Below are 230686 nucleotides of genomic sequence, written 5' to 3'. Positions count from 1 at the left end.
TCTTCAAGCTCTGCAAGGTCGCGACTGGCGAGACGGTGGCGATCCTCTCCGAAACCCAGTCCCGAACGCTCAACGTCCATATCGCCGAGCTTGCGCTCGACCGGACAGGGGCCAACTGGTTCCATGTCACCGTGCCGACCCCGCGTCAGGATGCGCCGATTCCGGTGCGTTCCACCGGCGCTTCGGCGGCACTTGGCGGGCAGAAGGCCGCCGTTGCGGCGCTGAAGGAATGCGGGCTCGTCGTCGACCTGACGGTGGAAGGCCTGCTGCACGCGCCGGAACTTCCCGAGATCATTTCCGGCGGCGCGCGCATCCTAATGATTTCAAACGAACACCCGGAAGCGCTGGAACGCCTGCTGCCGCAAACCAGGGACGAGCCGCGCGTGAAGACCGCCGTCAAACGCTGCCGGGCCGCGAAACGCATGACGGTGACATCAGCCGCGGGAACGGATCTCACCGTCGACATGGAGGGCGCTTCCACTGTCGGCGTCTGGGGCTGGTGCGACCGGCCGGGCACCGTGGCCCATTGGCCGGCGGGGCTCGTCGTCAGCTTCCCGAAGGCGGCTTCCGTCAACGGCACGCTGGTGCTGGACGCGGGCGACGTGAACCTCACCTTCAAGCGCTACCTCGAGCGCCCGGTCAAACTTACCATCGTCGACGACTATGTGACGGATATCGAAGGAGAAGGCACGGACGCGGAGCTCATGCGCCGCTATCTTGCCGCATGGGGCGACCGGGAGGCCTATGCGGTTTCCCATGTCGGTTTCGGCATGAACGAAGGTGCGCGCTACGAAGCACTTGCCATGTACGACCGGCGCGAGACGAACGGCACGGAAGTGCGCGCGTTCGCCGGCAATTTCCTTTTCTCGACAGGTGCCAACGAATTCGCCGGGCGCTACACCAAGGGCCATTTCGACATTCCGGTGCGCGGCTGCACGATCTCGCTCGACGGCGAAGCGGTGGTGACGGACGGAGACCTGGCGGAGGCATTCAAATGAGGGTGCCCGCTTTTGAGACGCGCGGCGACGCGCCGGAAACGCTGATCCTCTTGCATGGCATCGGCGCGGGCGCGGAGATGTTCTCTCCCCAGCTTGACGGGCTTTCGGACCGTTTCACCGTGATCGCCTGGAACATGCCGGGCTACGGGGGCACGCCACTCGATGGCGAGATGACCTTCGAAGGGCTGTCCGACGCCCTTCTGGCGCTGATCGACCACCTCGGCATCGAAAAGGCGAACCTTCTCGGCCATTCCATTGGCGGAATGATCGCCCAGGAGTTTTACGCAAGGCACCCGGAGCGCGTGCGCTCGCTCATCCTTTCGGGAACGACTTCAGCCTTCGGCAGCCGCGACGGGGAGTTTCAGAAGAAGTTCGTCTCAGACAGGCTCGCGCCCCTCGATGCGGGAAAGACGATCCCGGAGCTTGCAGCAAGCTTCGTCCCGCATCTGGTCGGCTCGGCATCCCTGCCTTCGGCAATAGACATCGCGCGCGTCGCCATGAGCAGGCTTTCGCCCGAGACCTACCGCGAAGTGATCCGCTGTCTTGCGACATTCGACCGGCGCGAAGAGCTTTCACGGATATCCGTGCCTACGCTCCTGATCGCGGGCGAGGAAGACACCAACGCTCCGCTGAAATCCATGAAAAGAATCGCGGAGCAAATAGAAGGCGCAAGGTTCGAGGCGTTGGCCGGCATCGGCCACCTCGCCCCCCTTGAAGCGCCCGACGCCTACAACGGCCTCATCAAGTCATTCTATGCGATCACATTCGGAGGTTTGAGCCCATGAACGCGGCAGATCTCGACATCATCGGCACGGACCAGCCGATTTTCGACCCGTCCGCCTTCCGCCTCACCGAGCAGGAAGCCGAACTCACCGCGCTCGCACGGCGCATCGGCAAATCGCGCTTCGCCCCGCGCGCCGAAGAATTCGACCGCGAGGCGAGCTTTCCGACCGAGAACTACAATGACATGCATGAAGCCGGGCTGCTTGGCATCTGCGTGCCGAAGGAAAACGGCGGCCATGGCGCGCCTTTCCGCGCCTACATGATGACGGCTGCCGAAATCGGCCGTTACTGCGGGGCGACCGCGCTGACGTGGAACATGCACGTTTGCTCCTGCCTGTGGACCGGGGCACTGACCGACGATCTGGAGATGTCCGCCGAGCAGCGCGAAAACCACCTGCGCCGCAGGGCGAGACACTACGACCGCATCCTGAAGGACGGCGCGATCTATTCGCAGCCCTTCTCCGAAGGCGGTGCTGCGGCGGCCGGCGTCGTGCCCTTCTCGACAAGCGCGAAACGCGCCGACGGCGGCTGGATCATCAACGGCAAGAAGATTTTCGCTTCGCTGTCCGGCCACGCCGACTATTACGGCATCCTCTGCGGCGAGATGAAGGAGGGCGAGCGCCCGAGCCGCCGCGACACGATGTATATCGCCGTTCCCGCGAATGCGGAGGGTGTGAAGGTCGTAGGCCCGTGGGATCCGCTCGGCATGCGCGGCACGGTTTCGCGCACGCTCATCTTCGAGGATGTCTTCGTTCCCGACGAGGAACAGCTCATGCCGCGCGGCATCTACTACCAGGCGGCAAGCCGCTGGCCGCATATGTTCATGACGCTGTCGCCGACCTATATGGGCATCGCGCAGGCCGCATTCGATTTCACGATCCAGTACCTTCGCGGCGAAGCACCGGGCCTGCCGCCGGTCAAGCGGCGCATGTATCCGACCAAGCAGATAGGCGTTGCCCAGATGCACCTGATGCTGGAGCAGACCAAGGCGCTCTGGTTCCAGGCGATCACCGAAGCCGGGCCCGATCCGACGCGCGGGCAGGTGATGCGCGCATGGGCGGCCCATTACACCGTCATGGAAAACGCCAACGAGATCTGCCAGCTTGCCATCCGCACCTGCGGCGGCCAGTCCATGCTGAAATCGCTGCCGCTGGAACGGCTTTACCGCGACAGCCGTTGCGGCTCGCTGATGCTGCCGTGGACGGCGGAAATCTGCCTGGACAGGATCGGACGCGAGAGCCTTTATCTCCCCGGTGAGAGCGACGATTGAGAGAAGCCGCGAAACGGAGTGCGGGCATGACGATCGACCGCTGGATTGCAGCGCACGCCTGTTTTTCGCCCGACAAGCCGGCGATCCGCTTTCACGCGGGCGATCTCACCTACGCGGAACTCGACCGGGCGATCGGCAAGACCGCGCATTGGCTTGCCTGCGAGCGCGGGATCAAGCGCGGCGAGCGTATCGCCTACCTCGGCACCAACGCGCCGGACATGCTGATGCTGCTCTTTGCCGCTGCGCGGACGGGCATAATCCTCGTGCCACTCAACTGGAGGCTTGCCCCGCCTGAGCTTGCCTATGCAGTTTCCGACAGCGGCGTGAAGCTGCTGATCCACCAGCCGGCGTTTGGCGAAACGGTCTCCGCCATTCTTGCCGATCCCCTGCTCGGCAGCGCTGCGAGCGTCGAGGCTTGCGAAATCGATCCGGCGGCGGGTGGACTGGCCGCCCTTCTGGCGAACGGCGAAAGCCTTGAAGCTGGCGATGGGGAAGAAACCGACCCGCTTCTGATCGTCTATACCTCCGGCACGACAGGTAGTCCGAAAGGCGCGGTGCTGAGCCAGCGCGCGATCCTGGTCAACGCGCTCAACGCGCGGCACATGCATGACATGCGTGAGGGAGATCTGGTGCTCACCGTCCTGCCCATGTTCCACGTCGGCGGGCTCAACATCCAGACGACGCCCGCACTTTACCTCGGCGCAACGGTGATCCTGCACGAACGCTTCCACCCGCGCGAAACGCTGGCGGCGATTTCGGCCGAAAAGCCAACGCTGACCGTGCTCGTGCCAGCCACGCTTGCCGCGATGATTTCCCACCCCGAATGGAAAGGGCATGATCTCTCATCCTTGCGCGCCATCGCCACCGGCTCGTCGGATGTGCCGCTCGGCCTGATGACGCCCTTCATCGAGCGCGGGGTGCCCGTCATCCAGATTTACGGTTCCACGGAAACCACGCCCGTCGCGATCTACCAGCGCATCGAGGACATTCCCGCGGAATTAGGCGCCATCGGCAGGCCGGGACTTCATACACGCGCGAGGATCATACTTCCCGATGGAAACGAAGCGCCCCCTGGCGAGGTGGGCGAGATCGAAATCCTGGGCGAACACGTCGCCACCGGCTACTGGAACCTGCCGGAGGAAACCGAAAAGACATTCCGCGACGGCTGGTTTCGCACCGGCGACCTTGGCCTTGTCGATCCAAACGGGCTCTTTTGGTTCAAGGACCGGCTGAAAAACGTCATTATTTCCGGTGGGGAAAATATCTATCCCGCCGAACTGGAACGTGTGCTGCGCGAGCTTGATTTCGTGAAGGAGGCGACCGTCATCGGAAGGCCCGACCCGCGCTGGGGCGAGGTGCCGGTGGCCGTTGTCGTGCCGAAAGATCCGGGACAGTGTGACGAGGCGCACGTGCTTCAAGCCTTCGAAGGCAGGATAGCCCGCTACAAGCACCCGAAAACGGTTGTTTTCGCGGAAGAATTGCCGCGAAATGCGCTTGGCAAGATCCGGATTGACCAGGTCAGGGAGATGGCGGCGGGAAAGGTTCCGGGCGGACAGGAGCGATAAGGACTCCGGAAAACAGGCCTCTACGCAAAATATTCCAAAGGCAGGAATGCCGAAGACAAACGAGGGGATCACAATGCGTCGTATCTTGGGAACTTTCGCTTTGACGGCCGCACTCGGGTTTGGGCTGACGGCACCTTCCGCCGCAGAAACCACTTTGCGCGTTTCCAACTGGCTGCCGCCGTCGCACCCGATCGTCCGCGACATCCTGGAGCCCTGGGGCAAACAGGTGGAGGAAGCGACCGGCGGCAGCGTGAAGGTGGAGATCATGGCCTCGCCAATCGGCAAGCCGCCGGCGCAGTTCGACTTGATCAAGAGCGGCGCCGCCGACGTCGGCTACGGCGTGCATGGCTATACGCCCGGGCGCTTCAAGCTGACGCCGATCGTCGAAGGTCCGTTCCTTTCCGACAGCGCGGAAGCGCTTTCCGTCGCCTACTGGAAGGTGCATGAAGCAATGCTTGCCAAGGCGGACGAGCACCAGGGCGTCAAGGTTCTGACCGTCTTCACCCACGGCCCCGGCGCGATCTTCACCACCGAAAAGCCGGTGAAAACGGTGGCGGACGCAAACGGCCTGAAAATGCGCATCGGCGGCGGCGTGGTCGCGCAAATCGCCGAGCGCCTCGGCATGGTGGGGGTGCAGGCGCCCTCCCCGCAGGTCTATGAAATCCTGTCGAACGGTGTCGCTGACGGCATCCTGTTTCCCGCCGAATCCGTTCCCTTCTTCCGCATCGACGAGGTGCTGAAATACGGCACCACCGTGCCGGGCGGACTTTACAACACCTCCTTCTTCGTCGTCATGAACGAGGGCACCTGGAACGGGCTTTCGGATGAGGAGAAGGCTGCCATCGACAAGGTTTCGGGCGAAGCGATGGCCCGGCTTGCCGGGCAGGCGTGGGATGCGGCGGATGCCGCGGGCAACAAGACAATGGCCGAAAAGGGCCTTGAGATCACACAAGCCGACGACGCGATGACGGCGGAAATTGCCGAAAAGCTCGTAGGCATCAACCAGGGGTTCCTCCGCGCCGCGAAGGCCGCCGGCATCGACGGGGAAGCGGCCCTTGAAATGCTGAGGGGCGAAATCGCCGCGCAATCGAAATAATGAGTGATCCCAACCACGCGCGCCCGGCGGCAGCCGCCACCGGGCGCACGGGCCGCGCCTTCCTCGGCGGGCTTCGCATAATCGCCGGCCTGCTGATCCTCATCATGATGGCCGTGACGTTCGTGGACGTCATCGGCCGTTACGTGTTTTCCTCGCCGCTGCCGGGCGCCTTCGAACTTACGGAAGTTCTGCTCGGCCTCGTGATCTTCGCAGGACTCCCCCTTGTCACGCTGCGCGAGGAGCATGTAACGGTCGACCTCGTGACGAGCCGCGTGCCGCATTTCATCCGCCAATGGCTTTTGAAATTCGCGCATGTGGTGACAGCGGCCGTCCTCATCGTGCTGGCCTGGCGGCTTGGCATCATCGCCCGCGATCTTTCGGCTTACGGCGATGCGACCGTCTTCCTGCGCCTGCCGCTCGGGCCGGTCGCCGGCATCATGGCCGCCCTTTGCGCCTGTGGCGCCGTCGCCTCCCTCGTCGTCTTCCTCCGCAGGTAACGGATCCGCAGTTCCATGGAAACCTGGCTTCCCGGCCTCGTCATTCTCCTTATCGTCATGATGGCCGGCGTGCCCATCGCCATGGCGATGGCCGCCGTCGGCGCGCTCGGGTTGACCGCGATCCTGGGCTTCGGCCCGGCCATGGCCATCGTCGGGCAGACGACGTTCGACACGGGCATGTCCTACACGCTTTCAGTGGTGCCGCTTTTCGTTCTGATGGGAAATCTCGTCACGCGCGGCGGGCTTTCGGACGAACTTTACGCGGCCTGCAACGCATGGCTCGGCCACAAGCCGGGCGGGCTTGCGCTTGCCACCGCCGTTGCCTGCGGCGGGTTTTCCGCCGTCTGCGGATCGTCGCTCGCAACCGCCGCCACCATGGGCAAGGTCGCGCTGCCGCAGATGCGGCGGTTCAAATACGACGATTCCCTTGCAAGCGGTGTGATCGCGGCGGGCGGCACGCTCGGCATCCTCATTCCGCCAAGCGTCATTCTCGTGCTTTACGGGGTGACGACACAGCAGGACATCGCAAGGCTCTTCATTGCCGGCATCGTGCCGGGCATCCTCGGGATCCTGGGCTATATGGCCGCCGTACGCGTGGTCTGCCATTTCCGCCCCGAAGCCGGGCCACGCGGTCCGAAGCTGCCTTACAGCCAGCGTTTCGCCGCGTTGAAGGGCGTGATCGGCATCCTTGGTCTCTTTACGCTCGTCATCGGCGGCATCTATCTCGGCGTCTTCACGGCGACGGAAGCCGCCGGCATCGGTGCTGCGGGCGCCTTCTTCATTGCGCTCTTTCGGCGAAAGCTTTCAGTAAAGATCCTGATCGACGTGCTGGCGGAAACGGCGGCGACGACCACCATGATGTTCATGGTGCTGATCGGCGCGCTGATTTTCTCCAATTTCGTCAATATCGCGGGGCTGCCTTCCGCGCTCAGCGATCTCGCGCGCTCTTCCGGCCTGCCGGCGCCCGCTATCCTCGCCGCCATCCTCGTCGTCTATCTCTTGCTCGGCATGGTGCTGGAAAGCCTGTCGATGGTGCTTCTGACCGTGCCGATCTTCGCGCCCGTGATGGCGGCGCTTGGCTACGATCTCGTCTGGTTCGGCATTCTCGTGGTGGTGGTGACCGAAATCAGCCTGATCACGCCGCCGGTCGGCCTCAATGTCTTCGTGCTGAAGACCGTCCTGCCGGACGTTCCCATCGGCACGATCTTCCGGGGCATCTTCCCGTTCCTGGCGGCGGACATCGTGCGCCTCGTGCTGATCGCAGCCTTTCCGGCGATTGTCCTCTTCCTGCCGCGCGCGATGGGATAGGCGCCACCGCTTAGTCGAGCGTCATGACGATCTTTCCGAAGACGCGATTGTCGCGCATCGCCTGAAACGCATCGCGATAGCGCGCGAGCGGGAAAGTCTCGCCGATCACCGGCTTCAGCCCCGTTTCTCCCGCCGCTTCCACCATCCGCCGCGTGGAGGCGACGGAGGCGACCGTCACCCCTTGCAGGCGAATGCGGCGCATGACCACCAGCGGAAGGAGAATGGAGGCGGAAGCTCCCGAAAGCACGCCAATAAGAAAGGCGGTGCCGTTGGGCTTGAGCATACGGATGGAAGCATCAAGCGTTTCCGTCCCGCCAACGTCGATGACAGCATCGACCGGCCCGCCGGCAAGCGAGCGTGCGGCTTCCGCCCAGCCGGCATCCGTCCTGTAGTTGACGAGGCCATCCGCACCGAGCGCCCTCGCCATTTCGAGTTTTTCGTCCGACGAGGACGTGATGACGACGGAAAGCCCAAGCATTCGAGCGAACTGCAGCGCGAAGACCGAGACGCCACCCGTGCCCTGCACAAGAAGCCGGTCTCCGGGCTTGAACGTCTCGAAATCCGTCAGCGCCGACCAGGCGGTTGCGCCCGCGCAAGGGAGCGTGGCCGCTTCTTCAAAGCTCAAGCCATCCGGCAGCGGGACAAGTGCCTGCGCCGGAACCGTTACGTGGTCGCGGAAAACGCCGTCGCCGCAAATGCCGCCGCCGAAACCCGACCGCATCGCCTCCGGCGTCAGTTCGCCGTCCTCCCATGCGGGAAAGAAGGGGATCAGCACGCGCGTTCCAGGCTCGATATCAGAGCCTTCGCCCACAGCGACGACTTCTCCGGCAGCATCGGAGCCGACCACGATCGGGAAGCTCTGCCTTGGCGCGTAAGTGCCCTCCACCAGCAGGAGGTCGCGGCGGTTGAGGCTGACGGCGTGAACCTTCACCAGCGCTTCGCCGGGACCGGGTTCGGGGACGGGCCGGTCTTCGAGCGCAAGCCCCTCAAGCCCGAAACGGTTCAGCACCAAAGCGCGCGATTGCATGGCCTCTCCCCCTTCATTTCCGCTCAATATAGAAGCTTGGGCAGGGTTGTCGCGACCTGAGGCAGGAACCAGAGGAGTATCATTCCGACCACCTGCAGCACGATGAAGGGCATGACGCCCCGGTAGATCATGCCCGTCGTCACTTCCTCGGGCGCTGCGCCCCGCAGGTAAAACAGCGAGAAGCCGAAGGGGGGCGTCAGGAAGGACGTTTGAAGGTTTATCGCGATCAGCATGGAAAGCCAGACCGGATCGTGCCCCATGAGGATCAGCACGGGTGCGACCAGCGGCAACACGATGACGGAAATTTCCACGAAATCCAGAAAGAAGCCGAGCACGAAAATGAGCGCCATGACGAACAGCAGCGCGCCCTGCGGCCCGCCCGGCATGGCCGACAGAATATCCTCGATGCGGTGATCGCCGCCCAATCCCCGGAAGACGAGGGAGAAGACGCTGGCCGTCAGGATGGTCGCGAAGATCATCGCGGTGACCGTCATCGTCGAGGTCATGACAGGCTTGAGGATATCCTTCGCCGCCGCCTGCCGCAGCGCCTTTGCAACGGCGTAGAAAGCGATCAGCACCAGGAGCGTGGCGAAAGCACCGAGAACCCAGCTTCCAAGCCCCGCATCTCCGCGCTGCAGGCGGATCGGCGAAATGCCCGCCACGACAGCAAGAAGGCCCAGCGCCGCGGCGCCGGCGATGAACACCTTCGTCGAGCGGCCGTTCATCTTGGCGCCCGCCAGAAGCAGCGCGCCGACCGCACCCACAGATGCCGCCTCGCCTGGCGTCGCGATGCCGCCCAGGATCGAACCGAGCACCGCGACGATAAGGAAGATCGGCGGCAGCACGGCGCGCGCGATCTCCGCCCGCGAGGGCGCTTCGGCCAGTTCCTTCAGCGCTGGCGCCGCCGCCGGGTTCACCCAGGCTTTCACCAGCAGATAGACGATATAGACGCCGACCAGCATCAGCCCCGGCAGGAGGGCGGCGGCGAAAACCTGGCCGACGGAGATCGTCTCGACGGTGAATTTCCCCTGTTCGAACTGCGCCTGCTGATAAGCGTTCGACATGACGTCGGACAGGATGATGAGCAGCGTCGACGGCGGGATGATCTGGCCGAGCGTGCCGGACGTGCAGACAATGCCCGACGCAAGCTTCGGGTCGTAACCGTTCCTGAGCATCGTCGGCAGCGCGATCAGCCCCATGGCGACGACCGTCGCGCCGACGATGCCGGTGGAGGCGGCAAGCAGCGCACCGACAAGCACGACCGATATGCCAAGCCCGCCGCGAAGTCCGCCGAAGAGCCGGCCCATGGTTTCCAGCAATTCCTCGGCGATGCGGCTTTTTTCCAGCACCACACCCATGAAGACGAAAAGCGGAATGGCGATCAGCACATCGTTGGTCAGCAAACCGAAGACGCGCTGGCCAAGCGCGCCGAGAAGGCTCATGTCGAACTGGCCGGTCGCCCAGCCGAGGAGTGCGAAGATCGTCGCAACGCCTGCAAGGGTGAAGGAAACGGGATAGCCGATCAGGATGGCAACGATCAGCCCGGCGAACATCAGAAGATCGAGCGGCAGGCTCATGCGGCGGCGTCTTTCGTATTCAGGCGGACAAGATCACGCAGGAAGCATGCAATGCCCTGCACGATGAGAAGCACGCAGAAAGCGGGGATGAGAGATTTCAGAAGGAAGGAGGCCGGAATACCGCCGACGGAAATCGGCCCTTCAAGCACCGCCCATGAATTGCGCACCGAAGGAAAGGAAAACCACAAGAGCAGGACCATCGACGGCAGGAGCAGGAGTGCCGCGCCCAACACATCGATCCGCGCCTTTCCGCGTGCCTTGAGCTTGCCGTAGAAAATGTCGACACGCACATGACCGTCGACCAGCAGCGTATAGCCCGCGCCCAGCATGAAAAGCGCGCCGTGCATATAGAGCACGCCTTCGGTCAGGAACACGAAGCTGATGCCATAGACATAGCGCAACAGCACCACCGCGAACTGCAACAGCACCATGAGAAGCGCCAGCCAGCGCACGGTGGCGCCAACCGCCCGGTTCACGGCGTCAAGCCGATCTGCCATTTTTTCCATGACCCCCCCGCCGATGGATGAACGGCGGGCCGGATCGCCCCGACCCGCCGCAGTCGTCTTAGCCGTAGTTATAGTCCAGCGCGCGGGCGTTCATCTGCCCGTTGTCGGCATAGACCATGTAATCGGCAATCGAGTTGCGGTAGGCGAGGAAGCTTTCGGTGATGCGGCGCACCAGCTCGTCTTCGTCGGCACGAAGGTCGGCAATCACCTCGCCCGCGGCATTGCCCATCGCCACGATCACGTCGTCTGGAAGCTTCTTCACCTGCACGCCCTGCTCTGAGACAAGCTGCTGCAGCGCAAGCGCGTGCTTCGTCGAATATTCCGTCCAGACCGGGTTGTAGAGCGACTGGGCGGCCATCGCGACCGCTTCCTTCAGATCATCCGGAAGTCCGTCATAGGCGGCCTTGTTGACGGCACATTCCTCCGCCGAGGAAGGCTCGCCGACGCCCGGCCAATAGTAGTTCTTGGCGACCTGATAGAAGCCGAGCGCGGAATCCGTCCACGGGCCTATGAACTCGCCCGCATCCAGCGCGCCGGATTGGAGGGCCTGGAACATGTCGCGCCCGCCCATCGCCTGAACGGCCATGCCAAGCTTGGAGCACATTTCCGAAGCAAGGCCGGTGGTGCGGAAGCGCAGGCCCTTGAGATCGTCGACCGAGTTGATTTCCGTGCGGAACCAGCCCTGCCACTGCGGACCGGAATTGCCGCAAAGAAACGGCTTCAAGCCGAAGCGGGCGTACATTTCGTCATAAAGCTCCTGCCCGCCGCCATGGGCGAGCCAGCCAACCTGTTCATCCGCGCGAAGGCCGAAGGGCTGCGAACCGAACAGAAGAATGCCCTTGGACTTGGAGCCCCAGTAGGCGGGAACCGCATGATAAAGCTCGGCCGTACCTTCCGAGACAGCGTCGAACACGCCGTTGCCCGGAACAAGCTCTCCAGCCGCATAAAGCTCGACGACGATGCGCCCGCCGGAAAGGGCGGTGATCCGGTCCGCCAGCATCTGCGCGGCGACACCGGGTCCCGGCAGGTTCTTCGGCCAGGCCGTCACCATCTTCCAGCGGCGCACATCCTGGGCGACCGCGGGCGCGGCGAGCGTGGAGGCGGCGGCGGCCGCCGCGGTGCCGACAGCGGCGGATTTCAGGAACTCACGTCTTTTCATCGCAGGTCTCTCCTCTGGTTTTTCGAGACATTGGTTTCTTGAAATCAATTCCCCAGGATCGCGGGCAGGCGAAGGCCTTTTTCGCGGGCGCAATCGAGTGCGATGTCGTAACCGGCATCCGCATGGCGCATGACGCCGGTCGCCGGATCGTTCCACAACACACGTTCGATACGCCGCGCGGCATCTTCCGTGCCGTCGCAGCAGATCACCATTCCCGAATGCTGGGAAAAGCCCATGCCGACGCCGCCGCCGTGATGGAGGCTCACCCAGGTGGCGCCCGATGCGCAGTTCAACAGCGCATTCAAAAGCGGCCAGTCGGAAACGGCGTCCGAGCCGTCCTTCATGGCTTCCGTCTCGCGGTTGGGCGAGGCGACGGAGCCTGAATCCAGATGGTCGCGCCCGATGACGACGGGCGCCTTCAATTCGCCGTTGGCCACCATCTCGTTGAAGGCGAGACCGAGGCGGTGCCTGTCGCCAAGGCCCACCCAGCAGATGCGCGCCGGAAGGCCCTGGAAAGAGATGCGCTCGCGCGCCATGTCGAGCCAGGTGTGCAGGTGCTTGTTATCGGGCAGCAGCTCCTTCACCTTTTCGTCGGTACGGTAGATATCCTCCGGATCGCCGGAAAGGGCGGCCCAGCGGAAGGGGCCGACACCCCGGCAGAAGAGCGGGCGGATATAGGCCGGCACGAAGCCCGGGAAGGCGAAGGCGCGCTCGAACCCCTCTTCCTGTGCGACCTGGCGGATGTTGTTGCCGTAGTCCAGCGTCGGAACGCCGGCGTCCCAGAAGGCGACCATCGCCTCCACATGCTCGCGCATGGACGCGCGCGCCGCCTTTTCGACCGCCTTCGGGTCGCTCTCCTGCTTTTCGTGCCACTGGGCCAGCGTCCAGCCCTTCGGCAAATAGCCGTTCAGCGGATCATGCGCCGAGGTCTGGTCGGTGACGATATCCGGATGCACGCCGCGCTTCACGAGTTCGGGGAAGATATCGGCGGCGTTGCCGAGCAGGCCGACGGACTTCGCCTCGCCCGCTTTCGTCCAGCGCTCGATCATGGCGAGGGCTTCATCCAGCGTTTCGGCCTTGTCGTCGAGATATCGGGTGCGCAGACGGAAATCGATTGAATCGGGATTGCACTCCACCGCAAGGCAGCAGGCACCCGCCATGACGGCGGCGAGCGGCTGCGCCCCGCCCATACCGCCAAGGCCGGCGGTCAGAATCCATTTGCCCTTGAGGTTGCCGTCGTAATGCTGGCGTCCGGCCTCCACGAAGGTCTCATAGGTGCCCTGCACGATGCCTTGCGAGCCGATGTAGATCCAGGAGCCGGCCGTCATCTGGCCGTACATCATCAGCCCGACCTTATCGAGCTTGTTGAAATGGTCCCAGTTGGCCCAATGCGGCACGAGGTTGGAATTGGCGATGAGAACGCGCGGCGCGTCCTTGTGGGTGCGGAAAACGCCGACGGGCTTGCCGGACTGGACAAGCAGCGTCTCGTCTTCCTCAAGCGACTTCAGCGTCGCCGCGATCCGGTCGAAATCATCCCATGTGCGCGCGGCCCGGCCGATGCCGCCGTAGACGACGAGCTCATGCGGCTTTTCGGCGACCTCGGGGTCGAGGTTGTTCATGAGCATGCGCAAGGGGGCTTCGGTCATCCAGGATTTCGCAGAAATCTCTGGCCCCCGGTCGGCACGGACGGTGCGGATGTTGTGGCGCGGGTTGGTCATGGCGGAGATCCTTCAGTTTCCAAGCTTGCCGTCGAGCGCCAGACGCTCCAGACGGTGCAGGATTTCAGCGAGATGGGGACGCAGGCGGTGCGCCTTTTCGTCTGAATAATGAAAGGGCGTATCCTCGGTTTCGAGGTAGGCGGACTGGGCAAGCTCCATCTGCACGGCATGGACACCCTCGTCCGGCCGCCCGTAGTGCCGCGTCGTCCAGCCGCCCTTGAAGCGTCCGTTCGCAACGCTGGTATAGGCATGGGCCTTGCCGCAGACCTCGGCGACGGTCTCCTCGACCATTTGAGCGCAGCTTTTGCCTTCGTTGGTGCCGATATTGAAGTCAGGCAGGGTTCCTTCGAAGAGGAATGGAATGTTCGAGCGGATGGAATGGCAATCATAAAGGATCGCCACGCCGTGCTTTTCCTTCACCCTGTCGATCTGGTTTTTCAGCGCCCAGTGGTAGGGTTCGTGGAACAGGTGCAAACGCTCTTCGGTTTCCGCTGGGCCGGGCACCTCGCCATCCCTCCAGATCGGTTCGCCGTCGAAATCGGTAACCGGAACGAGCCCGGTCGTATTCTGCCCCGGATAGAGGCTTGTTCCTTCCGGGTCGCGGTTGGCGTCGATCACGTAGCGGTGGAAAGTGGCGCGCACCGTGGTCGCCTCGGGAAGCAGATCCGCATAAAGGCGATCGATGTGCCAATCGGTATCGGCCATCATGTGCCCACGCAGGTTGAGCCGCCTCATCAGCGAACGCGGGATTTCGATGCCCGTATGCGGCATCGCGAGGACAACGGGTGATGAACCTTCCACGGTTTCGACGGCACTCATGCCTATCCCTCCCCTTCGTCGAGCGTCGGCAGGATGCCGGGCGAGATGCTGGCCAAAAGCCGCCCGCTTGAGATCAGGTCGCCGGCCCGCTCCAGGTCGCCCGCGAGATAGCGGTCCTTTTCGAGGCGGGGCACGGCCTTCCGGATTTCCGACAGCGCGTTCAGAAGTTCCGGGCTTGTCTTGAGCGGAGCGCGGAACTCCACCCCTTGCGCCGCCGTCAGCGCCTCGATGCCGATTATACGCGCAAGATTGTCGGTTATGTCGAGAAGCCGGCGCGCGCCGTGACAGGCCATGGAGACATGGTCTTCCTGGTTGGCCGAAGTCGGCGTTGAATCGATCGAGGCGGGAGCCGCGCGCTGCTTGTTTTCCGACATGAGCGCGGCGGAAGTCACCTCCGCGATCATGAGGCCCGAGTTCAGCCCCGGTTCCGGCGTCAGGAACGCCGGCAGGCCGAAGCTGAGAGCCGGATCGACCAGAAGCGCGATGCGCCGCTGCGAGATCGAGCCGATTTCGGCGACCGCCAGCGCGATCTGGTCGGCGGCGAAGGCGACCGGCTCGGCATGGAAGTTGCCGCCCGAAACCACCGATCCGTCGGAAAGCACCAGCGGATTGTCGGTCACCGCGTTCGCTTCGCGGCGAAGCGTGCCCGCCGCCTGGCGCAGAAGGTCGAGGCAGGCGCCGTCCACCTGCGGCTGACAGCGGATGCAGTAAGGATCCTGCACGCGCTCGTCGCCCTCGCGGTGGCTTTCGCGGATTTCCGACCCCTCCATCAGGGCGCGAAGCGCGCGCGCCGCCTCGATTTGGCCGGGCTGGCCGCGAAGCTCGTGGATTTCCGGACGAAAAGGGGCGGCGGAGCCCATCGCCGCATCCGTCGACAGCGATCCGGTGACGAGCGCGGATGTCGCCGCGCGAAACGCCTTGAAGAGCCCGGCGAGCGCAAGCGCCGTCGAGACCTGCGTTCCGTTGATGAGCGCAAGGCCCTCCTTCGCCTGAAGGACGATCGGCTTCAGCCCGGCCCGTTCGAGAGCGGCCTTACCCGGCATCCGTTCCCCGTCGAAGAAGGCCTCACCCTCGCCGATCATGACCGCCGTCATATGGGCAAGCGGTGCAAGATCGCCCGACGCTCCCACGGAGCCTTGCGCCGGGATCATCGGCGTGATCCCGTTTTCCAGGAGCGCCTCGATCTGTTCGACGACGGTCCAGCGCACGCCCGACGCGCCGTGGCCGAGCGAAAGGAGCTTCAGCGCCATCGTCAGGCGCACGATCTCGGGCGACAGGGGATCGCCGACGCCCGAGCAATGCGACAGGATGAGGTTTCGCTGCAGCGTCTCGACGTCGCCAGCCGGAATGCGCACGCTCGCGAGCTTGCCGAAGCCGGTGTTGACGCCATAGACGGGCTCATCGCCCGCCGCGACCTCGGCAATACGCCGCGCGCCGGTATCGACGGCAGACCGGCACGCCGCATCGAGTTTCACAGGGCCGGTTTTGCGGTAGATGCGTTCAAGCTGTGCAAGGCCGGTCTTTCCGGGTTGAAGCGTTTCCATCACGCCGTGCCTCCGAAATAGCGCCGATAAAGCGGATTGAATCCGATCCGGTAGGAAAGCTCCGCCGGTTCGCGAATGTTCCAGACGGCAAGGTCGGCGCGCTTTCCAGCCTCGATGGTGCCGATCTCGCCGGAAAGTCCAAGCGCTTTCGCCCCGTTTCGCGTAACACCGGCCAGCGTTTCTTCCGGCGTCATGCGGAAAAGCGTGGCGGCCATGTTCATGGCAAGCAGCAGCGACGTCATCGGCGAGGAACCGGGGTTACTGTCGGTTGCGACCGCAATCGGAACGCCCGCTTCGCGCAATCCCTCCACCGGGGGAAGCTTCGTCTCGCGCAGCGTGTAGAACGCGCCGGGTAGCAGCACCGCGACCGTTCCGGCCTTCGCCATCGCCCTGATGCCTTCCCGATCCAGATATTCCAGGTGATCGGCGGAAAGCGCGCCGTAAGAAGCGGCTAGCTTCGCCCCACCGAGGTTTGAAAGCTGCTCTGCGTGAAGCTTCACCGGCAGGCCAAGCATCACCGCGCGGTCGAAGACATGGGCGATTTCCGCCGGTGAAAAGGCAATCCCCTCGCAAAACCCGTCGACGGCGTCGATCAGCCCTTCGTTTTTGCCCCGGTCCATGCCGGGCAGCACCACTTCGTCCAGATATTCGTGCGGCCGGGGTTTGTATTCCGCCGGCACCGCGTGGGCCGCGAGATAACTCGTTTTAAGCCGGAAATCGCGGGCACCCGCTAGGCGTTTCGCAGCCTTCAGCATCTTGATCTCGTCGTCGACCGAAAGCCCGTAGCCGGACTTGATCTCAACGGTCGTGACACCCTCGGCGATCAGCGCGTCAAGCCTCGGCAGGGCGGAGGAAACCAGATCGTCCTCGCTCGCCGCGCGTGTCGCCAAAACGGTGGAGACGATGCCGCCGCCCGCCCTTGCGATCTCTTCGTAAGAAGCACCCTGAAGGCGCATCTCGAATTCCTTCGCCCGGTCGCCACCATAGACTAGGTGCGTATGGCAATCGACGAAGCCGGGCGTAACCACCCGTCCTTCCAGCGATTCCCCGGGCCAACCGGAAAACCGCCCCGGCAGATCGGCGCGCGCGCCCGCCCAGGCGATACGCTCGCCCTCAAGCGCGATCGCGGCATCCTCGACGAGGCCATAGGGGCTCGTCCCCTCGACCATCGTGGCGGCGCGGCAATTGATCAAAAGACGCTGGGTCAAATTTCCCTCCCCGGCTGTTCTCACGACTAAAATATGTATATACATAATTGTCAATCACAAAGAATAGGCGCACAATCGCTACGTTACTTCGAGGGACGGAAATCAATGAAGATTCAAGCTGACCATGCGCTGCTGCCTTCGGGCTGGACCCGCGATTGCACGGTTGAAATCGGCCCGGACGGGCGGATCTCAAGGATCGGCGACGGTCCAGACAGGGCGCCCGCGCGCCGCGTCGGCGTACTGTTGCCGGCGCCCGCCAACCTTCACAGCCACGCGTTCCAGCGAGCGCTTGCCGGACTGACGGAACGGCGCGGCGAAGGCGCGCGCGACAGTTTCTGGACGTGGCGCGAACTCATGTACCGTTTCCTCGAACATCTGACGCCCGACGACATGGAGGCGATAGCCGCCCTCGTTCAGATGGAAATGCTGGAGGCAGGCTACGCCTCCGTCGGCGAGTTCCATTACGTCCACAATGCGCCCGGCGGCGGCACTTACGACAATCCGGCGGAAACCTCGCTCAGGATCATGTCGGCCGCCATGGAAACCGGCATCGGCCTCACCCATCTGCCGGTCCTTTACCAGCGCGGCGGCGTGGACGGGCGCGCACTCGAAGGCGGCCAGCTTCGCTTCCGCAATTCCCTTGACAGTTTCGACGCCCTCATCGGCATCTGCGGCGAAATGCTCCCAAATCTGCCCGCCGATGCGCGCCTCGGCATCGCCCCGCACTCGCTGCGCGCGGTCTCAAGCGAGGATCTCGCCGCCGTCTGCGGCCTTCTCGACGAAGGCCCGGTGCACATCCACATCGCCGAACAGACGGCGGAGGTGGAAGCGGTGGAAGCCGCCTATGGCGCGCGTCCCGTCGCCTGGCTTCTGGAAAACATGCCCGTCGACGAACGCTGGTGTCTGATCCACGCCACCCACATGAACGAGGCGGAAACCCGCGCAATGGCGCAAAGCCGCGCGGTGGCGGGACTTTGCCCTATCACAGAGTCCAACCTTGGCGACGGCATCTTCAACGGTAGGGCCTTCCTTGCGGCTGGCGGGGCTTTTGGCGTCGGCTCGGACTCAAACGTGCGCATCGCGCTCGCGGAGGAACTCAGGACGCTTGAATATTCGCAGCGCCTGTCCGAGCGCGCCCGCGCTGTTCTGGCCGAGGGCGGGAAATCCGTCGGCCGCACGCTTCTGGAAAGTGCCGCCAAAGGCGGCGCGCTGGCGCTTTCCCGCGATTCCGGCGAAATCGTGCAAGGAAAGCTTGCCGATCTCGTTGCCCTCGATACCGCCAATCTCGCGCTCGACGGTCTTTCGGGCGATGCGCTCATCGACGCCTTCGTCTTTGCCGGCGACGACAACCTCGTCACCGACGTCTGGTCCGCCGGGCGGCACATGGTGCAGGGCGGACGACACATCCGACGCGAGGCGATAGAGGGACGCGCGCGCGTCGTCCTGAAGCGGCTGCGCGAGAGCCTGTGAGCCTCTGGCATTGCGCATCCCGCCCGGATAAAAGGTCGAGACGCATAATCCGTTTCCGCATAAGGACCTGAAATGCCCGGCCCGCTCTCGCATATCCGCGTTCTCGATCTTTCCCGCGTGCTCGCCGGCCCCTGGGCGACGCAGACATTCGCCGACATGGGCGCGGAGGTCATCAAGATCGAGCGGCCGAAGACGGGCGACGATACGCGGGGCTGGGGCCCCTATTTCCTGCATGACCCGGAAGGCAACTGCACCGGCGAAAGCGCCTATTTCCTCGCCGCCAACCGGGGCAAGAAATCCGTTGCCGTCGATATCGCGAGTGAGGAAGGCCGCAGGCTCGTCGTCGAACTTGCGAAAAACTGCGACGTGCTCGTCGAGAACTACAAGGTCGGCGGCCTGAAGAAATACGGCCTCGACTATGAAAGCCTGAAATCTGTCAATCCGGGCCTCATCTATTGTTCGATCACCGGCTTCGGACAGGACGGGCCTTATGCGAACCGCGCCGGTTATGACTTCATGATCCAAGCCATGGGCGGGCTGATGTCCGTGACGGGCGAGGCCGACGACAAACCCGGCGGCGGGCCGCAAAAGGCGGGCGTCGCGCTTTCCGACGTCATGACCGGGCTCTATTCGGCAATCGCCGTCCTCGGAGCCCTCGTCCACCGGGAACGCACGGGCGAAGGCCAATATATCGACATGTCGCTTCTGGATGTGCAGGTGGCGACACTCGCCAACCAGGCGACGAGCTATCTCGTCTCGCGCGAGCGTCCGAAGCGCTACGGCAACGCGCATATGAGCATCGTGCCCTATCAGGCCTTCGCCACGAAGGACGGGCACATGATCCTCGCCGTCGGCAACGATGCGCAGTTCGCCCGCTTCTGCGATGTCGCGGGCTGTCCGCACATCGCCAAGGACGAGCGCTATTCCACGAACCTGAAGCGCCTCGACCACCGCGAGGAACTGGTGCCGATACTTGCCGAAATCATCGAAAGGCGCACGACGGACGACTGGATTTCAACGCTTGAGGCCGTCGGCGTTCCCTGCGGGCCGATCAACACCATCGACCAGGTTTTCGAAAATCCGCAGGTGAAGGCGCGGCAGCTCGAGCTCGACCTGCCGCATGTGGACGGTGGCACGGCGCCGGGTGTGAGAAACCCGATCCGCTATTCGAAGACGCCCGTTTCCTGCGACACCGCCCCGCCCGCGCTCGGCCAGCATACGCAAGAGGTTCTCAAGAGCGTGCTTGGACTGTCGGACGAGGAAATCACCTCGCTGGAAGCCTCGGGCACGGTGGAGCAGAAGCGGGCGAAGGGCGGATAGGCGCCATCGCCTGCCACCGTCACTGCCGGGCGCGAATGGTCGCTACCCGGCAAAGCGCAGACATGGCGATATTGCAGAGTGGGGCCGCATGCGCCTCACCTCTCCCCTGGAGGGAGAGGTCGGTGCAAAGCACCGGGTGAGGGGGCAAGCCACTTGGCGTTGGACTCAGTTCACCCTCACCCTAACCCTTTCCTTTCAAGGGAGAGGGGATTTCCTTGCGCTCCAAGCCAAAGAGCTATCTGGAACTCTAGCCTTTGCAGCGATTTAGACTTGTTGGAATAAAGTCCGTTGGGCAGCAGTGGGTCAAGCCCGGGCATGATGAAGCAAGCGCATTTTCCGTATAGAAACCCCCTTAAACCGCAATTCCCTGCGCGCCAAGCGCATCCTTGATCGCGCCGTCGAGCTTGTCGACGATTTCCTCGATATGCGCATCCTCGATGATGAAGGGCGGGGCGACGAGGATATGGTCGCCGCGTTTACCGTCGATGGTGCCGCCCATCGGATAACACATCAGGCCACGCGCGAAGGCTGCCTTCTTCACCGCCGCGTTGATCTTGAGTGACGGATCGAAGGGTTCTTTCGTCTCCCGGTCGGCGACAAGTTCGATGCCCCGGAAAAGCCCGCGTCCGCGCAGGTCTCCAACGTGCGGGTTCTGGCCGAAACGTTCGGCCAGCGCCTTTTCGAGCCTGGTTCCCATTGAGCGGCAGCGCTCGACGAGCCCGTCATCGACGAGGCGCGAAAGCACGGCGCCTGCGGCGGCCGCCGCCGTCGGATGGCCGATATAGGTGTGGCCGTGCTGGAAAAAGCCGGTTCCCTTTTCGATCGTTTCGTAGATTTCCTTTGTGCAGAGCATCGCGCCGATCGGCTGATAGCCAGCGCCCAGCCCCTTGGCGATGCAAAGGATATCGGGTGCGATATCGTCAGCCTCGCAGGCGTAGAGATATCCCGTCCGGCCCATGCCGCACATCACTTCGTCGAGGATCAGGAGCACACCGTATTTGTCGCAAATCTCGCGGATGCGCTTGAAATATCCCGGCACGGCGGGCACCGCGCCCATGGTCGCGCCGACGACGGGTTCCGCGATGAAGGCCGCGACCGTTTCCGGCCCCTGTTTCAGGATTTCCGCTTCCAGCGCATTGGCGACGCGCAGACCATAGTCCTCAAGGCTCTCGCCATCCTTTTGGCCGCGATAGGCGTAGCACGGGTCGATGTGCGACATCTCCACCAGAAGCGGGCCGAAAGGCTCGCGCCGCCACATGTTGCCGCCTGCGGACAGCGCGCCAAGCGTGTTGCCGTGGTAGCTCTGCAGGCGGGCGATGATGCGCGCGCGTTTTCCCTCGCCCCGCTCCAGATGATACTGGCGGGCAAGCTTGATCGCCGCTTCCGTCGCTTCCGATCCGCCGGAGACGAGATAAACGCTGTCGAGATCGCCCGGCGCATGTTCCGCCAGCCTGTCGGCAAGCGCTTCCGCCGTATCGCTGGTGAAGAAGCCGGTATGGGCGAAAGCGATCCTGTCGAGCTGATCCTTGATCGCCTTCGTCACCTTCTCGTCGGAATGGCCAAGGCAATCGACCGCCGCCCCGCCGGCGTCGAGATAGCGTTTTCCGGTCTCGTCGACGATGTAGCAGCCGTCGCCCTTCGTGGCGCGCGGCGGTCGCATGGCGGTGTGGCGGGGGAAGATATGGGACATGGGACAGGCTCCGGGATCGGTCGATCCAATTATGGCAGGGCGGCGGCGTCGCGCAGGAATTTTCATTAGGTTCGCATGGAAGCAACCACACGAGGACAATTTCAAGGGCTAATCGGATTTGTCATGTCATTAAAAGTGGAGCTGAATGGAAATTCGCCGTTTACGACTGCCTTGGGCATAGCCATCGCCCTCGTCTGGCGCATGCGCCAGGCGAGGGCGAAAACCGAAGCTAAAACCCGGCCTTCTCCCTATTTCTTCCGCTTCATCGCCGCCGCAAGGGCTGCCGCCATCGCGCCGTCGCCCTGGGGCGCATCGCGGCGATTGCCACCGCCCTGAGGTTTGCCGGCCTGCGGCTTGCCGCGCGGGGCGTTGTTTCGGAATGGCGGCGTTTCGCTGCGGTCGCGTCCGCGCGCCTCTCCGCCGTCCTTCTTCATGGAAAGGCCGATGCGCTTGCGCTTGATATCCACCTCCATCACCCGCACGCGCACGATATCGCCCGCCTTCACAATCGTATGCGGGTCAGAGACGAAACGGTCGGCAAGCTGCGAGACATGGACAAGCCCGTCCTGATGCACGCCGATGTCGACGAAGGCGCCGAAGTTGGTGACATTGGTGACCGTTCCTTCCAGCGACATGCCGGGTTTCAGGTCCGCCATTGTCTCCACGCCTTCCTGGAAGGTCGCGGTCTTGAATTCCGGCCTCGGGTCGCGGCCCGGCTTTTCCAGTTCCGCCAGAATGTCCTTCACCGTCGGCAGGCCGAACTTGTCGTCGGTGAACTCCTTCGGGTCGAGCGACTTCAGGACGGAGGCATTTCCCATGACATCCTTCAGTGGCCGCCCACACGCCTTCACAATTCGTTCGGCGACCGGGTAGGCCTCCGGGTGGACGGAAGATGCATCAAGCGGGTTTTCGCCGCCCGCGATCCGCAAGAAGCCGGCGCATTGCTCGAACGCCTTGGGGCCGAGGCGCGGCACCGACAGCAATTCCTTTCGCGAACGGAATGCGCCCACTTCATCGCGACGGGTGACGATTGCCCCGGCAAGCGTTTCCGAAAGCCCGGAAATACGAGAGAGAAGCGCCGCGGATGCCGTATTTAGATCCACACCGACGGCATTCACCGCGTCTTCGACGACCGCATCGAGCGAGCGGGCAAGCTTCGTCTGGTTGACGTCGTGCTGATACTGGCCGACGCCGATGGACTTCGGCTCGATCTTGACGAGTTCGGCAAGCGGATCCTGAAGCCGCCGCGCGATTGACGCCGCGCCGCGCAGCGACACATCGACATCCGGCATTTCCCTGGCCGCCAAAGCGCTTGCCGAATAGACCGAGGCGCCAGCCTCATTGACGATGACCTTGACGGGCCGCCGATCCGCCGGGATTTCCTTCAGGAGATCGGCGGCGAGCTTGTCCGTCTCGCGGCTTGCCGTGCCGTTGCCGATGGCGATCAGCCCGACCTTGTGTTTCGCCACCAGCGCCTTGAGCACGGCGAGCGAACCGGCAACATCGTTTCTCGGCTGGAACGGGTAGATCGTCGCGGTATCGACGAGCTTGCCGGTGGCATCGACGGCTGCGACCTTCACGCCCGTCCTGACACCCGGATCGAGACCCAGAACCCCCTTCGCGCCTGCGGGTGCGGCAAGCAGCAAGTCCTTGAGGTTACGCGCGAAAACCTTGATCGCCTCTTCTTCCGAGCGTTCGCGCAGCATGTTCATGAGTTCAAGTTCGAGATGCAGTGCGATCTTCACCCGCCAGGCGAAGCGCGCGACATCGCCGAGCCATTTGTCGGCCGCCCGGCCCCGGTCCTCGATCCCGGCAGCCGCCATCACCATGCGCTCGGCCGGTTTGATCGGCGACGAATCGTCGGCATCAGCCACGAGTTCGAGCGCAAGAATTCCCTCGTTGCGTCCTCTCAAAAGCGCCAGCGCGCGATGGGAGGGGATATCCGACCATTTTTCTTCGTAAGTGAAGTAGTCGGAGAATTTCGCGCCTGCTTCCTCCTGACCTTCGACCACGCGGGAGCGCACGACGGCCTTTTTCAAAAGATACTCCCGCAAACGACCAACGAGCGAGGCATCTTCGGCAAAACGCTCCATGAGGATCTGGCGCGCGCCGTCGAGGGAACTTTTGGCGTCCGGAAATCCCTTTTCCGCGTCGAGAAATGCCTCCGCGGATTTCTCAGGATTAATCGATGGATCGGCGAGGAGCATATCGGCGAGCGGCTCCAGCCCGGCCTCGCGCGCGATCTGCGCCTTCGTGCGCCGCTTCTTGCGGAAGGGCAGATAGAGGTCCTCAAGTGCGGCCTTCGTGTCGGCGGAAGCGATCTTTCCCGCAAGATCGCCGTCGAGCTTGCCCTGCTCCTCGATGGATTTGAGGATCGCGGTCCGGCGATCCTCCATCTCGCGCAGGTAAATCAGCCGCTCTTCCAGGGTCCTGAGCTGCGTATCGTCGAGCCCGCCTGTCGCTTCCTTCCGGTAGCGCGCGACGAAGGGCACGGTCGAGCCTTCGTCGAGAAGCTGAACTGTGGCGGAAACCTGTGCCGGCTTGCAGCCGATTTCATCCGCGATCCGCCGGGCGATGCGAAGCGCCACCTCGGGCGGAAGAGCGGAAGCCTTGGGCGAGGGCGAAGGCTGGGTAGCGAGGATGTCGGTATCGGTCATCTGAGGCTCTGAAATTCGGCGGATGGCAGCATAACCCGTTCTTGAAGAGCGGGAAGATACGCCTGCCGGCGCGGCGGAAAAAGGGCGAAAGGCAAGATGCTCACAGCCGGGTGAGCCCGTTGCGGCTCATCGCACGACGACGATGCTTTCCGCAGCCCGCGTCACCGCCGTATAGAGCCAGCGCTCGCGATGCTCACGGAAGGCGTAGCTTTCATCGAAAAGCACCACCTGATCCCATTGCGAGCCTTGGGCCTTGTGGACGGTGAGCGCATAGCCATAGTCGAACTCATCCGCCCGGCGGCGGATGGCATAGGGGATCTGGTCGCCGCCTTCCTCGAACATCGCCGGCAGAACCTTGACTTTGGTATCGGACTTCGAACCCGTATCGTCTTCCGGCTTGATGTCGAAGCGCAGGGTATTGCCCTTGGAGGCGCGAAGGCGCGCAACCGTCCACAAGCCGCCGTTCAGCAAGCCCTTGGCCTTGTCGTTCCTCAGGCACACAAGCTTGTCGCCGACCGCGGGCATAGGCGTCGTGAAGCCCTTCAACTGACGGATGCGGGCATTGTAGAGCCTGCGCGTACGGTTCGTTCCGACGAGAACCTGGTCGGACGCGAGGATCGTTTCGGCGTCGATCTCTGTACGAGGGATAATCCGGCTTTCGCCGTAAGTGCCATAGTCGAGCGTGCCGCCTTCGCGGATCGTCATGGACATGCGCACGATCGGATTGTCACGCGCCTGACGGTGAACCTCCGTCAGCATCACGTCGGGCTCGGCCTCGGTGAAAAAACCGCCGCCCTTGACCGGGGGAAGCTGCGCCGGATCGCCCAGAACCAGCACCGGCTTGCCGAACGACAGAAGATCGCGGCCAAGGTCCTCATCCACCATAGAGCATTCGTCGATGACGATGAGATCGGATTTCGCCGCAACGCTTTCCCGGTTCAGCGAAAAGGTCGGCCCGGAATCCTCATCATCGTCATCTTCTTTTCGCCCGCGCGGTCGATAGATCATCGCGTGGATGGTCGAGGCATCCGTGCAGCCCTTCTGGCGAAGCACATGCGCAGCCTTGCCGGTGAAGGCGCCGAAAGCCACGCTCCCGTCGATACCTTCAGCAAGATGACGGGCAAGCGTCGTCTTGCCCGTTCCGGCATAGCCGAAGAGACGAAACACCTGGCTATCGCCCCGTTTCAGCCAGCGCGCGGTCTCGTCCAGGGCGTCTTCCTGCTGGCGCGACCAATCCATATCTGTTCCTAATCCGTTCCGGTCAATGGATTGATAGCTGATTCCGCTCGTAAGCGAAGCCCCTGCCGAAAATTTGAGTGCATCAAGAGGACGGTCGAGGAAAGCGCGTGACGCCGGTGCCGGCAACCTGGAAGCCGGTCATATAGGGGTCGCGCTCATCAAGCGTGATGGTGCTGGTGCCAGTCTTGTAGGCGCGGCCCGAAACGGTCGGCACGATGGCGCGGGCATTGCCGACCGTGGTCTCGGACTTTACTCCGCCGATGAAGAGCGAGTTGATGATGCTTTCATGCACGAAAGTATCGCCAACCTTGAGCCTGCCCTTGGCATGAAGCTGCGCCATGCGCGCGGATGTTCCCGTGCCGCAGGGGCTGCGATCGATCGCCTTGTCGCCATAAAAAACCGCGTTTCTGGCATCCGCCCCTTCGACGGTTGCGGGGCCCGTCCACATGATGTGGGAGATGCCTCTGATACGCTCATTCTCCGGGTGGACGATTTCATAAGCCGCATTGAGCGCCGAACGCAGTTTCGGGCTTGCCGCCAGAAGATCGCCGACATCGACCGAGCCGACGCCCGCAAACGCGCCTTGCGGCTCGACGATGGCGTAGAAATTACCACCGTAAGCGACATCCACCGTCAGCGGACCGAAGATTTCGCATTCGATTTCGAGGTTTTCCGCAGCCAGAAACGAGGCGACGTTGGTAAGCGTCACCGAGGTCACCGTGTCGCCGTCCTGCTCATAGTCGGCGACGACGAGGCCGGCAGGCGTTTCCAGCCTCAGGCTTCCGTGCACCTTGGGCGTAACGAGCCCCTCCTCCACCGCCATGGTCACCGTGCCTATGGTCCCGTGCCCGCACATGGGCAGACAGCCGGAGGTTTCGATATAGAGCACGCCGGTGTCGCAATCCTCGCGCGTCGGCGGATAGAGGATCGCGCCCGACATCATGTCGTGGCCGCGCGGCTCATACATGAGGCCGGTTCGTATCCAGTCGAAATTTTCAAGGAAATGCTGGCGCCGCTCGAACATGGACGAACCTTCAAGCCGCGGACCGCCGCCCGCGACAAGACGGACCGGATTGCCACAGGTGTGGCCGTCGACGCAAAAGAAGGTGTGGCGTGCCATGGAACGCTGCCTCTTTTTCAAAAGCGAGTTGCCCGGTAGGGCGCGATGTCGACCGGCGGCGCTTCGCCCGCGATCATGCTGGCAAGGATTTCGGCGGTTGCAGCTGCTTGCGTCAAGCCGTGGTGGGCGTGGCCGAAGGCGTAAAAGACATTCGACCCGGCGCTTGCCCGCGAAATGACCGGCAGACTGTCGGGGATCGACGGGCGAAAGCCCATCCAGCGCTCGCCGTGATCGGCATTGAGGTTCGGCGCGATGCGTTTCGCGCGGGCGACGAGCGCATCGACTCGCCGCCAGTTGGGAGCGGATTTCAGCCCACCGAATTCCACAGCGCCGCCGATGCGAAGACCGCGCGCGATCGGCGACATGACGAAGCCGTATCCCGGCAGCATGATGAAACGGCGAAAGGAAACACCGGGCGCAGGCACGGTGATGTTATAGCCGCGCTCCGTATCGAGGGGGATATCGTCTCCGAATTCAGCAGCCAGCCACTTCGACCACGCCCCGCAGGCAATGACCAGTGCCTGACATTTCACGATATGCCCTTCCCGAAGCCGTACGATGGAACCGGTTTCGGTGCCGGCGACCGACACCGCATCGCCCTTCATGATCCGCCCACCGCGCGCCGTTACATAGGCCGCAAGATCCCGGCAGAGGTCATAGGGGTCGTCGATATGGAGCCAGCCCGGGATAAACGCGCCGCCGACAACTGCGGGCGAGAGGTCCGGCTCCATGTCCCGAAGTTCGTCGCCCGAAAGCTCACGCACGTCCATCCCGTGATCGCGCTGGCGCTGCCAACCGCTGCGAGCCTCGGCAAGCTGCGAGGTCTTGTCGAAAACCTCGAGGCAACCTTCATGCCGGACGTGATTGCCCCAGGCCATACGTTCCCATATCCGTTCCCACGCAGGTAGAGCGAGAGCATTCAGCGAAGCGATGGCTTGCGTCGATCGCTTCATCGCCGAAGGGGTCGCCGCGCGCATGAAGCGCAGCATCCACGGCAGGATGTTGAGCGCGTAGGACGGGCGCACGGTAAGCGGGCCTAGCGGATCAAGCAGCCAGCCGGGCGCCTTTTTCCAGATGCCGGGCGAGGCGAGCGGGGCGACGTCCGTCCAGGCGATGGCCGCGGCATTGCCGCGCGAAGTGCCTTCGCCCGGGCCTTCCCGGTCGATCACCGTGACGTCGAACCCGCGATCGATCAGCACGGCCGCGGTGGCAAGGCCGACGATGCCGGCTCCCAAAATGTGAACGGACTGAGGCTTCATGCTTCACACGAACAGGAGAAATCTTTTCTCAAAATTCGGGCAATGCAGGGCGTTGCGCAAGTGCCTTGAGAATGATGCCCTCCACGCGCGCGCGCTCCGCCCCTTGAAGCGGCTGGCGCGGCAGCCGGCACCGATCGTTCGAGCCCACACCGTGAACTTCCGCGAGCTTGATGTTCTGAACAAGGTTTGTCGACACATCGAGGTCCAAGAGCGGACGGAACCAGCGGTAGATCGCGCGCGCCTCCTCGAAACGGCCAGCTTCGGCAAGCTTCCATATTGCGACCGTTTCCTTCGGGAACCCCAGGACCAGACCCGCAACCCACCCGCATGCGCCCATCATGAGGCTTTCCAGCGCGAGATTGTCGACGCCCGTGAAAACATCGAAACGGTCTCCGAACCGGGAGATGACCTCGCTGACGCGGCGAACGTCGTCGGTCGATTCCTTCATGGCGACGACAAGCGGCTCAGCCGCCAGTTCCTCGAACATGTCGCCGGTAACGTCGACACCATAGGCGACCGGGTTGTTGTAAATCATCACCGGCAGGCCAGCGGCACGCGCAATGCTCAAAAGATGGGCGACCGTTTCATGCGGGGCGGAGCGATAGGGAACGCCGGGCAGCACCATGAAGCCGTCGGCACCCGCTTTCGCAGCAGCCTTTGCGGCGCTGACTGCACGTTTCGTTGAGCTTTCGCAAACGGTCATCAAAACCGGGCGGTTTCCGGCAACGGTTTTCGCGATGCGCAGGATTTCCAGCTTCTCCTCAGGCTCCAGCGCCATCGCCTCGCCGAGCGAACCGCAAACGATGAGCCCGTCGACTCCTGCTTCGATCTGAAGGGCGAAGCAGCGCTCCATTTCGGCCATATCCAGATGATCATCGGCGGTGAACTTTGTCGTTACCGCCGGAAATACGCCGCGCCACATGGGTTCGCCTCCCTTTGCAGGTCTTGCGGGACAAATTGGACGATTTCACATCTGAATTTCTTTGTCAACGAGTGATATATCAGTATTATATTAGACTATAGCGACGACAAGGGATCGAGGTGGGCAAGAACTGATGGAAGCAGAAGAAAGCCGCGCGGAGGAAGCCTATCGAAAGCTTGAAGAGCGCATCGTGACGCTTGACCTCAAGCCCGGAACGTCGATCACCGAGAGCCGGCTGGCGGATGCGCTCGACATGGGGCGAACGCCCGTTCGCGAAGCGGTGCAGCGGCTTGCGCTCGAGGGCTTGCTCGTCATCCGCCCGCGCCTCGGCATCGTGGTTTCGGATATCAATCCGGCCGATTTCGCGCGCCTGCTCGACGCCCGCCATGCATTGGAGGTGCTGCTCGCTGGCGCATCTGCCCGGCTGGCGGGGCGTGACGAACGCGACGCCCTGACCAGTTGCGCGGAAGCGATGAAACATGCGGCAGCGGGCGGCGATGCGCGAGCCTTCATGCGCCGCGACAAGGAATTCGACGAGATCGTCGCCATCGCCGCGTGCAACCCATACGCGGCACGCGCCGCAGCGCCCCTGCAGACCCATTCGCGCCGCTTCTGGTTCCGCTATTTCGCCGAAAGCGACCTGAACAGTGCGGCCTTGCACCACATGGACCTGATGGCGGCAATCGCCTCCGGCAAGCCGGAGGCGGCCAGCGAAAAAGCGGACGAACTGATGCGCTATCTCTGCCGGCAGGCGGCTTCCTTGATAGCGGCTGCCTGACAGCGGAAGAGGCCAATGTCTCTATGCCGCAAACCGGTGACGCGTGCGATTGGCGAAAGCGACAAGGGACAGCATCACCGGAACCTCGACCAGAACGCCGACAACGGTTGCGAGCGCTGCTCCGGAATTCAGGCCGAAAAGGCTGATCGCCACGGCCACCGCCAATTCGAAAAAGTTGGACGTGCCGATAAGGGCGGCCGGCGCGGCAGTTGAAAACGGCACACGCCACACATAACCCCAGAAATAGGCAATGATGAAGATACCGTAGCTTTGCACCAGCAGCGGCGCCGCGATCAGCGCGATGACGCTCGGCTTGTCGATAATCGTTTGTGCCTGGAAGCCGAACAGAAGCACCACTGTCGCCAGCAATCCCATGATCGAGAAGGGCTTCACCTTCGCGGTGAACTCGGCGATACGCTCATGATCGCCCGATCGGTCCAACGCCCTACGCGTGAGATAACCGAACGCGAGCGGAATAACGACGTAAAGGATGACAGAGAGGAACAGGGTCTCCCATGGCACGACGATGTCGGTCACGCCCAAAAGCAGGGCCGCGATTGGCGCGAAAGCGAAAACCATGATGATGTCGTTGATCGAAACCTGTACCAGCGTGTAGTTGGCATCGCCACGTACCAACTGGCTCCATACGAACACCATTGCCGTGCAGGGCGCCACGCCGAGAAGGATCATCCCGGCGATGTATTCCTTGGCGCTTTGCGGATCGACGATCCCCGCGAACAGATACTCGAAGAAGAAGATGCCGAGGGCGGCCATGGTGAAGGGCTTTACCAGCCAGTTTACGACCAGCGTAATGCACAGGCCCTTGGGTTTTTTGCCAACATCCTTGATCGAGGCGAAATCGACATTGACCATCATCGGGTAAATCATCACCCAGATGAAAACCGCGACAACCAGATTGACACTGGCGTATTCCAATACCGCGATCACGGAAAAGACGCGCGGCAGAAGCAGGCCAACGCCGACACCGGCGGCGATACACAAGGCCACCCACAGGGAGAGGTAACGCTCGAAAAAACCAAGGGGGGAACGTTCCGCAAAAGCCACGCTTCGATCTCCTGGAATTTTGTTGGTATCGCTGCTCGCGGAAAACCGGTACTGCGAGAAGCTATCTTCGACTAGTCGTCGATCCGGCCGATGGCCGCCAGTTGCGCCCTGGCATCGTCCGCCTTGAAGGCATTATCACCCAGAGCGAGAAAGGCCGCGATGCGACGCTCAAGCCGGTCATATGCGAGGTTGAAGGCCGTCTCGCCTCCCTCTGCCCCATCCGCGCCCGCCGGATCGGGGATGCCCCAATGAACGGTAAGCGGATGTCCTGGCCATATCGGGCAGGCTTCGCCGGCGGCGGCATCGCAAACGGTGACGACCAGATCCATCCGCGGCGCATCCGGCCCGGAAAAGACATCCCAACGTTTCGAACTCAGGCCGGCAACGTCGTCGCCGTGCCGCTTCAGGCAGTCGAGCGCATCCGGATTGACCCGCCCGCGCGGATGTGAGCCTGCGGAAAAGGCACGGTACTTCCCCTCTCCCAACCGTTTCAGGATCGCTTCGGCGAGGATCGAGCGCGCGGAATTGGCCGTGCACAGAAATAGTACGTTTCGAATTCGCGCACTCATGCGATTTCCGCCTCTTCCTCATTGTCGGAGCAACCGGCAGCACCGGGGAAAGGTGCGCAAACCTCCGGCCTGCCGCCGCAGCAGTCAGCCATCAGATATTCGAGCAGGCTGCGCATGCGCGAGTAATCCGCCGTGTAGCGCAGAACACGGCCCTCGCGCGCCTGGCAAATCAGGCCGGCACGTGAAAGGTTCGCAAGATGAGCCGACAGTGTGTTCGGCAGAACGCCGAGCTCATCGGCGATTTCCCCCGCCGCAAGCCCGTCACCGCCCGCCTTCACGAGAAGGCGATAGACATCGAGCCGCGTCTCCTGCCCCAGCGCCGAAAGCGCCGCCAATGCATCAATCTTTTCCATATTTCGCGAATAGCCGAAATATGTGACAATACGATGTCTTGACAAAAGTGCATGCAGCAGAATTGGGAGACATGTTTTGAATCGCGCCACCCCATCAGAACCGCGATATTATAGATAAATCCAAAGCTTTCGCACGAGATAATATAAATTGGACAATATTATTATGTTAGAATACGCATCCGTATTTTTCTTCACAATCCACAGGACGCTCGACACTATCTTTTTTCCAACTACACCTCGTCTTTACTTTGGAATTACGCTTATTTGGTCCACCTTATCCATATTTGCATGCCTGCAAACAAAATCAACAAAACACTTTATTCTCATACCCTTAATATCAATATTATTCTACTCAACAATTTCTTATATTGAAAGTGAGGACAATAAAATAAATTACGCCCACTTGGATCTTATAAATATATTATACGCATGCACCCTATATTTTTTATTAATATATTATATATTTATAATTCCAATTTTAATATTTGCGCGTAATTGTCGCGTAAGAGATAGCAATTTTTTTATCTTTACAAACATTTCTATATTATCAATTTTCTTTTTATCAAATTTATATATTTACATTCAATCAATATCCGCACTCAGTAACGCCTATCAATACGACAACTTACCCAATATCATAATCTCCGAGATCGGAGCAATCATCGCATTATTCTCTGCAATAATATTTTTACCAGCAGTATGTGGCTACTTGGCAAATCTGAATACACGTTTCCCTTCAAGAAAAATATTAATATTCATAGCCACAATTCCGTGGATTTATTATTCATTCGAGATTATAAAATTAAATTTACATCATAACCCATTCTTCCTTCCAATCAGGATCGCCATCGGGTTCAAACCGTTATTTTAAGGCAAAAACGTAAGGATTGGCCTCGAGCGATTTCCGCCCGAGCAAGCGCCTTCGCTTTCGGGGTCGGAAACCGCACCAGACTCAATAAAAACTCATCTGCCGGCGATATTCACGCCGCCTTTCTCGCAAGCCTTGCGCGGATGCTTTCGATATCCGCGCGCGGCGTCGCGGCGAAAAGCGTCTTCGTGTAGCTGTGCTTGGGGTCTGAAAAAACCTCGTCGCGCGTGCCGTATTCCACCGCCTCGCCGAAATACATCACCATCACCTTGTCGGCGATGTAGCGCACGACCGAAAGATCGTGGCTGATGAAGACATAAGTGAGGTTGAACTCATCCTGCAGATCGGCAAGCAGGTTCAGGATCTGCGCCTGAACGGAGAGATCCAGCGCGGAAACCGGCTCGTCCAGCACCAGCAGTTTCGGCTGCAGCATGATCGCGCGGGCGATGGCGATACGCTGACGCTGACCGCCTGAGAACATATGCGGGTAGCGCCCGTAATGCTCCGGCTTCAGGCCGACCTTTTCCAGCATGGCAAGCGCAAGATCACGGCGCTCGGCCGGAGACTTGTCGGAATTGAGCAAAAGCGGCTCTTCCAGAACGGCGCCGATCTTCTGGCGAGGATTGAGCGAGCCGTAAGGATTCTGGAAGACGATCTGCACCTTCTGGCGCAGTTCCCTTGAAATCTTTCCCTTTGAGATATCGATCATGGCCCCGTCGATCTCGACGGTGCCCGCGGTCGCCGGGTCGATCATGGTGAGGATGCGCGCGAGTGTCGACTTGCCACAGCCGCTTTCCCCGACGACCGCAAGCGTGGAGCCGCGCTCGACATCGAAGCTAACGCCTTTCAAGGCGGAAAGCGTGCTTTCCTTCTTGAATAGGCCGCCTTTGGTAACGTAATCGCGCTTCAGGTCGCGGACCTTGAGAATAACGTCGCCGCTCATGCGCCGGCCTCCGTACCTTCGCGTTCAAGAAATTCGCGGAAATCGCTCACGGTCGGCAGACGGTCTCCAGTCGCATTTTCCGGAAGTGCCGACAAAAGTGCCTTCGTGTAAGGGTGCTTCGGGCTTTCGAAAAGTGTGAGCACGTTGGATTCTTCCATCTGGCGGCCCTGATATTGTACGACCACGCGATCCGCGGTTTCGGCGACCACGCCCATGTCGTGGGTGATCATGATCAGACCCATGCCGCTTTCTTCCTGAAGCTTCAGGAGGAGATCGAGGATCTGCTTCTGGATCGTCACGTCGAGCGCCGTCGTCGGCTCGTCGGCGATCAGAAGCTTCGGACGGCAGGCGATTGCCATGGCGATCATCACGCGCTGGCATTGACCGCCCGACATCTGGTGCGGGAAGCTCGATAGCCGGCGTTTCGGCTCCGGAATGCCGACGGATTCAAGCAGCTCAATTACGCGCTTCGCCCGCTCGGAGGCGGAAAGGTCTGTGTGCACCTTGAGCGCTTCATTGATCTGGAAGCCGACCGTGAAGCACGGGTTCAGGCTCGCGATCGGCTCCTGGAAGATCATCGAGATGTCCTTGCCGATCACCTGGCGGCGGTCTGAGGCGGAAAGCTTCGTGATATCGCGACCCTCAAACTCCATCTTGTCGACGGTCACGGTCGCCGTATCCGGCAACAGGCCCATGAGCGCCAGCATGGCGACCGACTTACCGGAACCGCTTTCGCCGACGATCGCCAGAACCTCGCCAGCATCAACTTTATAATCGACGCCGTCGAGCGCCTTGAAGGGGCCGGACGCGGTATCGAATTCGACCTTGAGATTGCGGATTTCCAAAAGGGGCATGGGCTTAGCTCCGCTTAAGCTTCGGGTCGAGCGCATCGCGCAAACCGTCACCGACGAGATTGATCGCCAACACCGTGATCAGGATGGCAAGGCCGGGGAAGGTAACCACCCACCATGCGCGCAGGATGAACTCGCGCGCTTCGGCCAGCATCGTGCCCCATTCAGGCGTCGGCGGCTGTGCGCCCATGCCGAGGAACCCGAGGGCTGCCGCATCGAGGATCGCGTTGGAGAAGGAAAGCGTCGCCTGCACGATCAGCGGCGAAAGGCAGTTCGGCAAGATGGTCTTGAACATCAGCCGCAGATTGCCCGAACCCGCGAGCCGCGCGGCCACCACATAATCCCGATTGCGTTCCGAAAGAACCGCCGCGCGGGTAAGCCGGACGAAATGCGGCTGAAGGACGATGGCGATCGCGATCATCGCATTGGTTAGCCCCGGCCCGAGAATGGCGACAAGCACGAGCGCCAGCAGTAGCGAGGGAAACGCCAGGATGATATCCATCACGCGCATGATGAGGGTATCGACCGAACCGCCGAAATACCCTGCGATAACGCCGAGAACGATACCGCCCGAAAGCGCGATCACCACTACGACCACACCAATGAAAAGCGAGTAGCGCGAGCCGTATATGAGGCGAGAGAGAATGTCGCGCCCGACGGCGTCCGTACCAAGCAGAAACGTTGCGCTTCCCCCCTCTCCCCAGGCCGGAGGCTGGAGAAAGCTGTCCCGATACTGCATGTCCGGCGAATGCGGAGCGACATAGGGTGCAAGCAGAGCAATTACGACCAAGGCCAGAAAGACAGTAAGGCCTATCACGGCTCCCCGGTTTTGCGAGAAATAGTACCAGAACTCGACAAGCATTGCCTTTGTGGCATTGCGGCTCTCGCTGGCAAGTTTTTCCGCCACCGCGCCTTTGGGCCGAGGTTCGGTTGTAGAAACGTTCGACATTGATCCTGTACCCCGGCTCAGTTGTGGCGAATTCGCGGATTGACGAGACCGTAAAGCACGTCAACGAAGAGATTCACGAGCATGACCACGGCGGCGATCATCAGGAGCGCTCCCTGAACAACGAAATAGTCGCGGCGCGAAATGCTGTCGACGAGCCATTTGCCAATTCCCGGCCATGAGAAGATTGTCTCCGTAAGGATCGCGCCGGCAAGCAGTACGCCGACCTGAAGGCCAATGGTCGTGATCACGGGGATCAGCGCATTGCGCAAGGCATGCAGGCCAATCACCCGGGAGGGCGCCAGGCCTTTCGCGCGTGCCGTGCGGACGAAATCCTCACCGAGCACCTCAAGCATCGCAGAACGCGTCTGGCGCGCGATTACCGCAAGCGGGATCGTGGCCAGGACCACCGATGGCAGGATCAGGTGGCTGACGGCGGATTTGAACGCGCCCTCTTGTCCAGAGAGCAAGCTGTCAATCAGCATGAAGCCCGTAACTTGCGGGAAAAAGTAGATGAGCGAAATGCGCCCCGAGACCGGCGTCCACTGAAGTATGCCGGAAAAGAGAATAATCAACAGCAGACCCCACCAGAAAATCGGCATGGAATAGCCAATCAGAGCTGTGCCCATAATCGTCTGGTCGAAGAATGAGCCACGCTTCACCGCCGCGAATATTCCAGCCGGAATACCAATCGCTACAGCGATGATAATCGCGCAAAGCCCCAGTTCCACCGTTGCCGGAAACAACGTGAAAAATTCTTCCAGGACCGGCTTTTTCGACACGAATGACGTGCCCAGATCACCCTGAAAAATATCACCGAGATATAGCAGATACTGTTGCCAGAGCGGCTTGTCGAAGCCCATCTGGCGCATGACTTCCAGCTTTCGCTCCGGATCAATACCGCGCTCGCCCGCCAGGAGCTCCAGCGGGTCCCCGGGCAGCATGCGGATGAACGAAAAGGCGATTAACGTGACGCCAAGAAATGTCGGGATCAAAAGACCTATGCGGCCTAGCAGGAAACGAAGCATATTTTCAGCCTGTTCTGGTTTTAAACGGGCCTAGCCATGACCGGTTTACCCGGTATCGCAGGCAAGCAGGCAGCCCTTTTCGTGCTTGCGTACCAAAAGAACATCCTCTGACATCCTGGCTATCCCACTCTGAGGCAAACGGCCGGCAATTCCTAACGAAACGCCGGCGGCGATACGCCGCCGGCGCTGATCATCCTCACGGCTGCTTAATTGGCGATATCCACACCGTCAAACCAGTGACCGCCGAGCGGATCCATCACATAGCCGGACACCTTGGCCGACATCGGCATGAAAACAACCGAATGGGCGATCGTAGCCCAAGGCGCCTCGCGCTTGAAGACAACCTGAGCCTCTTCGTAGAGCTTGGTGCGCTCCGCCTTGTCGGTGACCTGCTTTGCCTTCTGGATCAGGGCCTCGAACTCGTCGTTGCACCACTGGGCGCGGTTCGAACCGCCGACACCGTCGCAGCCGAGAAGAACGGCAAGGAAGTTGTCCGGGTCGCCGTTGTCGCCTGTCCAGCCAAGAAGCACGGCACCGTCACGATCGACATCCTTGGAGCGGGAAAGATATTCGCCCCACTCGTAGGACACGATCTCGACATCGACGCCGATCTTGCCGAAATCCGCCTGCATGACTTCGGCCATGCGGCGTGCGTTCGGGTTGTACGGACGCTGGACCGGCATCGCCCAGATCTTCATCTTCAGGTCGGAAACGCCGGCTTCCTCAAGCATCTTCTTGGAGGCTTCCAGATCGAACGAATCGTCTTCGATTGCGTCGTTGTAGGACCACATCGTCGGCGGAATCGGGTTCTTCGCAGCCTGACCGGCGCCTTGGAACACCGCATCCAGGATGGCCTGCTTGTTGACAGCCTTGTTCAGCGCCTTGCGCACCTCCGGCTTGTCGAAGGGAGCGACCTTGGTGTTATAGGCAAGGTAGCCGACATTGAGGCCCTGCTGTTCCAAAAGCTGCAGGTTGCCATCTGCCTTGATGTCTTCGATATCGGCAGGTGCCGGATAGGGCATCACGTGGCACTCGCCGGCCTTCAGTTTCTGCAAGCGAACCGAGGCATCGGTGGTGATGGCGAAGATCAGGTTGTCGATCGGCTGCTTGCCGGCCCAGTAATCTTCATTCGCGGCATAACGGATGACCGCGTCCTTCTGGTAGCCGACGAACTTGAACGGACCGGTGCCCACCGGCTGCTGGTTGAGCTGCTCCTTTGCGCCGGCCTCAGCGAGCTGATCGGCATATTCCTTTGAGAAGATCGACGCGAAATCCATCGCAAGGTTCGCGACCATCGGCGCTTCCGGGCGATTGAGCACGAACTTCACGGTGTAATCGTCGACCCTCACGATCTCCTTGATGAGATCGGGCATCGACATGCCGTTGAAGTATTCCCATGCGGCACCGGCGGTGTACTGATGCCAGGGGCTGTCCGTTTTCAACTGACGCTCGAAGGAATAGATGACATCGTCGGCGTTGAAGTCGCGGGTCGGCGTGAAGAAATCGGTCGTGTGGAACTTGACGCCCTTGCGCAGATTGAACGTGTACTCCAGCCCGTCGTCGGAAACCGACCAGGATTCGGCAAGGCCCGGCTGCACTTCCGTGGTGCCGCGCTTGAATTCGACAAGGCGGTTGTAGATCGGCTTCGACGAGGCGTCGAAGGTCGTGCCGGACGTGTAAAGGGCGGGGTCGAAGCCCTCCGGCGACCCTTCCGAGCAATAGACGAGCGTCTTGGCCGAGGCGGCCGACGCCATGACGGCGGCAAAGCTGACACCCAAGAGCGTCGCCTTGGTGATGCGGCGAATATTCATTGATTTTCTCTCCCGTTATTCAAAGGCATTCCCGGCATTTCACGTCCGACTGCTAAATCCGCAAGCCGGCTGAACCGCCACGATCACCTTGTGCGCAATCTAAGGCCGGAAAACAGTCGAAAATCAACAGGGAAACCCATCTCATTCATAAAGTGTCCGAGGACGGCAGCGCCGTCTCACATGCAGTTTACGCTGCGTTGAATTGAGTTTACTGCTCACGATCAAAAAATGTGATGCTTAGGGCCTGAACCCATAAAATTGACGGAATACGCCCTCACGTTAATTTGCAATCCGATATGCCTCGCTAACCGATTGATAAGGCGACCGCGATAGGGTCAGCGTCAACCCAAGGGGCAATTGATGCTGAGCGACCTTCTCAGACTCGCGAAAGACGCGACGCCTGAATCCCGCGGCAAGCTGCTGCAGCGGGTTGCCGACGTTTTTCTTGACGGGATCGGCGGGCACAGCCAGGCGGAACTTGAGCTGTTCTGCGACGTGATCCTGAGGTTGCTCGACACGACGGGCATGGAAGACAGGGCGAACCTCTCCCGCCGCATCGCGCCGATTTCCGCCACACCGCAAGCCGTCGCCATCCGCCTTGCCAAGGATGACATCGCGGTGGCCGCTCCGGTTCTGGAAATGAGCCCCGCCCTCTCCCAGGCCGACCTGATGAAGCTTGCCCGGCGCATGCCCGAGCCGCATCTGGAGGCCATCGCCAAGCGGATTGACATCAGCCCGAGACTTTCGGACACGCTGATCGAAAGGGGCAAGACGCGCGTCTGGCGCACGATCGCCTCGAACAAGAAGATCTCGATGAGTGATTGGGGCCTGCGCACACTCACCAAGCACTCGCTCACGGATGCCATTCTTTGCGACCGGATCGCGGAGCGCGGCGACCTCACGCCCCTGATCTGCGAATGGCTGCTGCCTTACGTGAATACGACGAAGCGGCTGAGGCTGCAGGCGATCGTCGCCGGCAGCGCGCCGCATGAAACATCCGACGTCAGCCTGATTCGCCAGGACCTCAGGCGGCGCCTGGGCGTCTATCTGGATACTTGCGACGCAACGCGCCTCTGGCAGCTGATCGACGGCGGCGACAGCAGCCTCAACGATCTCGTCATCGTTCTCATCGACGACAAGAGAATCAACGACGCGATCGGCTTGCTTTCGAAGGTCGCGCGCCGGCCGATCGCCAATATTCACACGGCGGTATTCAAAGGCGCCATCGACGATCTCATCCAGCTTTGCGTCGCCGCCAGCCTCTCCAATCACGCGTTCCTTGCTCTCGCACACGTGCGGTGCAGACGCTTGCGCATTCCCGAAACGCAATCGATGCGTTGGCTCGAGGCTTATCAGGATTTCCGGCGCAGCATCGAGGCACGTTCGAGGAGCGCCAGTGAAAAGCTTGACCGCCCGGATGAAGTTGCAGCAGGCGTTTGACGCTTTTCAAACCCGCCTTGCGATCGCGGCCGAAGCCGCCGTCAGCAATGTAGCCGCGCCATAGAGCCAGAGCCCGGGAAGAACGGCTGCCGTTGCAAGGCCGCTCGTCTTTGCCGCGAACACCACGAGCGCGACCAGCATGACATCCATCATCGACCATTTACCCAGCGCCGCGAGCATGGAAAGCGGCAGGCGTGCCGATGTGCCGAGCACAGCCATATGCAGGCCGAAGAGCTTCAATGCCGGGAAAAGGATTGAAAAGGTCGCGACCACGGATGCCAGGAGCGTATCGCCCCCGGACCAGAGGCCGGAAACGATCTCCAGAAGCGATGGCTTGTCTTCCAGAAAATAGAGCCGCTCCATTTTCATGAGCGGCAAGACAAGACCCAGGACGAAACATCCTGTCGCCAGAGGCAGCAATATAGCCAGAACGAATCGCAAGATGGCTCCCGTCGCTCAGCCGCTTTTCCGGTTCTTATAATGCGATCGCCCGGCAAAGCTCAATTTGGGAGATAATCGAAACGATATCGCCCCGTCGTCTCAAATCCGATTCGGCGAAACGGCGCGAGCGGATGTCGGAAGCGAAGACAAAGCGAACGATCAGGGAAACGGCGCGATGCGGCTGGATTCAGCCGCGGTTTCCTGAGGGCCTGCGCGAAGTGAACCCCAGCGTATCTTCGGGTGCAGCAACACTGCCGGTACCCCCGACACGCCGGCAAACAACGCGGTCAAGGTTTTCGGAAATCAAAAACCCTGAGCTCGCCCACGTTGAGCGATTTCGTCGAGCTGATCCTGTTCGGCAACTTCAGCCTCGGACTTTTCGCGCAGAAGATCACGCTCCTCCATGAGCTCGAACTTCTTCAAATCCTCGACCGCCTCGGTAAGCTCGTCCTGGGCACGTTCAAGCTGCTCTTTCAGCTCACCGGCCGAATTGACCAGATTGTCGCGTCGCTGAGCTGCAGCCTTGGCGAAGGTGGGATAGGCGAAATGGGTCACGTCGGAGATCCCGACGCGCGTTTGTTCCGCCCTGATCTGCTCGTCGAGTTCTTCCGCCATGCGCATGAACTCGGCGATCATCGATTCGATCTGCGTCACCTGACGACGCTTCTCGTCGACCTGAAATTTCTTGAGCCTGATGAGGCTTCCACGGGATTTCATGACTCGATACTCCCCTTTCCAGGGTTACTCTAACCGGGAGTCATTTCCAAAAGGTTGGCAATCATCCGATATCCTTCATCAAGAGTGGTTGCATCATCCTTACCTTGCGAAAGAAAATTTTCGAATGGCTCGTGCCGCATGATCGCCTCATCCACCGTCGGCTCAGTTCCCTTTCGGTACGCTCCGAGGCGAATGAGCTCTTCCATATCGGTATAGGTGGACATCAGTTGCCGGGCCTTGCGCAGGACCGGCTGCATTTCGGACGGCACGCAGCGGGGCATCGTGCGCGAGACGGACTTCAAAACGTTGATGGCCGGATAGCGCCCGCGTTCGGCAATCGCCCGCTCCATCACGATGTGCCCGTCAAGAATGCCGCGCACCGCATCGGCAACAGGCTCGTTGTGATTGTCGCCCTCGACGAGCACGGTGAAGAGGCCGGTTATCGAACCTGCACCCTGCTTGCCGGGCCCGGCACGCTCGAGAAGCCTGGGAAGCTCGGTAAACACCGTTGGCGTATAGCCCTTGGAGGTCGGCGGCTCGCCAATGGAAAGCCCGATCTCGCGCTGCGCCATGGCAAACCGCGTGACGGAATCCATCATGCAGAGAACGTTTTTTCCCGAATCGCGAAAGTACTCGGCGACCGTCATCGTCATATATGCCGCCTGACGGCGCATCAGCACGCTTTCATCCGATGTCGCCACCACGACGACGGTCCGCTTCAAGCCTTCCGGCCCGAGATCGTCTTCGATGAATTCCTGAACCTCGCGCCCGCGCTCGCCGATGAGACCGATAACGGCGATATCCGTGGACATGTTCCGCGCGATCATCGACATCAAAACCGATTTACCAACGCCGGAACCGGCGAAAATGCCCATACGCTGCCCAAGGCAGCAGGTTACGAAAGTGTTGAGCGCCCGCACACCAAGGTCGACCGGCGGGCCCACACGCGACCGCTCGTTCGCCGCCGGCGGCGTCGCACGCAGCTTGCGCGGCTCCCCTCCGCGCGGCAGCGGCCCCTTGCCGTCGATCGGTTGCCCCATGGCGTTGATAACCCGGCCGAGCCATCCCGCGCTCGGGCGGACAATACTCTCGCGTGCTGCAAGAATGGCGCGACATCCCATGCGCACACCTTCAAGCCCGGCGAAAGGCATGCAAAGTGCCCGAGAGTCGCGAAAACCGACGACCTCGGCGAAGACCGGCTCAACCCCCTCGCCCACCTCGATCTGGAGCAACCCGCCAACGCGCATTTCATGGACCGGCCCCGCGACTTCGACGAGAAGCCCCTGCACCGAGACCACGCGACCGTAAATCTCACTCGCCATCAGTGATTCGAGTTCTGCGAAAAGCGGTTCCATGCTTGCCGACTCACGTTCGATTTTGCGAATCAACGGTAACCTATCATTTACGAGTCTGATTAATCTTAATTGGCGAGGGCTTTCTAGGATGGTGAACTGAAGTATGGGACGTTCGGGTGTGGAGGATGAGTCGCAAGAATCGGTTAACCTGATTCTTTAATGTAAGATGAGAAGAATCTTCAGAGGCGATTTTTGAAGATTTTTCAAAATCTTGGGAATAAATCCCGGCCTTTTCCACCACACCCTTGCGGGTGCGAATTAGGATTTGTTAACCATTTGATCGGAAGATGACCGTGGTTATTCGCAGTCCTTTGCACCGGTGGCGCCGAGTCCGGCGCGGCCTGCCCAGGATAGGCAGTAAAGGGGATTGGTATGCGTGTGCTGTTGATTGAGGACGATGGCGCCACGGCGCAAAGCATCGAGCTGATGCTCAAGTCCGAAAACTTCAACGTCTACACGACGGATCTTGGCGAGGAAGGCATAGACCTCGGCAAGCTTTACGACTACGACATCATTATGCTGGATCTCAACTTGCCGGACATGTCCGGGTACGAGGTCCTGCGGACGCTGCGCGTGTCCAAGGTCAAGACTCCGATCCTGATCCTCTCAGGCCTTGCCGGCATCGAGGATAAGGTTCGCGGTCTCGGCTTCGGCGCCGACGACTACATGACGAAGCCCTTTCACAAGGATGAACTCGTCGCGCGTATCCATGCGATCGTGCGCCGCTCCAAGGGTCATGCGCAGTCCGTCATCAACACTGGAGACCTTACGGTCAACCTCGACACGAAGACCGTCGAAGTTGCCGGCCAGCGCGTGCATCTGACCGGTAAGGAATACCAGATGCTCGAATTGCTTTCGCTGCGCAAAGGCACGACGCTGACCAAGGAGATGTTCCTAAATCATCTCTACGGCGGCATGGACGAGCCGGAACTGAAGATTATCGACGTCTTCATCTGCAAGCTGCGCAAGAAGCTTGCGACAGCGACCGACGGCAAGAATTACATCGAAACCGTCTGGGGCAGGGGGTACGTGTTGCGCGAGCCCGAAGAAAAGGCCGCCTGACAGGCCAGCAACCTGGCGAAAGAAAAAACCGTCCTGCCGAGGCACGGCGGTTTTTTTGTTTCACGAAGCAGCCCGGCGACATTCAGCGGATGGCCATACGAAAGCCGGAAGCAGCACTTTGCTCCCGGCCTCGATTTTCTTTGTTGACGGACAATTCAATTATTCGATTTCAACCGCGATCAACGGGCATTCGACCCGCCGACAGCGGCAAGACGCGGCCCCACGGGTTTCGTCGCCGCGGCGGCTTTCAACTGGTAGAGGCCGCGCCTGCCCTGCACAGGCTGGAAAGCATCCGTAAGACCGACCACCGTTTCCGCCGCACCGAGCACTAGATAGCCATCACTCGGCATAAGCCGCGCAATCTTGTGCAAAATATCGATTTTCGTCTGCTGGTCGAAATAGATCAGCACGTTCCGGCAAAAAACGATGTCCTGTTCGCCAATACCTGCAAAACTGTCCAGCAGATTGAACTTGCGCCACTTCACCATGGCGCGGATATCCGGATTTATCTGCCAGAGCTCGCCTTTTTGGGCGAAGAACTTCACAAGCATCTGGATCGGCAGGCCGCGCTGAACCTCGAATTGGCTGTAGATGCCGTTCCTGGCCTTGTCCAGTATCTCGTTGGATAGATCCGTACCGAGAATCTCGACCGACCATCCGGCCACCTTGGCCGCCATCTCCTTGAGGCTGATGGCAAGCGAATAAGGCTCCTGACCCGAGGATGCGGCGGCACACCATATCTTGATACGCCGCCTGCCGGCGCGCGCCGAAAGCAGATCCGGCATCATGACTTCGCGGAAGTGATCGAACGGCGTCTTGTCGCGAAAGAAGAAGGACTCATTTGTCGTCATGGCTTCGACGACACTGTCCGAAAGCTGCTTTCCGGAAGGTTTCTGGATTGCGGCAACAAGCTCGCTCAGGCTGCCAAGACCGGCCCGGCGCGCTACCGGCAGCAATCTGCTTTCCACGAGATACTGCTTCTCGTCGGAGAGGACCAGACCGGACTGCGTCTTCAGCAGGCGTCTTAGAAAGTCATATTCAAACGGGGTCACCGAACGCCTCCACCAAGTATTTTTGCAATTTTTGGCCCGATCTCCTGAAGGGGCAGAATATCGTTGCATTGCCCGGTTTGCGCGGCCGCACCCGGCATTCCCCAGACGACACTGCTTGCCTCATCCTGGGCGATGACGGCTCCGCCTCCGGCCGCGATCGTCTTGACGCCGTCTGCGCCGTCATGCCCCATCCCGGTCAGGACCACCGCAAGCACGGAAGAACCGAACACCTTGGCCGCGCTGTCGAACAGCGGGTCGACAGCGGGCTTGCAGAAGTTTACCGGCGCGTCGTCCGTAAGGCGCGCAACCGCCTGCCCGTGGTTCTTTTCAAGGACAAGGTGGCGCCCTCCCGGCGCCACATAGATGTGACCGGGCTGAAGCACGTCTCCATCACCGGCCTCCTTGGCCGGACGCATGGCCGCCTTGCCGAGATGTTCGGCAAGGATCGCCGTGAACGTCGGCGGCATATGCTGCGTGACGACGACCGGAACCTGACGAATTGCCGTGCCGATATCGCGCATGACCTGCTGTAGCGCTTGCGGGCCGCCCGTCGATGAACCGATCACGACAACGCGCGGGCGCACGGATGGATATGGCCGCACCGCCGGCCGCGGCATCGCAGGTTTTACAGACGCCCGAAAACCCGTCGGCCGCGCGTGAGCAGGCGGCGTGACGCTGTGTAACGGAACCACGCGCTCGCCAACGGCCTGCGCCCGTATTTGCCGGCCCGGACGTTGCCCCCCGCGGGCACGAGCGCCCAGCGTCTTCACCTTTTCGATGATCTCCCTACGGAAATCCACCGATGTCGTGACTTCGCTCTTGCTCTCCGGCTTCGGGATGTAGTCCTGCGCGCCAAGCGACAAGGCCCGGAGGCTTATCTCGGCATTTCGCCGCGTGAGCGTCGAAGCCATGAGCACGACGAGATCGCGCTTCTTGCGCAACATGAGAGGAAGCGCGGTCAGCCCGTCCATCTCCGGCATCTCGATATCGAGGATCACGACATCGGGATTGCTCCTTTCGATGTCGTCGAGCGCAACCTTGCCGTTCCTGTGCGATGCCACCAGCGACAGGTCAGGATCTCCATCCACCCATCGGCCAAGAAGTCCGCGAATGACGACCGAGTCGTCGACAACCATGACCCGGATCGGATCGGCGGCAGAGCCCGCCGCCCGATCCCTGGCCTCATTTGCAACCGTCATGCGATGGGCCCGCCCTAGATCAAGCCGACTTCCTGGAACTTGGCTTCCACTATCTCCTTGTCGAACGGTTTCATGATGTATTCATTCGCACCCGCGCGGATGGCGCGCGTGATATGAGCGACATCGTTTTCCGTCGTGCAGAAGACGACGATGGGCTTGTCGCCACCCGTCTCCCGGCGAAGCGTCGTCAGAAACTCAAGCCCGTCCATCACGGGCATGTTCCAATCCAGAAGGATCGCATCCGGCATCTGGTCACGGCAAGCTTCAAGGGCTTGCTTGCCGTCCTCGGCCTCTGCAATGTCGAAATCCAGATCCTCCAGAATGCGCCGGGCGACTTTGCGAATGACGCTGGAATCGTCAACAACCAAACAGTGCTTCATCTACATTTGCTCCCGAGAACCGACGCCCCGCCCCGACCTACTGTTCCTCAAGCCGCCATCGGCTCGATCATCGAGCCGAGTAGCCGTTCCACATCGAGAATCACCATGAGTTTTCCCTCCAGACGATGAACGCCACCCGCGATCTCCGCCCAGCGCTTGTCGAGATTTGTAGGGTTCGCCTCGCGCGTGTCCGCGCTCAGAGTCAGCACCTCGCCAACCGAATCAATCACAAGGCCGTAGGATTCTCCCTTGTGTTCGATGCCGACGGCCATCATCTGCCCCATTTCGCGCGGCTCCAGATGCAACCGTTTGCGCATGTCGATGGCGGTTACGATGCGGCCCCGCAAATTGAGAACCCCGGCCACCTCCCGCGCGGCCAGGGGCACGCGGGTGACGGTTTCCGGCATGAATACGTCATGCACCTGGGAAATCGGCAGGCCGAAGAGCTGTCCCCCGATCACGACCGTGACGTATTGGACCGTATCGTCGGTTGCGGTTGAGAAAACATCCTGTTTCGTCATGCTGCAATTCCCAGTTCACCGGAGAAGACATCCTTGAGCGCCGCGATCAGGCCAGGACGGTCGAACTTCGCCACATAGTCGTCGAAACCCGCCTGGCGCCCGCGTTCAATTGAGGCCGGCGTAACGACCGCCGAAAGCGCCAGGATCGGCATCTGGCGGAAACGCTGGTCACGCCTTAATGCCTCGCACAATTCGAAGCCGTTAATCTCCGGCATTTCTATGTCGCTGACGATCGCATTGAACGTATCGCCGTTTTCAAGCTGCTCGAAAGCGGCTTGTGCGCTTCCGCAAGCGGTCACGTCGTAACCGGCCGCCTTGAGGACGGGGGTCAGCATGTTGCGGAAGAATGCGCTGTCGTCGACAAGGAGGACCTTCTTGGTCAGCGCCGAAGATTCCATTTCCTTGCGCATGAACCAGTCGTCGAAAGCCTGCGGCAGATAATATCCAAGGTCGATGATCTCAGTCGCCCGCTCCTTGATGACCGCCGAGCCGAGGATGCCGGCGCGCTCCGAGCCGACCTCGATGTTCATGCGATCCTCGACGATGTCCACGATCTCGTCGACAACGAGGCCCATGGAGCGGCCGGAGTCGGAGAAGACGAGCATCGGCTGCGTCCCTTCTGCGCGGTGCGTGTGTCCCGGATCGACATAGACGAGCGGCATGAGCGCCCCGCGATACTGAACCAGGTCTCGCCCGTTTGAACGCTCGATCTTGGAAACCTCGAATTCCTCCAACCGCGTAACGAGAGAAAGCGGCACGGCCTTCGGTTCCGGCGAACCGGCGCGGAAGAGAAGCATGGAAATCGTCGCCTGCCCGTCGATCGCCTCCTGAAGGAGGTCGGCCTGCTCCGTGGCGTTTTCCTCTGCGACAGCGCTGGATGCATGGCTTGCCATGGCGCTTGCGACCCCGTTCGGATCGATGATCATGATCACCGAACCATCTCCCAGGATCGTGTTGCCCGAGAACATCGTCAGATTGCGAAGCATGGTGGACATCGGCTTCACGACGATTTCCTCGGTATGGAAAACCCCGTCCACCACGACACCGAAGGTCTGGCTGCCGACCTGCATGACGACGATGAAACCGTTGTCCTGCTCGATCGCGTTGTCATCCACCGGCTCTTCGGAAATTCCGAGCAGATGCGAGAGATGGACAAGCGGCAAAAGCTTGTTACGCAGCCGAAGAACAGGCGTGTCCTTGATGCGCTCGATCTTGTGCTCCGAGTTGGTCTGGACACGCACCAGTTCCACCACCGAAAGCTGCGGGATCGCGAAACGGTCGCCGGAAGCCTCGACGATGAGCGTGGAGACGATCGCAAGCGTCAGCGGGATCTTGATGATGAAGCTCGTGCCCTTACCGGGTACGGAGCGAAGATCGACCGATCCGCCAATAAGCTCGATGTTGTTGCGCACGACATCCATGCCGACGCCGCGGCCGGATACGCTCGTCACCTGGGCTGCGGTGGAGAAACCTGCATGGAAGATGAAACGATGGATCTGCTGATCCGTCATCTTCTCCAGCTCGGCCTCGCTCGCCAGCCCGTTGCTAACGGCTTTCGCCTTGATCTTGTCGACATCGAGCCCTCGCCCGTTGTCGCGCACCTCGATGATGATGTGACCGCCTTCATGATAGGCGGACAAGGTAATGGTACCCTTGTCCGACTTGCCGGCGGCACGCCGGTCCGCCGGCATCTCCAGGCCGTGGTCGGCGGAGTTGCGGACCATGTGGGTCAGCGGATCCTTGATGAGCTCCAGAACCTGCCGGTCGAGCTCGGTGTCCGCGCCGACCATCTCAAGCTCGATCGGCTTTTCGAGTTCCTGACTGAGATCGCGCACGATCCGCGGCAGTTTCTGCCATGCATTGCCGATCGGCTGCATGCGCGTCTTCATGACGCCTTCCTGTAGCTCGGCCGTCACGTTCGAAAGACGTTGCAGCGGAACCTTGAATTCGGAATCCTCATGGCGCCGCACAATTTCCAGCAACTGATTTCGCGTCAGGACCAGCTCGGACACCATCGTCATCAGGTGTTCCAGCGTTTCCACGGAAACGCGAATGGTCTGGTTCGAAACACTTCCGCTCTTGCCCGACTTGTTTTGCTTCTTCTTTTCCACCGTGGGCTTTTTCCCGTCGGCGTCGGCGTCGGCCGCTTCCGCGCCCGTTAGAATTTCGCCCGGCTGGTCATCATGATCATCTTCGCCATCCGCGGTATCGGGCAGCTCAACCTCGGCCTCCGTCTCCTGGAATGCCTTTTCCAGGTCGTCGAGAGACACCTCTCCCGGGCGCAAGGGGCGTTCCAGAACCTGGTAGACGAGCTCGCCCTCCGCGTGATCGTCCGCCGCTTCCTCGCCTTCGGCCTCATCCTCCCCGGACCCGGCTTCCGCGCTCAAGGACATGCGCTCCAGCTCGGAAATCAGATCGTCATCCGACCCTTCAGGCTCTGCCCCGCCGGCGGCTTCCAGTTCCGAGAGAATTTCCTTGATCCGGTCGATCGAATTGAGGATCAGGGAAACGGCTTCCGGCGTAACCGGCGAACCGTCTCGGAATTTGCCCATAAGCGTCTCGGCCGCATGCGCCAACGCTTCCAGCCGGGGCAAACCAAGGAAGCCGCAGGTTCCCTTGATCGTGTGGACCAGACGAAAAATATTATCGAGAATAGTCGCGTTGTTGGGTTCTTGTTCAAATTTCACAAGCTCGACGTCGACGACGTCGAGGCTTTCATTCGTCTCAGTAAGAAACTCGCTAAGGAGATCGTCCATGGCCACACTCACCCGACTGGTTACTATTGGGAGCATCCGGGAGGCCACCCGGCGCCTTATGACTGTCGAGGAGTGTGACGTTCAACTGTTAAGATAGACTGAAACGATCGAACTTCGTTTTGCGGCCGTCTAATCTCTCGCTGCGGAAGTAATCAAAACAGCTTCTTCTTGCTTAACAATCTGTAAATTCATGTTGGAATCTTCAGCGAGCATAAGGGTATAAGCCGGCTGAACCGAATGCGCATCGATGCGTTCGACGTCCTCGCCGGACAGGATTTCGGTCATCACGGCAGGGATCTTGGCATAGTCGCCGGTGGCACGGAGCGAGAAGGCCGGACGCTCCTCGTCACCGTCCATTTTCACCACGATCAGGCCGCCGCGTGGCACGCACTGATTGGCAATGAGAATGAGGTTGAGCAGGAGCTTGACCTTGTTCTTGGCCATCAGGAGGCGCGGCACATTCCATTCGAGCTCCGCCTTCTCGTTCTCCATGAACCCTTCCGCGACCTTTTGCGCGTCGCCAAGGTCGATCGCCGAGCCGGCGGACCCCGCCGCACCGAAGGCAAGGCGCGCAAACTGGAGCTTCGCCGAGGCTCGCCGCGAACTGCTGCGGATCAGGTCCATCGCGAATTCCCGCATGTCCTCGTTGCCCTCCTCGTCGAGGACCTCAAGACCGCTCGTAATCGCTCCTACGGGGGATATGATATCGTGGCACACGCGACTGGCGACCAGAGCTGCGAGATCGAGCGCGGAAAGATCGTTAATCGTCGTCATGAGCCTACCTCTAGCGCAAAGCTTTCCCCTGAAGCCGCATCGGCCGGACCGTTGCACGATGATTCGACCGGCCTTGACAGGGTTACACTTGCCGCAAGCCCGTGCCAAGCCAGCCTTTCGACATGCTTCAGCCTGTCCGGCAATCGAGCGATCGCGCCCTGGTCCTTGCCTCTTCAAGAAGCAGGGAAGGATTGGAGAGGAAGAGAAACCGGTTCACTTCTGAATGAAACAGGTAGAGGCGGCGGTCTATGATCGCGAATATCGCCGGATTGCCAATGGTCGCATAGCCCTCGGACAGGGCGTGCGGATCGCATCCCGAAAATTGCGGTGCGTAGACGTCCGGATCGGACGCAAAAGCATCCCGGTTTCCTTCATTGACAAAAACCCATACCGCTCCGTCCCAGCGGTACTCTATGGACGCATCGCCGCTGCGGGGCCTGCCGTCGATGAAATAGGAAAGCGGATCGTGTCCGCTCAGCGCATAGCCGGTAGACGGGTCAACCGCGTAATCCAGCCCCTCGGCCATGACGGCGAATGCCAGAAAAAGCGACAAAGCATGGGATAGACCGGCCACGGACCATAATCTGATCCGATTTCGTCTACACTGTTTCATTGATTCGGTTCCGTGATTCGCTCCGGGAAGGTTCATGCGATTCTCAGCCGGCGGGCAAGACGCACGGTACCGGATACCAGGTCGAAGTCACTCCCGGAGAGCGCAGTTACTTTCCGTGGAACAACGGCCGTAGCCGGACCTGGGTCGACCAAATGAGCCGCCGGACGAGCGGCCGCGGATAGAAGGATTGAAGCATGATCAAGCGGACCGCGGGCTGCCCTCATCGCCTGCTGACCCTTGTCGCCCTGTCACTTGCCGCCCTGTCTACTCTCTTCGCGGCGACGGCGAATGCCCAGCAACCCCAGACCTACAGCCAAAGCGAGTTGGTCGATGCCGGCCACCGTTTCTTCGGTCAGATATCGGGCGGCCTCGCGTCCGTCGTCGAACATGCCGTAAAGCAATATGGTGAGCCAAATGGATATATTCTTGGCGAAGAAGGCTCCGGCGCGATCGTGGCAGGCGCGCGTTACGGCGAAGGCGATCTCTATACGCGCAACGCCGGTGTCCACAAGGTCTTCTGGCAAGGGCCATCGATCGGTTGGGATTTCGGCGGCGACGGCGCACGCGTCATGATGCTGGTCTACAACCTCCCGGCGACGGATGCTATCTATCGGCGTTACGTCGGCGTGAACGGTTCGGCCTATCTCGTCGGCGGCTTCGGGATGACGGTGCTGTCCAACCATGACATTTTCGTAGTGCCGGTTCGCGCCGGCGTCGGTGCCCGGCTTGGTATAAATGTCGGCTACCTGAAATTCACCCGGTCTCCGACCTGGAATCCCTTCTGAGGTTCGGGCCTCTCGAACCCGCGCGTCAGAGCATTACATTTCACTGTGTTACCGGGTTTGACTTGGCCGGCATGCCTTTCTCGGTTAAGGAGAATTGTCAGCAAAGCCTGCCGAAAGGACGCGGTGTACGGTCTTGATTGAAGTATTGATGTACGGGGCGCTCGGCTTCTTCGTAGCCGGGCTGATTTCGGTGGCGATCATACCGGCCGTCTGGAGACGTGCCGTGAGGTTGACGCATCAGGCTATCGAGGCGACCAGCCCGCTTTCCGCAAGTGACGCAAGGGCGGAAATGAGCGCCTTGCGGGCCCAGCACGCCGTTGCCTGCTGCAAGTTGGAAAAACGCCTCGAAGGTCTTTATTCCGAACTTGCCGAAAACCGTATCGAGCGGGACCGGTCGGAAGCCCACGCGACGGCGATGAAACAGGAGCGTGACGCAAGCGCTCGAATGCTCGACGAGGCGGCCGCTCGAAACGAGGAGCTTCATCAGAAGATCACCTCTCTTGAATCCGATCTCGCACGGGCGAACGGCATTGCCCGCAATCTGCAGCGCGAACTCGACCTGAAAACCAAACGGGAAGCGGTTAGGTTGGCCCGTTCGCAGCCGGCCAATGAATCTGAGGCTCCACCTTCTGCGCTTTCGCCGGCGGAAAGCGGGAACGACGAGCACGATGAATCTTTGACCGAGGAAATAGCCGCGTCAGCGAATGCGGCCGCCATTACGAAGATTGCCACGCTTGAACTGGAAAACGCCTCGCTTACGGAAAAACTGCGCAAGGTGGAGGCGAAACTGCGCGAGGCGGACACGGCAACTCAGGGCAGCAGGGAAATTGTGCCGGCGGACAAAGCCGCGCGCGACAAGCAAAAGGCGCTAGAAAACAAGATCTTCGACATGGAGACGCGCTACATTGCCGCCCAGGCGGAAATCACGAGGCTCAACCTGCAGCTGGAGCGTCTTGAAGATAATGCTTCGGGACTATCTTACGATATGGAAGATGGCGATCTCAAAACCCGCATTGCGGTTCTTGAGGAGGAAAACGCAAGCCTTCGGCAGGTCCTTGGCGGCGGCGAAACAAGCGGGCTGCGCGAAGCCCTCAAAGACATAGCGGCGCGCATCACGGCGCAGCTTGCGGATGACGCGGACCTGGCCGCGCTGAAGCTAGAGAAGGAGTACAGCGACGGAAACGCGCGCCTGGGTACCCTGGCGCGGAAAATTCTTGCGGCGCGCAAGGAAATAACTGAAAAAACAGTAGAAAACTCCACCAACCCATCCAATATTGCGGCGCATCGCTGATAAATCCGTCGCTTTCGCTACTCAAGATTTCTATTTATAAACCGAATTTATAAAAGCACGCTTCCGAACGGAAATTTAACTCCAAGGCTTGCACAATCCTCTTCCAAAACGCCACAGCCTGATTCTCAATGTAACTTTACGTTGTATTAACGCGAGCGAACGATCCTTTCCGCTAAGGCATTTACTTAATTCATGAGCGAGGGCCAAGAGATTTATGATCGACGCTCTGATAATTCTGGATGACGATAATTCGCCTCGAGGCATGGTTAAAACGATCCCCTATCTCTGCCGGGCGAAATTTCAGCCTGTCTCCGGCTTCAAGATCGAGCAAGCCAGCGAGGCAAGCATGCTTGTCATGGATCTCAGCCTCAACTCGGAAGCGAATGTCTCCTTCATTCGCAAGCTGTTCCGAATCCTGCCGGACAAACCGAAGATCGTTTTCGCCTCCAGGAGCGACCGCCAGGAAATCGTCCAGGCCTGCGCGATCGGCGGCGCGACCATACTCGGCCGCGCCGAATCAAAGTGCGTGATCAATCTTTCATTACGAAAGATCTTCCGCGACCTCGGCAACCCGTTCTATCGGGTAGAGGCGAATGCAGCCGCTGCCGCGGCGATGCGCGTGGATTCGCTTTACGCGGATATCACGCAGTCAGCCATAGTCGAAGCCCCTCTGCCCGAATCCGGCATCCTCGCCTGCGCCAGGAATGTGATCGACGCAGTTCATGGCCAAGGCGTCGATAGCTGGATGGACGTCGTGCAGAAACATCACAGCCACACCTACTGCCATTCCATGATGGTGAGCGGATACGCCGCTGCATTCGGCGAGGAATTGGGGCTGGATACCGAGACGATAAACATACTGGTGCATGCCGGGCTGCTTCACGACATTGGCAAGGTCCGTATTCCTCTCTCAGTTCTGGACAAACCCGGAGAGCTTGATGAGGAGGAATGCGGTCTGGTCAAGCGCCACCCCGAGTTCGGCCGGGAAATCCTTTCATCACAAGCGAACATGGATGAACGGATCATTGAGGTGGCATATTCGCACCACGAATATCTTGACGGATCGGGCTATCCGCAGGGGCTCAGGGGTGACCGTATATCGCCGCTCGTCCGCATCATCACGATTTGCGATATCTTCGCTGCCCTCACCGAGGAACGCTCCTACAAACAATATTACTCGCGGCGCGTGGCCTACGCCATCCTGCTTGAAATGGGTGCGAAACTCGACAGGGAGCTCTTGAAGAAATTCCGCCCGGTGGCGTTCCGAAGCGAATTCGGCGAATTGCGCCGCACGGTGAAAGACATCAATGCAAGAAAGCTGGCGGTGTCAGCCTAGCGCCTGACTGTGCATCGTTAAGCTGCAAGGGAAGATTTTATCTCCCGGAGTGCCGGGAACACATGCTGTCCCGCGCCGGGAAAATGGCACCCCCAAGGGGACTCGAACCCCTGTTTCCGCCGTGAGAGGGCGGCGTCCTAGACCGCTAGACGATGGGGGCAGCGGTCATGTCCTTCGGACAGAGGCGGTTATCTAACCGCTCGCCCGGCTTATTGCAAGTCCCATTTCCGGCAAAATACCCACCTGAGGAAAAGCCGGCGAATATTCAACGCGAGACGAATTCCGTCCTGCCGATTTCGCGGCCAGTAGCCGGATCTATATAGACGAGGTAAGTGCCGTTTTCCGTCCTCAGCAGAGCGACGATGCGGCCATCGGCGATTTCGATATCGACGACTTGCGCATTCGCCTCGATCGCGACGGTCGCGGCAATCTCATCCAGGTCCGCTTGCGCATCGCCCGATGTGACGCGATATAGGATTGCGGCAAAAACGGCGATAAAGCCCAAAACCATGATGAGGCTGGAAACGCCGAGCAAGCGCTTCAATTTTCGTTGCAGACGCTCGGCGGCGGGATCCAGCGGCTGCTCCTTGTCCGGATCATCATCGAAGGCGGATTGGTTCATGCAGAAAAGATCTCCGGACGATAGCGGTTTCGGCGCAAAGGCGGCCGAAAACCAGAACATGGTTGCAACGATCACAGTTACGGCGCCAGATGCCGGCATCCGCCTCGACCAGTTGATAGCCCGAAACACGCCGGACATAAGTCGAAGCCGGATCCAGGCTCTTATCAGACAAGGGCAGGTCCGCGTCGGCGGCGAGACCATAGTGGAGCCCAAATACAGGGTCAACGAAGGTGATGCCATCGTCTTGATCATTCCCGAGGCTGAACCGGCCGTTCCGCAAGCCGAAGACATCCCGCTGGGTGTGGTCTTTGAAGATGAGCATCTGATCGTCGTCGAAAAGCCCGCGGGGCTGGTCGTTCATCCGGGCGCCGGCAACTGGACCGGCACGCTCGTCAATGCGCTGATCCACCACTGCGGCGATACGCTTTCCGGGATCGGCGGGGTGAAACGGCCGGGGATCGTCCATCGGCTCGACAAGGATACGAGCGGGCTCATTGTCGTTGCCAAAACCGACAAGGCGCATCAGGGCCTCGCCGCGCAATTCGCCGACCACGGACGTTCCGGCCCGCTGGAGCGCGCCTATACCGCACTGGTGTGGGGCGCGCCCGGCACTTTCAAGGGAACGGTCGACGCGCCTCTCGCCCGCTCCGCGGCCAACCGGCAGAAGATCACGGTCACAAGATCGGGCGGGCGCCATGCCATCACCCATTGGCAAGTGGTAAAACGCTACGGGAGCGGGGATAGCGATGCCCCGGCAAGCCTGATCACCTGCAGGCTCGAGACAGGGCGCACCCACCAGATCCGCGTCCATATGGCGCACATAGGCCATCCGCTGATCGGAGATGCGGATTACGGAGCCGGGTTCCGAACGAAAGCCGCCCGCCTCCCGGAGCCGGCGAAATCCGTGGCGGCCGGCTTCCCGCGCCAGGCGCTTCATGCCGGACTTCTGGCTTTCGCGCATCCGGAGTCCGGGGCGCACATGCGCTTCGAATCTCGAATTCCTGAAGACTTTCAGGCTCTTCTCGATGCATTTGATACACTTTGACAAACATTTTCCGGGTCGGGGCCGTGGTTTTGACTCATTGCTTTCTATATATTCGACGTCAGTGCGCCGGAATGGGCACTGCTTGATCAGCGTTTGCCAGATTGCCGGCTGGCCCATTGCGCGGGGGCCGGCGTGGAAACGCAAGGAGGATGAAAGGGGGCGCATACAATGGCCCAGAACATACCCGCACTTACCTCTGCGGAGGGTGGATTATCCCGATATCTGGACGAAATCCGCCGGTTTCCCATGCTGGAGCCGCAGGAAGAATACATGCTTGCCAAGCGCTACAAGGAGCATGACGATACCGAAGCTGCCGAAAAGCTCGTAACATCGCACCTGCGCCTTGTAGCCAAGATCGCGATGGGGTACCGGGGTTACGGCCTCCCGATCGCGGAAGTCGTGTCCGAGGGGAACGTCGGTCTGATGCAGGCCGTAAAGCGCTTCGAGCCCGACAAGGGCTTTCGCCTTGCCACATATGCGATGTGGTGGATCAAGGCCTCGATCCAGGAATACATACTCAGATCCTGGAGCCTTGTGAAAATGGGCACGACCGCAAGCCAGAAACGCCTGTTCTTCAACCTTCGCCGCCTGAAAGGCCGTATTCAGGCGCTGGAAGAAGGTGACCTGAAGCCGGAGCAGGTGCAGGAGATCGCGACGAAACTTGGCGTCAGCGAAGACGATGTCGTTTCCATGAACCGCCGGCTGGGCGGCGACGCATCGCTCAATGCGCCAATCCGCCAGGAAGCCGATGGCGGCGAATGGCAGGACTGGCTGGTGGACGATAGCGAGTCCCAGGAAGAAATCCTTGCCGACCAGGAAGAACACGACCATCGCATCAAGTTGCTGAAAGACGCGATGAGCGTTCTGAACGACCGGGAACGGCGGATATTCGAGGCCCGACGGCTGTCGGAAGATCCGATAACGCTGGAGGAATTGTCTGGCGAATTCGGGGTCAGCCGCGAACGCGTACGTCAGATCGAGGTTCGAGCTTTCGAGAAGGTTCAAAAGGCGGTCAAGAAAAGCGCCCGCGCGCTCGAGCAGCGCCCAGCGGAACTGACATAACTCGGATCTTTTTTTTTGTAACGCCGCAAAGGTCGCGCTTCTTGCGCGGCCCTTTCGCATTCCCTAACGTGAGAAACAAAAGTCCGCGATCTTTCGCGGACTTTTTCAAGCGTTGGGATCATGCATGGGCCTTTTTCGGCGAAAAGAGCTTCTTGTCCCGATTGTGGCCGGACTTGTTCTGGCAACTGTCACCGGATTGCGCGGTTTCGACCCGTTTTTCCTGTCTTCCGTGCGCGAATTAACCTTCGATGCCTTTCAAAGAATCTGGCCGCGGACGTATGAATCGGCGCCGGTGGTGATTGTCGATATCGATGAGAAATCGCTTGACGAATTTGGACAATGGCCCTGGCCGAGGGATCTGCTCGCAAGACTGACGCAGCGGCTTTCGGATGTTGGCGCGGCAGCCATCGCCTATGACATCATCTTCGCCGAGCCGGACCGCAATTCGCCGCACCGGATCTTGCGCAATCTTGGCGTCGAGGAGAATTCCAAAGCGGGACAACTCGAGGCGATTACGGGCAAACTGCCCGACACAGATATCCTGTTCGCCTCCGCGATAAAAGGCCGGCCGGTGGTGGTCGGATTCGCCACACTACCCTCCCCCGGCGACAATCGGCCCGCCGCGAAAGCGGGTTTCGCATACGGCGGACATGACCCGGCCGGGCTGGTTCCAACTTTTCTCGATTCACTGACCAGTCTTCCGGCCCTCGAAAACGCTGCCGCTGGAGTAGGTAGCGTGAGCCTGTCGCTTCACGATACCGCAGGTGTCGTGCGCCGGCTGCCACTGCTCTTCAGCGACGGGGAGAAGCTTTATCCCAGCCTTTCTGTTGAGGCGCTCAGGATAGCGCAAGGAGCTTCCGGAATCTTGATACGCACGACCGGGGCGAGCGGCGAAATCGACAGCGGCGCGCCGGCAATTACGGAAATCAAGGTCGGGGCTTTCAAAATCCCGACGACCGCGGCGGGCGAAATCTGGCTGCATTTCGACCGGGACCGCGGCGAACGCTATTTCTCCGCCGCCGACATTCTCGACCCGGAAAAAGAAGCTGCTGCCGCGAGCGCGGTTGAAGGCCGGATCGTCCTCGTCGGCACGTCCTCGGTCGGGCTGTCCGACATCCGCGTTACCCCGCTCGGCGAACTGGTGCCCGGCGTTTCCGTGCACGCACAGGCGCTGGAGCAGATCACGACCGGCCGCTTCCTGACGCGGCCCGACTGGGCCTACGGCCTGGAACTGATCGTCACTTTCGCGCTCGGGCTTTTCATAATCTCGGCACTTCCCTCGCTGGGCGCCGGCTGGACAGCGGCCTTCGGCGCGGTTTCAGCGGGCTTAATCTTCGGCGGGGCGGCTTATCTCTTTACAGAGCAAAGCCTGCTCATAGACCCCGTCTACCCGGCGCTCGCCAACCTGCTGGTCTATGCAACCGCAACGGCCCTTCTTTATCTGCTGACCGAGCGCGAGAAGAGGTTCGTGCGCACCGCCTTCGGGCAATATCTTTCGCCCGAACTCGTCAAGCGGCTGGAGAACGCGCCGGAGGGCCTCAGGCTTGGCGGCGAGATGCGCGAGATAACGATCCTCTTCATGGATGTGCGCGGGTTCACCCGGATCTCCGAGCAGCTTTCTCCGACGGACCTCGTCGGCTTCCTGAACACGCTGCTTTCTCCCCTCTCGGAAGCCATTCAAGCGGAAGGCGGCACGATCGACAAGTACATCGGCGACAGCATCATGGCGTTCTGGAACGCGCCGATCACGGTGGAAGATCATGCGGCGCGAGCCTGCCGTGCGGGGTTGGCGCTCACAAAAGCCGTCGACCGGCTGAACGCGAAAGACGCATTCGGCTTCAAGGCGCGAGGCCTGCCTGCTCAAGACGTGCGCATTGGTGTGGGGATCAACAGCGGCCCGGCCTGCGTCGGCAACATGGGATCGACCAGGCGGTTCAACTATTCGGCGATCGGCGATGCCGTGAATGTTGCCGCGCGGATCGAGGCAAGCTGCAAGACAGTCGGCGCGGATTGCGTCGTCTCCGAGGACACGATGAGAGGTGCACCCAAATTCGCCTATCTCGAAGCAGGGGTTATTCCGCTTAAGGGAAAAACCGTTCCGGTGAAGCTCTACGCCCTTGCAGGTTCGCCCGAATACGCCGCAAGCAGCGCGTTCTCTACGCTCCGCGAGGCCCATGCCAAGTTCATTTCGGCAATGGACGGCGATGATGGGAAAGCGGCCCGGGCGTATTTGGCCGAGTGTCGCAAATGCGCCCCGCAAAACCTGTCGGATTTTTACGACCGGCTGGAAGAGCGGATAACGGCCCTGCCGCGCATGCAATCGGCCGGCGGCTGAACGTTACCGCATCCAACCGCCGACGATTGAGCGTTATCTTATCTCCACCGCATAGGTTTCGACCGGCGGAACCTCCGCGATGAGCCCGGATTCCTTCAAGAACTCGGCGAAACGCTGATAACGCCCGCGATCGAGGGCGGCGGGGCGTTTTGCGAACCGGGGAAGCGTATCGAACCAGGCACGGCGGTTGAGCTCGTCGTCAAGGCTCGGATAGGCCTCGATGAACGCTTCCCATGCCTTTTGCGGATGGTTCGTCAGGAAGATCGTTGCAGCTTCGATTGCTTCCAGAAAGCGCGGGAAGCGGTCGTCCCCGGTCTTTTCGCGATGCGCGATGAAGATCAGTTCGTCGAAGACGGGAACGCCGTTTTCCTCCGGGTAGAAAGCCTTGCCCTTCTTGCCTTCCAGTTCGATCTGCGTCAGCTCGAAATTGCGATAGCCGCCGATCACGGCATCGACCTGCCCCGACAATAAGGCGGGCGACAGGGCGAAATTGACGTTGATGAGTTCAACGTCCTCAACGGTCAATCCTTGCGATTTCAGCATGGCGTTGAGCATCGCGTCCTCGAAACCCGACACCGAAAAACCGATCTTCTTGCCCTTCAGATCGGCGAGGGTTTCGATCGGGCCGTCCTCAAGCACAATGAGAGAATTGAGCGGCGTCGCGACGAGCGTCCCTATCCGCGCGACGGGCAAGCCTTCGTCCACCTGCGCATGCAGGGTCTGCTGGTAGGAAATGGCGATATCCCCCTCCCCGGCCGCGACGAGCTTCGGCGGCAACGAAGGGTCGGCGGGCTCGATAAGCTCCACATCGAGCCCCACCTCCGCGAAATAGCCGTTCGCCTTGGCGACGATGATCGGCGCATGATCGGGGTTGGTGAACCAGTCGAGAAGAAGCGTGAGTTTGTCTGCGGCATTCGCCGGGGCGGCCATCGCAATGACCATGGCAAGCGATATGGCGAATTTACGGAGCATTTTTTTCTCCTGTGGTGGGGGATGGGGAATCAGTCTTCCGGCTGCCAGTGCACGAGGCGCCGGGTTGCGGCTTCCACGACCGCGCGCAGCAAAAGCACCATGACCGCAAGCAGGATGAGTGCTGCGAACATCACATCCGCCTGCATGCGCGCGTTGCTCTGGAGCATGATGAAGGCAAGCCCGCCCTTCGCGCCGACCCATTCGCCGATGACGGCGCCGATGGGCGCGAAGACGGCGGCGATGCGAACACCCGAAGAAAGAGCAGGCAAGGCGGCTGGTATTCGAAACCGCAAAAGTTCCTGCAATTTCGAAACCCGGTAGAGCTTCGCAAGGTCGAGAAGGCCGGTTTCCGTTCGCCTCAGGCCGTCATAAAAGGTGGAGGTGACGGAAAAGAAGATCACCAGCATGGCCATGACGACCTTGGACGCGAGCCCGAAGCCGAGCCACAGGACCAGGATCGGCGCGATGGCGAAGACGGGCAGAGCCTGGGTTACCAGGATCGGCGGCAGCAGGACCCGTCGGAGTATGGGAGAAAGCGTCATCAGCAATGCGAACAGCACGCCACCGGCTACGCCGCAGAAAAAGCCGATGACCGTCTCGACCGCCGTGATGCGGGCATGGTCGAGCAGAAACCACCAACGCTCGGCAAAAGCATGAAAGACGCGCTCAGGCCCGGGAAGCAGATAGGGCGGGATGGCGAACCAGCGCACGAGGCCGGCCCAAATCGCGATGAAGGCCGCCGTCATGAGCGCCATGCGCAAAAGCGGGCGCGCGGCGCGGCCAAGGGCATGGGAGATGCCGGCGCCAATCGGCGGTGCATCTTCGGAGCCGGCATATACCGCTACGCGGTCTTGAGAAGACATCAGAGGATCTCCGTTCTCCGCATCGGGTGATGCGACAGTGGAGATCCGGGAAAGAGGCTCAGGTTCCAGTCCCTTCGCCGGCATGACCCGGATCAGGTTCTAAGGGTCCGGCAAAGCTGCCATCTCAGCCCCCGCCGCCAACCAATCGACCTTGATGCCCGTTCGAACAAAAGCGCCGATCCGGCGGGAACACCCCTCGGAATACAGGAGAAGTTATAGGGTGACGCTGTTTTTACAAGGGGCTTGCCCAACTATTTTGCCGGCAGGGCGGATGGGCAGGAACGAGGTCTTCGAGGCAGGCGGATGCTGACGGAGAGAGCCACTGACTCTTTTATCGTCATGCCCGGCCCGGACTCACTGCTGTCCGGTTAAGGATTCTCTGCTGATTTTCGCAAGGTACTCGCCCACACTCCGCCGTCACCCCGGGCCTGCCCCGGGGCCAAATCACCGTTCAACATGCGAGGGCGATGAGAATATCAGTGGGCGATGCCACAAATTCATTGATATTTCGAAGTAATTTGCGAGGCGGATTGGAACCCGGATCAAGTCCGGGATGACCCTGAGGATGAGGCCAGGAAACTGCCGGTTCCCAATGCCGAGCAATCGGGAAACGAAGCAGTCAACCTGCGCAAACCGTGTCCGGTTCCGGCAAAATGTTCAATTTGGCTCGTTTCTCAAGACGATCACCGCCGACGCGCGACCTCAACTGGACAGCCGTGGGCTTGACCCGGTCACCCACAATCTCCGGAGCGCCGTTACAATATGGGTCGCCGGGTCAAGCCCGGCAACGACGAAGGAGAGGGCACGGCGTCGCCGCTTTCACTGCCAGGATGCCATCGCCTGCTCGACGGCGCGCGTACCCGGTGTACCCTTTTCAAGCGTCAGTATGGCGCGCTTGCCGTCCTCATAAAGGATCGGGATATCTATCCAGCCGCGTTCGCGCAGCAACGACATGTTGCGGTCACGCTCGCTCGGCACATTGGAAAGCGCCACCCAGAACAGATTATCGGCCACCTTCACCGACGCACCGATCAAGGCGTCGCCGCGGGCCTCTTCCGTTCTTTTCATGACGAGGCCGGGCACGTTCGCAACACCCTTTCCGGTGAAGCCTTGCGGAAAATCGAACTGAACCTCCACAAGGTGGCTTGCCGGAAGGGAATCATCGGTATTTGGCTTGATCGTCACTTCGGCGCTGATGTCACGATCGGTGATGTTTGCGGCGATGCGCAAGACCGCATCCTCGCCATTCACCCCGTCGTCGAGCGACCATATGACTTGTCCCGGCGAGGCCGACCCGGATCCATTGCTGTCCGGCCCCTCCTCGTAGAGGATCGAGCGCTGCGCCACGGCCGCGGAGGCCGGCGTATTCCCGCCGGTTGCCCCGCCCGCACCGGATTGCGGCGCGACGGATGCGGTTTCGACTTCACGAACATTGCCGTCCGAAGCGTCATCCCCCGGGTTTCCCGCACTTTGAGCCGGCGAGGCACCGGCAGCGGACACGGCCGGATCCGGCGTCGTGACGCCGGACCTATCATCAGCCGATGAGGGAGGCTGGTTCGGCGCCTGCCCGGCGGGAGCGGGAGTTGCACCGGGTTCCACACGCCGAGGTTCGACGCTTCTTACGTTTTCCCGAGGCTGTGCGTTCGTGCCGCCATCCGGCGCACGGGGCGAGATGCGCGTGGTCGTCACCGTCCGAGCGTCAGGCGCGGCCGGCTTGTCGTTCCCAACCGCCGATGGCAGGCGGGCATCGATCTTGCCGTTCGAAGCGGGAGGCGCGGCCGCCTCCTTCGGTTCTTCCGCCTGACCGTCCGTGGAAGCGGACGTGGTGTCCGCCGCGGGCGCGGCACCTTCTCCGTCATCCTCCAGCAAGGCAAGCAAAGCATCGCGCTGCGAATAGCCTATCGCCGCGATCCCGACCAGTACGATCAAGGCCATCAGGATCGACATGACCACGGGGATTCGCGAAGGACGGTCATGCGTTGGAGGCCGGCTGACGGGTGCCTTTTTCTCTTTCGCGCGCCTGCCCGGCTTTTTGCCGCGCCCGGACTTTTCTTCCGCCTGGACGCCACTTTCGCCCGGCGCGGCAACGGGAGGCGGCTCGTCGAAACGCGGCTCCGCGCGTGGTCCGGCATCGGCGGTACCGCCCGCAAAGGCGGGTTCCTCACGCCTGTTTCCGACAGTGGGCGCTGCGTTCGCCGGCGGTGGGGCAGGCTCTTCAACCGGCCGAGGTTCCGGCAGCTTGGAAGCCCTATCGCTTTCCCCGTCCGTTTCCGGAGCGGAGACACCCTCGCCTTTTTCTTCAGGCTTGCGCGCGAAGCCGGGCGCGGCAGGTTCCTCGGGCGGCTTGTTGAGGCCAAGCGTCTCTCGCGCGGCCTCAGCCTCGACCTTGCGAATCGCCTCTTCGAGGCGCAACTGCTCGTTCGTGATCTCCGAAGGGGACAACGGCGGATCATAGGCCTTCAACTGACCGACGATCGCGGTGCGGGCGCGCTGGTAGATGTTACGCCGCGCGGCACCGGTATTGTCAGGAAGTGCTGCAACGGTTTTCTTCAAAACCGAATAGTAATCCGCCATATGCTCGCTCGTTCCCGCCGAAATCAAGCGTTACGCTTAATCCTGAAACGGATTTTGGACAAGGATTGTATCATCCCGCTCCGGACTGGTGGACAGCAATGTAACCGGCGCGCCGATCAACTCCTCCACGTGACGTACATATTTCACCGCCTGAGCCGGCAAATCCGCCCATGATCTTGCACCTTGTGTGGATTCTTTCCAGCCCGGCAAGGTTTCGTAGATCGGTTTCACCCGCATTTGAGCGCCCTGGGACGCCGGGAGATGCTCGATCCGCTCGCCGTCGAGTTCATAGGCGACGCAAATCTTGATCTCGTCCAGCCCGTCCAGAACATCCAGCTTCGTGAGCGCAATGCCGTTTATGCCGCTGACCGAAACGGTCTGGCGCACGAGCACGGCATCAAACCAGCCGCAGCGGCGCTTGCGGCCCGTAACGACACCGAATTCATGGCCACGCGTTCCCAGAAACTCGCCGATTTCATTGATCTGCTCGGTCGGGAAAGGCCCTTCGCCGACGCGCGTCGTATAGGCCTTGGTGATGCCCAGCACATGGTCGATCGCGCCGGGGCCAAGACCCGAACCGGTGGACGCCTGACCGGCGATCGTGTTGGAAGACGTCACGAACGGATAGGTGCCGTGGTCGTTGTCGAGCAGCGCCCCTTGCGCGCCTTCGAAGAGGATGCGGCTGCCTTCGCGGCGCTTCTTGTCGAGCAGCGCCCAGACGGTGTCCATGAAGGGGAGTACCCTGTCGGCAACGCTGGCAAGCTCGTCATAAAGCGCCTTCGGATCGACCTCCGGCTCTCCGAGGCCCTTGCGAAGCGCGTTATGATGGGCAAGCAGGCGATCGATCTTCGCGGGCAGGGTCTTTAGGTTGGCCAGGTCCATCACGCGAATCGCCCGGCGGCCGACCTTGTCCTCGTAAGCGGGGCCGATGCCGCGCTTGGTCGTGCCGATCTTCGTGCCGGATGCCGCCGATTCGCGCAGCGCGTCGAGTTCGCGATGGAGCGAGAGAATGAGCGTCGCGTTATCCGCGATCTTCAGCGTATCCGGCGTAACGTCGATACCCTGCGCGGAAAGCCGCTCCATCTCGGCGACCAGCGCATGCGGATCAACGACGACGCCGTTGCCGATGACCGAAAGCTTGCCGCGCACGACGCCGGAGGGAAGCAGCGACAACTTGTAGCTGACACCGTCGATCACGAGCGTATGCCCGGCGTTGTGCCCGCCCTGGAACCGGACGACGACATCCGCCTGCTCGGACAACCAGTCGACGATCTTGCCTTTTCCCTCGTCTCCCCATTGCGACCCGACGACGACGACATTGGCCATGTGGCACTACCTTCCTGAGCAAATCGCGAAGACGGCCGTTCGAGAAAGCCGCATTCGCAAAGACAGCAAAAGCCCGGGCAACATGCCCTTAGGCAAACGCGCCGGACTATAGCGATCTCCGGCGGTGCTGGCGACCCCGAAACGCGGCCAATCCGTTCATTTCCGCGGCTCTTTCTCGCGTTTGCCGGCATTCGCCTGCCCCGCGCCATTGCGGGCAAGGCGATAGATCATCGGCGAGTACCTCAACAGCCAGACGAACGGCTGCCGGCGCGCTTCCGGCACGGATGCGCGGGCGGCGATGCGAAGCGCGATGAAGCCGACCAATGCGAAATGCAGCACGCTCGTATAGATGAAAAACGCGCGGGGGCCGAACATGTCGATCACGAGCGAGGCGGCGAAGGGGCCGATTACCGCGCCGAGCGCGAAGGAAAGCGTCAAGCCCGCCGCCAGCTCCACATACTGACCGGGCTCCGCGTGATCGTTGGCGTGGGCGGCGGAAAGCGAATAAAGCGGCAGCGCAAAGCCGCCGAACAGGAAAATGCCGGTAAAAATGATCATCCTGTCCGTCGTTCCGGCAACGAGCAGGCACGAAAGCCCCGCCCCGATCGTCGCCAGCATGAGCACGAGCCTGCGGTCCACCCGGTCCGACGCCCAGCCGAGCGGATACTGGAAAATCGCGCCGGCGACGATCCACAAGGAGATGAAAAAGGCCACCGCATCGACACCAAGGCCGACACCTTGCGCATAAAGCGGGCCGATGGAGCGAAAAGCCCCATTTGTCAGGCCGATCGTCAGGCAGCCGACGACGGCGACCGGCGAGATACGCCAGATCTCGGCAAGATCCAACTTCCGCTTCACATGAACCGGCGGATTGCCTTCGCGCGCAAGGGCAACCGGAACCAGCCCCGCGCTGAACAAAAGCGCGATGAGAACGAGGATTTCGTATCCGCCGGCACCGTACAGCGGCAGCAGGAACTGCGCGCCCGTGACGGCTGCTAGGTCGACGATCCGATAGACCGACAAGACGCGCCCCCGCTCGGCATTGGAGGCAAGGGCGTTCAGCCAGCTTTCAACCACCATCGCGGTACCGCAAAAGGCAATGCCGCTGGCAAAGCGCGCGACAAGCCAAAGCGGCCCCGCCGGTATGAGGAGCAGCACCATCATCACCACGGCACTGACGGAGGCGAGTGCCGCGAAAACACGGATATGCCCCACCCGCATGATCAGGAACGGGGTCACGAGAACGCCCAGCAGGAGCCCAAGATAGTAGGCCGAGCCGAGAAGGCCGATCATCGCATCGCTGAGGCCTTCCTCCCGGCCGCGTACCGCGATCACCGTCATGGAAAGACCATTGGCGCCCAGCAGAAGTGCCGCTGAAAGCACGAGCGGAGTGACGCGCGCGGGCAGCGAGCGGGTCAATGCGGCATCCGGAGACTGGTCGGGCATCGGAAAAATACTGCTGGCGGGAAGACGCCTAGGTCATGGACCCAACCCTGCGCCGCATGCGAGCGATTTGCAAGCGCGTTTCGCCCGCCAACTCGCAAACCGGGTGTCGCGCCTTGCCGGCGCTTGATAAGGATCGCGCGATCAACAACCCCGGTCGCACTCCATGTCACTTGTGAACTGGTTACTTCTCGCCGCACTCTCGCTCATCTGGGGCGGGGCTTTTCTATTCGCGAAGGTCGCGGTGGCGGAAATCCCGCCGTTCGTGCTGGTGTTTTTCCGGGTTTTCTCCGCCGCCTGCGCGCTTCATATCCTGCTGCGGTTCAGAAAAATTCCGTTCCCGACGGATGCGGTGACGCTCAAGGCGTTCCTCGTCATGGGGTTTCTCAACAACGCCGTGCCGTTTTCGCTGATCTTCTGGGGGCAGACGGCAATTTCAGCCGGGCTCGCCTCGATCCTGAACGCGGCCACACCGATCTTCACCGTTATCGTCGCAATGCTCGTTTTCGCGCAGGAACCCTTCAGGGCAAACCGGCTGGCGGGCGTTTTCATCGGTTTCGCCGGGGTAGCGATAACGCTGTCGCCCGCGCTTGAAGGCATCGGGGATGAACCGCTCTCAGCGCAACTGGCATGCCTGGGGGCCGCCTTATCCTATGCCCTGGCGGCAACCTTCGCGAAGCACTTCAGGGCAATGTCGCCGCTGACGGCAGCAAGCGGGCAGCTGACGGGATCAAGCATCATCATGCTGCCCATTGCCCTATGGCAGGGAGGCGGATGGGATTTATCACAGACGAGCCGGACCGCCTGGCTGAATGTCGCCTGCCTGGGGCTTCTTTCCACGGCGCTTGCCTATCTCATCTACTTCCGGCTCCTGATCAAAACGGGGGCCACGAACGCTTCGCTCGTGACACTGCTTATCCCGACCAGCGCCATCGCATTAAGCGCGGCGTTTCTGGGCGAAGCGGTCACGCCCAGACAGGCCCTCGGGCTTGGCATCATCCTGATCGGGCTCGTCATCCTCGACGGGCGGGCGGGCAATCTCATGCGGCGGATGGCATTTCGCTCCGCAACATGAAAACGGCCGGGGAACGGGTGCCCCGGCCGTTGATCGTTTACACTTGCAGCAGGATCAGAAACTCAGCGGCTTGACCTGCTTGACGTGCTCCAGACGATTGAGCGCTTCGATGACCTCCGGCGGAACATCGCCATCCACCTCCACAAGGCAGATCGCATCTTCGCCCGGCGCCGTGCGGCCGAGGTTGAAGGTGGCGATATTCACGCCTGAACCGCCGAGCACCATGCCGAGGTGGCCGATGAAGCCTGGCTTGTCATCGTTGGTGATATAGAGCATGTGGGAGCCGAGCTCGGCTTCCATATTGATGCCTTTCACCTGGATGATGCGGGGTTTGCCGTCCGAGAAAACGGTGCCTGCGACCGAACGCTCCTGCCGCTCGGTAATCACCGTCAGGCGGATGTAGTTGTCGTAAACGCCCTGCTGCTCACGGCGCACATCCTCCACCTGGATACCGCGCTCGCGCGCAAGCACGGGAGCGGAGACCATGTTCACCGTTTGCAGGAGCGGGCGCAGGAAACCGGTAAGCGCCGCCGCCGTCAGCGCCTTCACGTTCATATCCGCGACTTCGCCTTCATACTCAAGGCGAATGCACCTCACGCTTGTCTCCGTCAGTTGCCCGGCGAAGGAGCCCAACTGTTCTGCGAGCTTCACGAAAGGAGTGAGAATAGGCGCCTCTTCCGCCGTGATCGACGGCATGTTGATTGCGTTCGACACAGCACCCTTGAGCAGGTAATCCGACATCTGCTCGGCCACCTGAAGGGCCACGTTTTCCTGCGCCTCGGACGTGGAGGCGCCGAGGTGCGGCGTACAGACGAGACCCGGCGCGCCGAAGAGCACATTTTCCGTCGCCGGTTCCGTGCTGAACACGTCTACGGCAGCGCCCTTCACCTTGCCACTGTCGAGCGCGTCGCGCAGCGCGCCCTCATCGACAAGCCCGCCGCGCGCGCAATTGATGATGTAGACGCCGTCCTTCATCTTTTCGATCGCCGCGGAATCGATAATGTTCTTCGTCTTCTCGGTAAGCGGCGTGTGCAGGGTGATGAAATCCGACCGGCGGAATAATTCGTCGAGATCCACCTTTTCCACGCCAAGCTCGATCGCGCGCTCGGCCGAAAGATAAGGATCGAAGGCGATGACCCGCATCCTCAGGCCGACCGCCCGCTCCGCCACGATAGAGCCGATGTTGCCGCAGCCGATGAGGCCAAGCGTCTTCGACGTGATCTCCGTGCCGACGAACTTCGACTTCTCCCACTTGCCGGCCTGGGTGGAGGCATCCGCCGCAGGGATCTGCCGCGCGACCGCGAACATCATCGCGATCGCATGTTCGGCAGTGGTGATCGCATTGCCGAAGGGGGTATTCATCACGATGACGCCCTTGGCGGTTGCCGCGGGAATATCGACATTGTCGACGCCGATCCCCGCGCGGCCTATCACCTTCAGCCGCCCGGCGTTGGCGATGATCTTTTCGGTCACCTTCGTCGCGGAGCGTATGGCAAGGCCGTCATAATCGCCGATCACCTCGGCGAGTTTTTCCTTGTCCTTTCCAAGATCCGGCTGAAAATCGACCTCCAGCCCGCGGTCTTTGAAAATCTGCACTGCCGCAGGCGAAAGCTTGTCCGAAATCAGGACTCTGGGAGCCATTGACGCTTCTCCAAATAACATGTGAGGCCCCCCGAGCGCGGAAATACGCAGGTCCGACGGGGGCCGTTTTTTTCGCTAATCCCAAAGGTCAGGCGGCGGCCCGAAGCTTCGACTTTTCAACCTCGAACGCCCATTCGAGCCAGGGCAGGAGGGCTGCGACATCCGCAACCTCGACGGTCGCGCCGCACCAGATGCGGAAGCCGGATGGCGCGTCGCGATAAGCGCCGATGTCATGGGCAACGCCTTCGCCATCGAGCGTCGAGACGACCGATTTCGCGAAAGCCGCCTGCCCGGCCTCATCGAGGCGCGTCACATCCGGATCGACGATCTTCAGGCATACGGAGGTGTTCGACCGCGTCGCCGGATCGACAGCCAGAAAATCGATCCAGGGCGTTTCGGCGACCCAATCGGCGATCGTCTTCGCGTTGGCATCGGCCCGGGCAACCAGCCCGTCGAGACCGCCGACCTCCTTCGCCCAAAACAGCGCATCGAGATAATCCTCGACGCAAAGCATCGACGGCGTGTTGATCGTCTCGCCCTTGAAGATACCCTCGATGAGCTTGCCGCCCTTGGTCAGGCGGAAGATCTTCGGCAGCGGCCAGGACGGGGTGTAGCTTTCAAGACGCTCCACCGCGCGCGGGGACAGGATCAACACACCATGCGCGGCCTCGCCGCCCAGAACCTTCTGCCAGGAGAATGTCACCACATCGAGCTTCGAAAAATCGAGCTGCTGGGCAAAGGCCGCGGATGTGGCGTCGCAGATCGTCAGGCCTTCACGGTCCGCAGGAATCCAGTCCGCATCGGGAACGCGAACGCCGGATGTGGTTCCGTTCCAGGTGAAGACGACATCGTGGGAGAAATTCACTTGCGAGAGATCCGGCAATTCCCCGTAAGGGGCCTCGATCCGGCGCGCATCTTCGAGCTTGAGCTGCTTGACGACGTCCGTCACCCAGCCGGAACCGAAGCTTTCCCAGGCGAGCATATCGACAGGGCGGGCGCCGAGAAGCGACCAAAGCGCCATTTCGACCGCGCCCGTATCGGAGGCAGGCACGATGCCGATCCGATAGTCTGCCGGAACCTCAAGCACTTCGCGGGTGAGGTCTATCGCTTCGGAAAGTTTGGATTTGCCGATTTTCGCGCGGTGCGAACGGCCGAGCGCGGCATCTTTCAGCGCTTCGAGCGACCAGCCCGGGCGCTTGGAGCAGGGGCCTGAGGAAAAATGCGGATTGGCCGGCCTTATGGCCGGCTTCTGGATATTCGTCATGTAATCTATCCTTCCAGATAGTTGTCCCTCGTTGGGGAGGGATGTCCCGCGCAAAGCGTTATCGGAATGGCCGCCGGATTACAAGACGCTCTTTGTAAACGTGAAAAGGCCGGCGCATGAGCCGGCCTATTCGCTGGTATCAAGTCGCTGACTTGTCAGAACTTCGTTGCGATCGGCTCTACCGGAAGATAGGTCGGCGCGCTGTCGAACGTATAGCGCAGGCCGACGCGGAACTCATGCGCCTGAAGGTCTTCGTATTTGACCTTGGCTGTCGTTGCGCCCGCGGTAAAGGTATCCGAATAACCGTCGCCGATATTCAGGTAGCGATAACCGGCATCAACCGAAAGGTTCGGGTTGAACGCGTAGGAGGCACCGGCCATGAGCGCCCAGGAGAAATCCCAGCGGCTGTCGCCGGGAACGCGAACCGGCGTACCGACATTCGAGTACACCTGGCCGACATTGATGTATGACGCGCCGATGCCGCCGCCGACATAAGGTGTGAATCCGTTATAGGTTCCAAGGTCGACATAGGCGTTGAAGAGGATCGTCCAGACGTCGATATCCGCACTGTCCAGGCTTACGCCCGGCGTGCCGCCGGGGCCGCAGGCCGGACAGGGCGTGCGGCTGTCAAACTCGGACTTGAACTCGTAATCCACTGTCAGGTCGGTGCGGAAATATTCGTTGAACTTGTAGCCGACGCCAACGCCGATGACGGCGGTATCGTCCATGCTTTCGTTCTGGAAGCTCTGGCTGGAAAACCCGGCATCCGGATCCACGTAGATCTTGTAGCCGATATCGCCGCGCAGATACCATCCGCCGGTCGCCACCGGCACTTCCGGCACATGCTCAATTACGGGCGCAGGCAGGTCCGCGGCAAAGCTGACCGACGAGACGACGATCGCGACGCCGGCCAGAGACAAAACCTTTGCAAAACTCTTCATGTCTCCGTCCTCAATAATAGCGTCCGCAACTCCATTGTTGCCGGCCGCATCCGTGAAGCACGGGGACAAGAATTGGCGAAAACCATTAAGTTAGGTTTAACCGTAATTTTTAACCGCGTTTTTTTACCTTAACGCATAGTTAATAGAAGTATTGTTCGTGAACAATTTCTAAAGAAATCCAACGCGAGACTTCCAGGCTTCGAAATGCAGCGTATTCAAGCCGCGCTGCTGCGCACGGCATCCACGATATCGTCGACGACGCCGTTCAAAAGCTCTTCGTTGTCCGCCTCGCCCATGACGCGTATCAATGGCTCCGTGCCGGACGGGCGGATGACGAGGCGGCCCGATGCGCCAAGCTTCTTGCGTCCTTCCTCGATCGCCGATTGCACCTTCTCGTGTTCCAGCGGCATCCCGTTGGAATAACGCACGTTCTTGAGCACCTGCGGGACAGGCTGAAAACGCCGGCAAACCTCGGACACCGGCCTGTCGAGCCGCTTCACACAGGCAAGCACCTGCAAGGCGGCCACCAGCCCATCGCCCGTGGTTGCGAAGTCGGACAGAACGATATGGCCGGACTGTTCGCCGCCCACATTGAAGCCGTGCTCGCGCATGTGCTCCACGACATAACGATCGCCCACTTGCGTGCGGGCAAGGGTGAGGCCGAGGCCGGAGAGATATCGCTCGAGCCCCAGGTTCGACATTACCGTCGCCACGATCCCCGAGGCCGAGAGCCTGCCGTCTTCCTGCCAGGACTGCGCGACCACGGCCATAAGCTGGTCCCCGTCGATCACATCGCCCTTCTCGTCCACGATGATGACGCGGTCGGCATCGCCATCGAGCGCGATGCCGATATCGGCGCGAACCTCATCGACCTTGTTACGCAGCGCCTTGATCGACGTTGAGCCGCATTCCTTGTTGATATTCTGCCCGTCGGGGGTGATGCCCAGCGCCACGACGTCGGCGCCAAGCTCCCAAAGGGCCTGCGGCGCCACCTTGTAGGCCGCGCCATTGGCGCAGTCGATCGCGATCCTCAAGCCTTCCAGGCTCATGTCGCGGGGCAGCGTGCGCTTGGCGAATTCCACATAACGCGCCTGTTCGCCGTCGACGCGCTTTGCCCGGCCTAGACGGTCGGCAGGCGAAAGCTTCGGCGTCATGTCGGATTCCACGAGCGCTTCGATCTCCGCTTCGACCGCGTCCGACAATTTGAACCCGTCGGGGCCGAAAAACTTGATGCCGTTGTCCCGGAACGGATTGTGGGAAGCCGAAATCATGACGCCGAGGTCGCAGCGCAGCGAGCGTGTCAGCATGGCCACCGCAGGCGTCGGCATCGGACCCAGCAGGAACACATCCATGCCGACGGCGGTAAAGCCGGCGACAAGGGCATTCTCGAGCATATATCCCGAAAGCCGCGTATCCTTGCCGATCACGACCCGGTGCCTGTGGCCGCCGTTGCGAAACGCCAGCCCCGCCGCCATGCCGACCTTAAGGGCTATTTCAGGTGTCATGGGCCAGCGGTTGGATTCACCGCGAATGCCGTCGGTTCCGAAAAGTCTGCGCGCCATGGTTTTCCTGTACTCGTTACTTCAGGCCGGTGCCTTGAGGGCGCCGAAATGCCAAGCCACCTCGGCCGGAATCGGATTTCCTGCTTTTTACACCCTTCGCAGCTTGGGATCGTTCAACAATTATTATGTATTGTAACGAAAAAACACCCGGTCAAAACATGACCGGGTGTTTCGTTTTCGCCTGACAGGGCGCAGTTATGCCTGAGGCTGAGGTTCCATGCCGCCCGACGGCTCATCGCCTTCGCCGCCGCGTTTCTTCGCACCGGTCTTGGGAACGGCGGAGGCGCGGGCGGTCGGCTGGTCGTCGTCGGATTCGCGCACGGGCGGCTTGCCGTCCAGCAGGTCCTTGATTTCATCGCCCGAGAGCGTCTCGTATTCCAGAAGACCGTTGGCGATCGTGTGAAGCTGATCGGAATGCTCGGTCAGGACACGGTTCGCGGTTTCGTAGCCTTCGTTCACGAATGCCTTGATCTCGGCGTCGACGATCTTCTGCGTTTCATCCGACACCGTCTGGTGCTTGGCGACCGAATGGCCCAGGAACACCTCTTCCTGGTTTTCGCCATAAAGGAGAGGCCCGAGTTTGTCCGACATGCCGAACTGCGTCGCCATGGCGCGCGCGAGCTTGGTGGCCATCTGGATATCGCCCGAGGCGCCGGACGTGACCTTCTCGTATCCGAAGATCATCTCCTCCGCCACGCGACCGCCCATCGCCACCGCAAGGTCGGCCTTGCACTTGGCACGGGTGAGCGAAACCTGATCCTTTTCCGGCAGGCGCATGACCATGCCAAGCGCGCGTCCGCGCGGGATGATCGTCGCCTTGTGGATCGGGTCGGACGCCGGCATATGCAGCGCGACAAGCGCATGGCCGGCCTCGTGATAGGCGGTAAGACGCTTCTCCTCCTCGGTCATGACGAGCGTGCGGCGTTCGGCACCCATCATCACCTTGTCCTTGGCGTCCTCGAATTCCTGCATCGTGACGAGGCGCTTGCCCCGGCGCGCGGCGAGAAGGGCCGCCTCGTTGACGAGGTTCATGAGGTCCGCGCCGGAGAAGCCCGGCGTTCCGCGCGCCAGCGTGCGCACGTTGACATCCGGCGCCAGCGGAACCTTTCGCATGTGAACCTTCAGGATCTTCTCGCGGCCGACGACATCCGGGTTCGGCACGACGATCTGCCGGTCGAAACGGCCCGGACGCAGGAGCGCTGGGTCGAGAACGTCCGGACGGTTCGTCGCGGCGATGATGATGATGCCTTCATTCGGCTCGAAGCCGTCCATCTCGACGAGAAGCTGGTTGAGCGTCTGCTCGCGCTCATCGTTGCCACCGCCGAGGCCGGCACCACGGTGACGGCCGACCGCGTCGATCTCGTCGATGAAGATGATGCAGGGCGCGTTCTTCTTGGCCTGTTCGAACATGTCGCGCACGCGGCTTGCACCAACGCCGACGAACATTTCCACGAAATCGGAACCCGAAATCGTAAAGAAGGGAACATTCGCCTCGCCAGCGACGGCACGCGCCGTCAACGTCTTGCCGGTGCCCGGAGGGCCGACGAGCAGCACGCCGCGCGGGATCTGCCCACCGAGACGCTGGAACTTCTGCGGATCGCGCAGGAACTCCACGATCTCCTGAAGGTCTTCCTTGGCCTCGTCGATGCCGGCGACATCCTCAAACGTCACGCGCCCGTGAGCTTCCGTCAGGAGCTTGGCCTTCGACTTGCCGAAGCCCATCGCCTTGCCGCCGGACCCTTGCATCTGGCGCATGACGAAAATCCAGATCGCCAGGATGATCAGCATCGGGAACCAGGAGATCAACGCACCCAGGAGAGAGAAATTCTCTTGTGGCGGACGGGCGTTGATCTGAACACCGTTGTTGCGCAGAACCTCCAGATATCCGCTTGCCCCTTCGGGCGCATAGGTCTGGAACACACCGCCGCCGTTCGAATAGCGGCCCGTCACCTGCTGTCCCTGGATCGTGACCTCGCGCACCTCCCCCTGTTCGGCCTGGTTCAGAAACTGAGAGAACGGAATTTCGTTGTTCGCGCTGCGTTGGCCCGGGTTCTGAAAAAGCTGGAACAGGGCGATCAGCAGAAGGCCGATGATCACCCAAAGGGCGAAGTTGCGGAAATTAGCGTTCATTTGTGTTCCTTCGTCGCCATATCGCGACGTTCAGATGCTGCGGTCGGCCTCGGGCCATATGGTCTTACCGGAAGATAGGCCCCGGTTGGCGCAATGCCAAGGTCCAGCGCCAACTTGTCACGCCGCAATCTCCATTTCGTTAAGCCCACGGCTCAGTCAAGCCGGGATTTCAAGCTTCACCGCCGGATTTCCGGCCATCAGCGCCATTTACCCTGTCGAGCGAACGCAAGAAGCCGAAACGCCAGCCAAGCGGAAGCTGCCCGCCCGCAATGCCCGGCACGGCAATATCGCGCTCGCGCCCCCCGCCACAGGCCAGCTCGAGCACAGGCGAACCCTCGAACGCCTCAGCCGGCCACCCTGCGGGCCTTTCGAGACCGAGGCGCGCCAATCCGCCCTTGCCGAGCGCAGCGACCCGGAGGGACGATTGACTGGGAACTTCGACGAAAAAGCGGCCATCCCACACCCGGCGGTCCGGGCCCTTGAGATCGATTGCCGCAATTCCCTCACGCCCATGCTCTCTCCAGCAGAAAAGGGTATCGCCATCCCGGCGCAAAACCGCCCCGGCCAGGGTGGCTTTGCCGGATCGGGCGGCAAACAGATCGTCGCAAAGCCTGCGAAGCTTCTCAAAGCGCGGGGCATAATCGCCGCCGCCGCCGAAACGCAACAAACGGGAGATTGCCCGGTATCTTATTTCATCGGGCACATCACCGAGAGCACTGACCGGCAGTTTTACCGGCCCCGCGGGATGGACGAGCGCATTTGCGCCGAGAACATTCGACACCCAGACATCCAGCGCATCGGCGGCCCTTGCAAGCCGGAACGCCGTTTGCGATAGCCGCTCCGCCGTCAACCCTTCCCGTTCAAGGACCGGAATGAGTTTTCGAATGCGCACGCGCGCATATCGCTCGTCTTCGTTCGACGGATCCTCGCGCCAGTCTATGCCGGCCTTGCGCAGGGTTTCGACCAACCTGGATTTAGGGACGTCCAGCAGCGGGCGGACCACACGCAAGCCCTCCCAATGCGTCTCGCCGCGCATGGCTCCCAATCCGTAAACGCCGCTTCCGCGCGCAAGACGCAAGAGAAAGGTTTCCGCCTGGTCGTCGCGGTGATGGGCAAGGGCGATCGCCTGCACACCGACCCTTCGCGCCGCGCCTGCCAGCAACGCTTTTCTGGCTTCCCTCGCCGCTGCCTGGATGCCGGCGGCAGGTTTTGACCCTGTCCACATCAGAGTTTCGTGATCGATCGAAAGTTTCTTGCAGACAGCAGCAACGTAGGCGGCTTCGTCAGCCGCTTCCGGCCTCAACCCGTGATCGACCGTGAAGGCGAACACACGGCGGGAGCTATCAGCCCCCCGCCACCCGCTCAACATGAAAAGAAGTGCCAGGGAATCCGGACCGCCGGAAACGCCGACGGCAACGCGCGTTACGCCGCAAAGAGGCGCGAGAAGGCGTCTGATTTCCTCATCCTGAAGAGGCGTATGACTATCAGCTGCATCCGACACGCTGTTGTTCGGCCTGTGCTTCGGAACGAACGGCCACCGGCGCGTTCGGATATTTCGCCAGAAGCTCGGAAAAAGTCGCGCAGGCAGCGTCCCGTTCGCCGATCCCTTCCAGCGAAAGCCCGAGCTTCAGGAGACTGTCGGTAGCCTTCTGGCCGTCCGGATAATCCGTATAGCTTTTGAGAAAGGCATCCGCGGCATCGCGGTATCGCCCTTGAGCGTAATAGCTTTCACCCAGCCAGAACTGCGCATTGCCTGCCAGGTTGTGGTCGGGATAATCGGCCAGGAACCGCATGAAGCCCGCTTCGGCACCGCGATAGTCGCCTGACAGTATGGCGTCGTAAGCAGCATTGTAGGCCGCCTGCGGGTCTGCGGAAGGCTCAAGTGCTGCGACCTGATCGCCGATCGGGTCTTCTCCGCCATTTACGCCCGGCAGCCCGGAGCCGGCATCGCCCGCTCCCACGCCCGAGCCCGGATTTTCAAGCCCGCGCGCCAGCGCGGAAAGGTCAAGCGGGCCGCTGCCTCCCGAATATCCTCCTTCGGCGCCGAATTCGGCATCGCCGGAGCCTTGCCCGCCGACGTCGGAACCGCCGGCCGGGCCGTAACTTTCGCTCAACGTCCCCAGAACTTGCGGTTCGCTGCCGCGCAACGTACCGCCCGACGCCTGCCCTTGCCCCTGCGCATTCGGCGCAGCGCCGCCCGGGGCAACGTCGGAACGCTGGCGCGGCGCACCACCCTCAAGCTGCTGCAGGCGATACTCCGTATCTTCCTGCATGCGCCTGATCTGGTCCTGCAGAACGCGGATTTGATGGTTCAATTCCTCGATCTGACCGGTGAGCGCCCGCATGTTCTCTTCCATCTGGTTCAGCCGGGCGACCGTTTCGGCATCCTTCTTGGAGGATCCGAAAAGCTGGGCGGACCCTGCCTGCGGCCAGCCGGCAAGCATGAGCGCCAGGGTCAAGCAAACGAATAGTCGTTTCACGTCGATCATCCACCTCCTCCGGCCCTTTCCGGGATCCGGTCATTCGCAGGATTTATAGTATCCGCAATCCTAGTGTGGTGAATTTGAAATACGCCTCACTACAGCAGCTTTCTCCGGAGCGTATTTCAAATTCGGAAACCACACTAGAAACTTAAACCTCCTGGTCACCCTTTTGAATCTGAAGTTGGTTCAGAGCATGCCGGGCGATGAGACGAACTTCAGAATCGGGTGACTAGCGCCATATGACAGAGGAAATTTCCGCCGACACCATCATTTGTATCGGCATCCCGGCTCACAAAGGCAAATAACAATTCGGATAATCCTATCCGACGTGGGGGCAAGTGGCGCTTCGACTTGGACGAAATTTTGACGCCACGCCCCGGGAAACAGGAAAAGCCGGCGCGCATCATGCGACCGGCTTTTCAAGCATGTTCAAATGCCGCCGATCAGCTTCCGGCGTTGTTCAGCACCGTGACGGCACGACGGTTCTGCGTCCAGCAGGACTCGTCGTTGCAGACCGCCACCGGACGCTCCTTGCCGTAGGAAATCGTCCTGAGGCGGGAATCCGATATACCCTTGGCAACCAGATAGTCACGTACGGCATTCGCGCGGCGCGCGCCGAGCGCAATGTTGTACTGGCGGGTACCGCGCTCGTCGGCATGGCCTTCGATCGTCACGGTGTACCGCGAGTACTTGTTGAGCCATTGCGCCTGCTTGTCGAGCGTCGAACGCGCCTGGGCCGACAAGGTCGACTGGTCTTCGGCGAAGAACACGCGGTCGCCTACGTTGACCACGAAGTCCTGCCCCGAACCGGGCGTGGCGTTGCTGGTAAGCCCGTCCGTCCTGGTCTGGGCGCAAGCTGCGAGTGTAAATACCATTGCCACGATCGCGGCAAAGCGAAAGCCGCGGGCAACCATCCCCATCTGCATCATAAAACCCTTACTCCTGCTCCCCACCGTGCCCCGACAGGGTAAACCATTGATAGCCAAAGGTGGTTAAGCCGCGGTTTTCAATCGTGGTTAACATTTCGTAGCGTACCGCTTGCGAAACGCGGCACGCAGACCCTTATCAACCGATTGAGCCGCAGGCCGACCCCCATTCAATCCAGCAAAGGCGACCATGCCGGATCGGAAGCGAAGCCCTCCGTCGGCACCCTTTGCTCGTTATATCCCGTCAGATCGACCGTCCAGAGCTGCGGCCCGCCGCTGGCGCCCGGCGTATCGCGGAAGAAGACCAAAACGCGCCCGTTGGGCGACCAGGCCGGGCCTTCGTTGTGATAGCCTTCGGTCAGGATACGCTCTCCCTTGCCGTCGGGTCTCATCACCCCGATCATGAAGCGGCCCTGATGCATCTTCGTGAAGGCGATCAGATCGCCGCGCGGGGACCAGACGGGCGTCGAATAGCGCCCCGGACCGAAGCTGATGCGCTCAGCCCCCGAACCGTCGCCGTTCATCACGTAAAGCTGTTGCGAGCCGCCACGGTCGGACTCGAAAACGATCCGCGAGCCATCTGGCGCATAAGAAGGGCTTGTGTCGATCGCAGGCGAGTTCGTCAGCCGGGTCGTGCGGCGCGAACGAAGGTCCATCACGTAGATATTGGAATTGCCGCCCTGCTGCAGGCTCATGACGACCTTTTGCCCGTCGGGTGAAAAACGGGGAGCGAAGGTCATGCCCGGAAAATTGCCGACCACCTCTCGCTGGCCCGTCTCGATATTCAGGAGGTACACACGCGGCGCCTCGTCGGAATAGGCCATATAGGTGATTTCCTGCCGCGTCGGCGAAAAACGGGGCGTGAGGACGAGCGAGTCTCCGCGCGTGAGATAGCGCACGTTCGCGCCGTCCTGATCCATGATCGCCAGCCGCTTGACACGATTGTCCTTCGGCCCGGATTCCGCCACGAAGACGATGCGTGTGTCGAAATAACCCTTTTCGCCCGTCAAACGCTCATAGATCGCATCCGCGATGATATGGGCAAGCCGCCGCCAGTTGTCCGGCGTGGTGAAGAACTGCTGGCCCAGCATCTGCTCGCCGGCGAAAACATCCCACAGGCGGAATTCCGCCCGCAGGCGGCCGTCCCCCTGACGGGTCACCGACCCTACAACAAGCGCCTGCGCGCCGATCGGCCGCCAGGACCCGAACTGCGGCGGGGTGCCGACGTTCACGTTCTGCTCGATGAAGCTTGCCGGATCGAGCGGGCGGAAAAGGCCAGACCTTCGCAGATCGGATGAAATAATGGCGGAAACGTCCCTCGCGACCTCGGCATCGCCGCCGGGGCCGCCGAAGTCGGGAATGGCGATCGGCAAAGGCTCCACATTGCCTTGCGTCACGTCGATTTCCACCAGCGCTTGCGCCGGCCCGGCGGCGGCAAACACGGCAAATGCGGCGAGGAATGCGAAGGCGAACCTGACCGACCCCGCCAGCGCTCTGGACCACGACCCAGCACGCGCAGCGACCGGAAAATACATTGAACGAGACTCCTCTCCGTTCTGGATACGTCTCACGGGCAAAGCCCTCATGATGCGAATTCCTGATCTCATGTCAGAGATACCTCACCCGCCCAGCAGTTCGCGCGGGTCGAAATTGATGATGACCTCCCGCCAGGCCTCGTATTTGGCCGTCGGGAGCGAGTAGGGAGCACAACGCAGAACAGCGCGCCTGGCGCTTTCCGCCGCTACGTTGAAGGACGGGTTGCCACTTGAATTGAGAACTTGCGGCGACAGGTCCACATCCCCGCCCGGAGTGAGCGACACCTTCAGGCGCACGTTCAGATCGTCCGCGCCGGCGGCACCGATCGGCGGGTTCCAGCATCGGGCGATCTGGCTGCGCAGTGCATCGAGTTCGGACTGCGACATCTGGACGTTCGACTGCCCCCTTTCGCTGCCGAGCGACGCCGGCTCGGACGACGATTGCGTTCCCCCACCCGACGGATCGACCTTGTTCAGAAGGGCTGCGATCTGGTTGGGGTTGAAGTCGTCCTGCTTTTTCTCCGGCTCGCGCGCCCTTGCCGTCTGCTGCACCTTCGGCGGCGGGGCCGGCTTTGAGCGCGGCTTGACATTTACAGGCGGGGCTTCTGCAACCTTTTTCGGCTCTTCCGCTTTCTCGGGCACAGGCGCAGGCGCCTTTTCAGGCTGCGGAGCGGGCGGCGCCGGGGCGGGTTCGGCCGTCTTTTCGGGAGCCGGCGGCTCGGGCGCAGGCGCGGGAGGCGGCGTCGGCGCTGGCTTTGCCTCGGCCGGCTGCGCCGTCGCCTGTTTCGTCGCCGGCGTCGGCTGTTCGGCCTTGGCATCCCCGGTCTTGGCGTCTGGAACCGGCGGTTTCTCGGCCTTCTTCTCCGTCGGCTTCGGGGCTTCCTCTTCGCGAAGTTCCGCCGTCTTTTCGCCCACCCTCAGCTTCGTAAGCTCGGAGATGGGAACCAGTTCCACGGGCAGGCTGTCCACCGGCGCCACCTCAAACGGGCGCGCGTCCGGGAAGGAGATCACTCCCCAGACCAGAATGGCCAGATGGCCGACAGTGGAGGCGATGAGGCCTGCGCGCATATGCCTAGTTCTGCTCCTCCAGGGTGACGAGACCAAGGCGCTTATAACCAGCGGCATTGATGCGGCCCATCACACGCATGATGGTGCCGTAGTCGGCGTCCTGGTCGCCGCGCACGTAAATTCGCTCGTCGTAGCCGTTGGCGGCAATCGCCTCGAGCTTGGCAACGACCTCCTCCGGGGCGATCTCCGTGTCCTGAATGAAGACCTCTCCGGCGGACGTCACCGAAATCGTTATCGGCTCGGTGTCGCCCTCGAGCGGCTTCGCCTGCGATTCCGGCAGGTCGATCGGCACACCCACGGTGAGCAGGGGGGCTGCCACCATGAAGATGATGAGAAGCACGAGCATGACGTCGACGAAGGGCGTGACGTTTATTTCGCTGAGCGGCTTGGAATGGCGCCGCCCGCCGCGCCTGCGCCCGCCAGCCGAACCGGCCCCGTTTACCTGCATGGCCATGGTTCACAGCCTCTCATCGATCTGACGCGACAAAATGGCCGAAAATTCGTCGGCGAAGCCTTCCATCCGCCCGCCAAGCTTGTTGGCGTCCGCCGAAAGCTTGTTGTAGGCGATGACGGCGGGGATGGCGGCGAGAAGGCCGAGCGCGGTGGCAAAAAGAGCCTCCGCGATGCCCGGCGCGACGACCGCAAGGTTCGTGTTCTTGGATGCCGCGATCGCCTGAAACGCAGTCATGATGCCCCATACGGTCCCGAACAGGCCGATGAAGGGCGCTGCCGCGCCGACCGTCGCAAGCACAAGGAGCCGACGCTCCAGCCGTTCCTGCTCGCGCGATATGGTCACGTCCATGACCCGGTCTATGCGCTGCTGAAGGCTGTGAAGGGCGGGTTTCGCGCCTTCATGGCTGCGCTTCCATTCGCGCATGGCGGCCACGAAGAGGGCTGCCATGGAATGGTTCGCCCGGTTCGAAAGCGTGCGGTAGAGCTCCTCCAGCGACTGGCCGGACCAGAACACCGTCTCGAAGCGGTTCATCTGCCGTTTGGTGCGCGTGTAGAGAAACCACTTGTCGAATATGATCGCCCAGCACCACACCGATGCGGCCAGGAGCCCGATCATGACAAGCTTGACGACTATGTGCGCCTGGAAGAACAGCGACAGGAACGAAAAGTCGCTTTCCGCCGCTGCCACGGTCGTTTGCGCGAGAGCTTCAGATATCATCTAGTCTCGAACCTCTATCCAGCCGATACGAAGCGACGGCCTGTTCCGTTTCACATCCAATATCCGCCGGTCGGACACGCGGTCATGGCCTTGATCCGCGTCCGGATTTCGACGTTCCGGGTTCATCCGCCCTCAGGTGGACCCGCCTGAAAGCAGGAAAGCTCATCACTTTCAAAGTGCTAGAGCTTCATGCCCGTATTCCTGAAAAGACAGGACGCTCTAGTGACGCTTGATGATGGCGAAACTGGGACTTCGCCGATCTTCTCAAACGTGGCGATTAGGAACCCGTTAAGGTTACGGACGCGTTAAAATCAAACAAAACTTGGCGTGATCATGACAATGCGTTGCAGCAGGTGCCGCAAACAGCACCGAACGGGCTTCCGGACAGTGGATCGCGATAATTGCGGCATTTGCCGGCCGAGGAACGGAAGGCCGCCTTCTCAGGTTGCGGCCGAAAGCCGCGCCGCGATTTCCCCATGCAGGCGACGAGGCTTTCCTTCGCGCGAGATAACGGCAACCTCGACAAGCGCCGACAAGAGAACATCATCCTGCCGGCGCACGGACTGCGCGAGCCTCAAGCGCGCGCCCCGCGCTTCCTCGCAGGCTGTCACAATTTCGAGAACATCGTCGATGCGCGCAGGTTTCAGAAAGTCCAGCTCCATGCGGCGGACGGCAAAGACGAGCGGCTCGCCGTAGCGCCCGGCCTCCAGCTCACGGTGGTGAACGCCGCAAAGCCTCAGGAAATCCGACCGGCCACGCTCCATGAATTTCAGATAGGCCGCGTGATAGACAATGCCGGTAAAATCCGTGTCCTCGTAATAAACGCGAACAGGAAGGACGTGACCTTGACCGGTCAGCCTGCCCGCGAGATCCGGCCAGGCCTGCTCTCCCCCACCTTCAGTCTTCATCGGCAAACAGCCCCATCTGCGGCGCGGTCGTGGTTTGCGGCATGGCCAGGCCCAGATGCCTGAACGCAAGGGCTGTGAGAATGCGCCCGCGCGGGGTCCGCTGCAGATAACCGTTCTGGATGAGATAGGGCTCGACGATTTCCTCGATCGCGTCGCGCGGTTCCGAAAGGGCGGCCGCGATCGTCTCGATACCGACCGGACCTCCACCGAAATTGACGGCGATCTGCGTGAGATATCTCCGGTCGAGTTGATCGAGGCCGGCGCCATCGACCTCAAGCTGCGTCAACGCGCGGTCGGCGATCTCCGCCGTCACCTGCCCGTCGCCTGCGACGATGGCGAAATCGCGCACGCGCCGCAGAAGACGCCCGGCGATCCTCGGCGTGCCGCGCGAGCGTTTGGCGATTTCCGAAGCACCGTCGTCGGTCATCGAAAGGCCCAGGATACGCGCGCCGCGCCGGACGATGAACTCAAGCTCTTCGGTCGTGTAGAACTGAAGCCTGACGGGAATGCCGAAACGATCCCGCAGCGGCGTCGTCAAGAGGCCAAGCCGCGTCGTGGCGGCGACAAGCGTGAATTTCGCGAGGTCGATCTTGACGGAGCGCGCCGCCGGACCCTCACCGATGATCAGGTCGAGCTGGAAATCCTCCATCGCCGGATAGAGCACTTCCTCCACCGCCGGATTGAGACGGTGGATTTCGTCGATGAACAATACGTCGCGCTCTTCGAGGTTCGTCAGCAGCGCCGCAAGATCGCCCGCCTTGGCAATCACCGGACCGGAGGTCGCGCGGAAGTTCACCCCGAGCTCGCGCGCCATGATCTGCGCAAGCGTCGTCTTGCCAAGCCCCGGAGGCCCGACGAAAAGCACATGATCCAGCGCCTCGCCGCGCGCCTTCGCCGCCTCGATGAAGATCTTGAGGTTGGCGCGCGCCTGCTTCTGGCCGATAAACTCGTCAAGCACCTGCGGGCGCATGGTGGTGTCGATCTCATCGCCGCGCATCTCGGGGCTGACGAGGCGCTCGCCGCCGGTCATGTCGAAAGCTCCTTGAGGCCCTGACGGATCAGCGTTTCAGCGCCGGCCCCGTTGCCGGCGGAGGCGAGCGCCTTTGCGACCGCGTTCGTAGCCTGGATCTGGGAATAGCCCAGATTGACGAGAGCCGAAACCGCATCGCGAACCGCATCGGGGGCGGAGGACACATTTTCATCCGGCGCGATCACCGAAATTCCGGGATCCGCGATGGCAAAGGCCGGCGTCTTTTCCTTCAACTCCGAGATGATGCGCTCGGCCACACGCTTGCCGACGCCCGGCGCGCGGGAAATCGTCGCCTTGTCGCCAAGCGCGATCGCATTGGCGATTTCCGAAGCTCTCAGGACACCCAGAACGCCAAGCGCCACCTTGGCGCCCACGCCCTGAACCGTCATGAGCAGGCGAAACCATTCGCGCTCCGCTTCGGCTGCGAAGCCGTAAAGCCGGATCAGATCCTCGCGCACCATGGTTTCGATGAACAAAACCGCGGCCTCTCCGACGCCAGGCAGCATCTGCAGCGTCCGCGACGGACAGTAAACCAGATAACCGACGCCATGAACGTCGAGGATCAGATGATCGTCGCCGTAGCTGTCGACCGTTCCCTTGAGCTTGCCGATCATGAGGGAAGCACTCCCGCCTGCCTCAGCCTTGCCGCCGGCGTGCTGCGATGCTGGGCGTGGCAGATTGCTATGGCAAGCGCATCCGCCGCGTCGTCGGAGTTGAAAGTTGCCTTCGGCATCAGCACCTTCACCATGGTGCGGATCTGCTCCTTTTCCGCATGCCCGGTGCCCACGACCGTCTTCTTGACGAGGTTCGGTGCGTATTCGCACACGTTGAGGCCAAATAAAGCGGGCACGAGCATGGCGACACCACGCGCCTGGCCGAGCTTCAGCGTCGCCCCGGCGTCCTTGTTGACGAAGGTCAGTTCCACGGCGGCCTCGCCCGGATCGTACCGGTCGATCACCTCCTTCAGCCCGTCATGAAGCTGGCGCAGACGGTCGGCGAGGTCGCGGCGATTGTCGGAAGTTACCGTACCTGACGAAATGAAGGAAAGACGGTTGCCGATAGCCTCGATCACGCCCCAGCCGGTCCGGCGGAGGCCCGGGTCGATACCGAGTATGCGAATCGCATGATCCATAGAACAAAGCGGTAACGCCAAAATGCCGTTGACGCCAGCAAACTCACGGCTATCCTCGCCCAAATCCCCCGTTTTCGGCCCTGCGAAAGCTTGCTCCACGGCCGGATTTCCAAGACAAGGCTTTTCATGACCGAATTTTTCGGCGAGCTCGACGGGCTCGGCATTTTCATCGTCATTTTCGCAATTGCCGTTGGCGGGCTCGTGCGCGGTTTTTCAGGATTCGGCGCGGGAATGATCATCATGCCGATCGCTTCGACGGTGATTGATCCGCGCCTGGCGGCGGCAACGCTCCTCGTCATTGACAGTTTCATAACCCTTCCGATCGTCGTGCGCTCGGTCAGGATCTGCAACTGGAAGACCGTTCTACCCGCCGTCATCGGTGCGGCACTTTTCGTACCCACCGGGGCTTACATCCTTGCCGTCGCAGAACCCTTGGCGGTACGCTGGTCGATCACGATAATCGCCACCATGCTTCTGGCGCTTCTTCTGTCAGGCTGGCGCTACAAGGGCACGCCGAAAGCGCCCATCTCGTTCGGCGTCGGCGTCAGTTCCGGCTTTCTGGGCGGGGTCAGCCAACTTGCCGGCCCGCCGATGGTGGCATTTTGGCTATCGGGCCCGGAACCGCCCTTCATAATCCGCGCCAACCTTATGGTGTTTTTCGCATTCGCAAGCGCGATGACCTACATTGCCTATGCCGTGAACGGTTTCTTCACAGGCGAGGTGCTGAGGCTCCTCGTGCTTGCGGTGCCCGCATACGGGTTCACGATCTATCTCGGATCGCGGGGCTTCGGCAAGGTCGATCCGAAGATCTACCGTGCCGCCGCCTACTCGCTGATAGCGCTTGCCGTAATCTCCAGCATGCCGGTTTTCGACGGCGTCCTGCGCGCATCCGGTCAGTAAGACATGCGCAGGCGCCTGCTCATGCGGCCTGGATCGAAGAGATGAAATCGCGCACTTGCGCCTTGAGCTTGTTCGCCTGCTCGGAAAGTCCGCCCGAGCATTCGCGAACCTGAGCGGAAACCGATCTGGTAGCGTCCACGCCATCGGCGATTGCCCGCATTCCCTCGGACACGTGGCTCGTCCCCTGCGAAGCAAGGGTGATGTTACGCGTGATCTCGTCGGTCGCGGCCCCCTGTTCTTCAACGGCGGCGGAAATCGCGGTCGAGATTTCATTCATGTTCTGAATGGTTTCGGTAATGCCTTCGATGGAAGCGGCCGATTCCGTCGTCGCCGACTGGATTTCGCCGATCTGGGCGGCGATTTCCGCAGTTGCCTTGGAGGTCTGCTCGGCAAGACCCTTCACTTCCGAGGCGACTACCGCGAACCCCTTGCCTGCTTCCCCGGCACGGGCGGCCTCGATGGTGGCATTGAGCGCGAGAAGGTTCGTCTGACCGGCGATGTCACTGATAAGGTTGACGATATCCCCGATCTTCTGCGAAGCGGCCGTCAGCGAGCGGATCTTTTCGTTCGACTTGGCAGCCTCCTCCACGGCGGAGGTCGAAATCTGGCTTGCCTCCCTCACCTGACGGGCGATCTCGCGGACGCTGGCCGAAAGCTCTTCCGCCGCCGAGGCAACCGTCTGGACGTTCGACGCGGCATCGCCGGCTGCCGTATTGGCCGCCGCGGCATGGCTTGTCGCGTCTTCCGCAACCGTGCCCAGACTGTCCGACACCGCGTCCAGTTCGCCGATCTTTTCCACCACCGCATCGGCAATCGTGCCGACGGCGGCATCGAATTGCGCGGCGAGTTTATCCAGCGTCTGGCGGCGGTGCCGCTCGCCCGCATCAAGGTAAACGGAAAGCGCCAGCTCCATATCGAGCAAGGACGCCTTGACGATCGCCGACTGAATACGGGCAAGCTTTTCCGCATTACCGCGCTTGAAGAAGCCGGCCCCCTTCGACAAGGCAATTTCCTCGATCAGGCCGCTCATCATGAAGTTGTAGCCGCCGATATACCAGCGCGGCCCGAGCCCCAGCTTGTCGTGTACTTCGCCGATACGCGTTACCGAGGAAACATAGGCTTCGTCAAACTTGCCCTCCACGATGAGCGTCCAGTGGCGAAGCTGCATGTCCCGCGCATGCTCCATGTGGGACTTGTCCTTGAAAAGCCGGGCCGTGTCCTCGAATTCCGCGACATGCCTGTAGAAACGTTCAAGAACCTTGGGAAGCGCCTCCAGAATGAGGGGCCTGGCCTCGCGAAGGGTGGCCTTCGTTTCCTCCGAAATCCGGTTGAAGGCGAGACGCTCCGCAATAGATTTTTGAGTGCTCATTGTTCCTCCGCAAGTGCCCTTGAATCGACAGTGGGCTGCTCCGGATCATGTATAGGTACGCAGTTCTTACCTTGTTCTAAACGCTTATCTTTTTACGAAACGAAACTTTAAGCATGCCGGGAGACTGTTTCGGCTGGAGACCGCACCTTTGCGCGATCCCGGCCGGCGGGATCGCGGGTCAATCACCAAAAAATGATGCATAGGCAATAAAAAAGGGCGCATCAGCACGCGCCCCCTTCCGGTTTCACGCAGTCAACCGACCACGTCAGGCGGCGGTCAGGCTTTCCATCGTTTCCGCATCGATGTCGTAATTCGCATAGACGTTCTGGACGTCGTCATCGTCGTCGAGCAGCGCGAGCAGCTTGAGCATCGTCTGTGCCTTGTCGGCATCGATCGGAGTGAGGGTCTGAGGCTTCCACACCGCGTTGATGGTTTCCGCCTCGCCCAGCGTCTCCTCGAGCGCCTTGGAAACATCGCCGAGGTTTTCGAAGCTGCAGGTGATGACGTGACCATCCCCGTCGGACTGGACATCGTCGGCGCCCGCCTCGATCCCGGCTTCCAGCACGGCTTCCGCGTCGCCCGCTTCCGGCTTGTAGACGATCTCTCCCACACGATCGAACATGAAGGCGACCGACCCGGTTTCGCCCATAGAGCCGCCGCACTTGGTGAAGTAGGACCGCACGTTCGATGCTGAGCGGTTGCGGTTGTCGGTCAGCGCCTCGACGATGACGGCAACGCCACCCGGGCCGTAGCCCTCGTAGCGGATTTCATCGTAATTGTCGCCGTCACCCGACTGAGACTTGTTGATCGCCCTTTGGATATTGTCCTTGGGCATGGACTGGGCCTTGGCGTTCTGGACCGCCAGCCTCAGGCGCGGGTTTGAGTCCACATCCGGCCCGCCCACCTTCGCGGCGACCGTGATTTCCTTGGAAAGCTTGGAGAAAAGCTTCGAGCGGGCCGCATCCTGCCGGCCCTTGCGGTGCATGATGTTCTTGAATTGTGAATGTCCGGCCATCTCGATTCTCGGCTCGTCTTTCCTTGTCCGTCTCTATATTCGGCCAGCTTATAAGCGCGACGGAAAATAAAATCCAGATATCGGCTTGTTCCGCCACCCGAAGAAGAACCGCCGGGCCCGGCCTTGTCCTGCCTGCCTATCGCGGCGCGGGCCAGAACGACGGCCAAGCGGGCGAAAGCCGCCCGCCGATCCTGAGCGGGGCAACGGCTGAGGCAAGCCCGCTCGTATCGTCCACCTCCACGGCGACGCCGCAAATGGTAGGCGTGCCCTGCGCGGGCTGGAAACGGCCGGACGGGATCTTCCGGATAAAACGGTTGACCGGCTCTTCCTTGTCCATGCCGATTACGGAATCATAATCGCCGCACATGCCCGCATCGGTGAGATACGCCGTGCCCCCCGGCAGGATCTGATGATCCGCCGTCGGAACGTGCGTATGGGTGCCGACCACAAGCGTCGCGCGTCCGTCCACGAAATGACCGAGCGCCTGTTTCTCGCTCGTCGCCTCGGCGTGAACGTCGATGACGACCGCATCCGCCACATCGCCCAGCGGACAGGCCGCCAGCGCCGCCTCGACGCCTGCGAAGGGATCGTCGAGACTGTCCATGAATATGCGGCCCATCACGTTCATCACCAAAACGCGCGCGCCGTTTCTCGCGGTAAAGAGGTTGATGCCGCGCCCCGGCGTTCCGGCAGGAAAATTGAGCGGCCTGAGCAGCCGCTCCTGACGTTCGATGAAGACCAGCGCCTCGCGCTGATCCCACACATGATTGCCCGTGGTGACGACATCGCCGCCTGCGTCGAGAATGTCTTGCACGATTTCCTCGGTAATGCCGAAACCGCGTGCGGCGTTTTCACCATTTACGATTACGAAGTCGAGGCGATTGTCCTCGACCAGCTGCGGCAAGGCTTCAAGGGCGGCGGTGCGGCCCGCGCGGCCGACGAGATCTCCGAGAAAAAGCAGGCGCATAACGGTCAGACTACTCCGGGCATTGGATCACGGCGCCCTCCGTCACGATGAAACGCAGCGGCTCGTCGTGGTCTTCGAAAGGCACTTCCTCCACCTCCTGTATGGAGAAAGCGATGCCGATGCAAATCGGATCGCCGGCGCGCCGAAGTTTCGCGATCGCCCTGTCGTAATATCCCTTGCCATAGCCTATTCGGTGGCCGCGCCGGTCGAACGCGGCAAGCGGGACCAGCATGACCTCGGGCAAAAGCACGGGCGCGGACGGCCCCGGCTCCACCGTGCCGAAGCCCGCGCTGACCAGTTCCGTCTCGCTGTCCAACCGCCTGAATTCAAGCTCGCCATCAACGATCGCAGGGAGGCAGAGAAGGTGCCCCCTGTCCGCAAGCATCTGCATCGTGGGACGAAGGTCGACCTCGTCGCGGATCGGCCAGAAACCAGAAACGACAGCGCCCGGCGGGATGTCAAGTTCGCCGATCCGCCCGGCAAGGGCGAGCGAGGCTTCTATGCGCTCCTCGGCGCAAAGCGTTCCCCGGCGCGCAAGCGCCTGCCTACGGACTTCCGCCTTTTTCGACTTGATTCCGGAAAGTGTCGTCACCTGCGTCTCCCGCGCCCGGATACGCCTGCCAAGCGGGCATGGCTTTTCGGCCGAAGCCTCGCAAGCAAGCGGCGGCGGGTCAATCGGTCCCCCGTCACGAAGTGGCGACGATGTGACGCGAAAGGAGGCGCCGGATCATTTGCGGACCGAATGGCAGGATGTGCAGCCGCCTCGACCGTCGGAGTTCGCAATCCCGGGAGACCTACATAAGTAGGTGGGCGCCGTTTTGCCCGAGACCACGGTCAAGGGCAGGGACAGCTCCCAAAGGATGCGTAAGGCCCCGAGAATATATCTCCAACGCGCCGCGCAGCCGCACCGGACGATCATATAGCTTCGAGCGGTGCCGAATGCCAGCGGTGAATCGTGACGTTTACCTGTGCGGAGATATGGCCGCCGGTTCCGGCGGATAACGGACGCGGATCTACTGGCGGCGAATTGACGCAGTAATATTTTCCGCAATCGCCTCGATGCGCTCAGAAGCATCGTTCAGCCCGTCCACAAGCTTTTTGCGGTCCTGCTCGATATCCTCTGCGAGCTCGGAACGGCCGTTGTGCAGCGACGAGTTCTCCTCCTGGAGCGCCTTCAGGCGGCGCTGCAGTTCGCTCAACTCATCCGTGACCATGATGCCGGCCATGACGGTGAGCCTGAGATCTCCGATTTCGCCGAAATTCTCGCGCAAGGTTTCGATGTAGCCGTCGAAACGTTTGGCAAGCTGCGTCAGCCTTTCCTCCTCGCCCTCGTCGCATGCCATGCGAAAGGCGCGGCCGTTTATCGTTACGGTGATTTGCGGCATCGCCGGTCAGCCTCCGTGCGCTTCCAGGACGGTGCGGATGGATTCCATCGCCGAGACGAGCCGGCGCGAAACTTCCCGGTTGGCTTCCTCCAGCCGGTTTGCGCGCGCTTCCGCCTTGTCCAGGGTTTCGGCAAGCTGGGAGCGGTCTTCTCCCAGGCGTTGCAGCTCGTCCTGCAAGGATCCCAGCGAAGTATCGGCATCGAGCCGCCGCTCCACCGCGCTTTCCAGTTTGGATATCGCCCGGGACAATCGCTCAAGCGAAGCGTCGACCGCTGGCGTCGCATCCGGATTTTCGCTCATTGCATCCTACTCAAGCGGGTTGAAGCCATATCCAAATTCCATTCGCGTTCGAGGGCGAAGCCGATCCGCCTTCGCCTTGTCTCCCGAAGTCCGCGACACCAGCAGCCTTATCGGAATTACCCAACGGCATAAACCTCAAGAATGCGCGATTCCCTTCCAATACGATAGATTCGGCGAAATTTAAGCGAAACTATCCGGCGACAGGAAAAACCGTCAACGGTCAACGGCGCTTCATGCAGCGGCAATGTTGTGGCGCTCGCCTGCCGTCGGGCTTTGTTGACTCGGGACACGTTCCTGATATGTGTCGTGGCGCCTGACGGAGCGGCCCCGGAATTCGCGGATTGCAGCGAACGATCCGGGTGCGACCGTTCACGCGAAGGCTGCGCTTCTTGACTTGTGACGACCGGCACCCGCCGGGCTGAGCGACGGATATTCGATGACCGATCTTGCCAAACACAATCGCATGGCCAATGCGATCCGTTTTCTTTCCGCCGATGCCGTAGAGAAGGCGAAATCGGGACATCCGGGCCTGCCCATGGGCATTGCCGATGTCGCGACCGTCCTTTTCGGGCAGTTCCTGAAATACGACCCGACAAAGCCCGACTGGCCGGATCGCGACCGTTTCGTGCTCTCCGCCGGCCACGGTTCGATGCTGCTTTATTCCGTCCACTATCTGCTGGGATCGGAAGATTTCACGATAGACCAGTTGAAGAATTTCCGGCAGCTCGGCTCTCTCACCGCGGGTCATCCCGAATACGGGCATGGCGCGGGTGTGGAGACGACCACCGGCCCGCTCGGCCAGGGTCTTGCCAACGCGGTCGGCATGGCCATCGCCGAGCGTCTCCTGTCGGAGGAATTCGGAACCGACCTCGTCGATCACCATACCTACGCGATCGTCGGCGACGGCTGCCTGATGGAAGGCATCAGCCAGGAGGCGATTTCGCTTGCCGGCCATCTGAAGCTCAAAAAGCTCATCGTCATCTGGGACGACAACGGCATTTCGATCGACGGCAAGGTTTCGCTCGCGGACAGCACCGATCAGATCGAGCGTTTCGAGGCGAGCGGCTGGGAAACGATCTCCATCGACGGTCACGATCCCGCGGCGATCGCCGCGGCCCTTGAAAGCGCGCGGAGCTCGGCCAAGCCGACGCTGATCGCCGCCAAGACCACGATCGGCTACGGCGCACCCAACAAGGGCGGCACGGAGAAGGTGCACGGCTCCCCGCTCGGCGCAGAGGAGCTGGAGGCGGCACGCAAGGCGCTTGGCTGGGACGCAGCCCCGTTCGAGGTTCCCTCCGACATCCTGGATTCCTGGCGCATCGCCGGCCTTCGCTCCGGCCAGGCGCGCAAGGAGTGGGAAAAGCGGCTGGCGGAAGCCGACAGCGAAGCGCGCGGCGAGTTCGAGCGCCGCATGCGCGGCGACCTTCCGGCAGGGCTCAATGGCGCGCTCGAAGCGCTGAAGAAAAAGCTCGCGGCCGAACAGCTGACGTCCGCGACCCGCAAGGCTTCCGAACAGATCCTCGGCACCATCAACGAGGTGGTGCCGGAAACCATCGGCGGTTCGGCCGACCTGACGGGTTCCAACAACACGAAGACCGGCCAGACGAAGTCCATCACGCCGGACGATTTTTCGGGGCGCTACATCCACTGGGGTATCCGCGAGCACGGCATGGCCGCCGCCATGAACGGCATGGCGCTCCACGGCGGCGTGATCCCCTATTCCGGCACGTTCCTGGTGTTCTCCGACTACGCGCGGCCCGCAATGCGCCTGTCCGCGCTGATGAAGCAGCGCGTCATCCACGTCATGACGCATGATTCCATCGGTCTTGGCGAGGATGGGCCGACCCATCAGCCGGTCGAGCATTACGCGGCGCTGCGCGCCATTCCCAATCTCAACTTTTTCCGGCCCGCGGACATCACCGAGACGCTGGAATGCTGGGAACTGGCGCTCAAGTCGCGCGAAACGCCGAGCGTTCTTGCCCTCACCCGCCAGAACCTCGGCTCGGTGCGCAAGACCTATGAAGCCGAAAACCTCTGCGCCCGTGGCGCCTATGTCATCGACGACAGCGCCGACGACCCGACTGTCACGATCTTCGCATCGGGCTCCGAAGTCGGCCTGGCGCTGGAAGCCAAGGCCCTTCTCGGCGCGGAAGGCATTCAGACCCGCGTCGTCTCCGTACCGTCTTTCGAGCTGTTCGAGGCGCAATCGGAAGACTACAAGGCCTCCATCGTCGGCAATTCGCCGGTGAAGATTGCCGTTGAAACCGGCATCCGCATGGGCTGGGACCGGTTCATCGGCTCGGACGGCATCTTCATCGGCATGAAAGGCTTCGGCGCGAGCGCGCCCTACCAGGCGCTTTACGAGCATTTCGGTATCACGAAGGAGGCCGTCGTCGCGGCGGCGAAGGCCCGTATTCACGAAAAGGTTGAAGGCTGAACTTCCGATTGGGCCTTGCGGCGGCTCGGATGAGGCGCGACACAGGCACCATATGTATGACGAATGCGAGGCATCCCGCCCGTTTTCGCGAGACCGTGCTGGCGGTACGGGGCGGGACGGCGAGCCGAGCAACAGAATGATGGGAGTTAAACATGGCGGTTAAGGTAGCGATCAACGGCTTCGGGCGCATCGGACGCAACGTTCTGCGCGCGATCATCGAAAGCGGCCGCACGGATATCGAAGTCGTCGCGATCAACGATCTCGGTCCGGTGGAAACGAATGCGCATCTCCTGCGTTACGATTCCGTTCATGGCCGCTTCCCCGCTACGGTGACGGTCGAAGGCGATTCGATCGACGTGGGCCGCGGGCCGATGAAGGTCACCGCCATCCGCGACCCGAAGGAACTGCCCTGGGGCGAGCTTGGCGTCGATATCGCGCTGGAATGCACCGGCATTTTCGTCACGCGCGAAAAGGCCGCCGTGCATCTGGAAAACGGGTCGAAGCGCGTGCTGGTCTCCGCCCCCGCCTCCGGCGCGGACAAGACGATCGTCTATGGCGTCAACGACGACACGCTGACCAGTGAAGATATCGTCGTTTCCAACGCCTCCTGCACGACGAACTGCCTCGCCACCACCGCACACGTATTGCACAACGCGGTCGGCATCGAGACGGGCTTCATGACGACCGTGCATTCCTACACGGGCGACCAGCCGACGCTCGACACGATGCACAAGGACCTTTACCGGGCGCGCGCCGCCGCCATGTCGATGATCCCGACCTCGACGGGTGCGGCCAAGGCGGTTGGCCTTGTCCTGCCGGACCTGGCCGGCAAGCTCGACGGCGTGTCGATCCGCGTTCCGACGCCCAACGTCTCGGTCATCGACTTCAAATTCATCGCCAAGCGCGACACCACGGCCGAAGAGCTCAACGCCGCCGTGCGCTCCGCCGTCGACGGGCCGATGAAGGAAACCTTCGGCTATACGGACGAGCCGAATGTCTCCATGGACTTCAACCATGATCCGCGCTCGTCGATCTTCCATCTCGACCAGACCAAGGTGATGGACAACCGTTTCTGCCGCGTCCTTGCCTGGTACGACAATGAATGGGGCTTCTCCAACCGCATGGGCGACACCGCCGTCGCGATGGCGAAGCTGATCTGAGCCGGCTCGATCAGGAAAGGCCCGTTCGAAAGAGCGGGCCTTTTGCTTTAAACTCGAATTTCTCCTGACCGGCCGGACGGACGATCCCGGCGACCTGTTTCCCTGCGGTGGACTGACATGACCTTCAAGACCCTCGACGACGCCGACCTCAAGGGCAAGCGTGTGCTGACCCGTGTCGACCTCAACGTGCCCATGGATGCCGGCATGGTGACGGACCACACTCGCATCGATCGCGTCTTGCCGACGATCCGCGAAATTTCGGAAAAAGGCGGCAAGGTCATCCTGATGGCGCATTTCGGCAGGCCGAAGGGCAAGGCGGTGCCGGAAATGAGCCTGCGCCCCGTGGCCCTGGCGCTTTCGGAGCGGATCGGAACGCCTGTGGGCTTCGTGGAAGATTGCATCGGCCCGGCCGCAAAATCCGCCGTCGACGGCATGTCGGACGGCGAGATCCTGCTTCTGGAAAACACCCGCTTCCACTCCGGCGAGGAAAAGAACGATCCGGAGTTCGTCGCGGCTCTTGCCGAAAACGGCGATGTTTTCGTCAATGACGCCTTTTCCGCCGCCCATCGCGCGCATGCGTCGACAGAAGGGCTTGCCCACCGCATGCCGGCCTTCGCCGGGCGCACGATGCAGGCCGAACTGGAGGCTCTGCAGCTTGCGCTTTCGACACCCGAACGTCCGGTTCTGGCCGTCGTCGGCGGGGCCAAGGTGTCTTCCAAGATCGACCTTCTGGAAAACCTCGTCGCCAGGGTGGACATGCTCGTCATCGGCGGCGGCATGGCCAATACGTTCCTCGCGGCGGAAGGCGTCAACGTCGGCAAGTCGCTTTGCGAGCACGACCTGAAGGATACCGCACGCGCGATCAAGGCGGCGGCGGAAAAATCCGGCTGCGAAATCGTACTGCCGGTCGATGCGGTCATCGCACGCGAATTCAAGGCGGGTGCGGCCAATGAGACCGTGCCGCTCGACGCGATACCGCAAGACGCCATGATCCTCGATGTCGGTCCGGCCTCCATCGAGCGTGTCGCCGCCAAGATCGACACCGCTAAAACGCTTGTGTGGAACGGGCCGCTCGGCGCATTCGAGATCGAGCCTTTCGACAAGGCGACGGTGGCCGCCGCACGCCATGCGGCGGAGCGAACGAAGGCGGGCGAACTGAAATCTGTCGCCGGCGGAGGAGACACCGTATCCGCGCTCAACCATGCGGGCGTGGCCGACGATTTCTCCTATGTCTCAACGGCAGGCGGCGCGTTCCTGGAGTGGCTCGAGGGCAAGGAACTGCCGGGCGTGACGGCCCTCGAATAGCAACATTCCATTTTTACGGGTAGACTCACGTCCATCTGGATTTCCGGGGCGAGCCGCTGGAAAAGCGGACACGGTAACTGCGCGTACAGGGTCTTGGACAGGACTGAACGCATTTCTGCTGCGTAGCTGCGAAATGCAGACTTCTGTTTACGATCTGAGGGAGACCAAAAGAAATGGCCCGCATCACCCTTCGTCAACTTCTCGATCACGCCGCCGAACACGACTACGGCGTTCCGGCTTTCAACATCAACAACATGGAGCAGGCGCTGTCGATCATGGCGGCCGCCAATTCCGTCGACGCTCCGGTGATCATCCAGGCGAGCCGCGGCGCGCGCGCCTATGCGCATGACGTCATGCTGCGCCACATGATGGACGCGGTCGTGGAAATCTATCCGCATATTCCCGTTTGCGTGCATCTCGACCATGGCAACAACCCCGCAACCTGCATGACGGCGATCCAGGCGGGTTTCACCTCCGTCATGATGGACGGCTCGCTCATGGAGGACGGCAAGACGCCCGCTGACTGGGATTACAACGTCGGCGTTACAAAGACCGTTTCGGACATGGCCCATCTTGGCGGAATTTCCGTGGAAGGCGAACTTGGCGTACTGGGCTCGCTGGAGACCGGAATGGGCGACAAGGAAGACGGCCATGGCGCGGAAGGCAAGCTCAGTCACGACCAGCTTCTGACGGATCCGGACGAGGCGGTGAAATTCGTGCGGGAGACGAAGGTCGACGCGCTCGCCATCGCCATGGGCACATCTCACGGCGCCTACAAGTTCACGCGCAAGCCGGACGGCGAAATCCTCGCAATGCACGTTATCGAGGAGATCCACCGCCGCCTGCCGGATACGCATCTGGTCATGCACGGCTCGTCATCCGTGCCGCAGGACCTGCAGGACATCATCAACAAATACGGCGGCGAGATACCCCAGACCTGGGGCGTGCCGGTGGAAGAAATCCAGCGCGGCATCAAGAACGGCGTGCGCAAGATCAACATCGACACCGACAACCGCATGGCCCTGACCGGTCAGATCCGCCGCATCCTTTCCGAGCATCCGGGCGAATTCGACCCGCGCAAGTATCTTAAGCCCGCAATGGAAGCCATGACGAAGCTTTGCGCCGAACGGCTGGAGCTTTTCAATACGGCCGGACAGGCGGGCAAGATCAAGCCTATCCCGCTGGCGGAAATGGCCAGGCGATACCAGTCGGGCGAACTCGATCCGAAGACCGACTGACGATCTGGGGCCTGTTGAATGGCCGAGGGGCTTGCGGGCCCCTCTTTTGCCCCCTTGCTCTCTTACGGTGGCCGTGACATCAACGCGTTAAGAAGTTAACGGGTCGGTTTACACACCGGGTTATCGCGTCCCATGGTGGGCGCAAGGGAGCTTGCCACATTGCATCCGCGTCTTTTTCTCATAACTCCCGCCTCCTATGAGGTCGAAGCCTTTCTTCCCGCGCTCGAAGACGCGCTTTCCGGCGGCGATGTCGCCACGCTTCTGATCGCGGGCAATGGGCTGGAGGAAAACGCGCTGCAGCGCATCGCGACGCGCGTCGTTCCGCTTGCCCAGAAATCGGACGTCGCGGTGCTGATCGAGAACAGCACGCGCGTTGCCGGCCGCGTCCATGCCGACGGCGTGCATTGCACGGCGCGGATCGAGGATGTGAAACTGGCCGTCGAAAGCTTCTCGCCTAAACTGATCGTCGGTGCGGGCGCGATTTTTTCACGCCATGAAGCCATGGAACTTGCCGAAACCGGCATCGACTATGTCTTCTTCGGCCGGATAGATCGGGAGGAAACGCCGGAAGCGCACCGCAAGACGCTTGATTTCTCCACCTGGTGGGCGGACCTTTTCGAGGTTCCTTGCGTTGCACTCGCCGGGACCGAAATGACCTCGGTCCGGGATTGCGCGGCAACCGGCGCCGATTTCGTCGCGGTTCGCGACGCCGTCTGGCAGCACCCGCAAGGCCCCGCGGCGGCGGTGCGCGAAGCGAATGCCATCCTCGAAGGGTTTGAGTTGCGCGAGGCCGAGGACTGATGCTCTTGCCGATGCGCCTCATCCCGGTCATTGCGCTTGCCGCAGCCCTCACCGTTTCGGCAAGCACGGGAACGACGGCGCAGACGGATGCGGCGCAAGAAACACAGAACCTGCCACCCGCCGAGGAGCGGGCGTCTGAAGAGCAGAAGCGACTTCCCCTTTTTCCAAGCCCGATCGATATCGCCCCACCCCTGCCCGTTGCCACCGATGGCGAAAATCGGGATTTCGCCTATGGCGCGTTTCAGCGCGGCTGGTATCTGACGGCCTTTTCCCTCGCCACGCCCCTTGCCGAGGCGGGAAATGCGCAATCGCAAACGCTGATTGGCGTGCTTTACGAAGCCGGATACGGCATTCCGCAGGACAAGGAGAAGGCGGCGAGCTGGTACGAACTGGCGACCAATGCAGGCGACAAGCGCGCCGCGGTTCGCCTTGCGCTGCTTTACCTTGCCGGGGACGGCGTGCCCCAGGACAAGGAAAAGGCCGGCGAGCTTTTCGAGATCGGGGCCGAGGCGGAGGTAACCGAAGCGATTTATAATCTTGCGGTGCTATACCAGTCCGGCGAGGGGCGGCCTTACAACCCCGGCCGCGCGCTTGAACTTCTGCAGAAAGCGGCCGAACTCGGGGATGCGGAGGCGCAATATTCCCTGGCGCTCGTTTTTCTGGAGGGAACGGAGGAGGAGCGCGACGAGCGGCGCGGCGCCTTCTGGATGGGCCGGGCCGCGCGGCGCGGTTACGTGCCGGCGCAAGTCTACTACGGCATCCTGCGGTTTCAGGGCCGTGGCGTCGACCCGAACGAGAGCGAAGCCGCCGACTGGTTCGAACGGGCGGCGCGCGCCGGCAACCCGGTCGCCATGAACCGCCTGGCGCGGATTTATTTTGCCGGACGCGGGCGCGGGGCCGACCCGGTGGAAGGGGCGAAATGGCACCTTCTTGCCCGCTCTGCCGGCGTGTCCGACCTGCAACTCGACGGCAGAATATCCTCCTTAAGCGCGGACGAGCGGAAAGAGGCGCGGGAGAAGGCGCAGGCATTCGGCCAGGTCATTCCGACTGCGGCGGGAGACCCGGCAGCCGAAAGCCCCTGACCTGCCATCGGCCCAAGCCGCGCATTTTGGCGATTTTGCTTGATCCCTGCCCGGTTTTGTGATGGACAGGCCCCGCGCAGGCCGCAACCTTCCCTATTTGCGCGACCTTTCTCGCCGCATGGGCCTTGCCACGCGCGCCGCCACATATGCCATCAGAATTCCGATCAAGACAACCGAACGGTCCCGCACATGAAAATCAACGGAAACGAAATCAAGCCCGGCAACGTGCTCCAGCATCAGGATACGCTGTGGGCCGTCGTCAAGGTCCAGCACGTGAAGCCCGGCAAGGGCGGCGCCTTCGCCCAGGTGGAGATGAAGAACCTTCTGGACGGGCGCAAGCTCAACGAACGTTTCCGTTCCGAAGACAAGGTCGAGCGCGTTCGCCTGGAGCAGAAGGACTTCCAGTACCTTTACACCCAGGACGAAATGCTGATCTTCATGGACACTGAAACCTACGAACAGCTTGAACTTCAGGCGGACTTCGTCGGCGACCGCGCAGCCTTCCTGCAGGACGGCATGATGGTGACCGTGGAACTGCACGAAGAGCGCCCGATCGGCATCACCCTGCCGCAGCATGTGACGCTCGAGATCACCGAGGCCGATGCCGTGGTCAAGGGGCAGACGCAGTCGTCTTCCTACAAACCCGCTCTTCTTGAAAACGGCGTCAAGGTCATGGTGCCGCCCTTCATCACGGCGGGCGAGAAGATCGTCGTCGACACCGAGGCGGTCGAATACGTGCGCCGGGCCGAGTGAACGCGCCGCGATACCATTTTCGCCGAGCGATCCGGCGCGGGCGACCGCTCGCGCCGGATGCCGTTTGAAGATCGATTAGGTACAAAGACAGGTTATTCGACATGGCGCGTTCCGCCCTTCTCAACGTGATGGTTCAGGCCGCGATGAAGGCAGGCCGCAGCCTCGCCCGCGACTTCGGCGAGGTTGAAAATCTCCAGGTTTCCCGAAAAGGGCCGAGCGACTTCGTTTCCGCGGCCGACCACAAGGCGGAAAAGATCGTGCGCGAGGAACTGCAGAAGGCGCGGCCCGGCTACGGCCTCCTGATGGAGGAATCCGGCGAGATCGAAGGCGAAGACCCTCAGCACCGCTGGATCGTGGACCCGCTCGACGGCACGACGAACTTCCTGCACGGCATTCCGATCTTCGGCGTTTCCATCGCGCTTGAACGGCAGGGCCAGATCGTCGCCGGAGTGATCTTCAACCCCGTCATGGACGAGCTTTTCACCGCCGAGCGCGGGCGCGGAGCCTATATGAACGACCGGCGCTTGAGGGTTGCGAGCCGCACCGCCCTGCCCGACTGCGTCATCGCGACCGGAATTCCCTTTCTCGGCAAGGGCGACCATGCGCGCTGCCTCAAGGAAATACGCCATGTCATGGGCGAGGTCGCGGGCATCCGCCGCTGCGGGGCCGCCGCGCTCGACCTCGCCTGGACGGCCGCCGGCCGCTTCGACGGGTACTGGGAACACGGCCTTAGCCCCTGGGATGTGGCCGCCGGAATGCTGATGGTCCGCGAGGCCGGCGGCTTCGTCACCGACCTCGCCGGACGGGACCGGATTTTCGAATCACAGTCGATCATTGCCGGCAACGAAAAGGTGCAAGGCGAGTTGCGCCGGCTGCTCGTTTCCGCCAACGCGTGAGGATTTACCGCCCATTTGCGCGCCAAACGGCGGTTTCCTCATGAATACGTTTCCAGATCGCCAGATTCCGGGTTTCCAGAGACAACGAAATCACGCTATCAAATGACCCACTGAAATCGGGGACCCAACCACAAGCTCATGGCACGCGACTACGATCCGTACAGCCTTTCCAGCCCGTGGGTTTACCTGTGGCGGATGATCATCTTCCTGGTCATCGCCGCCATGATCGCCCTGATCCTCTACAGGCAGATCGCAACCGCCTTCATGAGCAACCCGGGCCTCAACGGGCTCATCATCGGCGTCGGGCTGATCGGCATCATGTTGACGTTCCGACAGGTGATCAGGCTCTTTCCGGAGGTGTCCTGGGTCAACGGCTTTAGGATCGGCGATCCGGGGCTTGAGGTGCGCCGCCCGCCGGTGCTGTTGGCGCCGATGGCGACACTTCTCGGCAACAAGGTCGGCGAGATGACCTTGTCGACCTCAACCATGCGCTCGATCCTTGATTCCATCGGCACGCGCCTCGACGAAGCGCGCGAGATGGCGCGATATCTTACCGGACTTCTGGTCTTCCTCGGCCTGCTCGGTACTTTCTGGGGCCTTCTGCAGACGGTGAGCGCGGTGGGAGCGACCATCCAGTCGCTCGATGTCGGCTCGGGCGACGCGAACGTCATTTTCGAAGACCTGAAAGCCGGGCTTGAGGCGCCGCTGTCGGGCATGGGGACGGCGTTCTCGTCCTCGCTGTTCGGTCTGACGGGATCGCTGATCCTGGGCTTTCTCGATCTTCAGGCGGGCCAGGCGCAAAACCGTTTCTACAACGAGCTTGAGGACTGGCTGTCGACACTTACCGACATCGAGCCGGAGGAAGCCACGGCGGCCGCCGACAGTTCGGGCCTTCAGGCGTCGATCGACCAGCTTCGCCGCACGGTGCAGGAATCGAGCGGCGGTTCTTCACGAAATTCGGCGCTCGCCATGGCCAATCTGGCTGAAGGCATACAGGGGCTCGTGCAGCACGTGCGCTCCGAACAGCAGATGATGCGCGACTGGGCCGACGACCAGGCGGCCCAGCAAAAGCGCATCGAGGTTTTGCTGAAGACGCTGACGGACGCTTTCGAACGCGCAAAGGACTGACCGGGAATGGCTTCATCCCGCCTTCGACGCCGCGACACCAGGCCGGATTTCTGGCCGGGCTTCGTCGATGCGATGGCGACGCTGCTTCTCGTCATCATCTTCCTGCTGTCGATCTTCATGCTGGCGCAGTTTTTCCTGAGCCAGCAGCTTTCAGGCCGCGATACGGTCCTGAACCGGCTGAACGCCCAGATCAGCGAGCTGACCGAGCTGCTTGCGCTGGAACGCGCCGGCAAGCGCGACCTGCAGGACCAGATCGCCTCTTTGCAGCTGAGCCTCGGCGAGGCGTCGAACGAACGCGACCGGCTTCAGGGGCTTCTTTCCTCTTCCACCGATGCGGCCTCGCAGGCCGGCGGCCAGATCGCAATCCTGGAAGGCGAGATTGACGAGGAGCGCCAGGTCTCCCAGCGCGCGCTTGCCCAGGTCGAGATCCTGAACCAGCAGATCTCGGCGCTCCGCCGCCAGATCGCCGCTCTGGAGGCCGCGCTCGACGCGTCCGAGGAGCGCGATCAGGAAAGCCAGGCCAAGATCGCCGACCTTGGCCGCAGGCTCAATGTGGCGCTAGCCCAGCGCGTGCAGGAACTGTCGCGCTACCGCTCGGACTTCTTCGGGCGGTTGCGCGAGATCCTCTCGCAGCGCTCCGATATCCGCGTCGTGGGAGACCGTTTCGTCTTCCAGTCGGAGGTTCTGTTTCCCTCCGGCTCCGACCAGATCAACCCGGAAGGCCAGGAAGAGCTTGAGAAGCTTGCCGAAGCGATCTTGGAGCTTGATGCCCAGATTCCCGCTGAAATCAACTGGGTGCTGCGCGTCGACGGCCATACCGACAGCCGCCCCCTGTCGGGGACGGGACGGTTCCAGAACAACTGGCAGCTTTCGGCCGCCCGCGCGATCTCGGTCGTGCGCTACCTGATCGACCAGGGCGTGGACCCGAAGCGGCTTGTGGCCGCGGGCTTTGGGGAATTCCAGCCGCTTGACGAGGGCGAGAGCGACGAGGCGCTCGCCAGAAACCGCCGTATCGAGCTCAAGCTGACGGAGCGATAAAGGCTCAAGTGCCTCCCGCGATTGGCACCGCGAAAAGCTGCCGATCCGGTTCTTTTCCCGAAACAGCTCCTTCTGGCAACCTTCGAGTGAAGGAGAGACCGCGATGCTTGAGCTGCGCCCAAACTGCGAGTGCTGCAATAAGGACCTGCCGCCGGATTCGACGCAGGCCATGATCTGCACCTTCGAATGCACATTCTGCCGGAGTTGCGCTGAAGATATTCTTCAAGGCGCTTGCCCGAATTGCGGAGGCAATTTCTCGCCTCGCCCTATTCGCCCGGCGGCCCTTCTCGTGAAATATCCGCCTTCCTCCAAACGCGTCCATAAACCCGAAGGCTGCGCGAAGAAAGCCGGCTGAAAAAAAGAAAAGACCGCCGGAATAACCGGCGGCCTTCGAACTCTTCGAACCGGGAGCGAAAAGCGCTCAGCGCTGGTCTTCGTCCTCGTCGTCTTCGTCCGCGTCCGAACCACCTTTCAGCGAATTGAGCTTGGCGAAGACAGCGTCCGCATCGATCTCTTCTTCCTTGGGCTGCTTTTCGGCCGGCTTTGCGAATGCGGCCGCCATCGCGTCCTCGCTCGTCGTCTCGTCGGCGGGCAGCAGCGTATCCGCCGGAACCTCACCCTCGGGCCTGGGCGGAGCGTTCTTGGCAGCCTTCTCGACTTCCATATCGAGCTCTATCTGCGAGCAAAGACCGAGCGTTACGGGGTCGGACGGCGTCAGATTGGCCGAATTCCAGTGCGTGCGCTCGCGGATAGCCTGGATCGTCGGCTTGGTGGTACCGACGAGGCGCATGATCTGCGCATCCTTGAGCTCGGGATGGTTGCGCACGAGCCAGAGGATCGCGTTCGGGCGGTCCTGACGGCGCGAGACCGGCGTGTAGCGTGGCCCGCGGCGCTTTGTCTCAGGCACGCGCACCTTCCTGTCGGCAAGCTTCAGCTTCTCGCCCGGGTTGGCCTGCGCGCGCTCGATATCCTCGCGCGTCAGCTGTCCCGTCATGATCGGGTCCAGGCCCTTGATGCCTTGCGCGGCCTCGCCGTCGGCGATCGCCTTGACCTCGAGCGGGTGCAATTTGCAGAACGCCGCGATCTGATCGAAGCTCAGCGATGTATTGTCGACGAGCCAGACGGCGGTCGCCTTCGGCATGAGCGGCGTATTCGCCATCGTATGAAATCCTCCTGTGTTCTCTGCCGGCTGGCACGCTTTCGCGGGTGCCGAACAGAGGGCCACGTCCTATCGCAATGAAGGGAAGTAGAGTCTCTATACGCGTTTTGGACGGACAAATCAAACATCCGCTGCGTGACGGAAAAGCACTATCGCTCAAACGGTCAGGACGATCTTTCCGATATGGCCCGAGCTTTCCATGCGCGCATGCGCCTCTGCCGCGTCTTGCAGCGGAAAGCGCGAATCCATCACCGGGCGCACCTTGCCCGCCTCGATCAGCGGCCAGACATTCTCCTTGAGGTTTTGCGCAATCGCCGCCTTGAATGCGGCATCGCGCGCCCTCAGCGTCGAGCCCGTATGGATGAGCCGCTTGACCATCAACCTGGAGAAATTCACCTGCTCCGAGGGCCCATTCAGCGTCGCGATCTGGCAGATGCGCCCTTCCACCGCCGCAACCGTCCAGTTCTTTTCCACATAGTCGCCGCCGACCATGTCGAGAATAACATGCACACCGGCCTTGCCGGTAATCGACAGGATTTCGGAGACGAAATCCGTTGTGTTGTAGTTGATGACGTGATCGGCGCCGAGCGCTTCGGCCGCCTTTTTCTTCTCGTCCGACCCGACGGTGGTGAAGACCTCCGCCCCGAAGGCCTTGGCAAGCTGAATCGCCGTGGTGCCGATGCCGGATGTTCCCCCATGCACGAGAAACCGCTCGCCCGCCTTCAGGCCGACCCGGTCGAAGACATTCGTCCAGACGGTAAAGAAGGTTTCAGGCAAAGCCGCCGCCTCCTCCATCGTGAGGCCGGCGGGCACGGGCAAGGTATTGGTGTGATGGGCCACGCAATATTCGCCGTAGCCGCCGCCCTGCACGAGGGCAACCACCTTGTCGCCTTGCACGACGCCTTCAACCCCGTGCCCGAGCGAGACAACCTCGCCCGCGACCTCAAGGCCCAGAATGTCCGGCGCCCCCGGCGGCGGCGGATAATTTCCCATCCGCTGCAGGACATCCGGCCGGTTCACGCCCGCCGCGGCCACCTTGATCAGCACCTCGCCCTCACCGGGAGCGGGCACGGGCCGCTGCACGGCTTCAAGAACGTCAGGACCGCCCGGCGCGCTTGCAACGATTGCGGTCATCATACGGGGCGTGTCGGGCATGGTCGGTCTCCGAATGCGTCTTTCAAGCAAGACGATGAACGATTTCCAGGAACGTGGCACGCCAGTTCCTGCAGACGGATTTAGGCAATTCGTTCGCCGCTGACAATCGTGGCAAGCCGCGTTAATCTGAAGTGTTGGAGCGCACGCTCCAGTTTAATTACCCAAGGCATGATCGTGCGACCGGTTCCGGTCCGGACGCGCGGGATGTGCTCCAGGGAGGCTGGCGATGAAAGAACGCGACGACGACCTGCCCCTGATTTCACCCGGCGCCGAGATCCGCGTCGGCGAAGATCTGGCTCGCCTTTCGGTCAACGAACTTGACGAGAGGCTCAACGCTCTTGAGCTGGAGGTTGAGCGCGTGCGCAAGGAACGGGACAATCGGTCGGGAATAAGAGAAGCCGCTGACGCTATTTTCCGCAAATAACGCCGAAAAAATTATTCAATATTTACAATGAACAAGGCGTCCAACTCATCGGAAACAAGGTTGGTGTCTCAAAACAGGTCATTAAAATTTTATTTATTTACCAAATATTAAGCTTTCCAATTCATAACTATAGACATCCAGTTCATCTGGATACCGAGTGGCTCCTGTCCACTCTGTTTGACGCCTCCCTGTTAATGACTTCGAGCCGCGGTCTCCGCGGCTCTTTTTTTGTGCCTCGCAACGGTGTATCCAAGAAGTTCGGACGGTTCCGAAATCCGGGCAGGTTCGCATATGGCATGCGAATTGCGACGCTCCTCCCAAGCGATCGCCGATGACCTGATACGGGACATGTCCCTGAGAACGTGGACGGTTGTTCCGTTTTCGCAAGCCGGAAACGACCCGTTTCAGGAACGGCGCTCAAGAAAAGACAACGCCAGAGGAAGGTGCATCAGCCAGATGACGACGGATTTCATCAACCCAGGCACGTCCGCCCGTACGATTTCCTTTGCCGACCATCTTGCGAATTCCGAAACTTTCGAAGAACTCTACCGCGAAGGAATGGGGCTGGTGGAAGAAACAGCCGCCTATCTCGACGGCGAGGGCCGGACGGAATCGAAATCCCTGTCACGCACCGCATCGCTCACCTATGCGACCGAATCCATGCGCCTGACCACGCGGCTCATGCAGCTTGCCTCATGGCTTCTCCTGCAGCGCGCGGTAAAGGAAGGCGAAATGACCGTGGAGCAGGCCGGCAACGAGAAGAACAAGGTTCGGCTCGACAAGCTTTCCACGAGCCGCGGGGGACCGGGGTGGGACGAACTGCCCGAAAAGCTGCGCGAACTGATCGACCGTTCGCTGCGCCTTCAGGAGCGGATCGCACATCTGAACCGCATGCTCTTCGACCAGAAGCAGGCGGTTGAACAGGCAACGCAAGGCAATCCGCTGTCCCATCATCTCGACCGGATCAACCAGGCCTTCGGGCCCGGCGGCATCAACTGAAGATCGCCGCCGGCACCACGATAGGCAGGACAACAAAAAAACCCGGCTCGAAGGCCGGGTTTTCTTGTTCAGGGCACTTTGGCTCAGGAGCCGAGGAAGCCCGCATACTTGTTCTTGAAGCGAGAAACGCGGCCGCCACGGTCGAGAAGCTGGCGGTCGCCGCCCGTCCACGCCGGGTGCGTGCGCGGGTCGATGTCGAGGTGCAGCGTGTCGCCTTCCGCGCCGTATGTGGAACGCGTCTCGTATTCCGAGCCGTCCGTCATGACTACCTTGATCGTGTGGTAGTCGGGATGGATATCTTTTTTCATGGCCAGTCCTTTCCCGTGCCTTCGTGCGGTCGGAGCGTCCTCCGGTCCGGCTTGTTCAACCGCCACCGAAAATCCTTCCGGCCGCTCAGCGTTCGATCCCTCACTCCGCGCAATCTTTGACGCGACGATCCGGCCATACCGGAAATCCCGCGTGTTTCTGCCGATTTTCGCGAAACGAGAAAGGCCGCCATCCTCGCGCGAAGACGCGGCCCGAAACCTGCCGCACGGCTATACCTCAGCAAATGGCGTAAAACAAGTCTCGGTGTCCGCCGGGATGCTAGATTTAACGTCGATCAGACCCGAAGCGATTCGCCGCAGCTTCCCTTGAAGCGGCAATCTGCTATTCATCCGGGAACGGAAACGCAAGCAAACAGGATTTCAAATTGGCACGCTACGGATCCGAGAGTTCGCCTGAAGCGCCCCGCAGCCGTTCCGTACGTCCGCTTGCGGCACTCGGTCCCTATCTCGTGCGCTACAAGTCGCGCGTGGTCGCCGCGCTCTTCGCGCTTCTGGGGGCTGCGGCGACCACTCTGGTCCTGCCGATCGCAATCCGGCGGATGATCGACAACGGTTTCGGGACCGACGATCCGGCGCTGATCAACAATTATTTTTCGGTCCTCATCGTGGTGGTCGCGGCGCTGGCAACGTTCAGCGCGCTCAGGTACTACCTCGTCACATCGCTGGGTGAGCGGATCGTCGCCGATGTCAGGGCGGACGTCTTTTCGCATCTGACGCGGCTATCGCCCGCGTTTTTCGACAGGGCGAAGTCCGGCGAAATGGTTTCAAGGCTGACTGCCGACACCACGCAGGTGAAATCCGCCGTCGGCGCGTCCGCCTCCATCGCCATGCGCAACCTCGTGATGTTCCTTGGCGCCTCCACAATGATGGTGGTCACGAGCCCGCGTCTTTCCCTGGTGGTCCTGGGCGCGATCCCGGTCATCGTACTGCCGCTGATCGCATTCGGGCGCAGCGTGCGCAGGAAATCCCGCCATGCGCAGGACACGCTGGCCGATGCCTCCGCCTATGCTTCGGAATCGATCGGCGCGATCCGCACGCTGCAGGCCTTCACCAACGAAGGGCACGCCAGCCGCCGGTTTGCCGGCTCGGTGGAAGAAGCTTTCCGGGCCGCGCGCTCGGCGATCAGGGCACGCGCCTTCCTGACCGCTTTCGCCATATTCGTGATCGCCTCCAGCGTGGTTGCGGTGCTGTGGATCGGGGCGAGCGACGTCTTTTCCGGCCGTACGACGGCCGGCGAACTGGGCCAGTTCCTGCTCTATTCGATCTTCGCCGCCGGAGCGCTCGGCGAGCTCAGCCAGGTCTGGGGCGAAATTTCGCTGGCGGCGGGTGCCGCCGAGCGGCTGGCGGAAATCCTGAAGCTGGAGCCTGAGATCGCCGCGCCCGAAACCCCGGTGAAACTACCCGACCGGGTCACGGGCGCTGTGAAATTCGACGAGGTCTCCTTCACCTATCAGGGCAGCGGCGACGTTCCGGTGCTGCACGATGTGGCGCTTGACGTGAAACCGGGCGAAACGGTTGCCGTCGTCGGGCCCTCGGGAGCTGGCAAATCGACGCTATTTCATCTGTTGATGCGGTTTTACGACCCGACCGCAGGGCGCGTTTCCATCGATGGATTAGACCTCAGGTCCTGCGACCCGAAGGACGTGCGCGGCCAGATCGCGCTGGTGCCGCAGGATACGGTGGTTTTCGGCGCGACGGCGGCGGAAAACATCGCCTACGGAAGGACGGATGCCAGCCCTGAGGACATTCGAAAAGCGGCGGAAGCCGCTGCGGCGGACGACTTCATCTCCACCATGAAGGACGGATACGACACTGTGATCGGCGAGCGGGGCGTAACCCTTTCCGGCGGTCAACGCCAGCGCATCGCGATCGCCCGCGCAATCCTGAAGGATGCGCCGATCCTGCTGCTTGACGAAGCGACGAGCGCGCTGGACGCGGAAAGCGAAACGCTGGTGCAAACTGCGCTCGAGCGGCTGATGGAGGGGCGCACGACGCTGGTGATCGCGCACCGGCTGGCCACGGTTTTGAAGGCAGACCGGATCATCGTCATGGACGAAGGCCGGATCGTGGAGACGGGACGGCACGACGATCTGGTCGCCAAGGGCGGGCTTTACGCCAAGCTGGCGAAATTGCAGTTCGAAACCGGCGCGCAGGCCTTTAACGGAGAAAACGGCAGATCCGCTGCGGAATGACGCTCCGCGCGAAGCGGCGAGGAAAATTCCGGCAGGGGCGCAAAAAGGTTCAAAACGGGGTTTTTTCGCCGATTTTGAATTCCGGCGAGGCGGGAACGACTTCCGACCGGCGCAAACGCCACTTAACGCTGCGTGACATTCGCCCGGAGAAGACTTATCCCCGCCCGGGCTGCCGGCTTCAGCCTTCGTCGGGAACCGCCACCGTGTAGTTGAGCGGCATGCGCCCGCCATCGGCGTAAATCGTCTGTCCGGTGATGTAACTTGCATCGTCCGACGCCAGGAAAGCGGCGATGCCCGCGATCTCCTGCGGCTCGCCGATGCGGCCCATGGGCGTGCGCGACAGGATGCGCGCCTTGGCCGCCGGATCCGCATTCACGGAAGCCAGCATGTCCGTCATGATGGAGCCGGGGCCTATGGCGTTGACGCGGATGCCGTAAGGCGCAAGCGAAAGGGCTGCGACCTTGGTGAGCTGGTTCATGCCGCCCTTGGAAACCGAATAGGGAACCTGGGTGGGGATCGCCAGAACCGCATTGACCGACGACATGTTGATGATCGCGCCCGCCGGGCCGCCCTGCTTGACCCGCTCCACCATGTTGCGGGCGACGGCCTGCGAGCACAGGAAGGCGCCCTTCAGGTTGATCGACAGAACCCGGTCGAAATCGGCTTCGTCAAGGTCGAGAAAATCCGCCCCGACAACGATGCCGGCATTGTTGACCAGAATATCTATATCGCCATAGGCATCCAGCGTGCCGGCAACGAGATTGCGCACATCCAGCTTTTCCGAAACGTCGCAGTGAATGTAGGTTGCCTCGCCGGTTTCCCGCAGTTCGGTTTCGGCCGCCTGACCCTTCGCCTCGTCGACATCAGCAATGACGACGCGCGCGCCATCGGCGACGAAACGCCGCGCGATCGCAAGACCGATACCGCTGCCTGCGCCGGTGACGATGGCTACCTTGTTTTCCAGAGACACGAGATCCTCGCTCAAAAACCTTCAATGAAGGCGGACCTTAGTGCGCAAGGCCGGGCTTGTCGATGACATGATCAAGCGGTTGTGAATATAACGCTGCGTCGCGAGCCTACTAGAGGCTTTAAGGCGCTGAACGCCTTGGCATTCATGCAAGGCAAGAGCCGATTTTCAGCCAGTGGGAAACCGCGGCGACGCTCAATAGTGATATCGGCAAGCCGCAATTTCGAGCGATTGCGCTTCGCCCGATCCATTGACCCGATAAACGAAGCGATGTTCGCCCGTGATGCGCCGCGACCACCATCCCTTGAGGCTGCCTTTCAACGGCTCCGACTTGCCCAGCACCTTGAGAGGCGAGCGTTTCGCATCCTTGATCAGGGCGTTGATCTTCAACACGACCGCACGGTCGCTTTCCTGCCAGTAGAGATAATCTTCCCAGCCGTTTTGGGCCCAGACGAGCCTCATTCATCGCCCGTCGGATCACGCTCCACGCCTTTGCCGGCATCAAGCTCGGCAATGGATTCGATCAGCCTTTCGGCGTTTTTCGGGCTGCGCAGAAGATGGATCGTCTCCTGCAACCCTTCGAACTCCTCCTCCGACAGGACGACGACCGATGCGCCCCCGCGCCGGGTCACGACCAGCGGCGCACGACTTTCCACGACCTCATCGAGATGGGCGGCAAGTTTCTGCCGGAATTCCGTAAAGCCGACGTGGGGCATGGGACGATCTCTTGAAAGCGATGTACAGGAATGTGTACACCGACGAAACAAAGATCAATAGCCGCCTGTTGTTGCGGGGCGCGAATTTCGAAACCGCGAGTCTTGTTTGCCACCCTTACCCGGCGCTCGCGCGCCGACCTCTCCCACCCAAACTCGGGCGTTCCCGAGTTTGTAAGATGGATGGCGAAGTCGGAAACATCCGACTTCGCGGGAGGGAGAGGTGCTGGAGATCGTGGCCAAGGCACTGAAAAAGGAATTCCTTCCCTCACTTCACGCCGATGCCGTGCTCGCGCAAGGCTTCGCCGATCTCGTCGAGGATCGCCGGATCGTCGATCGTGGCGGGGATCTTGAACTCTTCGCCGTCGGCGAGCTGGCGCATGGTGCCGCGCAGGATCTTGCCCGAACGCGTCTTCGGCAGCCGGTCGACCGTAACCGCAAGCTTGAAGGCCGCCACCGGGCCGATCTGCTGGCGAACGAGGCCGACAAGCTCCTTCTCGATCTCTTCATGCGGGCGGTTGACGCCGGATTTCAGCACCACGAAGCCGCAAGGCGTCTGCCCCTTGAGCTGGTCCGCAAGGCCGATGACCGCGCATTCGGCGACATCCGGATGGCTTGCCAGAACCTCTTCCATCGCGCCGGTGGAAAGGCGATGCCCGGCGACGTTTATGATGTCGTCCGTGCGCGCCATGATGAAGAGATAGCCGTCCTCATCGATCACGCCGGCATCCGCCGTCTTGTAGTAGCCGGGGAACTCGTCGAGATAGGCCTTGCGGAAACGGTCGTCCGCGTTCCACAGCGTCGGCAGGCAGGACGGCGGCAGCGGCAGCTTCACCACCACATTGCCGAGCGTGCCGGCGGGAACCGGGTGGCCCGCATCGTCGACCACCTGCACGTCATACCCCGGCATGGGCACCGTGGGCGAGCCGGGTTTCACCGGCAACATGCCAAGCCCCAGCGGATTTCCGACGATGGCCCAGCCCGTTTCCGTCTGCCACCAATGGTCGATCACCGGAACCTCGAGCTTTTCCTCCGCCCATTTGATCGTGTCCGGGTCCGCCCGCTCGCCGGCGAGAAACAGCGAGCGGAAGGAGGAAAGATTGTAATCGGCGATCAGCTTGCCGTTCGGATCCTCTTTCTTGATCGCGCGAAAGGCGGTGGGTGCCGTGAAGAGGCTTACGACGTTGTGCTCCGATATCACGCGCCAGAAGACACCGGCATCCGGCGTGCCGACCGGCTTGCCCTCGAAGACGACGGTCGTCGCGCCATGAAGAAGCGGCGCATAGACGATGTAGGAATGGCCGACCACCCAGCCGACATCGGACGCGGCCCAGAAGACCTCGCCGGGATCGACATCGTAATGGTTCTTCATCGTCCACTTGAGGGCGACCATATGGCCGCCGTTGTCACGCACCACACCCTTCGGCTGGCCCGTGGTGCCGGAAGTATAAAGGATATAAAGCGGATCGGTCGCCGCGACGGGAACGCAAGCGACCTCGCGCCCGGCGGCAATGGCGTTGTCCATCGCCTCGCCGAGGTCGTAATCGCGGCCCTCGATCAGCGTGGCGATCTCCTGCTCGCGCTGGAAGACGAGGGTGGCGGAAGGCTTGTGCTTCGACTGGTCGATCGCGGCGTCGAGCAGCGGCTTGTAGGCGACGACGCGGCCGGGCTCGATACCGCAGGAGGCGGAAACGATCACCTTGGGCTTGGCATCGTCGATGCGGGTGGCAAGCTCGCTCGCCGCGAAACCGCCGAAAACGACGGAGTGAATGGCGCCAAGCCGTGCGCAGGCGAGCATGGCCATCACCGCCTGCGGGATCATCGGCATGTAGATGATGACGCGGTCGCCCTTCTCCACCCCGCGATCCTGCAACACGGCGGCAAGCGCCTGCACCTGATCCAGCAGTTCCTCGTAGGTGTAGGCGGCCTTTTTACCGGTGATCGGGCTGTCGTAGATGAGCGCGGGCTGGCCGGGGCGGCCACGCTCCACATGACGGTCCAGGCAGTTGTAGCAGGTGTTGCACTCGGCACCCGTAAACCAGCGCCCGTATGTGCCGGCGGAAGCGTCGAACACCTTGTCCCAGGGCTTGATCCAGTCGATCTCCTGCGCCGCTTCCGCCCAGAAAGCTTCCGGATCGGCCTTCCACGCCGCATAGACTTCCGCGTACCGGCTCGCCATGACGCCGTCACCTCCCTCAGGCTGATTTCGAATGCTCTTGCGGCTTCAAGGCAAGTGCTTGATGCCGCTCGAGCGTTCCGACGCGCTTCACGCACGCCCTCCCCCATTACCCGCGAGAGTGCGGAAATCACGGCCCAAAGGCAAGGCCATGCGGCATAGGATATTGGACGGATGGGGGGAGTGCGTAGGAGGAAAGGAGGGGGCTTTATTCCACTAACGCGCGCCAAAAAGAGGTGACATCAATCTCAGGGAACAAATACTCATCGGCGACCGTATTGCACGCTGCTATGGATTCAATATAGAAATAACAGATTATCAGGATCCAACTAAATCAGTAAACGGACAGTCTCGTAAATTCCAACCATAAGCACCTCCGTTAAAATGAAATAGAATTATAAACAAAGAATTCTATTTCATATTTTGATTAATAAAAAGATTATTGGAGAAATCATGAGAAAAGATAAGCTCAAATCTATAATAAAAAAATCTGTAACCCTTTCCAATAGCACAGACAATCTTATTCGACACCTCGCTCAATTCGAAAATGAAAATGGGCAGCCATTCAATACAAAAAAACCAATCCCTAATACAGATAGTTCGGTCTCTCAAATCGTCTCGCGTATACAGTCATGTACGGGCCTAATTGCCGAATTCGAGAATGCTACACGCTTTAACCTGACTCCATTAGAAGCGCTTGTAAATTTAGAGCAATCTCTCGATCAAACCAAAGTCCATATCGACAGATTAGTGCAACAGGTCGTCGGTATAAAACAAGCCCACGGCGGCCTACGGACATTTGATTACTCAAACTTTAATGCATTAGCAAATAATAATAATAACATTAATATTCATGCATATTTCAATAACGTATATAACACGACGGAAGACCTTCTAAAGAGGTTATTCGAAAATCTCTTTATTCTAAAACCGAAATCCTCTTATAGCTTCCAAGCAGCTGCAAATTCTCTTACCTCTCTGATTAACGATACCTATGATAAATTTACGTCCTTAGACAAAACCTTAAAACAGCTATCAATTACTGAAAAAGAACTAATATCAAAGAATGATGAAGCCTCAAATCAACTTGATGAAATTAAAAGATTTAAAACAGACAGCGATAATGATCGACAGACGATAGCTGAATACCTTAGTCAAGCCACAAGTCAAAAAACAGATATCCAAACAATTCAAGATGAAGCATCTGAACTGCAAGCCACAGTTAACGACTACCAAGAAACCTTCAACCAATTTCAAAAACAGCTCGATAATAGAAATAATCAATTTGCTGTCGGTGAGAGGAAATTTGATGAAATAATCAATAAATTTGAGGAGCAGAATATTTATATAAGCAACTTGGTACGTAGCGCAGAAGACATGATGTCTAAAGCAACTGTCGCTGGACTTGCTTCAAATTTCAAGAAAATGTCGGAGCAGTTAACTAGCGAACTCCAATCCGCACGCCGCGCCTTCTACGTCGGCATTATATTTTTAACATTTTCTGCCCTACCTTTATTTGTATTAGTTGTTTTACCGCTGATAACCCTCGTAATTGACATACTCCCTCTCAATATCAATTCTGCATCATACGTCGCGAACACCGGCGAGGCTCAAAATGGCTGGGCATATTTAAGCAAAGTCCTTGGCCGTATCGCTATACTCCTGCCCGCAGGATGGTTTGTCTCATTTGCAGCTATTCGGCACTCGTCTTTATTTCGCCTTCGCGAACACTACGCCTATAAGTATTCTATGGCAGTTGCCGTTGAGGGTTTCAAACAGCAAGCTCCGCAGTATGAGCAAGAAATTGCAGCGTTAGTTCTGGAGCAACTAGCATTTAATCCAGCAGATAAACTCGTGCCCTCCAAGGAAATAAAAGAAGGGAAAATTCCGGGGATTGGGGGATTCCTTCTTGATAAGATCCGTAAGAAAGTAGAACCGAACACACATTCGGAACCTTCGTAGTTATTACAATTTTCCGCCAACTTGAACGCGAAAACCCAATGCATTGGTTACTGGATGCCCGCCTGCGCGGGCATGACACCAGAGTTTGTGGCTGTGCCTTTCCCTCCCCTACTCGTCTTTGCCGGGCTCGACCCGGCAATCCATTACACGTCCGAGAAAATACCATGGATGCGCGGATCAAGCCCGCGCATCCAATTACCGCTGAAGCCATATGGGTCGCCGGGTCTGGGCCCGGCGATGACGAAGGAAAGGACACGGCGCACGGAGAGGGTGCATCAGGCGGAAAGGATGCGGCGTGTGGCCGGGGACGCCCGCCCTCTTTTGTCATGCCCGCGAAGGCGGGCATCTGCGGCGGAACATGCGCGGCGCTGCGCGTGACAAAACGGCTCGGCGTGTTGAGGGAGTCCCGAACGTCACGGCGCGTGGAAAGAGGTTCCCCGATCAAGCCGAGGACAAGCCCCGCCTTCGCGGGGATGACAGGAGTGATGCGGCGGCGGCGATGACGACGACCGTCAGGCGGGCTCAAGCCGCCGTTTCGCGCGGAGAGTGTCGAGCGCCAGCGTGTCCTGCTCGCGAAAGGCGATGAGCAGCAGGCAGGCCGCGAAAGTGATGCTTGTCGGGTAAAAGACGTGCGAGTTGAAGACGATCCTGTCCACGCCTGAGATGTACCAGCGGAAGGGATCGAAGATCGCCCACCAGACCATGACCGCCGTCGACCCGTTGATCAGCGCCTGAACGGGCAGCACAAACCTGCGCCACAGACCGAGAACGCAGAGCGCGCCGACCAGCGCTTCGCCGGCGCCGGCGGCAAGACCCACCGCCGCCTGCAACGTGCCGTCGAACTCGAAAGCGCGACGGACGGCGAGCGGCGCGCTGCCGCTGACCACCTTGTTGAGGCCGAACCAGACGAGCAGAAAGCCCGTCGTGACGCGAAGCGAAAGCAGGGCGATCCGCCGCGCCGAGAGGGAGGTGGTCCACTGATCGATTGTCATTCGGAAATTCTCTCACGCGCGAAGAACGAGACATGGCTGGACAGGGCCGAAACCTTCCGGCCCTGAAGGCGGCACCATATCACCGGAATTGCAAATCAACGGCGAATAAAACGCGCGCGAGCGCGCCGTCGCGCGGCGCGCTACCGCGACCGTAACCCACGAGGCGGGGAACGCCTGTGAGGGATCATTCCGGCATCGGCTCTCCCGTCCCGCCAAGCTCGACCGGGAAATCCTTCAGCTTGGGCAGGCCATCCTTCATCGGAAGGACCGTTTCCGCGTAGTTGACATGAACGCCGGGCACGAATTCCACCGTGGGAATGGTGGCGGCATAAACGTCCACCAGGCCCCAGTGCGGATGATCGGTCATCACGTGGCCACCGCACTTGGTGCAAAACTGCCGGTCGCTACGATCCGTCTTCCTGTAATGGCCGAGGGATTCCTCCCCCCTCGTGACTTTCACGGTGCCATGTTTCCAGAGCGTGAAGGCATTCACCGGCCCGGCCGACCAGGAGCGGCAGGAAGAACAATGGCAGTAGCCCATCGCTTCGGGGACGCCGGTGACTTCCACCTCTACGGTTCCGCAGAAACAATTTCCCGTGTGTTTATCGGTCATACCGTTCCTCGCCCTTCGAAGACAGGAACGCCCAGGTCCGTGACCTGGCGTTCCATGAAAGCGGCCATTCAACAACCAGCAGGTAAAGCCGCCGCCCGGGGCTGAACCCGGGCGGCGGCAGACGCCTGTCAGCTTTTGTGATGCTCGCAGGTGACGGCGGCGTTGAACGGTTCCAGATCGCCCGAAGGATTGGCGCGGAAAAGCCAGACGTGCTGGTCGTAGTGGGGCATGAAGCCGTGCGCCTCGTCCTTTTCGGTATCCGCGTTGTCGGCCATGTGATCCCACGTGCGGCCGTTGATTACCGGCGGGTCGCCGTGCGTGGCCGTCCAGGCCTTTTCGAAGACGAGGTTCTCTATCCCGACGAGAATGAGCGAGCCGTCGGCCTGCGGCTCGTAAAGCAGGATCGCCGGCTTCATGAAATCGGTATGCGTGCTTTCCCCGTCGACACGCGGCTTGTCGCCCGTGATCTTCAACATCGCGGGGTGAATGTAGTGAATGCCCATGGCGCCGAGCGCGGGGTCGAGACCTTCCGCCTCCGCCGAAACGCAATGGCCCGACGGATCGGCGATGAAGCCTTCGGCGAGCGCGACGTTCACGTCCTTGTATTTTTCCGTGGCCGCGCGAAGCGCATCGAGATCGTAATCATCCGCGAACGCCGCGGCTCCGCACGCGAGAACAGCGGAAAATGCGAGTACAACCAACCGGCTCGATTTCATGGCCGGATCCTCCCTGATGCCAGCCCAACCGGGCGCTGGAGCGCTTTCCGCGAAAGGTGAAGCCGCCTTCGCGATCAGGAGTCGCTCCCGGATCGATATCGTCCTGGCCCGTGCCGGCGCAGGATATCACAATGCCGAATTCCGCGACGTAAAATTATGACTGATGCGGCGCCGAACCATGCTGCCCGCCGGATTGCGCCGCGCCGCAAGGCGAAGTCAGGTCGCCTTCGCCCGCTCCCTGAGCGCTTTCGTGATGAAATCGATAAAGACGCGAAGCTTCGGCGGCTCGAACGGCGTGTTCGGACGAACGAGGCTCAATGTGCTCGGCAGGCTTTCGCAATCCGGCAGGACGCGGACGAGCCGGCCCGCCCTGAAGTCCTCCACCAGGGTGATATCGGGAAGAAGCGTGATGCCCATCCCGCGCAGGGCCGCCGCGCGGTGCGTGGCAAGGTCCGTCACGCCAAGGCGCGGGCGGATCGGCACCGTCACCCAGCCGCCGTTGCAGGCGAACGTCCACTCGTTGGGCCGGAAAGGGTCCAGCCAGTGGACGCTGTCATGGTCGATCAGATCTTCCGGGCGTTCCGGCACGCCCTTCCTAGCGAGATAGTCCGGACTGGCGACCGGCACGAAGGCAATGTCGACGATGTGATGCGCGATCATGGAGGAATCTGCCAGTTCGCCCGAGCGTATCGCCGCGTCGAAACCTTCGGCGACGAGGTTTACCAGCCGCTCGGAAAGATCAAGCTCCAGGTCGATATTGGGGTGAGCCTCCACGAAGTCGAGCGCAAGGGGCGCGATCCAGTCCCCGCCGATGCCGGGCGGCGCGGTGATGCGCAGGCGCCCGCGCGGCTGATTGCCCGCGGCCCGGATCTCGCCGTTCAGCGTGTCTATCTCCTCAAGGATGGAGGCGGCGCGCGGCAGATAGGCCTCCCCCGCCTCCGTCATGCTGATGTGGCGCGTGGAGCGGCGCAGAAGGGTGACGCCGAGCTTCGCCTCCAGCTCGGCCACATGGCGGCTGACGGCGGTGGTCGACATGGCGAGCTTGCGCGCGGCCTCCGAGAAGCTGCCTGCTCTTGCGACCGCCACGAAGACGGACATGGAAAGATGCTGGTTCATGATAATCCCAATTTTTGGGATAGTGTTTTCTGAAATTACATTATTATCCCGAAATAGGCTAGCACCTAGATTGCCATCAACGACACTCCGACCGTTGGAGGCGATGATGGCTCATTACGATGCACATACGACACGGCCCGCTTCCGCCGGCCTTGCCCAATGGCTGACGGACGCTTTCTTGCGGTTTCGCTTTGCAGGAAACGCACCCTCGAACGAAAAACCGGAGGCAGCCTGCAAGACGGCGCTCGACGCCGAAACCTCGCGCGATGCCGGTGTCTGCCGGGAATATCACGGCTATTCGTCATCCCGTGGCCTGAGGCCGGGCCGCGACCCGTACCGAACGGCGGAGCGCATCCGCGCGGGCCTGCCCGGATAAGGCATCACCCGGGCCACTGAAAGGCCCGGGCCGCCCGCACGAATGCCGCGACCGCAGGCGAAAACGGACGGCCCGGCACGGTGACGAGCGTCACGTCCCGCTCCACCACGGGCTCTATCAACGGGCGCTGCTGCAACTCCGGAATGGTGACCGAATATTCCGGCATGAAGGCGAAGCCGATGCGCGCCAGCACCATGGACTGCACCCAGTCCTCCCGCTCCGAACGGAAACGGGCGTAAAGCTCGACACCCGCATCGGCGCAGGTTTCCATCACCATCTCGCGCATTTCGCACGACAGGCGATCGACGTAAGGCTCGCCGGAAAGATCCTTCAAGGTCACTGCGTTCAGGCTGCCCAGGCGATGATCGGGCGGGAAGACGACCACGTAACGCTCGCTGTAAAGACGGTGGCCGTTATAGCCCGCGCGCAAGCCCTCAAGCGGGTTCAAGAGCGCCGCATCGAGCGCGCCGTCGTCAAGCCTTTCCTCAAGATCGGCGACGCTGCCCTCGGTAACCGCGACCTCGACGCCGGGATAGCTGCGCTGGAACTGCGAGAGAAACCGCGACAGGCGCACAGGGCCAATGGTGGAAAGAACGCCGAGGCGCACGGGCACCTGATCGAGAAGGCGGTAACTGTCGGCAAGCGCGCGCGTCGTCGCCGCCTCTTCCGCGATCTTTTCCAGATGCGGCAGCATGGAGCGGCCGAACCCGCTTATCGTGATGCGCTTGCCCTCCCGGTGAAAGAGCGGCGCGCCAAGCTCCGCCTCCAGCGACTTCACCGCCTTGGTGAGCGCGGGTTGCGAGACGTTGCAATCCACCGCGGCGCGCGTGAAGTTGAGATGCCTTGCGGCGGCGAGCACATATCTGATCTGCGCCATTTCCATGGGCGGCCTCGCGCATTCTCCCCCGCCCCATCATTCCCCGAGGTTATCGAACGATCAAATATCGGTCGTTCAGGTGAGGGCAAGAACGCGCTTCAATTACCGTCATCGGACATGAATGCAGGAGGAACAAATGACCGTCTACATGGTGGAGCGCGAGCTCAAGGGCATCGCGATGGAAGACCTTGCGGCCGCGCAGAAGGCGGCGATCGAAACGGGGCGCAAGATGACGGCAGAGGGCACGAACGTGCGTTACATCCGCTCCACCTTCGCGCCCGACGACGGGCGCTGCATGTGCCTGTTCGAAGCGGATTCCGGCGATGCCGTCAAAAAGCTCAACGACGATGCCGGTATTCCTTACGTCAAGGTCGTCCGGGCAATGGACCTGACGCCCTGACGGTGATCATGACGGCCGCACCGGATAGCCGCGCGAGGCGCCTCGCGCGGCTTTTTGCACGGCCATGACGGGGTCCGGGATTGCGTTCCAAACACCTCTCGGCAAGAGTATGGCGACCTGTCGAGAGGCCCACCACCGCGCATGACACCCATCGCCGATCCGATATTCTACGCGCTGGCCGTTCCGGCCGTGTTCCTCGTCGGCCTGTCGAAAGGCGGCTTCGGCGGGTCGATCGCACTGCTCGGCGTACCGATGATGAGCCTTGCCATCTCGCCCGTGCAGGCTGCGGGAATCATGCTGCCGATCCTGGTGACCATGGATATCGTCGGCCTGGTCGCCTATCGCGGCAAATTCGACAAGGCGAGCCTCAAGATCCTGCTTCCCGGCGCCGTTATCGGCATCGCCATCGGCTATTTCACAGCCGCCTTCGTGACGGAAGCGCATGTGCGGCTGATCGTGGGGCTGGTCGCGCTTCTTTTTTCGCTGAATTATTATCTCGGGCGCGCGAACCGGGGCGAGGCGCGCCCGCACAAACCATGGCGTGGGCGCTTCTGGGGCGTCGTCGCGGGCTTTACCAGCTTCGTCAGCCACACCGGCGGCCCACCCTTCCAGATGTACATGCTTCCGCTCCGGCTCAACCCGGTGCTGTTTGCGGGCACGGCAATCATCTTTTTTTCGACCGTCAACGCGATCAAGCTCGTGCCCTACTTCCTGCTCGGCCAGTTCGACGCGACGAACCTCGCGACCTCCGCAGTGCTCCTGCCGATCGCCCCCGTTGCCACGCTCTTCGGCGTATGGCTGGTTCATTACGTGAAGGCCGAAACCTTCTATCGCGTGACCTACGCCATGGTGCTGGCGATCTCGTTCAAACTGATCTGGGACGGGCTCGGTGCATTCTTGAAATAGTTATTGTGCACCGCAAAAAGCAATTGATCCTAGTCACCCGAATCTGAAGTTCGTCTCAATGCCCGGCATGCTCTGAACGAACTTCAGATTCAAAAGGGTGACTAGCAAATATATGTTTCTAGTGTGGTTTTCGGATTTGAAATACGCTCTGGAGGATGCTGCTATAGTGAGGCGTGTTTCAAATCCACCACACTAGGAGCGTTTGGCGCTTTCATGACGGTAACGATGTTTGGGAGGACTTCACGATGACCGGCACCGAAGGCGCCAGCCCCTTTACGCGCGATCTCGACAAGAACCCGGCGAATTACGCGCCCTTGTCGCCCTTGAGCTTCCTTGCCCGGTCCGCAGCCGTGTTTCCCGACCAGACGGCGATCGTCCACGGCGGCCAGCGGCGCAGCTACGCCGAATTCTACGCGCGCTCCCGCCGGCTCGCTTCCGCCCTTTCGAAACGCGGGATCGGCAAGAACGACACGGTTTCCGTGATGCTTTCCAACACGCCGCCGATGCTGGAGGCCCACTACGGCGTGCCGATGACGGGGGCCGTGCTGCATTCGCTCAACACCCGTCTCGATGCCGCGATCGTCGCCTTCCAGCTCGACCACGCGGAAACGAAACTCATCATCACCGACCGGGAATTCGCGCCGGTGATGAAGGAGGCACTATCGCTCGCAAAGGTGAAACCCGTAATCGTCGACTATGATGACCCGGAGTTTCGCCAGGACGGCGAAATGCTTGGCTCCCTGGAATACGAGGAACTCGTCGCCGAGGGCGATCCCGATTTCAATTGGTCCCTGCCCGGCGACGAATGGGACGCGATCTCACTGAACTACACATCCGGCACGACGGGCAACCCGAAAGGCGTGGTCTATCACCACCGCGGCGCCTATCTGCTGGCGCAGGCGAACGTCATTACCGCCTCCATGGGCAAGCATCCGGTCTATCTGTGGACGTTGCCGATGTTCCACTGCAACGGCTGGTGCTTTCCCTGGTCGATATCCGTCGTTGCTGGAACGCATGTGTGCCTGCGCTGGGTGCGGCAAAAGCCGATCTGGGATGCGCTGGCCGATGAAGGCGTGACCCACCTCTGCGGCGCGCCTGTCGTCATGTCGACGATCCTGAACGCCGCCGACGCCGACAAGCGCGACCTGGAGGGGCGGATCGTCGAGTTTTTCACCGCCGCAGCACCCCCGCCGGAATCCGTGCTGGCGGCGATGAACGACGCGGGCTTCAACGTGACGCACCTCTACGGCCTGACCGAAACCTACGGCCCCGCCGTGGTGAACGACTGGAAGGGTGAGTGGAGCGACCTTCCCTCCGACGAGCGGGCCGCGAAAAAAGCCCGCCAGGGCGTGCGCTATATCGCGCTTGAGGACCTGACCGTCATGGACCCGCAGACGATGACGCGCGTGCCCGCCGACGGCAAGACCATGGGCGAGGTCATGTTCAAGGGCAACGTGGTGATGAAGGGCTACCTCAAGAACCGCGAAGCGAGCGAGGAGGCCTTTGCCGGCGGCTGGTTCCACTCCGGCGATCTTGGCGTGCTTCACCCCGACGGCTATATCCAGCTCAAGGACCGCTCGAAGGACGTGATCATCTCCGGCGGCGAAAACATTTCCTCCATCGAGGTGGAGGATGTGCTGTTCAAGCACCCGGCGGTGCAGGCGGCCGCCGTCGTCGCCAAGCCCGACGAGAAATGGGGCGAAACGCCTTGCGCCTTCGTGGAGGTGAAGCCCGGATCAAGCGTCACGCCGGAAGAGCTGATCGAGTTCTGCCGTGCGCGCATGGCCCGCTTCAAGGCGCCGCGTCATGTGGTCTTGACGGAACTGCCGAAAACCTCCACCGGCAAGGTGCAGAAATTCCAGCTGCGCGAGATGGCGAAGGAGGTTTGAGCGCAAAGCGGCGCTGCTCTCATCGGATGACGCATCCTGCGACCCGCAACGCATCTTCGTGCTTTAGGCAAGATCGCTCCTCCGACACAGGGAGCGAGGTCGTCATTGCCGGGCATGATCTACGGCCGTGAGGTTAACATCAACCAGTATTAACGATCGCTCTGTTATGGGAGTGAGCAGTGCATAAACTCATCCCCGGCGCCGCCCCGGACAGGTGAAGCGCAAGCCGAACGCTGATCCGGGGACTTAGCCATGGATTCTTATCGGACCGCCGACGTCTCTCTGGGAAGCTTGAAACAAATTCCTGATGATTTACCTACCGACTTATGCGGGCGCCATCTAATGATTATCTTCCCAATAACAGAAATCTACTATATCTGTGCATTTGCAAACCAATACATGTCTTAAATTTACATCTTTATTATCTCGACCAAGTTCTATATTTCTAATTACCAAATCGACTCTATTTTCCAATAGATAATTATTTACGATGTCTCGGATAGATTTAATATGATTTCTCGCCAATTCTAAATCAGCCTTTTGCTCTTCCGTCTGCCGAGATTGCGGGAGTTCGTTCTTTTGAGAATCCATAAGAATAATCCCCTCAAATTGATCTTGATCCAAACGCTTTCAAATGGTGCGTGTATAAATAATACATAAATATCACTTTAGGTCAAATTTCTCTGATCAAATATCCATTTTACAACCTTGAATTGTTATAATAGAATAACATCGAATTCATACCTAATGAACCTTGACGCACTGAGTAATAACCACCAATTTGGGCTTGATTCAGTTATTTGCGGTGCTGTCGCTGAATGGCCGCTCAGATCCGAAATCTGAAGGTGTTCGGATTTTTTGCTGTCGACACATCGTCAAATCGACCGCCTACGCCCGGCTTACTGTCGAAACCCGACATTACTGTTTATGGGTGTGCACGACCTAATTCTCTTCGCCGATTACGGCAAAAACTCGAACGATACGCGGCATCGCTCCACTGAAATCCTTATCGACCTCGCATCTTGAGCCGCGTTTAGGGCCCAGGTCCGGCTCTGGATGACGGCGGAGGGTGGGCAAGCGCAGCGCGAGCTCCCCACGCAGATATCTTGACCGGACAGCAACGGGCTTGACCCGGCAACCCATCAGGCATTGGCGATACGCGCCGACGCTGCATGGATACGCGGGTCAAGCCCGCGCATGACGAGCGGAGGCGTATTCGCGAAAATTCCGGCCGCAGCCTTTGCGGCAAAGCGAAAATCGGGCCCGAATTCACAACCGCGACCACCGCAAAAGAAAAAGCCGCGACGGAAGCGCCGCGGCTCTTTTCACGGGGACGCACCAACCTGTCGAAGGTCAGTGCAATGTACTGGACGACCTCAATCGCTCAATCTCATCTTTCACGACCAATTTCTGCCGTTTCAGATCGTGAAGCTCAAGAGAATCTACAGACGGGTGCGACATAAGCTCTTCGAGCTTGCGCTCCAAATCCTTGTGACGCCTCTCAAGCTCACTCAGATGAGAATCCAGGGACATGGATTGACCTCCTTGGCGTGTGGTCGTTGACGGGAAAATTCTGACACAGATTTCCCTTCGCTGTCGAATGTTTGATGGACACGTTTTCGACAGATCATGCAGTTTAGCCGGCAACCCTTTACCCGCCTTGACCAATTTCAACGACGCGGGTTCTCCACAAGTTTTCCACCTGGCGTGGAATCGGTCTTCTTGCCGCATTCACGCGCAATTCATCCGCCGATCGGCCGGATGCGGGCTTGTATTTCCCCACCTCGATGGAAGAACGGATTTTCGGCGACCGTCAGAACTTCGCCGGACGCCGGCCGATCTCGCGGGCTGCCCACTACCGCCAAACAATCGTGCGAAGTATGATGGACGAAAATAAGGCCGGGCGGGGATTTCCGGAGTGGGTCCATGAACGACACGGATAACGAAAAGGCTTTACGCATCGAACTTGCCAAATTGCGCCAGGAACACAGGGACCTGGATATGGCGATCGGGGTCATGGCGGACACCGGGCGCTGCGATGCGCTTCAACTGCAACGGCTGAAGAAGAAGAAACTTTACCTCAAGGACCGTATCGCCACCCTTGAAGACCAGCTTTTTCCCGACATCATCGCCTGACCCCCCACCCAGCACTTTTCGGCCCGCCCCGCATCTTCCCTTGCGCAAGGGCGTTCCGCCCCTATAATCCGCGGCCTTCGCGGAACCGACACGACCTCGGGGGATGAATGACGAAAATACCGCCGCCGGTGGCGATCATCATGGGAAGCCAGTCGGACTGGGCGACGATGAAACACGCCGCCGACATTCTGGACGCGCTTAAAATTCCCTACGACGCGCGCATCGTTTCCGCCCATCGTACCCCCGACAGGCTCTACGATTTCGCGAAATCCGCAAAGGGCGAAGGCTTCAAGGTCATCATCGCGGGTGCGGGCGGCGCAGCCCACCTGCCGGGCATGACGGCGGCGATGACGCCGCTTCCCGTCTTCGGCGTGCCGGTGGAGTCCCGCACGCTGAAAGGTGAGGACAGCCTGCTTTCCATTGTTCAGATGCCGGCAGGAATTCCGGTCGGCACGCTTGCCATCGGCAAGGCGGGCGCGGCGAACGCGGCACTTCTGGCCGCCGCGGTGCTGGCGCTTCAGGACGAGGATCTTGGAAAAAGGCTGGAATCCTGGCGCGCGAGGCAGAGCGAAAGCGTGGCGGAAAAGCCGGTGGACGAGGCATGAACTCCATGACCGACGCGAAGCTTTCGCCGGGCGATACGATCGGCATCCTGGGCGGGGGCCAGCTTGGCCGCATGATCGCGCTTGCCGCCGGCAGGCTGGGCCTCAAATGCCATGTCTTCTGCCCCGACGAGGCGAGCCCCGCCTTCGACGTTTCAGCGGAAAAAACCGTGGCCGCCTACGACGACGAAAAGGCCTTGCGGGATTTCGCCGGAAAGGTCGATGCCGTCACATATGAGTTCGAGAATGTGCCCGGCGAGACGGCGGATATCCTGGCCTCGCTCCGGCCCGTGCGGCCCGGACCGCGCGCGCTTTCCGTCTCGCAGGACCGGCTGAGCGAAAAAACGTTCCTGCGCGAAGCGAGTATCCCGGTCGCGGATTTCGAAAGCATCGATTCCCAGGCGGGGCTGGACGACGCGATCTCGCGCTTCGGCGGGCGCGGCGTGGTGAAAACGCGGCGCTTCGGCTACGACGGCAAGGGCCAGATCATGATCCGCGAAGAGGCGGGTGCAACGGGCGCATTCTCCAGGCTTGGCGATGTGCCGGCCATCCTGGAAGCGCTTGTTTCCTTCGAGCGGGAGATTTCGGTAATCGTCGCGCGGGGGCTCGACGGCACGGCGCGAGCCTATGACGTTGCCGAAAACGTTCACGAAAACCACATTCTCAAGACGTCTTCCGTGCCGGCCGAAATCCGAAGCCAGACGGCGGCGCAGGCGCGCGAGATCGCCGAAAAGATCGCGGACGCGCTGGACTATGTCGGCGTGATGGGGGTGGAAATGTTTCTCGTACGCTCAGGCGAGGAGGAACGCATCATCGTCAACGAGATCGCCCCGCGCGTGCACAACTCCGGCCACTGGACGGAGGATGCCTGCCTCGTATCCCAGTTCGAGCAGCATGTTCGCGCGGTGGCCGGATGGCCGCTCGGCACCGCGGAGCGGCACTTCGACGTGACGATGGAGAACCTGATCGGCCATGACGCCGACGCCTGGCGCGAGATCCTGAACGACCCCGGCGCGCGGCTACACCTTTACGGCAAGGCGGAAACGAGGGCGGGCCGCAAGATGGGCCACGTCAACCGGCTGCGCCCGATAAAGCCCTGACAGGGGCCGCACCCGCGACAAGACCGTATCGATCCCTCCGGTGGAAGCGGTAGAGCGCGGCGACCGCGACGAAGGCAAGCCCCATGGCCAGCCCCCACCAGATGCCCAGTCCCTCAAGGCCGAGCGGAAAGGCGAACGCATAGGCAAGGCCGCCGCCCACGGCCCAATAACCAAGAGCGGCGATCACCATCGGCACGCGCGTGTCGGACAGTCCACGCAGGATGCTGCCGCCAACCACCTGCGCCCCGTCGAACAGCTGGAAGAGTGCCGCAACGGCCAAAAACGTTGCTCCAATGGCGATCACTTCTCCCGATTGCGCCTTGGCCTTGTCCAGAAAGAGCGCGACAAGTTCGTTTGGGAACGTCCACATGACGATGGCCATGACCCCCATGAAGGCAAGCGCAACGCCTGTCGCGACCCAGCCGGCACGGCCGACCGCCGCACTGTCCCTGTTGCCGGCGGCAAGGCCGACGCGGATCATGCCCGCCTGGCCGATGCCGAGCGGCACCATGAAGGTGATCGACGCGATCTGCAGCGCAATGCCGTGGGCGGCGAGCGGAACCGTGCCGAGCCAGCCCATGGGTATCGTGCTGCCCGCAAAGAGCGCCACCTCGAAGAGGATGGTAAGCCCGATCGGCCAGCCGAGCTTGATGATCTGGAAGAAATACGGCCAGTCGGTGCGCCAGATGCGCCCGAAGATGGCATAGCGGCGCAGCTTGCGATCCCGCAGGCAATAGGCGACGAGCAGGACGGTGGTGGAAAGAGCGGTTGCGACCGAAGCGACGCCCGCGCCGACGATGCCCATTTGCGGTGCGCCGAAATGCCCGAAAATCAGCACGTAATCGAACAAGGCGTTGACGAGGGCTGCGGCAACCGTCGCCCACAGGACCACCTGGGCCTTTTCCATCACCGTGATGAAATTGCGGATCGCCATCGTCGCCAGCGAGGGCGGCAGCGCGAACATCAGCACCTGCATGTAGAGGGCCGCGAGACGCGCGATTTCCGCCTCCTGGCCGAGCGCGAGCAGGATCGCCTCCGTGTTCCAGAGCAAAAGCAATGCGGGCACGGAATAAAGCGCAACGACCCAGAAGCCCATGCGAACGGCGCGGCGCAACTCACGCGGATCCCTTTCCCCGCGCGCCTTGGCGGCAAGGGGAATGACCGCCTGCAGCACGCCCATGCCGAAAAGCCAGATGACAATGTAAAGGTTGAAGGCGAGCACCATGGCGGCGAGCGGCTCCGCCCCCAGCCAGCCGACCATGACGACATCGGTCGTGTTAATCGCCATTTGCGCAAGCTGGGCGCCCGCGATCGGGCTGCCAAGGGCGAGGGTCGGCCAGATGTCGCTCTTCCAGAGCGACGAAAGCCCCCCACCCGACCGTATCGCGCCCGGCCGCGCCATCTCCGATCCTCCAGTAATGCTGGCGGGCAAAGACGGCCCGGAGCGTAACGAATAGACGAAAGACGGTTTTTTAGCTTTCAGCCGGAGCAAGGTCCAGACAAAGCTGTCAATGAAACCGATCACTTCGGCGAATGTTCGAAAGTGCGAACAAACATTAAACCGGCCAGACGGCGAAGAGATAAAGCCCGTAGGCGGCAAGCATGAACGCGCCTTCAATGCGCGCAATGCGGCGCCCGGTATAAGCCACGATCAGCAGGAGCAGCGAGACGCCCAACATCACCGGATTGTCGAAACGCGCGATTTCGGCGGGAATTGTGGTCGGTGCGATCAACGCCGTAACGCCGCCGATGCCGAGGATGTTGTAGATGTTGGAGCCGAGCACGTTACCCAGCGCCACGTCGCCATGCCGGCGCAAAGCCGCGACGACGGATGTGACCAGCTCCGGCAACGACGTTCCAACCGCGACGACGGTCAGGCCGATCACCGTTTCGGAGATACCCGCGCCGCGGGCAATCGCGCTCGCGGCATCCACGAGAAGCTTGCCGCCCGCTACAATGACAGCAAGGCCGACAAGTGCCATCGCGAGCGGCAGAATGACGGCCACCGCGCCGCTTCGATCTCCACCGGCTTCAGCAGCGGTACGGCCTGCTCCGGCGGCGAGGACTTCATCATGCGCCTCAACCTTCTCGAACGCCGCTGTATGACCCAGCGGGGCGTCCGCCTTTTCCTGCGAGTAGGCGTAGTAAAGGTAGCCGGCAAGGCCGAGCAGAAACACCGTGCCGACAAGCCTGTCCAGCGGCAGGAAAAAGCCGACTCCCACAAAAAGCGCGGCGGTAACCAGCACAAGGCCGCCATCGCGCACCAGCGCCTTGCGCTTTACCGCAAGCGGCATGATGAGCGTCGAAACGCCGAGGATCAGCAGGATGTTGGCGATATTGGAGCCGACGATATTGCCGACCGCGATGCCGGGAGAGCCCGATAGCGACGCTTGCACGCTCGTCACCAGCTCGGGCATTGATGTGCCGAAACCGACCAGCGTGAGGCCAATCAGGAGCGGCGACATGCCAAGCCGTTCCGCGGTGCCGGCAGCCCCGCGAACTAGAAGTTCGCCGCCGGCCACGAGCAGCGCAAAACCAAGGAGCAAAAGCAGATAGTCGGTCATTTCCTCACCGCGCTAAAACGATCCGGGGGCATATGGGGATGTGACCTGCCGCCTGTAAGACCCGTGCAAGGGACCCGCAAAGAATATTTTCAGGCGAAAGCGGATCGGGAAGGACCGTAACGCAAGTTACCGGTCACTCAAGCAGGACCGTGCGGAACGTAAGGGAAACACGTCGCCCGCGCGCGACCCGTCCATTTGGGCCGGGGTCGCTCTTCCTGGAGGCAATGGCGTGCCGCCAGCGGTAGCGCGCTTCACCGGAAAGCACCAGCAGGCTGCGTGGTTCGAGATAATGCGAGAGCGCCTCACCCGTCTCGACGTTTGTGAAGTCCATCACGCAGCCGGACCCAAGGCTGAGGGAAGCGACGGTTTCGCCGAAACAGGGTTCGCAGTCGACATGCGGCGCGATGCCCTGTCCCGGCAGATACTCGTTGACGATCACCTGATCGGGCGGTGTCGCGAAATGGCCATCGTTCGCAAGCCTTTCGCAAAGCGGCGTGAGCCAGTCCGGCAAGGGGCCGAGGTAGCTGTCCCGCGTCACCCGCCGCGCCTTGTAGTCATAGCGATAACCGTAATGCTGCACACGGCGCCTCAGGTCGGACCGCCAGGGCGCGGCGTCGATTCGCTCCATCAATGATTTCTGCCCGTCACAATTGATATGATTGGGCAAATAGAAGGACGAAACCGGAAACATTGCAGGCCATTTCTTTATCTATTCGCGGTCTGGCGAAGAAAGCGGATCGTGAGAAGGATATTCGCCCGGAATCAAGCCGAAAATACCGGCTTTGCAGTGGACAAGATACGGGCGGTCTGATACTAACCATTCCCCATCGAGCGACGTGAAAGCGGCGGTCGGCTCGTTGTCGCCGGACACTGGCACCTGACCGAAACGTCAGGCGGTTGAAGGCAGCTTTCAGGCAGATGCCTGACACCCGCTTCTGAAGAATGACAAACCGGTGGTTCATGCGCATTCGGGCGAGGACGCCCAATGCCACGAGGATGGGATAAAACGCGTGCAGGTTCTGGTTCGCGACAACAACGTCGATCAGGCGCTGAAGGCGCTGAAGAAAAAGATGCAGCGTGAGGGCATCTTCCGCGAAATGAAGCTTCGCGGGCACTACGAGAAGCCTTCGGAGAAAAAGGCGCGCGAAAAGGCCGAGGCCATCCGCCGCGCCCGCAAGCTTGCCCGTAAGCGCGCCCAGCGCGAAGGCCTGCTGGCCGGCAAGGCCCGCCGCTGACATCCGGCCCCACCGGACAGGGACTTTTTCCCGCACATGAAATCACGAGCGGACCACCGGCATGCCGGCTGGTCCGTTTGCGTATGGCAGGTCCGTTTCAAAGTTTGTATTTTCCGAAGAGTTTCCGACGCCTGGAGCCGCCCGAATGACTGCCACTCTCCGGACGCCCGCTTGCGGTAAAAAGACCGTTTTCGCCCTTTCCCTGGCGTTACTGCTGTCCGCCTGCCAGACGGCCGATCTCGGAAGCAGTGCGGACATCGACCGTTCGGCCGGGTCTGCGGCAAACATCGCCTCCCTGACGTCGGTGATCGAATCCAGCCCGAACGATGCAGCCGCCTATAACACGCGCGGTGTGGCTTATGGGCGGGCCGGACGCTACCGCGAGGCTATCGAAGACTTCAACAAGGCGCTCGATATCGACCCATATTCCTACCAGGCCTATGCCAACCGGGCGCTGGTGCTGCGCCGGAGCGGCGACCTGCAGGGCGCGATCCAGGACTATACCCGCGCGCTTCGCATCAAGCCCGATTACCAGGTGGCGCTTGTCGGGCGCGGCAACACCTACAGCCAGCTTCAGCAATATCCGGCGGCACTTGCCGATTTCGACGCCGCGATAAGGGCCGATTCCGGCGATGCGCGCGCCTACCACGCGCGCGGGCTGATCTACCAGACCCAAGGCCGTCACGAACAGGCGATCGAGGATTTCGCCACCGCAATCGGCCTCGACCCGAATGCGGCCGAACCCTATACCGCGCGCGGCATCTCCTATCTTGCCGTGAACGACCCGAATGCGGCGCTTTCCGACCTGTCCGACGCCGTCAACCGGGACAAGCGCTCGGCGATCGCCTGGGCGAACCGGGGTGTGGCGCTCGAAGCGCTCGGCCAGATGAGTGACGCGCGGCGCAACTACAACCGGGCGATTTCCATCGATTCCGGTAATGAGATCGCTCGCGAAGGCCTGGCACGCATCGGGGCATAATCGCGCAAGACAGCGGCGAACGAACCAGCAGAAAAAAGCCGGGGCGCATGACCCCGGCTTTTTCGTTTCATCCGATTTCCCGGTCAGCGCGGCAGGTTTGAACTGCCGGTGAGATAAATGTCGATGGAGCGGGCGGCCTGGCGCCCTTCGCGGATCGCCCAGACGACGAGCGACTGGCCCCGGCGCACGTCACCGGCTGCGAAGACCTTGTCGACCGAGGTCTTGTAATCCTCGGTATTGGCGAGAATGTTGGTGCGCTGATCCTGCTTCAGTTCCTCGCCCATCTCCTTCATGTAGGTGTTCAGTTCCGGGCCGGAAAAGCCGATCGCCAGAAGAACCAGATCTGCGCGCAGGATAAACTCCGTCCCCTCGATCGGCACGCGCTTTTCGTCGACACGGGCGCATTTCACGCCGGTCACGTGACCATCCTCGCCGACTATCTCAAGCGTGGCCGCGGAAAACTCGCGCTCGGCCCCTTCGGCCTGGGACGACGAGGTGCGGAACTTCGTCGGCCAATAGGGCCAGACGTTGAGCTTGTCCTCTTTCAGCGGCGGGATCGGCCGGATGTCGAGCTGGGTGACGGAAAGCGCGCCCTGGCGGAAAGAGGTGCCGATGCAATCCGACGCCGTATCGCCGCCGCCGATCACCACGACATGCTTGCCGCCCGCCCAGAGCGGCGCCTCGCGCGAGACATCCTCGCCCCCGACGCGGCGGTTCTGCTGGACGAGGAAGGGCATCGCCCAGTGGCAGCCCTCAAGCTCCCTGCCCGGCACGCCCGGATCGCGCGGGCGCTCGGCGCCCGCGGTGATCAGTACCGCGTCATGGCGGGCCTTCAGCTCGTCGATGGAAATATCGACACCCACATTCGCGTTGTAGTGGAAGGTGACACCTTCCCCTTCCATCTGTTCCACGCGCTTGTCGATATAGTGCTTTTCCATCTTGAAATCGGGGATGCCGTAGCGCATCAGGCCGCCCGCCTTCGGCTCACGTTCATAAACGTGAACGGCGTGGCCCGCGCGGGCAAGCTGCTGGGCCGCCGCCATGCCGGCGGGGCCAGAGCCGATGATCGCCACCGTCTTGCCCGTCTTCTCGCGCGCGGGCTCCGGCCTGATCCAGCCTTCCGCCCAGGCCTTGTCGGCGATCGCCTGTTCCACCGTCTTGATGGCGACCGGCACATCCTCAAGGTTCAGCGTGCAGGCTTCCTCACAAGGAGCGGGGCAGATACGGCCCGTGAACTCCGGGAAGTTGTTGGTGGAATGGAGATTGCGCGCAGCCAGTTCCCAGTCGCCGTTGTAGACGAGGTCGTTCCAGTCCGGGATCTGGTTGTGAACCGGGCAGCCCGTGGGCCCGTGGCAATAGGGAATGCCGCAGTCCATGCAGCGCGCGGCCTGCCGCTCCACGTCCTTGTCGGCCAGCGGCAGCGTGAACTCGCGAAAGTGGCGGATGCGGTCGGACGCCGGCTGATACTTCTGTTCCTGCCGGTCGATCTCGAGAAATCCGGTGACCTTACCCATTAATCCAAATCCCCTTATTCCGCCGCAACCATGCCGAGACGCTTTTCTTCCATTTCGCGAAGCGCCTTGCGGTACTCGACAGGCATCACTTTCACGAATTTCGGCCGGAAGCTTTCCCAGTCCTCCAGGATGTGCTTCGCCCAGGCGGAACCGGTGTAGTGGATGTGATTGGTGATGAGCTGGCGCAAACGCTCGTCGTCATGGCGCGTCATGTCCGCGTTGAGATCGACAAGGCCCTTGTGCTCGATATCGCCGCCGTGGTGATGCAGCTTCTCAAGCAGGTCGTCTTCTTCCGGCACCGGCTCGATATCGACCATCGCCAGGTTGCAGCGATTGCGGAACGTGCCGTCCTCATCGAGCACATAGGCCACGCCGCCGGACATGCCGGCCGCGAAGTTGCGCCCCGTCCAGCCGAGCACGACGGCGACGCCGCCCGTCATATATTCGCAGCCGTGATCGCCCACGCCCTCGACGACGGCGATCGCGCCGGAATTGCGAACCGCGAAACGCTCGCCCGCGATGCCGCGGATGTAGCACTCGCCTTCGGTCGCGCCGTAAAGGATCGTATTGCCGGCGATGATCGAATAATCCGGGTCGGCGGCGGAGTTTTCCGCAGGCCGAATGACGATGCGCCCGCCCGCAAGGCCCTTGCCGACATAGTCGTTGGCATCGCCCTGCAGATCGATCGAAACGCCCCTGGCGAGAAAGGCGCCGAAGCTCTGGCCAGCCGTGCCCTTGAGCCTGATGGCGATGGTATCGTCCTTCAGCCCCTTGCCGCCATAGCGCCTGGCAACTTCGCCGGAGAGCATCGCGCCCACCGAGCGGTCGATATTGGCGATCGTCTCCTCGATCACGACCGGCGTCTTGTCGTCAAGCGCAGGGCGAGCCGCCTCGATCAGCCGGCGGTCGAGAATATCGTCGATCGGGTGGTTCTGGCGCTCCGTCCAGCGCACTTCCTCCGGCTTCGCTTCCGGCCGGTAGAAGATGCGGGCAAAGTCCAACCCCCTCGCCTTCCAGTGCTCAAGGGCTGCTTCCTTGTCGAGGAAGTCGCTGCGGCCGACCAGATCTTCAAGCTTCGCGATGCCGAGCGAGGCCATGATCTCGCGCACTTCCTCCGCGACGAAGAAGAAGTAGTTGACCACATGCTCGGGCAGGCCCTTGAAGCGCTTGCGCAGGACCGGGTCCTGCGTGGCGATGCCGACCGGGCAGGTGTTCAGGTGACATTTGCGCATCATCAGGCACCCGGCGGCGATGAGCGGCGCGGTGGAGAAACCGAATTCATCCGCGCCCAGCATGGCGCCGACGATCACGTCACGCCCGGTGCGCAGACCACCGTCGACCTGTAGCGCGATGCGCGAGCGAAGGCCGTTGAGGACCAGCGTCTGCTGGGTTTCGGCAAGGCCGATCTCCCACGGCGAACCGGCATGCTTGATGGAGGTGAGCGGGGAAGCGCCCGTGCCGCCGTCATAACCGGAGATGGTGATGTGGTCGGCGCGCGCCTTGGCGACGCCGGCCGCGACCGTGCCGACACCAACCTCGGAGACGAGCTTCACCGAAATATCGGCTTCAGGGTTGACGTTCTTCAGGTCGTAGATGAGCTGCGCCAGATCCTCGATCGAATAGATGTCGTGGTGCGGCGGCGGCGAGATGAGGCCCACACCCGGCGTCGAGTGGCGCACCTTGGCGATGACGGCATCCACCTTGTGGCCCGGAAGCTGGCCGCCCTCGCCCGGCTTTGCGCCTTGTGCAACCTTGATCTGGATCATGTCGGAATTGACAAGATAATCCGTCGTTACGCCGAAGCGGCCGGAAGCAACCTGCTTGATCGCCGAACGCTCCGGGTTCCTCGACCCGTCGAGCAGGGGCTTGTAGCGCTCGGCTTCCTCGCCGCCTTCGCCCGTGTTCGACTTGCCGCCGATCCGGTTCATCGCGACCGCGAGTGTGGAATGCGCCTCGCGCGAGATGGAGCCGAACGACATGGCACCGGTGGAAAACCGCTTGACGATTTCGGCAGCGGGCTCGACCTCGTCGATCGATATCGGTTTCGTGCCCAGCTCATCGGCGCCCTTGATACGGAAGTGGCCGCGGATCGAGTAACGGCCCTGCTCCTCGTTCACCTGGCGCGCGAATTCGCGGTAGGTGTCGGGAAGATTGCCGCGCACCGCATGCTGAAGGGCGGCGATGTTGTCCGGCGTCCACAGATGGCTTTCGCCGCGGATGCGGTAATTGTACTCACCGCCGATTTCCAGGGAACGGCGAAGGACGGGAACGTCCTCGAACGCCTCACGGTGACGGCGCACCGTCTCCTCGGCGACGGCGTCGAGGCCGATCCCCTCGATCATCGTGTCCGTGCCGAAGAAATATTTCTCGACGAACGCGGCGGACAGCCCGACGGCGTCAAAGATCTGCGCGCCGCAATAGGACTGATAGGTGGAGATGCCCATCTTGGACATCACCTTCAATATGCCCTTGTCGATCGACTTGATGTAGCGGCGCACCACCTCTTCGTCGTCGACCTCTTCGGGGAATTCCATCTCCTGATGCATGGCAAGCAGCGTCTCGAAGGCGAGATAGGGGTTGATCGCCTCCGCGCCGTAGCCGGCAAGCACGCAGAAATGATGCACCTCGCGCGCTTCGCCCGTTTCCACCACGAGACCGACGGAGGTGCGAAGCCCCTTGCGGATCAGGTGATTGTGGACAGCAGCCGTTGCGAGAAGCGCGGGAATGGCGATGCGCCCGCGGCTGATCAGCCGGTCCGACAGGATGATGATGTTATAGCCGTTGCGGACTGCCTTTTCCGCGTTCTGACACAGAAGCTTGACCGCAGGCTCCATGCCTTCCGCGCCCTTCTCGGCCGAATAGGTGATGTCGAGCGTCTTGGCGGAGAACTGGTTGTCGGCGATATCGCCAATGGCGCGAATCTTCTCCAAATCCTCGTTGGTGAGGATCGGCTGGCGAACTTCCAGGCGCTTGTGCGTGGAAGTGCCTTCCAGGTCGAGCAGGTTCGGACGCGGGCCGATGAAGGAGACGAGGCTCATGACGAGCTCTTCGCGGATCGGGTCGATCGGAGGGTTCGTCACCTGCGCGAAACGCTGCTTGAAATAGGTGTAGAGCAGCTTCGACTTGTCCGACAGCGCGGAAATCGGCGTGTCGGTGCCCATGGAGCCGATGGCTTCCTGGCCGACGGTCGCCATCGGCTGCATCAGGAGCTTGATGTCTTCCTGCGTGTAGCCGAAGGCCTGCTGACGGTCGAGCAAGCTTTCGCCCGCGACCGGTGCGCGCTGGCGCACGGCCGGCATATCCTCCAGCACGATCTGCGAACGGTGCAGCCAGTCCTTGTAGGGATAGGCGGTCGAAAGCTGGCGCTTGATCTCGTCGTCGGAGATGATGCGGCCTTCTTCCAGATCGAGAAGCAGCATGCGGCCCGGCTGCAGGCGCCACTTCCTGACGATCTTTTCTTCCGGAATGTCGAGCACGCCGACTTCCGACGCCATCACCACGATATCGTCGTCCGTCACGACATAGCGCGCCGGGCGAAGGCCGTTCCTGTCAAGTGTGGCGCCGATCTGGCGCCCGTCGGTGAAAGCGACCGCCGCCGGCCCGTCCCAAGGCTCCATGATGGCGGCGTGATATTCATAGAAAGAAGACGTGTTCTCGTCCATGAGCTGGTTGCCGGCCCAGGCTTCGGGGATCAGCATCATCGCCGCATGGGCAAGCGAGTATCCGCCCTGGACGAGGAATTCCAGCGCATTGTCGAAGCATGCGGTATCCGACTGGCCTTCGTAGGAAATCGGCCAGAGCTTCTCGATATCGTCGCCGAAAAGCGGCGAGGACACGGAAGCCTGACGCGCCGCCATCCAGTTGACGTTGCCGCGCAGAGTGTTGATCTCGCCGTTATGGGCGACCATGCGGTAAGGATGCGACAGATCCCACGAGGGGAAGGTGTTCGTGGAAAAGCGCTGGTGGACGAGGGCGAGCGCGGACTTGAAACGCTCGTCCTTCAGGTCCTTGTAGTAAGCGCCGAGCTGATAGGCCAGGAACATGCCCTTGTAGACGATCGTCCGGCTCGACAGCGAGGCGATGTAGAAGCCGTGCTTGACCGCGTCGGATTCGGCGCGAACGGCATTGGAAATGACCTTGCGGATCACGAAGAGGCGGCGCTCGAAGGTATCGTCGCTTTCTGCCGTCTTGCGGGCGATGAAGACCTGGCGCGACACAGGCTCGGTCGCAACGATGTCGGGCGCCTTGGAGAGCGACGAATTGTCGACCGGAACGCTGCGCCAGCCGAGGAACTCCTCTCCCTCCTCGCCGATCACGCGCTCGACGATCTTCTCGCATTTCGCGCGCAGCGCATCGTCCTGCGGCATGAAGATGAAGCCGACGCCATATTCACCGGCTCCGGGCAGCGAGAACCCGGCGGCGGCCGCTTCCTCGACAAAAAGATCATGCGGGACCTGAGCCAGCATGCCCGCGCCGTCGCCGACCAGGGGGTCTGCGCCGACCGCGCCGCGGTGCGTCAGGTTTTCAAGGATCTTGAGGCCGTTGGAAACGATCTCATGCGACTTCACGCCCTTCATCTGGGCAATGAAGCCGACGCCGCAGGCGTCATGCTCGTTGGCGGGATTATACAGCCCGCAGCGCACCGCCTCTGCAGTTCGTTCGCCAACGCCGCGCGTTTTCGCGGGCGCGTCCTTGCGCTGCCCGTCAAACCCACCCGCTTGCGTCGTCGTATCGATCCTGCTCATTGCGCCCTCACTTTCGAGCCCGTACTTCGAGGCTTCGCCGGAACCCTGCCGTCGTCCTTCGTTCGGGTCGTGCCCCTCCCCGGGAACACGGCTCGTTCGACGACCTCGGCACAAGGCCCTGGCTCTGTCGAGTAGGAACGGCCCTGCCTCCCGGACCGTCCGCCGCGCGGCATAATATCTGCCGCGTTCTCCTTCATGCGGGCGAAACGCCGCATCCCGGCTCGCGAACGCACTCACCATGCGTGAGCCGCGCCTGCCTAAGCCACCCGGACCGAATACGCGGCAACGCCGCCAGACGGGCCGAAAGCGGCCATCACGCCGAACTGTCGAGCATTCAACCGCAGCCTTGCGGTTTCCGCTCGCCGAATTCGTTCGCGTTGCGCCGCGAAACTCATATAGGACAGCAATCCTGTCCTATCTTGGAGGCCGAACAATGCCAGATTTCCCGAACGGGGGCAAGCCGGTTCGTGACGCAATATAATATAGTTCTTGCGTCAGGCGAGGACGAATTGTCACATTCGGTCGCAAGTGAGCGTGCGATCGGCAATAAAATAACCACCCTCGTCAGACGCGATGCCGACGGCGTGATGACATGGAGGTCACATCGCTTTGATTTTCGTTTTACAGCCCAAATCCCCACATTGAGAGAACCGTTGACGGAGAGGAAGTGTTCATGCCTTTCGGTGCGGTATTTGTGAATGAAGACACATCCAACGCTCGATTCCGAATGAACGGGAGACCTGAATGAGCAACAAGACTCTCACCGCCGCTATCGTCGCCGGTGCGGTCGCGACCGCCGTCGCTTCCATCGCCGCCCCGGGGACCGCATCGGCCGCCGGCAAGGAAAAATGCTACGGCGTGTCGCTTGCGGGCCAGAACGATTGCGCAGCTGGCCCGGGCACGAGCTGCGCCGGCACTTCGACGGTCGATTACCAGGGCAACGCCTGGACGCTCGTCCCGAAGGGCACCTGCGCTTCCATCGAGCTTCCGGATGGCCGCGTCGGCGCGCTGGAGCCGCTCGACCGCGACCTGCCGCAGGACAGCTGAACCCCGTTCTGGACCAGAATTACGACAAAAGGCGCGGACTTCCGCGCCTTTTGCGCTAGGATGAACGAGATACCGGAGCCAAGGCAGAAAGCATGCGATTTTGCGCAAGAGACATTCCGGCGCGGGCCGGGGTCGGGCTCAAGGCACCGCATTACCGCGATATCCTGGAGGGTGGGCCGGACATCGGCTTCTTCGAGATTCACGCCGAAAACTACATGGGCGCGGGCGGTCCGCCGCATGCCTATCTGACCGCGATTCGCGAGCGTTATCCGCTGTCGCTGCACGGCGTCGGCCTGTCGATCGGTTCGCACGGGCCGCTCGACAAGGAGCACCTCGCCCGCCTGAAGGCCGTCGAACAACGCTACGAACCGGGCCTTTTCTCCGAACATCTGGCATGGTCGACGCACGATACGTCCTACTTCAACGACCTCCTGCCGGTGCCCTACGACCGGGAAACGCTTGCCCGCGTGTGCGATCATATCGACGAGGTACAGGTGACGGTCGGCAGGCGGATGCTGCTCGAAAACCCCTCCACCTACGTCGCTTTCAGGCAGAGCACGATGAGCGAACTGGATTTCCTGCGCGAGGTCGTGCGCCGCACCGGCTGCGGGCTGCTGCTCGACGTCAACAACGTCTATATTTCGGCGGTTAATCACGAAACCTCGCCGGAGGCCTATCTCGACGACTTCCCGGTCGAGCATGTCGGCGAAATCCACCTCGGCGGACACGCGCCCGACATCGACGATGAAGGCCGCCCCCTCCTGATCGACGCCCACGACCGGGCGGTCGACACCGCCGTTTGGGGGCTTTACGACCGCCTCCTGCAACGAACCGGCGCGCTGCCCACGCTGATCGAGTGGGACAATGACGTGCCTGAATGGACGGAACTCGCCGCGGAAGCCGCGGCGGCTGAACGCATGCTGGCAAGCCACGCCGAAGGGCCGTCCCATGCCGCGACTGCCTGATCTGCAGGCGGAATTTTCCGCCGCCCTCACACAGCCCGACGCAGCCGTGCCCGACGGGGTGACGGCGCCGAGCGGGGGCCGCGCGAACAAGCGCTTCGCCGTCTACCGCAACAATGTCACCGTCAGCCTGACAGCTGCGCTGGAAGATAGCTTTCCCGCGATCGCAAAGCTTCTGGGCGACGAATATTTCGCGGCGCTTGCGCGCGAGTTCATCCGCCGGCATCAACCTTCCTCCCCGCTTCTTGCAGAATACGGCGCGGAGTTCGGAGATTTTCTCGACGCATTTCCCCCTCTTGCCGCCTACCCCTACCTTGGCGATGTGGCGCGGCTGGAGCACGCCTGGCTGTCCGCCTATCACGCGGCGGATGCCGCCCCGCTCGACCCCGCGAGGCTTTCCGCCATTCCCGAAACGAGCCTGGGCGAAGTGCGCTTCACGCCGCATCCGGCCTTGAGGATCTTGGCATCCCGCTGGCCGATCTTGACGCTGTTCAAGGCGAACCGCACCGGCGAAGAAGGGCAACCGCCCGATCTTTCGTCCGGCGGCGAGAGTGTGCTGGTCACGCGCCCTTCCCTGAACGTCACGCTTTCGCGACTTTCCCCAGGGGCTTCCGACTTTCTGGAAGCGCTTTGCGGGGGAGATACACTTGGCGGTGCGGCTGCCCTGGCTATAGAAAAGACGGCGGAGTTCGACCTCGGGACGGCCCTCCAGACCGCGCTGGCCGCCGGTGCCTTCTCGGACATCCGCACGCCCGGCTGAACGACAAGCCGCACAACCGGTCCCATCCTTGAACAACGACGGAGAACGTCACTGCCATGACCACGTTAATATCGCTGCTCGTCCGCCTGTATGCCGCGGTTTTCGGCGCGCTCCAGCGATTGACGGACCGGTGGCTCATCGGGCTTGCCGCGCGCTTCGTTTTCGCCGGCGTCCTTTTCGTCTATTTCTGGAACTCGGCGATGACGAAGATGGGCCCCGGCCTTTTCGGCTTCCTGAAGCCAACCGATGGCGCCTATGTGCAGATCCTGCCCCAGATGATGGAGGCCGCCGGCTACGATTCCAGCGCCATCGCATTCTTCCCCTACGGGCTGATCGTGCTCCTGGGCACCTGGGCGGAAATCTTGCTGCCGGTGATGATCGTGCTCGGCCTTTTCACGAGGGCGGCAAGCCTGGGCTTCATCGCCTTCATCGTGGTCATGTCCTATGTCGATATCACGGGGCACAATCTGGACGCCGCAACAATCGGCGCGTTGTTCGACGGCAAGCCGGACGGGCTCATCGCCGATCAGCGACTGATGTGGGGGTTCCTGCTTCTGGTGCTGACGGTGCGCGGTGCAGGCGCGATATCGATGGATTTTCTGCTCGCCCGTTGGTGGCGGAACCGTTATTGACGGGCGAAACGCCAACCCAATACCGAAACGCCAGCTTCACTAACCGGTGAATCCCATGATTTTCGCAAGCGACAACTGGGCAGGTGCGTCCGACGCGGTGATGGCCGCGCTGACGCGGCACAATTCCGGAATGGCCCCGGCCTATGGCGGCGATCCACTGACCGAATCGATCTCGAACCGGTTTTCCGAGATTTTCGAACGCGAGGTGGCCGTCTTTTTCTTGACCACCGGAACGGCGGCCAATGCGCTCGCGCTTTCGGCATACGCGAAGCCGGGCGGCACGATCTTTTGTCACGACGAAGCGCATGTGCTCGTCGACGAATGCAATGCCCCGGAATTCTTTACAGGCGGCATGAAGCTCGTCGCGGTGCATGGACCTCACGGCAAGTTCTCGCCGGCAAGCCTGAAGGCGGCACTCGACAATCTACCGGAAGGGGTGGTCCACCACGGCCAGCCCGCCGCGGTGACGATCGCCCAGGCAACGGAAGCGGGGACGGTCTACAGCCTTGAGGAAATCCACGCGATCAAGGAGGTTGCGCAAACACGCGGCCTGCCGCTCCACATGGATGGCGCGCGCTTTGCGAACGCTCTTGTCCATCTTGACGTGGCGCCTGCCGAGATGACGTGGCGGGCGGGTGTCGATGTCCTGTCGTTCGGCGCGACCAAGAACGGATGCTGGTGCGCCGAGGCTGTCGTCTTCTTCAATCCGGAAGATGCGAAGGATTTTGCCTACCTGCGCAAGCGCGGCGGACAGCTTCTTTCCAAAAGCCGCTTCGCCGCCGCCCAGTTCGAGGGGTATTTCGAAGGCGGCAACTGGCTCGATCTCGCCCGCCACGCCAACGCCATGGCGGCACGGCTTGCCGACGGCATCCACGCAAGCCGAAACGGGCGCATTGCCTGGGCTCCACAGGCGAACGAGGTTTTCCCGATATTCAGCCACGAAAAATTCGCCCAACTGAAATCCGCCGGCGTGGTGATGCACGAATGGCCGTCGAAGACCCTTTCAGCCAATGAGACGCTTGCCCGCATGGTGACGAGCTTCCGCACTAGCGAAGACGAGGTCGAGGCGTTTCTGGCGCTTCTTTGAAATAAAAAGGCGACCTCCAGCCGGAGGCCGCCCGATGCACAAATGCGTGCCGGAAGGCCCGGCACGCTTCCTCTATACGGTTTTTAGTTCACTTCGCCTTCAATCTGGCGAGTATCCGCCTTGGCCGCGGCGATCTCTATCTTGCGCGGCTTCATGGCGTCGGGAATCTCACGCTCCAGATCGATGTGCAGCAGGCCATTCTCGAGGCTTGCACCCTTCACTTCCACGAAGTCGGCGAGCTGGAAGCGACGCTCGAAAGCGCGCGATGCGATGCCACGGTAAAGGATTTCGCGATCCTCACCCTCAGGCGCGCGCTCGCCCTTGATCAGAAGCGTGCCTTCCCTAGCTTCGAGGGAGAGATCCTTCTCCGAGAAGCCGGCAACGGCCATGGTGATCCGATAGGCGTTCTCGCCCGTCCGCTCGATGTTATAGGGCGGATAGCTCGGCACATCGCCGTTCACGCTGTCGAGCATGGAAAAAAGACGGTCGAAGCCGACGGTCGAACGATAAAGCGGGCTGAAATCAAAGTGACGCATGTCATGTCCTCCTTTGAGCGACATTCGGTTGATGATCGGTTTTTCCAAGTCATCTTCCTTCCCCTGTAACGGGCGAAGGAAAGTCGGTCGTCGCAGACCCTTCCAGGCGCCTGCGTCCTATTAGGTGGTAAGCCAAAATTTGCATTTCAAGACCCCTGACAAGGGCCTTGCAGCGCGTATGAACGGCAGATGAACAGCGCCTTCCGGTTGGGTTCAAGCCGCCCGATGCAATCTCCCTTTCATCGGCCGGACGACACGCCGGCAGCATTTCGAATGCGATCACCGGGAGAACGATCATGAAGAAGATCACCATCATCGCCGCGGGGTTGGCCATGCTCATTTCCGCAGGCAGCACACAGGCGTTCGAGGCGCGTTTCACGCCCGCGCCCGCAACCGCCGAAGCAAGCTTCACCGCACAGGCGCAACAGGTTCACTGGCGCGGCGACCGGCACCGCCACGGGTATCGCGACCGCATCGGGCCGCGCCGCGTGGAGCGCATACTTCACCGCCGTGGCTTCCGGGACGTGCGCCACATCCGCCCGCGCGGCGATGTCTATATCGTGCGCGCAGTCGGCCGGCGCGGCAACCTGGTGCGCCTTGTCGTCAGCGCCCATGACGGCGACATCCTCGACCGGCAGATCATCCGCCGCCATCGCGGCGGCTGGGGCCGGCACGGTCACGATGGCTGGTATGGCCACGGCGGCTGGCAGGGTCACGGCGGCTGGCGCTGAACCCGAAAGCGGGAAATCGGCGCTGTCATCCCGGCCACGGCGGCAATTCCTCCCCCGCCGGGGCCGGGAAAGCAGGTTAAGCACAAGCTTGCCGCGCCGCGCCCGCTCGTCTATCAACGGGCACGATACCTTCCCTGCTTGGCGCAATCAGATGCTGGATTCCGCAACACAGCTTGTCGACCTTCCCGGCAATCCGCAGCCGGAGGGTACGAGCGCCGGCTACGTGACAACGCCCGACGGCATCAGGCTGAGGTTCGCTTACTGGCGCGCCACGGCGAGCCCGCTCAAGGGCACGATCACGCTGCTGCAGGGGCGTGCGGAATTCATCGAGAAATATTTCGAAACGGTCAATGACCTGCGCTCGCGCGGCTATGCGGTCGTCACTTTCGACTGGCGCGGGCAAGGCGGGTCCGAGCGGCTTTTGAACAACCCGCGCCGGGGTCATGTGGATGACTTTTCCGACTACCTGACCGACCTCGACACGATGCTGACCAACGTCACGCTCGCCAACCTGCCCGGCCCGCATTTCGCGCTCGCCCATTCGACCGGCGGGGCGATCATCCTGCACGGGACGGAGCGGCTGGCGACGCGCCTCGAGCGGGCGGTGCTGACGTCCCCGCTTATCGGCCTCGGCCGGATCGGCTGGCCGCCGGCGATCGTCTCTCCGCTGGCGCATGCGTTGTCGGGCCTCGGCTTCGGCACGGCCTACGTGCCCGGCGGGTCGGATACCATTCGCCAGCCTTTCGAAGGAAACTGGCTGAGCCACGACGAACGGCGATACGAGCGCATGCACCGGATCCTCGACGCGGCGCCGCATCTTGAAATCGGCGCGCCGACGGTCGACTGGCTTGCGGCCGCTAGCCGCGCGATGAAACAATTCGCATCAGCCGATTTCGGCCCGTCAATGCGCTTGGCCGTGCTGATGATAGGCGCCGGCAACGACCGGATCGTCTCGACAAGGGCGATTGAACAACTGGCGAAACGCACACGCTCCGCCCGGTATCTGGAGATTCCCGGCGCTCGCCACGAACTTTTGATGGAAAGCGATTTCTACCGCGACCAGGCGCTTGAGGCCATGGACGCGTTTTTTTCCAACGCCTAGAGCATATCCCGCGAAATTCGAGTCGGATTTCGCGACAGGGATATGCTCAAGACATTGAAATTTGAGCGATTTCTTGTCACGAAAGCGGTTCCGCTTTCGTGGAAAGCGCTCTAGAGATCAGATCCGCGAAAGCCGGGCGAGGACCGCCTCATGCAGGCGCTTGTCGCCGCTTGCGACGATGCGCCCGCCATCCTTCGCCGAACCGCCCGTCCAGGTGGTGACGACGCCGCCCGCCCCTTCGACGATCGGAATGAGGGCGACGATATCATAGGCATTGAGGCCCGATTCGATCACAAGGTCGACCTGGCCGGCGGCCAGCATGGCATAGCCGTAGCAGTCCGTTCCGTAGCGCGTATTGCGAGCCGACCTTTCAACCTCTTCATAGACCGGGCGCTCCTGCGGGGTGAAGAGATAGGGATCCGTGGTGCACATCAAGGCGTCTTCAAGCCGCGCGCAGGCTCTTGTCGCGATGGGCGACCTTCCGGACCGCGTCGTGAGATGCGCCGATTTTCCATCGCCGTAGAACCGTTCGCCGACATAGGGCTGAACCATCATGCCGTGGCTGGGACGCCCGCCCTCGCAAAGGCCTATGAGCGTTCCCCAGGTCGGCAGACCGGCGATAAACGCCCGCGTACCGTCTATCGGGTCGAGCACCCAGACATTATTGGCGTCGAGCTGATGATCGCCATGTTCCTCGCCCAGGATTCCATGGTCCGGAAAGCGCGAATGGATGAGTTCGCGAATTGCCTTTTCACCCTCCCGATCAGCCACTGTCACCGGATCGAAACCGACGGAAAGTTTGTTCTCAACCGCAACGGAGGCCCGGAAATGCGGCATGATGGCCGATGCCGCCGCATCGGCCAGATCGTCGAAAAAGGCGGCAAGGTCATGCATTGCGGTCGTCACGGGCTCAGCGCTGTTGAGGCAAGGCGGCGTCTGCGGGTTTGATAAACAGGCATCGGCCAAAATACAATCATGGCCGCAGGCGATTACAGGCCCTGCCGTCAAAAAGCGTCCCGCAGTGTTGCCAAACGCGCAGGAAGCCGTGGTATATTTGACACGAGCTTCGACATTGGACAGTTTCGGCTTGACTATTGTGCGGTGCGGTGCGAATTTATTGCAGCGCGATATGACGCTTCCGCGTCTGAGCGCCGCCCTCCTTGGGCGTTTCCTCCCTAGACTCCGGCCGCCTCGCAAGAGTGCGGCCTTTTTTTTGGCTTGGGCTATTCTGCGGCGATGGCGCCGGCTTCGAATATGTTTCCGCCGATCTCCGTCAGATCCCTGACGAAGCTGTGCAGATCCCTTGAAAGCGCGGTGAAACCATCGTGCGGCTTGAGGCTGGCTTCATCCATGTAGAGAGCGCGGTTGATTTCAAGCTGCAGCGCGTGAAGCGCTTTTGCGGGCCGGCCGTAATGCTCGGTAATGAAACCGCCCGCGTAGGGCTTGTTCCGGCTGACCGTGTAACCCATGGCCCTCAGGCTTTCCATCGCCGCTTCGACGAGGACCGGAGAACAGCTCGTGCCGTAGCGGTCTCCGAGGATGAAATCGGGCCGTGGCCCGCCATCCGGGTTTCGGATGGTAGAAGGCATGGAGTGACAGTCGACCAGGACCGCATATCCGAAGGAGACATGCGTTTCGGCAAGCAGGCGGCGCAACGTGCGATGATAGGGCTTGTAGATCGATTCGATGCGCGAGATCGCCTCGTTCACCGGCAGGCGCTTGCGATAGATCTCCTGCGATTCGCCGACGATGCGCGCGATCGTGCCGAGGCCGCCCGCCACCCGGATGGAGCGCACATTGGCGTAAGGCGGCAGCCTTTCCTCGAACATCTTCGGATCCAGCTCGTAGGGTTCGCGATTAACGTCCAGGTAAGCGCGCGGGAAATGAGCCCTGATCATCGGCGCGCCAAGGGAGACCACCCATTCGAAGAGTTCGTCCACGTAAGCGTCTTCCGAGCGGCGGATTGAGGCCGCATCGAGCCGGGAGGAACTTATGAAGCTCGACGGGTAGCTGCGGCCGGAATGGGGCGAATTGAACACGAAAGGCAGATGCCGCCGGGTCGGGGTGAGAACATCAAACGCCGGACTGTCCTCAAAGCCGTTGACCACTTTCATCCTGCGCCGCCCCTGCCCTTCACGCTTCGTGCCGCATAACCAGATTAAACCGGATTTTGCCCGGTGTTGTCGCCCAATGTCCACAAGGTTGGATGATTCGTATGGCGGAAAGCGGGATAACACATCGTTTCACTGGATGTTTACCGCGGCGCAGCCTTATAACGGTCGACACAGGGAGCCAAGCGGACGCGTGCCCGCTCCCAGCAATAAAACGGATTACGGAAACTGAGGATGTCTCGAATCCTACTGGCGGAAGACGACAACGACATGCGCCGGTTCCTGGCCAAGGCATTGCAGAAGGCAGGCTACGATGTCGTGTCCTTCGACAATGGCAAGAGCGCTTACGAGCGTTTGCGCGAGGAGCCGTTTACACTGCTCCTGACCGATATTGTCATGCCGGAGATGGACGGCATCGAGCTTGCGCGACGCGCTACCCAGCTCGATCCGGACCTCAAGGTCATGTTCATCACCGGTTTCGCGGCCGTGGCGCTCAATCCGGATTCCAATGCACCCAAGGACGCAAAGGTGCTTTCCAAGCCTTTTCACCTGCGCGACCTCGTGCAGGAAGTGGAGCGTATGCTGGCCGCCTGAACGGCAGCAGCGCTTCACGCCAGCCGGTTTTCCACCGGCTGGCGGTTCGCCTTTTCAGGGCGGGCAAGATTTGGAGCGAAGGGCTTGCGCCCGGGGACGATCCCCGTTATATCGCTTGCCACTGCGGCGCAAACGCCGCTTTCCGAACGAGTTTCGGGCGTGTAGCTCAGCGGGAGAGCACTACGTTGACATCGTAGGGGTCACAGGTTCAATCCCTGTCACGCCCACCATCTTCGGTGATCCTGTTCCGGCTTCGGCCGCGGGTTCGCCTTCCCGTCTCCGGGCCGGGACATCGCCGCCGCCGCGCCATGCGCCAGCGCGAACATGCCATCGGACGGGACGCTTCAGGCGCTTCGGCGCCTGTTTTTTGTAACGACAGGCCGGCAGGCGCCGACGCGCAAGCCATCAGGAAATGCCCGCATCGGGGAATGGAACGATGAAGATCAAGAATTCGCTCAAGGCGCTGATGACCCGTCATCGCGACAACCGCATGGTTCGCCGCAAGGGCCGGGTCTACATCATCAACAAGAAGAACCCGCGTTTCAAAGCCCGCCAGGGCTGAGGCTTGCGGGACACCTGTGGCTGACGCCATGTCCCGCCGCCCTCAATCCCGGCCGGCTTGCATGAACAGGCAGGAACGCCGGGACACGACGCTTTCAAGACTTCTTGACCGGGCAAACGCCCGCTTGACCGCCGCACGCGGGGACACATAATTCCCGTATGCGGTATTTTGTGTTTCTACTGGCAGCCACCACCGGTTTTTCCCTCGCCGCCGGCCTTGCGCCGGCGCAAACGGTGCCGCCTGAATTCTCCCCGCCTTCGCTGGAAGACCTTCCTCCCGCCCCCGAAGACGACGCGATCGACGTACCCGCGCCCGCGGTGGAGGGAGAAGACAAGCTCGCCCAGGAACTCGACAAGCTTTTCACGGAGTTGAAGGCAGCCGAAAAAGAAGGCGAGGCTAATCGCATCGCCGCGCAAATCCAGCGCCTGTGGCTCAAATCAGGAAGCCCGACGGTCGATCTTCTCATGGCGCGCTCCGCCGCAGCGATGAAGGCGGAAGAATACGGCCTCGCGCTGGACCTGCTGGACACCGTGACGCGGCTTGAGCCGGAGTATGCCGAAGGCTGGAACCGCCGGGCGACGGTTTATTATCTGCAGGAGAATTTCGGCCGCTCGCTTACCGACATCGAACGCGTGCTCGCACTGGAGCCGCGCCACTGGGGCGCGATATCGGGTCTTGGCATCATCCTGCGCCGGCTCGACAAGAAAGAAGAGGCGCTTGCGACCTTCAAAAAGGTTCTCGAGCTTAATCCGATGAGCGCCAATGCGCGTAAGGCGGTAGAGGACCTTGAGGCGGAGACCGCCGGCGAAGCGATCTGAACCCTATTATTCAAGTCTTTCGTCCTCCAGGCGTGTCATGCCGCCTGAAGCCGGGATAATTCGATGAAATTTTTTGCCTATGCCACATTCGCGTGTCTGTTTCTCGCGCTTGGCCTGAGCGCGATCTACACCGAATACCGCCGGCGCCAGATCGAAACCGCCCACCGGCCCGCAGGCCAGTTTCAGACAATTGACGGCGTTCGCCTTCATTTTGTCGACCGGCAGCCGCCCGGCTGGAAGGCGGGTGGCCCGGCAGTTGTGTTTATTCACGGCGCAAGCGGTAATCTTCTCGATCCCCTGCTCGCTTTCGGGCGGGCGTTCGAAACCGACATTCGTTCCATCTTCATAGATCGTCCGGGCCACGGGTTTTCAGAGCGCGGGCCGAACGGCCATTCTCCCGACCGACAGGCGGAGCTGATCGCCGGACTGCTCGCCACGCTCGACCTTGGCCCTACGGTTGCCGTCGGCCATTCCTGGGGCGCCTCGGTCGTGGCCGAACTCGGTCTTGACCACAAGAACGTGGTGCAGGGCCTTGTCTTCGTCGCGCCGGCCACCCACCCGTGGGGTGGCGGTGGCATAAACTGGTATTACACACTGGCGGCAACGCCCGTAATCGGGGCGATTTTCACAAAGACCCTGACCCTGCCGATCGCCGAGCAGGTCGCGCCATACGCCATCCGCAGCATTTTCTCGCCAAACCCCATGCCGCGCGACTATGCCGGGGAAATCGAGCTTCCCCTGCTGTTCCGCCCGGCGAACTTTCAGGCGAACGCAGAGGATGTTGCCGCACTCCACGACCATGTCAGCGCGGTGGCGGAAAAATATCCCGAGATCGGCCAGCCGGCCGTCATCATCACCGGAGATGCGGATTCCGTCGTTTATCCGAGCATCCACTCGCAAGGCCTTGCCCGCGACCTGCCGAACGCGGAGTTGCGCGTGCTGGAAGGCACGGGGCACATGCCCCATCACGCGCATACGGGCGAAGTCGTGGACGCGATCCGCACGGTCATGCGCAAGATAGTCACGCGGGAGCGGCGCGGAACCGAAATTTCACGGAGAATTCCGTAAGGTTAACGTAGGGCGGTTTTCTCGAAATCGACGCAATATCAATATTTTGAGCACATCCTTGGTCCGCGAAATCCGACTTAGATTTCGCGGGATATGCTCTAGGTCGAACAAGAAATGGACAACCGTCTACCGGTCTGGCGGAAAACGATTCGCCGGAGCGATTTCGATTACGCCCCGCTCCGGTAGTGCTCGGCCGACGTTCTCAGGCTTCTCCTGACTATTCTGTATTGCTCGACGGACCACCTTCTGTCGCTAGGGTCAGGACCGCCAGAGGGCATGCTTTGTGGCCCTGCCATGAAGAACCTCGCCTATAGCGCATCCTTTCAAGCCAGGGAGAATAAAGCGCCATCAAAGCGCAGGATCAAACAAACACGCTTAGGCGGCTTGCCCTTCGGATAGAGAGGCAGTCAGCTTGCGAACCAGGGCATCCACACCCTGTTCGGCTGATCCGATCGAAGCCTGCAGACGTTCATCCGCAAACTCGTCATATTCAGTCGCAAGCGAATGAACGTCCGTGATGCCAATGTAGGCAAAAGGTGTCTTAACGCTCGGCTCGACGTGATTTTGGTCTTCAAGGCGCTCGCCGGGGTTGTAGCCGTAATCGCCGCGCGACGACAGGATGACGAGTTTTTTTCCCACCGGAACCATTGGCCAGTAAGGTGCGCCTGCGCGGCCGCGGTCGAAGCCGAAGGTACGGCCGACGCGGACGATGTTGTCGATATAGGCCTTGAATTGTGCAGGCGGTCCGAAGTTGTACATCGGCACGCCGGCTACGATGATGTCGGCTTTCAAGAGTTCATCGACAAGCGCATCACTTTCGGCGAGCACCTCATCCATCCAGTCTTCACGTTCCTCCGGCTTGGTGAAGGCGGCATGAATCCATTCGCCCGTCACCGGCTTGGGAGGATTGGCGCCAACATCGCGGTAAATCACCCTGTCTCCGGGGCGAACCGTTTGCCAATTGTTCAAAAAACGTCGCGTCAGACGCCGGCTGTGCGATCCGAAGCGATGTTCGTCGGAGCCCCCGGAACGGGCGCTGGAATCGATATGCAATAGAGTCGTCACGGGCTCTCTCCGTCATTCGCTTTCGCGATTGAGCTTGATTCTCAATCATCCGTCGACAACCGGCGCCGTTGTCGATAGAAGAGATAGCCTGGTCATTTTCCTTGATCAAAATCGAATTCCTCACGGGGGTGATGAACAGGATTCAGCTATGCCACCACTCCCTCCCCTTGCATCGCTGCGCGCCTTCGAAGCCGCTGCCCGCCACCTCAGCTTCAAACGCGCCGCAGACGAGCTCGGCGTGACGCCGACGGCGATCAGCCATCAGATCCGGCTACTGGAAGAAACCATCGGTTCGAAGCTATTTGAACGACAACCGCGCAAGGTCGCGCTGACGGAAACTGGCGTGATGATGTTTCCGGTGTTCCGCGATGCGTTCTCGTCAATGGCAGAGGCTGTGGGGCGCGCCAAGCGGAATAGAAGCCAAAGAGCTGTTACCCTTACCTCGACGACGGCTTTCGCGGCCAAATGGCTGGTGCCGCGAATTAAGCGGTTCGGTGACAAAAATCCCGACATCACTTTGCGCATACACCCTAGCGAGAGCGTGGTTGATCTTCACGCCGGAGCGGCGGACTGTGCTATCCGCTATGGCCGTGCACCCTTTGCAGAGCTCGTTTCGGAACCATTGTTCGAAGAACGCTTTGCGCCAATATGCAATCCACGTCTTGGAATTCGCGAGTTGGCGGACCTTAAACATCAAACGCTACTTCACTCGGAATGGCGCAAGCAGGATGAGTTCACGCCTTCCTGGCGGAGATGGTGCGACCTTGCCGGCGTTACGGACATCGACACGCGCGGCGGAGCAGTCCTCACCGACGATAGCCACGTCATCCAGGCCGCGATCGCCGGCCAAGGGATCGCGCTGCTGAGTAATGTGCTGGTCTCCGATGACCTTAGAAGCGGCTTACTCACACAACCCTTCGGGCCGGATCTCCCCGGTCTTGGTTATCACTTCGTCTATCCGCAAGCGGCTGCCGGGAATGCAAATATCCAGGCGGTGCGCAGCTGGTTGAGTGCAGAAGTGTCTAACACACCCGGGAATGCCGATACTGCGGCGATGAAGCAAAAACGCACGAAACTTCCCTAAGGCTAGGTCACGGACTCATAAGTAAGACTGAAATGGTATGCGCGGATTTGTTCGGATACCTGAGCGCTTTCAGGACAAGCGCTCTAGATACCCCCGCGTCCGTCGCTGCCGACGAAGGCGATGCGCAGCATGTTCGTGGAGCCGGGGGTGCCGAAGGGCACGCCCGCCGTAATGATGATGCGCTGGCCGGGCTTTGCGAAACTTTCGCTGAACGAAATCCGGCAGGCACGATCCACCATGTCGTCCTCGCTCTTGGCGTCATCGCTGACGACGCAATGCAGCCCCCAGGCGAGCGACAGGCGCCGCGCGGTGCTAACGACGGGCGACAGCGCGATGACAGGCACCGAAGGACGCTCACGCGAGGCACGCAGGCCAGTGGCGCCTGACGACGTGTAGCAGACGACCGCCGCCAGGCTCAGCGTTTCGGCGATCTGGCGGGCAGCGGCGGAAATGGCGTCGGCCCCCGTCGGTTCCGGCTCGGGCCGCTGCGCGTGGATGATCATGCGGTAGTTCGGATCCTGCTCGACCTCCTGGGCGATGCGGTCCATCGTCTCCACCGCCTCCACCGGATAATCTCCAGCCGCCGATTCCGCGGAAAGCATGACGGCATCGGCACCTTCGTAAACCGCTGTCGCGACGTCGGACACTTCCGCGCGCGTCGGCACGGGCGCATTGATCATGGACTCCAGCATCTGCGTCGCAACGACGACAGGCTTGCCCGCACGGCGCGCAGCGCGCGTGATCTGCTTTTGCAGGCCGGGCACGCGCTCGAGCGGCATTTCCACGCCAAGGTCGCCGCGCGCGACCATCAACGCATCGGAAAGCTCCAGGATCTCGGGCAGGCGTTCGATGGCCTGCGGCTTTTCGATCTTCGCCATGACGCCGGCACGCCCGCGCGTGACCTTGCGCACGTCGGCCAGGTCGTCCGGGCGCTGGATGAAGGAAAGGGCGATCCAGTCGACATTCGCCGCAAGCGCGGCGTCAAGGTCCTTGCGGTCCTTGTTGGTTAGCGCGCCGACCGGAATTTCCGTATCCGGCACGCTGACGCCCTTCTTGTTGGAAAGCTTGCCACCGACGTCGACCACGCAATCTGCGCTGGTTTCGGAAGCCTCGCGCACCAGAAGGCGGATCTTGCCGTCGTCAAGGAGAAGGCGGTGGCCGGGTTTCAGCGCCTGCAGGATCTCCCGGTGCGGCAGGTGAACGCGGGTGACATCGCCGGGGGCGGGATCGGAATCGAGCACGAAACGGGCGCCCTTTTCCAGCATCACCGGGCCATCGGCAAAAGTGCCCACACGCAGCTTCGGCCCCTGCAGATCCGCGAGAATGCCGATCGGCCGTCCGACGCTCGCTTCGACCGCACGAATACGCTCGACCAGCGTGTTGAGCAACGCGTGGTCGGTATGGCTCATATTTATGCGGAAAACGTCGGCACCGGCGCGATGAAGCTTTTCAATCGTTTCGGGATCGGATGATGACGGGCCGAGAGTTGCCAGAATTTTGACCCGCCTGTTACGCCTCATCGTCCGCCTGTCCCCTCTTGCACCGGCTCGGTCAACTGAACCGTCCAGCTCGCCTGTTCGCCGGTATCTATTTCGAAAAATCCGGTCCGTTCATACCCGCGAGCGACGCAGTCCTCAATGCCTTGAATGGTAAATTCTTTTTCGCGTGTACACATATATGCGCGTCCGCCCCATTCGCCGAACTGATCGTAATCAACCGCGTAGATGTAATAATAGCGGGAAACGAGCGGACCCGGCACGATGGTCTCGCAGCTGTTGGCGGGGAGGTTCCACCACCCTTCCGTGACCCAATCGGCCTGTTCGCGATATCCGATGGCGACGCCGACCTGGCTTTCTGTCTTGTTGCACAATCGAAGCTCCGCCCGCGCATCGGCACTGAGCATTGCGGAGAATAATAGCGCCAAAACCGCGCTGGCCAAGGTTGAAAGGGCAAGGCCGACCGGTTTTTTCACCGCAGAGCGTTGGCGTTTCTCGCCATTTTTCATCATTTGATCACTCGTACCACGGCTTTGCGTGATTTCTTATTGCTGACGGCCAAGTGAATTGTCAATGAGTACGACCCTGAAGTCGTTTACATTGGTCATCGTGGGACCCGGGCGAACGAGATCGCCGATTGCGCTGAAAAAAGCCGTACTGTCGTTTCTCGACAAAAATGCGGCAGCATCAAGGTCAAAAGCTTTTGCTCTGGATAACGTTAAGGGATCCACGATCGCTCCCGCCGGGTCGTCCGCCGCGCCCGTGCCGCCGTCCGTGCCGTCTGTATCGCCGGCGAGAGCCGCCACCGAGGGGTGTCCCTGAAGCGCGATGGCAAGCGCGAGCGCATATTCCTGATTCGGGCCTCCCCGCCCGTCGCCACGTATCGTCACGGTCAGTTCTCCACCTGAAAGAAGCACCGCCTTGCGCCCTTCTCCGGCAAGCAAGATGGCCAGCTTCGCATGCTCGTCCGCGACGTCGCGCGCTTCCCCCTCGATACTGTCACCGAGTTGTATGACCTCGAAGCCGGCGCGCATGGCGATCCCGGCAGCCGCGTCCAGCGAAATCTGCGGGCGCGCCACCAGCCGATAGTCCGCTCTCTCGAAGATCGCGTCGCCCGGCTTCGGCGTTTCGTTTTCTGGATTGTTCAGGGCATCGCGAACGGACGCCGGAATATCGATCCGGTAGCGCTCGATCACGGCGCGCGCATCGGCAAGGGTGGTGGGATCGGGCACCGTTGGCCCGGAAGCGATCACGGCAGGATTGTCGTGCGGCACATCCGAAACGGCGAGCGTGGTCAGGCGCGCACCTTCCCCGAGCGCCGCGGCGAGCCTGCCGCCCTTGATGAGCGACAGATGCTTGCGAACCGTATTGATCTCGTCGATCGTCGCCCCGGACTTCAAAAGCGCACGTGTCAGGTCCTGTTTTTCGGCGAAGGACACACCATCGATCGGAGCCGACCAGTTGGCCGAGCCCCCGCCCGAGAGCAGCACCACAACGTGATCGCCCGACCCCGCGTTACGCGCCATCTCGATCGCCCGGGCGCTGGCTTTTCGGCCGGCTTCATCAGGAACCGGATGGCCGGCCTCTATCATCTCGATCTGCCGCGTCGGGCGGGCGTAGCCATGGCGGGTAACGGCAAGGCCGTAAAGACGCTCAGGCGGAAGGGAATAGCTGTCAAGGTAGGCGGCTTCGGCCACCTCAGTCATCGCGCCCGCCCCCTTGCCCGCCGCCAGGAGGATGATCCTGCCGCCTTCCTCAGGCTCCGGAAGGGCGGGAGGAAGCGTGGTCTGCGCCCTCGCGGCATCGACCGCGGCTTCGAACATCTCTTCAAGCAGCGAGCGGGCTTCGTCATAGGCTGGCATGAATCGCCTCGTTTCGTGGCACCGGCCCATCGCCAACCGGCATCGGTGGATAAGTGTGGATCAGGCTCATAGGCGTATACGAGCCGGCATTTCCCGGCGAATTGGTGTTGGTTGCGGACCAAAGCTCGTTTATTCGTAACCGGCCTGCGCGCCAATGCAATCGCGCGGAAACCGTCATTACACCCTTCGAGACGATCAAAGCCCCGCATGCCCTTCGATTTCCCGCCTCCGGTTTCGCCAGACGTTGCACCCTTCGAGACGATAGAGGGGAATCTGTCGTCCGGCCTCCTCATCGTCTGCGACCACGCCAGCAACCGCGTGCCGGCGGAATATGGCGACCTCGGCCTGCCGAAGGAACAATTCGAACGGCACATCGGCTATGACATCGGCGTACGCGGCCTGACTTTCGAGCTTGCGCGCCGTCTTGGCCTGCCGGCAGTCATGACCACCTATTCGCGTCTGCTTATCGACCCGAACCGGGGCGAGGACGACCCGACGCTGGTCATGCGCCTCTCCGACGGAGCGGTGGTGCCGGGCAACGCCGAGGTCGACGAGGCGGAGCGCACGCGCCGGATGGAGCGCTTCCACAAACCCTATCACGCGGAGATCGACCGCCTGCTCGACCGGATGATCGCGAGCGGAAATACGCCCGCTATCCTTTCAATCCACAGCTACACGCCCGTCTGGCGGGGCGTGCCCCGGCCCTGGCATGCCGGCGTTTTGTGGGACAGCGACCCGCGGTTTCCGCTGCCTCTTCTTTCGGCGCTTCGCGCCGATCCCGAATTGGTCGTCGGCGACAACGAACCCTACGACGGCTGCCTGAAGAACGACTGCATGTACCGGCATGGCACCGCGCGCGGGATCGCGCATGCGCTGATAGAAGTGCGCCAGGATCTGATCGCGGACGGTGCCGGCGTCAGGGCATGGGCGGATCGTCTCGGGCCGATCCTTGAAGAATTGAACGACAAGCCCGAGTTACATCGCTTGGAAGAACATCCATCCCGCGCCGACGGATGAAGGCGGCGCGGCTAGTCAGGAGGCCGATCGTGACCGATATCGACGAAAAGACCAGGGTGGAACTTGAGGCCGCGGCCTTTCGCAGGCTCGTCTCGCACCTGCGCGAGCGTACGGACGTCCAGAACATCGACATGATGAACCTTGCCGGTTTCTGCCGGAACTGCCTGTCGAACTGGTATCGCGACGCGGCTGAGGAGAAGGGCCTCGACCTTGCCAAGGAAGAAGCGCGCGAGATCGTCTACGGCATGCCCTATTCCGAATGGAAGGACAAATACCAGAGCGAGGCGAGCGCGGAGCAGAAAGCCGCTTTCGAGGTCAACAAGCCACAGCACTGACGAAACGCCGGATACCGGACGAAAATTCCGGCGCGGCGGCTTGATCCGCCGGGCAAGGAGAAACCAGAGCGTTCGCGTACATGCGAAACGCAGTGAAACGAGGAGCAAAGGACGACATGGCGGAACCCGGTGGTGTTGCGGGCGATCAGCTTCGCGCTTTCGTGGAGCGGATCGAGCGGCTTGAGGAAGAAAAGAAAGTCATCGCGGACGACATCAAGGACGTCTACGCCGAAGCCAAGGGTAACGGGTTCGACGTCAAGATCCTGCGTAAGGTAATTTCGCTCAGGAAAAAGAAGCCCGAAGAGCGCGAGGAAGAGGATGCGGTCCTCGACCTCTATATGCATGCGCTCGGGATGGTCGGGGCCCCGGCGGACAACTATTGATCCGGCGAAATATCTTTTGAAACAAAAAATGCGGCTCCGGTCACGGCGCCGCATTTTTATTGAAACCGGGCGGGTGTGCGGCGCGTTGGCAGCGCACAGCCCTTCGTCAGCGCAAGCTCACCATCGGCAGCAGGACAACGGCCTCGCCGGTAAAGCTGTCCGTGCGCGGCGCATCCAGCGCCGGCTTGAAGTTGCCGGGAAGCACGCGATCGCCGGTCTGGAACAGCTCCTTCAATTCACGCTGGTTCGGGTGGCTCAGTCGAGCAAATGCGGCCGTGCGCGTCGACGTTTCGCCGGTCATGAATTCCGAAACCTTGCTGCGGTCGGGAAGTGCGGCAAATCGCGCCAGCGGATCACGGATCACGCGGTCGGGCACGGTACCGGAAATGGAAGGCTGCGCGGCAGCCCGGGCCGGCGCGCGCTTCAGGGCCTCCGCCAGTGTCGCGGACGGGCCGGAGCGCGCGGACACAGCGGGAATGGCGGCGGCGGCGGAAGCGGTCTGGATCGGTGCGCCGGGTGCGCCATAGGCCAGCACGGCTTCGCTCAGGCTTGTGGCCTTGGGAGATTGCTCTTTCGCGAGACCACCGGTCGCGGCGGCGATGGCGGCCGCGCCTGTGGCCGGCGGCGCAGCACGGGGAACGGCGCTTGCGCGGGCGAATTCGGCTGCCGCCAGCACATCCTCAGGCTTGACGCGAGGCGCGGCGGCGAAAGTCGGCCGGAAGCGGTCCTCGTCCGGTTGCGAAAGTGCTGCGACCTGCGTCGCGGCAACCGCGGGCTTGCCCTCCCTCAGGCGTACGGCCTGCGCATCGAGCGAGTTCGGGTTGGCCTGCGCGCGGGCAAGCAGCGCCGGGCTGGCCGGCTTTATCCTGGGGTAAATTCCGGCGAGAACGACCCGGTCCTCCTCGGCCGGCTTTTCTTCGACCTTGCGCTCGGGAACCGGCGGTTGCGAAAGATCGCCCACCGCGCTTTCAGGCGCCTTTTCCGGTTCGGCCGGCTTGTCGCCAGCTTCCGCGGCGCGCACGCCGGGCAGGGATGCGGGCGGCACGAGCGATCCCGGATTGACCGAGGCGACGCGCGTAGGCGTGCCGCTGTTATCCTCACCCGCCGCGCTTGCCTTGTCCTCTTCGTCGTCATCGTCAAAGAATGTGGCGAGCAGCCCCTTGCCCGATCCGGAGCCGGTGCCCGGACGCACGATCGCGCCGTCATCGGAAGCGCTGCGCAGCACCTGCCCGGTCGTCGAAGGGGTGTTGTTGGAAGCGACCGTGACGGTGCCGGCCCGGCCCGACTTGTGCCTGGCGAGCGCGGTCTGATAGCCCGGCATGGGCTTGCCGTCGGTCGGCACGTGAAGTGTCACGCCGTCGGGGAAGACGGCGGCAAGCTGGCTGCGCGTCATGCGCGGCCAGTGGCGCACGCTGCCGGTATCCATATGCACGAAGGGCGAACCGGACGTGGGATAAAAGCCGACACCGCCGACTTCCTTTCGCAGCCCCGTCTTGCGCAAGGTGGAGAGGTTCACGCCGGGAATGAAGAAATCCATCGCCTTGCCGCGTGTGTGCTGGCTGTTCTTGGCCACGCCTTTCGAGCGGCTGCGCAGCATGTTGTTCGTCGCCGGGGAGCGGTAGCCGGACACCACGTGGATCGGCTGGCTGGCGCCCACCTTCTGGTAAACTTCCCAGACGAGGTCGAACAGCTCGGGATCCATCTTGGTGGATTCGTTGCGCCGCCAGTCGCGCAAAAAGCGATTCAGATCACGCAGGCCGGACTGGATATAGCGGCCGTTCTTCTTGAAGGTGATCGACACGCGTTCGTGGGTGTGGGTGTTGTAGAGCTTCAGGGTGCGCGTTTCGGCACGCGCATCCGCTGTTGTCAGGCACAGGCCCACGAGCAGGGAGGCAAAGACCGCGAAAGCCACAGCCGCAATCAAGCGGGCGCAGGTCGCTAACCTGAGGACGTACGCTTCAAACAAGATTCATGTCTCGCGTGCTTGCCGGCAACGGCACGTGGCCACCGGTCCATCTACCCCCCGGATCGGGACAAGATACCGGACCTGCGGTTAAGAAGTTTTTACCGTAACCAGAATTGAGAGGAAATCGTGGCAAAATCGCACCACTTCTCAATTTTTTTCGACCGCGGCAAAAAAACATCACCTGCCGCCAAAGTCCAGCCCCTAACGGCCTTTATTCGGCCGCGTCCTGATTCGCGTCCTCCTCAAGGCCGTATTCCTTGAGCTTGCGGTAAAGCGTGGACCGGCCGATGCCGAGACGGCGGGCAACCTCCGTCATCCGCCCGCGATAATGGTCGATCGCAACGCGAATCATCTCTTCTTCCATTGCCGTCAGCGTATGGACATGGCCCTCGTCGTTCAGGCTGCGGATGAAGCCGAAGGGTGCTTCGCGGTTCTCGAAGGCCTGTTCGGGATGCGGGTGCGCATCGCCGTCGCCGCGATCGGCCGGCGTTTCTTCCCCGCACTCTTCCCGTCCCGGTTTCCCCAGCGGCACCGCGGCGGGCGAGGCCGCTTGCGACGCCTGGTCGCGCGGCTGGGATGCGGGCAGATAGTGTTGCCGGACGGGAGGCTGTAGCGCCCCTCCCTGGGAGACAGCTGCAGCGATCTGCGGAAAATCCTCTACCGCGAGATGGTCGCCGTCGCACAGAACGACGGCGCGGAATACGGCGTTTTCAAGCTGGCGGATGTTGCCGGGCCAGGTGTAGGCCTGGAGCAGGGCCATCGCGTCCGGCGCGACCGAAGCGACCTGCGGCTTGCCTTCCTCCGCCGCGAACCGGGCGAGGAAATGGCGCACCAGGTCCGGCACGTCTTCCAGACGGTCGCGCAAGGGCGGCAGCCAGACGGGAAAGACGTTGAGCCGATAGTAGAGATCCTCCCGGAAGCGGCCTTCCTTCACGAGATCGATGAGCCGCCGGTTGGTGGCGGAGATCAGGCGGAAATCCACCTTCACCGGCCGCCGGCTGCCGATCGGGTCGACCTCGCCTTCCTGGATCGCGCGCAAGAGCCGCACCTGGATGTCGAGGGGAAGTTCGCCCACCTCGTCGAGGAAGAGCGTGCCGCCGTGGGCTTCCTGAAACTTGCCGACATGCTTGTCGACAGCGCCGGTAAACGCTCCTTTCTCGTGGCCGAAAAGGATCGATTCCACCAAATGTTCGGGGATCGCGCCGCAGTTCACCGTAACGAAAGGTCGGGACCGGCGATCGCTGGTGCCCTGGATCGCGCGGGCGATCAGTTCCTTGCCGACGCCCGATTCGCCTTCGATCAGGATCGGGATCTGGGAATTGGCCGCCCTGCGCCCTATCCGGAGCACCCGTTCCATCGCCTCCGAGCGGGTGACGATATCGTCGAAGCTGAACGTGCCGGTCGAGCGTTTCTTGAGCCGCGTGATCTCGCCTTCGAGCGCTGAAACCTTCATGCAGTTGCGCAGCGAGATTTCCAGCCGCTCGGGCGACACCGGCTTGACGACGAAGTCCTGCGCGCCGGCACGGATCGCATTAACCGCCGTCTCGATGCCGGCATGCGCCGTCTGCACGATGATGGGGACCGTGATCCTGTTTTCCCTGAGTCGGGTGATCACGCCCATTCCGTCGAGTTCCGGCATGACGAGGTCGAGCACCATCAGGTCGATTTCCGCACCGTCCGGCCCGCTCATCAGGCGCACGGCCTCCTGGCCGTTCGTGGCGGTCGTCACCCTGTATCCGAAACGCTTGGCGGCTTCCTCGAGAAGACGGCGCTGCACCGGATCGTCGTCGACGATGAGAACCCGACCGCTCAACTGATCCATGCTATTCGCCTGCCGATCCTGAAAATTGTCTCATTTGGAAACAGGCTAGCCGCGAGGCGGTAAACAAATCGTCCATTTCCAGCGCAAGAGGCATGACGGACAAAACGACATCTTGCGCGAGGGGCCCACCTCGACAAAATGATGGAAAGAACGAAACACATACGTCCGACACGGAGAACGCATGTCCTTCACCTTCGAACCCAAGCCCCTTCTGTCCGCCGCCACCGGGGGCGCCGCGGCCGATCTCGGAAGCCTGCCGGAATGGAACCTTGCCGATCTCTATCCGGCGATGGACGCTCCCGAGGTTGCGGCGGACCTTGAACGGGCGGAACGCGAGGCGCAGGCCTTCGAGGAGCGCTACAAGGGCCGGCTTGGCGACCTGGCGGGCAAGTCGGGCGCGGAACTGGCCGAGGCCGTGAAAGCCTATGAGGCGCTCGACGACCTGATGGGCCGGCTCGCCTCCTTTGCCGGCCTCGTTTACGCGGGCGACACGACGGATGCCAAACGCCAAAAGTTTTACGGCGACATCCAGGACAAGCTGACGACGGCAAGCACCCATCTCATCTTCTTTACGCTTGAGCTCAACCGCATCGACGACGCCGTTATCGACAAGGCGGCGGATGATCCCGCCCTTTCGCATTACAAGCCCTGGCTTGAGGATATCCGCAAGGAGCGCCCCTATCAGCTCGACGACAAGATCGAGCAGCTCTTCCACGAAAAATCGGTCACCGGACGGTCCGCCTGGAACCGGCTCTTCGACGAGACGATCGCGGGCCTGACCTTCTCCGTCGACGGCAAGGACCTTTCCATCGAGCCGACGTTGAACCTCCTGCAGGATCAGGACGGGGAGAAGCGCAAGGCGGCGGCCGAAGCCCTTGCCGAGACCTTCAAGGCCAATCTTTCCACCTTTACGCTCATCACCAACACGCTTGCCAAGGACAAGGACATTTCCGACCGCTGGCGCGGCTTCAAGGATGTGGCCGACAGCCGCCACCTCGCAAACCGGGTGGAGCGCGAGGTGGTGGATGCGCTGGTCGATGCCGTGCGCGAATACTACCCGAAGCTTTCGCATCGCTATTACGCCATGAAGGCGAAATGGCTCGGCGTCGAAAAGCTCAACCATTGGGACAGGAACGCGCCGCTGCCCAGCGCCGATACGCGCACGATCCCCTGGGACGAGGCGCGCGAGACGGTGCTTTCGGCCTATGGCGGCTTTTCGCCGGAAATGGCGGAAATCGCGGGCCGCTTCTTCGACAAGCGCTGGATCGACGCGCCCGCGCGCCCCGGCAAGGCGCCGGGCGCCTTTTCCCATCCGACGGTGCCGAGCGCGCATCCTTATGTTCTCATGAACTACCAGGGCCGCACGCGCGACGTCATGACGCTTGCCCACGAGCTCGGCCACGGGGTGCATCAGGTTCTCGCCGCTCCCAATGGCGCGCTCATGGCGCCCACGCCGCTGACGCTGGCGGAGACGGCAAGCGTCTTCGGCGAAATGCTGACCTTCCGCGCCATGCTGGATAAGGCGGAAAGCGACGACAAGCGCAAGATCATGCTCGCCGGCAAGGTGGAAGACATGATCAACACCGTCGTGCGCCAGATCGCCTTCTACAGCTTCGAGCGCAAGGTGCATGAGGCGCGCAAATCCGGCGAATTGACCGCCGATCAGCTGTGCGAGCTCTGGATGTCGGTCCAGCATGAAAGCCTCGGTCCGTCGATCGAGCTGCGCGAAGGCTACGAGACCTTCTGGACCTACATTCCGCATTTCGTCCATTCGCCGTTTTACGTCTACGCCTATGCCTTCGGCGACTGCCTGGTGAATTCGCTCTACGCGGTCTACGAAGAAGCGGAAGCGGGCTTCCAGGAGAAGTACTTCGAGCTTTTGAAGGCTGGCGGCACGAAGCACCATTCCGAGCTTCTGGCCCCGTTCGGGCTCGACGCTTCCGATCCCGCGTTCTGGCGCAAGGGCCTTTCCGTGATCGAGCGGCTGATCGGCGAACTGGAAGCCATGGAAAAATGACGGCGACGGGCAAGGCTGATTCGGGTGATGTGGGCGTAAGGCGAAAGAACGCGCCCTTCGCCCACACGCCCTATGACGGCTCGAAGCGCCCCTTCACCGTTGGCCTTGCCCCGCTCGACCTTGCCGAATGGATCGAGCCGGACGGCAATCTCAAGGCCCACCTGCAAGAAAAGGAACGCCTCTTCCGCGAAGCCGAAGCGCCCGTATTTCTGGCCGAGCCGGATACGGTCGCGGCACAGGCGGAAGTCCTTGCGTTGCTTCTGGAACACCTGCCGGCGCGCTATCCGGATCTTTATTCGTCGAATGGCGATGAAATCCGCATCGTTCCGACAGGCAAGGTCTATTCGAAAACGGATTTCGCGGAGGCGCCTCTTCTTCTCGCGGCGAGGCTCGTCCAGGAAGACCTCGTCATCATGCGAAAGGGCGAGGGCGGCTATCGCCTCGTCGCCGCCTCGCTGTCGTTTCCTTCGTCATGGTCATTGGCTGAAAAATTCGGCAAACCCATGCCGGAGATCCACGAGAACGTGCCGGGCTTCAACGACGGGCGCATGGGAACGATCGTTGCCCGGCTTTTTGACAATTTGAGCGTGGATCAACCTTCGTGGCGGCTCAACTGGTCGCTATATACGGACGCGGAGCTGCATCATCCGCATTCCAAGCGCATCGATCCGCGTATCGGGCACGGGTCGTCCGGTTCGCTACATGTGCGTGTCGAGCGCCAGACCCTGCGCCGGCTTCCTTACTCTGGCGACATCCTTTTCACCATCAAGGTCCATCACGATCCGGTCGCGGCCTTCGCGAAACACCTCGATGGCGCGAGGCTGGCGCTTTCCTTGAGAGATCAGGTACTTGCGCTCGATGCGGACCAACTCGCCTACAAGGGGCTGACGGAAAGCCGCGACGCCATCGTCAAGCGTCTGGAGGGTCTCGCGAGCAGGATCGGTTGAGGGTTTTTCGAAAAAGCGCGCTCCCCTCACTGGCGTTGGCCGCCGATCAGCCTATTTTAGCGCTCGATCCTACTCGAGACACCGGAGCTTCCGTCCGCCCATGAGTTCAACCGACCGGGACCGCGAACAAAACCGATTTTCAGCGCGCGTGAACCGCTATGCGCGGGTCGGCACCAACATGGGCGGCATCGCCGCAAAGCTTGCCGGACAGCGGCTTTTCGGCATGGAGGTCGATAACGAGAAGCAGGCGGCGGAGCTGGCATCCGCGCTCGGCGGGCTCAAGGGCCCGCTCATGAAGGTCGCCCAGCTTCTTTCGACCATCCCCGACGCGATACCGCCGGAATACGCCACCGAGCTTTCCAAGCTGCAATCGGCCGCACCGCCCATGGGCTGGCCATTCGTGAAGCGGCGGATGATCGCGGAATTGGGCGCGGGGTGGCAGAAGAGGTTCGAAAGTTTCGACCGCGAACCGGCCGCCGCCGCCTCCCTCGGCCAGGTGCACAAGGCCCGCCATCAGGACGGAACGCCGCTTGCCTGCAAGCTGCAGTATCCGGACATGGCCTCTGCCGTGGAGGCCGACCTGCAGCAGCTTTCCATGCTGTTTTCGCTGCACCGGCGCATGCGCCCGGCCATCGACACGCGCGAGATCGCCAAGGAGATCGGCGAACGCGTGCGCGAGGAACTCGATTACGTGCGCGAGGCGCGGCATATTGCCGCTTATTCTGAGATCCTCGCCGACGAGCCTCGCATCCGCGTGCCGGAAGTGTTCCCTGAACTTTCCACAAAGCGCCTGCTCACCATGCGCTGGCTGGAGGGCAAGCCGCTTCTTACCTACAAGGAACATGACCTTGAGGACCGCAACCGGATTGCGGAGGTCATGTTCCGCGCCTGGTGGCGCCCCTTCAGCCACTACGGGATCATCCACGGCGATCCGCACCTGGGCAATTACACCGTCTACGAGGAGAATGGGCGGCCGGGCGGAATAAATCTGCTCGACTACGGTTGCATCCGGGTCTTTCCCTCAAGCTTCGTTTCCGGCGTCGTCGATCTTTACCGCGGGCTTCTGGAGGACGACCGTGAGCGAATCGTCGGCGCGTACGAGCGATGGGGCTTCAAGGGCCTGACGAAGGATCTTATCGAGATCCTCAACATCTGGGCGCGCTTCATCTACGGGCCGCTCCTGACCGACCGCACGCGCGCCATCGCCGAGGGCGTGAGCCCGGCGCAATACGGGCGCAAGGAGGCTTTCCGCGTCCATCAGGCGCTGAAGGAAAAGGGACCGGTGACGATCCCGCGCGAATTCGTTTTCATGGACCGCGCCGCGATCGGACTTGGCGGCGTCTTCCTACATCTGCGCGCGGAAATGAATTTTTACAGGCTTTTCAACGAGCAGATCGAGGATTTCGAAGAAACGCGCGTTGCGGAGCGCCAGCTCGACACCCTGCGCGCCGCGGCTCTGGTAGCGTCTGCGCCCCCTAACTGACGCTCTCGCGGTATTCCGCCGGCGGGGCGCGCGGAAGCGATGGCCGGCGCCACTCGCTATCGGAATGGAAAGTCGTCACGTCAAGAGAACGTTGCCGAAGCTCAAGGGTTTGTTATAAAGGCCGACGAATTCAGCTTTTCAGGCAGAGGACGGTCATGGCCGACAACAACTCAGACACGATGGAATTCGAAGCTCATCGCGCTACCTACGAAGGCTTCGTCAACATCGCGAAGATCAGCGCGCTCGCACTTTTCAACGTTCTTCTTTGCCTCATAATGTTTACCTTCGGTGGAACAGCCGGATCGATTTTCGGCTGGGTCATGGTTTTCGCGCTGCTGATCGCGGCCGCCATAGGCATGGCGCTCGGTTCGCGGGGCTGGATACCGGGCGCCGCCGTCTTCGTCCTGAGTGGCATTCTCGCCATCCTGACGTCGGCGGGCTGAAACACCCCATCCGCCCTTTCGGCGGAACACTTATTTCAAATCACTTGGGAGGAAAGCGATGAAGATCGGCGTCCCTCGCGAAAGCGAGGCGAATGAACCGCGCGTCGCCGCAAGCCCCGAAACGGTGAAGAAATTCATTGCGCTCGGGTTCGAGGTCACGGTGGAAAAGGGTGCGGGCGAACTGTCGCGCATCCTCGACAAGGACTACGAGGAGATGGGCGCCAAGATAGCGCCGACGGCGAAGGAAACGCTCGCCGACGCCGATGTGGTCCTGAAGGTCCGCAGGCCGAACGCGGAAGAACTCGGTCTCATGAAAAAAGGCGCCCTCGTCGTCGCGACGATGGACCCTTACGGCCATGAGGACGAGGTTCGGGCCATGGGCGAGGCGGGCATCGTCGCGCTCGCCATGGAGTTCATGCCGCGCATCACCCGCGCTCAGGTTATGGACGTGCTTTCCTCCCAGGCGAACCTTGCCGGATACCAGGCGGTGATCGAGGCGGCAGAGGAATATGACCGCGCCTTCCCGATGATGATGACGGCCGCGGGCACCGTTCCCGCGGCGCGCGTGTTTATCATGGGGGCAGGCGTGGCGGGCCTGCAGGCGATTGCCACGGCACGCCGCCTCGGCGCGGTTGTGACCGCGACCGACGTTCGTCCCGCCGCCAAGGAGCAGGTCGAATCGCTCGGCGCGAAGTTCATCGCCGTTGAGGACGAGGAGTTCAAGCAGGCGGAAACGGCCGGCGGATACGCCAAGGAGATGTCGGAGGAGTACCAGAAGAAGCAGCGCGAACTGGTCGCCACCCATATCGCCAAGCAGGATGTAATCATCACCACCGCCCTCATTCCGGGCCGCCCCGCGCCACGCCTCATCACGAAGGAAATGGTCGCTTCCATGAAGCCGGGCGCGGTCGTCGTCGATCTCGCGGTCGAGCGCGGCGGCAACGTGGAAGGCGCCAAGCCCGGCAAGATCGTCAAGGCGGGCGACGTGAAGATCGTCGGTTACCTGAACATGCCAGGGCGCATCGCGGCGTCTGCGTCCGCGCTTTACTCCAAGAACCTTTACGCCTTCGTCGAGACGCTGGTCAACAAGGAGACCAAGCAGCTTTCCGTCGACTGGAGCGACGAACTCGTCAAGGCGACCGCGCTCACGCGCGACGGCAGCGTCATTCATCCAGCCTTTGCGACGAACGAACAACTGGGAGGCGCATGATGTCGGATCTCACTCCTGCGGAAGCTCTCGAACGCGCCCGCGAAGCCGCCGAGACCGCACGCGAGGCGGCCAGCGCGGCCGAGGCGGCGGCCGACGCGGCGCAAGGCTATGTCGCCCAAGTTGCCGGTGGTACGGGTGATTTTCTTGCCGATGCGGCGGCTGCGGCAACGGGCGGGGCGATAGACCCCTTCGTCTTCCGCCTGTCTATCTTCGTGCTGGCGATCTTCGTGGGCTATTACGTCGTCTGGTCGGTGACGCCGGCGCTGCATACGCCGCTCATGGCGGTAACGAACGCCATTTCCTCGGTGATCGTCGTCGGCGCGCTTCTTGCCGTCGGTGTGGATCTTTCCACAGGCGAAGGCACGCTGATGGCGCGCGTCTTCGGCTTCATCGCCCTTGCCATGGCCAGCGTGAACATCTTCGGTGGCTTCCTCGTCACCCAGCGCATGCTCGCCATGTACAAGAAAAAGCAACGCTAAGGAGCGCGACGGATGTCAGCAAATATCACCGCCACGCTCTATCTCGTTTCGGGCGTTTTGTTCATCCTGGCGCTGCGCGGGCTTTCCAGCCCCGAAACGTCGCGCCAGGGCAATATCTACGGCATGGTCGGCATGACCATCGCCATCCTGACGACGCTTGCCGCAACCGGCATTTCCTTCGGCTCCGGCATTCTGATCGTCGCGGGCCTGGGTACGGGCGCCGCCGTGGGCGCGACCATCGCCAGGCGCATCCCGATGACGGCGATGCCGCAGCTCGTCGCCGCGTTCCACTCGCTGGTGGGCCTCGCCGCCGTGCTTGTGGCCGCTGCGGCACTTTACGCTCCCTCCGCCTTCGGCATCGGCGATCCCGGCCACATCCACGTTCAGGCACTTGTCGAAATGTCGATCGGCGTGGCCATCGGCGCGATCACCTTCACGGGTTCGGTCATCGCCTTCGCCAAGCTTGACGGGCGCATGTCCGGCAAGCCGATCATCCTGCCGGCCCGTCACGCGGTCAATCTCGCGCTTGCGGCGGCGATCGTGATCTTCGTCGTCGTCCTCACGCAGACGGAAAGCCATGCGATCTTCTGGCTGATCGTGGTGCTGTCGCTCGTCTTCGGCGGTCTCATCATCATCCCGATCGGCGGCGCGGACATGCCCGTCGTCGTGTCGATGCTGAATTCCTACTCGGGCTGGGCGGCTGCCGGCATCGGCTTTACCCTCGGCAATACGGCGCTCATCATCACCGGCGCGCTGGTCGGCTCCTCGGGCGCGATCCTGTCCTACATCATGTGCAAGGGCATGAACCGTTCGTTCATCTCCGTCATCCTCGGCGGCTTCGGCGGCGAAACCGCGAGCGTCAGCGGCGAGGGCGGCGAGGAGCGCCCGGTCAAGCAGGGCTCGGCGGACGACGCGGCCTTCATCATGAAGAACGCCTCCAAGGTCATCATCGTACCGGGCTACGGCATGGCGGTCGCCCAGGCGCAGCATGCGCTGCGCGAAATGGCCGACACGCTGAAAGAAGAAGGCGTGGAGGTGAAATACGCCATCCATCCGGTGGCGGGCCGCATGCCGGGCCACATGAACGTGCTGCTGGCCGAGGCGCAGGTGCCTTACGACGAGGTGTTCGAACTTGAGGACATCAACTCGGAGTTCGCCACCGCCGACGTCGCCTATGTCATCGGTGCCAACGACGTGACAAACCCTTCAGCTCGAGACGATCCGCAATCGCCGATCTACGGCATGCCGATCCTCGATGTCGACAAGGCCGGAACCGTGCTCTTCGTCAAGCGCGGCATGGGTTCGGGCTATGCCGGCATCCAGAACGAGCTCTTCTTCCTCGACAAGACGATGATGCTCTTCGGCGATGCCAAGAAAATGACGGAAGAGATCGTCAAGGCGATGTGAGGCGCTCCCCTCTCAATTCCGAAAAAAGCAAAACCCCCGGCGGGCATCCCCCGGGGGTTTTCTTTCGGTTCCCGCACTTCCGGTCAGGGAGATCCGACGCGGAAATCATCGACGCGCCCGATCACGGGCGGCAGGGCCTCGCCCCTGACGATCAGGCGGTGCTGCACCGTTTCCGCGACCGGTTCCGGCAGGCCGCCTTCACCGCCCGCCAACTCGCTTTCCGGCGATGTCGTGCGGCCGGTCAGCACGATGAAATTCGGATCGTCCTCGACCCCGTCGAAGGCGAAAGCGCCGGAAGAACCGATAACGCGGGAAATCTCGCGCTCGCAGAAAAAGGCCACCTTCCGGTAGCCCGACCACGTGAAGCCGAAGCCCTCTCCGTCGCGAAGGCGTCTTTTCTGGCCTTCCACGTCCGGGCCGTAGGAGGTGTATTTGCCGTCCTCGCTCAAAAACACATCCCAGATGTCGACAAAGATCGCCCCGCTTGCCTCCGCCCTCGCCTTGGACAGGCCGTTCAGATAGGCAAAGCTCGTCCGTTTGGCGGTCGCCTTGGTCGGCGGCAGGCCGACCCAGACAAGCGGCGTCTGGTAGAAACTGACTGTCTTGGCGAGTTTTTCAAGCCGCCCCTTGTAAGCATTCTCCCAGGCTTCGCTGCGGAATTCGAGTTTTTCCGGCTCTGCGGGCATATCGCGAACGTCCTCGGCGCCCACGAACATCACGACAATGGCAATGTCGCGGCCCTGGAGAATTTGCTGAACGCGCGTCGGATAGTCCGGCTCGGGTTGATCGACCAGCCCTTTGTCCTTGAAGATCAGTTTCTCGACCTTGATTGACGGGGTTTCGGCATATGCCGCGACCAGCCCCTCGGACAGTCCGTCGGCCATCGCATCGCCGACAACCAGAACGACGCGCGCATCCTCGTCCTTCGGTTCCTCGACGATCTTCGGTTTGGCCGGCTCGCGCCGCCTTTGCTGCTGCGGCTGGCTGCGCTCGGTTTGTTCCTGTCGCAGGCGCCGCTTCTCCTTGCGCTTGCCGATGCCGAAAAGGTTCAGCAGCGGTTTCAGCGGATTGAAGCTGGATGCGTCCGACGGCGGCGGAGGTATCCGCTTCTGCGCAAAGGCCGGATCGGTGGCGACAAGGGTTACGGAAACGAACGCTACGAAAAGGGCAAAAGCGAGCTTGCCCCATTCAAGGTGCGCCATGGCCTTGCCGCCAGTCCGGATTTGCTGTGCGTTCATGCGCGCGATCATAACGCCTGCGGCGCCCCGTTTGAAGCGTTCAGGATCCGGACTGGATGGACTGCAACAAAAGCACCGAGGCATAGCCGTCCGGCGTCAGCCCGGCTGCCCTTTGATAGGCGCGGATACCGCGTTTCGTCGCCGGCCCGATCAGGCCGTCCGCCTCGCCGACGTCGAAGCCCTTTCGGTTTAGCAATGTCTGCAACATCATCGTCTGCTCGCGCGACAGCGGCAGGGCGTTGCGCGGCCATGCGGCCTGGAAGGCGTCACCACCTCGTATGCGGTCGGCAAGGTGCCCCACGGCAAGGGCATAGGCGTCGGCGTTGTTGTAGCGTTTGATGACGAAGAAGTTCTTCAACATCAGGAATGCGGGCCCGCCCGCGCCCGCCGGCAAAAGCAGTTCGGCGCGGTCGTCGGGCCTCGGGAACGCCCGGTCGCCGGTCCGGCGGATACCGAGCCTTCGCCAGTCGGCAAGCGTCTTGGTCGTGTCGCCGTCGGCCAGCGAATAGTCGAAGCCCGTCGGCAGATCCACCTCGTAGCCCCAGGTCTTGCCGTACTGCCAGCCGTGCTGCTTGAGATAATTCGCTGTGGAGGCAAGGGCGTCCGGCACCGAGGTCCAGATGTCGTGCCGCCCGTCGCCGTCATAGTCGGCGGAATAGTGCCGCCAGCTCGACGGCATGAACTGGGTGTGGCCCATGGCCCCCGCCCAGGAACCTTCCATGGATTGCGGCGTGACATGGCCCGCCTGCAGGATCTGCAGCGCGGTCACCAGTTCCTGTTCCCAAAACGAGGTGCGGCGCGGTGCGGCATAGGCAAGGGTCGCCAGGGCGCGGATCACATAGTGCTCGCCCTTGAAGCCGCCGTAGTTCGTCTCCATGCCCCAAATCGCGAGCACCACCTCGCGGTCGACGCCGAAGCGGCGTTCGATGCGGCCCAGTTCCTCGCTATACTCGGCAAGCATCCGGCGGCCGGTTTCCATGCGTTTTTCCGAAACGGCGGATTCCAGGTACTCCCACACAGGCTTGACGAATTCCGCCTGCTTGTTCATCAGCCGGATGGTGTCGGGGTCAGGCGTAATCCCGCCAAGCGCCGCTTCATAGGTTGCGGAAGTCACCCCGCTTGCGCTCGCGGTCTGCCAGAACTGACGTTTCCAGCGCTCGAAACCCGCGTCCGCATGCGCTGGTGCCGCCAGCGGGCCTGACAGGACAATGCCGATGGAGACCAGAAGCGGCGCTTGGATCCGCCCGAGGTCGGAAAAGCCCCTTATGGCCTTTGCGATACTCAATACTGCCTTCCTCATATGCTGTCCCCATTTGCCGTCATGCCGTTGCGCCGTCAGGACAATATGTCCAAATCTTGAAACAAGGATTTTGGCGCTATCATGGTCGTATCGCCCGCCCGCCCCGGATTTTGCGATCAATGCCGGAACCTCAGCCCCGCCTCGATCGTGTTCACGTCATAGTCTCCGCCGTTGGTCGTGGTGTCGAAATGGCGGTAGGTGTATCTGGTCTGCAGCGCGATAGTGTCGCTAAACGCCCAGATGAGCGCCGCCGTCGCCATCGTGTTGCGTTCATCCAGGAAGATGCCCTCATAGCGACGCAAGGAGTAACCGACGCCCGCCTCGCCGACGAGCGAATCGCTGAAACTGTGCGAAAGCAGGAGATCGCCCGCATAGACGATCGATCCCGACGCCCCGGAGATGCCCGTCGCCTCAAATGCGGTCGCGACGCTCGCCGTCACCGTCGTCAGCCGCGTCGGAGACCAGATCATCGAGCCGTCGACCAGAAGTCCTTCCAGATTTTCAAGCGCATCGTCCCCGGGACGTTCCTCGCGCCAGCCGATGCCGATTTCGCCACGCAGCTTCGGCCCGGTGTCGATGGTCACCCCTCCCCGAAGCGCATATCCGGTAGCGTTACGGTCCTCGCAGCTCACGGGGTCGTCGCAGGCTTCGGTGTAGATGCGCCTCAGGCCCGACGCAGAAACGAAGGGCGCGAGCGTCGCGCCCGTATCCGCGTCAAGGCGCAGGGTTGCTGCATAGACCGTATTGTCCCGGTCTCCGGACGTCGATGCCCCGGTATAGGCGGTGTGGTCGATGTCGCCGCGAAGTTGCACGCCCAAGAGTCCGACATCGCGGGAGATGGCGAGCGTGCCGCCGATTTCGTGAATGTCCTGGTCGCCGCCGCTCGATTCCGCCGTCCCGCGCTCCTCGCGCGCGAAGCCGTAACGCGCGGAACCGTCAAGTTCGGTACTTTGGCTCAGGTCTAGCCGCAGGTCCGCATTGCCGTCGAAAAAGGGATCGTCGTCGATCGGCTCATCCGTATATCCCGTGTAACCGCCGCGCAGGGATACCCCCAGTTCATGGCGCGACCAGTCGGAACGCGCGTCAAGGCGCGGGTTGACCCGGTAGAAACTGTCGGGCTCGCCACCTGCCGTTCCCGCGGCATTGTCCGACCAGCCGAAGGCCGTATAGAGCTCGGGAAAGAACAGGAAGGATCCTGCGCGAAAGCCGATCGCGCGGTCGCGCGTCGTGTCACCGCCGAACACGCCGTCGTCCTCGCCCCCGCCCTGCGATCCGGACGAGGCAAGCCGCCGGGATACCGCGCGCAGGCGCTCGGCGAACGGCTGCACGGGCCTTACCCTGCCCGACGTCGAAATGGGCTCGATCTCGTCGCCGAAGGCTATGCCCCGTCGCAGGTCTCTTTCTTCGTTCTCGCCGTCGAGGTCGCCCGCGCCCGGTTCCGCGGTTTCGGCCTCCTCGGCAGAGAAAACGTCCGCCGCTCCCCTGAGTTCCAGATCCAGCCCCGCGCGGTCGCGCACGCCGGCGGTCTGCGCATGCGCCGGCAGGGCGAACGCGGGCAGCATCGCAAGCGTGTAATACAAGAGGCGAACGCGGTTCATCATAAAGCCATCGACTGCAGGCGGCGCGGGCGGTCCCGCAAAAGCCGATAATGATTTGTTAGGGTTAACGGACCCTTAGTGAAAACAGCCGGCAGCGCCGCTTTTACGCCTCAGAATCGGGCGACAAACCAGTCCTGCCGAGCTTGCGAAAAGCGGCCGGCAAGGCTATTGAGCGCATGAAACGCACGCAATGACGAGATGATCGATGCGACAGGAATTGACGGGTCAGGCGGCGGCACTTCCCGGCAAGGGAGAGGTGGAGAGTCAGGACACGGCAATCGCCTCGGCGCTGCGCACGATCGTCACGGAGACCGAAGGGCTGGAAGCGCTTCATGCCGCCCTTGCCGACGGCCTCGCCGTACCCTTCTCGCGCGCGGTCGAGGAGATCCGCGCCTCCAGGGGCCGCGTTATCGTGACCGGCATCGGCAAGAGCGGCCATATCGGCGTGAAGCTCGCGGCGACGCTCGCCTCCACCGGAACGCCGGCGTTCTTCGTGCACGCTTCCGAGGCAAGCCATGGCGATCTGGGCATGATCACCGCCGATGACGTCGTGATCGCCATTTCCTGGTCCGGCGAGACGCAGGAGCTCGCCACCACGATTGCCTATACGCGCCGCTTCAAGGTGCCGCTCGTGGCCATCACCTCCCGCGAGGACAGCTCGCTCGGCAAGGCATCGGACATCGTGCTCACGCTGCCCCGCGTGACGGAAGCCTGCCCGCACGGGCTTGCGCCGACGTCGTCGACCATCATCCAGATGGCCATGGGCGATGCGCTTGCCATCGCGCTTCTGGAATCGCGTGGTTTCACCGCTCAGGATTTCGGCGTCTTCCATCCCGGCGGCAGGCTTGGCGCGAGCCTGAAGCACGCCCGCGACATCATGCACACCGGCGATGCCCTTCCGCTTGCCGGTGCCGATCTGCCGATGCGCGAGGCGATCGTGCTGATGACGCAAAAGGGTTTCGGCGTGCTCGGCATCACCGGAGCCGACGGAACGCTGGCGGGCATCATTACCGACGGCGACCTCCGCCGCCATCTGCGGTCCAACTTCCTCGACATGACGACGGCGCAAGTCATGACCGCGAATCCCAAAACCATCGGCCCGGACATGCTGCTCGCCTCCGCGGTGGAATTCGTCAACGCCGCCTCGATCACCGCCGTCTTCGTGGTGGAAGAGGGAAAGCCGGTCGGCATCATCCACCTGCACGACCTGCTTCGCAGCGGTGCTGCCTGAGGGTTGGGAGCCCTGCTTTTACTGCCCATTTACCTTATTGAAAATAAGGCATTTTTCTTGAGCGAGACGGCAATCGATTAGGGATTGCTTAGCCCGCCCTTCCTATCCTTGTGCACAAGTTTAATCAAATCGGCAGGAACGGCCGAAGGTTTGGTGCATCAATGGATCTGGGAACCATCATTGGGATCATTATTGCCTTCGTTATGGTGATGATTGCCATATTCCTCGGAGGCAGTTTCAGTCAATTCATAGATACGCCTTCAGCGATGATCGTGATCGGGGGCGGTTTGGCCGCCACGCTGATCCGCTTTCCCTTGTCCGGGATCATCAGCGCGCTCGGCGTGGGAGCGAAAGTGGCCTTCAAGCACAAGAAGGAAGACCCTCGCTCCATCATCGAGGAGATCACGCAGCTCGCCGATATTGTCCGCAAATCCGGGCCTCTCGGCCTCGAAAACGCGGATGTCTCGGATCCCAACCTTGCAAAGGGCATGCAATTCATCGCCGACGGCTATGAGCCGGAGTTCATCCGCGACACGCTGGAAAGAGAGCGGGATCTTTATCTGGAGCGGCTGAAATCCGGTCGCAAGTTCTTCAAGGCGCTGGGGGATTCCGCTCCGGCCTTCGGAATGATCGGCACGCTCATCGGCCTCGTCCAGATGCTGGCGACCCTTGACGACCCGACGACCATCGGCCCGTCGATGGCGGTCGCCCTTCTGACGACGCTCTATGGCGCGCTCATCGCCAACATCGTCTGCCTGCCGATCGTCGACAAGCTCGACACCAAGTTCGAGGTGGAGGAGGTCAATCAGACGCTCATCATCGATGGCGTCATGCAGATACGCGACAACAAGAGCCCGGCGCTGATCCGCGACATGCTGACCGCCTATATCCCCGAAAAGGCGCGCGAGGCCGAAGCGGCGCAGGCGGCTTGATGGCGACGGCGGCAAAGGTGTGAGCGCATGAGCAAGAAAAGACAGAACGCAAGCGGCGGCGGCGCGCCGGATTGGCTGGTCACCTTCGCCGACCTGATGTCGATCCTCGTGTGCTTCTTCGTCCTGATCATCTCCTTCTCCATTCAGGACAAGCAGAAGCTGCAGGTCGTCGCCGGCTCCATGCGGGAAGCCTTCGGCGTCAAGGAAACCTCGCGCCGCACGGGCATCATCGAAATCGAGGGCATTCCGATCCGCGATTACATCAAGGATATTTCCCAGGTCCCCCACGAGCTCGATTCCGACTTCGCCAACCAGCGCCACGAAAAGAAGCGCAAGCAAGGCCCGGAAGCCAACACCCATTCGGTCGCGGAAGCCGAGATCGACATTCCCCGCCAGTTCGCCACCGCCGCCGCCTCTCTGCGCCAGGCATGGCAGGAACTTCCCGAGATCACCGAGCTTTCGAGCAACATCATTCTGGAGGAAACGGATGAGGGGCTGAACATCCTGCTGGTCGACCAGGAAGGCCGTTCGATGTTTCCCGAAGGCTCGCGCTATCCTTACGAGTTGACCCGCCGGCTGCTTGCCAAGATGGCGCCGGTCCTCGCAAAGATGCCGAACCGCATCCGCATCACCGGCCATACCACGACGGGCCGCGTGTCGACCAATCCCGGCTACACCTCCTGGGAGCTTTCGTCCGATCGCGCGAATGCCGCGCGCCAGGTACTTGCGGAATACGGCATCCCGCAGGACAGGTTCTACGCGGTTGTCGGCAAGGCGGATACCGAGCCGCTTTTCCCGAACGACCCATTCCTTGCCTCGAACCGTCGCATCGGCATTCTCCTGATGTCGGAGGCTCCGCCCTTGCCGCTCGGCCACAATCCCTGACCTGAGGGACTGAGGGCCCCCCGTGGAGGATCACCCGTCAGCAGGCTCCACCACGAGAACGGTGCCCTCGGTGTTCGTCACCCGCACCTTGGAGCCGCCGCCGCAGTCGGGGCCCTTGACCCGCCATATCGTATCGTCGATGTGGATGCGCCCGTATCCGTCGATGATCGGCTCGTCCAGCACGAAGGTGCGCCCCACATAGCGGCTACCGCGCCGGTTGAGGCCGGGGTCGCCCTCATCGGCCCTTATTCCGCGAAAGAACAGGCGGCTTGCGACCAGGCTGGCGATCGCGACCGCCAGGAAAAGCAGAAGCGAGACCTGCCAGGAAAGCTCCACGAAGAGCGCCAGCGTGCCGACGAGGATCGCCGCGACGCCGAACCAGAGGAAGAACGTTCCGGGCGCCAGGATCTCGAGCCCGATGAGAATTAGGCCGAGGATCCACCACGACCACGGCCCCAGCTCGAAAATCAGGCGTTCGATCAGGCTCACGCGCCTTCTCCGTTCGCCTGCTGGCCCGTGCGCGGAACGCTTGCCGTTGAGCGGCGCTGGAAGACATCCTCGCCGAAGCTGTCCCTGGCGATCTCGGCGATGCCGGCAAGGGAGGCCAGCATCGACGTCGCTTCGGTCGGCAGGATCATCAGTTTCTGGTTGTTGGATTTCGCGAAGGCACCGAACGCCTCGACGTATTTGTTGGCGACGAAGTAGTTGATCGCCTGCACGTCGCCGGCGGCGATCGCCTCGCTCACCATCTGTGTGGCCTTCGCTTCGGCTTCCGCTTCGCGTTCGCGCGCCTCGGCGTCGCGGAAAGCGGCTTCACGCCGCCCTTCGGCTTCCAGGATCAGCGACTGGCGCAAGCCTTCGGCTTTCAGGATTTCCGCTTGCCTGCGCCCCTCAGCATCCAGGATCGCGGCGCGTTTTTCACGCTCCGCCTTCATCTGGCGCGCCATGGCGTCGACGAGATCGCGCGGCGGGTTGATGTCCTTGATCTCGATACGGGTCATCTTGATGCCCCAGGGTTCGGCGGCCGCGTCCACCACCTTCAGGAGGCGTGCGTTGATCTCGTCGCGATTGGACAGCAACTCGTCGAGGTCCATCGACCCCATGACGGAGCGAATGTTCGTCATCGTGAGGTTCAGGATCGCGTTTTCGAGCCCCATTACCTCGTAACCCGCGCGCGCGGCGTCGATCACCTGGTAGAACGTCACGCCGTCGACCTCCACGGTCGCGTTGTCGCGCGTGATCACCTCCTGGGAGGGCACATCGAGCACCTGCTCCATGACGTTCATCTTGTGGCCGATGCGGTCGATGAAGGGCACGATGAAATTCAGCCCCGGCTCCAGCGACTTGCGGAACCGGCCGAAGCGCTCGACCGTGTAGTTGTAGCCTTGCGGGACCGTCTTTACCCCGGCGAAGAAAACAAGAACGACCAGGAGAAGAAGGACGACGATCGCAATGTCGAAGCCGTAGATTTCAAGCGGCATGCGGGCAACTCCCGACGAATCGAATCAACGAGAAACGCCGGAAGTATGCGGTCAAAGCCAGGGGCTTACCAGCCTGCCGCTACGGGATTCGCAGGCAGGCTTGTCGAAGCCTTGCCTTATCCCCCCAAAGCTTTCACGAACGCGGCCTCACACCCAGCCGGAAAGCTCGCGCCGCACGATCGTCTCAAACAGCTTCATGCCAGGTTCGCCGTCGTTCAGGCAGGGGATATGCGCGAAATGCTCGCCGCCGTTCTCATGGAATATCTCGCCCGCCTCGCCGGCGATTTCCTCCAAAGTCTCCAGACAGTCGGACGCGAACCCCGGATTGATGACGGCGATCCGCCTGACGCCGGATTTCGCGAGTTCCTCCACCGTCTTGTCGGTATAGGGCTGCAGCCATTCCTCCGGCCCGAAGCGTGACTGGAAGGTGACTTTCAGCTTTTCCTTGGGCCAGCCCAGGCGCTCGCGCACCAGCCGCGTCGTCTTCTGGCAGTGGCAGTGGTAGGGGTCGCCGTTCCTGAAATAGCTTTGCGGGATACCGTGGTAGGAAGCGAGAACGATTTCCGGCTCGAAGTCGAGTTCGCCAAGCTCCGTCTCGATCGAGCGCGCGATCGCATCGATATAGGCCGGGTCGTCGTGATAGGGCGGCACGGTTCGCAACGCCGGTTGCCAGCGCATCTTCATGAGCGCGCGGAAAACGGTGTCGTTCACCGTCGCGGTGGTGGAGGCCGAATACTGCGGATAGAGCGGGAAAACGAGAATTCTCTCGCAGCCCTCTTCCCGCAGGCGTTGGAGACGCGATGAGATGGACGGGTTGCCGTAGCGCATCGCCCAGTCGAAAACGAGGTTTTCCCCCAAGCCGCTCAAACGCCCGGCAAGCTTGTCGGACTGGCTGCGCGTGATCGTGCGCAAGGGGGATTCGTCAAGCTCTCGGTTCCAGATTTCCTCATAGGCCTTGCCGGATTTCTTTGGCCGGGTATTCAGCACGATGCCATAGAGGATCGGATACCAGATCGCCTTCGGCCATTCGATCACGCGCTTGTCCGTCAGGAATTCTTCCAGGTAGCGGCGCATGGAGCGGAAGTCGGTTCCATCCGGCGTGCCGAGATTGACGAGAAGCACGCCGATGCGGCCCGCCTTGACCGGCGGGTGGCCCTCCGGCAGGCGCACCGCCCGCATCTCCCTTGCACGTTCAATGTCGGTCGTCTTGTCGATCACGTTCATTATTCCCGGCCAATCCTTTAGCGCTTCACATACACCTGTTACGCGCGAGGTAGATAGGCCGGATTTATATTCGTTCCAATGTAGGTGCGAAAGTCCGTCCGCGACCGGTGGTCGCGCGGCGGCCATTAGGCGCATTCAGTCGTATTTCCGCTCGTCGGAAATCACCTTGCCGTCGTTGGGAAGGCTGCCGGGGTCCGCCCGTTCCACAGTGCCCTTAAGCTTTGTGACGTCGCGCAAGGTGACCTCGAGCGCCGAAGCGAGCCCGTCATCGGCCACTGCGCTTTCGAAAACGAGGCGCATCGTGTCCTGCTCGCCGGTTCGCTCCACGATGAGCCGCGCCCGGTCGACCTCCCCGTGGCGGGAAAGGATTTCGGCAACCTGCTTGGGGTCGACGAACATGCCCTTGATCTTGGTGCGCTGGTCGGCGCGGCCCATCCAGCCCTTGAGGCGCATGTTGGTGCGCCCGCACGGCGACGGTTCGGACACGATAGCAGAAAGATCGCCCGTTCCAAGCCGGATGATCGGGTAGACGCGGGAAAAGCCGGTCACCACCACTTCGCCCACCTCGCCGTCGGGCACCGGTTCGTCCGTACCGGGCCGCACGATTTCCACGATGCAGTCCTCGTTGACGACCATGCCGGCGTCCACTTGCGTTTCATAGGCGATCACGCCCACTTCCGCCACGGCGTAGCATTGGCGCACATCCACGCCGCGCTCCGCGTATTCCGCGCGGAGCGAGGGAAACAGCGCCCCGCCCGAAACGAGGCCCTTGCGAATGGACGACACGTCGACGCCGGCCTCCGCCGCCTTGTCGAGCAGGATCTTCAGATAATCGGGCGTGCCGGTATAGGCGTTCGGGCGGATTTTGGAGATCGCCTCAAGCTGCATTTCCGTATTGCCGATGCCGGCGGGAAAGACCGCGCAACCGAGCGCCCGCGCACCATGGTCGAGAATGAAGCCGCCCGGCGTCATGTGATAGGCAAAGCAGTTGTGCACGATATCGCCGCGCCGGAAGCCTGCGGCATAAAGGGCGCGCGCGCCGTTCCACGGATCGGCGCCGGAGCCCTGAGGCTCGAAGATCGGGCCGGGGGACATGAACACCCGCCCGTATTGCGTGACATCCGCGACGGCGAAATCCCCGAACGGCGGCTTGCGGGACTGCGCCTCCAGAAGCTCGCTTTTCCTGAGCACCGGCAGTTTCGCAAGGTTTGCCCGCGAGGTCACCATTTCCGGGTTGACGCCGGAAAGATGATTTGCCCAGCCCGGCGCTTCTTCGATGGCATGGGCGATCAGCGCGGGAAGGCGGCGAAACAGGTCGGCCTCGCGCTCGTCCCTGTGGCGCGTTTCCAGGCTATCATAGTGCTCGCCGGTCATGGCAGGTCCTCCGCTCCTTGTCGGGAACGTACAATCGTTCGAAACTGTTTTGCGATGGTACCGACGCGGCTCGTCAGGAGAGCCAGCGCTTGCGCCGCTTGTAGTGTTTCACGTCGCGGAACGACTTGCGCCCCTCACCGCCCACGCCGAGGTAGAATTCCTTGACGTCCTCATTGTCGCGAAGAGCCTTCGCGTCGCCGTCGAGCACAATGCGCCCGGCTTCAAGAATGTAGCCGTAGGTCGCGTAACGAAGCGCCACGTTGGTGTTCTGCTCTGCCAGCAGGAAGGATACGCCTTCCTTCTCGTTGAGGAGTTTGACGATTTCGAAGATTTCCTCGACGAGTTGCGGGGCGAGCCCCATCGAAGGTTCGTCGAGAAGGATCATGTTCGGCCGGCTCATCAGCGCGCGGCCGATCGCGCACATCTGCTGTTCGCCGCCGGAGGTATATCCGGCCTGGCTGCTGCGCCGTTCCTTCAGGCGCGGAAAATAGCTGTAGACGAGATCGAGGTCGTCTTTGATCGCGCCATGGCCGTCCTTGCGCGTGTAGGCGCCGGTCAGGAGGTTTTCTTCCACCGTCAGATGGCCGAAGCAGTGCCGGCCCTCCATCACCTGGATGCAGCCGCGTTTCACCAGGTCGTTCGGAGAAAGCGCCTCCACCTGATCTTCCTTGAAGACGATCGAGCCCTTGGTCACCTCGCCGCGTTCCGCACCGAGAAGGTTCGATATCGCCTTCAGCGTGGTCGTCTTGCCCGCGCCGTTGGCGCCGAGGAGGGCGACGATGCCGCCCTCCGGTACGCTGAGCGAGACGCCCTTCAACACCAGAATGACGTGATTGTAGATCACCTCGATGTTGTTGACCGACAGGATCGGTTGTGCGGCCGTCTCGTTCATTTTTCGCTCCAATTATCTGACGTTATATGTCGGATCGTCAGACGATCAGTTGTTGCACTCGCGCGGAGTGATGTTGGCTTCCTTGGCATAGGCCGCGGCGTCTTCCGCGATCAGCGGATCGATCACCTCGCGGTCCGGCTGGATGCCGGAAGCGATCACGTTCCACTTTTTCGCGCCCGCGTCCCACTGCTGGATCAGCACCGTTCCGGGGTTGGAGTGGCTGGCGCAGGAAAGCTCCACCGGATAGGTGAAGTTCGGCAGGCCAAGCTCGGCAAGGCGCGCCTCGTCCACCTTCAACTGATCGAAGCCGTCACGCACGTCCGACGCCTTGATCTCGTTCGAGCCCTTGATCTCCATTGCCTTGCGGATCGCCTCGACGGTCCACACAGCGGCGATCAGGCCGCGGTTGTAGAGGACTTCGCCGACGCGTTCCTTCTCGCCCGCGCCCTTGCCCGCGCCATAGACCTTGTCGAGGATTTCCTGATGCAGCGGGAAGTCGGGGCCCGGTGCGTGGAAGGTGCCCGAAAGATAGCCGTTCGCTTCACCTCCGGTCGGCAGCACGTCCTGCTCGGAGCCGGACCACCAGTTGCCGATGAAGCGGTCCATCGGGAAGCGGATGGAAGCGGCTTCCTTGACGGCCACCTGGTTCATCACGCCCCAGCCCCACATGAACACCCAGTCCGGGCGCAGGCGGCGGATCTGCAGCCATGTCGCTTTCTGCTCCTGGCCCGGATGGTCGACCGGGAGAAGCTCGAGCTTGAAGCCGTGCTTTTCGGCCAGGGCCTCGAGCGTGCGGATCGGCTCCTTGCCGTAGGCCGAGTTGTGGTAGACGAGCGCCAGCGTCTTGCCCGAAAGATTGGCGTGGCCGCCCTCGATCGCGGCGGCGTAGTTCACCATGCCGGACGCCAGGTCCCAGTAGGTTCCCGGAGGATTGAAGATCCACGGGAAGATCGTGCCGTCGGCGGCCGACGTGCGCCCGTAGCCCATGGTGAAGATCGGAATCTGGTCTACCTCAGCCTTCGGGATCAGCTGGTAGGAGATGCCGGTCGAAAGCGGCTGATAGACGAGCGCGCCGGATTCGCCCTGGTTCTTGGTGTTCTCGTAGCACTCAACACCCTGCTGGGTGTTATAGGCGGTTTCGCACTCGACCACATTGATCTTCGCGCCGTTGATGCCGCCGTCACGCTCATTCAACAGCGTGAAATAGTCGGCATAGCCGTTGGCGAAGGGAATACCGCTGGGCGCATAGGGGCCCGTGCGGTAGACGAGCGATGGAATGGTGAGTTCATAGGCCGAGGCGGCGGTCGCCGCGATCGGTGCGGCGATCGCCAGTGCGGCGAGTCCAGTTGCCAGATCCTTCAGTCTCATTCGTATTTCCTCCCTAGGATCATGCTTGCGGGTCGGTAGGTAATGGCTGAGGCGCCCCTCGTTATATGGTGCTCCGGTGGAGCACCGGTTTCGCTTCGCCTCAGTACGGGAACGGCCAGAGCCTGAATTTCTCCTTCAGTATCTGCCACATGCGGGCCAGGCCGTGCGGCTCCACGATCAGGAAGCCCATGATCAAAAGTCCCATCAGCAGGATTTCGACATGCTTGGCCAGAACCGGCAGCAGCCCCAGGCCGTCGACCATGAAGTTCTTGAGGAAGATCGGCATGAGCACCAGGAACGTCGCCCCCAGGAAAGAGCCCAGGATCGAGCCGAGCCCGCCGATGATCACCATGAAGAGCACGAGGAAGGAGACGTTGATGCCGAAGACCTCCGTCACCTCGATCGCGCCGAGATAGATGGTGAAGAGCAGCGATCCGGCCATGCCGACGTAGAAGGAGGAAAAGGCGAAGGCCGAAAGCTTGGTCTGCAGCGGGCGCACGCCGATGAGCTCTGCGGCGATGTCCATGTCGCGGATCGCCATCCAGTTGCGCCCGATCCGCCCGCGCACGACATTCTTGGCGATCAGGCCGAAGAGGGCGAGGAAGGACAGGCAGAAGAGGTATTTCACCCAGGGTGCCGCCGTCGGCCCCGTCACCACGAGGCCGAAGATGGAACGCTCCGGCACGCTGATCTGGCCGGTGGCGGAATAGTTGTAGAACCAGCCAACCTTGTTGAAGAGCCAGACGAGGAAGAACTGGGCGGCAAGTGTTGCCACCGCCAGGTAGAAGCCCTTGATGCGCAGGCTCGGCAGGCCGAACATGACGCCGACAAGCGCCGTAGCCCCGCCGGAAAGCAGGACGACGATGGCGATGTTGAGCTCGGGAAAACTCGTCATCAGCTTGTAGGAGGCGAACGCCCCCACCGCCATGAAGCCGCCGGTGCCAAGCGAGATCTGCCCGCAGTAGCCGACGAGAATGTTGAGCCCGAGCGCGGCCAGCCCGTAGATGAGCAGCGGCAGCAGCACCGCGTTCGTCCAGTAGTCGTTGACGAAGAACGGCACGACGAGGAAGGCGATCGCCGCGAAGGCGATGACGGCCCAGCGGTCCTGAGCGATCGGAAAGATCGCCTGATCCGCATCGTAGGTCGTCTTGAATTGACCGGCCTCACGATAAAGCATGGTGGATTACGCCCCTCGTTGTCCTATACGCGCTCGATGATGCGTTCGCCGAAGAGCCCTTGCGGGCGCACCAGCAGGAAGGCGAGCGCAAGCATGTAGGCGAACCAGTTTTCGATGGCGCCGCCCACGAACGGCCCCAAATAGATTTCCGCGACCTTCTCGCCGACGCCGATGATAAGCCCGCCGACGATGGCGCCCGGGATCGACGTGAAGCCGCCGAGAATAAGCACCGGCAGCGCCTTCAGCGCGATCAGCGACAGCGAGAACTGCACGCCGGATTTCGCGCCCCACATGATGCCTGCGACCAGCGCCACGATCCCCGCGACCGACCACACGATCACCCAGATCGTCCTCAGCGATATGCCGACCGAAAGGGCTGCCTGGTGGTCGTCGGCGACCGCGCGCAGCGCCCGCCCGATCCGCGTTTTCTGGAAGAAGATCGCAAGCCCCGTCACAAGTGCGGCGGCGACCACGGCGGCCACGACCTCGAGCTTTTCGACGTAGATGTCGAAGGTGTCGAGCATCCAGTCGGATGCGCCGGACGGCAGGCCGATGTCGAGCGGCTTCACGTCCGAACCCCACAGCAGGTCGCCGAAGCCTTCGAGGAAATAGGCAAGCCCGATCGTGGCCATGAAGAGGATGATCGGCTCCTGGTTGACCAGGTGGCTCAGCAGGAAGCGTTCGATCGCCCAGGCGAGCGCGATCATCACGCCGACTGTCAGCACGAAGGAGACCGGCCAGGGAACCCCCGTCTTTTCCATGATGCCGACGAAGGTGAGCGCGGCGAAAAGGCAGAAGACGCCTTGCGCGAAGTTGAAGATGCCGGACGCCTTGAAGATCAGCACGAAGCCGAGTGCGACGAGCGAATACATCACGCCCGCCATCAGTCCCGACAAGACGGTTTCTATGAAAAACAACATGTCTGGAGCCGCTCCCTCATTCCTCGTGCGGAACGCCGAGATAGGCGTCGATCACGTCTTGGTTCTTCTGCACTTCCTCGGGTATCCCGTCGGCGATCTTGCGCCCGTAGTCGAGAACGACGACCCGGTCGGAAAGGTCCATGACCACGCCCATGTCGTGCTCGATCAGCGCGATAGTGGTGCCGAACTGCTGGTTCACGTCGAGGATGAAGCGGCTCATGTCCTCCTTTTCCTCGAGGTTCATGCCCGCCATCGGTTCGTCGAGCAGCAGAAGCTCGGGCTCCATGGCAAGCGCGCGGGCAAGCTCGACACGCTTTTGCAGGCCGTAGGGCAGCCGCCCCACGGGCGTCTTGCGGATCGCCTGGATTTCCAGGAAGTCGATGATCTCCTCCACCCGGTGGCGGTGGACGATCTCCTCCTTCAGCGCGGGTCCCCAGTGCAGGCACTGCCAGAGGAAGTTCTTCTTCATCGCCAGCCCGCGCCCGGTCATGATGTTGTCGAGCGTGGTCATGCCCTTGAAGAGCGCGACGTTCTGGAACGTGCGGGCGATGCCCTGGCTCGCCGCCTCATAGGGCTTCATCTTGCGCCGCGCCTTGCCGCGCCAGGTGATGGTGCCTTCCTGCGGGTGGTAGAATCCGTTGATGACGTTGAGCATCGACGTCTTGCCCGCCCCGTTCGGGCCGATGATCGCGCGGATCTCTCCCTTGCGGATATCGAAGGAGATATCGGTGATCGCCTTAACGCCGCCGAAGGCGAGCGAGACGTTGGCCACGCTCAAGAGCACCTCGCCCTTGGTCACGCCGCTTCCGGGCATGGTCGCCGGTTCCACAAAGGCGTTCATTCCGCCGCCTCCCTGGTCACGCCGCCCTCGGGTTCATAGATCTTCATGTCGCGGATCTGCACCGTCGCCTCGATCGCGCCCTTGCGCCCGTCCTCATAGGTCACTTCCGTGCGCACGTGCTTTTCGGTGGAACCGTCATATAGAGCCTCGATCAGCGGGGCGTAGCGTTCGGCGATGAAGGAGCGGCGCACCTTCTGCGTGCGCGTCAGTTCGCCGTCGTCGGCGTCCAGTTCCTTGTGCAGGATGAGGAAGCGCCTGATCTGCGCGCCCGCCATCATCGGCTCGCGGGAAAGGTCGCGGTTCACCTGGTCGACGTGCTCCTCGATCATCCTGTAGACCTGAGGGTTCGCCGCCAGTTCCTGATAGGAGGCGTAGTTGACGTTGTTGCGCTCCGCCCAGGAACCGACCGCCGTCAGGTCGATGTTGACGAAGACGCTGGCGAAGTCCCGTCCGTCGCCGAAGGCCACGACCTCCTTCACGTTCGGGAAGAACTTGAGCTTGTTCTCGATGTATTTCGGCGCGAAGAGGTCGCCGGACTTGAGCTTGCCGACGTCCTTGGCCCTGTCGATGATCTTCAGGTGCCCCTCGTCGGTGATGATGCCGGCGTCGCCCGTGAGCACCCAGCCGTCCTCGGTCTTGGTGTTCTTCGTCGCCTCGTCGTTCTTGTAGTAGCCGACGAAGACGCCGGGCGAACGGTAGAGCACCTCGCCGTTGTCGGCGATCCTGATTTCCACCTGCGGCGCGGGCGTGCCCACGGTATCGCCGTAGATCTGCCCGTCCGGCTGCATGGTGATGTAGACGGAAGCCTCCGTCTGGCCGTAGAGCTGCTTCAGGTTCAGCCCGAGCGCGCGGTAGAAGCGGAAGATCTCGGGGCCGATCGCCTCGCCGGCTGTATAGCCCACCTTGAGGCGGGTGAAGCCCATCTGGTTCTTCAGCGGGCCGTAGACCAGAAGCTCGCCGAGCCGGTACATGAGCCGGTCCTTGAAGGAGACGTCCTCGCCGTTCAGGATTGGTTCGCCCACGCGGCGCGCGACCTCCATGAAATGGTCGAACATCCTCTTCTTCAGCTTCGAGGCGTCCTCCATGCGCACCATGATGTGGGTCAGCATGTTCTCAAAGACGCGCGGCGGGGCGAAGAAATAGGTTGGCGCGATCTCGCGGCGGTCGGATTCCACCGTTTCCGCGCTTTCCGGGCAGTTCACGCAGTAGCCGGCCGTATAGGCCTGGGCGAGCGAGAACACATGGTCGCCGATCCAGGCCATAGGCAGATAGGCGACGATTTCCTCGTGCTCGTCGAGCTTGTCGAATCTGTTGCCGTTGCGCGCGGAAATGACGAGATTGTCGAAGGAAAGCATCACGCCCTTCGGCTGGCCCGTCGTGCCCGAGGTGTAGAGCATGACGGCGATGTCGTCGCCCTTCGACGCGGCAATGTCTGCTTCCCAGGCCTTCACGGCGTTCGCATCGCCGGCCATCGTCTTGCGGCCGGCTTCCTGCACGGCCTCGAAGCTGTGCAGCTTGGTGTGGTCGTAGTCGAGAAGGCCGCGTTCCTCGTCGTAGATCACCTCCTCCAGCATGGGCAGGCGATCGGAGATCGAAAGCAACTTGTCGACCTGCTCCTGATCCTCGACGCAAGCGAATTTCACTTCCGCGTGCTGCAGGACGAAGACCATCTCTTCGGCGACCGAATCGGAATAGATCGGCACCGGCACGCCGCCGAGCGACTGCGCAGCCACCATCGTCCAGTAAAGACGCGGGCGGTTTGCGCCGATGATCGCGATCCTGTCGCCTTTCTTGAAGCCGAGGCCCTTGAGGCCGACCGCGAAGGCACGGATTTCGTCGAGGACCTCGGCCCACGTCCATGCCTGCCAGATTCCTAGATCCTTCTCGCGAACGGCCGGGCGGTCCTTGAAGACCACGGCATTGCGCAGAAGGATTTTGGGAAAGGTGTCCTCGTCGAGACGCTCGACGACGGGCGACCCTGCCATAGCGTTTCTTCCCCTCTTGATCGTCCCGTTTTCGGGATCGTTCTCTCCCGCGTATCAAACGCCCGCCGCGACCGCATAATCAAGCCCTTTTTGAAAAAGACCTAATTGACGTCGCGTTGACGTGGCTTTTCACGCGCGTCAAACGCTAGGCCAACCGCGTTTCCCCATTATGTTCCAATTGCAACGAAATGTTTCGGGAGGTGAAATCCGTGCGGGACGGCCGAATTGCAGGGCGGATGCTTCGCGAAGACCCTCGCTTCCGGCCGGCCCCGTCACATCCGCCCCCTGCCCCACTCGCCAGCCTGCCACACCCGCGAAGGCGGGTGTCCGGCATCCACAGGCGGGGCGGATCATCTTTTTGCGCCGTCACTTGCTTGCAGCCTTCAATCTGGGTGCCAGGACCGATACCACACCGCCCCTAAGCCCTTTGCCGGTCTTCTCCCGCGCGCATCCTCAGCTAAAATCCGGTCATGACAACGGCCACGACCATGCAGCAAGGCCCTGAAGACCATCCCCAGCTCGATGTCCTTCAGGCCGCGCTCGATCACATCAACCAGGGTTTTTCGGTCTTCGATGCCGACCTCAGGCTGCTTGCCTGGAACAGGGGCCTGTTCGAAATGCTCGACCTGCCGCTGTGGCTGGCGGAGCGCGGCACGCCGCTTGAGTGTTTCTTTCGCGTGATCGCCGGGCGCGGCGAATACGGCCCCGGCGATATCGAGGAGCAGGTGCAGCGCCGGCTGGAGCGGGCGCGGTTGTTCGAGGCCCATTCGTTCGAGCGTGTGCGCCCGAACGGGCAGGTGATTCTCGTCACCGGCGCGCCGCTGCCCCAGGGCGGATTCGTCACCACCTATACGGATGTCACGCGCGATCGCCGCCAGCAGGAGCGCCTGGAGCAGACGGTGATGGAACGCACCCGCGCCCTTCGCCAGAGCGAGGACTGGCTGAGGCTCGTGACCGACAATGTTCCGGCCCTTGTCGCCTATCTCGCGCCCGGCCCCGTTTTCGGCTTCGCCAACCGCGCCTATGCCAAGTGGTTCGGCCAGACGGTTTCCTCCATCATCGGCCGCTCGGTGGAAGAGGTTGCGGGGCCCGAGCTTTTTCCCGTGCTTGCCCCTCACATTGCCCGAGCATTCGAAGGTGTCGCCGTTTCCTACGAATACAGCCGCGCGAGCGCGACGGGGCGCATCGCCCATATGCGCTCCACCCTCATCCCCGACCGCACGCGCGACGGGCGCACGCTCGGCTGTTTCGTCCTCTCGCTCGACGTGACGCAGCAAAAGCACAGCGAGGCCGCGCTTGCCCAGGCCCAGCGCATGGAGGCCGTCGGCCAGCTTTCGGGCGGGCTTGCGCATGACTTCAACAATCTCCTGACGATCATCATCGGCAACACGCTGGCGCTGAAGAGGCTCGCCGACGAGCAGGTCCTGCCGGATCTGGCCGGCCACCTCGATCCGCTCCTTCATGCCGCCCGGCGCGGCGCGGACCTGACGCGCCGGCTTCTGGCGTTCGCGCGCGGCGACGTTTCGGACCAGACGCGCGTCAGGCTTGCGAGCCTCGTTTCCAATGTCGGCCGCCTGCTTTCCGGATCGCTACCGAAAAACGTGCGCCTCGATCTTGAGATTTCAGACCGGAACGCCGATGCGATGATCGATGCCTCGGGCTTCGAAAACGCGCTGATCAATCTCGCCTTCAACGCGCGCGATGCCATGCCCGATGGCGGCACGATCACGCTGGCGCTGGCGGAGCGCAAGCTTGCCGCGGCCGAGGCGAAGGCCCTCGACCTTCCGGAGGGCGCTTACGGGGTCATCGCCGTCAGCGATACGGGCAGCGGCATGAACGCCGAAACCTTGCGCCGTGCCTTCGATCCCTTCTTCACCACCAAGGCCTTCGGCACGGGCAGCGGCCTCGGCCTGCCCACCGTCTATGGCGTGGTGAAGCGCGCCGGCGGTCACGTCGAAATCGACAGCGCGCCCGGCGAAGGCACGAAGATAACGCTCTACCTGCCGGTTGTTGGCGGCGAAGGGCGCGAAGCCGTCATTCGCGAGGAGGCCGCGCCCGCCGCCATTTCCGACGGTGCGCTCATTCTCGTCGTCGACGACGAGCCGGATGTCGCCGAGGTGGTGCGAGACCAGCTTGTGGAACTCGGCTTCGCCGTGCTCGTCTCCACCGATACGGAGGATGCGCTGGCGCTCGTGCGCAGCGTTCCGGACATTGCGGCGGTCGTCAGCGACGTTGTCATGCCGGGCCAGTCGAGCGGGACGGCATTGGCGCGGAAGATGCGTGAAATCCGCCCCGGCCTGCCGATCGCGCTGATGAGCGGCTACCGCAGCGACCGGGCGGCATCCGAAACCCTCGACGCCGGCTGTTCCGTGCTTGAAAAACCCTTCACAAGCCGCATGCTGGCGAAGGCGATGAACGAAATTCTTGACGACGGTCCGACTCGGCTGGAAAGCGCGCGAGAGACATGACCCATCCCGACCCGATCCGAGATCCGCGCAAGGCGGCCATGGAAGATACCGTCGTTTACGTCGTCGACGACGAGGCCGACATTCGCGCGCTTCTGGTCGACACGCTCGGCACCTACCGGTTCCGCGCCGAAGGGTTTGCGACCGGGCGCGATGTGCTTTCCGCGCTCAATCTGCGCGAGCCGTCGGTTATCGTGCTCGACCTCGGCCTGCCGGATATGGACGGCATGGAGCTCATCAACCGCATCCGCGCGAAGACGGCCGTTCCGATCATCGTGCTTTCGGCCCGCTCCCATGCCTCGGACCGGATCATGGGGCTTGAGATCGGCGCAGACGACTATGTGGTCAAGCCCTTCGACCCGCGCGAGATCGTGGCGCGCGTGCGCTCGCTCCTGCGCCGCACAGCGCCAGCGCCTTCGGAAAAAGCAGGAGAATCCTCCAAAGCCCGCTTTGCCGGGTGGACCTATGAACCGCGCTCGCACCGTCTCGTCGCACCTGACGGAGAGGAAACCTTCCTGCCAACCGGCGAGGCCCAGCTTCTTGAAGCTTTGCTCAATGCGCCGAAACGCGTTTTATCGCGCGATTTCCTACTCGATCACGGCGGGCGCGACGATGCGCTCGACCGGGCGATCGACGTGCGCATCTCCCGCATCCGCAAGAAGCTTTCCGGCGAGAGCAAATCGCCGCTCATCCGCACCGTCTATGGATCCGGCTATATGCTGACCGCCGATGTCGACTGGTCCTGAGGCTTTTTATTCCGCCGCAAGCTCGACCCGGCTGCCTTCACGATAGTCAGAGAGCCGCTCTGCCCGCGCCGCTTCGGCCTTTTTCGCGTTTTCCGCCCGCACCGGCCCGAAGCCGCGAATGCCCTCCGGCCATGCCGCGAGCCGAACCGCCGCCTGATAATTTTCAGCCGTCAGCGTCGCCGCGATCTCGTCCAGCGTCGCCTCGTAGTCGGCCAGATGCCGGCGCTCCATCCTGCGGTCCGCGCCGAAGCGGAACGGGTCGAACGCCGTGCCGCGCAGGCCCTTCATCCGGGCAAGCAGTTTCAGCGGGGATAACATCCAGGGGCCAAAACGCATTTTCTTCGGCCGCCCGGTGCGCGGATCGGTCCGGGCGAGAAGCGGCGGCGCCATGTGGAACTCGATCCTCTCATAGCTCTGGAAAGTACCTTCGAGCTGCCTTTCGAAGCTGCCGTCGGTGAAAAGCCGCGCGACCTCGTATTCGTCCTTGATCGCCATCATGCGGAAAAGCTGGCGGGCGACCGTCTCCGACAATTCTCCGTCACTTATCCCCGCCGCTTTTTCCTTCTCGCGGATTTCATCGACGCGTTGTCGATAGCGTTTGGCGTAAGCCTCGTCCTGATAGGCGGCGAGATACTCGAAGCGTCGAATTTCTATTTTTTCGACCCCTTCGGAATTCTCCTTCTCCCGATTGGAATTCTCCTCGCCGCCGATCGCGGCGACCTTTTGCGGGTCCTCCGCCGCCGCCCGCCCCCAGGCGAAAGCGGCAAGGTTCATCTCCACCGACACGCCGTTCAGCCGGATCGCCTCTTCGATGGAAGCACGCTCCAGCGGCACGCCGCCAAGCTGCCAGGCGTAGCCAAGCATGAACATGTTGGCGGCGATCGCATCGCCGAAAAGCGAGGTTGCGAAACGCGTCGCGTCGAAGAAATGAGCATTTTTCTCGCCCGCCGCATCGCAAACCGCCTTCACAAGCCTGCGCCCAGGAAGCGAAAAATCCGGATTGAGCGCGAAATCGCCCGGCAGCGTCTCATGCGTGTTGACGACGGCCACACTGCGCTGCGGGTCCATCGCCCCCAGCACTTTTGCCGAGCCGGCGACCACGATATCGCAGCCGAGCACGAGATCGGCGCTGCCCGCACCGACGCGGATCGTCGAAATGTCTTCAGGGCGCGGCGCAAGCTTGATGTGGCTCGTCACCGCGCCGCCCTTTTGCGCAAGGCCCGCCATGTCGATGATGCCGCAGCCGAGCCCGTCGAGATGCGCGGCCATGCCGAGAACCGCGCCGATCGTCACGACACCCGTGCCGCCAACACCGGTAATCAGGATCGAATAGGTTCCCTCAAGCGGGCGCAAGGCCGGCTCGCCAACAGCGGGCGCCTTCGCCGGATTGGCCGTGCGCCCCTTCAACTTGCCGCCCTTCACGGAAACGAAGGAGGGGCAGAACCCTTTGAGGCAGGAGAAATCCTTGTTGCAAGCCGACTGGTCAATCTGTCGTTTGCGGCCCCATTCTGTCTCCACCGGCTGGATCGCGACGCAGTTCGACTGCACACCGCAATCGCCACAGCCTTCGCACACCAACTCATTGATGACGACGCGCTCATCGGGATCGGGAAACTGGCCGCGCTTGCGGCGGCGGCGCTTTTCGGCGGCACAGGTCTGGTCGTAGATCAAAACCGTCAGCCCCGGAACGCGGCTCAATTCCTTTTCGACCTCGATCAGATCGTCGCGGTGGTGGATCGCCGTCATCGCCGGCCACTCGGTCGAGGCAGGATATTTTTCCGGCTCGTCGGTCACAACCGCGATGCGCCCCGCTCCTTCGGCTGCGATCTGGCGGGCGATCTCGGGCACCGTCAGCCCGCCGTCGTGACGCTGGCCGCCGGTCATCGCCACGGCGTCGTTGTAAAGGATCTTGTAGGTGATATTGACGCCCGACGCCTTGGCCGCGCGGATCGCCATGATGCCCGAATGATTGTAAGTCCCGTCGCCGATATTCTGGAAAATATGGCCGCGCTTTGAAAACGGCGCCTCGCCCACCCAGTTGGCGCCCTCGCCGCCCATCTGTGTGTAGCCCTCGGTGTTTCGGTCCATCCACTGCGCCATATAGTGGCAGCCGATACCGGCATAGGCGCGCGCGCCTTCGGGTATGACGGTCGAGGAATTGTGCGGGCAACCAGCGCAGAAATAGGGCGTTCTGGTCGCCACGTCCTCCGTCAGCTTCAGGCGCTCGCGCAGGCGGGCGAGATGCTCGACGCGCGCTTGCAGCCGTTCGTCCGGCGTGCGCTCCAGGATACGTTTTCCAATGGCGAGCGCGATCTCGCCGGCTTCGAGCGCGCCTGCGACCTTGAACAGCGTTTCACCCGTCTCGTCGGTCTTGCCGATCACCTTCGGCGCATTGGCGGTCCCGTAAAGGATTTCCTTGGCCTGCGCCTCGATCAGCGGGCGCTTTTCTTCCACCACGATGACGAGTTCAAGCCCTTCGGAAAAGGAGCGAATTCCTTCCGCCGAGAGCGGCCAGGGGCAGCCGACCTTGTATAGCGCGAGCCCGAAATCGGCCGCGCGAACCTCATCGATCCCGAGCGTCTCCAGCGCTTCGAGCACGTCGAGGTAGCTCTTGCCGGTGGAGACGACGCCGATACGTGGCTTTCGCCCGCCGCGCAGGACCAGCCGGTCGATCGCATTCGCCGCGATGAAGGCCCGTGCGGCGGGAAGCTTCACTTCGTGAAGGCGTGCTTCCTGCGTCAAGGGATGGTCGTTCGGGCGGATATGCGGCCCGCCCTGCGGAAACGGGAAGTCCGGCAAGACCGGTGAAACGCGACCCAGGTGACCGTCGATCGAGGCAGTCGATTCCACGTTGTCCTTGACGAGTTTCAGCCCCGCCCAGACGCCGGCGTAACGCGAGAGTGCCCAGCCGAGCAGGCCGAAATCCAGGATTTCCTGCACGCCCGCCGGATTCAGGATCGGCATCATCGCGTCTACCAGCGCAAACTCCGACTGATGCGCGGTGGTGGAACTTTCGCAGGTGTGGTCATCGCCCATCAGCGCCAGCACGCCGCCATTGGGCGAAGTTCCGGCGAGATTCGCATGGCGGAAAGCATCGCCCGAGCGGTCGACCCCCGGCCCCTTGCCGTACCAGATGCCGAAAACGCCATCCACACGACCCTCGCCGCGCATGGCGACCTGCTGCGTGCCCCAAAGCGCGGTGGCCGCCAGATCCTCGTTGATCGCCGGCTGGAACAGGATGTCTTCAGGCGCAAGCACCCTGGCCGCGCGCTGGAACTGCTGGTCAAGCGCGCCGACGGGAGATCCGCGATAGCCGGTGACATAACCCGCCGTTCTGACGCCCGCCGCCGTATCGAGCGCTTTTTGCATCAACGTCAGGCGGATGAGCGCCTGTGTCCCGGAGACGAAAATCCGCTCTTTCGCGAGATCGTATTTGTCGTCGAGCGTGACCACGTTTCGCGCCATGACGGCCTGTTCCCCAATAGTTCGTTCCGCCGGTCGGAAGACCATGACAATTTCGATTAGGTCAGCGTGACTGACCTGTTGGCCCATGGTCAATCATATTCGATATTGCGGTGCAGTGGATAACCGCACCTAACCGTAAATGTAGGCCGGCAACCAAGTAGCAAGTGAAGGATAGAACCAGAGGATCAGCAGCATTAGCAACTGCAATGCGACGAATGGCATGGCACCGAGATAGATATCGGCCGTTTTCACGGTTTGCGGGGCAACTCCGCGAAGATAAAAAAGCGCAAAACCGAATGGCGGGGTCAGGAACGAGGTCTGCAGATTGACCGCCATCATGACCGCAAGCCAAACCGGGCTTAGCATCGATCCGTCGGCAAGCGGGATGCCAAGAAGTGCGGGTGTGACAATCGGCACCACGACGAAAACGATTTCGAGAAAATCCAGAAAGAAGCCGAGCGCGAACATCACCAGCATGACCGCAAGCACGGCCCCTCCCGCCCCGCCTGGTACGCCGGAAAGCGCGGAAGCGATCAATTCTTCGCCGCCAAGATCCCGGAAAACAAGGGAAAATATCGATGCGCCGATGACGATGGTGAAGATCATCGCAGTGATTTCCGTCGCCTTGCGCAATGCATCTTGCAGGATGCCGCCATGATGGACCTGACGGACGGAGGAGGAAAACGCCAGGACGAAAATCCCTGCAAGTCCGATAGCCGCAGCGAGCGCGATAACCCCCGATGCCGTTCCGACCGCGCGAGAGGGTTCGAGATCGACGATCGTGGCAAGCAGCACGACACCACTTCCAGACGCCAGGGCAAGGACCGACACCGATTTTCGCCCGCCCAGCTTCCGCCCGGCAAGAAGGATTGCTCCGAGCGCCCCGACAGAGGCGGCTTCGGTCGGCGTTGCAAGACCGGCGAGAATGGAGCCCAGGACTGCGATAATCAGGACGGCAGGCGGCAGCAGCGCCGCGAGCGCTTCCTTCAAATCGCGCATGGAAAGGGGAACGGAGCGCATTGGCGGCGCTTTTTGCGGGGAGAGGCGCGCTGTCACGACCTGATAAAGCGCGTAAAGCGTTGCGAGAAGCAGGCCCGGAACCAGGGCGCCCGCGAAAAGATCGCCCACCGTCACCGTTTCGGGCGCGAAATTGCCGACCTTCAACTGCGCTGCCCGGTAAGCGGCTGAAATCTGATCTCCCAGCACGACGAGAACGATCGACGGTGGAATGATCTGCCCAAGCGTTCCCGACGCGGCGACCGACCCTGCCGCGAGTCTTGCATCATACCCCTGCTTCAGCATCGCCGGAAGCGCAAGCAGACCCAGGGTCGCCACCGTTGCGCCGACGATGCCCGTCGAGGCGGCAAGCAGCGTGCCGACGAGCGTGACAGAAAGGCCTAGGCCGCCGGGCGACCCGCCGACCAGCCTGCCCATTGCATTCAGGAGGCTTTCAGCCACGCGCGATCGCTCCAGCATCACGCCCATGAACACGAAAAGCGGAACCGCAATGAGCACCTGATTCGTCATGATGCCGTAAATACGCGACGGCACAGCCCCGAGGGAAAGGGGCGCACCTGCAAGCCAGCCGAGCCCCGCAAACAGAAGGGCGACGCCGGAAAGCGTAAACGCCACGGGGGAACCCGCCATCAGGCAGAGGCAGGCTACAAGGATCATCAGGAGGTCAAGGGCTTGCAGCATCGGGCGGCGTAAGCTTTCTCGGAACCGGCCGGACCTGGGCCAAATTTCCTGGAGCGGTTTTCAAGAAAGCGAGATCGCTTTCGTGAAAAGAATTCGGCCCGGTATCAATATCTTGAGCATACCTTTAGTCGCGAAACCCGATCCGGATTTCTCGGGATATGCTCTAGGTTGCGCGAGAAAGAGCGAAAAAAGACGACCCGGCACGGATCATGAGCGCCAGCCCCTGGAGCCCTGTCAGGACGGCGAACAGCAGAATTCCCGTCTTCAGCAGAAACACCGCCGGAATGCCTGAGGCTTCGGCCGAACCTTCAAGCACCTGCCAGGACCGGGCGACATAGGGCCAGGACTGCTCAAAGACCAGAATACACGTCGGAATGACGAAAAGGATCGCTCCGAGACCATCGACAAGCGCCTTCTTTCTGACAGGGGCGTTGCGATAAAGAACATCGACACGCACATGCGCATCGATGGCAAGCACATATCCCGCCGCCAGAAGGAATAGAAACGCGTGGAGGTAGATCACGCTTTCCTGCGCCCATAGAAAGCCGATGCCAAAGACATACCGCAGGATCACGACAGCGAACTGAGTGAGCACGAGGCCGAACAGCACCCACGACATGGAGCGCCCGATTGCGATGTTCAACCGGTCGATCTGTCGTGCCAGCTCTTGCATCGGCCGAATGTCTCCTGCCCAAGTTCCGGTCACGATATAGGTGACGGCGGCAAATTACCAGCCGCCGTCTTTACCGACCGTCACGACATCGCCGACATTCCACTCTCCAAACCGCAACGGCCTAGAAATTGAGCGAAATGTCGCGGTGCGAAGAATTGCAGGACGCCACCGCAAGTGCCACATCGCGCGGCAGGCGCGACTGACTGCGCAAGCCGATGGTGTCAGACACCGCAGCATCATACTCTTCGATCGCCGGAAGCAATTCGGCTTGAGCGCGCGCGCGCCACTCGACTTCCGCCTCGAACAAAGCGATGGCTTCGGCGATGGCCGCCATGGCTTCCGCCTTGTCCGGCTCGTCCTGACGCATGGCCTTGCGTGCATCGTTTATCGCCGAGCGGATGTCGGACGCGCCCTCTACCGGATTGAACAACGAGCGGACGTCGGCCGATCGGTCGACGAAGGCATCGGCTTCCATGGTGTCGAGGTCGGACGACAGACCGCGAATTTCGTCCTCAAGCTCGCGCAACGCACCAACGTCGGCGATCACCTTCTTCGTTTCGGCAACGGGTTCATAGGCGTCATCGGCGTTTCGGCGGTATTTCAGCCGGGCGGTGTTTTCCGCACGCTGGATTTCCGCGAACGCCTTGTGCCTTTCCTCCCAATCGCCTGGAATTTCGGCAAGCAGGGCGTCGCGCTCGGCCGTCAGTTCCTCGATACGGTTTGCCGCACGTTCGCCGCGCGCTTCTGAATAAATTCCGTTCGGTCCGGAGCGCTGCACGATCACGCGCAGTTCCTCGATTTCCTCGTCCAGACGCCGGGCGTCGCGCTCGAGACCGCGAACCAGACGATGGAGCGGCCGGTACGGGCCGGAAGCAGCCTCGACCGCGATTTCAGCTGCCATGATGTCGTCCATCAGCGGGATCGCCTGTTCGGCCTTGTCCAGACCTTCCACGAAATCCTTCCGAAGACCCTCGGGCAGATAGCCGAGATCGGCCGCCTTCATCTTCGAGATAGCCGCCAAAATCGAATTGCCGTCATCGGCGAACCTTTCGGCGACATATTCCTCCATGCAGTACTGCAATACCGGGTTCTGCGGCGGGGGCGCCGTTTCCGAAAGCAACGAAGAACGGTTCGGAAGATAGTTCACCAATTGCGGGGTGTGCCCGACGATGCCGAGCGCGATCAACTGCAGGATGATGAATGCGATCACGCCCTTGTAGATGTCGAGTGTCTTTACGATGGCCGGTGCCACGCCGCGCAGGTAGAAGAGCGCGAAGCCGAAGGGTGGCGTTAGGAACGAAGTCTGGATGTTCAGACCGATCATCACGCCGAGCCAGACAGCGGTGATATTGGCTTCCGGATCCGCCAGCAGGATCGGTGCGACGATTGGCACCACGACGACGGCAATCTCGATGAAATCGAGGAAGAATCCGAGAATGAAGATCACCAGCATGACGATGATGAACTGAGACCAGAAGCCGCCCGGCAGACCCTGAAGGAAGTCTTTTACCAGTTCTTCGCCGCCGAAAGCGCGGAAGGCCGAGGTCAGCATCGCCGCGCCGATCAGAATGATGAAGACGAGGGACGAAGTCTTCGCGGTCTCGATCATCACGCCGCGCAGCGTGTTCTCGAACTTCAGCGTGCGCCAACCGCTCCAGAAAATCGCGATCAGCAGCATGGAGACGGCGATAACCGCCAGCACGACGCCGAGCACATCTTCGCTCGAGTGAACACGGCGGATGTTGAGGTCGAAATAGCTTGAAACCACGCCGATGGCGAGAAGCGCCAGAATGGCGATTATCGCCGGCGAATAAGCCCCGCGCTTGCCTTCGCGCAGCCTATAACCCGCCATGATCATGGCGCCGACCGCGCCAATGGCGCCGGCCTGGTTCACCGTGGCGATGCCGGCGATGATGGAACCGAGCACGAGAATGATCAGGGCAAGCGGCGGTACGAGCGTGAGCACGACCTTGACGAAAAACGCACGGTCGAACTTGCCCCCGTGATGGACGGCCGGGGCGGCGCTCGGTTTCATCAGCGCGAAGCCGAGAATGAAGAGCATGTAGAGGCCGACGAGAACGAGGCCCGGCAAGAAGGCTCCGAGAAACATTTCGCCGGCGCTCGTAGAAGTCACGGCGAAATCCGACGGCATCGTCAGTTCGCCGGTGGAATTCTTGTAAAGCGTCTGGCGGATCGTTCCCGCCTGGTCGACCGCGCTTGCAAGCTGGTCGGCCAGGATGATGAGGACGATCGACGGCGGGATGATCTGGCCGAGCGTGCCCGACGCGGCAATAGTGCCGGTGGCGAGTGGCACGGAATAGTTGTTGCGCAGCATCGCCGGCAGCGAGATGAGGCCCATGGCGACGACGGTCGCCCCGACGATGCCCGTGGTCGCGGCGAGAAGCGCGCCCACGAAGACGACCGAGATGCCGAGACCGCCCGGGATCGGGCCGAAAAGCTGCGCCATGGTGACGAGCAGGTCTTCCGCGATCTTGGAGCGCTGCAGCATGATGCCCATGAAGACGAAAAGCGGGATGGCTATCAGCGTATCCCGCTCAGCCTCCCAGTAGACGCCTCTGAAATTCGTGACGCCCGCGCTCAGCCACTGCACGGGGCCGCCCTGGGCGAAATAGGCGTCCGGACTTCCACCGAAGAGATAGCCCGACGCTGCCGCGATCGCGATCGTGATGATGGCCGAGCCCGGTAGCGCGAAGGCAACCGGATAACCGGAGCCCAGCGCAAAGGCCATGATGGCGATGAGAAGAATGAGGAAGAAGAGTTCCATCTGGGCGGTCTCGTCCGACTAGCTGATATGCGGGGCTTCGTGGTCGCGCCCGCCCGGTTCCTCGCGGATGTCGGCGACGGCGTCGAGCAGATAGCTCACGAACTGGATAAGCATGGTAGCGGCGAATACGGCGAGAAATCCCGCCATCAGGTATTTGACGAAGAGTCCGAAGCCGGACTGCGTCACCTCATAAGACAAAAGCGGGCTGTTGATGATGTTGTTCCGGCCCGCCATGCCGATGATGAGGATGGTCCAGCAAAAGGTCATGCCGAGGAAAATAGACCCCAGGGCATTCACATAGCCCTTCAGCTTCGACGAGAAGCCCGAATAGAACACGTCGACGCGCACATGGCCTTCCTCAAGCAGCGTGTAGGCGCTGGCGAACAGGAAAAGGGCCGCATACCAGAAACGGACAAGGTCGGCCATGAAGGCCTGTTCGTAGGAGAAGATGAAGCGGCCGACAACGATGAGAAGTTCCGCCACCACAACCAGCAAGGCGAGCCAGGGGAAGCCAAGCGTGCGCGTGAACGCGGCGATCACGATGGACACCGCGATTAACGGCATGTGCACATACGGCCCTCGAAACTGGGAGCGGCCGAGATCGGATGCGAGCTGATGGCCGAAGTAATGCTCAAGCAGCCCTTCCACGCGAAGGAAGGCGATCGTCATGTCGGCGAGACCGACGATCACGACGGCCCAGAAGGCCGCACGAATTATGAAGGTGTTCATATCCGTGATGCGCTTGCTGTCGGCGCGCAGCGGCGTATCCTTGCTGCGCATGACGTAAAGCGCCGCAAGCGCGATGCCCAGAACGTAAAGACCGACCTGCAGCCACGCAAGTGCAGGCGAAGCGCCACCATGTGCCTGTGCGCCGAAGGCGGCACCGGCACCCGGAAAACCTTGCCAGAAATTCAGGTAGTTGTTGACGAGGAATGCGGCGAGAACCGCCAGCATCATCCAACTGAACAGGCGAATGAGCATCGCATATCATTCCGAGCTGGGAAGGCGCGCGGCGCGAGGCCGCGATAATCCGGCACATCCGGAAAAAACCGGCAGAGGACCCGGCGAAGCAGCCTGCGCCGGACACCATCTGCGGGCACGAACAAGGCGGGGACGGAGCTAAAGCCCCGCCCCGCGCCATTTCTTTCTCGCAGCTTAGACCGTGATGCCAAGCACGCGGTTACGCTGCTGCGTGTAGCCGGTATCGGCGAGCAGCATCCAGCGGCCGATCTCCGAACGCGACTTCGCGAAGCTGTCGTGAACGCGGGCCGTCAGTTCGCTGTGCTCGCGGGTTTCCTCGAAAACCTCTTCCGAAGCTTCGCCGAAGGCATCGTAGACCTCGTCGGAGAACTTGCGCAGCTCGACGCCGTGCTCATTGATGAGCTTGTCGAGATAACGGCCGTTCTCGGCGTTGGTCTCTGCCATCTGGCGAGCGTTTTCCTCGTTACAGGCGGCTTCGATGATCGCCTGATCCGTCTTCGACAGCGACGTGAACCAGGACTTGTTCATGCCAAGCGCGAGAGCGGAGCCCGGCTCGTGGAAGCCCGGATAGTAGTAGTACTTCGCGGCTTCGTAGAACTTCATGAAATAGTCGTTGTACGGGCCGACCCACTCTGTCGCGTCGACAGCGCCTGAAATCAGGTTTTCGTAAATCTGGCCGCCGGGCAGGGACACCGGTGAAGCGCCAAGCTTCGCCATCACGTCACCGCCGAGGCCCGGAATACGCATCTTCAGGCCCTTGAGGTCGTCGGCCGTTTCGATTTCCTTGTTGAACCAGCCACCCATCTGCACGCCGGTGTTACCGGCGTTGAAGTTTTTCAGGCCGAACTGATCGGCAACTTCATCCCAAAGCTCCTGGCCGCCGCCATATTTGATCCAGGCGTCGAACTCGGCATAGGTCAGCCCGAAGGGAACGGCCGTGAAATAAGCCCACGCCGGGTGCTTGCCCTTCCAGTAGTAGTCGGCGCCGATGTAGCCCTGAGCATTGCCGGAGGCGACTTCATCGAAGGAATCGAAGGCGCCGACGCGCTCGCCGGCGGCGAAGTACTGCACCGCTATGCGGCCTTCCGTCAGTTCACCGATACGGGCGGCAAGGCGCTGAGCGCTGATGCCAAGGCCCGGGAAGTCGCGCGGCCAGGTGGAGACGATCACCATGTCTGTGCGGGACTGCGCGATTGCCGGAGCGGCCAGCGTGGCGGCAGCTGCGGTCGCGCCGGCTCCGACACCGGCCTTTTTGAGGAATGAACGACGATCCATGTATTTTACCTCCCAACACGGTCGTGGTTGCCCAACGGCGCAGACAGTTGCACCTCAAGCTTCGTGTGTCTAGGCGACGCCCCGTAATTTGACCCCTTAGTCTTTTGGCTAATACCAGGAAAAAATCCGGAGCGAGCGCTTATCGGGTGATATACGAGCTTTTGCGACTTCGCAATCGCAACGACAGCAAGTGGTATTAAATTTAGACCAGTTTTTAGCACTCAGCCTCAAGTGATTATTCACATGACGCAATGTCATATAAGGCTTTTTATTGTATGACGAATTCACCTGCCTGCGAGTGCCCCGCGAGGCTCTGCGTCCTGCGACACCAAGCACGCCGAGGGCTCTTTATGTCTGTCCGGCCCGGGGTTAGCATCCCCCCGACAGGAAACCGCAGGCGCGAAGCTCCGATACGCCGCAGAAGGCAGGAAACAGCTCATGAGCCATTCGCACGATCATGCAATCGGCCACAATCACGAGACCTCGGAACTGACCGACACGGAGTTGCGGGTTCGCGCGCTCGAGTCGATTCTCGTCGAGAAAGGATACGTCGATCCGGCGGCTCTCGATGAATTGATCGAAACCTACGAAACCAGGGTCGGCCCGCGCAACGGCGCGCATGTGGTTGCGAAAGCCTGGAGCGACGAAGATTTCGCCGAATGGCTTTACAGGGATGCGACTGCGGCCATCCAGTCGCTCGGCTATAGCGGCCGGCAGGGCGAACATATGGTTGCGCTGAAGAACACGGCGGAAAAGCACAACATGGTCGTATGCACCTTGTGCTCCTGTTATCCGTGGACGGTCCTCGGGCTCCCGCCTGTCTGGTACAAATCCGCTCCCTACCGTTCGAAAGCGGTGCGCGATCCGCGCGGCGTGCTCGACGACTTCGGGGTCAAGCTGCCGGACGAGACGGAAATAACCGTCTGGGATTCCACCGCCGAGGTTCGATACCTCGTCATCCCCAGGCGCCCTGAAGGTACCGACGGATGGAGCGAGGTGGAACTTGCCCGGCTCGTCACCCGCGACAGCATGATCGGCACCGGGCTTGCCCTTTCGCCGGATGAGCTTCGGGAGGCGGCGGAATGAACGGCGCGCACGATCTCGGCGGGATGATGGGCTTCGGCCCGGTGGTGGCGGAAGAAAACGAACCGTACTTCCACGCGGAATGGGAGCGGCGCGCCTTCGCAATCGCGCTGGCGATGGGCGCGACCGGCGAATGGAGCCTCGATGAATCGCGCAGCCGGCGCGAAAGCCTGCCGCCTCAGCAGTATCTGTCCTTGAGCTACTACGAGATCTGGCTCGCGGCACTTCAGCAGATCCTGACCGATCACGGCCTCGTCCAGCCAGACGAGATCGAAGCGGGACGCAGCCTCTACGAGAGCCGGCCAGTGAAAAGGGTGCTCAAGGGCGAAGATGTCACCGCCGCCCTGAAACGCGGCGGGCCGGTGAATCGCGATCCGGAAGCGCCCGCGCGATTTGCCGTTGGCGACTTCGTATCCGCCAAAAACATGAACCCCACAGGCCATACGCGCATTCCGCGCTACGTGCACGGACGCCCCGGCGTCATAGAAGCCGTGCAGGGTTGCCACGTCTTTCCCGACAGCAATGCCGCAGGCAAGGGCGAAGCGCCGAAGTGGCTTTATTCGGTCGCCTTCAAGGGAACCGATATCTGGGGCGCGGACAGCGACCCTTGCCTGACAGTACGTGTCGACCTCTGGGAGCCTTACCTTGAACCACGCTGACGTCGACCTTTCCGCATTGCCGGAAATTCCGGTGCGCGACAATTCGCCCATCTTTCGCGAGCCTTGGGAAGCGCGGGCCTTCGCGATGGCCGTGAAGCTGAACGAAGCCGGCGTTTTCGAGTGGCGCGAATGGGTGGAGTCGCTGGGAGCGGAGATCCGCAACGCACAGGCCAAGGGCGATCCGGACCTCGGGCAGACCTATTATCTGCATTGGCTCGCGGCGCTGGAGAGGATCGTCACCGAAAAGCGCATAACCGCGACCGAAGGGTTGCTTGCGCGAAAGGACGCATGGGACCGGGCGGCGAAGGCAACGCCCCACGGCGAGCCTATCGAGCTTGGACGCGACGGTTCTCCGGTCGCCCCCGCGTGAAGTGAACGGGAGGCCTGCCGTCAGGCCGCCCCCCAACCCGCGGCCGCAATGAAAAGCGTTGCGCCAAGCAGGAAGACAAACGCGGCGCCCGTGATCTCGATCGCCCGGTGAATGCGCAGAAATCCAGTTCCTTCGCCAAAAAGCTTCAGCGCGACACCTTTCGCGCCAACGGCGAGGCTTGCGAGAACGGCAACTGTGATGCCGGTGCCGAGCGCCATGGCAAAGGTCGAAAGCACGCCCGCCCAGATCAGGCCCTGGGCCAGCGCGAAAACAAGAACGACGAGCGCGCCCGTACAGGGCCTGAGGCCGACGGCGACGATGACCGACCAGGCCTTGCCCAAAGACATTTCGCCCTGGAGCTGGCCCGGATCCGGCGCGTGCGAATGCCCACAGGAAGGGCAGGCCTCTTCTGCTGCGTGATGATGGTGATGCCCGGCACCGTAATGCCCGTGACCTTCCACGGGAACGGCACCTGCGCCCAGAGCGCTTTCCACGAACGCGGGATCGCGTTCGTGATAAGAAATCGCTCCAGATTCTACCCCTTGAGCATATCCTTGTCGCGAAATCCGATTCTGATTTCGCGGGATATGCTCTAGCGCCTGCGGCCTCGGTCCGGCCAAAATCGGTCGAAAAGCCTTCTGCCACAAAAGTCCGACGCCGATAAGCATCACCGCGAGATAGGAGCCAAGCTCGAACCAGCGTGTCGTTTCGGTGATCGCGATCGACGTCATGTTCAACAGGATGGCGGCGATGCCGATCAGCAGGACAGCCGTGACCGCTTGCGCCAGGGCGGACGCGAAGGACAGGACGATGCCGCGCTTTACCGTTTCCTCGTTCGCCAGCACATAGGACGAAATGATCGCCTTGCCGTGCCCCGGCCCGGCCGCATGAAAAACCCCATAGGCAAAGGAAAGCCCGACGAGCCACCAGCCGGCGCTTCCCTGCTCCTTGAGTTGCTTTATCGCCTCCTGTAGGGAGCGGTAGAATGCGCTTTGTTCCGCGGCAATCCAGGCGAAGAAAGAGGCAAACGGCCCAGAAGGTGCTGCATTCGCTTCCGGCAGGCCGACACCGAACGGCGAATTCGCGGCAATTGCCGGAACCGCGAAGACCACGACTGCCAAAGACACGAGTAGCGCCGCCGCAATGCGGCCCGACCGCGCGCTTGCTTTTTCCATGCTCAATTGCATGTCACCGTCGCCGTGTTCGAGAGCGTTTCCGTTACCGACTGGAATTCATCGGGGATATCGCGCTGCGTGGAGGGGATTTGCGCAAGCGCGGCAGCCGTGCCCGAATCCAACCTGGGCGGTGGCGTAAATTCCAATAAGCAATTCTTCGGCGCATCGACCATGGCAAAGGGCGTATCGCGCGTCATCTCGTAAGCCACGAAATAGGTCGGGTCGTAGACGTCGAGCGCGAATGTCGATCCGTCGGAAATCACGGGGCTTTCAAGGGGAAGCGTGAAAAAGAGCGTGAGCCGGCCACCATAAAAGTCCAGCCAGTATTCGCTCGGCTCCGCGAAACCGAGTTCGTCGTCACCCTGATACAGATAGGTGAAATAGGCGTATTCCTTCAAGGATTCCACATTGATTTCGGCAAGAGGCTGCAGTTCCTCCGTCGTCAATTCATTGTCGCCGTTCTGATCGAGCCCCTGAATGGAGAAAGCAGTGAACGCCTCGTCGAAACGCCAGGAATGGCGCACGGCTGTCATTCGGCCGGCCTTGTCGAAAACGATCTCGGAACGGGCTTCGACGAAGACATGCGGGTGAGCACTCGAGATGGCCGGCATGGAAATGCTTATCGCTGCACCCAAGGCGAACGTGATTGCGGTCTTCATCGGGCTCGAATTCTCCGGCTGGCCGATACGATTCGTATCTATCTGGAGATTACCTGCATTCGCGGCAAGAGCGTGACATCGCTTATCGCCACGGCAAATCCGGCCGGCTTGCGCACTGCGAAATAAGACAGGAAACATTATCCCCATCCAGGGTCAAAGATCGGAAGATTTTCACTCAGGCGGATAAATTCAGCGGAAACAAAGGACGGATAATCCGCTCATTTCTGCACATAAATTCCTTAGCAAGGTTTTTTGGAGCAGGAACGCTTCGCGTTCCGATGGAGGAAATCATGAACGCTCCCGTCGCCCGGGAAAAACTGGCCGTTTCAGAACTATCCGTATTCGACCATCCGGAATTCAAGAACCACGAGCAGGTTATCTTCGGACATGATGCTGCGAGCGGCCTTCGCACGATCATCGCCGTTCACGATACGCGCCTTGGTCCTGCGCTCGGCGGCTGCCGCATGTGGGCTTACAAGAACGACGCCCAGGCGCTTACCGACGCCCTGCGCCTTTCGCGCGGCATGACCTACAAGAATTCGCTTGCCGGGCTCGATCTGGGCGGCGGCAAGGCGGTCATCATCGCCGACCCGCGAACCGGGAAGACGGACGCCATGCTGGCGGCTTTCGGGCGACAGGTCGACAGGCTGGCCGGCACCTATATCACGGCGGAAGACGTCGGCATTTCCTCGAAGGACATGGAAATCGTCGCGGGCGAAACCCGGTATGCGCGCGGCACGAAGGCAACGGGCCTCGGCGACCCTTCCCCCTATACCGCGCTTGGCGTCTTCATTGGCCTGAAAGCGGCTGTCGCCCATTATTTCGGTTCGGACGACCTGACGGGGCGCATCGTCGCGATCCAGGGTCTCGGCCACGTCGGCATGTATCTTGCCGAAGACCTGCACAATGCGGGCGCGAGGCTTGTGGTCGCCGATATCCACACACCCTCGGTCGAGCGGGCCGTTTCCGAATTCGGGGCCCGCAGCGTCGACCCCAAGACGATCCACACGGTGGAGGCGGACGTCTTCGCCCCTTGCGCGTTGGGTGCGGGCTTAAACGACGGCACCATTCCGGAGCTTGGCGCGCCCGTCGTGGCCGGAGCGGCAAACAACCAGCTTGCCGAAGAACGAAGGCATGGAGAGGAACTGAAGAAGCGCGGAATCCTCTACGCGCCGGATTATGCGATCAACGCCGGCGGCGTGATCTCGATCGCCCTTGCACAACCCGGGACGGGCGACGCGAAAGTGCGCGACAAGGTGGTCGCCATCGGGCAGACGCTCACGCATATCTTCGAGCGTGCGGCGGCGCTCGATCTGCCGACGCAGACGGTCGCCGATCAAATCGCCGAGGAACGGCTTGCACTGGCAACGCGCTGATTTCGGCAGGTCGTCAGAAAATCCGAAGCGTGGAGATCAGCACAGGTCCCCGCGCTTTCGCGCGTTCTGGAACCATTTCGCCAGAAAATCGACGAATGCCCTGACCTTTCCCGAAAGATGGCGGCGGTGCGGATAGACCGCGTAAATCGCCTGATCGTCCGGCTGAAACTCCTGAAGCACCTCGACAAGGCGGCCTTCCGCCAGATCGCGATGAACGAAACTTTCCGGCGTTCTCAAAAAGCCGAGATCGCGTATCGCGGCCTCGCGCGCAGAAGCCGCACTGTTGACCTCCACGCGGCCTTTCACCGGAACGCTGACCCTGCTGCCGCCTTCCTGAAAACCCCAGTTCGCGCGGAACCGGTAGTTCGTATCGATAATGCAGGGAACCTGGGCAAGGTCTTGCGGGCGCTTCGGCATGCCGAACTTCTCGATGACGGCAGGCGTCGCGCAGACAACACCTCTGACGGGATAGAGCTTGCGGGCGATCAGGCTTGAATCCGTCAGCTCCGTCACGCGGATCGCGACGTCATATCCCTCGTCGACGAGGTCGACGAAGCGATCTTCAAGCTTCAGGTCTATCGAGATATCCGGCTCGGCAACGACGAAATCCATGATCGCGAGGTTAAGCAGATCATCCCCCATGGAGCGCGGCGCGCTGACGCGCAGGAGCCCGCGTGCCGCCTGATGGGTGTCGGTGATGGAATCGTGCAGATCGTCGATGCGCTGCAGAATATCGGTCGCTTCGCGATAGAATACCTGGCCGGCTTCCGTCAGCGAGAGCTGGCGCGTGGTGCGGTTCAAGAGACGCGCGCCAAGCTCGTCCTCCAATTCGCCGACGTATTTGGAGATCAGCGCCTTCGAGCGCCCGAGATCGCGTGCGGCCGCCGAAAATCCGCCTGACTGAACGACCTGAAGAAACGAACGCATGCGAACGAGCGTGTCCATGGCGTCTCCGCATGGTGAACGATTGAAGCGCTTCAGGCCAGATTGTTAAACGTGAATGACGCCCATCAAAAGCATAAATATCTGCCGGCTGGCAGACTCACTCGCCAAGAGAGACGATTCCGGCCTCGCCCGCCTCGGTGCCGAAGGCAAGACGCTCGCCGCGCGCATCCCACGCGAGCGCCGAAACCGGCGCATTGCCTGGGCGGCGCAGCAAGACTTCCGCATTGTCCTCGAAACGCACCGCCAACACCATGCCGTCCTGATAGCCAATGGCGATGACCTCTTCCTTCGGGTGGCAGGCGACGACGGAGACAATCGTGTCGGAGCGCACGCCAAGCTGGAGCGGCTGCTGGCCCATCGGGCCCGACTTGCCGTGAAACGGCCAGAGCACGGCGGCATTGGCACCGGATGTTGCGAGGTAGCGGCCCTTGGCCGACCAGTCCATCGACTTCACCTTCGTCGGATAACCGGTCATGCGCATGTCCTGCTGGTCGGCAAGCCGCCAGCCGTGCAGCGCGTTTTCCTGCATGGTCGTGACAATGTATTTGCCGTCCGGCGAGAAAAGAATGCCGGTATGCGCTCCTTTCCAGGAAAGCTCCTGCTCCGGCGAATCCACGTTCACCCAGAAGAGCGAAACCCCGTCATAGCGCGCAACCGCGAGACGAAGTCCGCGCGGGGCGAAGGCGATACCGCCCACGGCGCGCGAGAGCGTATATTCCTTCTCCTTGCCGCCTTCCTGCACGACCCAAGCCGTGCGACCGCAAGCAAAGGCCACCGCACCTTGAGCGGCGACCGCGACCATATCTATCCACTTGCGCGGACGGCTTGCGATTTCGCTCACCGAACCATCCGCGGAGACGCCGACAACACGACCATCGTCACCGCTCGTGACAATCCGGCGGCCATCGGGCGAAACGGCCGCGGCGAGCAGGCCGCCTTCATGCGCTTTGGCTATGGTTTCGCCTTCGCCGACGAGGCGAATAGTGCCGTCACCGCAAGCAAAAGCGGCCGTGTTTCCAATAAACGCGGTCTTGACAACGAATGCGTCACAATCGACAGGCGCGATGACCGGCATGCGTCAGGCCTCACAGGCCTTGAGGCCCGTTACAAGGGCGTTTTCGTCCAGTTCGCGCCCGATGAAAACGATGCGGCTAACCCGCTCCTCGCCTTCCTTCCAGTCGCGCTGGTGGTCGCCCTCGACGATCATGTGAACGCCCTGAACGACATAGCGCTGCGGATCGTCCTTGAAGGCCATGATACCCTTGAGGCGGAGGATGTTCGGCCCCTGCACCTGGGTTACATCTCCGATCCAGCGGAAGAAGACCTGCGGGTTCAACTCGCCCGCCGTCAGGGAAATGCTTTTCACCGAATGCAGATCGCCATGGTGGTGATGATGGTCCCCATGATCATGGTGGTGATGGTCATGGTCGTGATCGCAGTCCGGCCCGCATTCGTGATGGTGGTCGTGGTCTTCGAGGAACTGAGGATCGAGCGACAATATGCGGTCGAGATCAAAGGCGCCGCGATTGAGAACGGCTTTAAGATCGATCCCGCAACGCTCCGTCCTGTGAAGAACGGCATAGGGGTTGATAGAGTGGATGCGGTCTTCCACCGCTTTCAATTCATCAGCGGTCACAAGGTCGGTCTTGTTGAGCAGGATGACATCGGCAAAGGCGATCTGGTCTTCCGCCTCTTCCGTGTCTTCCAGGCGTTTCAGCACATGGCGGCTGTCGACCACCGTTACCACGGAATCGAGTCGGGCCTTTTCACGCACGTCATCATCCATGAAGAACGTCTGTGCGACGGGGGCAGGATCGGCGACACCCGTCGTTTCCACGAGAATCGCGTCGAAGGAGCCCTTTCGCTTCATAAGGTTCTCGACGGTGCGGATCAGGTCCCCACGAACGGTGCAGCAGATACAGCCGTTGTTCATCTCGAAGATTTCCTCGTCCGATTCGACGAGAAGATCGTTGTCGATGCCGATCTCGCCGAATTCGTTGACGATCACGGCGTATCGGGTGCCGTGATTTTCCGTCAGGATCCGGTTCATCAGCGTCGTCTTGCCGGCACCCAGATATCCGGTCAGCACGGTCACGGGGATTTTCGTGTCGGAACCTGCTTCGGGCGTCGCGGTCATGGATTATCTCCGGAAATGAGTGCGTATGTCGGCGAACTATCCGATTTCATGGCCGAGCGCAAAGGCGTTCACCTTCCGGCCGCCCCGATAAATGGCACTTGGAAAAGAGAGTTTCCAGCCGCCTTCGAACGCATGGCATCAAATCAGGAACGGATAGCCACCTTCCTGACGCAGGAGTGCGATCTTCATTTCCACCCCGCCCCTGCCCGAATAGCCACCGATGCCGTTTGCCGAAAGAACACGGTGACAGGGGATGATGACGGGTATCGGGTTCATGCCGCAGGCCTGGCCGATCGGCTGGCCGTAGGTGTCAAGCTCCTTGGCCAGTTCTCCGTAGGTGCGCGTCTCGCCATAGGGAATGGCCAACATCCGCTGAAACACCGCCTGCTGAAATTCGTTGCCACGCGGCTTCAACGGCAGGTCGAACTCCGTCAGTTCACCGGCGAAATAGGCATTGAGCTGGCGCACGGCCTCATCGAGCAGGGGCGTGCGCTCGCCCTCGTCCACCGCATCCCAGGTGAGTTCGACGATCGCGCCGTCTTCCTCAACGATACCGAGGCATCCGACAGGTGTTTCGACGGCAGCTACAGGCATGATATTCCGTCCCGAATCTTCAAACTTTCATACGACACTGCAGTTTAGCCTATTCTTCCGGTGAGGCGTGATACCCGCCTCCTTTCTTCCTGTGAGAATTCGAACTAGAAACAACCCAATGACAAAACCGACTTCGGGACGGAACAATGCTCAAGACTATCGCCGGATTCGACCGTATCGGCGAGGAAAACGCCTTCGCCGTGCTGGCACGCGCCACCGACCTTGCCTCAAAGGGCCGCGATATCATCAACCTCGGCATCGGCCAGCCGGACTTCAGGACGCCGGACCATATCGTGGAAGCGGCGATCAAGGCGCTGAAGGACGGGCACCACGGCTATACGCCCGCGACCGGTATCCTGCCGCTCCGCGAGGCTGTGGCAGCGGACGTCGAAAAGCGCACGGGAGCCGCCATTTCGCCCGATAACGTGCTGATCGTGCCAGGCGGCAAGGTGACGATGTTCGCCGCCATCCTGATGTTCGGCGAGCCGGGCGTGGATATCCTCTATCCCGACCCCGGCTTTCCGATCTACCGGTCGATGATCGAGTTTACCGGCGCCAACCCGGTCCCCGTCCCGATCCGCGAGGAAAACGAATTCGCGTTTTCCGCTGAGGAAACCCTTTCGCTGATCACGCCCCAGACACGGCTCCTGATCCTGAACTCACCGGCAAATCCGACCGGCGGCGTTACGCCGCGAGGCGAGATCGAAAAGCTGGTGAAGGGTCTCGCCGATCACCCGCATGTGGCGGTCCTTTCCGACGAAATCTACGGCCAGATGACCTACGACGGCGAAGCTCATGTCTCGCTGATGGAGTTTCCGGACGTGCGCGACCGGGTGATCCTGCTCGACGGCTGGTCGAAGACCTATGCCATGACAGGCTGGCGCATGGGCTATTCCGTCTGGCCCGATGCGCTGATGGACAAGGCGCGCAAACTTGCCGTCAACGCATGGTCCTGTGTCAACGCGCCGGCGCAATTCGCAGGGCTCGCGGCGTTGACCGGCCCGCAGGACGAGGCGCGCGCCATGGTCGCGGAATTCGACAAGCGCCGGAAAGTAGTTGTCGAAGGGCTGAACGCCATTCCCGATATATCCTGCCGCACGCCCAAGGGCGCGTTTTACGCATTCCCCAACATCACGGCGACAGGCTGGAAGGCAAAGGCGCTTGCCTCCGCCCTTCTGGAGGAATCAGGCGTTGCCGTAATCGGCGGGCCGGATTTCGGCATCCTGGGAGAGGGTTATATCCGCCTCTCCTACGCCAATTCGACGGAGAACATCCAGCGCGCGCTGGAGCGCATCGGCGATTTCCTGTCAGGATCTCAGGCCAAAGGATAAGGGACTCCCTTACTCTTTCCAAAGCCTCGCCAGATCGAAGGCATGAACGTCCTTCAGGAGTTCCACGAAACCGAGGGCGGCATGGTCGAGCGATGCCTTGCCTTTTTCGGCCGTTGCCGCCAGTGCGTTGCCGACGACGCCTTTCACGTTCAGGTCCTGCGCCTTCCAGCCGAACTGCTGGGCGCCATGGCCACGCAGATATTTGAATTCTTTCAGGAAATCCTGCTGCGCGGAGGCGAAATCCTCCGCCCGGTCCATCTTCACGAGATCGGGGCGCAAGTGCAGCATGATCGAGGTCTCGATGTCGCCGCCGTGGATGCCATATGTGAATTCTTCCGCCGGGAAGACGCCGTCCGGCTGGCCGAAGCGGCTCCATGCGGTCGCCACCGCCAGCATGTCGTATTTCACCCGAAGCTCGCGCGCCACGATATCGATGATCGGCACATTGCCGCCGTGCGAGTTGATGAGCACGAACTTGCGAATGCCGGTGCGCGCGACGCTGTCGCCGATCTCCTCCCAGGCTCTGGTGACCGTATCCCACGACAGCGTCAGGGTGCCGGGCGATGAGATGTGCTCGTTCGACTTGCCCACCGCCTGAACGGGCAGGAATGTCGCCGGGATGTCGCCGGGCAGGAGTTCCAGCACGCGAGCAATCTGGCCTTCGGCGATGCAAGTGTCGGTAAAGACGGGGAGATGCGGCCCGTGCTGCTCGATTGCCGCAACGGGAAGCACTGCAATCCAGTTCGACGTATCGGCCTCTGAAAAATCGAATGTTGTCATTTCGTGCCAGAGACGGCGTGGCAAAGCGGACATAAGCGGGCCTCTTGCTGGCTTTGGACGGCGATTTATCGCCATCGACAAAGACATGGAATTCGACGGCGGACCATAACGCCAAGAAATCTACGCGTCATGCCCATTCACGGATCGAAGGCGTTCACACGGATATGAAGATGGCCGGCAACCGGCATTAAGGTTCCGCTCACCACGTTGGGCAAGACTGGCACCCATGTCATTTGGAGTAGGACTACCCTTCGCGAGCCCGTTCCAGCGGCCCGTCAGCGCGGCGGCGCCGTCGTCCGTGTCTGTCGCCAATGGCGCGGTCGCCGCGCGCGACCCTGCCCGTCCCGAAGGCAGCCAGGCCACGCAAAACGTGGCTACCCTACGTGCCGACGCAGTCCGCGCGGGTGACGAGACATCCGCAACGCGCCTCAACGACAGCAAGCGGCCCGGCGACGAACCGCGCAAGCCAGGCGAAATCATCGCGGATGAGCGAAAACCTGGCGAAACGGAGAAAAAATCCGATAAACCCACCGCCGGTGGCGAGGAACTGAGCGAGGAAGAAGAAAACCAGGTTCGAGAGCTCAAGCAGCGCGACACCGAAGTTCGCCAGCACGAACAGGCGCATGCCGCTGTTGGCGGGCCATATGCGGGCTCTCCGCAGTATGAATTTACCACCGGGCCGGACGGCAAAAAATACGCGACATCCGGCGAAGTGCCGATCGACGCCTCGCCTGAGCGCACTCCGGAACAGACGATCCGCAAGGCGGAGATCGTTATCCGGGCGGCAACCGCACCGGCAGAGCCTTCCTCACAGGACCGGCAGGTTGCCCAGCAGGCCCAGCGCCTGCGTACGGAAGCGCAAGCCGAATTGCGCAAGCAAAAACAGGCGCAACGAGACAAGATAGGCGGCGCCGAGAAGGCTGGCGATCAAGGCGCATCATCGTCGGCATCCGACGGGCTTGCCGGCGCCTTGCAGGTCGCCGCGGCAGCCTATGAACAGACAGCATCGGCGATTTTCGGCGGCACGGTTGGAAGTGGCGGCCTCTTCGGCGACGGCGTCATTGCCTGACAACGCCGCCGCCTGAATCCTACTGCAAGGATTCGAGGAAGCGCTTGGCCGCTTCGCCGTGCTCGTAGCGCAAACGCCCCACATCGATATGAACCGGAAGGCCGTTCATGACCTTCCAGGCGCCTGCGATCATCACCCTGTCCGCCCTATGCGCACCGCACAGGACAAGGGCTGCAAGCGGATCGCCACTACCGGAAAAACGCAATTCATCGAGCGTGTAAAAGGCCATGTCAGCTTGCTTGCCGACGGCGACCGCTCCGATATCGTCGCGGCCTAGACATTTGGCAGACCCTTCCGTCGCCCAGCGGAAAACATCGAAATGGGTGACGCTCGCCGCGTCATAGGTGAGGCGGTTGATCATCAGCGCGTGGCGCACGCCTTCCATAAGGTTGGAATTGTCGTTCGACGCGGACCCGTCGACGCCGAGGCCTACGGTAACACCCGCGGCTTCCAGTTCCTTCGTCCGGCACTGGCCGGAGGCGAGCACCATGTTCGACGTCGGGCAATGGCAAACACCCACACATGCATGGCCGAGACGCTTCACCTCATCGTCGGTGAAGTGAATGCCATGGGCAAGCCAGACGCGCTCATTCAGCCAGCCGCATTCCTCGAGATAATCGACCGGCCTGCAGTTGAAGTGATGCTCGCAGTAGTCGTCTTCGTCCTTCGTTTCGCCAAGATGCGTATGAAGGCGGCAATCGTATTTTTCAGCAAGCGCGACACTGTCGCGCATCAGCCGCTTCGTCACCGTGAAGGGCGCGCAGGGCGCAAGCGCAACCTGGATGAAAGACCCTTCCGAGGTGTCGTGATAGCGCGAAAGCACGCGCTCGCAATCGGCCAGGATCGTATCTTCATCCTGAACGACCGAATCCGGCGGCAGGCCGCCGTCCTTTTCGCTGAGATTCATCGAACCTCGTGTCACCGTCATGCGGATGCCGATGCGGGTCGCCTCCTCCACCTGGATATCGACGGCTTCGTCGAGCCCCGCGGGGAAGAGGTAGTGATGGTCGGCGGCCGCCGTGCAGCCGGACATCAAAAGCTCGGTCAGCGCGAGCCGTGTCGCCATCCTGAAGGTTTCCGGCGTCACGTTTCTCGCCCAGATCGGATAGAGCGAGGTCAACCAGGGAAAAAGCTCCTTATTGATCGCGGCCGGGTGGGCTCGCGTCAGCGTCTGGAAGAAATGGTGGTGCGTGTTCACCAGCCCCGGCGTGATCACGTGATTAGAGGCGTCGAACGTCTGGTCGACCGGCCGTGCCGGCTCCTTGCCGCGCGCGACGAGTTCAATGATGACGCCGTCCTCGACGACGACACCGCGTTCGGCACCTTCAGCCAGAATTGCAATCGGGTCTTTGATCCACAAGCGCATGGAATGGTCCTTTCCAATCGGACCTGCAGGCTTAGATAGCGGCCCGGATTTCCAGGCCGCCCGAGTTCCGCGCAGGGGGAATTCAGTTTCGAATAACGGGCGTCTTTTTGTGGCCCGTCAGTTTCAGCGCCACAGAACACACCCCGTGGCGCGATTGCGAAAGTTATCACCGTGTCCAGCGACACGGCAACGGCGATAACGGCCAACGCTGTCGCAAAGGGCAAATTCGCTGTAAAATGGCTTTCCGGTTATGAAGCTCCAAAAGTTTTCTATCTGAATTTTTTAAAGGGAGTAATCGCAATGACTTCCGAGGAAAGCAATGTCGCGATATTGAAAGCTGCCTATAGCCGCTGGCATGAAACGAAAGGCGGCAGCATCGAACACTGGCTGGGCCTTCTGGATGATAACGTCAACTTCGGTTCGTTGGCGGAGGGAATGCGGCCTCTGGATTTCACGCGACACCGGAACGCAAAGTCCGAAGTTGAAGATTATCTGCGCTCGCTCATCGGGCAATTCGACATGATCCACTACACTATCGACGAATATGTGGCCCAGAACGATCGTATCGTCGCAATCGGCTCAACCGCATGGCGCAACAAAGCTACCGGCAAAGTCGTGGAAACGCCCAAGATCGATCTCTTCAAAATGAAAAACGGCAAGATCGTTGAGTTTTTCGAAATGTATGACACGGCCAGGGTACTTGCCGCGTGCGAGCCGGAATGCGGGTAAGACGCGTTTTAAAGGCGGGAAGAAGCGCGTTGATTTTGGGTTGAACCCTCATTCAACCTTGGCCGCGATCACCTCGACCTCGACTAGGAATTCCTCGCGCGCAAAGCCCGAAACGATCATCAGCGTGGAGGCCGGTGGCGGGTCGGCGGTGAATTCGTCCCGCACCTTCATATAACCCTTGAGATGCTCACGCCCTGTCACGAAGGCGTTGATCCGCACGATATCGGCAAAGCCCATTCCTCCTTCTGTGAGGATTTCGCCAATGTTTTCAAAGCAAAGGCGTGTCTGCCCTTCCACGTCGGCGGGAACATGATCGTCGGGCGCGATACCGAGCTGGCCCGAGCAAACGAGAAGCCGTGAGCCGGCGGCAACCTCGATGCCATGGCTGTAGCGCGCAAATGGCGGACGGATATTGCCGGGGGTGATCTGGCGCATCGGTTTTTCCTCAAGAATGCATTCGGATCTCACGGACGATGCTAGCGGTTCAAAAGGCCGTAGCGAAGCCGCGTCTGCAATCAATGCATGCCGCTTTTTTGAGCAGGAAACCTGCGTTACTGTCATGACTGGATTGCTGTGTGCCGGGAATTGAGGGCGCTCCGCCACGGGATGGAGCATGCACGGTATGGCACGGCGCTTGCTCTGGATTACAGGTTGCCCAAAGTGGACGCATCACAAATTCGGGAAGACTCCGAAACCATAATCGGGGCGCCATCACCAACCGGAGGCGGACGTAAAATGCGAATTCTGGCAGGACTTTGCGCATCGCTCGCGCTTTTCGCCACCACGACTGCGGCACTCGCGCTCGACGAGGTGAAATTCGGCACCAACTGGTTGGCCGAGGCGGAACACGGTGGCTTTTATCAGGCAGTCGCCGATGGCACCTACGAGAGATACGGGCTCGACGTCGAGATTATCCAGGGCGGCCCGCAAGCGGCCAACCAGGCGCTGCTGATGGCCGACAAGATCCAATTCTACATGCAGGGCAACCTGATAGGCTCCTTTTCGGCGGTCGAACAGGGCATTCCGATCGTCGAGGTTGCCGCGATCTTCCAAAAGGACCCGCAAGTCATCATCGCCCACCCTGACCAGGGGATCGAGACGTTCGAGGATCTGGCCAAGCTGCCGACGATTTTTCTCGGCAAGGACCTTTACGCCACGGGCTTCCAGTGGATGAAGGCGAATTTCGATGGCTTCCGCGACGAACAGTACAAGCCGTATACCTTCAATCCGGCTCCTTTCCTTGCCGACAAGCAGTCCGCCCAGCAAGGCTACATAACGTCGGAACCCTTTGCGATCGAAACCGAAGGCGGCATCAAGCCGAAGCTCTTCCTGCTGGCCGACGCCGGCTTCGACACTTATTCCACCATGATCGAGACCAAGGCCGATTACCTCGCTGCAAACCCGGATGTCGTGAAGCGCTTCGTCGAAGCCTCGATCGTCGGCTGGTACAACTATCTCTACGGTGACAATGCGGCCGCCAACGACCTCATCAAGCAGGCAAACCCTGAAATGACGGATGCCCAGATCGCCTTCACGATCGACAAGATGAAGGAATTCGGCCTCGTAGAGTCCGGTGTGGCGCTTGAAAAAGGCATAGGCTGCATGACGGAAGAGCGCATCAGGGGCTTTTACGACGACATGGTGAAGGCCGGCGTGGTGAAGGCCGATCTCGATATTTCCACGGTCTATACGACCGAGTTTGTGTGCAATGGCCTTGGAATGGATCTCAGGAAATAGGAAGGCACCGGAAAACGTGACGGCAAGCACGACTGCGGAGCCCGGCTTCGCTGAAGAGTCAGCACGCGGAGCGGGTACCGCACCGATCATCTCGCTCAAGAAGGTCTCCAAGGTCTTCGCCAACGGCACGGTGGCGTTGAATGAGATGTCGCTCGACATCGCGCGCGGCGAATTCGTGAGCCTGCTCGGGCCCTCGGGATGTGGCAAGTCGACGGCGCTCAGGATCATCGCCGGGCTTTCGAATGCCACTTCGGGGTCCGTGACCTGGCCGGAGGAAGCCCGGCGCGGGAAACCGGCAGAAGGCTACGGCCACGAGATCAGTTTCGTCTTCCAGGAACCCACGCTAATGCCCTGGGCGACGGTGTTCGGCAATGTCTGGCTGCCACTGAGGCTAAAGGGCGTTTCGAAGCGCGCCGCGCGCGACGACGTAATGGGTGCGCTGGAGATGGTGGGCCTTGCCGAATTCGCCGACAGCTACCCGCGCGAGCTTTCCGGTGGCATGAAGATGCGGGTCTCCATCTCCCGCGCGCTCGTCACCAAACCGCGGCTTCTATTGATGGACGAGCCCTTCGCAGCGCTCGACGAGATCACGCGCTTCAAGCTCAACAACGACCTCCTGCACCTTTGGGAAAAGTTCGGCTGGACGGTCATCTTCGTCACGCATTCGGTGTTCGAGAGCGTTTATCTCTCGAACCGCATCATCGTGATGGCGGCGCGCCCGGGGCGCGTGGCGAGAGATATGGCCATCGACGCGCCCTACCCGCGCGAGGATGAGTTCCGCACCTCGCCCGTCTATAATGACTATTGCCGGAAGGCGTCGAACGCGCTCCACGACGCGATGGAGGCAAGCGCGGAAACATGAGCCTTGCAGCAACGGACAGAAAACCCGCAAGCGTGGCACAGGCCGACCCCGCCATCGCCGTTTCGATCACTCGACCGGCACCGGGCAAGGCCGCACGGGCGAAGCGAATCCTGATACCCCTCCTCATGCTCGCGCTTCTGCTCGTCGTCTGGAGTGTCTACGTCTGGGCCTTCGCTGTGCCGCATTACATCCTGCCGAGCCCGATGCGCATTGCGAATGCGCTTGTGACGGACTGGGGCATTTTGGGCCCGGCACTTCTGGTCACGCTCAAGATCACTTTTCTGGCGCTCATTCTCGCGCTTTTAGGCGGTGTTACGCTCGCGGTCCTGATCGCGGAATCGAAGATCGCGGAACTCGCGCTCTATCCCTATGCCGTGATCCTGCAGGTCACGCCGATCGTCGCGATCGCCCCACTGATCCTGATCTATGTGCCAACGACGCAGGCCGCCCTCTTGATATGCGCCTGGATCGTCGCCTTCTTCCCCGTGCTATCGAACACGACGCAGGGGCTTAAATCGACCGACCACAACCTGCTCGACCTCTTCAAGCTATATGGCGCAAGCCGCCTGCAGACGCTGATTTTCCTGAAACTGCCGAACGCATTGCCCTATTTCCTGGCGGGCCTTCGCATCGCAGGCGGGCTTGCGCTGATCGCCGCCGTTGTCGCGGAATTCGCCGCAGGCTCGGCAGGTGCCGGTTCGGGCCTAGCCTTCCGGCTGATCGAATCCCAATTCCGGCTCAATATTCCCCGGCTCTTCGCCGCCCTCTTCCTGCTCTCGGTCACGGGAGTGATGATCTTCGCGGCAACAAGCTTCATCTCGTACATGCTCCTTCGCAAATGGCACGAAAGCGCGCTGAAACGGGAGACGTGAGCCATTGAGTTTCCTTGATATTCCAGATCAGCCCTTCGTCATTGCCAATGCTTCCTTGCCGGCTTGCCTAACGGCAACGCCTCTTGCGCGGGATACGCAAGGCCTCAGCCGCGCCAACATCAGGATCGAAGGCGGGAAGATTGCCGCGATATCGCCCTCGGGCGAAGCGACGCCGGAAGGCCTGAAGATCGCCGACGCCGATGGCGGCCTTGTCCTGCCAGCGCTTGTCGACATGCACACCCACCTCGACAAGGGCTACATCTGGAAGCGCGCCCCCAATCCTGACGGGACGTTTAACGGTGCACTGGAGGCGACAGCCGCCGACCGTACCGCGCGCTGGAATGCAGAGGACGTGCACAGGCGGATGGACTTCGCGCTCAGATCAGCCTACGCCCATGGCACCGCGCTGATCCGCACCCACCTCGACTCAATCCCGCCGCAAGACGAAATTTCCTGGCCCGTTTTTCAGGAAATGCGCGAGGAATGGCGCGGGCGCATCGAGCTTCAGGCCGTTGCCCTTTTCGGCATCGAGGCAGTGTTCGAGGGGACGTATCCGGACCGCATTGCGGAGCGGGTGAAGCAGGCCGGAGGCATTCTCGGTGGCGTCACCTATATGATCGACGCGCTTGATGCCGCGCTCGACAAGATTTTCAGAAAGGCGGCGCGCCACGGCCTCGACCTCGACTTCCACGTCGATGAAACGCTTGATCCGCAGGCGACCTCCCTGTCGCTCATCGCGAAAAAAGCGCTCGACCATCGCTTCGAGGGCCGGATCGTGTGCGGGCACTGCTGCTCGCTTTCCGCCCAGACGCCGGGCGAGGTCGACCGCACGCTCGATCTCGTGGCGCGGGCCGGTATCGGCATCGTTTCCCTACCGATGTGCAATCTCTACCTGCAGGACAGACTTCAAGGCCGCACCCCGCGCCGGCGCGGGGTAACGCTTCTGCACGAAATGAAAGCGCGCGGTATCCCCGTTGCTTTTGCTTCCGACAACACACGCGATCCCTTCTACGCCTACGGCGACCTCGACATGGTGGAAGTCTACGGCCAGGCAACCCGCATCCTTCACCTCGATCATCCGGTCGGCGACTGGATCAAAACGGTATCGGCGACGCCCGCTGATCTTACGGGTTCCTCCGTATTCGGCCGCATCGACGTCAGGCGCAGTGCGGATATACTGGTCTTCCGCGCCCGCGACTGGAACGAATTGCTGACCCGCCCGTGGGCGGACCGCATCGTTCTGCGTGACGGCCGGCAGATCGACCGCACGCTTCCGGACTACCGCGAGCTCGATGATCTCATGGGGAGCGACTGACGATGGATCTCGAAGCGCTGAAGAAGGATCTCAAAGGCCACGAAATTGAGGACAACCCGCAGATCGTCAAACAGAAAAGCCGCGATTTTTTCTGGTATTCGCCGGTTCTGAAGCGCCAGCTCGACGACGTTACCGGCGATCTTGTCGCCACCCCGTCGAGCGAAGACGACATCCTGCGCATCGTGAAGGCCTGTTACGATCACGATGTGCCGATCACCACGCGTGGCGCGGGTACCGGCAACTACGGCCAGGCGATGCCGCTCGCCGGAGGGCTCGTCCTCAATCTCGCCAAGCTGAACAAGGTTCTGGAAATAAAGCCGGGCTCCGTACGCGCACAGGCCGGAGCGATCATGGCCGCGATCGACGAGGAAACGCGCGCAACCGGACAGGAACTCCGGATGCATCCCTCCACGTACAGGACCGCGACCATCGGCGGGTTCATCGCCGGCGGCTCTGGCGGTGTCGGCTCGATCAACTGGGGTGGCTTGCGCGACTTCGGTAATATCATCTCCCTGCGTGTGGTCACGATGGAAGAAGAGCCGCGCGTGCTGCGCCTGACGGGCGCCGACCTCCACAAGGTCAGCCATGCCTATGGCACGAACGGGATCATCACCGAAGTCGAGGTTCCGCTGACGGCCACCTACGACTGGGTCGATGTCCTCGTTACTTTCGACGGTTTCATCGATGCGGTTCGCTATGCGGACGAGCTTGGCAATCAGGACGGCATTCTGACGAAAGAGATCGCACCCGTCGCAGCACCCGTCCCGTACGACTACTTCCTGAGGCACCAGAAATACCTGAAGAAGAGCCAGTCGGTCTGCCTTGTCATGGTGGCACCATTCGCCATGGACGCGTTCATCGCCTTTACGGAGCGGTTCGGGAAAGGCTCCGTTGCCTTTCGCAGCGACACCGCGACGGAGGAGGAAATGAAGGGCTTGCCGCCGGTCTTTGAACTGGCCTGGAACCACACGACCCTGAGGGGCCTTCGCGTCGACCCGACGATCACCTATCTCCAGGTGCTCTATCCCTTTCCCGATCACGTCGAAAAGGTCGCCAGGCTGACGCGGCAATTCGGCGACGAAGTTCCGGGCCATTTGGAATTCGTGCGCTTCGACGGCAAGATAACCTGTTTCGGCCTACCGATCGTGCGCTACACAAGCGAAGACCGGCTTGAAGAGATCATACGCATTCACGAGGAAAACGGCTGCCCGATCTTCAACCCGCACCGATACACGCTTGAGGAAGGCGGCATGAAGCAGACGGATGCCGTCCAACTTGCCTTCAAAAGGCAGGCCGATCCGAAAGGCCTGCTCAACCCGGGCAAGATGATCGCCTTTGAGGATCCGGATTTCGATTTCAAGTCCGACAAGACTTTTCTCTTCCCCGGGCTTGCGCGCTGAAAATGCGGGTTTTGGTCGTCTACGCCCATCCCGTCGGAACGAGCTACTGCGCGGCATTGAAGGACGCCACACTCGCGGCACTTGGGAAAAACGGCCATGAGATCGACCTGCTCGACCTCTATGCCGAAGATTTCGAGCCGCGCCTCAGCCAGGAGGAGCGAATTGCCTACCACGACATCGATGCCAACCGCGCGCCCGTCGAAGACTACGTCAGGCGCCTTTTGAAGGCCGAAGGCCTCGTCCTCGTCTATCCGGTCTGGAATTTCGGATTCCCGGCAATACTGAAAGGATATTTCGACCGGGTTTTTCTGCCGGGTGTCAGCTTCGAACTCGTCGATGGCACCGTGGTTCCCGCGCTTCGCAACATCCGCAAGCTCGCCGCGGTGACGACCTATGGCGCAACCCCTCTTCGAGCATTTCTGGCGGGCAACCCGCCGAAGAGGCTCGTGAAACGCGTGCTTCGCGCGGTGATCAGACCGGGTGCTCCGGTCACTTATCTCGCGCATTACGACATGAACAATTCGACGCCCGAAACCCGCAAACGGTTTCTGGGCCGCGTCCACGAACGGATGCAACGTTACTGACGCATGGTCCGTGCGGCATTGGCCGGTTGAACGCTTCCTTCGGCCGGCAAAGATTGCGATGCGAAAATATGCGATATTACGTCATCTTAGTTTCATGGACGGTTGATAGGTTGGGGCCATGGCATTCAATCATAAAAAGAGCGTCACCTTCCGCCTTTCGCAAGCATCCAAGGCCCATCGTTCGCGTTCGGGCGCGCATCTGGCGCGCATTGGCCTGCACCCCGGCCAGGAAGCCGTCCTGAAGATCCTTTCGGATGAAGATGGACAGACGATGAGCCAGCTTGCCGCCAGACTTGGCGTACAGCCGCCGACCGTAACCAAGATGATCGCGCGTCTGTCGGCCCAGGGTTTGCTGCGCCGGGTGGCCTCGTCTTCGGATGGGCGGCTTGCCCGCGTCTATCTGACGAATGACGGACGGGAGAAGATCGCCTCGATCGACAAGGCCTGGAAACGTCTGGAGCGAGAGGCTTTGGCGGGCCTCGACGACAAGGATCGCAAGAAGCTGCGCAAGCTTCTTCGCCACCTTGAAAAGAACCTCTCGGCGCGGACCGACCTCGACCCGGATATCGATCACGAACCCGACGACCCGGAACCGGCATCGCCGGAAGTACTTGTCGCCAAGTCCGCGTGAGTTTCCGCGTCATCAGTCATAGCGCTCCGGCAAGCCAGCGGGACGCCAGCCCCAGAAGGGCTGTAATCGCCACAACCGTTGCAACGCCCCTCTTCGCGCCGAACACCAGATAGACCGCGGCCACGGCAAGCAGGACCGCGGTGACATCGACCGTTGCGATTTCCGGAACGGGCAGCGACAGCCAGCGCCCGTCAAGCGCGCCCACTTCCGCAAAGAAGACATGCAGCGCAAACCAGACGGCCAGATTTAGGATCGTGCCGGTGACCGCTGCCGTTATCCCCTGCATCGCGGCGGAAAGCCGTGCGTTGCCGCGCAGCCGCTCGATGTAGGGTGCGCCGAGAAATATCCATAGAAAGCTTGGAGCGAAGGTGACCCAGACCGTCATGGCCGCGGCCAGCACGCCGCCTGCAAGCGGAGAAAAGGGGGCAGGTTCTCGATAACCTGCCAAGAAACCGACGAATTCGGTCACGAGAATGAGCGGCCCCGGAGTCGTCTCCGCCAGACCAAGCCCGTCCAGCATTTCCCCGGCACTCAGCCAGCCGTAGGTCTCCACCGCAACCTGCGCCATATAACTCAAAAGCGCATAAGCCCCGCCGAAGCTGACCACGGCAAGCATCGAGAAAAAGCCCGCGACCTCGACGAGTACATGTTGCGGCGCGAGCGCGAAAGCGGCCACGAGCGGCGGAAACGCCCAAAAGAACAGGCCGGTTGCCAGGGTCCTTGCGAAGCTTACAGGGCGGGTTTCCCGCACCGGTTCCTCCGTAATCGCATCCCCGGCAGCGCTGCCCTTAAGTCCGAATGCGCCAATGACCGCCGCCGAGACGATCACCACGGGAAACGGCACTTCGAATACGAACAGGGCAAGGAAGCTCGCGCCCGCGATCCACCACGCAACCCGCATCTTGAGCGCGCGGCTGCCGACGCGAAGCAACGCCTGCAAGACAATCGCAAGAATGCCCGCCTTGATCCCGTAAAAAAGGCTTTCGACCAGTGGCACGCTACCGAATCTCGCATAAACGCTGGCGAGCCCCAGCATGGCGAGCGCGCCGGGCAAAATGAACAACACGCCAGCGGCGATTCCGCCGCGAACACGATGAAGCAACCAACCGCAATAGGTCGCAAGCTGCTGTGCTTCCGGGCCCGGCAGGAGCATGCAGTAATTCAGCGCATGCAAGAACCGGTCCTCGGAAATCCAGCGCTTTTCGTCCACGAATTCGCGGTGCATGAGCGCGATCTGCGCCGCAGGCCCACCGAAGGAATAGATGCCGATCTTGAAGGCTACGCGGACGAGATCCGACAGTGGAGGCGGTTCGGCATTCGCTTCCAAAGGCGCTGACTTGAACGGCATTCCGGCTCCATCAGACATTTGTTTCATCAGCCGCAACGTAATTCGCCGCAACGAAAATTTCGTGACGAATTATCATCGATAACACTGGCGACTTGATCGTCCTCAAAGATAGCAGCGGCTGCCGCTGCGATAATCAGCCCTTCGAACCAGAGAGACCTTCATGCTCCGCGCGATCATCTTCATTTCAATGGCGGTCGCACTATCGTCGTCCCCTGCCCTTTCGCAAGGCATTGATCCTCATGCGCTCTATGAAGAGCGGTGCGCGGGCTGTCATGCGCCTCACGCACCCGACCTGGCGAACGAGTCTCTCGAGCTTCGGGGAGCGCAATTAGTCGCGAAAGGGCGGGATAAACCGCTCGATGCATTCTTGCAAAGCCATCGCCGAACCGAGCTTTCAACTGATGAGCTTGACGTTCTGGTCACGCATTTTTCAACGATCCTGCGATCGGGCGGCCTTTATCGCGACAAATGCATTATCTGCCACGAAAGGGCGAGAGAGTTCGCACGTACATATCTGATTGAAAGGGAAAACCGGATACTGGGCCGATACTCAGACCGCGACATCGAAACCTTTCTCGCCGGTCACGGCCGTCTCGACCCGGATGAGGCAATAACGATCGTCGAAATATTTTCGCGGCAGTTGGACAATTTCGAACAGCCCGCCAAGCCTTGAGTTCGGCGCCGGGCAGCTATGCAAGAAACGCCCTAGGTCTGAGCGGCCGTTTTCTGTAGGGTGTTATTTGTCGGACAAAATAAGCCGACATTGCAAGGATCCTCATGTCGTCCGACACCACGCATCTCAACGGCGTTTCCGGGCAGGTTTCGTCGGCCGCGCGCGAGCGGTTCATGGGCATCGCGCTCATCTGCACCGCATTTCTATGTTTTGCGGGGCTTGATACGACAGCAAAATATCTCGTGCAGGATCTGCCGTCGGTACAGGTCGTCTGGTTCCGCTTCGCAAGCCACGTCGTACTCGCCTTCATCCTCTTCCGCGTGTGGCAAAAACCGGAATATTTCAGGAGCAAGCGCTGGGGCCTGCAGATTATTCGCGCCTTTTGCCTGCTGGGTTCCACCTTCTTCAATTTCATCGCCGTCAGATATCTGCAGCTTGCCGAAACGGTGTCGATCATGTTCGCCGCACCCTTTGTGGTCACGGCACTTGCAGGTCCGCTTCTCAACGAGTGGGCAGGACCGCGCCGTTGGGCTGCCATCGTCGTCGGCTTCCTGGGCATGCTGGTCGTCGTGCGCCCCGGCCTCGGCGGAATGCATTGGGCGGCGATCTTTTCCGTCGCCGCGATGATTTGCTTCTCCCTCTACGCTCTATTGACGCGCAAGCTTTCCAACACAGAATCCTCGGTCGGGATGCTGATCATTTCGGGCCTCGTCGCGGCGATCGCAATGACGCCTTTCGCAATCGACCAATGGGTTGCTCCGCCCGATCTCTTTTCATGGGCGCTCCTGATATCGACGGGCGTTTACGGCGGGTTGGGGCATTTCGTTCTGATCGTCGCCCATCGCCTTGCGCCCGCGCCTGTGCTTGCGCCTTTCCAGTATTCCCAAATCGTCTGGATGATCGCTTGCGGCTACATCTTCTTCGCAGACGTGCCGGGTATCTGGACCGCCGTCGGCGCATCGATCATTGTTGCGTCAGGCCTTTACATCCTCTACCGCGAACGCGGCCTCAGCAACTGACCCCGCCTGACCGATGTCTTGCGCCGACGGCAGAAAACGCCGAAGGTTCGCTCGGTCGATCGGAAAAGTTCAAACGCAAGGCGGGCGATGAAGGACAGGAACGAACGCGAAGCGGACCGAGGCCGGGGCCGTGGCCGGGGGCAACGGGTCAGGCTCGGCGACATCGCAGCGGATCTCGGGTTGTCCACGGCGACCGTATCGCTCGCCCTGCGCGATTCGCCGCTTGTCGCGGAAGATACTCGAGCCCGCATCAAGGCCCATGCCGAAGCGCGCGGCTACATCTACAACCGTTATGCGGCCTCGCTCAGGACCGCGCGCACCGACATGATCGGGGTCGCGGTGCACGACATTCAAAACCCTTATTTTGCCGAGATATTCAGAGCGCTGGAAGACGAACTGGGTCAGGAAAAGCAGGTTGTTCTCATCTGCAATCATCGTGACGACGTCACCCGTCAGCGCCAGTTCGTAGACGCCTTGCTGCAACATCGGGTCGACGGGATCGTGCTGTGCCCGTCCGTTGGCACACAGGCCGAGGAGATCGTCCGCCTCACTCGGTCCGGCGTCCCGGTCACGCTGATCTGCCGCGAAATCGAAGGCGTGCCGGCACCACTCGTGCGTGGCGACGACCATGCCGGCGGCTATGCGGCAACGAAACACCTGATCGAAAACGGCCACAGGCGCATCGCCATGGTCGGCGGGCGGCGGCAAACTTCCGTGGGCCGGGACCGAAACCGGGGCTGGCGCGAAGCGTTGAGCGATGCCGGCATCGATCCCGCTTCGCAAATCGACATTCCCGAACTCATGACGCGGGACGAGGGCTTTGAAATCGTGCCGCAACTCCTGAACGCCGATCCCGCTCCCACGGCTGTGGTCGCTTTCAATGACCTGATCGCGCTCGGCCTCCTCGACGGGTTGCGCCGGGCGGGCCGCACGCTCGCGATCACCGGCTACGACGACATCAACGCCGCCGCGAAACAGGCTCCGTCGCTCACGAGCGTCAACAATTCCGCCACGCGGATCGGCCGTATCGCCGCCGATCTTATCCTCAAGCAGATCGCGGGCGACGCGACGGGCAATGAGCGCATCCTCATTGAACCGGAATTGATGATACGCGAGAGTTCGGCCTGAAGCGCCGGGGCGGCGTATGCTAATGAAACCTATCGGAGGGGCAAATGGACAAGCCTGACATCCTCATACCTCGTCCGCTCATGCGCTCGATCCTTAAGGTTCTGGACCGTGACTACACCACCCACAAGCTCTGGGAAATGGCGGATCCTGAGGCTTATCTGGACAGTGTCGCGCAGATGATAAAAGGCATTGCCTCAAGTCCTTCCGCGAAAGTGGACGCGAACCTCGTCGACAGGCTGCCAAACCTGCAAATCGTCGCCAATTTCGGCGTCGGCTATGACGGTATCGATGCAAGGCATTGCGCGGACCGGGGCATAATGGTTACGAACACTCCAGATGTCCTGACCGAAGAGGTTGCCGATACCGCGCTCGGCCTTCTCATCATGGCGGTTCGGGAGCTTTCAGCGTCCGAGCGGTACCTGCGCGCCGGAAAATGGCAAAGCGACGGCCCCTATCCGCTCACGCACGGCACGCTGCGCGGGCGTAAGCTGGGGATTTTCGGTCTGGGGCGCATCGGCAAAGCGATAGCCCGGCGAGCGGAGGCATTCGGTCTCGAAATCCACTATCATGGCCGCAGGAAACAGGATGGCGTCGCCTATCCCTATCACCGAAACCTGAAGGAGCTGGCGGCAGCCTGCGACACGCTGATGGTTGTCGCACCCGGCGGCGCCGATACCCGGCATGCCGTGGACGCGGATGTCCTGAAGGCGCTTGGCCCGAACGGCGTCGTGATCAATATCGGGCGCGGCTCGGTCATCGACGAACAGGCGCTGATCACGGCCTTGAAAAACGGCGTCATCCTGGCGGCGGGCCTTGACGTCTTCGAGGAAGAACCGCGTGCACCGGCGGAACTGATCGCGCTCGACAACGCCGTACTGCTGCCGCATGTGGGGTCCGCTTCGATCCACACGCGCGAGGCGATGGGAAGTCTCATGCTCGATAATCTTGCGACGTGGTTCAAGGAAGGCCATGCTGTCACGCCTGTGGCGGAAACGTCCGGCTGACCGGCCCGTAAAGAGCCGGACCCGGTTCCTTTCGCCGCAGAAAAATCAAACGCGGTTGAGCAGCCTTGCGCGGATCGTGCCGGGAAGCTTGCGGATCGCCTCCAGGATTTCGACCGAATTCTCAACCTGACCCTCGGCATCGAGGACGACATAGCCGATCTCGCCGTCGGTCTGGTAGAACTGAGACGAGATGTTGATCTCGTAGCTGGCAAAGAGATCGTTGAGCCGGCCAAGTTCGCCGGGCGCATTCTTCTGCACCTGGATGAAACGGGTGTTTTCCGTTCCCTTCGGCAGTTGCACCTGCGGGAAATTCACCGCACCCACCGTCGAACCGACATCGGAATATTCGACCAGCTTGCGCGCAACCTCCTCGCCGATACGCTCCTGAGCCTCCTCCGTCGACCCGCCCACATGCGGCGTCAGGATGACATTGTCGAGCCCGCGCAACGCACTCACGAATTCTTCCGAATTCGACTTCGGCTCGGACGGGAAAACATCCACCGCCGCCCCGGCAAGGTGGCCGTCCTTGAGCGCTCTGGCCAGCGCCTCGACGTCAAGAACGGAGCCGCGCGCGTTATTGATCAGGAAGGCGCCCGGCTTCATGGCGCGGATTTCGGCCTCGCCGATCATGCCCTTCGTTTCCGGCGTCTGCGGAAGGTGCAGGGAAACGACGTCGGACTGGGAGAGCAGGCCTTGCAGCGACGCCATCGGCTCGGCGTTTCCGTGGGTGAGCTTGTCGGTATGGTCATAGTAGAGAACGCGCATGCCCATCGCTTCCGCGATAACGGCAAGCTGCGAGCCGATGTTGCCATAACCGACGATGCCGAGCGTCTTGCCCCGGATTTCGCGGCTTCCGGCGGCGCTCTTCATCCAGCGGCCCGCGTGAGCGGCCGTAGACTTTGCGAATGTGCCGCGCATCAGCATGACGATTTCGGCGATCGTCAATTCCGCGACGCTGCGCGTGTTCGAAAACGGCGCGTTGAATACGGGAATGCCGAGCCGGGCCGCCTCCGGCAGCGCTACCTGATTAGTGCCGACGGAAAAGCACCCCACGGCGACGAGCGTGCTCGCTGCTTCCAGAATCTCCGGCGCGAGCTGGGTGCGCGATCGAATGCCCAGGATATGAACGCCCTTCAGCGCATCGATCAACGCATCCTTGTCAAGCGCAGTCGTCAGATGCTCGACATTCGCGTAGCCATTATCGGCCAGTATCGCGCGCGCGGACGGCGAAATGCCCTCCAGCAGCAGCCAGCGAATTTGATTCTTCGGCCGGGAAAGACCCTTGGTCATTGCCATTCCTTTTGGACGGCCGCCTGCGGGCCGCCCGCTCGGGCCGGGCCGGTTTCGATGTGGCGGCGGTGAAAATTCGCCGGACTCTTAACGCTTTCCGCAGCGCAAAATCAACGGCGCAACCGAACATGCCGGAAGATCAGCGCAATTCGCCCATTTCCAGCGCCAACTCCCAGGACGTCTCGTCGAACCCGATAAGGTTGCGCCCTTCAGCCTCGACGATCGGGCGTTTGATGATGGACGGATTTTCCAGCATAAGGGCGACCGCGGTGTCGGCATCCGTCGTTGCTTCCTTCACCTCGTCATCGAGCTTGCGCCAAGTGGTACCGCGCGTGTTCAGCACCTTTTGCCAGCCGAATTCTCCGACGAAGGCTTCCAGCTTTTCGCGGGTTACGCCCGCCTTCTTGTAGTCGTGAAAAGCGTAAGGCACGGCGGCGGCATCCAGAAACCGGCGTGCCTTTTTCACCGTGTCGCAATTTGCGATCCCGTAGACCGTAACCGTCATGTTTCCTCGCATCCTTCTTGTCCAATGCACTTGATGTCGTCTCGGCGACGGATTGTCCACGGTTTCGTGACGATGAGTTTAGACATTTAAAGGTAGATGGACCTGCAAGCAGCCTTATCTGAGAATCTCAAGGATATACCGGGGGAATATCGATGTTGACGAAGGTCGCGGCGAAACGGCGGGCACGGAAAGGCCCCGCTGGGTCCGGCTCGCTGGAACAGCGCCTGCGCCTTGCAAGCGGCCTGGTCCTCGTTGCCTTCGTTCTCTTGCATTTCCTCAATCATGCCCTTGGCAACATCTCCCTGGAGATCATGCAAGCCGGCCAGGATTTGCGCTACATGATCTGGCATTCGACCGTCGGCACGGGCTTGCTCTACGGCGCGCTTGCCATCCATGCCGGGCTAGCGCTTTGGAAAACGGCGAAACGCGGCACGCTGATCATGCAGAAATGGGAGGCCCTGCAGCTTGTTTTGGGGCTTTCCATACCCTTCCTGCTGATCCGACACGTTGCCGGCACCAGAGGCGCGGAAATCGCTTACAAAACGTACATGGACTACTCTCACGAGCTTTCGGTCCTCTGGCCCGATCACGCCGCCCTTCAATCGGCGCTTCTCGTGATCGTCTGGATCCATGGCATGATCGGGCTGCACTACTGGCTGCGCCTTTACGGCTGGTATCGGTCATGGCAGCCGGTATTTTTGATATTCGCGGGCGCGATACCCCTGCTCGCCCTGACGGGGTGGATTTCGGCGGCGAGGCGGCTTTACCTTACCGGCGAAGCGAAAAGCAATTTCAAACAGGGCGAACAGGAAGCACTGGCGGAAATCGCAAGCCACGCCAACGTCATCGTCTATGGCTTGATAGGCCTTGCCCTGGCGCTTGTCGCCGGCCGGAAGCTCTGGAAGCGATACGGAGGGCGGATATCCATAGCCTTCGCCGGTGAAAGGGCGGTCCGATCCCCCCTCGGGCCCACATTGCTGGAAATCGGCCGCATGAACCGGGTGCCCATGATGTCGGTGTGCGGGGGGCGCGGGCGCTGTTCCACATGCCGGACCATGATCCTTGAGGGCGCAGATACCCTCGA

The 230686-nt window shown here is 61.5% G+C and carries 208 protein-coding genes, 2 tRNA genes, 1 other RNA gene and 1 riboswitch (2 of these 212 only partly in view); of the genes, 91 read left to right on the top strand and 120 right to left on the bottom strand.

Going from position 1 to position 230686, the window contains the following annotated elements; genetic code table 11:
* The 7 genes from HPQ64_RS07130 to HPQ64_RS07100 form a co-directional block, all read left to right on the top strand.
* On the top strand, positions 1-998 hold the 3' portion of the coding sequence (locus tag HPQ64_RS07130) for a 2,5-dihydroxypyridine 5,6-dioxygenase NicX family protein (protein WP_172887672.1). Its footprint begins 49 nt before the window's first position; only the last 998 of its 1047 coding nucleotides appear in the window; the start codon falls outside the window, past its left edge; its stop codon occupies positions 996-998.
* Positions 995-1783, top strand: coding sequence for an alpha/beta fold hydrolase (locus tag HPQ64_RS07125; RefSeq protein WP_172887671.1), 789 nt, complete (start codon positions 995-997; stop codon positions 1781-1783). The genes HPQ64_RS07130 and HPQ64_RS07125 overlap by 4 nt, the downstream gene beginning before the upstream one ends.
* A complete protein-coding gene (locus HPQ64_RS07120) occupies positions 1780-3051 on the top strand; it encodes an acyl-CoA dehydrogenase family protein (protein ID WP_172887670.1) in 1272 nt (423 codons plus the stop codon). Before HPQ64_RS07125 ends, HPQ64_RS07120 begins: the two co-directional genes overlap by 4 nt.
* A 26-nt stretch (positions 3052-3077) precedes the next feature.
* Positions 3078-4616 (top strand): class I adenylate-forming enzyme family protein, encoded by a 1539-nt coding sequence (locus tag HPQ64_RS07115; RefSeq protein WP_172887669.1) that lies wholly within the window; start codon positions 3078-3080, stop codon positions 4614-4616.
* A 73-nt stretch (positions 4617-4689) separates the two neighbouring features.
* On the top strand, positions 4690-5712 hold the full coding sequence (locus HPQ64_RS07110) for a TRAP transporter substrate-binding protein (protein WP_172887668.1): 1023 nt from the start codon (positions 4690-4692) through the stop codon (positions 5710-5712).
* The gene (locus tag HPQ64_RS07105; RefSeq protein ID WP_172887667.1) at positions 5712-6209 is read left to right on the top strand and encodes a TRAP transporter small permease; all 498 of its coding nucleotides are present in this window, start codon (positions 5712-5714) and stop codon (positions 6207-6209) included. The genes HPQ64_RS07110 and HPQ64_RS07105 overlap by 1 nt, the downstream gene beginning before the upstream one ends.
* 15 nt (positions 6210-6224) lie before the next feature.
* On the top strand, positions 6225-7517 hold the full coding sequence (locus HPQ64_RS07100) for a TRAP transporter large permease (RefSeq protein WP_172887666.1): 1293 nt from the start codon (positions 6225-6227) through the stop codon (positions 7515-7517).
* Positions 7518-7527: 10 nt separating this feature from the next.
* Here HPQ64_RS07100 and HPQ64_RS07095 read toward each other — a convergent pair whose 3' ends face one another.
* Genes HPQ64_RS07095 through hutI form a run of 8 tightly spaced genes read right to left on the bottom strand, consistent with a single transcriptional unit; the run spans position 7528 to position 17036 of the window.
* A complete protein-coding gene (locus HPQ64_RS07095) occupies positions 7528-8544 on the bottom strand; it encodes a zinc-dependent alcohol dehydrogenase family protein (protein WP_172887665.1) in 1017 nt (338 codons plus the stop codon).
* A gap of 23 nt (positions 8545-8567) precedes the next feature.
* Complete coding sequence (locus HPQ64_RS07090) at positions 8568-10121, bottom strand: TRAP transporter large permease (protein ID WP_172887664.1); 1554 nt, start codon at positions 10119-10121, stop codon at positions 8568-8570.
* Positions 10118-10627, bottom strand: coding sequence for a TRAP transporter small permease subunit (locus HPQ64_RS07085; protein ID WP_172887663.1), 510 nt, complete (start codon positions 10625-10627; stop codon positions 10118-10120). Before HPQ64_RS07085 ends, HPQ64_RS07090 begins: the two co-directional genes overlap by 4 nt.
* A gap of 58 nt (positions 10628-10685) precedes the next feature.
* On the bottom strand, positions 10686-11786 hold the full coding sequence (locus tag HPQ64_RS07080; protein WP_172887662.1) for a TRAP transporter substrate-binding protein: 1101 nt from the start codon (positions 11784-11786) through the stop codon (positions 10686-10688).
* A 44-nt stretch (positions 11787-11830) separates the two neighbouring features.
* The gene (hutU, locus tag HPQ64_RS07075; protein ID WP_172887661.1) at positions 11831-13504 is read right to left on the bottom strand and encodes a urocanate hydratase; all 1674 of its coding nucleotides are present in this window, start codon (positions 13502-13504) and stop codon (positions 11831-11833) included.
* Between the two features lie 12 nt (positions 13505-13516).
* Positions 13517-14323: an N-formylglutamate deformylase gene (gene hutG, locus HPQ64_RS07070; protein WP_172887660.1), complete on the bottom strand. Its 807-nt coding sequence runs from the start codon at positions 14321-14323 to the stop codon at positions 13517-13519.
* Between the two features lie 2 nt (positions 14324-14325).
* Positions 14326-15867, bottom strand: coding sequence for a histidine ammonia-lyase (hutH, locus tag HPQ64_RS07065; RefSeq protein WP_210260120.1), 1542 nt, complete (start codon positions 15865-15867; stop codon positions 14326-14328).
* Positions 15867-17036 (bottom strand): imidazolonepropionase, encoded by a 1170-nt coding sequence (gene hutI, locus HPQ64_RS07060; RefSeq protein WP_246270586.1) that lies wholly within the window; start codon positions 17034-17036, stop codon positions 15867-15869. The genes hutH and hutI overlap by 1 nt, the downstream gene beginning before the upstream one ends.
* Positions 17037-17180: 144 nt before the next feature.
* On the opposite strand from hutI, the gene HPQ64_RS07055 reads away from it, so the two are divergent.
* Both HPQ64_RS07055 and HPQ64_RS07050 read left to right on the top strand, forming a co-directional pair.
* Entirely contained in the window at positions 17181-18545 is a 1365-nt protein-coding gene (locus HPQ64_RS07055) for a formimidoylglutamate deiminase (RefSeq protein WP_172887657.1), read from the top strand.
* A 72-nt stretch (positions 18546-18617) separates the two neighbouring features.
* Positions 18618-19865 carry a CaiB/BaiF CoA transferase family protein gene (locus HPQ64_RS07050; RefSeq protein WP_172887656.1) on the top strand — a complete coding sequence of 416 codons (1248 nt, stop codon included), beginning with the start codon at positions 18618-18620 and terminating at the stop codon, positions 19863-19865.
* 352 nt (positions 19866-20217) lie between these two features.
* On the opposite strand, the gene HPQ64_RS07045 is transcribed toward HPQ64_RS07050, so the two are convergent.
* The 6 genes from HPQ64_RS07045 to HPQ64_RS07020 form a co-directional block, all read right to left on the bottom strand.
* A complete protein-coding gene (locus HPQ64_RS07045; protein WP_172887655.1) occupies positions 20218-21555 on the bottom strand; it encodes an aspartate aminotransferase family protein in 1338 nt (445 codons plus the stop codon).
* Between the two features lie 248 nt (positions 21556-21803).
* Entirely contained in the window at positions 21804-24212 is a 2409-nt protein-coding gene (locus tag HPQ64_RS07040; protein ID WP_172887654.1) for a Tex family protein, read from the bottom strand.
* Positions 24213-24338: 126 nt separating this feature from the next.
* A complete protein-coding gene (locus HPQ64_RS07035) occupies positions 24339-25451 on the bottom strand; it encodes an ATP-dependent DNA helicase (protein ID WP_172887653.1) in 1113 nt (370 codons plus the stop codon).
* Between the two features lie 82 nt (positions 25452-25533).
* On the bottom strand, positions 25534-26571 hold the full coding sequence (locus HPQ64_RS07030) for a 4-hydroxyproline epimerase (RefSeq protein ID WP_172887652.1): 1038 nt from the start codon (positions 26569-26571) through the stop codon (positions 25534-25536).
* A 17-nt stretch (positions 26572-26588) separates the two neighbouring features.
* Complete coding sequence (locus tag HPQ64_RS07025; protein WP_172887651.1) at positions 26589-27830, bottom strand: NAD(P)/FAD-dependent oxidoreductase; 1242 nt, start codon at positions 27828-27830, stop codon at positions 26589-26591.
* 28 nt (positions 27831-27858) lie between these two features.
* Positions 27859-28752 (bottom strand): dihydrodipicolinate synthase family protein, encoded by an 894-nt coding sequence (locus HPQ64_RS07020; protein ID WP_172887649.1) that lies wholly within the window; start codon positions 28750-28752, stop codon positions 27859-27861.
* 133 nt (positions 28753-28885) lie between these two features.
* Between HPQ64_RS07020 and HPQ64_RS07015 the strand changes: the two genes are divergently transcribed.
* A complete protein-coding gene (locus HPQ64_RS07015; protein WP_172887647.1) occupies positions 28886-29530 on the top strand; it encodes a GntR family transcriptional regulator in 645 nt (214 codons plus the stop codon).
* Between the two features lie 21 nt (positions 29531-29551).
* Here HPQ64_RS07015 and arsB read toward each other — a convergent pair whose 3' ends face one another.
* The 8 genes from arsB to HPQ64_RS06975 form a co-directional block, all read right to left on the bottom strand.
* Positions 29552-30595, bottom strand: coding sequence for an ACR3 family arsenite efflux transporter (gene arsB / locus HPQ64_RS07010; RefSeq protein ID WP_172887645.1), 1044 nt, complete (start codon positions 30593-30595; stop codon positions 29552-29554).
* A 71-nt stretch (positions 30596-30666) separates the two neighbouring features.
* Entirely contained in the window at positions 30667-31164 is a 498-nt protein-coding gene (locus HPQ64_RS07005; RefSeq protein ID WP_172887643.1) for an arsenate reductase ArsC, read from the bottom strand.
* Entirely contained in the window at positions 31161-31517 is a 357-nt protein-coding gene (locus tag HPQ64_RS07000; RefSeq protein WP_172887640.1) for an ArsR/SmtB family transcription factor, read from the bottom strand. Before HPQ64_RS07000 ends, HPQ64_RS07005 begins: the two co-directional genes overlap by 4 nt.
* 980 nt (positions 31518-32497) lie before the next feature.
* Positions 32498-33328, bottom strand: coding sequence for a dipeptide ABC transporter ATP-binding protein (locus HPQ64_RS06995; RefSeq protein WP_172887638.1), 831 nt, complete (start codon positions 33326-33328; stop codon positions 32498-32500).
* Positions 33325-34182, bottom strand: a complete 858-nt coding sequence (locus tag HPQ64_RS06990; RefSeq protein WP_172887636.1) for an ABC transporter ATP-binding protein — start codon at positions 34180-34182, stop codon at positions 33325-33327. The genes HPQ64_RS06995 and HPQ64_RS06990 overlap by 4 nt, the downstream gene beginning before the upstream one ends.
* Positions 34183-34186: 4 nt before the next feature.
* Positions 34187-35041 (bottom strand): ABC transporter permease subunit, encoded by an 855-nt coding sequence (locus tag HPQ64_RS06985; RefSeq protein WP_246270584.1) that lies wholly within the window; start codon positions 35039-35041, stop codon positions 34187-34189.
* 104 nt (positions 35042-35145) lie between these two features.
* The gene (locus tag HPQ64_RS06980; RefSeq protein WP_172887632.1) at positions 35146-36153 is read right to left on the bottom strand and encodes an ABC transporter permease subunit; all 1008 of its coding nucleotides are present in this window, start codon (positions 36151-36153) and stop codon (positions 35146-35148) included.
* A 206-nt stretch (positions 36154-36359) separates the two neighbouring features.
* A complete protein-coding gene (locus tag HPQ64_RS06975; protein WP_172887630.1) occupies positions 36360-37964 on the bottom strand; it encodes an ABC transporter substrate-binding protein in 1605 nt (534 codons plus the stop codon).
* A gap of 360 nt (positions 37965-38324) precedes the next feature.
* Between HPQ64_RS06975 and HPQ64_RS06970 the strand changes: the two genes are divergently transcribed.
* Positions 38325-39404 (top strand): DUF2336 domain-containing protein, encoded by a 1080-nt coding sequence (locus HPQ64_RS06970; RefSeq protein ID WP_172887628.1) that lies wholly within the window; start codon positions 38325-38327, stop codon positions 39402-39404.
* A 6-nt stretch (positions 39405-39410) separates the two neighbouring features.
* Here HPQ64_RS06970 and HPQ64_RS06965 read toward each other — a convergent pair whose 3' ends face one another.
* The 3 genes from HPQ64_RS06965 to fliI all read right to left on the bottom strand — a co-directional run bounded on the left by HPQ64_RS06965 (position 39411) and on the right by fliI (position 41917).
* Entirely contained in the window at positions 39411-39845 is a 435-nt protein-coding gene (locus HPQ64_RS06965) for a paraquat-inducible protein A (protein ID WP_172887625.1), read from the bottom strand.
* Between the two features lie 303 nt (positions 39846-40148).
* Complete coding sequence (gene fliJ, locus HPQ64_RS06960) at positions 40149-40562, bottom strand: flagellar export protein FliJ (protein ID WP_172887622.1); 414 nt, start codon at positions 40560-40562, stop codon at positions 40149-40151.
* 29 nt (positions 40563-40591) lie between these two features.
* Entirely contained in the window at positions 40592-41917 is a 1326-nt protein-coding gene (gene fliI / locus HPQ64_RS06955) for a flagellar protein export ATPase FliI (protein ID WP_172887620.1), read from the bottom strand.
* A 372-nt stretch (positions 41918-42289) separates the two neighbouring features.
* On the opposite strand from fliI, the gene ctrA reads away from it, so the two are divergent.
* Positions 42290-42979, top strand: a complete 690-nt coding sequence (gene ctrA / locus HPQ64_RS06950) for a response regulator transcription factor CtrA (RefSeq protein WP_172887618.1) — start codon at positions 42290-42292, stop codon at positions 42977-42979.
* A gap of 179 nt (positions 42980-43158) precedes the next feature.
* Here ctrA and HPQ64_RS06945 read toward each other — a convergent pair whose 3' ends face one another.
* The 7 genes from HPQ64_RS06945 to HPQ64_RS06915 form a co-directional block, all read right to left on the bottom strand.
* On the bottom strand, positions 43159-44031 hold the full coding sequence (locus tag HPQ64_RS06945) for a protein-glutamate O-methyltransferase CheR (RefSeq protein ID WP_172887616.1): 873 nt from the start codon (positions 44029-44031) through the stop codon (positions 43159-43161).
* Entirely contained in the window at positions 44028-45230 is a 1203-nt protein-coding gene (locus HPQ64_RS06940; protein WP_210260118.1) for a protein-glutamate methylesterase/protein-glutamine glutaminase, read from the bottom strand. The genes HPQ64_RS06945 and HPQ64_RS06940 overlap by 4 nt, the downstream gene beginning before the upstream one ends.
* A gap of 14 nt (positions 45231-45244) precedes the next feature.
* Entirely contained in the window at positions 45245-45610 is a 366-nt protein-coding gene (locus tag HPQ64_RS06935; protein WP_172887613.1) for a response regulator, read from the bottom strand.
* A gap of 47 nt (positions 45611-45657) precedes the next feature.
* Positions 45658-46131 (bottom strand): chemotaxis protein CheW, encoded by a 474-nt coding sequence (locus tag HPQ64_RS06930; protein ID WP_172887611.1) that lies wholly within the window; start codon positions 46129-46131, stop codon positions 45658-45660.
* Entirely contained in the window at positions 46128-48887 is a 2760-nt protein-coding gene (locus HPQ64_RS06925) for a hybrid sensor histidine kinase/response regulator (protein ID WP_172887609.1), read from the bottom strand. Before HPQ64_RS06925 ends, HPQ64_RS06930 begins: the two co-directional genes overlap by 4 nt.
* 129 nt (positions 48888-49016) lie before the next feature.
* On the bottom strand, positions 49017-49661 hold the full coding sequence (gene chpT / locus HPQ64_RS06920) for a histidine phosphotransferase ChpT (protein WP_172887608.1): 645 nt from the start codon (positions 49659-49661) through the stop codon (positions 49017-49019).
* Positions 49662-49788: 127 nt separating this feature from the next.
* On the bottom strand, positions 49789-50310 hold the full coding sequence (locus tag HPQ64_RS06915; protein ID WP_210260117.1) for a YHS domain-containing (seleno)protein: 522 nt from the start codon (positions 50308-50310) through the stop codon (positions 49789-49791).
* A 158-nt stretch (positions 50311-50468) separates the two neighbouring features.
* Here HPQ64_RS06915 and HPQ64_RS06910 point away from each other — a divergent pair, with 158 nt between their 5' ends.
* The 3 genes from HPQ64_RS06910 to HPQ64_RS06900 all read left to right on the top strand — a co-directional run bounded on the left by HPQ64_RS06910 (position 50469) and on the right by HPQ64_RS06900 (position 53686).
* The gene (locus HPQ64_RS06910) at positions 50469-51059 is read left to right on the top strand and encodes a DUF1134 domain-containing protein (protein WP_172887606.1); all 591 of its coding nucleotides are present in this window, start codon (positions 50469-50471) and stop codon (positions 51057-51059) included.
* Between the two features lie 133 nt (positions 51060-51192).
* Positions 51193-52350 carry a coiled-coil domain-containing protein gene (locus HPQ64_RS06905; RefSeq protein WP_172887604.1) on the top strand — a complete coding sequence of 386 codons (1158 nt, stop codon included), beginning with the start codon at positions 51193-51195 and terminating at the stop codon, positions 52348-52350.
* A gap of 214 nt (positions 52351-52564) precedes the next feature.
* Positions 52565-53686 (top strand): HD-GYP domain-containing protein, encoded by a 1122-nt coding sequence (locus HPQ64_RS06900; protein ID WP_172887602.1) that lies wholly within the window; start codon positions 52565-52567, stop codon positions 53684-53686.
* A gap of 84 nt (positions 53687-53770) precedes the next feature.
* On the opposite strand, the gene HPQ64_RS06895 is transcribed toward HPQ64_RS06900, so the two are convergent.
* Both HPQ64_RS06895 and HPQ64_RS06890 read right to left on the bottom strand, forming a co-directional pair.
* Positions 53771-53846: transfer RNA gene (locus HPQ64_RS06895), tRNA-Glu, on the bottom strand.
* Positions 53847-53951: 105 nt separating this feature from the next.
* Positions 53952-54308 carry a glycoside hydrolase family protein gene (locus HPQ64_RS06890; RefSeq protein ID WP_172887601.1) on the bottom strand — a complete coding sequence of 119 codons (357 nt, stop codon included), beginning with the start codon at positions 54306-54308 and terminating at the stop codon, positions 53952-53954.
* 58 nt (positions 54309-54366) lie between these two features.
* On the opposite strand from HPQ64_RS06890, the gene HPQ64_RS06885 reads away from it, so the two are divergent.
* The 3 genes from HPQ64_RS06885 to HPQ64_RS06875 all read left to right on the top strand — a co-directional run bounded on the left by HPQ64_RS06885 (position 54367) and on the right by HPQ64_RS06875 (position 58750).
* The gene (locus HPQ64_RS06885; RefSeq protein WP_210260217.1) at positions 54367-55353 is read left to right on the top strand and encodes an RluA family pseudouridine synthase; all 987 of its coding nucleotides are present in this window, start codon (positions 54367-54369) and stop codon (positions 55351-55353) included.
* A gap of 168 nt (positions 55354-55521) precedes the next feature.
* Positions 55522-56415 (top strand): RNA polymerase sigma factor RpoH, encoded by an 894-nt coding sequence (gene rpoH / locus HPQ64_RS06880; protein WP_172887597.1) that lies wholly within the window; start codon positions 55522-55524, stop codon positions 56413-56415.
* Between the two features lie 124 nt (positions 56416-56539).
* Positions 56540-58750, top strand: a complete 2211-nt coding sequence (locus HPQ64_RS06875; protein ID WP_172887595.1) for a CHASE2 domain-containing protein — start codon at positions 56540-56542, stop codon at positions 58748-58750.
* A gap of 33 nt (positions 58751-58783) precedes the next feature.
* Here the strand turns inward: HPQ64_RS06875 and HPQ64_RS06870 are convergent, their stop codons facing one another.
* The 5 genes from HPQ64_RS06870 to HPQ64_RS06850 all read right to left on the bottom strand — a co-directional run bounded on the left by HPQ64_RS06870 (position 58784) and on the right by HPQ64_RS06850 (position 65931).
* Positions 58784-59722 carry an ABC transporter substrate-binding protein gene (locus HPQ64_RS06870; RefSeq protein WP_172887593.1) on the bottom strand — a complete coding sequence of 313 codons (939 nt, stop codon included), beginning with the start codon at positions 59720-59722 and terminating at the stop codon, positions 58784-58786.
* 29 nt (positions 59723-59751) lie between these two features.
* Complete coding sequence (locus tag HPQ64_RS06865) at positions 59752-60477, bottom strand: ABC transporter permease (RefSeq protein WP_210260216.1); 726 nt, start codon at positions 60475-60477, stop codon at positions 59752-59754.
* 159 nt (positions 60478-60636) lie between these two features.
* A riboswitch (TPP riboswitch) is annotated at positions 60637-60792 on the bottom strand.
* A 612-nt stretch (positions 60793-61404) separates the two neighbouring features.
* A complete protein-coding gene (locus HPQ64_RS06860; RefSeq protein WP_172887591.1) occupies positions 61405-63159 on the bottom strand; it encodes a hypothetical protein in 1755 nt (584 codons plus the stop codon).
* Between the two features lie 36 nt (positions 63160-63195).
* Complete coding sequence (locus HPQ64_RS06855; protein WP_172887589.1) at positions 63196-64485, bottom strand: adenylosuccinate synthase; 1290 nt, start codon at positions 64483-64485, stop codon at positions 63196-63198.
* Positions 64486-64641: 156 nt separating this feature from the next.
* Complete coding sequence (locus HPQ64_RS06850) at positions 64642-65931, bottom strand: MFS transporter (protein WP_172887588.1); 1290 nt, start codon at positions 65929-65931, stop codon at positions 64642-64644.
* 163 nt (positions 65932-66094) lie between these two features.
* On the opposite strand from HPQ64_RS06850, the gene HPQ64_RS06845 reads away from it, so the two are divergent.
* Positions 66095-67003: a DMT family transporter gene (locus tag HPQ64_RS06845; protein ID WP_172887586.1), complete on the top strand. Its 909-nt coding sequence runs from the start codon at positions 66095-66097 to the stop codon at positions 67001-67003.
* Positions 67004-67057: 54 nt separating this feature from the next.
* On the opposite strand, the gene serA (HPQ64_RS06840) is transcribed toward HPQ64_RS06845, so the two are convergent.
* From serA (HPQ64_RS06840) to ruvC, 16 genes are all read right to left on the bottom strand, one after another.
* On the bottom strand, positions 67058-68644 hold the full coding sequence (serA, locus tag HPQ64_RS06840; RefSeq protein WP_172887584.1) for a phosphoglycerate dehydrogenase: 1587 nt from the start codon (positions 68642-68644) through the stop codon (positions 67058-67060).
* Positions 68645-68732: 88 nt separating this feature from the next.
* Positions 68733-69908 carry a phosphoserine transaminase gene (locus tag HPQ64_RS06835; RefSeq protein ID WP_172887583.1) on the bottom strand — a complete coding sequence of 392 codons (1176 nt, stop codon included), beginning with the start codon at positions 69906-69908 and terminating at the stop codon, positions 68733-68735.
* A 155-nt stretch (positions 69909-70063) separates the two neighbouring features.
* Positions 70064-70849, bottom strand: a complete 786-nt coding sequence (locus HPQ64_RS06830; protein ID WP_172887581.1) for an outer membrane protein — start codon at positions 70847-70849, stop codon at positions 70064-70066.
* 215 nt (positions 70850-71064) lie between these two features.
* The gene (gene glmM / locus HPQ64_RS06825; protein WP_172887580.1) at positions 71065-72411 is read right to left on the bottom strand and encodes a phosphoglucosamine mutase; all 1347 of its coding nucleotides are present in this window, start codon (positions 72409-72411) and stop codon (positions 71065-71067) included.
* Positions 72412-72606: 195 nt separating this feature from the next.
* The gene (gene ftsH / locus HPQ64_RS06820; RefSeq protein WP_172887578.1) at positions 72607-74541 is read right to left on the bottom strand and encodes an ATP-dependent zinc metalloprotease FtsH; all 1935 of its coding nucleotides are present in this window, start codon (positions 74539-74541) and stop codon (positions 72607-72609) included.
* 169 nt (positions 74542-74710) lie between these two features.
* Positions 74711-76042, bottom strand: a complete 1332-nt coding sequence (gene tilS / locus HPQ64_RS06815) for a tRNA lysidine(34) synthetase TilS (RefSeq protein ID WP_172887576.1) — start codon at positions 76040-76042, stop codon at positions 74711-74713.
* Positions 76026-77030: a tol-pal system protein YbgF gene (gene ybgF, locus HPQ64_RS06810; protein ID WP_210260116.1), complete on the bottom strand. Its 1005-nt coding sequence runs from the start codon at positions 77028-77030 to the stop codon at positions 76026-76028. The genes tilS and ybgF overlap by 17 nt, the downstream gene beginning before the upstream one ends.
* Positions 77031-77467: 437 nt before the next feature.
* Positions 77468-77953 (bottom strand): peptidoglycan-associated lipoprotein Pal, encoded by a 486-nt coding sequence (gene pal, locus HPQ64_RS06805; RefSeq protein WP_172887574.1) that lies wholly within the window; start codon positions 77951-77953, stop codon positions 77468-77470.
* A 167-nt stretch (positions 77954-78120) separates the two neighbouring features.
* A complete protein-coding gene (gene tolB / locus HPQ64_RS06800) occupies positions 78121-79485 on the bottom strand; it encodes a Tol-Pal system beta propeller repeat protein TolB (RefSeq protein WP_172887572.1) in 1365 nt (454 codons plus the stop codon).
* A gap of 84 nt (positions 79486-79569) precedes the next feature.
* On the bottom strand, positions 79570-80553 hold the full coding sequence (locus tag HPQ64_RS06795; protein ID WP_172887570.1) for an energy transducer TonB: 984 nt from the start codon (positions 80551-80553) through the stop codon (positions 79570-79572).
* Between the two features lie 4 nt (positions 80554-80557).
* Positions 80558-81007, bottom strand: coding sequence for a protein TolR (gene tolR / locus HPQ64_RS06790; protein ID WP_172887568.1), 450 nt, complete (start codon positions 81005-81007; stop codon positions 80558-80560).
* A 3-nt stretch (positions 81008-81010) separates the two neighbouring features.
* The gene (tolQ, locus tag HPQ64_RS06785) at positions 81011-81724 is read right to left on the bottom strand and encodes a protein TolQ (RefSeq protein ID WP_172887566.1); all 714 of its coding nucleotides are present in this window, start codon (positions 81722-81724) and stop codon (positions 81011-81013) included.
* 440 nt (positions 81725-82164) lie between these two features.
* The gene (gene ybgC, locus HPQ64_RS06780) at positions 82165-82632 is read right to left on the bottom strand and encodes a tol-pal system-associated acyl-CoA thioesterase (RefSeq protein WP_172887564.1); all 468 of its coding nucleotides are present in this window, start codon (positions 82630-82632) and stop codon (positions 82165-82167) included.
* Positions 82622-83662, bottom strand: a complete 1041-nt coding sequence (ruvB, locus tag HPQ64_RS06775; protein WP_172887562.1) for a Holliday junction branch migration DNA helicase RuvB — start codon at positions 83660-83662, stop codon at positions 82622-82624. The genes ybgC and ruvB overlap by 11 nt, the downstream gene beginning before the upstream one ends.
* Positions 83659-84276: a Holliday junction branch migration protein RuvA gene (gene ruvA, locus HPQ64_RS06770; RefSeq protein ID WP_172887561.1), complete on the bottom strand. Its 618-nt coding sequence runs from the start codon at positions 84274-84276 to the stop codon at positions 83659-83661. Before ruvA ends, ruvB begins: the two co-directional genes overlap by 4 nt.
* The gene (gene ruvC, locus HPQ64_RS06765) at positions 84273-84794 is read right to left on the bottom strand and encodes a crossover junction endodeoxyribonuclease RuvC (protein ID WP_172887559.1); all 522 of its coding nucleotides are present in this window, start codon (positions 84792-84794) and stop codon (positions 84273-84275) included. Before ruvC ends, ruvA begins: the two co-directional genes overlap by 4 nt.
* 126 nt (positions 84795-84920) lie before the next feature.
* On the opposite strand from ruvC, the gene HPQ64_RS06760 reads away from it, so the two are divergent.
* On the top strand, positions 84921-85694 hold the full coding sequence (locus HPQ64_RS06760; protein WP_172887557.1) for a sulfite exporter TauE/SafE family protein: 774 nt from the start codon (positions 84921-84923) through the stop codon (positions 85692-85694).
* Positions 85695-85713: 19 nt separating this feature from the next.
* On the opposite strand, the gene HPQ64_RS06755 is transcribed toward HPQ64_RS06760, so the two are convergent.
* From HPQ64_RS06755 to HPQ64_RS06725, 7 genes are all read right to left on the bottom strand, one after another.
* Complete coding sequence (locus tag HPQ64_RS06755; protein ID WP_172887555.1) at positions 85714-87063, bottom strand: globin-coupled sensor protein; 1350 nt, start codon at positions 87061-87063, stop codon at positions 85714-85716.
* Positions 87064-87328: 265 nt separating this feature from the next.
* Positions 87329-88078, bottom strand: coding sequence for a YebC/PmpR family DNA-binding transcriptional regulator (locus HPQ64_RS06750; RefSeq protein WP_172887553.1), 750 nt, complete (start codon positions 88076-88078; stop codon positions 87329-87331).
* A 136-nt stretch (positions 88079-88214) separates the two neighbouring features.
* A complete protein-coding gene (locus tag HPQ64_RS06745) occupies positions 88215-89045 on the bottom strand; it encodes a TIGR00282 family metallophosphoesterase (protein WP_172887551.1) in 831 nt (276 codons plus the stop codon).
* A gap of 10 nt (positions 89046-89055) precedes the next feature.
* Positions 89056-89637 (bottom strand): 5-formyltetrahydrofolate cyclo-ligase, encoded by a 582-nt coding sequence (locus HPQ64_RS06740; RefSeq protein WP_172887550.1) that lies wholly within the window; start codon positions 89635-89637, stop codon positions 89056-89058.
* 159 nt (positions 89638-89796) lie between these two features.
* Positions 89797-89953, bottom strand: a non-coding RNA gene (gene ssrS, locus HPQ64_RS06735) — 6S RNA.
* Between the two features lie 105 nt (positions 89954-90058).
* On the bottom strand, positions 90059-90430 hold the full coding sequence (locus HPQ64_RS06730; protein ID WP_172887548.1) for a cell division protein ZapA: 372 nt from the start codon (positions 90428-90430) through the stop codon (positions 90059-90061).
* A 6-nt stretch (positions 90431-90436) separates the two neighbouring features.
* A complete protein-coding gene (locus HPQ64_RS06725) occupies positions 90437-90730 on the bottom strand; it encodes a DUF4164 domain-containing protein (protein WP_172887547.1) in 294 nt (97 codons plus the stop codon).
* A 436-nt stretch (positions 90731-91166) separates the two neighbouring features.
* Here HPQ64_RS06725 and tkt point away from each other — a divergent pair, with 436 nt between their 5' ends.
* The 11 genes from tkt to HPQ64_RS06670 all read left to right on the top strand — a co-directional run bounded on the left by tkt (position 91167) and on the right by HPQ64_RS06670 (position 102923).
* Positions 91167-93167 carry a transketolase gene (gene tkt, locus HPQ64_RS06720; RefSeq protein ID WP_172887545.1) on the top strand — a complete coding sequence of 667 codons (2001 nt, stop codon included), beginning with the start codon at positions 91167-91169 and terminating at the stop codon, positions 93165-93167.
* 152 nt (positions 93168-93319) lie between these two features.
* Positions 93320-94327: a type I glyceraldehyde-3-phosphate dehydrogenase gene (gene gap / locus HPQ64_RS06715; RefSeq protein ID WP_172887544.1), complete on the top strand. Its 1008-nt coding sequence runs from the start codon at positions 93320-93322 to the stop codon at positions 94325-94327.
* Between the two features lie 117 nt (positions 94328-94444).
* A complete protein-coding gene (locus HPQ64_RS06710) occupies positions 94445-95632 on the top strand; it encodes a phosphoglycerate kinase (RefSeq protein ID WP_172887542.1) in 1188 nt (395 codons plus the stop codon).
* Between the two features lie 173 nt (positions 95633-95805).
* Positions 95806-96870: a class II fructose-bisphosphate aldolase gene (gene fba, locus HPQ64_RS06705; RefSeq protein ID WP_172887540.1), complete on the top strand. Its 1065-nt coding sequence runs from the start codon at positions 95806-95808 to the stop codon at positions 96868-96870.
* Positions 96871-97002: 132 nt separating this feature from the next.
* On the top strand, positions 97003-97671 hold the full coding sequence (locus HPQ64_RS06700) for a thiamine phosphate synthase (protein ID WP_172887538.1): 669 nt from the start codon (positions 97003-97005) through the stop codon (positions 97669-97671).
* Entirely contained in the window at positions 97671-98753 is a 1083-nt protein-coding gene (locus HPQ64_RS06695) for a tetratricopeptide repeat protein (RefSeq protein ID WP_172887537.1), read from the top strand. The genes HPQ64_RS06700 and HPQ64_RS06695 overlap by 1 nt, the downstream gene beginning before the upstream one ends.
* Positions 98754-98942: 189 nt before the next feature.
* Positions 98943-99506: an elongation factor P gene (gene efp / locus HPQ64_RS06690; RefSeq protein WP_172887535.1), complete on the top strand. Its 564-nt coding sequence runs from the start codon at positions 98943-98945 to the stop codon at positions 99504-99506.
* 101 nt (positions 99507-99607) lie between these two features.
* Complete coding sequence (locus tag HPQ64_RS06685) at positions 99608-100402, top strand: inositol monophosphatase family protein (protein ID WP_172887534.1); 795 nt, start codon at positions 99608-99610, stop codon at positions 100400-100402.
* 138 nt (positions 100403-100540) lie between these two features.
* The gene (locus HPQ64_RS06680) at positions 100541-101530 is read left to right on the top strand and encodes a flagellar motor protein MotA (RefSeq protein ID WP_172887532.1); all 990 of its coding nucleotides are present in this window, start codon (positions 100541-100543) and stop codon (positions 101528-101530) included.
* Positions 101531-101536: 6 nt separating this feature from the next.
* Positions 101537-102568, top strand: a complete 1032-nt coding sequence (locus tag HPQ64_RS06675) for a peptidoglycan -binding protein (protein WP_172887531.1) — start codon at positions 101537-101539, stop codon at positions 102566-102568.
* Between the two features lie 103 nt (positions 102569-102671).
* The gene (locus HPQ64_RS06670) at positions 102672-102923 is read left to right on the top strand and encodes a DUF1272 domain-containing protein (protein ID WP_172887530.1); all 252 of its coding nucleotides are present in this window, start codon (positions 102672-102674) and stop codon (positions 102921-102923) included.
* A 66-nt stretch (positions 102924-102989) separates the two neighbouring features.
* Here the strand turns inward: HPQ64_RS06670 and HPQ64_RS06665 are convergent, their stop codons facing one another.
* Positions 102990-103727 carry a DUF1013 domain-containing protein gene (locus tag HPQ64_RS06665; RefSeq protein ID WP_172887529.1) on the bottom strand — a complete coding sequence of 246 codons (738 nt, stop codon included), beginning with the start codon at positions 103725-103727 and terminating at the stop codon, positions 102990-102992.
* 156 nt (positions 103728-103883) lie between these two features.
* Positions 103884-104882 carry an NAD(P)H-quinone oxidoreductase gene (locus HPQ64_RS06660; RefSeq protein ID WP_172887528.1) on the bottom strand — a complete coding sequence of 333 codons (999 nt, stop codon included), beginning with the start codon at positions 104880-104882 and terminating at the stop codon, positions 103884-103886.
* 226 nt (positions 104883-105108) lie between these two features.
* Here HPQ64_RS06660 and HPQ64_RS06655 point away from each other — a divergent pair, with 226 nt between their 5' ends.
* Positions 105109-105306, top strand: coding sequence for a DUF1192 domain-containing protein (locus HPQ64_RS06655; RefSeq protein WP_172887527.1), 198 nt, complete (start codon positions 105109-105111; stop codon positions 105304-105306).
* A gap of 456 nt (positions 105307-105762) precedes the next feature.
* A complete protein-coding gene (gene rcdA / locus HPQ64_RS06650) occupies positions 105763-106305 on the top strand; it encodes a protease adaptor protein RcdA (protein WP_172887526.1) in 543 nt (180 codons plus the stop codon).
* 83 nt (positions 106306-106388) lie between these two features.
* Here the strand turns inward: rcdA and rpmE are convergent, their stop codons facing one another.
* Positions 106389-106613, bottom strand: a complete 225-nt coding sequence (gene rpmE / locus HPQ64_RS06645; RefSeq protein WP_172887525.1) for a 50S ribosomal protein L31 — start codon at positions 106611-106613, stop codon at positions 106389-106391.
* Positions 106614-106996: 383 nt separating this feature from the next.
* Between rpmE and HPQ64_RS06640 the strand changes: the two genes are divergently transcribed.
* Entirely contained in the window at positions 106997-108823 is a 1827-nt protein-coding gene (locus tag HPQ64_RS06640; protein WP_210260115.1) for an ABC transporter transmembrane domain-containing protein, read from the top strand.
* A 178-nt stretch (positions 108824-109001) separates the two neighbouring features.
* On the opposite strand, the gene HPQ64_RS06635 is transcribed toward HPQ64_RS06640, so the two are convergent.
* From HPQ64_RS06635 to HPQ64_RS06620, 4 genes are all read right to left on the bottom strand, one after another.
* Entirely contained in the window at positions 109002-109793 is a 792-nt protein-coding gene (locus HPQ64_RS06635) for a glucose 1-dehydrogenase (protein WP_172888548.1), read from the bottom strand.
* A gap of 192 nt (positions 109794-109985) precedes the next feature.
* On the bottom strand, positions 109986-110252 hold the full coding sequence (locus HPQ64_RS06630; RefSeq protein ID WP_172887524.1) for a Txe/YoeB family addiction module toxin: 267 nt from the start codon (positions 110250-110252) through the stop codon (positions 109986-109988).
* Complete coding sequence (locus HPQ64_RS06625) at positions 110249-110506, bottom strand: type II toxin-antitoxin system Phd/YefM family antitoxin (RefSeq protein ID WP_172887523.1); 258 nt, start codon at positions 110504-110506, stop codon at positions 110249-110251. Before HPQ64_RS06625 ends, HPQ64_RS06630 begins: the two co-directional genes overlap by 4 nt.
* 265 nt (positions 110507-110771) lie before the next feature.
* Positions 110772-112682 (bottom strand): propionyl-CoA synthetase, encoded by a 1911-nt coding sequence (locus tag HPQ64_RS06620; RefSeq protein ID WP_172887522.1) that lies wholly within the window; start codon positions 112680-112682, stop codon positions 110772-110774.
* Positions 112683-113132: 450 nt separating this feature from the next.
* Here HPQ64_RS06620 and HPQ64_RS06615 point away from each other — a divergent pair, with 450 nt between their 5' ends.
* Positions 113133-114641, top strand: coding sequence for a hypothetical protein (locus tag HPQ64_RS06615; RefSeq protein ID WP_172887521.1), 1509 nt, complete (start codon positions 113133-113135; stop codon positions 114639-114641).
* A gap of 512 nt (positions 114642-115153) precedes the next feature.
* On the opposite strand, the gene HPQ64_RS06610 is transcribed toward HPQ64_RS06615, so the two are convergent.
* The 4 genes from HPQ64_RS06610 to HPQ64_RS06595 form a co-directional block, all read right to left on the bottom strand.
* On the bottom strand, positions 115154-115633 hold the full coding sequence (locus HPQ64_RS06610; protein ID WP_172887520.1) for a DoxX family membrane protein: 480 nt from the start codon (positions 115631-115633) through the stop codon (positions 115154-115156).
* Positions 115634-115817: 184 nt separating this feature from the next.
* A complete protein-coding gene (locus HPQ64_RS06605) occupies positions 115818-116246 on the bottom strand; it encodes a GFA family protein (RefSeq protein WP_172887519.1) in 429 nt (142 codons plus the stop codon).
* Positions 116247-116374: 128 nt separating this feature from the next.
* On the bottom strand, positions 116375-116962 hold the full coding sequence (locus HPQ64_RS06600; protein ID WP_172887518.1) for a hypothetical protein: 588 nt from the start codon (positions 116960-116962) through the stop codon (positions 116375-116377).
* 216 nt (positions 116963-117178) lie between these two features.
* Positions 117179-118078, bottom strand: coding sequence for a LysR family transcriptional regulator (locus HPQ64_RS06595; protein ID WP_172887517.1), 900 nt, complete (start codon positions 118076-118078; stop codon positions 117179-117181).
* Positions 118079-118184: 106 nt separating this feature from the next.
* Here HPQ64_RS06595 and HPQ64_RS06590 point away from each other — a divergent pair, with 106 nt between their 5' ends.
* Complete coding sequence (locus HPQ64_RS06590) at positions 118185-118454, top strand: hypothetical protein (protein ID WP_172887516.1); 270 nt, start codon at positions 118185-118187, stop codon at positions 118452-118454.
* Positions 118455-118458: 4 nt separating this feature from the next.
* On the opposite strand, the gene HPQ64_RS06585 is transcribed toward HPQ64_RS06590, so the two are convergent.
* Positions 118459-119331 (bottom strand): LysR family transcriptional regulator, encoded by an 873-nt coding sequence (locus HPQ64_RS06585; RefSeq protein ID WP_172887515.1) that lies wholly within the window; start codon positions 119329-119331, stop codon positions 118459-118461.
* A 136-nt stretch (positions 119332-119467) separates the two neighbouring features.
* On the opposite strand from HPQ64_RS06585, the gene HPQ64_RS06580 reads away from it, so the two are divergent.
* From HPQ64_RS06580 to HPQ64_RS06570, 3 genes are all read left to right on the top strand, one after another.
* A complete protein-coding gene (locus tag HPQ64_RS06580) occupies positions 119468-119731 on the top strand; it encodes a DUF4242 domain-containing protein (RefSeq protein ID WP_172887514.1) in 264 nt (87 codons plus the stop codon).
* Positions 119732-119872: 141 nt separating this feature from the next.
* Positions 119873-120637 (top strand): sulfite exporter TauE/SafE family protein, encoded by a 765-nt coding sequence (locus tag HPQ64_RS06575; protein ID WP_172887513.1) that lies wholly within the window; start codon positions 119873-119875, stop codon positions 120635-120637.
* A gap of 245 nt (positions 120638-120882) precedes the next feature.
* Entirely contained in the window at positions 120883-122526 is a 1644-nt protein-coding gene (locus HPQ64_RS06570; protein WP_172887512.1) for an acyl-CoA synthetase, read from the top strand.
* Between the two features lie 1353 nt (positions 122527-123879).
* Here the strand turns inward: HPQ64_RS06570 and HPQ64_RS06565 are convergent.
* A complete protein-coding gene (locus HPQ64_RS06565; RefSeq protein ID WP_172887511.1) occupies positions 123880-124059 on the bottom strand; it encodes a YdcH family protein in 180 nt (59 codons plus the stop codon).
* Between the two features lie 393 nt (positions 124060-124452).
* Here HPQ64_RS06565 and HPQ64_RS06560 point away from each other — a divergent pair, with 393 nt between their 5' ends.
* The 3 genes from HPQ64_RS06560 to HPQ64_RS06550 all read left to right on the top strand — a co-directional run bounded on the left by HPQ64_RS06560 (position 124453) and on the right by HPQ64_RS06550 (position 126364).
* On the top strand, positions 124453-124662 hold the full coding sequence (locus HPQ64_RS06560) for a YdcH family protein (protein WP_172887510.1): 210 nt from the start codon (positions 124453-124455) through the stop codon (positions 124660-124662).
* Positions 124663-124769: 107 nt separating this feature from the next.
* Positions 124770-125267 (top strand): 5-(carboxyamino)imidazole ribonucleotide mutase, encoded by a 498-nt coding sequence (gene purE / locus HPQ64_RS06555; protein ID WP_172887509.1) that lies wholly within the window; start codon positions 124770-124772, stop codon positions 125265-125267.
* A 5-nt stretch (positions 125268-125272) separates the two neighbouring features.
* Positions 125273-126364: a 5-(carboxyamino)imidazole ribonucleotide synthase gene (locus HPQ64_RS06550; protein WP_172888547.1), complete on the top strand. Its 1092-nt coding sequence runs from the start codon at positions 125273-125275 to the stop codon at positions 126362-126364.
* Here the strand turns inward: HPQ64_RS06550 and HPQ64_RS06545 are convergent.
* The 3 genes from HPQ64_RS06545 to HPQ64_RS06535 form a co-directional block, all read right to left on the bottom strand.
* Positions 126336-127766 (bottom strand): MATE family efflux transporter, encoded by a 1431-nt coding sequence (locus tag HPQ64_RS06545; protein ID WP_172887508.1) that lies wholly within the window; start codon positions 127764-127766, stop codon positions 126336-126338. The genes HPQ64_RS06550 and HPQ64_RS06545 overlap by 29 nt on opposite strands.
* A gap of 154 nt (positions 127767-127920) precedes the next feature.
* A complete protein-coding gene (locus tag HPQ64_RS06540) occupies positions 127921-128928 on the bottom strand; it encodes a calcium/sodium antiporter (protein ID WP_172887507.1) in 1008 nt (335 codons plus the stop codon).
* A 133-nt stretch (positions 128929-129061) separates the two neighbouring features.
* Positions 129062-129556: an alpha-ketoglutarate-dependent dioxygenase AlkB gene (locus HPQ64_RS06535; RefSeq protein ID WP_246270336.1), complete on the bottom strand. Its 495-nt coding sequence runs from the start codon at positions 129554-129556 to the stop codon at positions 129062-129064.
* 382 nt (positions 129557-129938) lie between these two features.
* On the opposite strand from HPQ64_RS06535, the gene rpsU reads away from it, so the two are divergent.
* Together rpsU and HPQ64_RS06525 are read left to right on the top strand one after the other, a co-directional pair.
* Complete coding sequence (gene rpsU, locus HPQ64_RS06530) at positions 129939-130163, top strand: 30S ribosomal protein S21 (RefSeq protein WP_160775531.1); 225 nt, start codon at positions 129939-129941, stop codon at positions 130161-130163.
* Between the two features lie 145 nt (positions 130164-130308).
* Positions 130309-131142: a tetratricopeptide repeat protein gene (locus HPQ64_RS06525; RefSeq protein ID WP_172887505.1), complete on the top strand. Its 834-nt coding sequence runs from the start codon at positions 130309-130311 to the stop codon at positions 131140-131142.
* 83 nt (positions 131143-131225) lie between these two features.
* Here the strand turns inward: HPQ64_RS06525 and HPQ64_RS06520 are convergent, their stop codons facing one another.
* Positions 131226-132656 carry a glutamate synthase subunit beta gene (locus tag HPQ64_RS06520; RefSeq protein WP_172887504.1) on the bottom strand — a complete coding sequence of 477 codons (1431 nt, stop codon included), beginning with the start codon at positions 132654-132656 and terminating at the stop codon, positions 131226-131228.
* A 14-nt stretch (positions 132657-132670) separates the two neighbouring features.
* Positions 132671-137401, bottom strand: coding sequence for a glutamate synthase large subunit (gltB, locus tag HPQ64_RS06515; RefSeq protein WP_172887503.1), 4731 nt, complete (start codon positions 137399-137401; stop codon positions 132671-132673).
* Between the two features lie 744 nt (positions 137402-138145).
* On the opposite strand from gltB, the gene HPQ64_RS06510 reads away from it, so the two are divergent.
* The 5 genes from HPQ64_RS06510 to HPQ64_RS06490 all read left to right on the top strand — a co-directional run bounded on the left by HPQ64_RS06510 (position 138146) and on the right by HPQ64_RS06490 (position 141889).
* Positions 138146-138448, top strand: coding sequence for a BufA1 family periplasmic bufferin-type metallophore (locus HPQ64_RS06510; RefSeq protein WP_172887502.1), 303 nt, complete (start codon positions 138146-138148; stop codon positions 138446-138448).
* A 92-nt stretch (positions 138449-138540) separates the two neighbouring features.
* Positions 138541-139413: an MNIO family bufferin maturase gene (gene bufB / locus HPQ64_RS06505; protein ID WP_172887501.1), complete on the top strand. Its 873-nt coding sequence runs from the start codon at positions 138541-138543 to the stop codon at positions 139411-139413.
* Positions 139397-140170, top strand: coding sequence for an HvfC/BufC N-terminal domain-containing protein (locus HPQ64_RS06500; protein ID WP_172887500.1), 774 nt, complete (start codon positions 139397-139399; stop codon positions 140168-140170). The genes bufB and HPQ64_RS06500 overlap by 17 nt, the downstream gene beginning before the upstream one ends.
* A 56-nt stretch (positions 140171-140226) precedes the next feature.
* Entirely contained in the window at positions 140227-140802 is a 576-nt protein-coding gene (locus HPQ64_RS06495; RefSeq protein ID WP_172887499.1) for a DoxX family protein, read from the top strand.
* A gap of 55 nt (positions 140803-140857) precedes the next feature.
* The gene (locus tag HPQ64_RS06490; RefSeq protein WP_172887498.1) at positions 140858-141889 is read left to right on the top strand and encodes a threonine aldolase family protein; all 1032 of its coding nucleotides are present in this window, start codon (positions 140858-140860) and stop codon (positions 141887-141889) included.
* 83 nt (positions 141890-141972) lie between these two features.
* Here the strand turns inward: HPQ64_RS06490 and HPQ64_RS06485 are convergent, their stop codons facing one another.
* Complete coding sequence (locus tag HPQ64_RS06485) at positions 141973-142425, bottom strand: Hsp20 family protein (protein WP_172887497.1); 453 nt, start codon at positions 142423-142425, stop codon at positions 141973-141975.
* A gap of 296 nt (positions 142426-142721) precedes the next feature.
* On the opposite strand from HPQ64_RS06485, the gene HPQ64_RS06480 reads away from it, so the two are divergent.
* Together HPQ64_RS06480 and HPQ64_RS06475 are read left to right on the top strand one after the other, a co-directional pair.
* Complete coding sequence (locus HPQ64_RS06480; protein WP_172887496.1) at positions 142722-143156, top strand: hypothetical protein; 435 nt, start codon at positions 142722-142724, stop codon at positions 143154-143156.
* Positions 143157-143307: 151 nt separating this feature from the next.
* Positions 143308-144258: an alpha/beta fold hydrolase gene (locus HPQ64_RS06475; protein WP_172887495.1), complete on the top strand. Its 951-nt coding sequence runs from the start codon at positions 143308-143310 to the stop codon at positions 144256-144258.
* 117 nt (positions 144259-144375) lie between these two features.
* On the opposite strand, the gene hisN is transcribed toward HPQ64_RS06475, so the two are convergent.
* Together hisN and HPQ64_RS06465 are read right to left on the bottom strand one after the other, a co-directional pair.
* The gene (hisN, locus tag HPQ64_RS06470; RefSeq protein ID WP_172888546.1) at positions 144376-145152 is read right to left on the bottom strand and encodes a histidinol-phosphatase; all 777 of its coding nucleotides are present in this window, start codon (positions 145150-145152) and stop codon (positions 144376-144378) included.
* Positions 145153-145481: 329 nt separating this feature from the next.
* Positions 145482-146372 (bottom strand): N-formylglutamate amidohydrolase, encoded by an 891-nt coding sequence (locus tag HPQ64_RS06465; RefSeq protein WP_172887494.1) that lies wholly within the window; start codon positions 146370-146372, stop codon positions 145482-145484.
* Between the two features lie 231 nt (positions 146373-146603).
* Here HPQ64_RS06465 and cpdR point away from each other — a divergent pair, with 231 nt between their 5' ends.
* The 5 genes from cpdR to HPQ64_RS06440 all read left to right on the top strand — a co-directional run bounded on the left by cpdR (position 146604) and on the right by HPQ64_RS06440 (position 149411).
* Positions 146604-146963, top strand: coding sequence for a cell cycle two-component system response regulator CpdR (cpdR, locus tag HPQ64_RS06460; RefSeq protein ID WP_160775519.1), 360 nt, complete (start codon positions 146604-146606; stop codon positions 146961-146963).
* Positions 146964-147118: 155 nt separating this feature from the next.
* Positions 147119-147193, top strand: a tRNA-Val gene (locus HPQ64_RS06455).
* Between the two features lie 206 nt (positions 147194-147399).
* Positions 147400-147525, top strand: coding sequence for a type B 50S ribosomal protein L36 (gene ykgO / locus HPQ64_RS06450; RefSeq protein WP_006932207.1), 126 nt, complete (start codon positions 147400-147402; stop codon positions 147523-147525).
* 158 nt (positions 147526-147683) lie between these two features.
* Positions 147684-148343, top strand: a complete 660-nt coding sequence (locus HPQ64_RS06445) for a tetratricopeptide repeat protein (RefSeq protein WP_172887493.1) — start codon at positions 147684-147686, stop codon at positions 148341-148343.
* Between the two features lie 63 nt (positions 148344-148406).
* The gene (locus HPQ64_RS06440) at positions 148407-149411 is read left to right on the top strand and encodes an alpha/beta fold hydrolase (RefSeq protein ID WP_172887492.1); all 1005 of its coding nucleotides are present in this window, start codon (positions 148407-148409) and stop codon (positions 149409-149411) included.
* Between the two features lie 375 nt (positions 149412-149786).
* Here HPQ64_RS06440 and HPQ64_RS06435 read toward each other — a convergent pair whose 3' ends face one another.
* Positions 149787-150476: an NAD(P)H-dependent oxidoreductase gene (locus HPQ64_RS06435; RefSeq protein ID WP_172887491.1), complete on the bottom strand. Its 690-nt coding sequence runs from the start codon at positions 150474-150476 to the stop codon at positions 149787-149789.
* Between the two features lie 28 nt (positions 150477-150504).
* Between HPQ64_RS06435 and gcvA the strand changes: the two genes are divergently transcribed.
* Positions 150505-151560 (top strand): transcriptional regulator GcvA, encoded by a 1056-nt coding sequence (gene gcvA / locus HPQ64_RS06430; protein ID WP_210260113.1) that lies wholly within the window; start codon positions 150505-150507, stop codon positions 151558-151560.
* An 83-nt stretch (positions 151561-151643) separates the two neighbouring features.
* On the opposite strand, the gene pyk is transcribed toward gcvA, so the two are convergent.
* From pyk to HPQ64_RS06415, 3 genes are all read right to left on the bottom strand, one after another.
* Positions 151644-153080 (bottom strand): pyruvate kinase, encoded by a 1437-nt coding sequence (gene pyk, locus HPQ64_RS06425; protein WP_172887490.1) that lies wholly within the window; start codon positions 153078-153080, stop codon positions 151644-151646.
* Positions 153077-153463 (bottom strand): DUF1036 domain-containing protein, encoded by a 387-nt coding sequence (locus tag HPQ64_RS06420; protein ID WP_246270567.1) that lies wholly within the window; start codon positions 153461-153463, stop codon positions 153077-153079. The genes pyk and HPQ64_RS06420 overlap by 4 nt, the downstream gene beginning before the upstream one ends.
* 138 nt (positions 153464-153601) lie before the next feature.
* The gene (locus HPQ64_RS06415; protein ID WP_172887489.1) at positions 153602-154918 is read right to left on the bottom strand and encodes a glycerate kinase type-2 family protein; all 1317 of its coding nucleotides are present in this window, start codon (positions 154916-154918) and stop codon (positions 153602-153604) included.
* A 207-nt stretch (positions 154919-155125) separates the two neighbouring features.
* On the opposite strand from HPQ64_RS06415, the gene HPQ64_RS06410 reads away from it, so the two are divergent.
* The 3 genes from HPQ64_RS06410 (at position 155126) to HPQ64_RS06400 (ending at position 156653) form a co-directional block, all read left to right on the top strand.
* Positions 155126-155935 (top strand): N-formylglutamate amidohydrolase, encoded by an 810-nt coding sequence (locus HPQ64_RS06410; RefSeq protein WP_172887488.1) that lies wholly within the window; start codon positions 155126-155128, stop codon positions 155933-155935.
* Between the two features lie 38 nt (positions 155936-155973).
* Complete coding sequence (locus tag HPQ64_RS06405; RefSeq protein ID WP_425483813.1) at positions 155974-156270, top strand: DUF1244 domain-containing protein; 297 nt, start codon at positions 155974-155976, stop codon at positions 156268-156270.
* Between the two features lie 116 nt (positions 156271-156386).
* Positions 156387-156653, top strand: coding sequence for a DUF2312 domain-containing protein (locus HPQ64_RS06400; protein WP_172887486.1), 267 nt, complete (start codon positions 156387-156389; stop codon positions 156651-156653).
* A 106-nt stretch (positions 156654-156759) separates the two neighbouring features.
* Here HPQ64_RS06400 and mepK read toward each other — a convergent pair whose 3' ends face one another.
* Both mepK and HPQ64_RS06390 read right to left on the bottom strand, forming a co-directional pair.
* Complete coding sequence (mepK, locus tag HPQ64_RS06395) at positions 156760-158565, bottom strand: peptidoglycan L,D-endopeptidase MepK (protein WP_425483812.1); 1806 nt, start codon at positions 158563-158565, stop codon at positions 156760-156762.
* Between the two features lie 265 nt (positions 158566-158830).
* On the bottom strand, positions 158831-160441 hold the full coding sequence (locus tag HPQ64_RS06390; RefSeq protein WP_172887485.1) for a sigma-54-dependent transcriptional regulator: 1611 nt from the start codon (positions 160439-160441) through the stop codon (positions 158831-158833).
* 181 nt (positions 160442-160622) lie between these two features.
* On the opposite strand from HPQ64_RS06390, the gene HPQ64_RS06385 reads away from it, so the two are divergent.
* From HPQ64_RS06385 to HPQ64_RS06355, 7 genes are all read left to right on the top strand, one after another.
* Entirely contained in the window at positions 160623-162458 is a 1836-nt protein-coding gene (locus tag HPQ64_RS06385; protein ID WP_172887484.1) for a M3 family oligoendopeptidase, read from the top strand.
* Positions 162455-163405, top strand: a complete 951-nt coding sequence (locus HPQ64_RS06380) for a heme-dependent oxidative N-demethylase family protein (RefSeq protein WP_172887483.1) — start codon at positions 162455-162457, stop codon at positions 163403-163405. Before HPQ64_RS06385 ends, HPQ64_RS06380 begins: the two co-directional genes overlap by 4 nt.
* 100 nt (positions 163406-163505) lie before the next feature.
* Positions 163506-164888 (top strand): ABC1 kinase family protein, encoded by a 1383-nt coding sequence (locus HPQ64_RS06375; RefSeq protein ID WP_172887482.1) that lies wholly within the window; start codon positions 163506-163508, stop codon positions 164886-164888.
* 155 nt (positions 164889-165043) lie between these two features.
* Positions 165044-165331, top strand: a complete 288-nt coding sequence (locus tag HPQ64_RS06370) for an aa3-type cytochrome c oxidase subunit IV (protein ID WP_172887481.1) — start codon at positions 165044-165046, stop codon at positions 165329-165331.
* Positions 165332-165389: 58 nt separating this feature from the next.
* A complete protein-coding gene (locus tag HPQ64_RS06365) occupies positions 165390-166541 on the top strand; it encodes a Re/Si-specific NAD(P)(+) transhydrogenase subunit alpha (protein WP_172887480.1) in 1152 nt (383 codons plus the stop codon).
* Complete coding sequence (locus tag HPQ64_RS06360) at positions 166541-167020, top strand: proton-translocating transhydrogenase family protein (protein WP_172887479.1); 480 nt, start codon at positions 166541-166543, stop codon at positions 167018-167020. Before HPQ64_RS06365 ends, HPQ64_RS06360 begins: the two co-directional genes overlap by 1 nt.
* Before the next feature lie 12 nt (positions 167021-167032).
* Positions 167033-168427 (top strand): NAD(P)(+) transhydrogenase (Re/Si-specific) subunit beta, encoded by a 1395-nt coding sequence (locus HPQ64_RS06355; protein WP_172887478.1) that lies wholly within the window; start codon positions 167033-167035, stop codon positions 168425-168427.
* Positions 168428-168510: 83 nt separating this feature from the next.
* On the opposite strand, the gene HPQ64_RS06350 is transcribed toward HPQ64_RS06355, so the two are convergent.
* From HPQ64_RS06350 to HPQ64_RS06340, 3 genes are all read right to left on the bottom strand, one after another.
* The gene (locus tag HPQ64_RS06350; protein ID WP_172887477.1) at positions 168511-169629 is read right to left on the bottom strand and encodes an SGNH/GDSL hydrolase family protein; all 1119 of its coding nucleotides are present in this window, start codon (positions 169627-169629) and stop codon (positions 168511-168513) included.
* 76 nt (positions 169630-169705) lie between these two features.
* Entirely contained in the window at positions 169706-170950 is a 1245-nt protein-coding gene (locus tag HPQ64_RS06345) for a lytic murein transglycosylase (RefSeq protein WP_246270334.1), read from the bottom strand.
* Positions 170951-171081: 131 nt separating this feature from the next.
* Positions 171082-172563, bottom strand: a complete 1482-nt coding sequence (locus tag HPQ64_RS06340; RefSeq protein WP_172887475.1) for an outer membrane beta-barrel protein — start codon at positions 172561-172563, stop codon at positions 171082-171084.
* A 205-nt stretch (positions 172564-172768) separates the two neighbouring features.
* Between HPQ64_RS06340 and HPQ64_RS06335 the strand changes: the two genes are divergently transcribed.
* The 3 genes from HPQ64_RS06335 (at position 172769) to HPQ64_RS06325 (ending at position 175611) form a co-directional block, all read left to right on the top strand.
* Positions 172769-173794 (top strand): KpsF/GutQ family sugar-phosphate isomerase, encoded by a 1026-nt coding sequence (locus tag HPQ64_RS06335; RefSeq protein WP_172887474.1) that lies wholly within the window; start codon positions 172769-172771, stop codon positions 173792-173794.
* 161 nt (positions 173795-173955) lie between these two features.
* Positions 173956-174726, top strand: a complete 771-nt coding sequence (locus HPQ64_RS06330) for a motility protein A (RefSeq protein WP_172887473.1) — start codon at positions 173956-173958, stop codon at positions 174724-174726.
* A 27-nt stretch (positions 174727-174753) separates the two neighbouring features.
* Positions 174754-175611, top strand: a complete 858-nt coding sequence (locus tag HPQ64_RS06325; protein ID WP_172887472.1) for an OmpA/MotB family protein — start codon at positions 174754-174756, stop codon at positions 175609-175611.
* 30 nt (positions 175612-175641) lie between these two features.
* On the opposite strand, the gene HPQ64_RS06320 is transcribed toward HPQ64_RS06325, so the two are convergent.
* From HPQ64_RS06320 to HPQ64_RS06275, 10 genes are all read right to left on the bottom strand, one after another.
* Positions 175642-176100: an NfeD family protein gene (locus HPQ64_RS06320; RefSeq protein WP_425483795.1), complete on the bottom strand. Its 459-nt coding sequence runs from the start codon at positions 176098-176100 to the stop codon at positions 175642-175644.
* Positions 176097-177092, bottom strand: coding sequence for an SPFH domain-containing protein (locus tag HPQ64_RS06315; protein ID WP_210260110.1), 996 nt, complete (start codon positions 177090-177092; stop codon positions 176097-176099). Before HPQ64_RS06315 ends, HPQ64_RS06320 begins: the two co-directional genes overlap by 4 nt.
* Positions 177093-177239: 147 nt before the next feature.
* Positions 177240-178316: a ferrochelatase gene (gene hemH, locus HPQ64_RS06310; protein ID WP_172887471.1), complete on the bottom strand. Its 1077-nt coding sequence runs from the start codon at positions 178314-178316 to the stop codon at positions 177240-177242.
* Between the two features lie 135 nt (positions 178317-178451).
* The gene (locus HPQ64_RS06305) at positions 178452-179690 is read right to left on the bottom strand and encodes a phenylacetate--CoA ligase family protein (protein ID WP_172887470.1); all 1239 of its coding nucleotides are present in this window, start codon (positions 179688-179690) and stop codon (positions 178452-178454) included.
* Positions 179691-179763: 73 nt separating this feature from the next.
* A complete protein-coding gene (locus HPQ64_RS06300) occupies positions 179764-180582 on the bottom strand; it encodes an ABC transporter ATP-binding protein (protein ID WP_172887469.1) in 819 nt (272 codons plus the stop codon).
* 45 nt (positions 180583-180627) lie between these two features.
* Positions 180628-181950 carry an ABC transporter substrate-binding protein gene (locus HPQ64_RS06295; protein ID WP_172887468.1) on the bottom strand — a complete coding sequence of 441 codons (1323 nt, stop codon included), beginning with the start codon at positions 181948-181950 and terminating at the stop codon, positions 180628-180630.
* A gap of 100 nt (positions 181951-182050) precedes the next feature.
* The gene (locus tag HPQ64_RS06290; protein ID WP_172887467.1) at positions 182051-183127 is read right to left on the bottom strand and encodes a branched-chain amino acid ABC transporter permease; all 1077 of its coding nucleotides are present in this window, start codon (positions 183125-183127) and stop codon (positions 182051-182053) included.
* A 23-nt stretch (positions 183128-183150) separates the two neighbouring features.
* A complete protein-coding gene (locus tag HPQ64_RS06285; protein WP_172887466.1) occupies positions 183151-184047 on the bottom strand; it encodes a branched-chain amino acid ABC transporter permease in 897 nt (298 codons plus the stop codon).
* Between the two features lie 16 nt (positions 184048-184063).
* The gene (locus HPQ64_RS06280; protein WP_172887465.1) at positions 184064-184888 is read right to left on the bottom strand and encodes an ABC transporter ATP-binding protein; all 825 of its coding nucleotides are present in this window, start codon (positions 184886-184888) and stop codon (positions 184064-184066) included.
* Positions 184885-186873: an AMP-binding protein gene (locus HPQ64_RS06275; RefSeq protein ID WP_172887464.1), complete on the bottom strand. Its 1989-nt coding sequence runs from the start codon at positions 186871-186873 to the stop codon at positions 184885-184887. The genes HPQ64_RS06280 and HPQ64_RS06275 overlap by 4 nt, the downstream gene beginning before the upstream one ends.
* Before the next feature lie 470 nt (positions 186874-187343).
* On the opposite strand from HPQ64_RS06275, the gene HPQ64_RS06270 reads away from it, so the two are divergent.
* Positions 187344-189341, top strand: a complete 1998-nt coding sequence (locus HPQ64_RS06270; protein ID WP_210260109.1) for a PAS-domain containing protein — start codon at positions 187344-187346, stop codon at positions 189339-189341.
* Entirely contained in the window at positions 189338-190084 is a 747-nt protein-coding gene (locus HPQ64_RS06265) for a response regulator transcription factor (protein ID WP_172887463.1), read from the top strand. Before HPQ64_RS06270 ends, HPQ64_RS06265 begins: the two co-directional genes overlap by 4 nt.
* 6 nt (positions 190085-190090) lie before the next feature.
* Here HPQ64_RS06265 and HPQ64_RS06260 read toward each other — a convergent pair whose 3' ends face one another.
* From HPQ64_RS06260 to HPQ64_RS06235, 6 genes are all read right to left on the bottom strand, one after another.
* Entirely contained in the window at positions 190091-193549 is a 3459-nt protein-coding gene (locus tag HPQ64_RS06260) for an indolepyruvate ferredoxin oxidoreductase family protein (RefSeq protein WP_172887462.1), read from the bottom strand.
* Positions 193550-193678: 129 nt separating this feature from the next.
* Complete coding sequence (locus HPQ64_RS06255) at positions 193679-195247, bottom strand: TRAP transporter large permease (protein WP_172887461.1); 1569 nt, start codon at positions 195245-195247, stop codon at positions 193679-193681.
* Between the two features lie 163 nt (positions 195248-195410).
* Positions 195411-195920 (bottom strand): TRAP transporter small permease subunit, encoded by a 510-nt coding sequence (locus HPQ64_RS06250; RefSeq protein WP_172887460.1) that lies wholly within the window; start codon positions 195918-195920, stop codon positions 195411-195413.
* A 121-nt stretch (positions 195921-196041) separates the two neighbouring features.
* Complete coding sequence (locus tag HPQ64_RS06245) at positions 196042-198705, bottom strand: TRAP transporter large permease (RefSeq protein WP_172887459.1); 2664 nt, start codon at positions 198703-198705, stop codon at positions 196042-196044.
* A gap of 18 nt (positions 198706-198723) precedes the next feature.
* On the bottom strand, positions 198724-199686 hold the full coding sequence (locus HPQ64_RS06240) for a TRAP transporter small permease subunit (RefSeq protein WP_172887458.1): 963 nt from the start codon (positions 199684-199686) through the stop codon (positions 198724-198726).
* Between the two features lie 174 nt (positions 199687-199860).
* A complete protein-coding gene (locus HPQ64_RS06235; RefSeq protein ID WP_172887457.1) occupies positions 199861-200961 on the bottom strand; it encodes a TRAP transporter substrate-binding protein in 1101 nt (366 codons plus the stop codon).
* A 438-nt stretch (positions 200962-201399) separates the two neighbouring features.
* On the opposite strand from HPQ64_RS06235, the gene nthA reads away from it, so the two are divergent.
* From nthA to HPQ64_RS06220, 3 genes are read left to right on the top strand one after another with little or no spacing between them, the layout of a single operon-like run.
* On the top strand, positions 201400-202047 hold the full coding sequence (gene nthA, locus HPQ64_RS06230; RefSeq protein WP_172887456.1) for a nitrile hydratase subunit alpha: 648 nt from the start codon (positions 201400-201402) through the stop codon (positions 202045-202047).
* Positions 202044-202703 carry a nitrile hydratase subunit beta gene (gene nthB / locus HPQ64_RS06225; protein WP_172887455.1) on the top strand — a complete coding sequence of 220 codons (660 nt, stop codon included), beginning with the start codon at positions 202044-202046 and terminating at the stop codon, positions 202701-202703. Before nthA ends, nthB begins: the two co-directional genes overlap by 4 nt.
* Positions 202690-203073, top strand: coding sequence for a nitrile hydratase accessory protein (locus HPQ64_RS06220; RefSeq protein ID WP_172887454.1), 384 nt, complete (start codon positions 202690-202692; stop codon positions 203071-203073). Before nthB ends, HPQ64_RS06220 begins: the two co-directional genes overlap by 14 nt.
* Before the next feature lie 20 nt (positions 203074-203093).
* Here HPQ64_RS06220 and HPQ64_RS06215 read toward each other — a convergent pair whose 3' ends face one another.
* Together HPQ64_RS06215 and HPQ64_RS06210 are read right to left on the bottom strand one after the other, a co-directional pair.
* Positions 203094-204248 (bottom strand): nickel/cobalt transporter, encoded by a 1155-nt coding sequence (locus tag HPQ64_RS06215; protein WP_172888539.1) that lies wholly within the window; start codon positions 204246-204248, stop codon positions 203094-203096.
* Positions 204249-204250: 2 nt separating this feature from the next.
* Positions 204251-204907: a DUF1007 family protein gene (locus HPQ64_RS06210; protein WP_172887453.1), complete on the bottom strand. Its 657-nt coding sequence runs from the start codon at positions 204905-204907 to the stop codon at positions 204251-204253.
* Positions 204908-205197: 290 nt separating this feature from the next.
* Between HPQ64_RS06210 and HPQ64_RS06205 the strand changes: the two genes are divergently transcribed.
* Positions 205198-206283, top strand: coding sequence for a Leu/Phe/Val dehydrogenase (locus HPQ64_RS06205; protein WP_172887452.1), 1086 nt, complete (start codon positions 205198-205200; stop codon positions 206281-206283).
* A gap of 36 nt (positions 206284-206319) precedes the next feature.
* On the opposite strand, the gene HPQ64_RS06200 is transcribed toward HPQ64_RS06205, so the two are convergent.
* The 4 genes from HPQ64_RS06200 to HPQ64_RS06185 all read right to left on the bottom strand — a co-directional run bounded on the left by HPQ64_RS06200 (position 206320) and on the right by HPQ64_RS06185 (position 209959).
* Positions 206320-207228 (bottom strand): LysR family transcriptional regulator, encoded by a 909-nt coding sequence (locus HPQ64_RS06200; RefSeq protein ID WP_172887451.1) that lies wholly within the window; start codon positions 207226-207228, stop codon positions 206320-206322.
* Between the two features lie 97 nt (positions 207229-207325).
* Entirely contained in the window at positions 207326-208303 is a 978-nt protein-coding gene (locus HPQ64_RS06195; protein ID WP_172887450.1) for a WD40 repeat domain-containing protein, read from the bottom strand.
* Between the two features lie 3 nt (positions 208304-208306).
* Entirely contained in the window at positions 208307-209365 is a 1059-nt protein-coding gene (locus tag HPQ64_RS06190) for a CobW family GTP-binding protein (protein ID WP_172887449.1), read from the bottom strand.
* A gap of 138 nt (positions 209366-209503) precedes the next feature.
* Positions 209504-209959 (bottom strand): methylated-DNA--[protein]-cysteine S-methyltransferase, encoded by a 456-nt coding sequence (locus HPQ64_RS06185; protein WP_172887448.1) that lies wholly within the window; start codon positions 209957-209959, stop codon positions 209504-209506.
* A gap of 146 nt (positions 209960-210105) precedes the next feature.
* On the opposite strand from HPQ64_RS06185, the gene HPQ64_RS06180 reads away from it, so the two are divergent.
* Positions 210106-211290, top strand: coding sequence for a pyridoxal phosphate-dependent aminotransferase (locus tag HPQ64_RS06180; RefSeq protein WP_172887447.1), 1185 nt, complete (start codon positions 210106-210108; stop codon positions 211288-211290).
* Between the two features lie 9 nt (positions 211291-211299).
* Here the strand turns inward: HPQ64_RS06180 and HPQ64_RS06175 are convergent, their stop codons facing one another.
* Positions 211300-212070, bottom strand: a complete 771-nt coding sequence (locus HPQ64_RS06175; protein WP_246270326.1) for a creatininase family protein — start codon at positions 212068-212070, stop codon at positions 211300-211302.
* A 226-nt stretch (positions 212071-212296) separates the two neighbouring features.
* Between HPQ64_RS06175 and HPQ64_RS06170 the strand changes: the two genes are divergently transcribed.
* Positions 212297-213139 carry a putative metalloprotease CJM1_0395 family protein gene (locus HPQ64_RS06170; protein ID WP_172887445.1) on the top strand — a complete coding sequence of 281 codons (843 nt, stop codon included), beginning with the start codon at positions 212297-212299 and terminating at the stop codon, positions 213137-213139.
* A gap of 19 nt (positions 213140-213158) precedes the next feature.
* Here HPQ64_RS06170 and HPQ64_RS06165 read toward each other — a convergent pair whose 3' ends face one another.
* The gene (locus HPQ64_RS06165) at positions 213159-214505 is read right to left on the bottom strand and encodes an 8-oxoguanine deaminase (protein WP_172887444.1); all 1347 of its coding nucleotides are present in this window, start codon (positions 214503-214505) and stop codon (positions 213159-213161) included.
* 171 nt (positions 214506-214676) lie between these two features.
* On the opposite strand from HPQ64_RS06165, the gene HPQ64_RS06160 reads away from it, so the two are divergent.
* Complete coding sequence (locus HPQ64_RS06160; protein WP_172887443.1) at positions 214677-215234, top strand: nuclear transport factor 2 family protein; 558 nt, start codon at positions 214677-214679, stop codon at positions 215232-215234.
* 48 nt (positions 215235-215282) lie between these two features.
* Here the strand turns inward: HPQ64_RS06160 and HPQ64_RS06155 are convergent, their stop codons facing one another.
* A complete protein-coding gene (locus HPQ64_RS06155) occupies positions 215283-215669 on the bottom strand; it encodes a RidA family protein (protein ID WP_172887442.1) in 387 nt (128 codons plus the stop codon).
* 300 nt (positions 215670-215969) lie between these two features.
* Between HPQ64_RS06155 and HPQ64_RS06150 the strand changes: the two genes are divergently transcribed.
* The 7 genes from HPQ64_RS06150 to HPQ64_RS06120 all read left to right on the top strand — a co-directional run bounded on the left by HPQ64_RS06150 (position 215970) and on the right by HPQ64_RS06120 (position 222635).
* Entirely contained in the window at positions 215970-216971 is a 1002-nt protein-coding gene (locus HPQ64_RS06150; RefSeq protein WP_172887441.1) for an ABC transporter substrate-binding protein, read from the top strand.
* A gap of 16 nt (positions 216972-216987) precedes the next feature.
* Positions 216988-217833: an ABC transporter ATP-binding protein gene (locus HPQ64_RS06145; protein WP_425483794.1), complete on the top strand. Its 846-nt coding sequence runs from the start codon at positions 216988-216990 to the stop codon at positions 217831-217833.
* Complete coding sequence (locus tag HPQ64_RS06140; RefSeq protein ID WP_172887439.1) at positions 217830-218705, top strand: ABC transporter permease; 876 nt, start codon at positions 217830-217832, stop codon at positions 218703-218705. The genes HPQ64_RS06145 and HPQ64_RS06140 overlap by 4 nt, the downstream gene beginning before the upstream one ends.
* 4 nt (positions 218706-218709) lie before the next feature.
* Positions 218710-220020, top strand: coding sequence for a cytosine deaminase (locus HPQ64_RS06135; protein WP_172887438.1), 1311 nt, complete (start codon positions 218710-218712; stop codon positions 220018-220020).
* A gap of 2 nt (positions 220021-220022) precedes the next feature.
* Entirely contained in the window at positions 220023-221420 is a 1398-nt protein-coding gene (locus tag HPQ64_RS06130) for an FAD-binding oxidoreductase (protein WP_172887437.1), read from the top strand.
* 2 nt (positions 221421-221422) lie between these two features.
* A complete protein-coding gene (locus HPQ64_RS06125) occupies positions 221423-222004 on the top strand; it encodes an NAD(P)H-dependent oxidoreductase (protein ID WP_172887436.1) in 582 nt (193 codons plus the stop codon).
* 118 nt (positions 222005-222122) lie between these two features.
* Positions 222123-222635 (top strand): MarR family winged helix-turn-helix transcriptional regulator, encoded by a 513-nt coding sequence (locus HPQ64_RS06120; RefSeq protein ID WP_172887435.1) that lies wholly within the window; start codon positions 222123-222125, stop codon positions 222633-222635.
* A 16-nt stretch (positions 222636-222651) separates the two neighbouring features.
* Here HPQ64_RS06120 and chrA read toward each other — a convergent pair whose 3' ends face one another.
* Entirely contained in the window at positions 222652-223983 is a 1332-nt protein-coding gene (gene chrA, locus HPQ64_RS06115) for a chromate efflux transporter (RefSeq protein WP_172887434.1), read from the bottom strand.
* 160 nt (positions 223984-224143) lie between these two features.
* Here chrA and HPQ64_RS06110 point away from each other — a divergent pair, with 160 nt between their 5' ends.
* From HPQ64_RS06110 to HPQ64_RS06095, 4 genes are all read left to right on the top strand, one after another.
* Positions 224144-224656 carry a c-type cytochrome gene (locus HPQ64_RS06110; protein WP_172887433.1) on the top strand — a complete coding sequence of 171 codons (513 nt, stop codon included), beginning with the start codon at positions 224144-224146 and terminating at the stop codon, positions 224654-224656.
* 104 nt (positions 224657-224760) lie between these two features.
* Positions 224761-225675 (top strand): DMT family transporter, encoded by a 915-nt coding sequence (locus HPQ64_RS06105; protein WP_172887432.1) that lies wholly within the window; start codon positions 224761-224763, stop codon positions 225673-225675.
* An 87-nt stretch (positions 225676-225762) separates the two neighbouring features.
* The gene (locus HPQ64_RS06100) at positions 225763-226803 is read left to right on the top strand and encodes a LacI family DNA-binding transcriptional regulator (protein ID WP_172887431.1); all 1041 of its coding nucleotides are present in this window, start codon (positions 225763-225765) and stop codon (positions 226801-226803) included.
* A gap of 44 nt (positions 226804-226847) precedes the next feature.
* Positions 226848-227807: a 2-hydroxyacid dehydrogenase gene (locus HPQ64_RS06095; protein WP_172887430.1), complete on the top strand. Its 960-nt coding sequence runs from the start codon at positions 226848-226850 to the stop codon at positions 227805-227807.
* Between the two features lie 45 nt (positions 227808-227852).
* On the opposite strand, the gene serA (HPQ64_RS06090) is transcribed toward HPQ64_RS06095, so the two are convergent.
* Together serA (HPQ64_RS06090) and HPQ64_RS06085 are read right to left on the bottom strand one after the other, a co-directional pair.
* Positions 227853-229097 (bottom strand): phosphoglycerate dehydrogenase, encoded by a 1245-nt coding sequence (serA, locus tag HPQ64_RS06090; protein ID WP_172887429.1) that lies wholly within the window; start codon positions 229095-229097, stop codon positions 227853-227855.
* A gap of 139 nt (positions 229098-229236) precedes the next feature.
* The gene (locus HPQ64_RS06085; protein WP_172887428.1) at positions 229237-229602 is read right to left on the bottom strand and encodes an ArsC family reductase; all 366 of its coding nucleotides are present in this window, start codon (positions 229600-229602) and stop codon (positions 229237-229239) included.
* 152 nt (positions 229603-229754) lie between these two features.
* On the opposite strand from HPQ64_RS06085, the gene HPQ64_RS06080 reads away from it, so the two are divergent.
* Positions 229755-230686: the 5' portion of an adenylate/guanylate cyclase domain-containing protein gene (locus HPQ64_RS06080; RefSeq protein WP_172887427.1), read on the top strand. 781 nt of this gene lie beyond the right edge of the window; only the first 932 of its 1713 coding nucleotides appear in the window; it begins with the start codon at positions 229755-229757; its stop codon lies off the right edge, out of view.

Source organism: Hongsoonwoonella zoysiae (assembly GCF_013266695.1).
GTDB lineage: Bacteria > Pseudomonadota > Alphaproteobacteria > Rhizobiales > Stappiaceae > Hongsoonwoonella > Hongsoonwoonella zoysiae.
The sequence above is the reverse complement of the archived record's forward strand: the minus strand, read 5'-3'. Positions and strand labels throughout refer to the sequence as shown.

Coding starts and splice junctions, on each gene's coding strand:
- HPQ64_RS07125 (WP_172887671.1), top strand. CDS start 995: ATGAGGGTGCCCGCTTTTGAGACGCGCGGCGACGCGCCGGAAACGCTG.
- HPQ64_RS07120 (WP_172887670.1), top strand. CDS start 1,780: ATGAACGCGGCAGATCTCGACATCATCGGCACGGACCAGCCGATTTTC.
- HPQ64_RS07115 (WP_172887669.1), top strand. CDS start 3,078: ATGACGATCGACCGCTGGATTGCAGCGCACGCCTGTTTTTCGCCCGAC.
- HPQ64_RS07110 (WP_172887668.1), top strand. CDS start 4,690: ATGCGTCGTATCTTGGGAACTTTCGCTTTGACGGCCGCACTCGGGTTT.
- HPQ64_RS07105 (WP_172887667.1), top strand. CDS start 5,712: ATGAGTGATCCCAACCACGCGCGCCCGGCGGCAGCCGCCACCGGGCGC.
- HPQ64_RS07100 (WP_172887666.1), top strand. CDS start 6,225: ATGGAAACCTGGCTTCCCGGCCTCGTCATTCTCCTTATCGTCATGATG.
- HPQ64_RS07095 (WP_172887665.1), bottom strand. CDS start 8,544: ATGCAATCGCGCGCTTTGGTGCTGAACCGTTTCGGGCTTGAGGGGCTT.
- HPQ64_RS07090 (WP_172887664.1), bottom strand. CDS start 10,121: ATGAGCCTGCCGCTCGATCTTCTGATGTTCGCCGGGCTGATCGTTGCC.
- HPQ64_RS07085 (WP_172887663.1), bottom strand. CDS start 10,627: ATGGAAAAAATGGCAGATCGGCTTGACGCCGTGAACCGGGCGGTTGGC.
- HPQ64_RS07080 (WP_172887662.1), bottom strand. CDS start 11,786: ATGAAAAGACGTGAGTTCCTGAAATCCGCCGCTGTCGGCACCGCGGCG.
- hutU (WP_172887661.1), bottom strand. CDS start 13,504: ATGACCAACCCGCGCCACAACATCCGCACCGTCCGTGCCGACCGGGGG.
- hutG (WP_172887660.1), bottom strand. CDS start 14,323: ATGAGTGCCGTCGAAACCGTGGAAGGTTCATCACCCGTTGTCCTCGCG.
- hutH (WP_210260120.1), bottom strand. CDS start 15,867: ATGGAAACGCTTCAACCCGGAAAGACCGGCCTTGCACAGCTTGAACGC.
- hutI (WP_246270586.1), bottom strand. CDS start 17,036: ATGGTCGAGGGGACGAGCCCCTATGGCCTCGTCGAGGATGCCGCGATC.
- HPQ64_RS07055 (WP_172887657.1), top strand. CDS start 17,181: ATGAAGATTCAAGCTGACCATGCGCTGCTGCCTTCGGGCTGGACCCGC.
- HPQ64_RS07050 (WP_172887656.1), top strand. CDS start 18,618: ATGCCCGGCCCGCTCTCGCATATCCGCGTTCTCGATCTTTCCCGCGTG.
- HPQ64_RS07045 (WP_172887655.1), bottom strand. CDS start 21,555: ATGTCCCATATCTTCCCCCGCCACACCGCCATGCGACCGCCGCGCGCC.
- HPQ64_RS07040 (WP_172887654.1), bottom strand. CDS start 24,212: ATGACCGATACCGACATCCTCGCTACCCAGCCTTCGCCCTCGCCCAAG.
- HPQ64_RS07035 (WP_172887653.1), bottom strand. CDS start 25,451: ATGGATTGGTCGCGCCAGCAGGAAGACGCCCTGGACGAGACCGCGCGC.
- HPQ64_RS07030 (WP_172887652.1), bottom strand. CDS start 26,571: ATGGCACGCCACACCTTCTTTTGCGTCGACGGCCACACCTGTGGCAAT.
- HPQ64_RS07025 (WP_172887651.1), bottom strand. CDS start 27,830: ATGAAGCCTCAGTCCGTTCACATTTTGGGAGCCGGCATCGTCGGCCTT.
- HPQ64_RS07020 (WP_172887649.1), bottom strand. CDS start 28,752: ATGTGGCGCGGCGTATTTCCGGCGGTAACGACAAAGTTCACCGCCGAT.
- HPQ64_RS07015 (WP_172887647.1), top strand. CDS start 28,886: ATGGAAGCAGAAGAAAGCCGCGCGGAGGAAGCCTATCGAAAGCTTGAA.
- HPQ64_RS07005 (WP_172887643.1), bottom strand. CDS start 31,164: ATGAGTGCGCGAATTCGAAACGTACTATTTCTGTGCACGGCCAATTCC.
- HPQ64_RS07000 (WP_172887640.1), bottom strand. CDS start 31,517: ATGGAAAAGATTGATGCATTGGCGGCGCTTTCGGCGCTGGGGCAGGAG.
- HPQ64_RS06995 (WP_172887638.1), bottom strand. CDS start 33,328: ATGAGCGGCGACGTTATTCTCAAGGTCCGCGACCTGAAGCGCGATTAC.
- HPQ64_RS06990 (WP_172887636.1), bottom strand. CDS start 34,182: ATGCCCCTTTTGGAAATCCGCAATCTCAAGGTCGAATTCGATACCGCG.
- HPQ64_RS06985 (WP_246270584.1), bottom strand. CDS start 35,041: ATGCTTGTCGAGTTCTGGTACTATTTCTCGCAAAACCGGGGAGCCGTG.
- HPQ64_RS06980 (WP_172887632.1), bottom strand. CDS start 36,153: ATGCTTCGTTTCCTGCTAGGCCGCATAGGTCTTTTGATCCCGACATTT.
- HPQ64_RS06975 (WP_172887630.1), bottom strand. CDS start 37,964: ATGAATATTCGCCGCATCACCAAGGCGACGCTCTTGGGTGTCAGCTTT.
- HPQ64_RS06970 (WP_172887628.1), top strand. CDS start 38,325: ATGCTGAGCGACCTTCTCAGACTCGCGAAAGACGCGACGCCTGAATCC.
- fliJ (WP_172887622.1), bottom strand. CDS start 40,562: ATGAAATCCCGTGGAAGCCTCATCAGGCTCAAGAAATTTCAGGTCGAC.
- fliI (WP_172887620.1), bottom strand. CDS start 41,917: ATGGAACCGCTTTTCGCAGAACTCGAATCACTGATGGCGAGTGAGATT.
- ctrA (WP_172887618.1), top strand. CDS start 42,290: ATGCGTGTGCTGTTGATTGAGGACGATGGCGCCACGGCGCAAAGCATC.
- HPQ64_RS06940 (WP_210260118.1), bottom strand. CDS start 45,230: ATGACGGTTGCAAATGAGGCCAGGGATCGGGCGGCGGGCTCTGCCGCC.
- HPQ64_RS06935 (WP_172887613.1), bottom strand. CDS start 45,610: ATGAAGCACTGTTTGGTTGTTGACGATTCCAGCGTCATTCGCAAAGTC.
- HPQ64_RS06930 (WP_172887611.1), bottom strand. CDS start 46,131: ATGACGAAACAGGATGTTTTCTCAACCGCAACCGACGATACGGTCCAA.
- HPQ64_RS06925 (WP_172887609.1), bottom strand. CDS start 48,887: ATGGACGATCTCCTTAGCGAGTTTCTTACTGAGACGAATGAAAGCCTC.
- chpT (WP_172887608.1), bottom strand. CDS start 49,661: ATGACGACGATTAACGATCTTTCCGCGCTCGATCTCGCAGCTCTGGTC.
- HPQ64_RS06915 (WP_210260117.1), bottom strand. CDS start 50,310: ATGAACCTTCCCGGAGCGAATCACGGAACCGAATCAATGAAACAGTGT.
- HPQ64_RS06910 (WP_172887606.1), top strand. CDS start 50,469: ATGATCAAGCGGACCGCGGGCTGCCCTCATCGCCTGCTGACCCTTGTC.
- HPQ64_RS06900 (WP_172887602.1), top strand. CDS start 52,565: ATGATCGACGCTCTGATAATTCTGGATGACGATAATTCGCCTCGAGGC.
- HPQ64_RS06890 (WP_172887601.1), bottom strand. CDS start 54,308: ATGAACCAATCCGCCTTCGATGATGATCCGGACAAGGAGCAGCCGCTG.
- HPQ64_RS06885 (WP_210260217.1), top strand. CDS start 54,367: ATGGTTGCAACGATCACAGTTACGGCGCCAGATGCCGGCATCCGCCTC.
- rpoH (WP_172887597.1), top strand. CDS start 55,522: ATGGCCCAGAACATACCCGCACTTACCTCTGCGGAGGGTGGATTATCC.
- HPQ64_RS06875 (WP_172887595.1), top strand. CDS start 56,540: ATGGGCCTTTTTCGGCGAAAAGAGCTTCTTGTCCCGATTGTGGCCGGA.
- HPQ64_RS06870 (WP_172887593.1), bottom strand. CDS start 59,722: ATGCTCCGTAAATTCGCCATATCGCTTGCCATGGTCATTGCGATGGCC.
- HPQ64_RS06865 (WP_210260216.1), bottom strand. CDS start 60,477: ATGGCGCTCATGACGGCGGCCTTCATCGCGATTTGGGCCGGCCTCGTG.
- HPQ64_RS06860 (WP_172887591.1), bottom strand. CDS start 63,159: ATGGCGGATTACTATTCGGTTTTGAAGAAAACCGTTGCAGCACTTCCT.
- HPQ64_RS06855 (WP_172887589.1), bottom strand. CDS start 64,485: ATGGCCAATGTCGTCGTCGTCGGGTCGCAATGGGGAGACGAGGGAAAA.
- HPQ64_RS06850 (WP_172887588.1), bottom strand. CDS start 65,931: ATGCCCGACCAGTCTCCGGATGCCGCATTGACCCGCTCGCTGCCCGCG.
- HPQ64_RS06845 (WP_172887586.1), top strand. CDS start 66,095: ATGTCACTTGTGAACTGGTTACTTCTCGCCGCACTCTCGCTCATCTGG.
- serA (WP_172887584.1), bottom strand. CDS start 68,644: ATGGCTCCCAGAGTCCTGATTTCGGACAAGCTTTCGCCTGCGGCAGTG.
- HPQ64_RS06835 (WP_172887583.1), bottom strand. CDS start 69,908: ATGACGAATATCCAGAAGCCGGCCATAAGGCCGGCCAATCCGCATTTT.
- HPQ64_RS06830 (WP_172887581.1), bottom strand. CDS start 70,849: ATGAAGAGTTTTGCAAAGGTTTTGTCTCTGGCCGGCGTCGCGATCGTC.
- glmM (WP_172887580.1), bottom strand. CDS start 72,411: ATGGCGCGCAGACTTTTCGGAACCGACGGCATTCGCGGTGAATCCAAC.
- ftsH (WP_172887578.1), bottom strand. CDS start 74,541: ATGAACGCTAATTTCCGCAACTTCGCCCTTTGGGTGATCATCGGCCTT.
- ybgF (WP_210260116.1), bottom strand. CDS start 77,030: ATGATCGACGTGAAACGACTATTCGTTTGCTTGACCCTGGCGCTCATG.
- pal (WP_172887574.1), bottom strand. CDS start 77,953: ATGATGCAGATGGGGATGGTTGCCCGCGGCTTTCGCTTTGCCGCGATC.
- tolB (WP_172887572.1), bottom strand. CDS start 79,485: ATGTATTTTCCGGTCGCTGCGCGTGCTGGGTCGTGGTCCAGAGCGCTG.
- HPQ64_RS06795 (WP_172887570.1), bottom strand. CDS start 80,553: ATGCGCGCAGGCCTCATCGCCTCCACTGTCGGCCATCTGGCCATTCTG.
- tolR (WP_172887568.1), bottom strand. CDS start 81,007: ATGGCCATGCAGGTAAACGGGGCCGGTTCGGCTGGCGGGCGCAGGCGC.
- tolQ (WP_172887566.1), bottom strand. CDS start 81,724: ATGATATCTGAAGCTCTCGCGCAAACGACCGTGGCAGCGGCGGAAAGC.
- ybgC (WP_172887564.1), bottom strand. CDS start 82,632: ATGAAGACTGAAGGTGGGGGAGAGCAGGCCTGGCCGGATCTCGCGGGC.
- ruvB (WP_172887562.1), bottom strand. CDS start 83,662: ATGACCGGCGGCGAGCGCCTCGTCAGCCCCGAGATGCGCGGCGATGAG.
- ruvA (WP_172887561.1), bottom strand. CDS start 84,276: ATGATCGGCAAGCTCAAGGGAACGGTCGACAGCTACGGCGACGATCAT.
- ruvC (WP_172887559.1), bottom strand. CDS start 84,794: ATGGATCATGCGATTCGCATACTCGGTATCGACCCGGGCCTCCGCCGG.
- HPQ64_RS06760 (WP_172887557.1), top strand. CDS start 84,921: ATGACCGAATTTTTCGGCGAGCTCGACGGGCTCGGCATTTTCATCGTC.
- HPQ64_RS06755 (WP_172887555.1), bottom strand. CDS start 87,063: ATGAGCACTCAAAAATCTATTGCGGAGCGTCTCGCCTTCAACCGGATT.
- HPQ64_RS06750 (WP_172887553.1), bottom strand. CDS start 88,078: ATGGCCGGACATTCACAATTCAAGAACATCATGCACCGCAAGGGCCGG.
- HPQ64_RS06745 (WP_172887551.1), bottom strand. CDS start 89,045: ATGCGCCTGCTTTTTCTCGGAGATCTCGTCGGCCGCGCGGGCCGCACC.
- HPQ64_RS06730 (WP_172887548.1), bottom strand. CDS start 90,430: ATGCCGCAAATCACCGTAACGATAAACGGCCGCGCCTTTCGCATGGCA.
- HPQ64_RS06725 (WP_172887547.1), bottom strand. CDS start 90,730: ATGAGCGAAAATCCGGATGCGACGCCAGCGGTCGACGCTTCGCTTGAG.
- tkt (WP_172887545.1), top strand. CDS start 91,167: ATGACCGATCTTGCCAAACACAATCGCATGGCCAATGCGATCCGTTTT.
- gap (WP_172887544.1), top strand. CDS start 93,320: ATGGCGGTTAAGGTAGCGATCAACGGCTTCGGGCGCATCGGACGCAAC.
- HPQ64_RS06710 (WP_172887542.1), top strand. CDS start 94,445: ATGACCTTCAAGACCCTCGACGACGCCGACCTCAAGGGCAAGCGTGTG.
- fba (WP_172887540.1), top strand. CDS start 95,806: ATGGCCCGCATCACCCTTCGTCAACTTCTCGATCACGCCGCCGAACAC.
- HPQ64_RS06700 (WP_172887538.1), top strand. CDS start 97,003: ATGGTGGGCGCAAGGGAGCTTGCCACATTGCATCCGCGTCTTTTTCTC.
- HPQ64_RS06695 (WP_172887537.1), top strand. CDS start 97,671: ATGCTCTTGCCGATGCGCCTCATCCCGGTCATTGCGCTTGCCGCAGCC.
- efp (WP_172887535.1), top strand. CDS start 98,943: ATGAAAATCAACGGAAACGAAATCAAGCCCGGCAACGTGCTCCAGCAT.
- HPQ64_RS06685 (WP_172887534.1), top strand. CDS start 99,608: ATGGCGCGTTCCGCCCTTCTCAACGTGATGGTTCAGGCCGCGATGAAG.
- HPQ64_RS06680 (WP_172887532.1), top strand. CDS start 100,541: ATGGCACGCGACTACGATCCGTACAGCCTTTCCAGCCCGTGGGTTTAC.
- HPQ64_RS06675 (WP_172887531.1), top strand. CDS start 101,537: ATGGCTTCATCCCGCCTTCGACGCCGCGACACCAGGCCGGATTTCTGG.
- HPQ64_RS06670 (WP_172887530.1), top strand. CDS start 102,672: ATGCTTGAGCTGCGCCCAAACTGCGAGTGCTGCAATAAGGACCTGCCG.
- HPQ64_RS06665 (WP_172887529.1), bottom strand. CDS start 103,727: ATGGCGAATACGCCGCTCATGCCGAAGGCGACCGCCGTCTGGCTCGTC.
- HPQ64_RS06660 (WP_172887528.1), bottom strand. CDS start 104,882: ATGCCCGACACGCCCCGTATGATGACCGCAATCGTTGCAAGCGCGCCG.
- HPQ64_RS06655 (WP_172887527.1), top strand. CDS start 105,109: ATGAAAGAACGCGACGACGACCTGCCCCTGATTTCACCCGGCGCCGAG.
- rcdA (WP_172887526.1), top strand. CDS start 105,763: ATGACGACGGATTTCATCAACCCAGGCACGTCCGCCCGTACGATTTCC.
- rpmE (WP_172887525.1), bottom strand. CDS start 106,613: ATGAAAAAAGATATCCATCCCGACTACCACACGATCAAGGTAGTCATG.
- HPQ64_RS06630 (WP_172887524.1), bottom strand. CDS start 110,252: ATGAGGCTCGTCTGGGCCCAAAACGGCTGGGAAGATTATCTCTACTGG.
- HPQ64_RS06625 (WP_172887523.1), bottom strand. CDS start 110,506: ATGCCCCACGTCGGCTTTACGGAATTCCGGCAGAAACTTGCCGCCCAT.
- HPQ64_RS06620 (WP_172887522.1), bottom strand. CDS start 112,682: ATGGCGAGCCGGTACGCGGAAGTCTATGCGGCGTGGAAGGCCGATCCG.
- HPQ64_RS06615 (WP_172887521.1), top strand. CDS start 113,133: ATGAGAAAAGATAAGCTCAAATCTATAATAAAAAAATCTGTAACCCTT.
- HPQ64_RS06610 (WP_172887520.1), bottom strand. CDS start 115,633: ATGACAATCGATCAGTGGACCACCTCCCTCTCGGCGCGGCGGATCGCC.
- HPQ64_RS06605 (WP_172887519.1), bottom strand. CDS start 116,246: ATGACCGATAAACACACGGGAAATTGTTTCTGCGGAACCGTAGAGGTG.
- HPQ64_RS06600 (WP_172887518.1), bottom strand. CDS start 116,962: ATGAAATCGAGCCGGTTGGTTGTACTCGCATTTTCCGCTGTTCTCGCG.
- HPQ64_RS06595 (WP_172887517.1), bottom strand. CDS start 118,078: ATGAACCAGCATCTTTCCATGTCCGTCTTCGTGGCGGTCGCAAGAGCA.
- HPQ64_RS06590 (WP_172887516.1), top strand. CDS start 118,185: ATGGCTCATTACGATGCACATACGACACGGCCCGCTTCCGCCGGCCTT.
- HPQ64_RS06585 (WP_172887515.1), bottom strand. CDS start 119,331: ATGGCGCAGATCAGATATGTGCTCGCCGCCGCAAGGCATCTCAACTTC.
- HPQ64_RS06580 (WP_172887514.1), top strand. CDS start 119,468: ATGACCGTCTACATGGTGGAGCGCGAGCTCAAGGGCATCGCGATGGAA.
- HPQ64_RS06575 (WP_172887513.1), top strand. CDS start 119,873: ATGACACCCATCGCCGATCCGATATTCTACGCGCTGGCCGTTCCGGCC.
- HPQ64_RS06570 (WP_172887512.1), top strand. CDS start 120,883: ATGACCGGCACCGAAGGCGCCAGCCCCTTTACGCGCGATCTCGACAAG.
- HPQ64_RS06565 (WP_172887511.1), bottom strand. CDS start 124,059: ATGTCCCTGGATTCTCATCTGAGTGAGCTTGAGAGGCGTCACAAGGAT.
- HPQ64_RS06560 (WP_172887510.1), top strand. CDS start 124,453: ATGAACGACACGGATAACGAAAAGGCTTTACGCATCGAACTTGCCAAA.
- purE (WP_172887509.1), top strand. CDS start 124,770: ATGACGAAAATACCGCCGCCGGTGGCGATCATCATGGGAAGCCAGTCG.
- HPQ64_RS06550 (WP_172888547.1), top strand. CDS start 125,273: ATGACCGACGCGAAGCTTTCGCCGGGCGATACGATCGGCATCCTGGGC.
- HPQ64_RS06545 (WP_172887508.1), bottom strand. CDS start 127,766: ATGGCGCGGCCGGGCGCGATACGGTCGGGTGGGGGGCTTTCGTCGCTC.
- HPQ64_RS06540 (WP_172887507.1), bottom strand. CDS start 128,928: ATGACCGACTATCTGCTTTTGCTCCTTGGTTTTGCGCTGCTCGTGGCC.
- HPQ64_RS06535 (WP_246270336.1), bottom strand. CDS start 129,556: ATGGAGCGAATCGACGCCGCGCCCTGGCGGTCCGACCTGAGGCGCCGT.
- HPQ64_RS06525 (WP_172887505.1), top strand. CDS start 130,309: ATGACTGCCACTCTCCGGACGCCCGCTTGCGGTAAAAAGACCGTTTTC.
- HPQ64_RS06520 (WP_172887504.1), bottom strand. CDS start 132,656: ATGGGTAAGGTCACCGGATTTCTCGAGATCGACCGGCAGGAACAGAAG.
- gltB (WP_172887503.1), bottom strand. CDS start 137,401: ATGAGCAGGATCGATACGACGACGCAAGCGGGTGGGTTTGACGGGCAG.
- HPQ64_RS06510 (WP_172887502.1), top strand. CDS start 138,146: ATGAGCAACAAGACTCTCACCGCCGCTATCGTCGCCGGTGCGGTCGCG.
- bufB (WP_172887501.1), top strand. CDS start 138,541: ATGCGATTTTGCGCAAGAGACATTCCGGCGCGGGCCGGGGTCGGGCTC.
- HPQ64_RS06500 (WP_172887500.1), top strand. CDS start 139,397: ATGCCGCGACTGCCTGATCTGCAGGCGGAATTTTCCGCCGCCCTCACA.
- HPQ64_RS06495 (WP_172887499.1), top strand. CDS start 140,227: ATGACCACGTTAATATCGCTGCTCGTCCGCCTGTATGCCGCGGTTTTC.
- HPQ64_RS06490 (WP_172887498.1), top strand. CDS start 140,858: ATGATTTTCGCAAGCGACAACTGGGCAGGTGCGTCCGACGCGGTGATG.
- HPQ64_RS06485 (WP_172887497.1), bottom strand. CDS start 142,425: ATGCGTCACTTTGATTTCAGCCCGCTTTATCGTTCGACCGTCGGCTTC.
- HPQ64_RS06480 (WP_172887496.1), top strand. CDS start 142,722: ATGAAGAAGATCACCATCATCGCCGCGGGGTTGGCCATGCTCATTTCC.
- HPQ64_RS06475 (WP_172887495.1), top strand. CDS start 143,308: ATGCTGGATTCCGCAACACAGCTTGTCGACCTTCCCGGCAATCCGCAG.
- hisN (WP_172888546.1), bottom strand. CDS start 145,152: ATGCATGACCTTGCCGCCTTTTTCGACGATCTGGCCGATGCGGCGGCA.
- HPQ64_RS06465 (WP_172887494.1), bottom strand. CDS start 146,372: ATGAAAGTGGTCAACGGCTTTGAGGACAGTCCGGCGTTTGATGTTCTC.
- cpdR (WP_160775519.1), top strand. CDS start 146,604: ATGTCTCGAATCCTACTGGCGGAAGACGACAACGACATGCGCCGGTTC.
- ykgO (WP_006932207.1), top strand. CDS start 147,400: ATGAAGATCAAGAATTCGCTCAAGGCGCTGATGACCCGTCATCGCGAC.
- HPQ64_RS06445 (WP_172887493.1), top strand. CDS start 147,684: ATGCGGTATTTTGTGTTTCTACTGGCAGCCACCACCGGTTTTTCCCTC.
- HPQ64_RS06440 (WP_172887492.1), top strand. CDS start 148,407: ATGAAATTTTTTGCCTATGCCACATTCGCGTGTCTGTTTCTCGCGCTT.
- pyk (WP_172887490.1), bottom strand. CDS start 153,080: ATGAGGCGTAACAGGCGGGTCAAAATTCTGGCAACTCTCGGCCCGTCA.
- HPQ64_RS06420 (WP_246270567.1), bottom strand. CDS start 153,463: ATGCTCAGTGCCGATGCGCGGGCGGAGCTTCGATTGTGCAACAAGACA.
- HPQ64_RS06415 (WP_172887489.1), bottom strand. CDS start 154,918: ATGCCAGCCTATGACGAAGCCCGCTCGCTGCTTGAAGAGATGTTCGAA.
- HPQ64_RS06410 (WP_172887488.1), top strand. CDS start 155,126: ATGCCCTTCGATTTCCCGCCTCCGGTTTCGCCAGACGTTGCACCCTTC.
- HPQ64_RS06400 (WP_172887486.1), top strand. CDS start 156,387: ATGGCGGAACCCGGTGGTGTTGCGGGCGATCAGCTTCGCGCTTTCGTG.
- HPQ64_RS06390 (WP_172887485.1), bottom strand. CDS start 160,441: ATGGATCAGTTGAGCGGTCGGGTTCTCATCGTCGACGACGATCCGGTG.
- HPQ64_RS06385 (WP_172887484.1), top strand. CDS start 160,623: ATGTCCTTCACCTTCGAACCCAAGCCCCTTCTGTCCGCCGCCACCGGG.
- HPQ64_RS06380 (WP_172887483.1), top strand. CDS start 162,455: ATGACGGCGACGGGCAAGGCTGATTCGGGTGATGTGGGCGTAAGGCGA.
- HPQ64_RS06375 (WP_172887482.1), top strand. CDS start 163,506: ATGAGTTCAACCGACCGGGACCGCGAACAAAACCGATTTTCAGCGCGC.
- HPQ64_RS06370 (WP_172887481.1), top strand. CDS start 165,044: ATGGCCGACAACAACTCAGACACGATGGAATTCGAAGCTCATCGCGCT.
- HPQ64_RS06365 (WP_172887480.1), top strand. CDS start 165,390: ATGAAGATCGGCGTCCCTCGCGAAAGCGAGGCGAATGAACCGCGCGTC.
- HPQ64_RS06360 (WP_172887479.1), top strand. CDS start 166,541: ATGTCGGATCTCACTCCTGCGGAAGCTCTCGAACGCGCCCGCGAAGCC.
- HPQ64_RS06355 (WP_172887478.1), top strand. CDS start 167,033: ATGTCAGCAAATATCACCGCCACGCTCTATCTCGTTTCGGGCGTTTTG.
- HPQ64_RS06350 (WP_172887477.1), bottom strand. CDS start 169,629: ATGGCGCACCTTGAATGGGGCAAGCTCGCTTTTGCCCTTTTCGTAGCG.
- HPQ64_RS06340 (WP_172887475.1), bottom strand. CDS start 172,563: ATGAACCGCGTTCGCCTCTTGTATTACACGCTTGCGATGCTGCCCGCG.
- HPQ64_RS06335 (WP_172887474.1), top strand. CDS start 172,769: ATGCGACAGGAATTGACGGGTCAGGCGGCGGCACTTCCCGGCAAGGGA.
- HPQ64_RS06330 (WP_172887473.1), top strand. CDS start 173,956: ATGGATCTGGGAACCATCATTGGGATCATTATTGCCTTCGTTATGGTG.
- HPQ64_RS06325 (WP_172887472.1), top strand. CDS start 174,754: ATGAGCAAGAAAAGACAGAACGCAAGCGGCGGCGGCGCGCCGGATTGG.
- HPQ64_RS06315 (WP_210260110.1), bottom strand. CDS start 177,092: ATGCCGCTTGAAATCTACGGCTTCGACATTGCGATCGTCGTCCTTCTT.
- hemH (WP_172887471.1), bottom strand. CDS start 178,316: ATGAACGTGATCGACAAGACGACCGACATTGAACGTGCAAGGGAGATG.
- HPQ64_RS06305 (WP_172887470.1), bottom strand. CDS start 179,690: ATGACCGGCGAGCACTATGATAGCCTGGAAACGCGCCACAGGGACGAG.
- HPQ64_RS06300 (WP_172887469.1), bottom strand. CDS start 180,582: ATGAACGAGACGGCCGCACAACCGATCCTGTCGGTCAACAACATCGAG.
- HPQ64_RS06295 (WP_172887468.1), bottom strand. CDS start 181,950: ATGAGACTGAAGGATCTGGCAACTGGACTCGCCGCACTGGCGATCGCC.
- HPQ64_RS06290 (WP_172887467.1), bottom strand. CDS start 183,127: ATGCTTTATCGTGAGGCCGGTCAATTCAAGACGACCTACGATGCGGAT.
- HPQ64_RS06285 (WP_172887466.1), bottom strand. CDS start 184,047: ATGTTGTTTTTCATAGAAACCGTCTTGTCGGGACTGATGGCGGGCGTG.
- HPQ64_RS06280 (WP_172887465.1), bottom strand. CDS start 184,888: ATGAACGCCTTTGTGGAACCGGCGACCATGCCCGGAAGCGGCGTGACC.
- HPQ64_RS06275 (WP_172887464.1), bottom strand. CDS start 186,873: ATGGCAGGGTCGCCCGTCGTCGAGCGTCTCGACGAGGACACCTTTCCC.
- HPQ64_RS06270 (WP_210260109.1), top strand. CDS start 187,344: ATGACAACGGCCACGACCATGCAGCAAGGCCCTGAAGACCATCCCCAG.
- HPQ64_RS06265 (WP_172887463.1), top strand. CDS start 189,338: ATGACCCATCCCGACCCGATCCGAGATCCGCGCAAGGCGGCCATGGAA.
- HPQ64_RS06260 (WP_172887462.1), bottom strand. CDS start 193,549: ATGGCGCGAAACGTGGTCACGCTCGACGACAAATACGATCTCGCGAAA.
- HPQ64_RS06255 (WP_172887461.1), bottom strand. CDS start 195,247: ATGCTGCAAGCCCTTGACCTCCTGATGATCCTTGTAGCCTGCCTCTGC.
- HPQ64_RS06250 (WP_172887460.1), bottom strand. CDS start 195,920: ATGCAAGAGCTGGCACGACAGATCGACCGGTTGAACATCGCAATCGGG.
- HPQ64_RS06245 (WP_172887459.1), bottom strand. CDS start 198,705: ATGGAACTCTTCTTCCTCATTCTTCTCATCGCCATCATGGCCTTTGCG.
- HPQ64_RS06240 (WP_172887458.1), bottom strand. CDS start 199,686: ATGCTCATTCGCCTGTTCAGTTGGATGATGCTGGCGGTTCTCGCCGCA.
- HPQ64_RS06235 (WP_172887457.1), bottom strand. CDS start 200,961: ATGGATCGTCGTTCATTCCTCAAAAAGGCCGGTGTCGGAGCCGGCGCG.
- nthA (WP_172887456.1), top strand. CDS start 201,400: ATGAGCCATTCGCACGATCATGCAATCGGCCACAATCACGAGACCTCG.
- nthB (WP_172887455.1), top strand. CDS start 202,044: ATGAACGGCGCGCACGATCTCGGCGGGATGATGGGCTTCGGCCCGGTG.
- HPQ64_RS06215 (WP_172888539.1), bottom strand. CDS start 204,248: ATGGAAAAAGCAAGCGCGCGGTCGGGCCGCATTGCGGCGGCGCTACTC.
- HPQ64_RS06210 (WP_172887453.1), bottom strand. CDS start 204,907: ATGAAGACCGCAATCACGTTCGCCTTGGGTGCAGCGATAAGCATTTCC.
- HPQ64_RS06205 (WP_172887452.1), top strand. CDS start 205,198: ATGAACGCTCCCGTCGCCCGGGAAAAACTGGCCGTTTCAGAACTATCC.
- HPQ64_RS06200 (WP_172887451.1), bottom strand. CDS start 207,228: ATGGACACGCTCGTTCGCATGCGTTCGTTTCTTCAGGTCGTTCAGTCA.
- HPQ64_RS06195 (WP_172887450.1), bottom strand. CDS start 208,303: ATGCCGGTCATCGCGCCTGTCGATTGTGACGCATTCGTTGTCAAGACC.
- HPQ64_RS06190 (WP_172887449.1), bottom strand. CDS start 209,365: ATGACCGCGACGCCCGAAGCAGGTTCCGACACGAAAATCCCCGTGACC.
- HPQ64_RS06185 (WP_172887448.1), bottom strand. CDS start 209,959: ATGCCTGTAGCTGCCGTCGAAACACCTGTCGGATGCCTCGGTATCGTT.
- HPQ64_RS06180 (WP_172887447.1), top strand. CDS start 210,106: ATGCTCAAGACTATCGCCGGATTCGACCGTATCGGCGAGGAAAACGCC.
- HPQ64_RS06175 (WP_246270326.1), bottom strand. CDS start 212,070: ATGACAACATTCGATTTTTCAGAGGCCGATACGTCGAACTGGATTGCA.
- HPQ64_RS06170 (WP_172887445.1), top strand. CDS start 212,297: ATGTCATTTGGAGTAGGACTACCCTTCGCGAGCCCGTTCCAGCGGCCC.
- HPQ64_RS06165 (WP_172887444.1), bottom strand. CDS start 214,505: ATGCGCTTGTGGATCAAAGACCCGATTGCAATTCTGGCTGAAGGTGCC.
- HPQ64_RS06155 (WP_172887442.1), bottom strand. CDS start 215,669: ATGCGCCAGATCACCCCCGGCAATATCCGTCCGCCATTTGCGCGCTAC.
- HPQ64_RS06150 (WP_172887441.1), top strand. CDS start 215,970: ATGCGAATTCTGGCAGGACTTTGCGCATCGCTCGCGCTTTTCGCCACC.
- HPQ64_RS06140 (WP_172887439.1), top strand. CDS start 217,830: ATGAGCCTTGCAGCAACGGACAGAAAACCCGCAAGCGTGGCACAGGCC.
- HPQ64_RS06130 (WP_172887437.1), top strand. CDS start 220,023: ATGGATCTCGAAGCGCTGAAGAAGGATCTCAAAGGCCACGAAATTGAG.
- HPQ64_RS06125 (WP_172887436.1), top strand. CDS start 221,423: ATGCGGGTTTTGGTCGTCTACGCCCATCCCGTCGGAACGAGCTACTGC.
- HPQ64_RS06120 (WP_172887435.1), top strand. CDS start 222,123: ATGGCATTCAATCATAAAAAGAGCGTCACCTTCCGCCTTTCGCAAGCA.
- chrA (WP_172887434.1), bottom strand. CDS start 223,983: ATGCCGTTCAAGTCAGCGCCTTTGGAAGCGAATGCCGAACCGCCTCCA.
- HPQ64_RS06110 (WP_172887433.1), top strand. CDS start 224,144: ATGCTCCGCGCGATCATCTTCATTTCAATGGCGGTCGCACTATCGTCG.
- HPQ64_RS06105 (WP_172887432.1), top strand. CDS start 224,761: ATGTCGTCCGACACCACGCATCTCAACGGCGTTTCCGGGCAGGTTTCG.
- HPQ64_RS06100 (WP_172887431.1), top strand. CDS start 225,763: ATGAAGGACAGGAACGAACGCGAAGCGGACCGAGGCCGGGGCCGTGGC.
- HPQ64_RS06095 (WP_172887430.1), top strand. CDS start 226,848: ATGGACAAGCCTGACATCCTCATACCTCGTCCGCTCATGCGCTCGATC.
- serA (WP_172887429.1), bottom strand. CDS start 229,097: ATGACCAAGGGTCTTTCCCGGCCGAAGAATCAAATTCGCTGGCTGCTG.
- HPQ64_RS06085 (WP_172887428.1), bottom strand. CDS start 229,602: ATGACGGTTACGGTCTACGGGATCGCAAATTGCGACACGGTGAAAAAG.